205 protein-coding genes and 4 tRNA genes (1 of these 209 cut by a window edge) are annotated in these 230,686 nt (G+C 59.4%); 51 read left to right on the top strand and 158 right to left on the bottom strand.

Annotation, left to right across the window (positions count from 1 at the left end; genetic code table 11):
- From carB to aspS, 20 genes are all read right to left on the bottom strand, one after another.
- Positions 1–387, bottom strand: partial view of a carbamoyl-phosphate synthase large subunit gene (gene carB, locus ACWXWJ_RS01045; RefSeq protein ID WP_473963273.1) — the 5' portion only. Its footprint begins 2,979 nt before the window's first position; only the first 387 of its 3,366 coding nucleotides appear in the window; it begins with the start codon at positions 385–387; its stop codon lies beyond the left edge, outside the window.
- A gap of 58 nt (positions 388–445) precedes the next feature.
- Positions 446–1,585, bottom strand: a complete 1,140-nt coding sequence (gene carA / locus ACWXWJ_RS01040; protein WP_473963272.1) for a glutamine-hydrolyzing carbamoyl-phosphate synthase small subunit — start codon at positions 1,583–1,585, stop codon at positions 446–448.
- Positions 1,586–1,656: 71 nt separating this feature from the next.
- Positions 1,657–3,012 (bottom strand): dihydroorotase, encoded by a 1,356-nt coding sequence (locus ACWXWJ_RS01035; protein WP_473963367.1) that lies wholly within the window; start codon positions 3,010–3,012, stop codon positions 1,657–1,659.
- Positions 3,013–3,090: 78 nt separating this feature from the next.
- Entirely contained in the window at positions 3,091–4,026 is a 936-nt protein-coding gene (locus ACWXWJ_RS01030) for an aspartate carbamoyltransferase catalytic subunit (protein ID WP_473963271.1), read from the bottom strand.
- A gap of 3 nt (positions 4,027–4,029) precedes the next feature.
- Positions 4,030–4,617, bottom strand: coding sequence for a bifunctional pyr operon transcriptional regulator/uracil phosphoribosyltransferase PyrR (pyrR, locus tag ACWXWJ_RS01025; protein ID WP_293791512.1), 588 nt, complete (start codon positions 4,615–4,617; stop codon positions 4,030–4,032).
- 69 nt (positions 4,618–4,686) lie between these two features.
- On the bottom strand, positions 4,687–5,310 hold the full coding sequence (gene nusB, locus ACWXWJ_RS01020) for a transcription antitermination factor NusB (protein ID WP_293791513.1): 624 nt from the start codon (positions 5,308–5,310) through the stop codon (positions 4,687–4,689).
- A 21-nt stretch (positions 5,311–5,331) separates the two neighbouring features.
- Complete coding sequence (efp, locus tag ACWXWJ_RS01015; RefSeq protein ID WP_293791514.1) at positions 5,332–5,895, bottom strand: elongation factor P; 564 nt, start codon at positions 5,893–5,895, stop codon at positions 5,332–5,334.
- 63 nt (positions 5,896–5,958) lie between these two features.
- Positions 5,959–7,047 carry a M24 family metallopeptidase gene (locus ACWXWJ_RS01010; protein WP_293791516.1) on the bottom strand — a complete coding sequence of 363 codons (1,089 nt, stop codon included), beginning with the start codon at positions 7,045–7,047 and terminating at the stop codon, positions 5,959–5,961.
- Between the two features lie 46 nt (positions 7,048–7,093).
- Entirely contained in the window at positions 7,094–7,546 is a 453-nt protein-coding gene (aroQ, locus tag ACWXWJ_RS01005) for a type II 3-dehydroquinate dehydratase (RefSeq protein ID WP_473963270.1), read from the bottom strand.
- Positions 7,547–7,594: 48 nt separating this feature from the next.
- Complete coding sequence (gene aroB, locus ACWXWJ_RS01000; RefSeq protein ID WP_473963269.1) at positions 7,595–8,701, bottom strand: 3-dehydroquinate synthase; 1,107 nt, start codon at positions 8,699–8,701, stop codon at positions 7,595–7,597.
- A gap of 74 nt (positions 8,702–8,775) precedes the next feature.
- Complete coding sequence (locus ACWXWJ_RS00995) at positions 8,776–9,336, bottom strand: shikimate kinase (RefSeq protein ID WP_473963268.1); 561 nt, start codon at positions 9,334–9,336, stop codon at positions 8,776–8,778.
- Positions 9,333–10,592, bottom strand: a complete 1,260-nt coding sequence (gene aroC / locus ACWXWJ_RS00990; protein WP_473963267.1) for a chorismate synthase — start codon at positions 10,590–10,592, stop codon at positions 9,333–9,335. The genes ACWXWJ_RS00995 and aroC overlap by 4 nt, the downstream gene beginning before the upstream one ends.
- 54 nt (positions 10,593–10,646) lie before the next feature.
- Entirely contained in the window at positions 10,647–11,132 is a 486-nt protein-coding gene (locus tag ACWXWJ_RS00985) for a prepilin peptidase (RefSeq protein WP_448307630.1), read from the bottom strand.
- A gap of 100 nt (positions 11,133–11,232) precedes the next feature.
- Complete coding sequence (locus tag ACWXWJ_RS00980) at positions 11,233–12,117, bottom strand: shikimate dehydrogenase (protein ID WP_448307629.1); 885 nt, start codon at positions 12,115–12,117, stop codon at positions 11,233–11,235.
- A 61-nt stretch (positions 12,118–12,178) separates the two neighbouring features.
- On the bottom strand, positions 12,179–13,315 hold the full coding sequence (mltG, locus tag ACWXWJ_RS00975) for an endolytic transglycosylase MltG (protein WP_293791531.1): 1,137 nt from the start codon (positions 13,313–13,315) through the stop codon (positions 12,179–12,181).
- A gap of 97 nt (positions 13,316–13,412) precedes the next feature.
- Positions 13,413–13,880, bottom strand: a complete 468-nt coding sequence (gene ruvX, locus ACWXWJ_RS00970; RefSeq protein ID WP_293791532.1) for a Holliday junction resolvase RuvX — start codon at positions 13,878–13,880, stop codon at positions 13,413–13,415.
- Positions 13,881–13,902: 22 nt separating this feature from the next.
- Positions 13,903–16,566 (bottom strand): alanine--tRNA ligase, encoded by a 2,664-nt coding sequence (alaS, locus tag ACWXWJ_RS00965; protein WP_473963266.1) that lies wholly within the window; start codon positions 16,564–16,566, stop codon positions 13,903–13,905.
- Positions 16,567–16,644: 78 nt separating this feature from the next.
- Entirely contained in the window at positions 16,645–18,039 is a 1,395-nt protein-coding gene (locus tag ACWXWJ_RS00960; RefSeq protein ID WP_473963265.1) for a replication-associated recombination protein A, read from the bottom strand.
- A 21-nt stretch (positions 18,040–18,060) separates the two neighbouring features.
- Positions 18,061–19,323: a phosphotransferase gene (locus ACWXWJ_RS00955; protein WP_293791534.1), complete on the bottom strand. Its 1,263-nt coding sequence runs from the start codon at positions 19,321–19,323 to the stop codon at positions 18,061–18,063.
- 10 nt (positions 19,324–19,333) lie between these two features.
- Entirely contained in the window at positions 19,334–21,136 is a 1,803-nt protein-coding gene (aspS, locus tag ACWXWJ_RS00950; protein ID WP_473963264.1) for an aspartate--tRNA ligase, read from the bottom strand.
- A gap of 134 nt (positions 21,137–21,270) precedes the next feature.
- Here aspS and ypfJ point away from each other — a divergent pair, with 134 nt between their 5' ends.
- Positions 21,271–22,230: a KPN_02809 family neutral zinc metallopeptidase gene (gene ypfJ, locus ACWXWJ_RS00945; protein WP_473963263.1), complete on the top strand. Its 960-nt coding sequence runs from the start codon at positions 21,271–21,273 to the stop codon at positions 22,228–22,230.
- 29 nt (positions 22,231–22,259) lie between these two features.
- Here ypfJ and ACWXWJ_RS00940 read toward each other — a convergent pair whose 3' ends face one another.
- The 4 genes from ACWXWJ_RS00940 to ACWXWJ_RS00925 form a co-directional block, all read right to left on the bottom strand.
- Entirely contained in the window at positions 22,260–25,043 is a 2,784-nt protein-coding gene (locus ACWXWJ_RS00940) for an ExeM/NucH family extracellular endonuclease (protein ID WP_473963262.1), read from the bottom strand.
- A gap of 84 nt (positions 25,044–25,127) precedes the next feature.
- On the bottom strand, positions 25,128–27,266 hold the full coding sequence (locus ACWXWJ_RS00935) for a bifunctional metallophosphatase/5'-nucleotidase (protein WP_473963261.1): 2,139 nt from the start codon (positions 27,264–27,266) through the stop codon (positions 25,128–25,130).
- A 243-nt stretch (positions 27,267–27,509) separates the two neighbouring features.
- Positions 27,510–28,829 (bottom strand): histidine--tRNA ligase, encoded by a 1,320-nt coding sequence (gene hisS / locus ACWXWJ_RS00930; RefSeq protein WP_473963260.1) that lies wholly within the window; start codon positions 28,827–28,829, stop codon positions 27,510–27,512.
- 22 nt (positions 28,830–28,851) lie between these two features.
- A complete protein-coding gene (locus tag ACWXWJ_RS00925) occupies positions 28,852–29,538 on the bottom strand; it encodes an MBL fold metallo-hydrolase (protein WP_473963259.1) in 687 nt (228 codons plus the stop codon).
- Between the two features lie 112 nt (positions 29,539–29,650).
- Here ACWXWJ_RS00925 and ACWXWJ_RS00920 point away from each other — a divergent pair, with 112 nt between their 5' ends.
- A complete protein-coding gene (locus ACWXWJ_RS00920) occupies positions 29,651–30,514 on the top strand; it encodes a peptidylprolyl isomerase (RefSeq protein WP_293791541.1) in 864 nt (287 codons plus the stop codon).
- Between the two features lie 75 nt (positions 30,515–30,589).
- Here ACWXWJ_RS00920 and ACWXWJ_RS00915 read toward each other — a convergent pair whose 3' ends face one another.
- The 24 genes from ACWXWJ_RS00915 to ACWXWJ_RS00800 all read right to left on the bottom strand — a co-directional run bounded on the left by ACWXWJ_RS00915 (position 30,590) and on the right by ACWXWJ_RS00800 (position 54,236).
- Positions 30,590–32,857 carry a RelA/SpoT family protein gene (locus ACWXWJ_RS00915; protein ID WP_473963258.1) on the bottom strand — a complete coding sequence of 756 codons (2,268 nt, stop codon included), beginning with the start codon at positions 32,855–32,857 and terminating at the stop codon, positions 30,590–30,592.
- A gap of 94 nt (positions 32,858–32,951) precedes the next feature.
- Positions 32,952–33,533 (bottom strand): adenine phosphoribosyltransferase, encoded by a 582-nt coding sequence (locus tag ACWXWJ_RS00910; RefSeq protein ID WP_473963257.1) that lies wholly within the window; start codon positions 33,531–33,533, stop codon positions 32,952–32,954.
- A 28-nt stretch (positions 33,534–33,561) separates the two neighbouring features.
- Positions 33,562–35,262 (bottom strand): ABC transporter substrate-binding protein, encoded by a 1,701-nt coding sequence (locus ACWXWJ_RS00905; protein WP_473963256.1) that lies wholly within the window; start codon positions 35,260–35,262, stop codon positions 33,562–33,564.
- Positions 35,263–35,310: 48 nt separating this feature from the next.
- Complete coding sequence (secF, locus tag ACWXWJ_RS00900) at positions 35,311–36,672, bottom strand: protein translocase subunit SecF (RefSeq protein ID WP_293791545.1); 1,362 nt, start codon at positions 36,670–36,672, stop codon at positions 35,311–35,313.
- The gene (gene secD, locus ACWXWJ_RS00895; protein WP_293791546.1) at positions 36,673–38,631 is read right to left on the bottom strand and encodes a protein translocase subunit SecD; all 1,959 of its coding nucleotides are present in this window, start codon (positions 38,629–38,631) and stop codon (positions 36,673–36,675) included.
- A gap of 153 nt (positions 38,632–38,784) precedes the next feature.
- Positions 38,785–39,123: a preprotein translocase subunit YajC gene (yajC, locus tag ACWXWJ_RS00890; protein WP_293791547.1), complete on the bottom strand. Its 339-nt coding sequence runs from the start codon at positions 39,121–39,123 to the stop codon at positions 38,785–38,787.
- 35 nt (positions 39,124–39,158) lie between these two features.
- Complete coding sequence (gene ruvB, locus ACWXWJ_RS00885; protein ID WP_293791548.1) at positions 39,159–40,277, bottom strand: Holliday junction branch migration DNA helicase RuvB; 1,119 nt, start codon at positions 40,275–40,277, stop codon at positions 39,159–39,161.
- A gap of 51 nt (positions 40,278–40,328) precedes the next feature.
- Positions 40,329–40,964, bottom strand: coding sequence for a Holliday junction branch migration protein RuvA (gene ruvA / locus ACWXWJ_RS00880; protein WP_293791549.1), 636 nt, complete (start codon positions 40,962–40,964; stop codon positions 40,329–40,331).
- The gene (gene ruvC, locus ACWXWJ_RS00875; protein WP_473963255.1) at positions 40,961–41,524 is read right to left on the bottom strand and encodes a crossover junction endodeoxyribonuclease RuvC; all 564 of its coding nucleotides are present in this window, start codon (positions 41,522–41,524) and stop codon (positions 40,961–40,963) included. Before ruvC ends, ruvA begins: the two co-directional genes overlap by 4 nt.
- A 33-nt stretch (positions 41,525–41,557) precedes the next feature.
- A complete protein-coding gene (locus ACWXWJ_RS00870; protein WP_293791551.1) occupies positions 41,558–42,310 on the bottom strand; it encodes a YebC/PmpR family DNA-binding transcriptional regulator in 753 nt (250 codons plus the stop codon).
- Between the two features lie 116 nt (positions 42,311–42,426).
- Complete coding sequence (pdxT, locus tag ACWXWJ_RS00865; protein WP_293791552.1) at positions 42,427–43,017, bottom strand: pyridoxal 5'-phosphate synthase glutaminase subunit PdxT; 591 nt, start codon at positions 43,015–43,017, stop codon at positions 42,427–42,429.
- Positions 43,018–43,021: 4 nt separating this feature from the next.
- On the bottom strand, positions 43,022–43,885 hold the full coding sequence (locus ACWXWJ_RS00860) for an acyl-CoA thioesterase (protein ID WP_448307612.1): 864 nt from the start codon (positions 43,883–43,885) through the stop codon (positions 43,022–43,024).
- Positions 43,885–44,787 (bottom strand): pyridoxal 5'-phosphate synthase lyase subunit PdxS, encoded by a 903-nt coding sequence (pdxS, locus tag ACWXWJ_RS00855; protein ID WP_293791554.1) that lies wholly within the window; start codon positions 44,785–44,787, stop codon positions 43,885–43,887. Before pdxS ends, ACWXWJ_RS00860 begins: the two co-directional genes overlap by 1 nt.
- Before the next feature lie 85 nt (positions 44,788–44,872).
- Positions 44,873–45,445, bottom strand: a complete 573-nt coding sequence (locus ACWXWJ_RS00850) for a hypothetical protein (protein WP_448307611.1) — start codon at positions 45,443–45,445, stop codon at positions 44,873–44,875.
- A complete protein-coding gene (locus ACWXWJ_RS00845; RefSeq protein WP_473963254.1) occupies positions 45,442–46,605 on the bottom strand; it encodes a glycosyltransferase family 4 protein in 1,164 nt (387 codons plus the stop codon). The genes ACWXWJ_RS00850 and ACWXWJ_RS00845 overlap by 4 nt, the downstream gene beginning before the upstream one ends.
- A complete protein-coding gene (locus ACWXWJ_RS00840; protein ID WP_473963253.1) occupies positions 46,602–47,561 on the bottom strand; it encodes a phosphatidylinositol mannoside acyltransferase in 960 nt (319 codons plus the stop codon). The genes ACWXWJ_RS00845 and ACWXWJ_RS00840 overlap by 4 nt, the downstream gene beginning before the upstream one ends.
- Positions 47,558–48,226 carry a phosphatidylinositol phosphate synthase gene (gene pgsA, locus ACWXWJ_RS00835; RefSeq protein ID WP_293791559.1) on the bottom strand — a complete coding sequence of 223 codons (669 nt, stop codon included), beginning with the start codon at positions 48,224–48,226 and terminating at the stop codon, positions 47,558–47,560. Before pgsA (ACWXWJ_RS00835) ends, ACWXWJ_RS00840 begins: the two co-directional genes overlap by 4 nt.
- Positions 48,227–48,261: 35 nt before the next feature.
- Entirely contained in the window at positions 48,262–48,813 is a 552-nt protein-coding gene (locus ACWXWJ_RS00830; RefSeq protein WP_293791560.1) for an HIT family protein, read from the bottom strand.
- A 14-nt stretch (positions 48,814–48,827) separates the two neighbouring features.
- A complete protein-coding gene (gene thrS, locus ACWXWJ_RS00825; protein WP_293791568.1) occupies positions 48,828–50,831 on the bottom strand; it encodes a threonine--tRNA ligase in 2,004 nt (667 codons plus the stop codon).
- Positions 50,832–50,995: 164 nt separating this feature from the next.
- Positions 50,996–52,264: a Dyp-type peroxidase gene (locus ACWXWJ_RS00820; RefSeq protein WP_473963252.1), complete on the bottom strand. Its 1,269-nt coding sequence runs from the start codon at positions 52,262–52,264 to the stop codon at positions 50,996–50,998.
- Positions 52,265–52,269: 5 nt separating this feature from the next.
- Positions 52,270–52,923: a copper chaperone PCu(A)C gene (locus tag ACWXWJ_RS00815; protein WP_473963251.1), complete on the bottom strand. Its 654-nt coding sequence runs from the start codon at positions 52,921–52,923 to the stop codon at positions 52,270–52,272.
- Positions 52,924–53,014: 91 nt separating this feature from the next.
- On the bottom strand, positions 53,015–53,338 hold the full coding sequence (locus ACWXWJ_RS00810; RefSeq protein ID WP_473963250.1) for a hypothetical protein: 324 nt from the start codon (positions 53,336–53,338) through the stop codon (positions 53,015–53,017).
- 51 nt (positions 53,339–53,389) lie between these two features.
- Positions 53,390–53,983 carry a copper resistance CopC family protein gene (locus ACWXWJ_RS00805; protein WP_473963249.1) on the bottom strand — a complete coding sequence of 198 codons (594 nt, stop codon included), beginning with the start codon at positions 53,981–53,983 and terminating at the stop codon, positions 53,390–53,392.
- Between the two features lie 178 nt (positions 53,984–54,161).
- A tRNA-Val gene (locus ACWXWJ_RS00800) sits at positions 54,162–54,236 on the bottom strand.
- A 253-nt stretch (positions 54,237–54,489) separates the two neighbouring features.
- On the opposite strand from ACWXWJ_RS00800, the gene ACWXWJ_RS00795 reads away from it, so the two are divergent.
- The 5 genes from ACWXWJ_RS00795 (at position 54,490) to msrB (ending at position 56,608) form a co-directional block, all read left to right on the top strand.
- Positions 54,490–54,565, top strand: a tRNA-Gly gene (locus ACWXWJ_RS00795).
- A gap of 38 nt (positions 54,566–54,603) precedes the next feature.
- Positions 54,604–54,675, top strand: a tRNA-Val gene (locus ACWXWJ_RS00790).
- Between the two features lie 36 nt (positions 54,676–54,711).
- Positions 54,712–54,787: transfer RNA gene (locus tag ACWXWJ_RS00785), tRNA-Gly, on the top strand.
- 95 nt (positions 54,788–54,882) lie between these two features.
- Positions 54,883–56,190 (top strand): glycosyltransferase family 87 protein, encoded by a 1,308-nt coding sequence (locus ACWXWJ_RS00780; RefSeq protein WP_473963248.1) that lies wholly within the window; start codon positions 54,883–54,885, stop codon positions 56,188–56,190.
- On the top strand, positions 56,183–56,608 hold the full coding sequence (gene msrB, locus ACWXWJ_RS00775; RefSeq protein ID WP_293790312.1) for a peptide-methionine (R)-S-oxide reductase MsrB: 426 nt from the start codon (positions 56,183–56,185) through the stop codon (positions 56,606–56,608). The genes ACWXWJ_RS00780 and msrB overlap by 8 nt, the downstream gene beginning before the upstream one ends.
- A 96-nt stretch (positions 56,609–56,704) precedes the next feature.
- Here the strand turns inward: msrB and hemQ are convergent, their stop codons facing one another.
- The 3 genes from hemQ to hemE all read right to left on the bottom strand — a co-directional run bounded on the left by hemQ (position 56,705) and on the right by hemE (position 60,154).
- Positions 56,705–57,421, bottom strand: coding sequence for a hydrogen peroxide-dependent heme synthase (gene hemQ / locus ACWXWJ_RS00770; protein ID WP_473963247.1), 717 nt, complete (start codon positions 57,419–57,421; stop codon positions 56,705–56,707).
- Positions 57,422–57,545: 124 nt separating this feature from the next.
- Positions 57,546–59,000: a protoporphyrinogen oxidase gene (gene hemG / locus ACWXWJ_RS00765; RefSeq protein WP_473963246.1), complete on the bottom strand. Its 1,455-nt coding sequence runs from the start codon at positions 58,998–59,000 to the stop codon at positions 57,546–57,548.
- Positions 58,997–60,154, bottom strand: a complete 1,158-nt coding sequence (hemE, locus tag ACWXWJ_RS00760; protein WP_473963245.1) for a uroporphyrinogen decarboxylase — start codon at positions 60,152–60,154, stop codon at positions 58,997–58,999. The genes hemG and hemE overlap by 4 nt, the downstream gene beginning before the upstream one ends.
- Before the next feature lie 129 nt (positions 60,155–60,283).
- Between hemE and ACWXWJ_RS00755 the strand changes: the two genes are divergently transcribed.
- Together ACWXWJ_RS00755 and ACWXWJ_RS00750 are read left to right on the top strand one after the other, a co-directional pair.
- Entirely contained in the window at positions 60,284–60,910 is a 627-nt protein-coding gene (locus tag ACWXWJ_RS00755) for a DUF3000 domain-containing protein (RefSeq protein WP_473963244.1), read from the top strand.
- Between the two features lie 57 nt (positions 60,911–60,967).
- The gene (locus ACWXWJ_RS00750) at positions 60,968–62,257 is read left to right on the top strand and encodes a ribonuclease D (protein WP_473963243.1); all 1,290 of its coding nucleotides are present in this window, start codon (positions 60,968–60,970) and stop codon (positions 62,255–62,257) included.
- Here the strand turns inward: ACWXWJ_RS00750 and dxs are convergent.
- From dxs to dut, 5 genes are all read right to left on the bottom strand, one after another.
- Complete coding sequence (dxs, locus tag ACWXWJ_RS00745) at positions 62,239–64,149, bottom strand: 1-deoxy-D-xylulose-5-phosphate synthase (protein ID WP_473963242.1); 1,911 nt, start codon at positions 64,147–64,149, stop codon at positions 62,239–62,241. The genes ACWXWJ_RS00750 and dxs overlap by 19 nt on opposite strands.
- A gap of 137 nt (positions 64,150–64,286) precedes the next feature.
- Positions 64,287–65,630: a class I SAM-dependent RNA methyltransferase gene (locus ACWXWJ_RS00740; RefSeq protein WP_473963241.1), complete on the bottom strand. Its 1,344-nt coding sequence runs from the start codon at positions 65,628–65,630 to the stop codon at positions 64,287–64,289.
- Positions 65,617–66,312 (bottom strand): DUF3159 domain-containing protein, encoded by a 696-nt coding sequence (locus tag ACWXWJ_RS00735; RefSeq protein WP_473963240.1) that lies wholly within the window; start codon positions 66,310–66,312, stop codon positions 65,617–65,619. The genes ACWXWJ_RS00740 and ACWXWJ_RS00735 overlap by 14 nt, the downstream gene beginning before the upstream one ends.
- Positions 66,313–66,315: 3 nt before the next feature.
- Entirely contained in the window at positions 66,316–67,050 is a 735-nt protein-coding gene (locus ACWXWJ_RS00730) for a DUF3710 domain-containing protein (protein ID WP_473963239.1), read from the bottom strand.
- Positions 67,051–67,126: 76 nt separating this feature from the next.
- Positions 67,127–67,618, bottom strand: a complete 492-nt coding sequence (gene dut / locus ACWXWJ_RS00725; RefSeq protein WP_473963238.1) for a dUTP diphosphatase — start codon at positions 67,616–67,618, stop codon at positions 67,127–67,129.
- A gap of 106 nt (positions 67,619–67,724) precedes the next feature.
- Here dut and ACWXWJ_RS00720 point away from each other — a divergent pair, with 106 nt between their 5' ends.
- Complete coding sequence (locus ACWXWJ_RS00720) at positions 67,725–68,210, top strand: DUF3093 domain-containing protein (protein ID WP_473963237.1); 486 nt, start codon at positions 67,725–67,727, stop codon at positions 68,208–68,210.
- Positions 68,211–68,270: 60 nt separating this feature from the next.
- Here ACWXWJ_RS00720 and ACWXWJ_RS00715 read toward each other — a convergent pair whose 3' ends face one another.
- The gene (locus ACWXWJ_RS00715; protein WP_293790281.1) at positions 68,271–68,570 is read right to left on the bottom strand and encodes a DUF4193 domain-containing protein; all 300 of its coding nucleotides are present in this window, start codon (positions 68,568–68,570) and stop codon (positions 68,271–68,273) included.
- Between the two features lie 177 nt (positions 68,571–68,747).
- Complete coding sequence (locus ACWXWJ_RS00710) at positions 68,748–69,767, bottom strand: inositol monophosphatase family protein (RefSeq protein WP_473963236.1); 1,020 nt, start codon at positions 69,765–69,767, stop codon at positions 68,748–68,750.
- A gap of 62 nt (positions 69,768–69,829) precedes the next feature.
- On the opposite strand from ACWXWJ_RS00710, the gene ppgK reads away from it, so the two are divergent.
- Positions 69,830–70,603, top strand: a complete 774-nt coding sequence (gene ppgK, locus ACWXWJ_RS00705) for a polyphosphate--glucose phosphotransferase (protein WP_293790275.1) — start codon at positions 69,830–69,832, stop codon at positions 70,601–70,603.
- Between the two features lie 191 nt (positions 70,604–70,794).
- Positions 70,795–72,501: an RNA polymerase sigma factor gene (locus ACWXWJ_RS00700; RefSeq protein WP_448308273.1), complete on the top strand. Its 1,707-nt coding sequence runs from the start codon at positions 70,795–70,797 to the stop codon at positions 72,499–72,501.
- Between the two features lie 42 nt (positions 72,502–72,543).
- Here the strand turns inward: ACWXWJ_RS00700 and ACWXWJ_RS00695 are convergent, their stop codons facing one another.
- The 3 genes from ACWXWJ_RS00695 to ACWXWJ_RS00685 all read right to left on the bottom strand — a co-directional run bounded on the left by ACWXWJ_RS00695 (position 72,544) and on the right by ACWXWJ_RS00685 (position 74,968).
- The gene (locus tag ACWXWJ_RS00695) at positions 72,544–72,918 is read right to left on the bottom strand and encodes a DUF308 domain-containing protein (RefSeq protein WP_293790270.1); all 375 of its coding nucleotides are present in this window, start codon (positions 72,916–72,918) and stop codon (positions 72,544–72,546) included.
- Between the two features lie 92 nt (positions 72,919–73,010).
- The gene (locus ACWXWJ_RS00690; protein ID WP_473963235.1) at positions 73,011–74,729 is read right to left on the bottom strand and encodes a DEAD/DEAH box helicase; all 1,719 of its coding nucleotides are present in this window, start codon (positions 74,727–74,729) and stop codon (positions 73,011–73,013) included.
- A complete protein-coding gene (locus ACWXWJ_RS00685; RefSeq protein WP_005295046.1) occupies positions 74,726–74,968 on the bottom strand; it encodes a DUF3039 domain-containing protein in 243 nt (80 codons plus the stop codon). The genes ACWXWJ_RS00690 and ACWXWJ_RS00685 overlap by 4 nt, the downstream gene beginning before the upstream one ends.
- 59 nt (positions 74,969–75,027) lie before the next feature.
- Here ACWXWJ_RS00685 and ACWXWJ_RS00680 point away from each other — a divergent pair, with 59 nt between their 5' ends.
- The 6 genes from ACWXWJ_RS00680 to galE all read left to right on the top strand — a co-directional run bounded on the left by ACWXWJ_RS00680 (position 75,028) and on the right by galE (position 80,810).
- Positions 75,028–75,498 (top strand): DUF3099 domain-containing protein, encoded by a 471-nt coding sequence (locus ACWXWJ_RS00680; protein WP_473963234.1) that lies wholly within the window; start codon positions 75,028–75,030, stop codon positions 75,496–75,498.
- 12 nt (positions 75,499–75,510) lie between these two features.
- Positions 75,511–77,145 (top strand): DUF7782 domain-containing protein, encoded by a 1,635-nt coding sequence (locus ACWXWJ_RS00675; protein ID WP_473963233.1) that lies wholly within the window; start codon positions 75,511–75,513, stop codon positions 77,143–77,145.
- 65 nt (positions 77,146–77,210) lie between these two features.
- Positions 77,211–77,663, top strand: a complete 453-nt coding sequence (gene dtd, locus ACWXWJ_RS00670) for a D-aminoacyl-tRNA deacylase (RefSeq protein WP_473963232.1) — start codon at positions 77,211–77,213, stop codon at positions 77,661–77,663.
- Between the two features lie 231 nt (positions 77,664–77,894).
- A complete protein-coding gene (locus tag ACWXWJ_RS00665; protein ID WP_293790254.1) occupies positions 77,895–78,929 on the top strand; it encodes a sigma-70 family RNA polymerase sigma factor in 1,035 nt (344 codons plus the stop codon).
- A 109-nt stretch (positions 78,930–79,038) separates the two neighbouring features.
- Complete coding sequence (locus tag ACWXWJ_RS00660; RefSeq protein WP_473963231.1) at positions 79,039–79,761, top strand: metal-dependent transcriptional regulator; 723 nt, start codon at positions 79,039–79,041, stop codon at positions 79,759–79,761.
- 14 nt (positions 79,762–79,775) lie between these two features.
- On the top strand, positions 79,776–80,810 hold the full coding sequence (gene galE, locus ACWXWJ_RS00655; RefSeq protein ID WP_473963230.1) for a UDP-glucose 4-epimerase GalE: 1,035 nt from the start codon (positions 79,776–79,778) through the stop codon (positions 80,808–80,810).
- On the opposite strand, the gene ACWXWJ_RS00650 is transcribed toward galE, so the two are convergent.
- Positions 80,767–82,224, bottom strand: a complete 1,458-nt coding sequence (locus ACWXWJ_RS00650; RefSeq protein WP_473963229.1) for a DUF4192 domain-containing protein — start codon at positions 82,222–82,224, stop codon at positions 80,767–80,769. The two genes, galE and ACWXWJ_RS00650, sit on opposite strands and share 44 nt — an antisense overlap.
- 208 nt (positions 82,225–82,432) lie before the next feature.
- Here ACWXWJ_RS00650 and ACWXWJ_RS00645 point away from each other — a divergent pair, with 208 nt between their 5' ends.
- Both ACWXWJ_RS00645 and ACWXWJ_RS00640 read left to right on the top strand, forming a co-directional pair.
- Positions 82,433–83,506, top strand: coding sequence for a PAC2 family protein (locus tag ACWXWJ_RS00645; protein WP_473963228.1), 1,074 nt, complete (start codon positions 82,433–82,435; stop codon positions 83,504–83,506).
- A gap of 6 nt (positions 83,507–83,512) precedes the next feature.
- Positions 83,513–86,071, top strand: coding sequence for a DEAD/DEAH box helicase (locus tag ACWXWJ_RS00640; RefSeq protein WP_473963227.1), 2,559 nt, complete (start codon positions 83,513–83,515; stop codon positions 86,069–86,071).
- Between the two features lie 10 nt (positions 86,072–86,081).
- Here ACWXWJ_RS00640 and ACWXWJ_RS00635 read toward each other — a convergent pair whose 3' ends face one another.
- Positions 86,082–87,044, bottom strand: coding sequence for a hydrogen peroxide-inducible genes activator (locus tag ACWXWJ_RS00635; RefSeq protein WP_473963226.1), 963 nt, complete (start codon positions 87,042–87,044; stop codon positions 86,082–86,084).
- Positions 87,045–87,115: 71 nt separating this feature from the next.
- The gene (locus ACWXWJ_RS00630) at positions 87,116–89,107 is read right to left on the bottom strand and encodes a neutral/alkaline non-lysosomal ceramidase N-terminal domain-containing protein (RefSeq protein ID WP_473963366.1); all 1,992 of its coding nucleotides are present in this window, start codon (positions 89,105–89,107) and stop codon (positions 87,116–87,118) included.
- A 347-nt stretch (positions 89,108–89,454) separates the two neighbouring features.
- Here ACWXWJ_RS00630 and hrpA point away from each other — a divergent pair, with 347 nt between their 5' ends.
- On the top strand, positions 89,455–93,390 hold the full coding sequence (hrpA, locus tag ACWXWJ_RS00625; protein WP_473963225.1) for an ATP-dependent RNA helicase HrpA: 3,936 nt from the start codon (positions 89,455–89,457) through the stop codon (positions 93,388–93,390).
- On the opposite strand, the gene nrdR is transcribed toward hrpA, so the two are convergent.
- A complete protein-coding gene (nrdR, locus tag ACWXWJ_RS00620) occupies positions 93,387–93,878 on the bottom strand; it encodes a transcriptional regulator NrdR (RefSeq protein WP_473963224.1) in 492 nt (163 codons plus the stop codon). The two genes, hrpA and nrdR, sit on opposite strands and share 4 nt — an antisense overlap.
- Positions 93,879–93,920: 42 nt before the next feature.
- Complete coding sequence (locus tag ACWXWJ_RS00615; RefSeq protein WP_473963223.1) at positions 93,921–94,286, bottom strand: hypothetical protein; 366 nt, start codon at positions 94,284–94,286, stop codon at positions 93,921–93,923.
- 305 nt (positions 94,287–94,591) lie between these two features.
- Here ACWXWJ_RS00615 and lexA point away from each other — a divergent pair, with 305 nt between their 5' ends.
- On the top strand, positions 94,592–95,377 hold the full coding sequence (gene lexA, locus ACWXWJ_RS00610; RefSeq protein ID WP_448308260.1) for a transcriptional repressor LexA: 786 nt from the start codon (positions 94,592–94,594) through the stop codon (positions 95,375–95,377).
- Positions 95,378–95,438: 61 nt separating this feature from the next.
- Positions 95,439–96,239, top strand: a complete 801-nt coding sequence (locus ACWXWJ_RS00605; protein ID WP_473963222.1) for a DeoR/GlpR family DNA-binding transcription regulator — start codon at positions 95,439–95,441, stop codon at positions 96,237–96,239.
- Here ACWXWJ_RS00605 and hflX read toward each other — a convergent pair.
- A complete protein-coding gene (hflX, locus tag ACWXWJ_RS00600) occupies positions 96,236–97,681 on the bottom strand; it encodes a GTPase HflX (RefSeq protein WP_473963221.1) in 1,446 nt (481 codons plus the stop codon). The two genes, ACWXWJ_RS00605 and hflX, sit on opposite strands and share 4 nt — an antisense overlap.
- Positions 97,682–97,749: 68 nt before the next feature.
- Here hflX and ACWXWJ_RS00595 point away from each other — a divergent pair, with 68 nt between their 5' ends.
- A complete protein-coding gene (locus ACWXWJ_RS00595; protein ID WP_473963220.1) occupies positions 97,750–98,535 on the top strand; it encodes a hypothetical protein in 786 nt (261 codons plus the stop codon).
- Here the strand turns inward: ACWXWJ_RS00595 and dapF are convergent.
- Both dapF and miaA read right to left on the bottom strand, forming a co-directional pair.
- The gene (dapF, locus tag ACWXWJ_RS00590) at positions 98,532–99,398 is read right to left on the bottom strand and encodes a diaminopimelate epimerase (protein ID WP_473963219.1); all 867 of its coding nucleotides are present in this window, start codon (positions 99,396–99,398) and stop codon (positions 98,532–98,534) included. The genes ACWXWJ_RS00595 and dapF overlap by 4 nt on opposite strands.
- Positions 99,399–99,413: 15 nt before the next feature.
- Positions 99,414–100,340 carry a tRNA (adenosine(37)-N6)-dimethylallyltransferase MiaA gene (gene miaA / locus ACWXWJ_RS00585; RefSeq protein WP_473963218.1) on the bottom strand — a complete coding sequence of 309 codons (927 nt, stop codon included), beginning with the start codon at positions 100,338–100,340 and terminating at the stop codon, positions 99,414–99,416.
- 96 nt (positions 100,341–100,436) lie between these two features.
- On the opposite strand from miaA, the gene ACWXWJ_RS00580 reads away from it, so the two are divergent.
- Positions 100,437–101,756 (top strand): DUF349 domain-containing protein, encoded by a 1,320-nt coding sequence (locus ACWXWJ_RS00580; RefSeq protein WP_473963217.1) that lies wholly within the window; start codon positions 100,437–100,439, stop codon positions 101,754–101,756.
- Here the strand turns inward: ACWXWJ_RS00580 and ACWXWJ_RS00575 are convergent.
- The 5 genes from ACWXWJ_RS00575 to ACWXWJ_RS00555 form a co-directional block, all read right to left on the bottom strand.
- Positions 101,753–102,463 (bottom strand): Rv2732c family membrane protein, encoded by a 711-nt coding sequence (locus tag ACWXWJ_RS00575; RefSeq protein WP_473963216.1) that lies wholly within the window; start codon positions 102,461–102,463, stop codon positions 101,753–101,755. The genes ACWXWJ_RS00580 and ACWXWJ_RS00575 overlap by 4 nt on opposite strands.
- A complete protein-coding gene (gene miaB / locus ACWXWJ_RS00570) occupies positions 102,456–103,982 on the bottom strand; it encodes a tRNA (N6-isopentenyl adenosine(37)-C2)-methylthiotransferase MiaB (protein WP_448308252.1) in 1,527 nt (508 codons plus the stop codon). Before miaB ends, ACWXWJ_RS00575 begins: the two co-directional genes overlap by 8 nt.
- A gap of 67 nt (positions 103,983–104,049) precedes the next feature.
- Entirely contained in the window at positions 104,050–104,646 is a 597-nt protein-coding gene (gene recX / locus ACWXWJ_RS00565; RefSeq protein WP_448308251.1) for a recombination regulator RecX, read from the bottom strand.
- Positions 104,630–105,757: a recombinase RecA gene (gene recA / locus ACWXWJ_RS00560; protein WP_473963215.1), complete on the bottom strand. Its 1,128-nt coding sequence runs from the start codon at positions 105,755–105,757 to the stop codon at positions 104,630–104,632. Before recA ends, recX begins: the two co-directional genes overlap by 17 nt.
- Positions 105,758–106,023: 266 nt before the next feature.
- Positions 106,024–106,230 carry a DUF3046 domain-containing protein gene (locus tag ACWXWJ_RS00555; RefSeq protein ID WP_293790192.1) on the bottom strand — a complete coding sequence of 69 codons (207 nt, stop codon included), beginning with the start codon at positions 106,228–106,230 and terminating at the stop codon, positions 106,024–106,026.
- Between the two features lie 74 nt (positions 106,231–106,304).
- On the opposite strand from ACWXWJ_RS00555, the gene ACWXWJ_RS00550 reads away from it, so the two are divergent.
- From ACWXWJ_RS00550 to ACWXWJ_RS00540, 3 genes are read left to right on the top strand one after another with little or no spacing between them, the layout of a single operon-like run.
- The gene (locus tag ACWXWJ_RS00550; RefSeq protein WP_293790189.1) at positions 106,305–106,895 is read left to right on the top strand and encodes a biotin transporter BioY; all 591 of its coding nucleotides are present in this window, start codon (positions 106,305–106,307) and stop codon (positions 106,893–106,895) included.
- 1 nt (position 106,896) lies between these two features.
- Positions 106,897–107,592: an energy-coupling factor ABC transporter ATP-binding protein gene (locus tag ACWXWJ_RS00545; RefSeq protein ID WP_473963214.1), complete on the top strand. Its 696-nt coding sequence runs from the start codon at positions 106,897–106,899 to the stop codon at positions 107,590–107,592.
- Positions 107,593–107,603: 11 nt separating this feature from the next.
- Positions 107,604–108,230: a CbiQ family ECF transporter T component gene (locus ACWXWJ_RS00540; protein WP_293790183.1), complete on the top strand. Its 627-nt coding sequence runs from the start codon at positions 107,604–107,606 to the stop codon at positions 108,228–108,230.
- On the opposite strand, the gene ACWXWJ_RS00535 is transcribed toward ACWXWJ_RS00540, so the two are convergent.
- The 14 genes from ACWXWJ_RS00535 to ACWXWJ_RS00470 all read right to left on the bottom strand — a co-directional run bounded on the left by ACWXWJ_RS00535 (position 108,227) and on the right by ACWXWJ_RS00470 (position 124,251).
- Positions 108,227–109,048, bottom strand: a complete 822-nt coding sequence (locus tag ACWXWJ_RS00535; RefSeq protein ID WP_293790180.1) for a PspA/IM30 family protein — start codon at positions 109,046–109,048, stop codon at positions 108,227–108,229. The genes ACWXWJ_RS00540 and ACWXWJ_RS00535 overlap by 4 nt on opposite strands.
- A gap of 90 nt (positions 109,049–109,138) precedes the next feature.
- Positions 109,139–109,486 (bottom strand): helix-turn-helix domain-containing protein, encoded by a 348-nt coding sequence (locus tag ACWXWJ_RS00530; protein ID WP_448308288.1) that lies wholly within the window; start codon positions 109,484–109,486, stop codon positions 109,139–109,141.
- Between the two features lie 58 nt (positions 109,487–109,544).
- Complete coding sequence (locus ACWXWJ_RS00525; RefSeq protein ID WP_473963213.1) at positions 109,545–110,060, bottom strand: CinA family protein; 516 nt, start codon at positions 110,058–110,060, stop codon at positions 109,545–109,547.
- On the bottom strand, positions 110,061–110,663 hold the full coding sequence (gene pgsA / locus ACWXWJ_RS00520; RefSeq protein WP_293790174.1) for a CDP-diacylglycerol--glycerol-3-phosphate 3-phosphatidyltransferase: 603 nt from the start codon (positions 110,661–110,663) through the stop codon (positions 110,061–110,063). It lies immediately after the preceding gene.
- Between the two features lie 6 nt (positions 110,664–110,669).
- Positions 110,670–111,689, bottom strand: a complete 1,020-nt coding sequence (locus ACWXWJ_RS00515) for a TerC family protein (protein ID WP_473963212.1) — start codon at positions 111,687–111,689, stop codon at positions 110,670–110,672.
- Positions 111,690–111,866: 177 nt separating this feature from the next.
- A complete protein-coding gene (locus ACWXWJ_RS00510; RefSeq protein ID WP_473963211.1) occupies positions 111,867–114,923 on the bottom strand; it encodes an FtsK/SpoIIIE family DNA translocase in 3,057 nt (1,018 codons plus the stop codon).
- Positions 114,924–114,993: 70 nt separating this feature from the next.
- A complete protein-coding gene (locus tag ACWXWJ_RS00505) occupies positions 114,994–115,641 on the bottom strand; it encodes a TIGR03085 family metal-binding protein (protein WP_473963210.1) in 648 nt (215 codons plus the stop codon).
- A gap of 22 nt (positions 115,642–115,663) precedes the next feature.
- Positions 115,664–117,760, bottom strand: coding sequence for a ribonuclease J (locus ACWXWJ_RS00500; RefSeq protein ID WP_448308245.1), 2,097 nt, complete (start codon positions 117,758–117,760; stop codon positions 115,664–115,666).
- Between the two features lie 7 nt (positions 117,761–117,767).
- Positions 117,768–118,670: a 4-hydroxy-tetrahydrodipicolinate synthase gene (gene dapA / locus ACWXWJ_RS00495; protein WP_473963209.1), complete on the bottom strand. Its 903-nt coding sequence runs from the start codon at positions 118,668–118,670 to the stop codon at positions 117,768–117,770.
- A 107-nt stretch (positions 118,671–118,777) separates the two neighbouring features.
- Positions 118,778–119,530, bottom strand: coding sequence for an FAD-dependent thymidylate synthase (gene thyX, locus ACWXWJ_RS00490; protein WP_293790158.1), 753 nt, complete (start codon positions 119,528–119,530; stop codon positions 118,778–118,780).
- A 3-nt stretch (positions 119,531–119,533) separates the two neighbouring features.
- A complete protein-coding gene (gene dapB / locus ACWXWJ_RS00485) occupies positions 119,534–120,295 on the bottom strand; it encodes a 4-hydroxy-tetrahydrodipicolinate reductase (RefSeq protein ID WP_473963208.1) in 762 nt (253 codons plus the stop codon).
- Positions 120,296–120,326: 31 nt separating this feature from the next.
- On the bottom strand, positions 120,327–122,621 hold the full coding sequence (locus tag ACWXWJ_RS00480; protein ID WP_293790152.1) for a polyribonucleotide nucleotidyltransferase: 2,295 nt from the start codon (positions 122,619–122,621) through the stop codon (positions 120,327–120,329).
- Positions 122,622–122,853: 232 nt separating this feature from the next.
- Positions 122,854–123,123: a 30S ribosomal protein S15 gene (gene rpsO / locus ACWXWJ_RS00475; protein WP_005295163.1), complete on the bottom strand. Its 270-nt coding sequence runs from the start codon at positions 123,121–123,123 to the stop codon at positions 122,854–122,856.
- A gap of 147 nt (positions 123,124–123,270) precedes the next feature.
- Entirely contained in the window at positions 123,271–124,251 is a 981-nt protein-coding gene (locus ACWXWJ_RS00470; protein ID WP_473963207.1) for a bifunctional riboflavin kinase/FAD synthetase, read from the bottom strand.
- A gap of 30 nt (positions 124,252–124,281) precedes the next feature.
- Here ACWXWJ_RS00470 and truB point away from each other — a divergent pair, with 30 nt between their 5' ends.
- On the top strand, positions 124,282–125,208 hold the full coding sequence (gene truB / locus ACWXWJ_RS00465) for a tRNA pseudouridine(55) synthase TruB (protein ID WP_473963206.1): 927 nt from the start codon (positions 124,282–124,284) through the stop codon (positions 125,206–125,208).
- On the opposite strand, the gene ACWXWJ_RS00460 is transcribed toward truB, so the two are convergent.
- The 8 genes from ACWXWJ_RS00460 to rimP form a co-directional block, all read right to left on the bottom strand.
- The gene (locus tag ACWXWJ_RS00460; RefSeq protein ID WP_448308239.1) at positions 125,205–125,936 is read right to left on the bottom strand and encodes a 4'-phosphopantetheinyl transferase family protein; all 732 of its coding nucleotides are present in this window, start codon (positions 125,934–125,936) and stop codon (positions 125,205–125,207) included. The genes truB and ACWXWJ_RS00460 overlap by 4 nt on opposite strands.
- Positions 125,937–125,956: 20 nt before the next feature.
- Positions 125,957–126,778, bottom strand: coding sequence for a metallophosphoesterase family protein (locus tag ACWXWJ_RS00455; protein WP_473963205.1), 822 nt, complete (start codon positions 126,776–126,778; stop codon positions 125,957–125,959).
- Between the two features lie 49 nt (positions 126,779–126,827).
- Positions 126,828–128,144 (bottom strand): MATE family efflux transporter, encoded by a 1,317-nt coding sequence (locus ACWXWJ_RS00450; protein WP_473963204.1) that lies wholly within the window; start codon positions 128,142–128,144, stop codon positions 126,828–126,830.
- On the bottom strand, positions 128,141–128,566 hold the full coding sequence (gene rbfA / locus ACWXWJ_RS00445) for a 30S ribosome-binding factor RbfA (RefSeq protein WP_293790135.1): 426 nt from the start codon (positions 128,564–128,566) through the stop codon (positions 128,141–128,143). Before rbfA ends, ACWXWJ_RS00450 begins: the two co-directional genes overlap by 4 nt.
- A 27-nt stretch (positions 128,567–128,593) precedes the next feature.
- Positions 128,594–131,341: a translation initiation factor IF-2 gene (gene infB, locus ACWXWJ_RS00440; RefSeq protein WP_473963203.1), complete on the bottom strand. Its 2,748-nt coding sequence runs from the start codon at positions 131,339–131,341 to the stop codon at positions 128,594–128,596.
- A 193-nt stretch (positions 131,342–131,534) separates the two neighbouring features.
- Positions 131,535–131,846 (bottom strand): YlxR family protein, encoded by a 312-nt coding sequence (locus ACWXWJ_RS00435; RefSeq protein WP_448308235.1) that lies wholly within the window; start codon positions 131,844–131,846, stop codon positions 131,535–131,537.
- A gap of 33 nt (positions 131,847–131,879) precedes the next feature.
- Positions 131,880–132,893 (bottom strand): transcription termination factor NusA, encoded by a 1,014-nt coding sequence (gene nusA / locus ACWXWJ_RS00430; RefSeq protein ID WP_473963202.1) that lies wholly within the window; start codon positions 132,891–132,893, stop codon positions 131,880–131,882.
- A 9-nt stretch (positions 132,894–132,902) separates the two neighbouring features.
- Positions 132,903–133,478: a ribosome maturation factor RimP gene (gene rimP, locus ACWXWJ_RS00425; protein WP_448308234.1), complete on the bottom strand. Its 576-nt coding sequence runs from the start codon at positions 133,476–133,478 to the stop codon at positions 132,903–132,905.
- Positions 133,479–133,520: 42 nt separating this feature from the next.
- On the opposite strand from rimP, the gene ACWXWJ_RS00420 reads away from it, so the two are divergent.
- Positions 133,521–134,444, top strand: a complete 924-nt coding sequence (locus ACWXWJ_RS00420; RefSeq protein ID WP_473963201.1) for a twin-arginine translocation signal domain-containing protein — start codon at positions 133,521–133,523, stop codon at positions 134,442–134,444.
- Here ACWXWJ_RS00420 and ACWXWJ_RS00415 read toward each other — a convergent pair.
- On the bottom strand, positions 134,419–136,200 hold the full coding sequence (locus tag ACWXWJ_RS00415) for a proline--tRNA ligase (RefSeq protein WP_473963200.1): 1,782 nt from the start codon (positions 136,198–136,200) through the stop codon (positions 134,419–134,421). The two genes, ACWXWJ_RS00420 and ACWXWJ_RS00415, sit on opposite strands and share 26 nt — an antisense overlap.
- Positions 136,201–136,268: 68 nt before the next feature.
- On the opposite strand from ACWXWJ_RS00415, the gene yaaA reads away from it, so the two are divergent.
- A complete protein-coding gene (yaaA, locus tag ACWXWJ_RS00410; RefSeq protein ID WP_448308231.1) occupies positions 136,269–136,994 on the top strand; it encodes a peroxide stress protein YaaA in 726 nt (241 codons plus the stop codon).
- Here the strand turns inward: yaaA and cobA are convergent.
- Positions 136,991–137,722: a uroporphyrinogen-III C-methyltransferase gene (cobA, locus tag ACWXWJ_RS00405; protein WP_473963199.1), complete on the bottom strand. Its 732-nt coding sequence runs from the start codon at positions 137,720–137,722 to the stop codon at positions 136,991–136,993. The genes yaaA and cobA overlap by 4 nt on opposite strands.
- Between cobA and ACWXWJ_RS00400 the strand changes: the two genes are divergently transcribed.
- Positions 137,706–139,073, top strand: coding sequence for a protein adenylyltransferase SelO family protein (locus ACWXWJ_RS00400; RefSeq protein ID WP_473963198.1), 1,368 nt, complete (start codon positions 137,706–137,708; stop codon positions 139,071–139,073). The genes cobA and ACWXWJ_RS00400 overlap by 17 nt on opposite strands.
- Here ACWXWJ_RS00400 and mqo read toward each other — a convergent pair.
- Positions 139,070–140,542, bottom strand: coding sequence for a malate dehydrogenase (quinone) (gene mqo / locus ACWXWJ_RS00395; RefSeq protein ID WP_473963197.1), 1,473 nt, complete (start codon positions 140,540–140,542; stop codon positions 139,070–139,072). The two genes, ACWXWJ_RS00400 and mqo, sit on opposite strands and share 4 nt — an antisense overlap.
- A gap of 117 nt (positions 140,543–140,659) precedes the next feature.
- On the opposite strand from mqo, the gene ACWXWJ_RS00390 reads away from it, so the two are divergent.
- Genes ACWXWJ_RS00390 through ACWXWJ_RS00380 form a run of 3 tightly spaced genes read left to right on the top strand, consistent with a single transcriptional unit; the run spans position 140,660 to position 143,916 of the window.
- Entirely contained in the window at positions 140,660–141,703 is a 1,044-nt protein-coding gene (locus ACWXWJ_RS00390) for an alpha/beta hydrolase (protein WP_473963196.1), read from the top strand.
- Positions 141,696–143,060 (top strand): mycothione reductase, encoded by a 1,365-nt coding sequence (gene mtr, locus ACWXWJ_RS00385; protein WP_473963195.1) that lies wholly within the window; start codon positions 141,696–141,698, stop codon positions 143,058–143,060. The genes ACWXWJ_RS00390 and mtr overlap by 8 nt, the downstream gene beginning before the upstream one ends.
- Before the next feature lie 16 nt (positions 143,061–143,076).
- Positions 143,077–143,916: an SDR family oxidoreductase gene (locus ACWXWJ_RS00380; RefSeq protein WP_473963194.1), complete on the top strand. Its 840-nt coding sequence runs from the start codon at positions 143,077–143,079 to the stop codon at positions 143,914–143,916.
- Here the strand turns inward: ACWXWJ_RS00380 and ACWXWJ_RS00375 are convergent.
- The gene (locus ACWXWJ_RS00375; protein ID WP_473963193.1) at positions 143,908–144,987 is read right to left on the bottom strand and encodes a DUF5808 domain-containing protein; all 1,080 of its coding nucleotides are present in this window, start codon (positions 144,985–144,987) and stop codon (positions 143,908–143,910) included. The genes ACWXWJ_RS00380 and ACWXWJ_RS00375 overlap by 9 nt on opposite strands.
- A gap of 10 nt (positions 144,988–144,997) precedes the next feature.
- Positions 144,998–145,414 (bottom strand): GntR family transcriptional regulator, encoded by a 417-nt coding sequence (locus ACWXWJ_RS00370; RefSeq protein ID WP_473963192.1) that lies wholly within the window; start codon positions 145,412–145,414, stop codon positions 144,998–145,000.
- Positions 145,415–145,586: 172 nt separating this feature from the next.
- Here ACWXWJ_RS00370 and ACWXWJ_RS00365 point away from each other — a divergent pair, with 172 nt between their 5' ends.
- On the top strand, positions 145,587–146,738 hold the full coding sequence (locus tag ACWXWJ_RS00365) for an HNH endonuclease signature motif containing protein (RefSeq protein ID WP_473963191.1): 1,152 nt from the start codon (positions 145,587–145,589) through the stop codon (positions 146,736–146,738).
- Here ACWXWJ_RS00365 and ACWXWJ_RS00360 read toward each other — a convergent pair.
- The 5 genes from ACWXWJ_RS00360 to ACWXWJ_RS00340 are packed head-to-tail and all read right to left on the bottom strand — an operon-like array spanning position 146,735 to position 151,827.
- Positions 146,735–147,286 (bottom strand): carboxymuconolactone decarboxylase family protein, encoded by a 552-nt coding sequence (locus tag ACWXWJ_RS00360; RefSeq protein ID WP_473963190.1) that lies wholly within the window; start codon positions 147,284–147,286, stop codon positions 146,735–146,737. The genes ACWXWJ_RS00365 and ACWXWJ_RS00360 overlap by 4 nt on opposite strands.
- A 25-nt stretch (positions 147,287–147,311) precedes the next feature.
- A complete protein-coding gene (gene map, locus ACWXWJ_RS00355; RefSeq protein WP_448308223.1) occupies positions 147,312–148,181 on the bottom strand; it encodes a type I methionyl aminopeptidase in 870 nt (289 codons plus the stop codon).
- 11 nt (positions 148,182–148,192) lie between these two features.
- Complete coding sequence (locus ACWXWJ_RS00350) at positions 148,193–150,064, bottom strand: penicillin-binding transpeptidase domain-containing protein (protein ID WP_473963189.1); 1,872 nt, start codon at positions 150,062–150,064, stop codon at positions 148,193–148,195.
- Between the two features lie 20 nt (positions 150,065–150,084).
- Entirely contained in the window at positions 150,085–150,735 is a 651-nt protein-coding gene (locus tag ACWXWJ_RS00345; protein ID WP_473963188.1) for a response regulator, read from the bottom strand.
- Between the two features lie 9 nt (positions 150,736–150,744).
- The gene (locus ACWXWJ_RS00340) at positions 150,745–151,827 is read right to left on the bottom strand and encodes a sensor histidine kinase (protein ID WP_473963187.1); all 1,083 of its coding nucleotides are present in this window, start codon (positions 151,825–151,827) and stop codon (positions 150,745–150,747) included.
- Positions 151,828–151,981: 154 nt separating this feature from the next.
- On the opposite strand from ACWXWJ_RS00340, the gene ACWXWJ_RS00335 reads away from it, so the two are divergent.
- Both ACWXWJ_RS00335 and ACWXWJ_RS00330 read left to right on the top strand, forming a co-directional pair.
- Positions 151,982–152,863 carry an FtsX-like permease family protein gene (locus ACWXWJ_RS00335; RefSeq protein ID WP_473963186.1) on the top strand — a complete coding sequence of 294 codons (882 nt, stop codon included), beginning with the start codon at positions 151,982–151,984 and terminating at the stop codon, positions 152,861–152,863.
- Complete coding sequence (locus tag ACWXWJ_RS00330) at positions 152,860–153,582, top strand: ABC transporter ATP-binding protein (RefSeq protein ID WP_473963185.1); 723 nt, start codon at positions 152,860–152,862, stop codon at positions 153,580–153,582. The genes ACWXWJ_RS00335 and ACWXWJ_RS00330 overlap by 4 nt, the downstream gene beginning before the upstream one ends.
- Here ACWXWJ_RS00330 and ispG read toward each other — a convergent pair.
- From ispG to dxr, 3 genes are all read right to left on the bottom strand, one after another.
- Complete coding sequence (ispG, locus tag ACWXWJ_RS00325; RefSeq protein WP_473963184.1) at positions 153,575–154,735, bottom strand: flavodoxin-dependent (E)-4-hydroxy-3-methylbut-2-enyl-diphosphate synthase; 1,161 nt, start codon at positions 154,733–154,735, stop codon at positions 153,575–153,577. The two genes, ACWXWJ_RS00330 and ispG, sit on opposite strands and share 8 nt — an antisense overlap.
- Before the next feature lie 63 nt (positions 154,736–154,798).
- Positions 154,799–156,043: a M50 family metallopeptidase gene (locus ACWXWJ_RS00320; protein WP_473963183.1), complete on the bottom strand. Its 1,245-nt coding sequence runs from the start codon at positions 156,041–156,043 to the stop codon at positions 154,799–154,801.
- Complete coding sequence (gene dxr / locus ACWXWJ_RS00315) at positions 156,028–157,254, bottom strand: 1-deoxy-D-xylulose-5-phosphate reductoisomerase (protein WP_473963182.1); 1,227 nt, start codon at positions 157,252–157,254, stop codon at positions 156,028–156,030. The genes ACWXWJ_RS00320 and dxr overlap by 16 nt, the downstream gene beginning before the upstream one ends.
- 107 nt (positions 157,255–157,361) lie before the next feature.
- On the opposite strand from dxr, the gene ACWXWJ_RS00310 reads away from it, so the two are divergent.
- Positions 157,362–157,766 carry a DUF2631 domain-containing protein gene (locus ACWXWJ_RS00310; RefSeq protein ID WP_473963181.1) on the top strand — a complete coding sequence of 135 codons (405 nt, stop codon included), beginning with the start codon at positions 157,362–157,364 and terminating at the stop codon, positions 157,764–157,766.
- Between the two features lie 52 nt (positions 157,767–157,818).
- On the opposite strand, the gene rlmN is transcribed toward ACWXWJ_RS00310, so the two are convergent.
- Positions 157,819–158,916, bottom strand: a complete 1,098-nt coding sequence (gene rlmN / locus ACWXWJ_RS00305) for a dual-specificity RNA methyltransferase RlmN (protein ID WP_293790060.1) — start codon at positions 158,914–158,916, stop codon at positions 157,819–157,821.
- Positions 158,917–158,994: 78 nt separating this feature from the next.
- On the opposite strand from rlmN, the gene ACWXWJ_RS00300 reads away from it, so the two are divergent.
- Complete coding sequence (locus ACWXWJ_RS00300) at positions 158,995–159,399, top strand: LapA family protein (RefSeq protein ID WP_473963180.1); 405 nt, start codon at positions 158,995–158,997, stop codon at positions 159,397–159,399.
- A 15-nt stretch (positions 159,400–159,414) separates the two neighbouring features.
- Here the strand turns inward: ACWXWJ_RS00300 and ACWXWJ_RS00295 are convergent, their stop codons facing one another.
- The 5 genes from ACWXWJ_RS00295 to rpsB all read right to left on the bottom strand — a co-directional run bounded on the left by ACWXWJ_RS00295 (position 159,415) and on the right by rpsB (position 163,597).
- Entirely contained in the window at positions 159,415–160,269 is an 855-nt protein-coding gene (locus ACWXWJ_RS00295; RefSeq protein ID WP_293790354.1) for a phosphatidate cytidylyltransferase, read from the bottom strand.
- 45 nt (positions 160,270–160,314) lie between these two features.
- Positions 160,315–160,872 carry a ribosome recycling factor gene (gene frr / locus ACWXWJ_RS00290; protein ID WP_293790054.1) on the bottom strand — a complete coding sequence of 186 codons (558 nt, stop codon included), beginning with the start codon at positions 160,870–160,872 and terminating at the stop codon, positions 160,315–160,317.
- A 60-nt stretch (positions 160,873–160,932) separates the two neighbouring features.
- On the bottom strand, positions 160,933–161,634 hold the full coding sequence (gene pyrH, locus ACWXWJ_RS00285; protein ID WP_473963365.1) for a UMP kinase: 702 nt from the start codon (positions 161,632–161,634) through the stop codon (positions 160,933–160,935).
- Positions 161,635–161,813: 179 nt separating this feature from the next.
- Entirely contained in the window at positions 161,814–162,632 is an 819-nt protein-coding gene (gene tsf, locus ACWXWJ_RS00280) for a translation elongation factor Ts (RefSeq protein WP_293790051.1), read from the bottom strand.
- Positions 162,633–162,802: 170 nt separating this feature from the next.
- Positions 162,803–163,597 carry a 30S ribosomal protein S2 gene (gene rpsB, locus ACWXWJ_RS00275; RefSeq protein ID WP_293790048.1) on the bottom strand — a complete coding sequence of 265 codons (795 nt, stop codon included), beginning with the start codon at positions 163,595–163,597 and terminating at the stop codon, positions 162,803–162,805.
- A 469-nt stretch (positions 163,598–164,066) separates the two neighbouring features.
- Between rpsB and ACWXWJ_RS00270 the strand changes: the two genes are divergently transcribed.
- Entirely contained in the window at positions 164,067–164,621 is a 555-nt protein-coding gene (locus ACWXWJ_RS00270; RefSeq protein ID WP_473963179.1) for a peptidoglycan DD-metalloendopeptidase family protein, read from the top strand.
- Here ACWXWJ_RS00270 and ACWXWJ_RS00265 read toward each other — a convergent pair.
- The 11 genes from ACWXWJ_RS00265 to betT form a co-directional block, all read right to left on the bottom strand.
- On the bottom strand, positions 164,596–165,504 hold the full coding sequence (locus ACWXWJ_RS00265) for a tyrosine recombinase XerC (protein WP_473963178.1): 909 nt from the start codon (positions 165,502–165,504) through the stop codon (positions 164,596–164,598). The two genes, ACWXWJ_RS00270 and ACWXWJ_RS00265, sit on opposite strands and share 26 nt — an antisense overlap.
- A gap of 17 nt (positions 165,505–165,521) precedes the next feature.
- Positions 165,522–166,712: a DNA-processing protein DprA gene (gene dprA, locus ACWXWJ_RS00260; RefSeq protein ID WP_448307597.1), complete on the bottom strand. Its 1,191-nt coding sequence runs from the start codon at positions 166,710–166,712 to the stop codon at positions 165,522–165,524.
- A 3-nt stretch (positions 166,713–166,715) separates the two neighbouring features.
- Positions 166,716–168,242 carry a YifB family Mg chelatase-like AAA ATPase gene (locus tag ACWXWJ_RS00255; protein ID WP_473963177.1) on the bottom strand — a complete coding sequence of 509 codons (1,527 nt, stop codon included), beginning with the start codon at positions 168,240–168,242 and terminating at the stop codon, positions 166,716–166,718.
- 3 nt (positions 168,243–168,245) lie between these two features.
- A complete protein-coding gene (locus ACWXWJ_RS00250; protein ID WP_473963176.1) occupies positions 168,246–168,608 on the bottom strand; it encodes a YraN family protein in 363 nt (120 codons plus the stop codon).
- Between the two features lie 191 nt (positions 168,609–168,799).
- Positions 168,800–169,105, bottom strand: a complete 306-nt coding sequence (locus ACWXWJ_RS00245) for a DUF2469 domain-containing protein (RefSeq protein ID WP_005295294.1) — start codon at positions 169,103–169,105, stop codon at positions 168,800–168,802.
- 4 nt (positions 169,106–169,109) lie between these two features.
- Complete coding sequence (locus ACWXWJ_RS00240; protein WP_473963175.1) at positions 169,110–169,736, bottom strand: ribonuclease HII; 627 nt, start codon at positions 169,734–169,736, stop codon at positions 169,110–169,112.
- Between the two features lie 6 nt (positions 169,737–169,742).
- On the bottom strand, positions 169,743–170,609 hold the full coding sequence (gene lepB, locus ACWXWJ_RS00235; RefSeq protein ID WP_448307594.1) for a signal peptidase I: 867 nt from the start codon (positions 170,607–170,609) through the stop codon (positions 169,743–169,745).
- An 85-nt stretch (positions 170,610–170,694) separates the two neighbouring features.
- Positions 170,695–171,036 carry a 50S ribosomal protein L19 gene (gene rplS, locus ACWXWJ_RS00230; RefSeq protein ID WP_293790022.1) on the bottom strand — a complete coding sequence of 114 codons (342 nt, stop codon included), beginning with the start codon at positions 171,034–171,036 and terminating at the stop codon, positions 170,695–170,697.
- 113 nt (positions 171,037–171,149) lie between these two features.
- A complete protein-coding gene (locus ACWXWJ_RS00225) occupies positions 171,150–173,381 on the bottom strand; it encodes a Tex family protein (protein WP_473963174.1) in 2,232 nt (743 codons plus the stop codon).
- 91 nt (positions 173,382–173,472) lie between these two features.
- The gene (locus tag ACWXWJ_RS00220) at positions 173,473–175,044 is read right to left on the bottom strand and encodes an aldehyde dehydrogenase family protein (RefSeq protein WP_473963173.1); all 1,572 of its coding nucleotides are present in this window, start codon (positions 175,042–175,044) and stop codon (positions 173,473–173,475) included.
- Between the two features lie 48 nt (positions 175,045–175,092).
- Positions 175,093–177,330 (bottom strand): choline BCCT transporter BetT, encoded by a 2,238-nt coding sequence (gene betT / locus ACWXWJ_RS00215; RefSeq protein ID WP_293790013.1) that lies wholly within the window; start codon positions 177,328–177,330, stop codon positions 175,093–175,095.
- Positions 177,331–177,561: 231 nt separating this feature from the next.
- Between betT and betA the strand changes: the two genes are divergently transcribed.
- Positions 177,562–179,346: a choline dehydrogenase gene (betA, locus tag ACWXWJ_RS00210; protein WP_473963172.1), complete on the top strand. Its 1,785-nt coding sequence runs from the start codon at positions 177,562–177,564 to the stop codon at positions 179,344–179,346.
- Between the two features lie 6 nt (positions 179,347–179,352).
- On the opposite strand, the gene trmD is transcribed toward betA, so the two are convergent.
- The 9 genes from trmD to ftsY all read right to left on the bottom strand — a co-directional run bounded on the left by trmD (position 179,353) and on the right by ftsY (position 192,245).
- Positions 179,353–180,201, bottom strand: a complete 849-nt coding sequence (trmD, locus tag ACWXWJ_RS00205; protein WP_473963171.1) for a tRNA (guanosine(37)-N1)-methyltransferase TrmD — start codon at positions 180,199–180,201, stop codon at positions 179,353–179,355.
- 2 nt (positions 180,202–180,203) lie between these two features.
- On the bottom strand, positions 180,204–180,767 hold the full coding sequence (gene rimM, locus ACWXWJ_RS00200) for a ribosome maturation factor RimM (RefSeq protein WP_473963170.1): 564 nt from the start codon (positions 180,765–180,767) through the stop codon (positions 180,204–180,206).
- Between the two features lie 3 nt (positions 180,768–180,770).
- On the bottom strand, positions 180,771–182,114 hold the full coding sequence (gdhA, locus tag ACWXWJ_RS00195; RefSeq protein ID WP_448307589.1) for an NADP-specific glutamate dehydrogenase: 1,344 nt from the start codon (positions 182,112–182,114) through the stop codon (positions 180,771–180,773).
- 232 nt (positions 182,115–182,346) lie between these two features.
- Complete coding sequence (gene rpsP / locus ACWXWJ_RS00190; RefSeq protein ID WP_293789998.1) at positions 182,347–182,868, bottom strand: 30S ribosomal protein S16; 522 nt, start codon at positions 182,866–182,868, stop codon at positions 182,347–182,349.
- A 184-nt stretch (positions 182,869–183,052) separates the two neighbouring features.
- Positions 183,053–187,165 (bottom strand): hypothetical protein, encoded by a 4,113-nt coding sequence (locus tag ACWXWJ_RS00185; RefSeq protein WP_473963169.1) that lies wholly within the window; start codon positions 187,163–187,165, stop codon positions 183,053–183,055.
- A 49-nt stretch (positions 187,166–187,214) separates the two neighbouring features.
- Complete coding sequence (gene ffh, locus ACWXWJ_RS00180; protein WP_473963168.1) at positions 187,215–188,795, bottom strand: signal recognition particle protein; 1,581 nt, start codon at positions 188,793–188,795, stop codon at positions 187,215–187,217.
- Between the two features lie 93 nt (positions 188,796–188,888).
- On the bottom strand, positions 188,889–189,227 hold the full coding sequence (locus ACWXWJ_RS00175) for a P-II family nitrogen regulator (RefSeq protein WP_448307585.1): 339 nt from the start codon (positions 189,225–189,227) through the stop codon (positions 188,889–188,891).
- Positions 189,224–190,585: an ammonium transporter gene (locus ACWXWJ_RS00170; RefSeq protein ID WP_473963364.1), complete on the bottom strand. Its 1,362-nt coding sequence runs from the start codon at positions 190,583–190,585 to the stop codon at positions 189,224–189,226. Before ACWXWJ_RS00170 ends, ACWXWJ_RS00175 begins: the two co-directional genes overlap by 4 nt.
- A gap of 235 nt (positions 190,586–190,820) precedes the next feature.
- A complete protein-coding gene (gene ftsY, locus ACWXWJ_RS00165; protein ID WP_473963167.1) occupies positions 190,821–192,245 on the bottom strand; it encodes a signal recognition particle-docking protein FtsY in 1,425 nt (474 codons plus the stop codon).
- Between the two features lie 79 nt (positions 192,246–192,324).
- Between ftsY and ACWXWJ_RS00160 the strand changes: the two genes are divergently transcribed.
- Entirely contained in the window at positions 192,325–193,620 is a 1,296-nt protein-coding gene (locus ACWXWJ_RS00160) for an alpha/beta hydrolase (RefSeq protein ID WP_473963166.1), read from the top strand.
- On the opposite strand, the gene lysX is transcribed toward ACWXWJ_RS00160, so the two are convergent.
- The 15 genes from lysX to ACWXWJ_RS00085 all read right to left on the bottom strand — a co-directional run bounded on the left by lysX (position 193,589) and on the right by ACWXWJ_RS00085 (position 214,630).
- Entirely contained in the window at positions 193,589–196,840 is a 3,252-nt protein-coding gene (gene lysX, locus ACWXWJ_RS00155) for a bifunctional lysylphosphatidylglycerol synthetase/lysine--tRNA ligase LysX (RefSeq protein ID WP_473963165.1), read from the bottom strand. The two genes, ACWXWJ_RS00160 and lysX, sit on opposite strands and share 32 nt — an antisense overlap.
- Before the next feature lie 22 nt (positions 196,841–196,862).
- Positions 196,863–200,450 carry a hypothetical protein gene (locus ACWXWJ_RS00150; RefSeq protein WP_473963164.1) on the bottom strand — a complete coding sequence of 1,196 codons (3,588 nt, stop codon included), beginning with the start codon at positions 200,448–200,450 and terminating at the stop codon, positions 196,863–196,865.
- Positions 200,451–200,471: 21 nt separating this feature from the next.
- Positions 200,472–203,966, bottom strand: coding sequence for a chromosome segregation protein SMC (gene smc, locus ACWXWJ_RS00145; protein ID WP_473963163.1), 3,495 nt, complete (start codon positions 203,964–203,966; stop codon positions 200,472–200,474).
- 28 nt (positions 203,967–203,994) lie between these two features.
- Positions 203,995–204,396: a GtrA family protein gene (locus ACWXWJ_RS00140; protein WP_448307579.1), complete on the bottom strand. Its 402-nt coding sequence runs from the start codon at positions 204,394–204,396 to the stop codon at positions 203,995–203,997.
- Between the two features lie 6 nt (positions 204,397–204,402).
- Positions 204,403–205,881: an alanine/glycine:cation symporter family protein gene (locus ACWXWJ_RS00135; protein ID WP_473963162.1), complete on the bottom strand. Its 1,479-nt coding sequence runs from the start codon at positions 205,879–205,881 to the stop codon at positions 204,403–204,405.
- A gap of 99 nt (positions 205,882–205,980) precedes the next feature.
- A complete protein-coding gene (gene mutM, locus ACWXWJ_RS00130; protein WP_473963161.1) occupies positions 205,981–206,844 on the bottom strand; it encodes a bifunctional DNA-formamidopyrimidine glycosylase/DNA-(apurinic or apyrimidinic site) lyase in 864 nt (287 codons plus the stop codon).
- Positions 206,837–207,571: a ribonuclease III gene (gene rnc / locus ACWXWJ_RS00125; RefSeq protein WP_473963160.1), complete on the bottom strand. Its 735-nt coding sequence runs from the start codon at positions 207,569–207,571 to the stop codon at positions 206,837–206,839. The genes mutM and rnc overlap by 8 nt, the downstream gene beginning before the upstream one ends.
- A gap of 28 nt (positions 207,572–207,599) precedes the next feature.
- Positions 207,600–208,139, bottom strand: coding sequence for a YceD family protein (locus ACWXWJ_RS00120; RefSeq protein WP_473963159.1), 540 nt, complete (start codon positions 208,137–208,139; stop codon positions 207,600–207,602).
- 18 nt (positions 208,140–208,157) lie between these two features.
- Entirely contained in the window at positions 208,158–208,892 is a 735-nt protein-coding gene (locus ACWXWJ_RS00115; protein WP_293789973.1) for a DivIVA domain-containing protein, read from the bottom strand.
- 59 nt (positions 208,893–208,951) lie between these two features.
- Entirely contained in the window at positions 208,952–209,437 is a 486-nt protein-coding gene (coaD, locus tag ACWXWJ_RS00110; RefSeq protein WP_473963158.1) for a pantetheine-phosphate adenylyltransferase, read from the bottom strand.
- 10 nt (positions 209,438–209,447) lie between these two features.
- Complete coding sequence (locus ACWXWJ_RS00105; RefSeq protein WP_293789969.1) at positions 209,448–210,017, bottom strand: RsmD family RNA methyltransferase; 570 nt, start codon at positions 210,015–210,017, stop codon at positions 209,448–209,450.
- A gap of 19 nt (positions 210,018–210,036) precedes the next feature.
- The gene (locus tag ACWXWJ_RS00100; RefSeq protein ID WP_293789967.1) at positions 210,037–210,270 is read right to left on the bottom strand and encodes an acyl-CoA carboxylase biotin carboxyl carrier protein subunit; all 234 of its coding nucleotides are present in this window, start codon (positions 210,268–210,270) and stop codon (positions 210,037–210,039) included.
- 26 nt (positions 210,271–210,296) lie between these two features.
- Positions 210,297–212,462 carry an ATP-dependent DNA helicase RecG gene (locus ACWXWJ_RS00095; RefSeq protein ID WP_473963157.1) on the bottom strand — a complete coding sequence of 722 codons (2,166 nt, stop codon included), beginning with the start codon at positions 212,460–212,462 and terminating at the stop codon, positions 210,297–210,299.
- A gap of 3 nt (positions 212,463–212,465) precedes the next feature.
- Positions 212,466–214,001, bottom strand: coding sequence for a DAK2 domain-containing protein (locus tag ACWXWJ_RS00090; protein WP_473963156.1), 1,536 nt, complete (start codon positions 213,999–214,001; stop codon positions 212,466–212,468).
- 128 nt (positions 214,002–214,129) lie between these two features.
- On the bottom strand, positions 214,130–214,630 hold the full coding sequence (locus ACWXWJ_RS00085) for a VOC family protein (protein WP_473963155.1): 501 nt from the start codon (positions 214,628–214,630) through the stop codon (positions 214,130–214,132).
- Positions 214,631–214,643: 13 nt separating this feature from the next.
- Here ACWXWJ_RS00085 and ACWXWJ_RS00080 point away from each other — a divergent pair, with 13 nt between their 5' ends.
- Positions 214,644–215,111, top strand: coding sequence for a MarR family winged helix-turn-helix transcriptional regulator (locus ACWXWJ_RS00080; RefSeq protein ID WP_473963154.1), 468 nt, complete (start codon positions 214,644–214,646; stop codon positions 215,109–215,111).
- Here the strand turns inward: ACWXWJ_RS00080 and ACWXWJ_RS00075 are convergent.
- Positions 215,108–215,827, bottom strand: a complete 720-nt coding sequence (locus ACWXWJ_RS00075) for a uracil-DNA glycosylase (protein WP_473963153.1) — start codon at positions 215,825–215,827, stop codon at positions 215,108–215,110. The genes ACWXWJ_RS00080 and ACWXWJ_RS00075 overlap by 4 nt on opposite strands.
- 9 nt (positions 215,828–215,836) lie before the next feature.
- Positions 215,837–216,835: a thiamine-phosphate kinase gene (locus ACWXWJ_RS00070; RefSeq protein WP_473963152.1), complete on the bottom strand. Its 999-nt coding sequence runs from the start codon at positions 216,833–216,835 to the stop codon at positions 215,837–215,839.
- A gap of 93 nt (positions 216,836–216,928) precedes the next feature.
- Here ACWXWJ_RS00070 and ACWXWJ_RS00065 point away from each other — a divergent pair, with 93 nt between their 5' ends.
- Positions 216,929–218,041, top strand: coding sequence for a DUF3515 domain-containing protein (locus tag ACWXWJ_RS00065; RefSeq protein ID WP_473963151.1), 1,113 nt, complete (start codon positions 216,929–216,931; stop codon positions 218,039–218,041).
- A gap of 229 nt (positions 218,042–218,270) precedes the next feature.
- On the opposite strand, the gene ACWXWJ_RS00060 is transcribed toward ACWXWJ_RS00065, so the two are convergent.
- Together ACWXWJ_RS00060 and ACWXWJ_RS00055 are read right to left on the bottom strand one after the other, a co-directional pair.
- Positions 218,271–219,374: a D-alanine--D-alanine ligase family protein gene (locus tag ACWXWJ_RS00060; protein WP_473963150.1), complete on the bottom strand. Its 1,104-nt coding sequence runs from the start codon at positions 219,372–219,374 to the stop codon at positions 218,271–218,273.
- 81 nt (positions 219,375–219,455) lie between these two features.
- On the bottom strand, positions 219,456–220,460 hold the full coding sequence (locus tag ACWXWJ_RS00055) for an NAD(P)H-dependent glycerol-3-phosphate dehydrogenase (protein ID WP_473963149.1): 1,005 nt from the start codon (positions 220,458–220,460) through the stop codon (positions 219,456–219,458).
- 104 nt (positions 220,461–220,564) lie between these two features.
- Here ACWXWJ_RS00055 and ACWXWJ_RS00050 point away from each other — a divergent pair, with 104 nt between their 5' ends.
- Positions 220,565–221,593: an NUDIX hydrolase gene (locus ACWXWJ_RS00050; RefSeq protein ID WP_473963148.1), complete on the top strand. Its 1,029-nt coding sequence runs from the start codon at positions 220,565–220,567 to the stop codon at positions 221,591–221,593.
- Between the two features lie 3 nt (positions 221,594–221,596).
- Here ACWXWJ_RS00050 and leuD read toward each other — a convergent pair whose 3' ends face one another.
- Complete coding sequence (gene leuD / locus ACWXWJ_RS00045; RefSeq protein ID WP_473963147.1) at positions 221,597–222,193, bottom strand: 3-isopropylmalate dehydratase small subunit; 597 nt, start codon at positions 222,191–222,193, stop codon at positions 221,597–221,599.
- 105 nt (positions 222,194–222,298) lie between these two features.
- Entirely contained in the window at positions 222,299–223,720 is a 1,422-nt protein-coding gene (gene leuC / locus ACWXWJ_RS00040) for a 3-isopropylmalate dehydratase large subunit (protein WP_473963146.1), read from the bottom strand.
- A 58-nt stretch (positions 223,721–223,778) separates the two neighbouring features.
- Between leuC and ACWXWJ_RS00035 the strand changes: the two genes are divergently transcribed.
- A complete protein-coding gene (locus ACWXWJ_RS00035) occupies positions 223,779–224,513 on the top strand; it encodes an IclR family transcriptional regulator (RefSeq protein WP_473963145.1) in 735 nt (244 codons plus the stop codon).
- A 69-nt stretch (positions 224,514–224,582) separates the two neighbouring features.
- A complete protein-coding gene (locus ACWXWJ_RS00030; protein WP_473963144.1) occupies positions 224,583–225,020 on the top strand; it encodes a carboxymuconolactone decarboxylase family protein in 438 nt (145 codons plus the stop codon).
- 7 nt (positions 225,021–225,027) lie between these two features.
- On the opposite strand, the gene ACWXWJ_RS00025 is transcribed toward ACWXWJ_RS00030, so the two are convergent.
- On the bottom strand, positions 225,028–225,294 hold the full coding sequence (locus tag ACWXWJ_RS00025; protein ID WP_473963143.1) for a hypothetical protein: 267 nt from the start codon (positions 225,292–225,294) through the stop codon (positions 225,028–225,030).
- A gap of 123 nt (positions 225,295–225,417) precedes the next feature.
- Here ACWXWJ_RS00025 and ACWXWJ_RS00020 point away from each other — a divergent pair, with 123 nt between their 5' ends.
- From ACWXWJ_RS00020 to ACWXWJ_RS00010, 3 genes are read left to right on the top strand one after another with little or no spacing between them, the layout of a single operon-like run.
- Positions 225,418–226,098, top strand: coding sequence for a DUF1707 SHOCT-like domain-containing protein (locus ACWXWJ_RS00020; protein ID WP_473963142.1), 681 nt, complete (start codon positions 225,418–225,420; stop codon positions 226,096–226,098).
- Between the two features lie 10 nt (positions 226,099–226,108).
- Entirely contained in the window at positions 226,109–227,941 is a 1,833-nt protein-coding gene (locus ACWXWJ_RS00015; protein ID WP_473963141.1) for a DUF2075 domain-containing protein, read from the top strand.
- Entirely contained in the window at positions 227,934–229,025 is a 1,092-nt protein-coding gene (locus tag ACWXWJ_RS00010) for a M24 family metallopeptidase (protein WP_473963140.1), read from the top strand. Before ACWXWJ_RS00015 ends, ACWXWJ_RS00010 begins: the two co-directional genes overlap by 8 nt.
- A 23-nt stretch (positions 229,026–229,048) precedes the next feature.
- On the opposite strand, the gene ACWXWJ_RS00005 is transcribed toward ACWXWJ_RS00010, so the two are convergent.
- A complete protein-coding gene (locus ACWXWJ_RS00005) occupies positions 229,049–230,578 on the bottom strand; it encodes a peptide MFS transporter (protein WP_473963139.1) in 1,530 nt (509 codons plus the stop codon).
- Between the last annotated feature and the right edge of the window lie 108 nt (positions 230,579–230,686).

Here is a 230,686-nt window from a genome sequence, read left to right as displayed (position 1 = left end):
TTCAATAGCGTCGATATCCGCGCCAATCAGCTCCACCCCGTACTTGTCGAGGATGCCCAAGCGATCCAACTGGATGGCGGCATTCAATGCGGTCTGGCCACCGAGAGTCGCAAGGACGGCGTCGACCTTGTGTCCGGCCTCCTGCTCTACCTGGAAGATCTTCTCGATGTACTTCGGGGAGATCGGCTCGATATAGGTGTGGTCGGCGAACTCCGGGTCGGTCATGATTGTCGCCGGGTTCGAGTTAATCAGCGTAACGCGCAAGCCCTCTTCTTTGAGCACGCGGCAGGCCTGGGTTCCGGAGTAGTCGAACTCACAAGCCTGGCCGATGACGATCGGGCCGGAGCCGATGACGAGTACGTGATTGATATCTTCGCGACGTGGCATTGGTGTCTTCCCTACTATTCCTGTTGCTTAAGGTTGCTGCAGTTTCTTCAGTTGCGGTTTAGTTGCTGTACTTTTCGAGGTTCTCGAAGAACTTGTCGAACAGCGGGTTTGCATCGTGCGGTCCAGCCGCGGATTCCGGGTGGTATTGGACGGAGAATGCGCTGCCATCTACCAGCGCCACTCCCTCAACCACGTCATCGTTCAGGCAGGTGTGCGTCACCTGCGCCTCGCCGAACGGGGTGTCGAAAGTCTCCAAAGCCTTGCCCTTCAGAGCGAAGCCGTGGTTCTGTGCGGTGATGTCAATCTTGCCAGTTCGGTGGTCGATCACCGGCACGTTCGTACCCCGGTGGCCGAACTTCAGCTTGTAGGTATCCATGCCGAGTGCGCGACCAAGCAGCTGGTTACCAAAGCAGATGCCGAAGAACGGGATCTTCGCTTCCAGTACCTTCTTTAGCTCCTCCACGGTTGCATCGGCGGTCGCCGGATCGCCTGGGCCGTTGGAGATGAACACGCCCGAGGCGTTGTATTCCTCCATCAGCTTATTTACCTCTTCGAAGGTAGTCGTCGAGGGAACGACCACGCTGCGCACGCCGCGCTTGGAGAACTCGCGCGGGGTGTTGGTCTTAATACCCATGTCGTAGGCGATGATGGTGTGCTTGATTCCCCCTTCAGCCTCCACCACGTACAGCTCGTCGGTACTTACATCGCTGGAAAGGTCTGCACCCGCCATTGCCGGTTGAGCCTGAACCTGGCTGATCATATCGTCGTCGGAGCTAAGGGCGTCACCGCTAAAGATGCCCGCGGCTACCGAACCCTTGTCGCGCAAGTGGCGAACGATCGCGCGCGTGTCTACGCCCTGGATGCCGATGATTTCCTGCGCTTCCATCTCCTCCGGCAGGCTCCGGGTGGCACGCCAGTTGCTTACGGTGCGGGAAAGATCGCGGATTACCAGCCCAGCGACCCAGATGTTCCCGCCACGGGACTCGGAATCCTCGTCGTTCCAGCCGGTGTTTCCAATGTGCGGAGCGGTCGCCACCACAATCTGACGGTGGTAAGACGGGTCGGTCATTGTCTCTTGATAACCGGTCATGGCGGTGGTGAAAACTGCCTCGCCCAGGGTGCGCCCCGTTGCGCCGAATGCGCGGCCGCGGAAGATCTTTCCATCGGCGAGAACCAGTGCTGCTGGCGTGTAGCTCATTGTGCTTGTTTCCTTAACTCTTGGCTGTTGTGTTTGGTTCTATTTCTTGATTGACGCCCACTCGTGGATGCTTAGTGCACCGCTGAGCCATTCTTGCAGGTCACCTTGCCCCGCAACAGCGTGGTGCTCACCTTCACGGGCATGTCCATGCCCTCGTAGGGAGTGTTATTGGCCTTGGAAGCCATGTCGTGGCCGTGCGCGACCCAGGACTTATTGACATCCACAGCGCACAAGTTTGCCGGTTCCCCGACCGCGATCGGGCGACCATGTCCGGGGAGCTTGGTGATTTCGGCGGGACGCTCGGACATCACCTTGGCTACGAAGCGCCAGTCCTGGTCGCCATCGATAACGAAGATCTTGGCGATGAGTGCCAGAGAGGTCTCGATTCCCAGCATGCCGGGGCGGGCCTTATCGAACTCGCAGCACTTGTCTTCCGAACCATGTGGCGCGTGATCGGTGGCCACGCAGTCGACGGTGCCGTCGATGAGTGCTGCACGGAGCGCCTCCACATCGCGTTGTTCGCGCAGCGGCGGGTTGACTCGGTTCACGCCGTCGTAGGTTTCCAGTCGCTCGTCGGTGAGCAGCAGGTGGTGTGGGGTTACCTCTGCGGTAAGCGGAATGTCCTGGTCTTTCGCCCAGCGCAGCAGATCCACGGTACCTTCCGTGGAGGCGTGGCAGATGTGCAGCCTTCCGCCGTAGTCGCGAGCCATGATGGCATCCCGAGCGACGATGGATTCTTCGGCGACACGCGGCCATCCGCCCAGGCCGAGACGCGCGGCGGTCTCTCCCTCGTGGGCGACAGCGCCGATGGTCAAGCGGGGCTCCTCGCAGTGCTGGGCCAGCAGCACGTCCATTCCCTTGGAGTACTCGATGGCGCGACGCATTAGGCGTGGATCGTCGACGCACTTTCCGTCGTCGGAGAACATCCGCACCTTGGCATCAGAATCGGCCATCATGCCAAACTCCGTAAGCTCCTTGCCCTCTAGTCCCTTCGAGATAGAGCCGACGGGGTGAACGTCGCAGAGATTCGTGTTTTGCCCCTTGTACCACGCCATTTCTGCGATCGCGGGGTTGTCAGTCACGGGAGCAGTGTTGGCCATAGTGAATACAGCCGTAAAGCCCCCCTGAGCCGCTGCTGCGGAGCCGGTGGCAATGGTCTCAGTATCTTCCCGTCCCGGTTCGCGTAGGTGGACATGCATGTCCACCAGCCCCGGCAACAACACTTGTCCGTCTAGATCCAGTACCTCCGCACCCGCTGGAGCAGAGTCACCCAGGTCGCTGCCGATCTCGGAGATTACGCCATCTTGGATAAGCACATCCTGCTTGTCGCCCTCGCCGTAGATCAATACGCCGCGCAACAGGACTGCCTTGTCAGCGCCGGTCGGGTGGCTGGCCAACTCGCCGGTGGCAGGATACTCGGAGGTCATAGTGAATGCTCCTTTGTCGAAAGTCTTATTGTCTGTCTGTGCTGTGTTTGCCATGCTGAACCTCTGTACCCTTTTTCGCTATCCCTCGTCCCCGACCAAAAGGGTAAATAGGACGGCCATACGCACATGCACGCCAGCGGTCACCTGGTTAAGCACCACGGTGTTCGGCAGATCAGCCACGTCGTAGTTAATTTCCATACCCCGCAACATCGGCCCCGGGTGCATGATGATGGCGTCGTCCTTCATACGTTCCGCACGTGCCTGCGAGAGCCCGTAACGGGTAGCGTACTCCCGGTGCGAGGGGAAGAACCCACCATTCATGCGCTCAGCTTGGACTCGCAGCATCATAACGACGTCGGCGTCGGCGATCTCACTGTCGAAGCAGTAGCTGACACGCACACTGTCCGGGTATGCACCCCAGTGCTCAATACCCAGTGGAATTAGTGTCGGTGGAGCTACGAACACCACCTCCGCGCCGAGGGTCGTCAGCAGTTGGGCATTCGAGCGAGCCACGCGGGAGTGCAGGATATCGCCGACAATAATGACCTTCTTGCCACTAATGTCCCCAATGCGGTTGCGCATTGTGGTGGCGTCCAAGAGGGCTTGGGTTGGGTGCTGGTTGGAACCGTCACCTGCGTTGATAATGGCCGTATCATCCAGCCACCCCGCGACCTGCCGGGCCGCACCGGAGGATGGGTGGCGCATAATGATCGCATCGGCGCCGACGGCTTTCAACGTGAGTGCGGTATCGCGGAGGGATTCGCCCTTCTTCACTGAGGAGCTGCTGGCGGAGATGTTAATGACGTCCGCACTCATCCATTTGCCAGCGGTTTCAAAGGAGGAACGGGTGCGGGTGGAATTTTCGTAGAACATCGTGAAGATGGTGCGCCCCCGCAGGGTGGGCAGCTTCTTCATTTCGCGACCATCGAGTGCCTCAGCAAAGCGATCGGCCTCATCCATTAGACCCAGAATCTCGGACTTGTTCAGGTCAGCGATGCTAATCAGGTGCTTCATGGGCTACTTACTCTCTTCCTGTGCGCTCGACCGGCGGAACAGAATCACGTTGTCGACGTCGTCCAACTCGGCGAGGTTTACCGTCACATCCTCATCCGCAGCTGTGGGAATGTTCTTGCCTACGTAGTCCGCTCGGATAGGCAACTTTCGGTGGCCACGGTCGATGAGGACAGCCACCTGTACGGATTCTGGTCGGCCAATGTCCGTCAGGGCGTCGAGAGCGGCGCGAATAGACCGACCGCTGTACAAAACATCGTCGACTAGCACTACGGTGGTGCCGTCAATTCCTTGCGGTGGAACCTTCGTGGGCTTCAGCGCCCGATGACTTGTGGTGCGAAGGTCGTCTCGATACAGGGTGATGTCCAAAGAACCCTGGAAGACTTCTACCCCCGTGAAATGCTCAATTTTCTCGGCTAGTCGTGCCGCGAGTGGCACTCCCCCCGATGGAATGCCTAGAAGAACCACGCGTTGGGCGTCTTCCCCGTCAAGCGCGGTCTTTTCAATAATTTGGTGCGCGATGCGCGCGACAGTACGGGAAACTTGATCTGCGTCGAGTAAGGTGACGCCAGTTTCCCCAGCCGTCGGGTTCATCGTGACCTCCTTTCCCGCCTCTCTGTGCGGTCTGTTAAAGGATGTCTACATTGTCCGACTCGCAGTCTATCACGCGTCTGCGGAATCACCGGCTTCCTTAACGGAAGCCTCCCCCTCTTCGTTTACGACGTCACCAAGCAGTGAATCCAGGTTGTCGTCGGCCTCGCTATTGGCACGCTGCGCTGCAGCTGCATCGGCGATCTGCAGGTCAGCCTGTACCTGCATGTCCTTGTTGATGCCATCCAGTACTGCGTGAATGTAGCTCGGAGCCTTGTCGTGGGAGTATTCGCTCGCTAGCTCTACCCCCTCAACTACTGCCACCTGAGAGGGGACATCATCGTTGAACTTCAGCTCCCACGCCGCGACGCGCAACACGGCGCGGTCGACGGCTGGCAGGCGATCCAAGCGCCACTCGCTGGAAAGGTGCAAAGCGATGGCTTCGTCCAGCGCATCCAGGTTCGTTGCCACTCCGGGCACAATCTGCTGGGTGTACTCCGGCACCGGCTTGACCTGATTAGCCGCATCCTTGGCCAGGGAAATGCGCTCTTCGACGATCTCCACCGGGTCGATGTCGCGGAACTCCGCCTCAAACAGAATGTCCACTGCTCGGCGGCGCGCCTTGTAGCGGGAGCCATGGCGCTTAAACGAGGTGCCTTTGCCCGCGTTCGTCTCAGCTGTACGTTCTTCAGTCATGGGTGAAAAGCAGTCGCTGCCTTAGTTGTTGACGCGAGATAGGTACTCGCCCGTGCGGGTATCCACCTTCAGTACGTTACCGGTCTCAATGAACAGCGGTACCTGAATCTCCGCCCCGGTCTCCAGGGTGGCGGGCTTGGTACCACCGGTGGATCGATCACCCTGCAGACCCGGATCGGTCTGCTCAACCTTCAGCTCAACGGATACCGGCAGCTCGGCGAACAGTGGCTCGCCCTCGTGGAAGGAAACCTGCACGGTGGTGTTCTCCAGCAGGAACTTAGCGCCATCACCCATGAGGTGCGGAGCCAGCTCAATCTGATCGTAGGTCTTCTCGTCCATCAGAACGAAGTTGGTGCCATCGTTGTACAGGTAGGTCATGTCGCGACGGTCAACGGTAGCGGTCTCGACCTTCACGCCGGCATTGAAGGTCTTATCGACGATCTTGCCCGAGACAACGTCCTTCAGCTTCGTGCGAACGAAAGCAGGGCCCTTGCCCGGCTTGACGTGCTGGAACTCCAGGATCTGCTGAAGCTTGTTGTCCATCTTCAGCACAAGGCCGTTCTTGAAGTCTGCGGTAGTTGCCACGAATGGTCTCCTTCTAGCGAGTAAAAAATTTTTGGCTATTGCAGTCTAGCAGCTCGCCAAACCCTAAACGACGATGAGTTCCGTCGGCGAGGCATTAAAGCTACGCGCACCATCGGCGGTAATCACATACGTGTTCTCGATGCGCAAGCCCGTTTTTTCCGGGATATAAATGCCCGGCTCTACTGTTACGGTCATGCCTTCTACAAGCTTTTCTGCGGGATCGACGCCCGCTGCCGCCCGCGGAGCCTCGTGCACATCGAGCCCCACGCCGTGCCCGGTCGAGTGCACAAAGAACTTGCCGTAACCAGCCTCGGAAATAACTTCTCGACAGGCCGCGTCGACATTACGCAGCTCCACGCCTGGGGCCAGGATCGCTTCCCCGGCCTTCTGCGCACGGTACACCACGTCGTAGAGCTCGCGGGATAGTTCATCTGGCTCCCCCACACAAACTGTGCGGGTTTGGTCGGAGGCATAGCCATTGAGGTATACGCCGAAGTCCACCGTCACTAGCCCGGGAACAATCTTCTCTCGAGATACACCCGCGTGCGGCTTAGTGGCATTCACGCCACTGGCCAAGATTGTGTCGAAGCTCAAACCATCAGCCCCGGCAGTACGAAGCTGGAACTCCAACTCTGCGGCAGCCTGAATTTCGGTGATGCCCTCGCGGATACCACCATCTTCAATAAAGGATCGCCATACGCTATCGGCCAGTTCACCAGCCTCGGCAAGAGCTTCGATCTCCAGCTCATCTTTTACAAGGCGCAGCTTTTCCACCACATCCGCCAGTACCGGCGGGTTGCCCAAGCCCTGAGCCTGGCCATAAGCCAGGCTGGATTCAACGGCGAACCTCTCCCCCGCAGTCATCTTGGCGAACTCAGCCGCACGGTCAAAAAGCTTGCTACCAATCTCAATGGCCACGTCATCAGGCTCGCCGGTTTCAATTCGGATCTGCGTGTCGTAGCGTCCGTCCGTCAGGAGCAGATGTTCGCCGTCCTCACGGATAACCAGCAATGCGTTAGAACCGGAAAAACCGGTGAGATAGCGAACATTCTTCAGGTCGCTGATAAGAAGCGCCGCATGCTCGGACTCCTGGATCAGTGCTGTGGCCTTATTGCGGCGGGTGCGGTAGGCGTCAAAAAGTTTCTTAGACATCAACACTCCTTAAAGTTCTGGCGTTACGCAGAGATTTAGCTGGGCGCTATTGGGCAAAGTAGCGCAGGGCAGCGACGTAGCCGTAAATTCCCAGACCCGCGATGACGCCGCTGGCCAGTGGGCTGAGATAGCTGTGGTGGCGGAACTCCTCACGCGCGTGAACATTGGAGATGTGTACCTCCACGAAACCCGCGCCGTCCGCGATCTCAGCAAGCGCATCGCGCAGAGCAACAGAGGTGTGGGTAAACCCTCCAGGGTTGATGATTACCGCAGCCCCATCGTCGGCGGCCTGGTGAATGCGATCCAGCAATTCTCCCTCATGATTCGATTGGAAGAAGTCTATCTCGATCCCCAGGGATTGTGCCTCGCGGGCTAGCAGATCCTCCACATCGGCCAGCGTGGTGGTGCCGTAGACCTCGGGCTGGCGCTTGCCCAGGCGATTAAGATTCGGCCCGTTAACAACGCACACCTTCGGCGCATGAGGTTGTGCTGGATTCATCGCTGCCTCCTAAGGCTTGGGTATACGTTTTGGGTTTTATGTTCTGGTTCACGCTTCCACGCTAGCGGCATACGCCTCGCGCAACAGCTCCTCACTCGGGCCTTCCAGGCGGGTGGGCGTGCCGATCTTTTCAAGAACAACGAAACGGATCTTGCCGCCCTTATTCTTCTTGTCTCGCCCCATCGCCGCGAGTAGCTCGTCGAGCTCAGCGCCGTTGTAGCTGGTCGCCAGCCCCACAGAGTTGAGGATATCGCAGTGACGCCGAACGTCCTCGGCACTCAACAATCCAGCGGCCTTCGCCAACTCCGCTTCGAAAATCATGCCCACGGCGACCGCCTGGCCGTGGCGCCAGCGATAATCCTCATGGTGCTCCACCGCGTGGCCGTAGGTGTGACCGTAGTTAAGAATCTCGCGCAGGCTGGACTCCTTGAGATCTACCGCCACCACGTTGGCCTTCACTTGGATAGCGCGGGCAATCAACTCCGGCAGGCTACCGTGCGGATCCAGTGCAGCCTGTGCGTCTGCTTCGTAGATGTCGAGGATTTCGGTGTCGGCGATGAAGCCCGCCTTGATGATCTCTGCTGATCCGGCGATCATCTCCTCGCGTGGGAGAGTATCGAGCACCTCCAGATCGATGATGACCGCACTTGGTTCGTGGAAGGCACCAACAAGGTTCTTCCCGGCTGGGGTGTTGATACCGGTCTTGCCGCCCACGGCCGCATCCACCATGGCCAGCAATGTGGTGGGATAGTGAACCACCTTGATGCCTCGCATCCACGTGGCGGCAATGAACCCAGCGAGGTCAGTCGCCGCGCCCCCTCCCAGGCCGATGATGGTGTCGGCACGGGTGAGGCCGACGCGCGCGCATTGATCCCAACAGGCAGCAGCGGATTCAGCTGTCTTGGCGGACTCTGCGTCTTCGATCTGATAGGTATGCGCGCTAAAGCCGGCAGAGGAAAGACGCGCAGCCAGTTCTTTCGCGCGAGCGCCCAGGGCCGGTTGGTGAATGATGAGGTAGTTGGCGGTATTCCCAGCTACGTTGAGGATCTCCTCGGAAGCGAACTCGATCCCTCGGTCAATCACCACATCGTAGGGCGACTGAGATGCCACCCGAATGCGCTGCTGTGTAGAGGTTTGGCGCGGTGCGTCAGACATTTGATGGGGATTCCTCGTCAATCAGTTGTCAATGGGTTGTCAATCGGTTGTTGGGTCGTGGGTTGGGATACGTGCTATCGGAAAACCGGGTCGTGGGGCTCGGAACTGTGCTCGGTGAGTCGCTCCAGGCGAATCTCTTCAATGAACCGAAGGATGTCTGTGACCACGCGGCGGGGCTCCTTTCCATCACAGCGAACCATGAAGTTGGACACTTCCTCGTAGTATGCCGAACGTTGAGCGAAAAGCTCCTCGTATTTGCTGCGGGGGTCAGCCACATTCAGAAGCGGTCGCGTCTTGGAACCGGAGGTGCGGCGAACGCCTTCAGCAATAGAAACATTGAGGTAGACCACCGTGTGATCTGCCAACAGGTCGCGGGTGCTTTCTGTGACTACGGCGCCCCCACCGAGGGAAACGATCCCATCGGTGGTCAGAGCCTCTGCGACTACGATCGCCTCCTGCTCGCGGAAGCCCGGCTCGCCCAGTTCGGCCATGATCTGGTTGCAGGTCTTCCCTAGCTTGGCTTCGAGCAAATGGTCGGTGTCGACAAGCTGTAGGTTCAAAGCATTTGCCAAACGCTTACCGATCGTGGTTTTGCCGGAACCGGGAAGCCCAACCAGCACCGCGCGGGGACTCATCGGATGTCTCCGTCCGCCACTTCCCCATCGGCAGCGCTGTTCGCCTCGGCAGCCCAGTCAAGTCGGCTGTCCACGTACTCAAGGTAGGACTGCACGTTGCGCTTCGTTTCTGCCACGGAGTCGCCACCGAACTTCTTCAGCACAGCACGCGCCAGCACGAGGGCTACCATCGTCTCGGCGACGACGCCGGCGGCCGGAACCGCACACACATCAGAACGCTGGTGAATACCCGTTGCGGCCTCACCCGTTGCCATATCCACAGTCTTCAGGGCACGCGGAACAGTGCTAATAGGCTTCATGGCGGCGCGGACGCGCAGATCTTCCCCGTTTGTCATACCGCCTTCCAGACCACCAGCCCGGTTGCTCAGGCGGCGTACTCCGCCTTCCGCACCGGCCTCCATCTCGTCATGTGCTTCGGAGCCGCGGCGACGAGCTTCCTCAAAACCATCACCGATCTCCACGCCCTTGATTGCTTGGATCCCCATGAGGGAAGCTGCCAGCTGTGCGTCGAGACGCTCATCACCAGAGACATGTGAGCCCAAGCCGATCGGCAAGCCCTTCACTACAACTTCGACGATGCCACCGAGCGTGTCGCCGGACTTCTTTGCCGCTTTGATCTCTTCAACCATGGACTCTTCAGCCGCAGAATCGAAGGCGCGTACGGGGGAAGCATCAATAGCCTCAAGGTCAGAAAAATCCGGGCTGGGTCCTGCGTAGGGCTCGGAGCGGCCAATACTAATGACGTGCGACAGCACCTCCACTCCCAAGACCTCTCGCAGGAGCGCCCGGGCGAAAGTGCCAGCTGCGACGCGAGCAGCCGTCTCGCGGGCAGAAGAACGCTCCAAAATCGGGCGTGCTTCATCGTGGTCGTACTTCACCATGCCCGAGAAATCCGCGTGACCAGGGCGTGGGCGAGTCAGCTTTGCGCCACGTCCGCTGGACATTTCCTTAGCGACCTCCGGGTCGGATTCATCCACCGGGTCGGCCGACATGATCGTGGTCCACTTGGGCCACTCGGTGTTACCGATCATTACCGCAACCGGGCTTCCAAGAGTCTTGCCGTGGCGCACTCCACCGACAAAGGTGACCTCATCCGCCTCAAACTTCATACGCGCACCCCGGCCGTAGCCCAGGCGGCGACGTGCCAACTGATAGGAAACGTCTTCCCGGGTGACCGAGAGTCCGGACGGGAGGTTCTCAATCAAAGAAATCAGAGCCTGGCCGTGCGATTCACCTGCAGTAGTCCAACGAAGCATAAGAAGCATAATACAGGTCACGTGCAGGTCTAGCCCCAATGACGTGACGTTTTATTAACGCAGCATTAACGACGCCACCACCACTACTCCCGTTGCCATCAACATCGCAGGGCCATGTGGACTCGCCCGAGCTGAGTTTGCTGTGCATCCCCTACAACCCCACTGCGTCAAACCAGAAAATGAATGGCTGCAGAATGCAAAATAAATGCTGTGCATGAGACCGCTAAGTCCCACGGCAATAATCACGCCCGGCGGGAAGATCACAGCCGCAAGAGTTCCCGTCGTCAAAGCAAGCTTTGCATCGCCAGCTCCCGCAAACAACCGATGATGTATGAGCGGTAATCCGAATGCCAATGCCGACCAGGCCAGCCCTCCGAGAAACGCCCAAGCGTTAGCCCACGGAATCGTCCACGACAACGCTACTGCCACGGGAATGCCCGGGAGGGTGAGCCAGTTGGGCAAGCGGGAGGTGCGGGCGTCAAAAATTAGGAGAGCAACCGCCCAGGGCAAAAAGAGAAGAAGAAACGAGGAGTTCGGCACGTCTCGCAGGCTAGCGAGCGGCGCGGACAGCGCCAGCCCAGAGCACCGCCGAAAGTGAGTGCCTTGTGGACAAAAGAGATTTATCCACAACGGCTATGAACTACAGTTGCCCTTTGGCCTGCAGGACGGTATCGAGCATGAGCCCCTCTGGGGCAGACTTGCCGGTGAACAAACGGAATTGCTCCTCTGCCTGGCCTGCAAGCATCCGCAGACCATCCGCATGCGGCACTGCCTTAGCCTGGGCAGCTGACAGCAATGGCGTGGGATAGGGGTCATAAATGACGTCCACGATACCCGCGGCAGCACACAACCCTGCGGAAAGTTCCGCGGCGGCATGAGCCGGGATAGTCGACACGACAACCGCTGCGTCTGCGCAGGTCTGGGCGATATCCGCTTCTTCAAAACGGGACCAAGAAAACTCCATACCCAGCGTTTCTACGACGCTTTGCAGGTTCAGAGCCCGCTCGGAGCGAGCCAGGACAGTCACATGCTCGACCCCAGCGGCGGCCAAAGCGGCGACTGCCGGACGCGCCGTCCCCCCATTTCCAACAATGACGGCGCGTGCTCCCCGCAGGCCAGCAGTATCGCCACCACCGATGTACTCCAAGCAACGAGCAACCCCGTCAACATCGGTGTTATCGGCAAGCCATTGGCCGTCGCCTTGCGGAACCAGGGTATTGGCCGATCCGATCTCTTGAGCGCGGGTGGTAGCCAAATCCGAGAGCTCCAGAGCAGCTTGCTTGCCCGGCATGGTCACGGAGAAACCACGAACCAGACCATCGGACTCTTCCATTAGCCGACGAATATCGCGAGACTCTCCTGCCTCGACCCGCACATAGTCCATGTCCAGGCCAAGGGCGCGATAACCAGCAGTGTGCAGCTGCGGGGATAGCGAATGTTCAATCGGACTGCCCAGCACTGCACAGCGCAGACTGGTCATCCCTAGAAACTCATCGACCGAGATCACGTGGCCTGCGGCGGACATAGCAATTCACCCTATTCGTGCTTCTTCGAGAAAACGTTTTCTTAAGAGTTAAAAGCTGGTGCTACCTGTTAGAGTCCAAAACACCGTTGCGGCGGGATTCCTCGATAGCACGCTCGTGCGCAGCGAAGTCGCGGTTGAAAACGGTGCGACCGTTGCGATCCACCGTAACGAAGTACAGCCAATCGCCATCAGCCGGGTTCTCAATGGCGTGCAGTGCCTGCAGGCCCGGGGAGGAAATCGGGGTCTCCGGCAGGCCCTCCTTGGCGTAGGTATTCCACGGGGTCGGACGATTACGGTCGGCGTCAGTCGTTGCGACCTCGACTTCGCTGAGGTCATAGTTCACCGTGGAGTCGAACTCCAGCTTCTGCTTCTCCGCCAAACGGTTCAGGATCACGCGGGCTACCTTGTCGAAGTCGCCCTCCGGTGCCTCGCGCTCCACCAGGGAGGCCGCAACCAGCATGTCGTAGGGGTTCAGGCCTACCTTCTGGGACGAAGAAACAAGCCCAGTGTCCTGGTACTCCTCCTTGGAGGTATTGAGCAAGGACTTCAGGATCTCCTCGGGGCTGCTCGTGGGATCAAAAAGGTGAACGCCTGGGGAAATCAAGCCCTCGATACGTTTCGGGTCATCACCGCGCGCTTTGACTTTCTCCATCGCCCAATCCGCGATTTCCAGCTGCTCCGGCGGGGTCTGCGCCGCAGCCTTTTGCAAATCTTCGACGGACACGCAGGTGTGCTCATCCTGGCAGGTTTGCTGCGAAATCAGGCTGAAGATGCCCTTACGGCTTTCGCCCCCAACCACCTTCACATCGTTGAGGGTCAAACCATTGGGAATGTCGACCACGCCGCGACGGCGATCGTCACTGGACAGCCAATCGAGCGCCTTGTCTGCGGACATTTGCTCTTGCAACGGGTAGTACCCCGCCTGTAGCTCTGGTTCCTTGCGTTCGGCAGCCGACATCAGGGCACGGCGGGATCCGACCACGCCTTTGTCCACCAGCTGCTCCGCCAGGCTATCGACTGAGTCGCCTGGGCTGACCCTAACCATGACCACATTGCCATTACCTTCGCCGGCGAAGTCACGCACGGCAACGACGTCACGCTGGTACCAAACGTATACGCACGTACCGACCAACAGAACAACCAGGGCGAGAGCCAATGCGGCGGCAAGCTGGCGGCGCCGTCGAAACTTTGGCTGCATGTTGCGGGTCGATCCCATAGGTCGTGGGCCCTTTCGTCCAGAGTTCTACAACAATGATTTACAATTCAGCGGTCATTTTCTCACGAATTGATAAATTTTAGGAAAGCACGCGCCGCCGCGTGTCTAACCACCCCTGCAGGATATGCACCGCCGCTGCCTGATCGATCTTTTTTCTGCCCTTTTTACTATTGACGCCAGAGGCGTGAAAAGCCTGGGTAGCAGCCATTGTGGACATTCGCTCATCCACCATGCGCAACGGGATATCCGGCAATTCCTCTTTAACTAGCCGGGCAAACTCCTCCGCATTAATTGTGCTCTGGGTATGGTTTCCACGCAGTGCCACCGGAAGGCCGACGACTATTTCCACGACGAAGTTCTCCCGGCAGATCTCTACGACACGCTGCACATCACCATCGTCTGCGGTGGCCTGCACGGTCTCTACGGGGGTGGCCAGGATGCAGTCTGGATCTGAAATCGCCACCCCGATGCGCACGGTGCCGACGTCGAGGCCTAGCCTCCTACCACGGCCGGGATCGGTAGCTGGGTCTGGCGTTTCAGTATGCATTAAGAAATGCCTTCGATCCTACTTAACTGCGCAGTGCGCTCTTGACGGCCTCAATACCAGCTGGGATGCCAGCAGCGTCAGAACCAGAGCCCTGAGCCATGGCGGGCTTACCGCCACCGCGTCCAGCGACCTTCTCACCGAACGTCTTGACCAGCTCGCCAGACTTGATGCCTTGGGCCACGGCAGCGTCGTTGGCAGCGGCGACGAAAGGCACCTTGTCTCCATCAACGGAAGCAAACACCACAACAGCGGCTTCAGAGCCGAGGCGGTTCTTCGCATCCATGGCCAGGGTACGCAGATCGCCAGCTGCCACTCCCTCGGGGAGCTGTTGGGCCAGGACCTTGACCTCACCCAGCGTTTCGGCCTTGTTTACCAGCTCGCCGACCTGGCTCTGCAGTTGCTGGCCACGCAGCTGCTGGATCTGCTTCTCAGCGGCCTTCAGCTTGGCGGTGAGGCTATCGATACGTTCAGGGAGTTCCTCGCTGGGAGTCTTCAAACTGGTAGCCAGACCCGCAACAAGGGACTTTTCGGTGCTCAGGAAGCGGAAGGAATCCATACCCGTATATGCCTCGATGCGGCGGATACCGGATCCGACGGAGGACTCGCCCAGCACGGCGATCGGGCCGATCTGGGAGGAGTGATCGACGTGGATACCACCGCAAAGCTCCATGGAGAATGGTCCGCCAATCTCCACAACGCGAACTTCGGAGCCGTAGTTTTCGCCGAAGAGCGCCATGGCGCCCATTGCCTTTGCCTCTTCAAGGGAGGTTTCGATGGTGTTGACCTGGTAGTCGCTGTCAACGGCACCGTTGGCGATCTCCTCGATCTGACCCAGCTGGTGCTCGGTGAGCTGCTCACCATAGTTAAAGTCAAAGCGCAGGTAGCCCGGCTTGTTCATAGAACCGGCCTGTACGGCTGTGGGGCCTAGCACCTCACGCAGTGCGGCGTGGATCAGGTGGGTACCGGAGTGCGCCTGACGGGCCTGGTGGCGCCAAGCCTTATCGACAGTGGCCTGGATCTTCTGTCCCACAGCCAGCTCACCACCGCTAACGGTCACATGGTGCACCCACACCTTCTTACCGACCTTCTGCACATCCTCGACGCGGGCGGCACCCGAGGTGGACTTCATCTCACCACGGTCGGCCATCTGACCACCGGCTTCGGCGTAGAACGGGGTGCGGTCCAGAATCACCTGGGCGGCAGCGCCCTCCGGAGCGGTCTCCACGAGCGCGCCGTCACGGATAATGCCCAGCACGGAAGCCTCGTCGGCCAGGTTCTCGTAGCCGGTGAACACAGTCGGGTGATTGTCCACGAACGGGCGGTAGATCGTCTGATCCACGTGGCCTAACTTCTTGGCATTGTTGTCGGCCTTGGCGCGGGCCTTCTGCTCCGCCATAAGGTCGTGGAAGCCATCGATATCCACATTCAGGCCGGCCTCGGCGGCCATCTCCTGGGTCAAATCGATCGGGAAGCCATGGGTGTCGTGCAGGGAGAAAGCGACATCGCCCGGGACGGTATCCTCGCCGCGCTCCTTGGCGCCGTGAGCCCAGTTGTCGAACATCTGGGATCCGGATTCCAGGGTCTTCAGGAAGGACTTCTCCTCGGCCAAAGCCACTGCGCGGATGCGTTCGTAGTTGTCGGCGATCTCTGGGTAGGACGGGGTCATGGTCTCCCGCACGGTATCCATGAACTTCTCCAGCGTCTCGCCCGTTGCACCCAGCAGACGGGCAGAACGGATAATGCGACGCAGCAGACGACGCAGGATGTAACCGCGCCCCTCATTACCGGGGGTCACGCCGTCGAGCATCAGCATAAGGCCAGTGCGGGAGTGGTCGGCGATGACGCGGAAGCGCACATCGTTGGTCTTATCAGCACCGTACTTCGCGCCTGTTACCTCCTGGGCGACGTCGATGACAGGGCGCAGCAGGTCGGTTTCGTAGACGTTGTCCACGTCCTGCAGGATGCAGGCCACACGCTCGATGCCGAGGCCGGTATCGATGTTCTTCTTCGGCAGCTTGCCGACGATTTCGAAGTTGCCCTTTCCAAGCCCCTCGCCACGTTCGTTCTCCATGAACACGAGGTTCCAAATCTCGATGTAACGGGTGTCGTCGACAATCGGGCCACCCTCCTTGCCATGCTCCGGGCCGCGGTCGTAGTAGATCTCGGAACACGGGCCACACGGGCCGGGGATGCCCATGGACCAGTAGTTGTCCTCCATGCCAAGGCGCTGGATCTTGTGCTCAGGCACACCGATCTTCTTGTTCCAGATCTCTGCAGCCTCGTCGTCATCGGTGTAGACGGTGACCCACAGACGCTCCGGGTCGAGCCCCAGGCCGCCCTCGTCCACTGGATTGGTCAGCAGTGTCCAGGCGTGCGTGATGGCGCCTTCCTTAAAGTAAGCACCAAAGGAGAAGTTGCCTGCCATCTGGAAGAACGTGTTGTGACGGGTGGTGATGCCAACCTCGTCGATATCGAGCGTGCGCACGCACTTCTGGATAGACGTTGCAGTGCCATTCTCGAACGGTGGGTTTTGCTGGCCTAGGAAGTAAGGCTTAAACGGCACCATGCCGGCGTTGACGAACAGCAGATTCGGGTCGTCCAGGATCAGCGATGCGCTCGGGACCTCGGTGTGCCCGGCCTTGGTGAAGTGCTCGATGAAGCGCTGGCGGATCTCATGCGTTTGCACGTTGGCTTTACCTCGTAGATTTTTAGTCGAAAGTTTTAATCGTCGGTCAGTGTAAACCGTAGATGGAACGCATACATTCTACCCCCGGGTCAAAAAGGAGCGAACGATAGCCCTCAGGCTACTCAACCGAGCTGCAATGGTCTTTTCGTGCCCATGGGTGGTTGGCCGGTAGTACACGGCATCCTTCAAATCCTCCGGCAGATATTGCTGCGGGACAACTCCCTTGGGGTCATCGTGCGGGTAGACGTACCCCACCGCATTACCTAATGCCTTAGCGCCTTGGTAATGACCATCGCGCAAATGCGCTGGCACTGCCCCGCCTCTACCTGCCTGAACATCCCCGATAGCGGAGTTAATCGCGGCGATTACTCCATTGGATTTCGGGGCGGTAGCCAGGTGGATTGTGGCCTGCGCCAGGTTCAGGCGTGCCTCCGGCATGCCAATAAAGCCCACTGCGTGGTACGCAGCGACGGCAACCTGCAGTGCTTGTGGATCCGCCATGCCGATGTCCTCGCTGGCATGAATCACTAGTCTGCGCGCGATAAACCGCGGGTCTTCCCCACCCTCTAGCATTCTCGCCAGGTAGTGCAAAGCCGCGTCAGGGTCCGACCCACGGATGGATTTGATGAAGGCACTGGTGATGTCGTAGTGCTGGTCGCCGTCGCGGTCGTAGCGCGCCACGGCCTTATTCAGGGACTTCTTTACTTGGGACGCCACCAGCTCCCCAACTTCATTTTCCCCATCGAACTGGACTCCCTCGGCTGCGGCTTCCAAGTAAGTCAAGCTGCGCCTGGCGTCTCCTGCGGACATGGCAACGAGTTGGTTTAAGGCTTCCTCCGTAACCTGCAAGCGCCCACCGTATCCTCGCTCATCGTCGAGGGCGCGTTGGAGTACGGTGCGAATGTCGGCGTCGCTAAGGGAAGACAGTTGTACGAGCAGCGACCGGGACAACAGCGGCGATACAACAGAGAAGGAGGGGTTCTCGGTCGTGGCGGCAACGAGCAGGACCGTACGGTTCTCGACTGCGGCAAGGAGGGCATCCTGCTGGGTCTTCGAAAAGCGGTGAACCTCATCGATAAACAAGACGGTGTGCTCGCCGAGGAGGAGGCGCTTGCGGGCCTGCTCGATAATGGCGCGGACTTCCTTGACACCGGAGTTCAGGGCGCTTAATGCCTCAAAGCGGCGCCCCGAGGCCTGCGAGATCAGGCTGGCGATTGTCGTCTTTCCTGTGCCGGGCGGTCCGTAAAGAATCACGGAGGTATCACCCTGGCCCTCGATCAGGCGGCGCAATGGCGAACCGGGGCCGAGAACCTTCTCCTGCCCCACTACCTCATCCAGTGTGCGCGGGCGCATACGAACGGCCAGCGGCGCATGGGTGCCTGGGTGAAAGTAGGCCTCTGCGGACGCCTGATCGGCACCGCTTTCCTGCCTTTTCTTGTCGCCCTGGCCAGTGTGGGAGAAAAGATCGTCCATAGGTTTTACACCTCGTCGACGCTAGTCCTCGCGCTCGTGAGGGAAAGCCCCCAGTTGCGCCAGAACCTTCAGAAGCATACGTGCAAAAGCGCCGATAGCCTCGAAATCCTTGGAGTCGCGACGGCGAGAGAAACGCTCGATGGCCTCCACTGTCGTGGCGAGGTCTTCCAACTGCTCCTCCGACATATGACGGATGGAGCGGGAAACGTCCTGGTTTTCGGACTCTTCGCCGAAGACGAAAGAGGAATGCTTGGCCACCGAAAGGCGCCCGTAATACATCATGATCAACGACAGGAAAGCCCAGCCAATAAGGGCTGACATCACCCATTCGTGAAACACTTCGTCGTCAGAGATCGTAGGCCAAATCTGCTGAGCTTCGGCACGCCAAGCAGCCAGGAACTCAGTAGTCTCGGGTTCGTCCAGAGCGGGGGTCGTGTTGTCCTGTGGGAAGCCCGCGACTACACACGCCACATCAAATGCAGCATCCCGGAATCCCGCCCACTCGTAGTCGAGCAGCACAATGTTGTTGGTGAGCATCACATTGTCCGGGGCCAGGTCAAAGGGCGTAAAGACCTGATACTCGGACTTTGTCTGGCGCTCCGCAGCTTGGGAGGCGTAGCGGTGTACCACCGGGTCGATGGTCAAACCATTGGAGGTCATGAGCTCCACGCCAGATTGGATGAGCTCACCGACGTTGATATCCGATTCATCGATGGCCTCAGGGCTAATCTGATGACGCTGACACTGGCGTCGCATCAGCGTCGAGTAAGCCGAAGCCCCGCCGAACGTCGCGGCATGCATCTTGCCCAGCGAACGGCCGAGCTTACGCAGCGCGACACCCCTCGCTTTGGAATCGTGGAGAGTCAGCACATCAGTGAAACTCGTGCCGTCTCCAGCGTCGGACAGCACCAGTAGGCGCTGGTCAATGTCATATGCAAGCAGAACCGGACCAGGGCGAACTGTCTCGGCCAGCGTGTTCGTGTACTGATAAGCCACTACCTCGCGCAGCATGCCTAACGCATCGGGACCGAAACTGGCACTACCACCACTGTCAGTTGGGGCGCCCTCCGTGTTGGACTCTGCACCCTGTCCGGCCTCTGGCGGCAGCTGCTTAATGACCACCGATCGCTCCTGCAGGAAAGGATCGGCAGACACCCTGCAGCGCAAAACCATCGAGGATCCACTGCCGCCCAGGTCCTGCGGGTCGCTGAGCTCTGGTGAGCCTCCGAAGCGGGTAGCCAAAAGTTGCTTGGCTGCCTCGACGGTGGACTCGATAGATTGCACTTTAAATCGCCTACTTTTCCTTCTGGCCCTGCTGGCCCTTCTTAGGCTTGAAATCGATGCCAGATTCCTTACGCTGCGCTGCGGAAATTTCGCCCGGAGCGTCGGTCAGAGGATCTACGCCACCGCCGGACTTGGGGAAGGCGATAACGTCGCGGATGGAATCAAAGCCGCCCAAAAGGGAAACAATGCGATCCCAGCCGAAAGCGATGCCGCCGTGTGGCGGGGCGCCGAAGGCGAACGCATCGAGCAGGAAGCCGAACTTCTCGCGAGCCTCCTCCTCGCTGATTCCCATGACCTTGAACACGCGCTCCTGGACGTCAGGCTGGTGGATACGGATAGAACCGCCACCAATCTCGTTGCCGTTACACACGATGTCGTAGGCGTAGGCCAGAGCCTCGCCCGGGTTCTGGTCGAAGTTATCCAGGTACTCGGGCTTCGGGGAGGTGAATGCGTGGTGCACAGCCGTCCAAGCGGAGTTGCCCAGAGCCACGTCGCCAGAGGCAGTAGCGTCGGCAGCTGGTTCGAACAGCGGTGCATCCACTACCCAAGTGAAGGCCCAATCGCCTTCCTTGATGAGTCCCAGCTTGTTGGCGATCTCACCGCGTGCTGCACCCAGCAGGGCACGGGAAGGCTTCGTTTCGCCCGCAGCGAAGAAGATGCAGTCGCCCGGCTTAGCGCCGACATGCTCGGCGATGCCCGCGCGCTCAGCGTCGGTAATGTTCTTGGCCACCGGACCAGACAGCTCGCCGTCCTCGCCCACCAGGATGTACGCCAGGCCCTTGGCACCGCGCTGCTTAGCCCATTCCTGCCACGCATCCAGCTGACGACGGGGCTGGTCTGCACCACCGTCCATGACGACGGCGCCAACATACTCGTTCTGGAACACGCGGAACGTTGTGTCCTTGAAGAACTCGGTGCACTCAGTGATCTGGATGTCGAAGCGCAGGTCCGGCTTGTCGGAGCCGTAGTACTTCATTGCATCGGCGTAAGTCATGCGCGGGATTGGGGTGGAGATCTCGTAGCCGATCTCCTTCCAGATAGCCACCAGGATTTCCTCGGCTAGGGAGATCACGTCTTCCTGGTCGACGAACGACATCTCGACGTCCAGCTGGGTGAACTCCGGCTGACGGTCGGCGCGGAAGTCTTCGTCGCGGTAGCAGCGGGCGATCTGGTAGTAGCGCTCCATGCCAGCCACCATCAGCAGCTGCTTGAACAGCTGCGGGGACTGCGGCAGGGCGTAGAAGGTACCCGGGCGCAGACGCGCCGGCACCAGGAAGTCACGAGCGCCCTCCGGGGTGGAGCGCGTCAGCGTCGGGGTCTCGATTTCCGTGAAGTCGTGGTTGGCCAGCACACCGCGGGCGGCCTGGTTCACGCGAGAACGTAGACGCAGAGCATCACCTTGGGACTTGCGACGCAGGTCAAGGTAGCGGTACTTCAGGCGAGTCTCCTCGCCCACCTCGCCGGAGGTGGAAGGATCGTCAATCTGGAACGGTAGTGCAGCCGAGGCATTCAGAACTTCCAGCTCGGAAACGTTGACTTCGATGCCGCCGGAAGCCAGGTTTGGGTTCTCCGATCCTTCAGGTCGGGCTTCGACCACGCCGGTGACCTTTAGGCAGTATTCGCTGCGCAGGTCGTGCGCGCGCTCGGCTACCTCGGACTCGCGGAAAACGACCTGTGCCACGCCGGTACGGTCGCGCAGGTCGATGAAGATGACGCCACCGTGGTCGCGTCGACGACCGACCCAGCCAGTTAAGGTCACTTCATCGCCGATGTTTTCTGGGCGCAGCTCGCCCGCAAGGTGTGTGCGCAGCACGTTCCTCAGAGTCCTTCCTCGTTATTGTTCGCGTAAGTGTTAGCTAGTGTTAGCTTTTGAGCCTTTTTCGACCTTACAGCTTACCTTGTCCATATAAGGCTGTATATGTCACCTAGGTATGGCACGATTCACTTGTGACTTTTAACAACAATCTGAACAACTATTCCGATCGTGGCCAGCGCGGAGGTACCGGCTCCGGCGGTGGCGGTTTCGGCCTCGGGGGCGGGGGTGGCAACCAAGGTGGGGGCGGCGGCCTGTTTACCGGCCTACTTTTTGGCGCCCTCGCTCGCCGCTTCGGCATTCCGGGAATCATCGTTGCCGCCATTCTGGTGTTCCTCTTTAACGGCGGACTCGGAATGTTGGGTGGGAACAATGCCTCCGACCAGCGTGCGGGCGTCAGTAATAGTAGGCAGGGTGAAGGCTTCGAGCACTGCAAGACCGCCGATGACGCGAATAAGGACGACGACTGCCGAATCCTGGCGACCGCGACTTCCGTCGACGATTTCTGGGGCCGAGCACTTCCCGAGGAAGCCGGGATCGATTACACCAAGCCTGGGCTTGTGATTGCCGAAGGCCAAACCAGTACCAGGTGCGGATCGGCAAACCTCGCCAACACAGGGCCTTTCTACTGCCCAGGCGACGAGACGGTGTACATGTCCACGCCCTTCTTTAAGGAGCTAAAAAAGATGGGCGGTTCCGATGGACCGTTCGCACAGATGTACGTCACTGCGCACGAGTTCGGCCACCACATTCAGCAGCTGGAAGGGAACCTGGGGCTAAGCGACTACGACAATCCAGGCGAGGACTCCAATGCGGTGAAAATGGAAGTCCAAGCCGACTGCTACGCCGGTGTGTGGGCCCAGAACGCAGATAAGGGCGAGGGAGCTCTCTTGGAGCCCCTCACCCAGGAGCAGGTCGAGCAGGCAATTAAGACCGCCCGTGCCATTGGTGATGACGCCATCCAGTCCAGCGCCGGGCAGGAAGTTAACCCTGACAAATGGACCCACGGATCCTCAAAGATGCGCGTGGACTGGTTTATGCGCGGCTACCAGGGTGGCACTATGAAGTCCTGCCACCAGGACTTCCAGCGCTAAACGCCCTGGATAGTGGCCTAGATACTGCCCTAGCGCTGCGGAGGAAGGAAAGGCCGCAGCCAGCTTGGCACAGCGTGGGCTGGAATCAGGTGGTTGATCCAACCCCATACGCCGGCGCTGCCAGCGCCCAGGGCGATAATGCCCAGGATGATCGTGGTGATGATGCCATCCTTGGCAGAGCCACTGATTTCGCCCTTCTGGTTATCGCTAGAACCCGAAGATCCTGTGGAACCAGGGGTATCCGAGGAGCCAGAAGATCCACCCGGCTTGTCGGGAGTACCGGGCTTACCGGGGTCGCCCGGCTTCGGGTCAGCCCCCGGAGCATTGAAGCCCACCTTGATCGGATCGTGGTCCGACGCGCGGAACACATTCGGCTCATAGAAGTCCACCACGTTGTAGTTCCGGCGCGAATACTCAAACGCCACCGACTCGTCGGCGTTGATGTCCCAGACATCCGCACCGGTGGCCAGTTGCGTTGCTTTTTCATTGGCTAGGACGTGATCCAGGGATCCCAAGCGTCCGCCGAACTGGTAGGAGTGACCCGCCTCGTACTTATCTTCGAGGTTGGTGTAGCCCGCCTCTTCGATGATGCTGATTGCTTCCTCCTTCGCATAAGCATTGAAGTCTCCTAGCACGAACTGCGGCTTGTCCTTGAGATCAGGATCCTCGCGCAACCACTTCACCAGCTCACGGGACATGTCGGCGCGCAGACGGGCGTTGTTGCCCTGGCCATCGCCGGTGTCAGCGTCTCCCCTGGCTACGCTCCCCTTGGACTTGTAGTGGTTGACAACCGCTACGAATGCCTGGTCATCAGCCGCGCCCTTGTTCTTGAACTGCTGCGCCAGTGGCTGACGGGCGATCTCGTCGAAGGCGTTAACGTCGAGAATCTTGGACTCCCCGACCGGTTCTACCTTGTCCGGTTGGTAGATAAACGCCGTGCGAATCACGTCCTCGTTCTTCGCTACCTTGCTCGGGCTTGGCACGTACTTCCAATTTCCGCCAGCTTTGTTGAGCTCATCAACGAGGTGCTTCAGTGCTGCATCGCGGTCCTGGCCGAAGCCAGCGGAGTTCTCAATCTCTTCCAGCCCCAAAACGGAGACGTCGAGGGTGTTGATTGCCTTGACGATCTTGGACTGCTGGTCCTTGAATGCCTGCTCCGAGTAGGCTCCACGGACATTGCAGGAGTCAGTAGCTACGGGGTTGCCTTCGCGATCGTTGTAAGCCTTGCAGCCGGCGTCGCCTTGGCCCAAGTCGGTGAAGTAGTTCAACACATTGAAGCTGGCAATGGAATGGCTACCGCCGACGGCCTCCGGACCCTTTTCCTCTGCCGGACGTGAATCCTCCCAGCTGATCGGCAGGTCAGCCTGGGCAGTGTCACCCGTGATCTGACGTGTCGGCTGCAATCCCCACGTTTTGAAATTGTAGGAAAGCACCACCGGGTTGGCGAAGCTTACCTGATCCCCGGAGCGCAGCGACTTGATACCCTCCGCCGTCTTCAGGTACGGCTGTGGTGTATTTTGCGCATCCTTGTTGCGGAAGTAATTCAGCGTCGCGCCATCGTCCAGGGTAACGACGCGCTTGGCATTACCGGCCTCATAAGCTTGAGCTTCCGCACCGGGCGCCACCATGGCAGTCGCCTGGTACAGGGGCTTGTCACCTTCCACCAGGTCTACAGTGCCGTACTGGTTCAGGTTGTAGTTGTTGGTGACGGTGTACGTCGCAGATGGCTTGAACAGCATGTGCTCATTTGCCTCGCGAGTCTCCTCGTCTAGAGGGATCGAATCAGAGATTGGTTCTGGCTTTTCGCCACAGTCTTCGGCAGGGTTGGTGGATTCGGTGTACTTTGCATAACCGATCTGCGTAGATTCGGCGTGCTCTCCTACCTTGCCCGTAACAACGACGCACTTACCCAGGTCGGCTGGGGTGCCATTCTTGCCGGTGTAGACGAACACAGCTTGGGAGGCCTCTCCCGGCTTGTGCAGCTTGGCTTTGCCTCCCTCCTGAATCGTGAAGCCATCGAATCCCCCGGAAGGGTAGCTAGCGGTTACCCAGCCTGCGGTCTTTACTTCTTTGTCCACTAGCGGGGACACTGCACCCGTGCCCTGGATCTCGGAGATCTTCTTCTGCTCTGCTTCGCCCGGTTGTTCCGGTTTAGTGGGATTTTCCGGCTGTTCCGGTGCCGTCGCATTGGGATCAAGAGCATTACCACCGCTGAAACGTGGAGCTGGAGCGCCGACGGTGAAGTCGACGCTATTGTCGTCGGTATCCTTGCCATCGGCAGCACGAGCTGCTGCCTTGGTGGAGCTCAGAGTCCCAGTACCGGCAGCTTCATTCACCTGCGCATTGCCGTAGCCCACAATGTCGATCGCGGGGTTACCTGCAGCCCATTTGTCGGCGGTGTTGCTCAACACGACGGTTCCTTCCGAACCCTTCATTGCCAGGTCGCCGCTGTTGGCGTCGGCAACAAAATCCTGGGTGCCGCCATTACCCGCAGCGCCCTTGATCAGGTAGAACGACTTCGGCTGAATCGTGCCGGATAGGGCAACAGGGTAGCCATTGTTATTTCCCTTTGCGGAAAGATATTGGACGGTCCAGCCGTCCAGGCTGATGGGCTTATCGGTTGGGTTGAAAAGCTCCACATAGTCATTCTTCAAGGTGGCGCCGGCGTTTCCGCCGCCACCGTAAACAGCGCTGATGACGACGTTATCTCCAGCGGGGGTTGCTCCTACGGTTGGAACAGAAAGGACATTGGCGCCGAGTGCCAAAGCACTGAACGTTGCGACGGAAGTGATGGTTTTGAAACGAGCCTTCATATTTCTTCAAGCTTTCTGGTGAAAACAGCCCCCGCATTAAAGGTGCGAGAGCTGAAATGGTGAATCAGTGTTGATGTCAGGTGATTAGATGTGGAGCAGGTCGCGAGCCCACTTCGGCAGGATATGGGTCGGGATGCCACCGTGGTTCTGCACCCAAGCGATGGCAGTTGCGCCACCGATGATCACGGCGAGGATGCCCAGGATGGTGCCGATGATGCCGCCGGTGGAGGAACCGGACAGGGAGCCTTCTGCACCCGGCTTCTCGTCCGACGTTGCACCGCAGCCACGATCGACATCGAGCTTGCCTTCGACGGAGATCGGGTAGTTCAGCTTAGAGCCAGCATCGGTGGTGATCTGCAGGAACGCAGCCTCTTCTGGAACGGTAAGGTTGACGGTGGCCTTGCCGGTTTCGTCGCGGGAGTCGGTGATGGTGTTGTCCATATCTTCGGAAGCCTCACCGACAGTGATGGCCTTTTCACCCTCGCAGCGCAGGAACTTGGCGGTCGCCGTCTTCGGCTTTGCCTCAGGACCCGTGTAGCTCAGGGAGCTGAGGTTGACAGTGACGTCCTTGTTCGGAGCCAGGATGGTCCCACGCAGCGCCTCGTCGGTCACCTGAGCCTCGTCCACGCCAGCGCCGGACAGCTGCACGCCGACGGAGGTCTGGTTCGGGCGAATGGAGATATCCGAGTTGTCCTTCAGGTAGCGGTTGAATACATCGACATCGATCTGCCCTGCGTCCTGGAACTTGCCCTTCGCGAAGGAATCGAAACCATCGCCACCGGTGAGCAAGAAGCTGGAGCCCGCCACGCGGTAGGTCTTCGTCGGATCCAGGGGCTTACCGTCGATGGTGACGTAGGAGATGCGCTTACCCTGCTCAGCGTCCGGGTTGTAGGCATATTGCACGTTCTTGGACAGACCCAGCGACAGCATCGGGCGCTTGCCACCCGGCTGCCACTGCTGCTCGAGAGCATTCTTCAGGTCCTCACCAGTGATCTCCACAACGCCCAGGGAGTTGCCGAACGGCTGGACGGCGAATGCCTCAGCGAAGGTCACCTCGCCGGATGCCAGGTCCTCACGCACACCACCTGCGTTCATAACACCGATGTCGGCGTTCAGGTCGGTCAGCTTGTTTACACCGTACAGGGTGGCGTCCGCGATCATGGAGTTCAGGGAGGACTCGGTGCCGCGGTTGGTGCCAGTCTCAGCACCGGCGTCTGCACCACGGTAGAAATCGTTCTTCAGGTTCGTGACAACCTTCTCCCCCTCGATCTCCGAGTTTTTCTTCGCTGCGGTGACGATCTTCGCCACTTCTTCATCCGGCGTGGAGCCACAGCGGTCCATCATGTCTTTAGTGGTGCGATTGGTGGCGGTAACAGACACGACCTTCTTGGCGGCCTTGTCATAGACGATGTCAATGTCAGCCAGATCCATTCCGTAATTGGCCGGCTGCACCAGAACCGGCTTGCCGTCCAGCTTGCGCAGAACATGAGTGTGGCCAGCGATTACTGCATCCACCTTGTCAGAGAATCCGGTGTTGTCCATGCCCTCGTGAACCAGACCCACGATAACGTCAGCCTCTCCACTCTCCTTCAGGCGCTGTGCCTCTGCGTTAGTGGCGGCCACTGGGTCGGTAAAGCTAATGCCCTTGATGCCGTCTGGAGAAACGAGCTCAGAGGTCGTGTCGGTCACGGTACCGACATACCCGATCTTCACGCCGCCCTTTTCGATGACCTTAGAGGGAGCGAGCTGTGCGCCCTTAACGTTCGCGCCCAAGTAGGGGAACTTTGCCAGCTTGTCGCCGTTCACACCAACCCGGCCTTCGAGGTCCTCCCACCCCTTGTCGAACTCGTGGTTACCTACTGCGGAGGTCTCCAGCCCCATCTTGTTCAGTGCCTCAATGGTGGGCTTGTCCTTCAGAATGGAGGACTCGAAGGGAGAGCCACCGATGTTGTCACCCGCAGAAACAAAGCTGGTGTTCGGGTTCTCCTCGCGCTCCTTGTTGATGTAGCAGGCCATCACTGCCGCGCCGGGTTCCGAGATTTTCCCCTCGCGGTCCTTTGCCTGGGACAGGTGACCGTGGAAGTCGGTAACACCGAGGATGTTGAGACTGACTTGGTCGGACTCAGCTGCATACGCGGGGACATTCAGGCCCGCGAGGGCAAGGGTGGGCGCCATGGCGAAAGTCACGACGGCGCGGGAACTGCGGCGGGACAACTTAAACACTTGGGGGTTTTCTCCTCGTTGGAAATCGTCAATCGCAAACAATTGCGTAAAAAGAAGGTGTTACAACGAATGAGAGCTAACCATCGTTACGCGCTTTTGTCCGTGCACTATCCCGAGTCGATCCGCACCTGACCTGTACCTTCACGTTAGGTAACAATTCTATTAATCTTTAATTCACCAAAAATACCCCCGCGTGGTGTTACGCGGGGGCAATGGTGTGAACTGTGTGAACTCGACGCCAGTTTAACCCTCGGCTGTCTTTTCCGCCAACAGCTCCACAACTGCTGCCAGGTCTACCTCGTGTTGCTCGTGGGCTGCGAGATCCTTCACCGTCACGGTCCCCTCGGCCAACTCCTTATCACCCAGCACCAGGGCATACAGAGCGCCAGCGCGATCCGCTCCCTTCATCGCGCCCTTGAGCCCGCGATCGCCGTAGGACATATCGGCCGAAATGCCACGGCCACGGAGGTCATTGACGATGCTCACCATGCGGCGCTTAGCCTCTGCGCCCAGTGCCACGCCGTAGACGTCGACCCTCCTGCCGGTGGACGCCTGCTTCTCCTCCGCTTCCAGCGCCAGCAAAGCTCGATCAACGCCCAGCCCAAAGCCGATTCCCGAAAGATCCTGCCCGCCCAGCTGTGCCATCAGGCCGTCGTAGCGTCCGCCGCCACCGATGCCGGACTGTGCACCCAGTCCATCGTGCACGAACTCGAAACAGGTCTTTGTGTAGTAGTCGAGTCCACGCACCATGCGCGGGTTGATGATGTAATCAACTCCCAAATCATCAAGCAGCCCGGTCACGGTCTCGAAATGCTCGCGGGAGGTATCACTCAAATGGTCGAGCATCAACGGTGCATCCGCCAGCATCTCCTGCATCTCTGGACGCTTATCATCGAGCACCCGCAGCGGGTTCAGCTGCGCACGGCGTTGAGTTTCCTCATCCAGGGGCAAGGTTGACAGGAAGTCCTGCAGCTTTTGTCGGTATGCAGGACGGTCATCCCAGTCGCCCAAACTGGTTAGCTCCAGGCGAAAACCGGTGAGGCCAATGGAGGTAAAACAGCGGTTAGCCAGCGCGATGACCTCGGCATCCAGCGCGGGATCGTCCACGCCAATGGCCTCCACGCCGACCTGCTGGAGCTGACGGTAGCGACCGGCCTGCGGGCGCTCGTAACGGAAGAACGGGCCATTGTAGACCAGTTTGACGGGTAGCTGTCCACGATCCAGATTGTGCTCAATGACGGAGCGCATGACGCCCGCAGTGCCCTCCGGCCGCAAGGTCACCGACCGACCACCCCGGTCGGCAAAGGTATACATTTCCTTCGATACGACATCGGTGGATTCACCTACACCGCGAGCGAACAGTGAGGTCTCCTCAAAGATCGGCAACTCCACGTGCTCATAACCTGCCGTGTGCGCCGCGGAGGTAAAGGCGTCCTTAACCGCCTTGAACTCCGCTGACGTCGGCGGAAAATAATCTGGCACGCCCTTTGGCGCGCTCAGGGCCTTAAACTTCTGGGTCTTAGGCTTCTGAGCCTTCTGTTGCTTCTTGTCGCTCTCAGTCACAAAGAAACAGTCTACTAAACCGCTACTTTACGGCTGCCAGGAAGCTATTCGTCCGCTTCTCCTCGCCGATGGTGGTGTGCGGTCCGTGCCCCGGCAAGACGATGTCTTCGTCCGCAAAATCCGTAGTCAGCTTCTTCAAGCTCAGCATCATGTCCTCCGGCGAGCAACCAGGCAGATCGGTACGCCCCACTCCCCCGCGGAAAAGGACATCGCCGCCGATAATCAGCCCATCCACGCGGAACATCACATGGCCTGGGGAATGACCGGGCATGTGGTGGATATCAAACTCCGTACCGCCAATGCTTATCGAGTCTTCAAGGGGATGAATATCCTCAATAGCTGGCATATTGGCCACGTCGAAAGGTACCGCGAGCGGGCTGGCTGCCTGATCCATCTCCAACATGAAACGATCCAGCTCGTGAACGAACACCGGCACGCCAAAGGCACCCGCGTCTCGGATGTGGTCAATGTGGCCGTGAGTCAGCACCACTTTCTCTACCTTGAAGTTGTGTTCGGCGGCGAGACATTGAATACGCTCGTACGCACCTAACCCAGGATCGATAACGACCGCCGGGAAGTTTTCCCCCGAAGTGGCGTCAGAACCATCAATCAAAACATAGCAATTGGTCTCGAAGGGTCCAGCGGCGAAGCTCAAGATCTGCGTGGTCTCCGGCAGGGCTACGGGACGGTCGGAGTAATTGGTGCTCATGCCACTACACCCTAGCGAAAGCTCATCGAGGGGCGTGCCCTTGTGCCCGATTCGTGCTCTCCATAAGGCATAATGGATCACCGTATCTAGCAGAAGAAAGGCTCTAGAAAACGTGTCTGAAAAGAACTACCCGAACGAGGCCAAGCGTGACGAGGCGCTAAAGGAGCTGGAGAAGGCTCTGAAGTCTCGTGAACGCAAGGCCAAGATCGCTCCTCTGGGCGTGGTTTTCGCCACCCTCGCCGTGCTGGTCCTTATCGTAGGTGGCATCTGGTTCGCTTCCACCTATAGTTCCGATAAAGATGAGGATCAGGTCGCCGAAAGCAACGAGCAGACCTCCGAGCCGGAAGTGGAAACCGCAGCACTCCCCGAGGGGCCTCTGAAGCCCTACGGCAATAGCGTCAAGTGCGAGTACAAGAAGGACCCGAAGGGCAAGCTCAGCGAGGCTGGTCTGCCGGACGGCAATGACGTTTCTGCACATGGCACCCAGAAGGTGACTCTCACCGTGAACGGCGAGAAGGTTGGTCTGGAGCTGGCCAACGATAAATCTCCGTGCTCGACGAATTCCTTCGCGCATCTGGTGCAGAAGAAATTCTACGATTCCACCAAGTGCCACCGTTCCGTCAAGTCTGACTCCATGACCATCCTGCAGTGCGGTGACCCGGAGGGCACCGGTGCAGGCGGCCCAGGCTACTCGTTCCCGGATGAGTACCCGACGAACGGAGTTAAGAAGGACAAGGCTGAAACTCCCGTCAACTACAAGCGCGGAACCCTGGCCATGGCCAACAGCGGTCCGAACACGAACGGAAGTCAGTTCTTCCTGGTAACGGGAGATACCACCTTGCCGCCGAAGTACAACATCTTCGGCACTATCGACGAAGAGGGTCTAAAGGCACTCGACAAGCTGATGGAGAAGGCACCGGAGGGTGATGCAGCCCCGACCGAGGACATCAAGATCGAGTCCGCGGTACTGGGTTAACTCCCACCGCGCTAAATCCGACCGCGTTAAGTCCCACTGCGCAAGATGCAACGTGACCGGAGGGGCTAGATCCTTCTAGCCGCCGGTCGTCACACGGTAGACGTCATAGACACCCTCGACATTGCGCAACTGGTTCATCATGTAGCCCAGCTGCTTCGTGTCCGACACCTCGAAAGTAAAGCGGATCGTTGCCACCCGGTCGCCCGCTGTGTGCGAATTCGTGGCAATAATCGGCACCTTCTGCTCCGATACAACGCGTGTGACCTCGGAGAGCAATCCATTGCGATCCAGTCCTTCGATCTGGATCGTCACCATAAACACCGCGTTGTGGAAGCTGCTTGCCCACGAAACCTCGATGATGCGCTGTGGCTCTTGATGTAGTTTCTCGGCGTTAGTGCAGTCGGTGCGGTGGACACTAACTCCCCCGCCCTTCGTGATGAAGCCGAAGATCTTATCGCCTGGCACTGGAGTACAGCACTTTGCCAGCTTGGCAGAGAAATCCGACTCACCTTGAACTAGGATGCCGGAGCCATCTCCCCGCCCTTCCTGTGGCGTGTTGGCAATCTTCGATGTGGCGGGGCGAGAATGTAAAACGTCATCCGCCTCGGATTCCGGCTCCACCCCGTCAACCAGGCGGTGGCATACGTTCCCCGCTGTGATCTCTCCCCGCCCAATGGCCGTATATAGTGCCTCGACGTCAGAGTAGTTAAGTTCGCTGGCCAGCAATCGCAGCGATTCGTGCGTAAACAAACGGTGCACCGCAAGGCCACCGCGTTGTGCCTCCGCGGCCAGCATATCGCGGCCTTTTTCTGCAGCTTCTTCACGGCGTTCCTTGGCGAACCATTGACGGATCTTCGCCTTCGCCCGTGGGGAGACGACAATGTTCATCCAGTCCTTCGACGGGCCGGAGTTTTGATCCTTGGAGGTGAATACCTCTACTTTGTCGCCCGTCTTAAGCTTGGATTCCAGCGCCACTAACTTGCCGTTGACTTTCGCGCCAATGCAGCGATGCCCAATCTCCGTGTGCACCGCATAAGCGAAGTCGATCGGTGTGGAGCCGTTCGGCAGCGTAATCGCATCTCCCTTTGGAGTGAATACGAAGATCTGGTTGGTGGATAGGTCATAACGAAGCGAATCCAGGAACTCGTTCGGATCCGCTGCTTCCTTCTGCCAATCCAGCAACTGGCGCATCCACGCCATCTGGTCTACTTCCTGCGACTCGCTATTGTTATTGCCGCGAGTTTCCTTGTAGCGCCAATGCGCCGCGATGCCGTATTCGGCATTATGGTGCATTTCATGGGTGCGGATCTGCACCTCCAGTGGCTTGGTATCGGGCCCAATCACTGTGGTGTGCAGCGATTGGTACACACCAAAGCGGGGCGAGGAGATGTAGTCCTTAAAACGTCCCGGCATTGGCTGATATAGCGTATGGATCCCACCAACCGCGGCATAACAGTCCTTCACGCTATCCACGAGGATGCGTACCCCGACCAGGTCAAAGATCTCGTCGAAGTCGCGGCCGCGGACAATCATTTTCTGGTAGATCGACCAGTAGTGCTTCGGTCGGCCTTCCACGGTGGCATGCAGAGAGCTGCGAGACATTGCCAACTCGATCTCCTGCTTGACCTTGGCCAGGTACTGGTCACGCTTCGGAGCCCGGTCGGCAACGAGACGCACGATCTCGTCGTACTTCTTCGGGTACAAAATGGCGAAGGCGAGATCCTCTAGCTCCCACTTCACCGTCGCCATGCCCAGGCGGTGCGCTAGCGGAGCGATCACCTCAAGGGTTTCGCGGGCCTTTTTAGCCTGCTTTTCTGGTGGCAGGAAGCGCATCGTGCGCATGTTGTGGAGCCGATCCGACACCTTGATCACCAGTACGCGCGGATCCTCGGACATGGCGACGATCATCTTGCGGATCGTTTCTGCCTCCGCCGCGGACCCCAGCACTACCTTGTCGAGCTTAGTGACGCCATCTACAAGACGTGCGACCTCTGTGCCGAAATCGCGGGAAAGATCCTCCAGCGAGTAATCCGTATCCTCCACCGTGTCATGCAGCAGTGCTGCGACCACCGTGGTGGTATCCATACCTATCTCGGCGGCGATAGTTGCCACGGCGAGCGGATGGGTAATGTACGGCTCACCCGACTTGCGCTTAACGCCCTCGTGCAGCCTTTCGGCCGTCGTATATGCGCGGTTGAGCAGAGCCAGATCGGCACGCGGATGAAAGCGTCGGTGCACAGAAATGAGTGGCCCCAGAACCGGATTAATCTTCGGTTTCCCGGTGCCGGTGAGGCTGCGCGCGATGCGGGCCGCCATCCATAGCGAACCCTTTTCGTTGCTCATTACCGCTTACATCCTGCCTATGTTTCTCTAGCTTGTTCTATGTAGTTGTGGGTCTTTTGTGGACGCCACCTACGTCTCAAAGCAGCCGAGCGGGTCAGCCAGCGTGATCGACCACATAAAGTGGCAGATCCTTGAGGCGATCGCGGCCGTCCAACGCAGCCACTTCTAGCACCACGCCCAGTCCGCAGACATTCGCCCCTGCTTTTTCCAGCAGTTCCCGAGACGCGCTCAGCGTTCCGCCCGTGGCCAAAACGTCGTCGATGAGGAACACATTCTTGCCTTGCAGCGGAATGGCATTACCGGCGGGGATCTCCAGGGCGGCCGTGCCGTACTCCAAAGCGTAGTCGACGTGGTGGACAGGAGGTGGCAGTTTACCGCCTTTTCGAACTGCTAGAATGCCCACCCCCAGTTCGTAAGCGACGGCGCTGCCGAGGAGGAAACCGCGCGCATCCAAACCACCAATGAGGTCAATGTCGTAGTTGCGGCAGTGATTTGCCAGATCCTTCACCAGGGCTTTGAACGCTGCGGGATCAGCCAGTACTGGAGTGAGATCCTCAAAGACGATTCCGCGCGAGGGGAAGTCCGGAACGATCCTGATGAGACGGCGGAGTGCCTTGGCGGCAGACTCCGGTTGTTCGGTGCTTGTTGCGGTGGCTGTTTCTTTGGCAGAAGTCAAGCTCTCGGGTCCTCTTCTCTTGTGGCGCTTAGCCGTGCTGCTCGGTTTCGTAGTGCTCACTAGGGTTGGCAGGTTCCGTGGCTTCGGTTCCTACGGCTCCATCATCGTGCTGGTCAGAAGCCCGGCCAGTAGCCACCGGCTCGTCGGATTCGATCCAGCGGTCCATATTCCAGCTCACTCCCGAATCAGAGGTGCTGTCCAACACGTTCGCGGCATGAATCTCAGCCAGGATGGTGCGTGGTTCGGTCACTAGTGGCAGGGTGATGGCTTGCTCGGCAAGAACTGCTTCCGCGGCGCGGATCCCCTTCAACGGAGAAGCCTGGGTGGAGTTCACCTCGGAATTGCGGCCTATTGCCGAGCGGGTATCCAATGCCACGTCGTAATCTACGCCAAGTAGCCCATAGTTTTCAGACTTGCGGGGCACGGCCTCGATCTTTACGCCCGCCTTGGCACACTGAGAAGACAGGGCGTCGACAATCTTTTTATACCGCGGAACGCTATCGAGGAAACCAATCCGAATGGTCTGTCCGTTCAGCAACGTCCGCGCTTGTTCAACGTCGACGGCGGTGTTTGCATCGTTAATGTCGTTGAGGTATCCCCGCAGAGGGTGACCGGGTCCGATGACGCGCAGTCCGGTGGGTTGCACCGCCGCGCCGGTCTCCTTTTCCACTTCCCCGGCCAAAACCTTGCGGTCGATGCAGGCATTGAATGCGCGACGAGCCGCGGGATCCTGCAATACGCCCAAACCGGAAAGGCGGAGTGTATCTGTGCGTTCCGCGTTGGTTTCAACGACGCGGAAATCGTCACTATTCAGCCCTAGGTCGCTTGCTACCTTGCCTGGCTTATCGCCAGCCCCTTGCTCGGTATCTACGACAGAAAGTTGTTTATTGTCCGCAAGCTTCTTAACGTCCGCATCACGCGGCCACAAGTACAACGGAGTCTGGGCGGGCTCCACGCCCTTCCACTCGGGGTTCTTCTCCAGCTTCAGCGACCCATTTTCCTCCTTGCCGCTGATCTTGTACGGCCCCGAAGTCGGCACGTCGGCCGGGTTAGTCTTGTCGAAAGAGAAGACGTCTTGCCACGCCCGACCCAGATCAGTGAGGGTCTGCTCATCGGAAGAATTAAGTGCAGTGACGATATCGTCTACCCCTGCCTTCTTCGCCACGGTATGGGACGGCAAAACCGTGCCGGGGCCAAAGAGTTCGCGGTAGCGCTCTCCGCGCTTATCCGCAAAATGCACGCTAAACTTCTTTGCCCCTGCGGCACATTCCACTTGCTCTACCTGACCGAACAATGGCATATCGGAGCCGAAGAGATCGGGGCGAGTACTGGCCTTGTACGCCAGCAAGAAATCATCGCAAACTACCGGCTTAGCATCGGAGTAGGTCGCTTTCTCATTGATGGTGTAGTCCACGCGCCGCGGGTTGCCCGGCGCAGGCTTTGCAGTGACTAAGTCGCCATTGGGCAGAATCTGACCACGTGGCCCGGAAATGAATGCTCCCGGGTATAGACGGGCGGATACTTTCGCTGCGTCCGTTGCCACGCCAACACCTGTGCCCGCATTGGAGGTGACCAGGTCGCTCGACAGGACATAGCCGAACTGCTCGGGAGTGTTAGCAACACCAGCGTCTTTGCCGCAGCCGGCAAGACCCGCAGCTGCCAGAGCGGCGGATAGAGCCAGCACCATGGTCGCTTTCGTCGACCCGCCTGTGTGCCGTTTGCGGTTCACTGGTCGCCTCCCCGTAGACAAGTTGTGGATGATTGAGGTCAGTGCTAACTACATGCCCGGACGCCAAGATCGCCCGGCGTCCTCGTTCCCGGCTTCGCGCTTGTAGTCCTCCATGGAGTCCTCAGCGCTGTGCGAGCTGCGACGTGCGGACTCCATTCGAGCGTTCGGGCTGGAAACCCCACGCTTGGCAGAACCACTGATCCTTTCGCTGGAGCTAACTGCAGTTGCCGCTGCGGCGTCATCATCTACCGTATCGTGAGCGCTCTCCTTGTCCATGGCGCTTTCAGCTTCCCCAGCTTCTTCGGCAACCACAGCGTCGTCTTCCTCCGCTGCAAGGGAACGAGCGCGCTCCACGCGAGCCTCGTGCTGCTTGTACTTCTTCTGACGCATCTTGAAGGTAACCAACAAAGGTGCGGCGAAGAAGATCGAGCTAAGCGTACCCGCGATCACGCCGATGAATTGCACCAATGCCAGATCCTTTAGCGTACCCACGCCCATGATTCCCACAGCTACGACCAGCAGAGAGGCGATCGGAACCAGCGAGAAGATGGAGGTATTGATGGAGCGCATAATGGTCTGGTTGATCGCCAGGTTTGTTTCCTCGGCATAAGTCGCACGGGTCGAGCCGAATAGTCCGGAAGTATTTTCCTGCACCTTGTCGAACACGACGACCGTGTCATATAGCGAGTAAGCCAGAATCGTCAGCAGGCCGATCACCGTAGCCGGCGATACTTCGAAGCCGATCAGTGCGTAAATGCCGGACACGACCGTAAGGTCAATCAGCAGACAGAGGATCGCGGAGATCGCCATGTCGCGCTCCATGCGCACGGCAATGTACAGGAAGACCACCAGCAAGAACACGCCCAGTGCAATGAGCATCTTCTTGGTAATGCTGTCGCCCCACGACTCGGAGACGGTGGAATCGCTAATTGCGTCCTGGGTTACCTCTCCGGCGTTGTTCTTCGGGTGATACTCGTTGAACAGTGCAGAACGAGCCTCGCGGATCTGCTCTTCGGACAGGCGCTCCGAGGTGATTTCGATGGATTCAGCGTCGCCGCTACCCACGGTTTGAGTAGCCTGCGGGGCAATTCCCGTGGCCTGTTCAAAAACTTCGGACACGCTGGATTCGGTGGCGCCACCAGCCGGTGGCATGGTCATGCGCGTGCCGCCTTCGAAGTCGATGCCCAGGCTGAAGCCGCGCACCACAATCGAAACCAGACAGGCTACGAGAACCGCAACGAGTACGCCATAGAGGCGCCCGCGGTTTTGTACGATACGGAATCCGCCGTTGCCGTTGTATAGCTTTTCGAAGAAACCACCGGCGTTTGCATCGGGAGCGTCTACTGGTTTGGTCTCTGTGGCGGAAAGCTCCGGGGCATTTTTAGCGCTCAAGGTGTCAGCCTTACTCATTTACTTCCCCTCCTTCTTCTTGGAGGTCGGGGTAACCTTCTCGTCGCTGTCTTTATCTGGTGACGCCTTTACGTCTGTCTCGTCGGCCTTTTCAGCCTCTGTTCGAGTGTCTTCCTGACTGTCCTGCTCGGCGTCCTCATCAGCGGAAGTCTCAGAGGATTTGCTCGAGGTCTTTGCGGCTTTGGAACGGAGAGCGTGTTCGTGCGGCTTGCGGCCGTATTTTCGCTCCGCCGCGCGGTAGGCGGCACCGAGGCCATTGAGCTTCGGCGAGGCGAAGAAACGTCGACGGGACATCAGGATCAGCAGCGGCGCAGTCAACAGGAATGCGACCAAGAGGTCGAACAAGGTCGTCAGTCCCAGGGTGAATGCGAAGCCCTTAACATCGCCGATCGCCAGGAAGTACAGGATCACAGCGGCAATCAGGGAGACGATATTACCGGTAACAATGGTGCTCCGGGCCCGCTGCCAGGCGCGTGGCACAGCCGAACGGAAGGTCGATCCATTGCGGATCTCGTCCTTGATCCTTTCGAAGTAGATGACGAAGGAGTCCGCGGTGGTACCGAGGCCGATGATCAGACCAGCGATGCCCGAAAGATCCAGGCTATAGCCGATCCAGCGGCCGAGCAGGACGATAAATCCGTACACCAGAGAGAAAGCGGCAATCAGCGAGAGAATTGCGACAAAGCCCAGGCCGCGGTAGTAAGCCAGGGCGTACAACCCCACGAGCACTAGTCCGACCAGGCCAGCGATCACGCCAGCCTTCAGCGATGCCGCACCCAGTGAAGGCGAGATCGTAGTGGTGGTACCACCTGGCTCGCCGTTTTCACCGACGAAGCTCAACGGAAGCGCACCGTAGCGCAGGTTGTTGGCGAGGTCTTGAGCTTCCTTTTCAGAGAAGCTACCGGTGATCTGGGAGACCTCCCCCGGAGGTGTTGGCGACTGGATCTGTGGTGCGGAGATGACCTTGGAGTCCAGGGTAATAGCCACGCGCTTGCCCATCATCTGCTGACCAAGTGCGTACCAGGTCTCGCCACCCGGGGTCTGGTCACCGGTCTTGAATTTGAAGGTGATGGCCATCTGTGCCGAGTTCGGCTGCAGGCCGCCAGTAATCTGCGAGTTCGTATCAATCATTTCGCCGGTCAGGCGCTCACCGTTCTTCTCGTCGGTTTCGCCCTTCAGTAGCGGCGCCGGCCCCAGAACCATCGGTCCCTGGTCACTACACGTAACCAACGGCTTGGCCGGGTCATCGGAGCCTGCCATCGGATCGTTTTTCTCGCAGTCCATCAGGGATCCGGCGGCCTGCTGCTTGTTGCCATCCGTGCTCTGGCGGTCTGCCTTGAGAATTTCTACCTGCTTATCGCGGCGTTCCTGCTCTTCCACGGAATCTTTTGGTTCCGGCAGGGGCTTGGACGTTACCTTCATCTTCTTAGGTGCATCCTTCAGCCCCAGCTGCGGGAAAGCCTTCACCATGCGATCCAGGCGCTCGTTGGCAAGATCCTCACTAATGATGCCTTGCTGCACCCAAGAGTTAGCCATCTTCTGCAGAACCTTCGGGAAGTCCTTGGTTGGTGCACCTGGCTGGGACTCCGGGCGGAACAGCAGCTGTGACGTCTTACCCAAAGTGCGGGCTTCACCCGCATCCTCGCCCGGCACGGTAATGACTAGGTTATTGCCGTCGGTCACCACCGAAGCGCCGGAAACGCCCATGCCGTTCACACGGTTTTCCAAAATGGTTCGCGCTTGATTCAGTTGCTCCGGGGTGGGCGTACCTCCCTGCGGAACCAGTGTCACGCGGGTGCCGCCCTGCAGGTCAATGCCCAGCTTGGGGCCGAAAGACTTATTGCCCGTGAACATGATTAAGCCCAGCACGATGAGGACGATCACCACAAACGCGGCAATCGCCCGCTTCGGCCACGCGAATCCGCTCCGCGCTGCTGTTCTCTTTTTCTTCTTTGCCACCGCTAAATTACTCCTGCAATCCGGCCGCGCATGGGGTGCCGCCGGTGTAGTAAAACATCTAACCCCGTGATACTAGCGCCTTGCCAGGGGTGTTTTAAACACCAGACACTGCTTAAAGCGCCAACTCTTGGGGGATTTTTGCCACGAATTTCCTTAGTCGTCGGTGTGGTTATCCGACTTTTCTACGTGGCGGTCAGTCAATTGAGTTTCCTGCTGGGAACCGGGTTCCACAGCATCCACGGTTTCCAGGATCGAGATCTTTTCCCAGGTGGTCACAACTCCCTTGGCGATCTCCAGATCAACCGTGGTCTCCCCCACGTGCGCTACGCGACCGTGCAAACCCGAAGTCGTCTTTACAACCATGCCCGGGCCCAGCTGCTCTTGGAAGTCACGAACCTGCTGTAGCCGCTTGTTCTGCTTGCGGATCTGAATCAGCGGCAAGCCGACAAAGACCAGAAGGACGAGGACAATAAGAATAATGTCATTTGGCATAGTGACAATCTTGCCATATCGCCCTACTCGTTCGACTACAGCCCGATGGTGCCCTCCGGCGGTTCTAATCCAATGTGTCGCCATGCCGCCGCAGTAGCCACTCGCCCTCGTGGGGTACGGCTCACCATGCCTGCCCTCACAAGGTAGGGTTCGCACACTTCTTCGACCGTGGACGGTTCTTCCCCTACCGCTAGGGCTAGGGTGTTGACGCCCACCGGCCCGCCACCATGGCCCTTCACCAGGGCTTCGATGACGGCTCGGTCGAGTCTATCCAGTCCGGACTCGTCAACGTCGAACACCAGCAAGGCAGCTCGCGCCACCTCCAGGGTGATCTTTCCGTCCGCATTTACGTCCGCGAAGTCGCGCACTCGGCGTAGCAAGCGGTTGGCAATTCGCGGCGTTCCGCGGGAACGCGAGGCAATCTCTGCTGCGGCGTCACCGTTAATATCAACGCCGAGGATCCCCGCGGCACGTGTGACAACACGGGTGAGATCCGCGACGTCGTAAAACTCCATCTGGGCAGTGAAGCCGAACCGATCTCGTAGCGGCCCGGTCAGCATACCCGCGCGGGTTGTTGCGCCGACCAGGGTAAACGGGGCGATCTCAATGGGAATAGAAGTTGCTCCTGGCCCCTTGCCCACGATCACGTCGATGCGGAAGTCTTCCATCGCCATGTACAGCATCTCTTCGGCGGGACGAGCCATGCGGTGAATCTCATCGATAAAGAGAACATCGCCCTCCATGAGGTTAGAAAGCATGGCGGCCAGATCGCCCGCGCGTTCCAATGCCGGACCAGAGGTCATGCGCAGGGAGGTGCCAAGTTCCTGGGCAATAATCATCGCCATCGTGGTTTTGCCAAGACCGGGCGGCCCGGCCAGCAGCACATGATCCGGTGTGACTCCGCGAGAGCGGGCGCCGCCGAGCACCAGATCCAGCTGAGTGCGCACCTTCGGCTGACCGATGAACTCGTCCAAAGACTTAGGTCGTAGCGAGGTATCGATATCGGTGTCCCCAGAGGTTTCCTGGGGGTTCAGATCGGCGTTTTGAACGAAGCCACCTTGTGCTGCGGCTGAATTTCCCGATGCATTTCCGGGGGCTGAGCTCATGCCAATACCTGGCGGTAGTTTGAATTCTGTCCGCTCGATGTCGCTCATGATTCTTTGATGCCTTCCCTATTGTCGGGCTTGTCCAGCTTGTCCGGCTGCCTATTTGATAGCTGCCAGTGAGGCTCGTAGAAGTGCGGAGGCATCCGGAGCCGACTGTTCTGGCCACTGCGCCAATACGTTCTCGACGGTACTCTGCGCCTTCGATTCGGTGAAGCCTAAGCCCGTGAGCGCCTCGATGACCTGCTCACGTACGCCGAAGGAAACCGCTTGCACATCAGCGGCAGCCCCGGTAGCCCCGGCAATACCCGCAGCAATGCCGTCGGCAATCTCACCGAGATCTGCAACCTTGCCCTTGAGATCCACCGCCATGCGCTCTGCCAAGCGCTTGCCCACGCCAGGAGCTTTTTGCAACGTCTTGTGGTCACCATTGGAAACAGCCAAAGCTAGTTCCTGTGGCGAAATCACCGACAAAATGGCCAATGCGAGCCGTGCTCCCACGCCGGAGACGGACTGCAACGTAGCAAAGGCACGTTTTTCGTCGCGATCTTTAAACACGTAGAGGGTTTGGGAATCCTCGCGCACCACCATAGCGGTGGTCACAAACACCTCCTCACCGCGTGGCAAGTCGCCAATGGTTGTGGCCGTGCCCATGCACTCATAGCCCACACCGCCACACTCGATGACTACAAAATCGAGACCTTTGTCAATGACGGTTCCGCGCAGCGATGCGATCATGGTTTCCCCTTTACTAGATGGTTCAACGGTGCCCTCCAGCAGTGGCATACGGCCAGTGCCAATGCATCCGCCGCGTCCGGTGGCTTTGGCGGTTCACTGAGCCCCAGGATGCGGGTAATCATGCGCGTCATCTGCCCCTTATCCGCCCGCCCATTGCCGCTGATGGACTTCTTCACCTCACTAGGTGTGTACATGTGCACTTCTACCCCACGCTTGGCCGCCGCCAGCATCAACACTCCGGAGGCGTGGGCAGTATTCATCACCGTAGACACATTCGACCGTTCAAACACGCGCTCTAGTGCTACAACGTGTGGTTGGTAGTCGTCGAACCATTGTTCTACCGCCTCAAAAAGCTTGTGCAGGCGCCGCTCCAGCGGCATGTCCGCTGGAGTGCGCACCACCCCCACAGCTACGGGATACACAGCCCGCCCCTTCCCCGCTTGCACTACGGAAAGTCCGCAGCGAGTCAGCCCAGGGTCAATCCCCATAACCCGCAGCCCCGCCAGCGAAGTCGGACCGCCGGCGGGACTACCCCAGGCTGAATTGTGTGGAATACTCATCGTGCCACCAAGAATAGCACAGGTGTTCCAAAACTAGTCGTTAAGCTCCGCGAGGACCTCTTCGCTCAAATCCATATTGGTGAACACATTTTGTACATCGTCGGAATCTTCCAGAGCATCAATCAGGTTAAATACCTTCTTTGCGGTGGACGCATCCGCCGGAACCTCCATGGAGGCACGGAAGTCGAGCTCAACCGAGTCGTAATCGATTTCTGCTGCCTTTAGCGCGTCGCGCACCGCATTCATATCGCTGGATTCACACACGACTTCGAACTTGTCGCCAATGTCGTTAACCTCTTCCGCCCCGGCATCCAGCACGGCCATCAGAATATCGTCCTCGCTGTACTCGCCCTTTTCGAGCACGGCCACGCCCTTGCGCGTAAACAAGTAGGACACCGAGCCCGCATCGGCCATGTTGCCGCCGTTTTTATTCATAGCGGTACGTACATCGGTTGCAGCGCGGTTGCGGTTATCAGTCAGACACTCGATCAGCATCGCTACACCATTGGGCCCATAACCTTCGTACATGACGGTTTCCCAGTTCGCGCCACCGGACTCTTCACCGGAACCACGCTTACGGGCACGCTCAATGTTGTCGTTGGGTACCGAGGACTTCTTGGCCTTCGTGATTGCGTCCTGCAGCGTTGGGTTCGCGCTGGGATCGCCACCACCGGTGCGAGCCGCCACTTCGATGTTCTTAATCAGCTTGGCAAATTCCTTACCACGCTTCGCGTCGTTGGCAGCCTTCTTGTGCTTAGTTGTTGCCCATTTGGAGTGGCCGGACATGTTCCTCTTTCGGTAGTCGGGTTTGTCTTTATCGAGTCCATACTAGACCCCTTCCGCACCGGCCCTGTCACACGCATCGTATTTTTTGGTGACGTCCCCTCACCGCACCACCACAGTTAGTCTGCTGCGCGGTGTTCCTCGACCATCCGCACAAAGTAGCTGTGCACCCGGTCATCCTCGGAAAGTTCCGGGTGAAAGCTACATCCCAGTACGTGCCCCTGGCGTACCCCGACAATAGTTCCATCTGGCAAGGAGGACACAACCTCGACACTATCGCCCACTTCCTCCACCTTGGGAGCGCGAATAAACACGGCCTCCACGGGCGTGTCGATATCTCCGAACGGCAGCTGCGTCTCAAAGGAATCCACCTGCCGACCGAACGCGTTGCGTCTGACTGAGATGTCCATTGCGTGCAGACTATGGGCGTCAGCACGAGTATCAAGAACCCGGTCGGCCAAAAGAATCAATCCAGCACAAGTACCGAACACCGGCAGGCCGTCGGCAATCGCGGCGCGCAGCGGCTCCAGCATTCCACCGAGCTCTAGCAGTTTGGACATGGTGGTGGATTCGCCGCCGGGAAGGATTAGACCATCCAGCCCCTCTAAGTGTTCGGTGCGACGCACAGCGCGAGCCTCATGACCCAAACGTTCAATACTGCGCATATGCTCAACGAAGCCGCCCTGAACGCTTAGCACGCCAATAATCAATGTTCTATTGCTCCTTTAACGGAACCGACTGGGCACCTTCGCGCAGACTGCGGGTCAGACCCTCCTGGGTCACCACAGCCACAAGGTCACCCTGCTGGTTAAAGATTCTTCCGTGGGTTAGTGCTCGTCCGCCGTGTGCGGACGGGGAAATCTGGTCGTACAACAGCCATTCATCAGCGCGGAAAGGCCGCAGGAACCACATGGCGTGATCCAGCGAGGCCTCTTGGAACTCCGCCGGACGGTGCGGTACCAGCGCCGAGGACAACAACGTCATATCCGACATGTAGGCCAGGGTGCACACGTGCAAGGTGTCCACATCCGGCAACCGGGTTTTAGTACGGAACCACACCACCTGCTGGGAAGCCGTGTACTTGTTGTGCTCGTAGTCTTCCGGAGGAACGATGCGAACATCCCAATCAGCCCACTCGTCGCGGAAGAGGCGCTGCACTCGACTCAGAGAATCGGTATCCACCACAATGGACTCCGGATCTGGCACTGCCCGCATCTCGTCGGAGTGCTGCGGACCATGATCGTTCCGGATGTGGAAGCTGGCCTGCATAATGAAGATTGCCTTACCGTCCTGCAACACCTTGACAGAACGGGAGACAAAAGAGCGACCGTCGCGTACGCGGTCAACCAACATCACCGTCGGCACGTCGGGATTACCAGGACCTACAAAGTAGCCATGCAGTGAATGCACGCTGAACTCGTCACTCACTGTGCGAGTAGCCGCAACCAGAGCCTGCGCGGCAACCTGTCCACCATAGGTACGTGCCAACTTCGACGGCAGTGGACTGCCGCGGAAGATGTCACGGTCGATGCGCTCCAGATCCAGGACATCCAGGATCTTCGGACGGTGCGGGCTCATTACCAGCCGCGCTCTGCCAGTCGGTGCGGCTGCGGGATCTCGTCGACATTAATGCCCACCATAGCCTCACCCAAGCCACGAGATACCTTGGCAATCGTCGCCGGGTCGTCGTAGTTCTGGGTGGCCTGCACAATAGCGCGAGCACGCTGCTCCGGGTTGCCGGACTTAAAGATGCCAGAGCCCACGAATACGCCCTCTGCGCCGAGCTGCATCATCATCGCTGCGTCGGCTGGGGTGGCGATGCCGCCAGCGGTGAACAGTACTACCGGAAGCTTGCCATTTGCGGCGACCTCGCGAACCAGCTCATAAGGAGCCTGCAGTTCCTTGGCTGCAACGTACAGTTCATCTTCAGCCATGGAGGTAAGGCGGTTAATCTCCGCGCGGATGGTGCGCATGTGGGTCACAGCGTTGGACACGTCTCCGGTGCCAGCTTCGCCCTTGGAACGAATCATCGCTGCGCCCTCGTTAATGCGACGCAGAGCCTCGCCCAGGTTCGTAGCACCGCAGACAAAAGGAACCTCGAAGTCGAACTTGTCGATGTGGTTCTTGTAGTCGGCGGGGGTCAGTACCTCGGACTCATCGATGAAATCGACGCCCAGGGACTGCAGAACCTGTGCCTCGACGAAGTGACCGATGCGTGCTTTAGCCATTACCGGGATCGAAACGGCGTTAATGATTCCTTCGATCATGTCCGGGTCGGACATACGAGAAACGCCACCCTCAGCGCGGATATCGGCGGGCACGCGCTCCAACGCCATGACGGCGGTTGCGCCGGCATCCTCGGCGATCTTTGCCTGCTCTGGGGTAACGACGTCCATAATGACGCCGCCCTTGAGCATGTCAGCCAGGCCACGCTTCACGCGAGCGGTGCCGGTGTTCGCAACAGGAGAATTAGTAGTCACGATGCTTAATGTCCCATCTTTGAAGAGTGTTAGATCCGTTCTAGTCTAACCTGTCTAGTTCCCGATCCCGCTATTGGGGATTGGCTTATTGGCCTTCCCTACCGCCAGTCTCTTTCGAAGCATCCTGAGAAGCGTCTTGTGAAGAGCCCCGTGAAGAGCCTTGCGAAGACGAACCTTGGGAGGGCGCAGGACTAGAGAGTAATGCCTCGTAGTACTCCGGAAGCGGCGCACGACCTGCCAACCGAAGTCCACGCACCAAAGGACGCGTACGCACGCTTAGGGTGTCAGATACTGCGTCATTGTAGAAACGCGCGGCCAGGTCTACCTTTGCGGAGGCCTCCAGAAAACTGGGGTTGGACCATACCTCCTGCTTGAGCACGCCAAGTAGTTCGTTTTCCACCTCACTGCGTGCCCCCATATCGGTAGCTCGCAGAGCCACCCGGTTCACCTTTGCTACTTCTTGCCCCAGTTCCGGCTGCAACGCAGCGATAACGCTAGAACGAGAGTGCAGCGCGCCCTCCAGGCTTACGCGCGCGGAATCTGTGCGAATGTGTAGTCGATTCAGCCTGCTAGCCATTCCGGATGCCCAAATAGCGATGCAGACAACCAAGATCAGCACCAGCGCGGCGATAAATGCCCACACGGGGAGAGTGATCATGCCAAAGTCACCTTTCTGCCTTTGACGGTCACAGTGTCATAGACCTGTTCCACCTGATCGGTCACCGTCTGCCAGTCGAAATCCACCGCTCGCGTCGAACCCGCTGCCACCAACGAATTCCGGGCGGCGTCATCGCGCAGCAACCCCACGGCCTTGTCTGCCAGATCAGCTGCCGAACCATTACTAAATAAGCGCGCGGAAACACCGTGCTGCCCCACGGCTTCAAAAGCGGGGATATCACTGGCAAGCACCGCGGCTCCGGCTGCCATACCTTCAACAAGGACGATTCCAAAGCTCTCACCGCCGGTGTTCGGCGCCACATAAACATCGCTGGCGCTGAGCGCACTGGCTTTGTCTGCGTCACTCACACGCCCGAGCACCCGCACGTGGGCGTCACTAGGCCCAAGCCCTACGGTGGCCGACAGCCCCAAATCCCTCACACGCTCCACCAGGGCATCCATATCTCCACCACCTGCGATTATCAGCTCTACCTGTGGAACTTCCGCAACGATGCGTGGCATCGCTTCAAGCAAAATCTGCAGTCCCTTACGGGGCTCTTCAAAACGGCCGAGGAACATCAGACGCGGGCGGTGCTCCCCCGGCGAATCCAAACCGGCCAGCGGTTGTGCGCCGCGGTAAACACTGGTTTCCACCCCATTGGGAATAAGCACCGGGTCGCCAGCCAGGTTTTCGACCTGCCAGCGCCGTGCCTCCTCAGACACCGCAATGCCACCGTGGATGCGTTCCAGATACGGGCGCAAAAACGGCAGAGCCATTTTAAGAACCTTCGACTCACTGGCCGACGCATGATACGTCGCTACGATAGGCCCTTCGGCCACCGCCATAGCCATCATCGAATAAGACGGCGAATTCGGCTCGTGGATGTGCAGCAAATCAAACTGATTGTCACGGATCCACTGCTTTAGATGCTTCTTTGTACGCGGACCGAAACTCAAACGCGCAACGGAACCGTTATAGCGGATAGGAATACTGGAACCGCCCAGTTCCACGAAATCCGGCAATCCATCAGCTGACTTACCCGGCCCGATCAGACTTACCTCGTGGCCGCGCTTCCGCAGCTCAGTGCAAAGGTCAATGGCGTGAATCTGCACGCCGCCCGGCTCGTCAAAGGAGTACGGGCACACCATCCCGATTCTCATGCGTCCTCCCCTGGTGACTCTTCCAACCCGAGACGCTGTCGCCGAGACTGTGAGAGATCCGCAAACCACAGTGGCTGTAGCAGGTGCCAATCCTGCGGATCCTGGGCGATTCCGCGAGCAAAATTATCGGCCATTTCCTGCACTATCTGCTGCAGAGTCTGCTCTTCTACTGCCACCGGTGTAACCTCGTGCTCCCAGGTTTCGGGGTCACCGCGCCGTACCGGAGAGGGATCCGTCGAGCCCCCGCGAAAGGCAACTCGAGCAGTGAACAGATTCGCCCCGGTTCGCTGTGCCAACAATGCAGCACCAGCTGGCATGGAGGTCTTTTCCCCAAAGAACTCCACTTCCACCCCGCGCCCAGTCAGATCCCGTTCCCCCATGAGGCACACCGTCCCACCGCCGCGCAAGACTTCCTCCATCTGCTCCAGCGGCGGCACCGCCGATCCGGTCAGCGCAATGATCTTAAACCCAAGAGTTTCCCGGTACTCCACAAATGCCTCGAAGAGGCTCTCCGGCTTCAGCCGTTCTGCCACGGTTGTGAAGGTGCCATAGTGGTGGACCAGCCATACTCCGGCCATATCCCAGTTACCGGCGTGTGGCAGTGCGATCACCGTCCCGCGTCCCGATTGCGCGCTGGCATGCAATAGTTCAAGGGACCCCGGAACGAAGTTGCGGTTGAGTTCCTCGGCCAGCTCGCGCCCCGCCATCGCAGGCAATTGGAAGGCTTCGCGCCAATAGCGCATATAACTGCGCATGGAGCGGCGAACGAGGTCGCGCGTCACGTTTTCTGGTCCGACGACGCGGGCGAGGTTGCGGCGGAGTTGTTCTGGCCCCTTGCCTTTTTGGGACGCCACGTCTGCGCCCCATTCAAACAAAACTTTCGCCAATGGCTTCGGCAACCTGGAGGTCACCTTCCAACCCGCGATATATGCCGCGGCAGTGAGCTTCTCCTTCACTTGTTTCCACCCCCATCCGACGGAAACTCTCGGGCTCCCTCGGGTGCGGCGATGGTCTGAGATGCGGCGTCGGAACGAGCGACGATAACCAAACGCTCGATGACCGTATACAGCGAGCCGGCAGCTAGGATCCACAGTCCCCACGCCAATACATGGGGTATCCCTAGCCCGCCGAGGCCCACGGCCACCAACGAGATGATGAGGCGTTCCGGCCTCTCAACGAGGCCGCCAACAACCTTGATCCCGGAGGCTTCGGCGCGCGCCTTTACATAGCTGGTGACTTGGCTGGCAACGAGGATCACCAGACAGACAGCCATCATGACCTCGTTGGTGGGATCCTGCAGGCCAAACCACAGCACCAGTGCACCGAAGATGGCGCCGTCGCTAAGACGGTCACAAGTGGCATCGAGGGTAGCGCCGAAGCGGGTACCTCCCCCGCGCATGCGCGCCATAGTGCCGTCCACCATATCCGTGGCGACGGTGAGCCCGATCAGAACCGCGGCCGCGAAGTGGTGATCCGTTGGGATGAGCCAGAGTGCGAAACCAATCGCCAAGAGGGTTCCGAAGATTGTCACTGCATTTGGGGAGATCCCCAGCTTGTGCAGCGTCCGGGCGATCGGTTCAATGATGACCGCGGCGGGACCGCGGCCGTGCACACTAAGCATCGCTGAAGTTTTTCTCCCTTAAAAATCGTGACACGCTAGTCGGCGGAACGAGTGATTCTTTCCCAAGCCTCGGCCAACAGTGCGCGCGTCTCCCGCAGCGTCTGCGGCAGCACTTTGGCACCCGTCATGACTGTCATGAAATTAGCATCACCGACCCACCTGGGCACTATATGTTGGTGCAGGTGTGTCGGAATTGAGCCGCCGGAAGCTTTGCCCAGATTGAGTCCGACATTCACTGCATCGGGCTTCGATACAGCTCGCAGAGCCTTAAGCGCAGTTTTCGTAAACTCCGCTAGCTCCGCGGTTTCTTCATCCGTTAGCTCGGTGTAGTCGGCAACCTGGCGATAAGGAACCACCAGCATGTGCCCGGGGTTATAGGGGTACAGATTCAAAACGCAGTACACCGACTGACCACGGGCGACGATCAGGGCGTCCTCATCCGACTGCTCGGGCAGCGTCGAAAAAGGATCCGCAGAGCGTGTCGTCTTCGCAATGTACTGGGAGCGGTACGGCGCCCACAGCCGCTCCAAGCCGCCTTGCAGGTCCGGTTGAGAGCCAGCGCCCTCGTCGATGTACGCGTCTGCCACTGCGGCCTTCCTCCTTATGCCTCCGCCAACGGCTGAACCAGTTCCGCGCTGGGCTGATCGTTGCGACGTTCGCTGATCCAGGTGGAGATGATGCGCAACGCAACATCGCGCGGAACGCCGTTGACCTGAGTGCCGTCCAGGAAGCGGAAGCTCACTGCTCCCGCCTCTACGTCCCGGCCACCGACCAGCAACATGAAAGGAACCTTGCCGGTGGTGTGGTTACGGATCTTCTTCTGCATGCGATCATCGGAGGTATCAACCTCGGCGCGAATGCCCTTCGCACGCAGCTCGGCGGAGAAGTCCTCGAGATACTCGTTGAACTCGTCCGCGACGGGAATGCCCACAACCTGGTGTGGGGCGAGCCAGGCCGGGAAAGCACCTGCGTAGTGCTCCAGCAGCACGCCAAAGAAACGCTCAATGGAGCCGAAGAGGGCACGGTGAATCATGATCGGGCGTTGCTTAGAACCATCCGGGGCGGTGTACTCGAGGTTGAAACGCTCCGGTAGGTTGAAGTCCAACTGTACGGTGGACATCTGCCAGGTACGTCCGATGGCGTCGCGAGCCTGTACAGAAATCTTCGGGCCGTAGAAGGCTGCACCTGCCGGGTCCGGAACCAGCTCCAGACCCGACTTGGTGGCCACACGCTCCAGGATCTCGGTGGAGCGCTCCCAGATCTCATCACTGCCAACGAATTTGTTCGGGTCCTTAGTGGATAGCTCTAGGTAAAAGTCGTCCAGGCCGTAGTCGCGAAGCAGGGAAATGATGAACTCCAGCACCGTGGTCAGCTCTTGCTCTAGCTGATCTTCAGTGCAGTAGATGTGGGCGTCATCCTGAGTAAAACCACGAGCGCGAGTCAGGCCATGGATCACGCCGGACTTTTCGTAGCGATACACAGTGCCGAACTCGAACAAACGCAATGGCAGCTCTCGGTAGGAGCGACCGCGTGAGGCAAAGATCAGGTTGTGCATCGGGCAGTTCATCGGCTTGGCGTAATAATCCTGCGCCGGCTTGGTGACATTGCCCTCCTCGTCGGTTTCCCCGTCCAGCTGCATGGGTGGGAACATACCGTCGGCGTAGAAGTCCAAGTGGCCGGACTTCTTAAACAAGTCGCCCTTGGTGATGTGCGGGGTATTAACGAAGCTATAGCCGGAGGCAATGTGGCGCTTTCGGGAGTGCTCCTCCATCTCCAGACGCACAATTCCGCCAGCTGGGTGGAATACCGGGAAGCCCGATCCGATCTCATCCGGGAAGCTGAATAGATCCAATTCCTGGCCCAGGCGACGGTGATCGCGCTTTTCTGCCTCGGCCATCATCGTCTGGTAGTCGGCCAGCGCTTCCTTCGATTCCCACGCGGTGCCGTAGATACGTTGCAGACCGGCCTTGGACTGGTCACCTCGCCAGTAGGCAGCGGAGGAACGCGTCAATGCAAAGGCCGGGATGTAACGAGTGGTGGGCACGTGCGGGCCACGGCAGAGGTCGTACCACTCAACCTCGCCGGTGCGCGGGTTGACGTTGCTGTACGCGGTCAGCTCACCAGACCCGACCTCGACGGCTTCGTCGGAATCCGGATCCACATTGCCCTTATCGGCAATCAGCTCGGTCTTAAAAGGCTCTTCCGTGTATTCGGCACGGGCCTGCTCGACATCTCCATATGCCTTACGTTCGAACTTCTGGCCAGACTTGATGATCTTCTTCATCGTCTTTTCCAGCTTGTTCAAATCCTCCGGAGTGAAGGGCTCTGGAACCTGGAAGTCGTAGTAGAAGCCGTTGTCGATGGCAGGGCCGATACCTAGCTTGGCACCAGGGAACTCCTTTTGCACAGCCTGCGCCAAAACGTGGGCGCAAGAGTGGCGAATGACCCCTCGCCCCTCGTCGGTGTTGGCTGGAACGGCAGTAACCTCAATGTCCTGCTCCGGGGCCCACGAAAGGTCGCGCAACTGGCCCGCGTTGTCCCCCTCAGCTTCCTTGACACAGACAATGGCCTCTGGCCCCTTGTTCGGCAACCCCAGCTCGCGCATTGCGGCGCCGGCCGGTGTGCCGGCTGGCACCCGGAAGGTAACGGGTGCTTGATTCGCTTCAGCGGCTGGGTTGTTTGCGGGGGTACTCACTTGTAGATCGCGCTCCTTCTCGGGCTTTCAGTGACGGTCACATACCTGGTGACAGTCCTCAACGACCGTAGATTCTACCCCTCTAGGAACTGCTGGCCCCAGTACGCCCCGTTTTGGGTGCCAGGTAGTACCCAGAACACCGCCGATCCCACGTGAGTAATCCACTTATTCAGGCGATCCTTCTCCGCCAACCGCTTCTGAAGCGGCGTAAAAGCTTCGTCGGGATCGGCCTGGAAGCAGATGAAAATCAAACCGGTGTTGCCCAGAGGGGTGATCTCGTTGTCCCAGTTGTAGGCGCGACGTCGAATACGCGTCCCCTCACCGGCACTGATTCCGACGTGGCTGCGCTCGTCAATCAACGGCAGGCCGTCTTCACCAGTCTTGTTGAGGTCCACTGGGTCGAATTCATCTTTGCCACCCAGAGGTGCGCCCGTATCCACGTGGCGCCCAAAGACGATCTCGCGCGACTGGCGATCCAGCATCTCCCATGCGGGCATATCGAAGACAATGCGACGTACCACCATGGCGCTGCCGCCCTGGTCGTCCCAGATGGATTCGTCGTATTCCTTGTCTGTTCGGGGGATGGCAGTGCCGTCCTTGAATCCCAACAGATTGCGGGGGGTTTCGCCGGTAGGCGAATCGACAAATCCGCGCTGGGTCCACTTCGGCGTCGCATAATCGCGTCCGCCGCGGGTAAGTACGCGCGCTGCATGGCTGACCGCCGTTAAGTCGTCACCGCAGATCTGCAGTACGACGTCGGCGGCACCAAAATCCTCATTGAGCTTGTCGCCCTTGAATTTGGGAAGCCCGTTGAGGTTCTTCTTCACCCAGGAAGGCGCCTCACCCATCAAGCCTGCATCCTTGATCAGCTTCGGCCCCCACCCCATTGTCACCGTTAGGTTCTGCGGGGCGACGGTTAGCTCATGCTCAAGATCTGCCAGAGCGGTCTCGCCCTGCGTCATTGAGCGCGCATCACCAGTCCAAATCCGCATCAAGCGATTCAGGTTTTTCTTGAGTCCGCCGTTCGGCAAGCCCTCCCTCTTGAGATCGAAGGCCACAACCAGTGCGTGGGTCTGCGAATCTTCCTGGATGCCTGCTTGGTGCGGGCCGTCGAAGGTGATCTTTCTTATTGACGCCTTGTCTCCAGCGGAATCACTTCTAGTCGAAGCATTGGAGTTATCCGTAGTGTTGCAGGCTGCCAGCACCGATGCGGCGCCGGTGACTCCTAGCCCTGCAAAGAAGCCCCGTCGGGAGAGCTTATGGCTCGTGTCGGGCTTAGTGGCTGTGGGCTCGGGATTCGAAGCGTCAAAGGAATTAGAGCGCGAATGTACGGGGTCAGGCATGGCGATTAGTGATTGTGCTCGTGCGTGTGCTCGTGATCATGCATGCCGTCCATTTCGCCGCTCTTCTCGGCACCCTTCTCGCCACCACTGTGGTCGTAGTGTTCGTGGGTGGACTGCTGTACGCGGACCGGAATGTTATCGAGCTTGTATTCCGTGCCGTCTTTGTCCACGAGGGTCAGATTTAGAGAGTCACCGGCGGAGAGTTCTTCCTTGACCTCCATGATCATGATGTGGTCGCCACCTGGTTCGAGCACCTTGTCCTCGCCAGCTGGAACAACGAACTCGGAGACCTGCTTCATCTTGCCGTCCTTATCGACGGTGTGCAGTTGATAGTCGGCTCCTTCGATGTCACCCTTTACCTCGGAAATCGAGATGTCCTTGTCGCTGCCATTGTGCAGGGTGCCGAAAGCTGCGGTCATCGACTTCTCGGAGCCCTTAGCGGTGACGTAAGCATCGCTAATCTTTAACTCTTGATTGTCGCTCGCTTCACTCGCGCCGTCCTTAGCTGCGGAGGACTCAGCCGCTGAAGTCGCTGTAGAGGAATCCTTCTTGTCTTCCCCGCTATCGGAGCATGCGGACAGAACCAAAGCACCACTTAGTGCGATGGCAACCATGGATGCAGCGCGCTTCTTGGAAGCGTTGAGGGAGGTCAGAGACATAACGAACCTTTCGTTCAAAAAGGCGTTGGGAGCCTGCCACCATCACTCCCCGACCCGGGGTACGCCCCGGGACGGACAAGTTGTGCGAACCCTAGTGGTTCGCGTGCTGGTTGGCAGCACCCGACGCGGATGCTGCGCCGGAGGCGGTTGCCTCGGCGGAATCGGTGGCCATACCGTTCATCTCAGACTCCTCAGTCTGGAGATCAGACTCAGAAGCAGACTCCGTAGCGGACTCAGATTCATTGGAGTCCGTCGCTGCTTCCTGTGTGGACTGAATGCTCGGGGTGGCCGGACCGGTGGTTGCGGTGTCCTCGCGCGTGCCGCCATCGTTCTCATGCGGAGGGGTGCAGGCGGAAAGTGCAAGGGCAGTAGTCAGAGCCAGTGCGGCGGCGGTTACAGAGCGGAACTTCTTCACGGGAATTCTCCTGATCAGGTAATCGTCAACTATTCATGAGGCAAAGAATTTCTAGTCTTTCTTCACATCACGAAAGCGTGCGATGGCGATTGCCAAAGCACCTACAATTACGACGATACCGCCCAGGGGCAATAACCAGGAAGGAACACTCGGAGACTGCTCCCCCTGTGCCCCCTCCTTTGGTTCACTCCCCGTATCGGAATTGTTGTCGCCACCTTCAGCCTGGAGAGTGAACTCCACGCTGCCGCGGGTCGAGTGACCATCGGAGCTAGTGATCTGGTAGCCCACGATGTACTTCCCGTTTTCCTTCTCAGCCTGCACGTCCGGCGGGACGTCCAGGCTCAGCTCGCGACCATCCGCTTTCGGCTCTCCACGGAACAGCACTTCACCATCGCGGGACAACGCGAGGGTGTTGAAACCGTCCTGCGGTTCGCCAGAAAACTCCAAAACGAGTTTTTCCGGCAGATGGTCAACCGTGGAGTTGGCCTCCGGGTTCGACTTCAGCACCACATCATGGGCCAAAGCTGGAGAGCTGACCCCAACGGAAGCGACTGCGACCGCACCTGAAACTGCGAGGGCGCGGGCGAGCGGGCGTCCAAAAGAAGAAACACGGCGAGGCATGTAAACGGTGAACCTTTCTGTCACGACACTGCTTACACCTTAGCGCCGAAGCCTGAAACCCTTTTGCCGGGCACACGCTTCGATCGCTGGAGAGGTAGTCGTGTGTGTAGCCGCAACGGTTCCCAAGCATGCACGCATGGGGGCGAATGCTGGGGGTAGGAATGCAAAAACCGCCCAGCGATATTGCGCTAGGCGGTGTGCATGGTGGTCCCAACTGGGTTCGAACCAGCGACCTTTCCGGTGTGAACGGAATGCTCTTCCACTGAGCTATGGAACCTTTAGGCTATGTAACCTTAAGCGACCTTGCTGACCGCTGGGAATGAAAGTTACCACCAGCGAACCGCCAAGACCAAAAGCAGTTCGGCCGTAAATTTCAACTATGTAGTTCTAGGGCGCCTAGTATGCCTCCTAAACCTCCACCAGAGGGCTTATCTACCTGGTGATTTGTGAACTGCAAGACTAACAGGCTAGTGTTTGTTGTCGCAGCAACGATGCATTGCTCTTGAATGTAAAGCAGAGTGACTGTGAATGCGGATGTAGCGCAGTTGGTAGCGCATCACCTTGCCAAGGTGAGGGTCGCGAGTTCGAGTCTCGTCATCCGCTCCACGCTCAAGCCCTTTCAGGCGGCTTGGGTTGTCGTTTTAGCGCGTTTAGCTCAGCGGGAGAGCGCTTCCCTGACACGGAAGAGGTCACTGGTTCGATCCCAGTATCGCGCACGAGCAGTCGCCGTACTGTTACGGTGGTTGATCAATGCGGATGTAGCGCAGTTGGTAGCGCATCACCTTGCCAAGGTGAGGGTCGCGAGTTCGAGTCTCGTCATCCGCTCCACTTTTTTAAAAGGGGCCCCTAGCCCCTTTTTTCGTTTACTACCTGCGGCGTGGCAGGGAGCTTGGTGTAGTATCCGAGGCTAAAATCTACCGGCGATGAACGCCGAAAAAACAAGCTCCACCCGCGTAGACACTTCCCGGCTGTTGTGCTGGGTCTTCTGGCCTTTGGCCGTGATGACTTTTATCCACCGGGTGTTTGTGCTCCCATGGAATGCGCGGGCAACTGATGACTTTGGGACGGTCATCTCGGCTCTGTACAAGTTCCGTGCCCACGAGGCCATCTATGATCAGGACTATTCGTCAACGGATCCGCACTACCTCTACTCCCCCGGGGCTACGTTGCTACTGAGTCCGCTGTCGATAGTGTCCAACGTCGATGCTGCGCGTGCACTGTATGTCTTCGCCAATGGTGTGGCGGCGGTGCTGGCGGTAATGGTGCTCACGAAGTTGTTTAATTTCCGCTGGAGTTCCTGGGTGCTGCCGGTAGGCATCTTCTTTCTCTTTAGCACCGAGTCAATCTCCAACACCCTGAGCTTCGGCAATATCAACGGCGTACTACTTCTGGCACAATCCCTTTTTCTGTGGCTGCTACTTAACAACCGCGGTCTGCTGGCTGGGCTAGTTATCGGATTGGCCATCACCGTGAAACCGCAGTTCTTGCCCCTACTGTTCATCCCGCTTATGCGGCGTCAGTTCTCTGCAATTGCAGGTGGCGTGGTAATTCCGATCATTCTCAATGTCATTGCTTTCCCTCTGACCAATAACGGTGGCGATTACTTCGACAAGCTACTGCCCTATCTCGGTGGCGTACGCGATTTCGCGAACTCCTCCATTCCCGGCGTCGGCGTGTATTTCGGGTTCCCCGACTGGACAATCTGGTTGTGGCGAATTCTCGCCGCTATCTGCGTGGTCGTCGCCGTCGCCATGCTGCTGCGCTTCCGCGATCGCGAGCCGGTAATGTGGGCGACCACTACGGCTGGGGTGTTGCTTACCGGTGTATTCCTTATCAGCGGCCTGGGACAGATGTACTACTCCATGCTGCTCCTTCCGATGATTTTCACCGTGCTGTGTTCCCGCTCCATCATGCACAGCCCCATGGCCTGGCTAGGCGTTTATTTCTTCTTCAGCCTCGATACCTGGTCCTCCGACCGTTGGGTGAACTACGGACGCGTGGCGGAATACACGCGAGGCACAATTGGTTGGTCTCTATTGATCTTCACTGCCGCGGTGGTTTCGGTGCTCTGGTTTATTGGGGATCGACGCCACAACGTCCACCCCTGGGGAGATCTACACACCAATGGCCTTTTCTACCGGGATAAATCCCCCCGCACCTCGGTAAAAAAGCACAACAGAATAGCCACAGGTTCAGTCAAGAAGGAAGCAGAAGAAAAGACTCATGGTTGAACTCAACCCCACCACTGATTTCCGCGCTCTTACCGACGAGGAGTGGCGCGATCGTCTCTCCCCTGAGGAATTTGCAGTACTGCGCCAAGCCGGCACAGAGGCGCCTTTCAAGGGCGAATACACGGATACCGAAACCGAAGGTATCTATGCCTGTAAGGGCTGTGGCGCGGAGCTTTTCCGCTCGACCGAGAAATTTCACTCGCACTGCGGTTGGCCAAGCTTCTTCGATCCAAAAGACTCGGACGCGGTCATCACCCGCGTCGACGACTCCTTGGGTATGCGTCGCATTGAGGTGTTGTGTGCCCGGTGCGAAAGCCACCTAGGTCACGTGTTTGAAGGTGAGGGTTACCCCACCCCCACCGATTTGCGCTACTGCATTAACAGCATCGCACTGACTCTGAAGCCAGCTGCGCACTAGTCCCAGCTAGTCTGGTCCAGGCTGGGCTAATCTAGGTTGGGCTAATCTAGGCCGATCCGATCTAGCCACAGGCTACCGGGTTCTTCTCAGTGGACTTTAGGCCAGCGATTCCACGAAGGTTGACAGCTCTTCCTTGGAGCCATTGATGCGACGTCCCGTAAAGAACGGGATTTCCTCGCGCACGTGGTGGCGCGCCTCCGTGTAGCGCATCTTGTGCATTAGTTCTACGATGCGCTCCAATGTCGGAGACTCAAAGGCCAGAATCCACTCGTAGTCGCCCAGTGCAAAGGCCGGGACGGTGTTCGCACGGACCTCGTCGAAGCCGAGAGCGGCCTTGCCGTGCTCGCGCAGTAGGCGGGAACGCTCGGCGCGCTCCATGGTGTACCAGTCGTAGCTGCGGACGAATGGGTAGACGCAGATCCAATCGCCCGGCTCCTCGCCCATGATGAAGGACGGCAGGTGGGCCTTGTTGAATTCGCTCGGGCGGTGCAGACAAGTGTTGGACCACACCGGCTCGCAAGCCTGTCCTAGCTTGGTTTCCTTGAGGAAGCGACGGTAGGCAACCTGCAGATCCTCCATCTTTTCTGCGTGCCACCAAATCATGACGTCAGCCTCGGCGCGCAGTGCGGACAGGTCGTAGACGCCGCGGATCGCCAGGTCCTCATCCTCAAAGGAATCAATGAATGCCTGAAAATCAGCAGCTACCTCCGAGCGATCCCCCAGCACGCCAGGCTCGATCTTGAAGACCGAGTAGGTGGCGAAGCGAACGACGGCGTTGAGACGCTTGATTTCCTGCGCGTTCAGTTCAGTCATGGTGTTTAGCCTCTTTAGCCTTTCTTGATATGTGCTCGCGCGCTGCCCGCATGACGCGGGACAGACGCATGTGAAATCCAATTTACGCCACTTCTGTGGCTCTAGGGCTTGGCCGTGGCCGGGGTCATGCCATCTCGCGGATAATCTCCCGCGCGGCCTCCACACCGGACGCTGCGGTCGCTGGAACGCCCACACCGTTGAGCATGGAGCCAGCCAGCGCCAGTCCGCGAATGCCCAATACCTCGTCGTAGGCCTGGGAGATAGCCTCCATATATCCCACTCCGTAGCGTGGCAGGCCACCCCACCATCGCTGGACGAAATACTCTTCTGGGTTCTTCCGCTCACCGGTAATCCGCTCTAAATCCTCCACGGCGAAGCTGAGCAGTGCACGGTTATCGACGTCTAAGTGCCAGGGATTATCGAAGCTGCCGAAACTTGCGCGAACGAAGGCTCCCCCGCGTTCGGCAAGGTGCGGCCACTTACGAGACGAGAACGTGAAAGCCTTTGCCTCAGTGGGAGCATCATTGCCCAGCAGCACACCGGAGCGTTCTGGAATGCCGTGGGAAGATGCCATGCGCATACCAACGACAACGCTGCTGGCAAGATCGATTTCTCCCAACACTTCCGCGGCCGTAGGCGCCATGTACTGCAGGATCGCCGATGCCGTAGGTGCGGGAGTGGCAACGATCACCGCGTCGAACTCTCCGATCGGGTCGATGTAATAGCCGTTGCGGGTTCGGCCAATGGATTCGACGCCGGTGTTGCGCAGCACCTCCGGGTCGGCGTGACGCACGAGCGCGTCTACCAGGCTGGCATAGCCACCCTTGAGGCTGCGGAAAACGGGCTTGGGCTTTGTCCCATTCGCCTCCTTCTGCGGGGCTGGGCGCTGCGACAGGATGGAGTCGACGGCGTCGACTAGGAAGAAGGGCTCCCCTGCGCTACCGCGCCTATCGAGTTCCTCCGCCAGCTGTGGCAACGTGGCGCGCACACCCAGGTCAAAAGCATTGCAGGAGTACACCCCGCCTAGAAGAGGGGACACCAAACGATCAACCACGATGCGGCCTAGACGGGCCTCCACAAGCTGCCCCACAGAGGTGTCCTGTCCCGGCGTCCACGTCATCGGTTGGCCATTGCGCTCCGCGTCGACGCGCGCAGCGCCGGCGGCACCGACTACCTCCACCACATCTTTGCCTCGCGAGGGAATTCCCATTAGCGTCCGGCGTGGAATGTCCACCAGCGCGCCATCTACAAAGAAGCCGCTGGGCAGGCCGGAGGGAACGCACAACTGATCTCCCAAGCCCACGGATTCAATCAGCTCCGTAAAGTCGCTACGGAAACCCAGATACGCCTCAGCTCCCATATCCACCGGGCCGTTGGCATAATTCACGGTCTTCAGCTTGCCGCCCAGACGGTCGTAGGCTTCAGTAAGCAAGATTCGCGCGTTCGGCCCCAACTGGCGTCGCAACTCCCAGGCAGCGGAAAGCCCGGCGATGCCGCCGCCGATGACAGCTACTCGAAGTCCCTCCAACCCGGACGTATCTAGCTTTTCAAAGTCGCAGGAAAACTCATTGGCTTTCATCGCTTGTGAACCTCCTCAAAGGCACGGGTGATGGCATCGGGGTCGGTATTCGGCAGAACTCCATGGCCGAGGTTAAAGATGTGACCCCGCGCCTGACCTCGTTCGATGGCTCGGTCAGCCTCGGCACAAATACGGGCGATCTCGCGGGCAACCGCCTCTGGTCCGGCGAACAACATCGCCGGATCCAAATTGCCCTGGAGTACCTTGGCGCGACTGCCGGGTTCCGCGGTCGGATCCGCTTCCTGCAATGCAGCGCTGATACGGGTAGCGGCGGAATCCATTGGCACCCGCCAATCCACGCCCACGACATCCGGCCCCGCCAGCGCCATATCCCCCAGCAGCTCCCCCGTCCCCACTCCGAAATGAATCATCGGAATGCCATAGGGGCGCATCGCATCGAAAATCTGGGTGGAGTAAGGACGCACAAACTCTCGATAGTCACGTGCAGAGAGGTAACCAGCCCAGGAGTCGAAGAGCTGCAAAGCATCCACGCCGGCCTCCGCCTGAGCCTGGAGGAAATGGATAATAGTGGGCGTCAATCGGCGCATTAAGGCATGCCACACATCGGGGTTCGAGTGCATCAGAGACTTCGTGACCTCGTGGTTCTTGGACGGTCCACCCTCAACTAGGTAGGAGGCCAAAGTAAAAGGCGCACCCGCGAAACCAATGAGAACCTGGTCGTCTCGCAAGCCGTTCAGAACGCCTCCAATGCCCTCAACAATTTGTTCTAATTGGTCGGGTTCAACAATCGGCAAAGCGTCAACTTCCGCCGCGGTACGCACCGGGTGTTCCACGACTGGCCCGCGTCCGGCGACGATGTCTAGATCCACGCCTGCGGCCTTCAGCGGCACCACAATGTCGGAGAACAAAATCGCTGCATCGGCATCGTGCCTTCGCACTGGCTGCAGAGTAATTTCTGCCAGCAGCTCAGGGATAAAGCAGGATTCCAACATTCCATGGTTCTTGCGGATCTCACGGTATTCGGGCAGCGAGCGTCCGGCTTGACGCATCATCCAGATCGGACGACGGCTCGGGGTCTCTCCCCGCGCGGCGGCGAGAAACGGTGCGTCCTTGTGGGCTCGACGCCGCGCCTCCGCGGCAGCAATATCAGGCTGGATGGTGCAATCGCTTAGCTCACTCGTCATAAGTGCCATTATGCCAGCGCCTCACTAAAGCTCGGGAATCTCGGGGACACCCCTGCGACCAATAGCCGGCAGACATTCACAACCGTTGTCGGCGCGCCTCACAAATGGGACAAACCTTAAAGGCTAGGTTTAGGCCTTGTGAGCCAAGAGACTGAGATTCCAAAGTACTTCCACGAAGCCGTGCGCTCCATGTCGGAAGCACAAGTGCGTCGCGGCATTAGCGTCGGAGACATCCGCCCGCCCCGCAACCTCGCACCCCTCAGCCACGCCATCGGCCTCGAGGTGCTACCCGCCGAAGAAAACCCCGAAGACGGTACCAGCACCCCCGCCGGTGACGCTTTCGGCCGCCTGATTCTGCTGCATGACCCGCAAGGCGATGAGCAGTGGAAAGGCAAGAAGATGCGCATGGTCGCCTACATCCAAGCCGACATGGATGCAGCCGTCGCCTCTGACCCATTGCTACCCGACGTGGCCTGGGATTGGCTCAAGGAGCAGCTCGATTCCCCTGAGTGTGAATACACCGATCTCGGTGGCACGGTAACTTCCACGGCGTCCGTCCGCTACGGCGATATCGGCGGCCCTCCACGAGCCTTCCAACTAGAGCTTCGCGCCTCATGGACCGCTAATGGATCTGACCTCACCGGACATGTCAAGGCCTTTGCAGAGGTGCTGGCTAATGTAGCTGGCCTGCCTCCAGAAGGCGTCACCGCATTACCCTTCGGCACCCGGACCGCTGGTACCGCCGCCGCAGCAAACGACTCTTAAAGCCTCGCGCAGCCTTTTAAGGCAACGACTTATTGCTATTGACGTATCGTTGTTGCTGTGAGTTTTGTGTCCGTTCCCGCCGCCGGTACCCCAGTGCTCTTGGACTCCCCAGAGCACATAGCTGCGGCGGGTCGCGCACTGGCTGCGGGCACCGGCTCCATCGCCATCGACACTGAACGCGCATCAGCATTTCGCTATGATGACCGCGCATTTGTGATTCAGCTGCGGCGCCGAGGTACAGAAACCTTCCTCATCGACCCCGAGGCTGAGCCCTCTGCCACGCGCCGTTTGTCGCAAGTAGTTAACCAGTCTGAGTGGGTGCTCCACGCCGCGCACACCGATCTGCCTTGTCTCCTGGCTCTCGGCTGGACCCCACCGGCTATCCACGACACGCAAGTCGCAGCCCAGATCCTAGGCAAAAAACGTATCGGCCTCTCTGCAATGTTGGAGGATTACTTCGACATTGTGGTTCCAAAGGACAAAGGAAACGCCGACTGGTCGCGTCGTCCACTGTCCCCCGCCATGTTGAACTATGCGGCCCTGGACGTCGAATGGCTTGTGGAACTATTGGAAACCGCATTGAACGACGTTGCCGATGCAGGCCGCATCGACTGGTACACCCAGGAATGCGCCCACATTCTGGCAACCGCCACACCCCTTGCACACAATGATTGGACCGGTCTCAAAGGCCTGAATTCAGTGCGTCGGACGAGCGCCCGCAAACTCGCCCACGACCTGTGGGAGAAGCGTGACCAGATCGCTCGTCAGCGCGATATTTCCCCCGAATCGATTCTGCGCAGTCGCGATCTCATATCTATCGCCGGAGGCGCCGAGGACGATCGCGCCGCTGCCCTGCGGGAGCTGAAGATGTCCCTGCGTCGCTCTCGCGCGCACCTGCCGTCTCGAACCCATAAGCACTTCATCGAAGCTTTTTCTGACGCCCTCAGCTCCGCCCCCTCCGACCTCGAAATGGAGCAATACCGTGCTCCGCAGTACTGTGGCCCCCGGATTCCGGATCATAAGGTATGGCCAGAGGAATTTCCACGCGCTGCGGCCTACGCCGATGCGATCCTCAACTCAGCCCTCGATCTCGCCGACACACTTGAGATCCGTCTAGACACGATCGCGACGCGGAAAAATCTACGCAAGGCAGCCTGGGCTTGCTGGTTATTCGAGGACTCTGGCGAATACACCAATGCAGCCGACCCGATCGCCTGTTGGGAAGAACTCCTAGGCGACTCGTGGGCAGGCCTCGGCCTGCGTCCTTGGCAAGTGGAGCTTCTCCTCGACGCAGCTGTGCCAGCTGTTGCCGACGTCTTTGCCCGCTCCTATAGCTTCTCGGCGTAGCCAACGACGGTCTTTACGACCGTGTCTACATCCAAGCCGAGCTCTTCTAGAACTTCACCACGCGAAGCGTGCGCCAGGAACTCTTGCGGTACGCCGAGGTTTCGGACCGGCACATCGATTCCTGCCTGAGAGAGGTCGTAGTGTAGCTGGCTGCCAGCACCACCGTGCACGCCGTTGTCCTCGATCGTCACTACCAAGTCATAGCCGCGAGCCAATTCCAGCAGGCTATCTGCGGTGGGAAATACCCAGTGCGGGTCGACTACGGTAGCGGAGAAGTCGGCGTCGCACAGAGCCTGTGCAGCACCCAGCGCCTGCAGCGTCAACGCTCCGAAAGAGACGATGAGTACCTTACGGCGAGCAGCCTCACCGCTTCCGGAGCCATCCCCCTCCTGTTCAAAGAGGACATCGTAGTCAGCTTCCTCGCGGATGGCTGGGACATCTGCCGGGGCATTGCCCTTGGGAAAGCGCACCACCGTCGGCGCATCGTCGATGGCGACTGCGCGATCGAGTGCACGTTCGAGGGTGTGCGCATCGCGCGGGGCGGCAACATGGATACCAGGGACGATGCCGGTGATGGAAAGATCCCACATGCCGTTGTGACTGGCGCCATCAGAACCCGTAATGCCAGCACGGTCGAGAACCAAAGTCACACCCAGCTTCAACAGTGCAACGTCCATCAAGAGCTGGTCGAATGCTCGGTTAAGAAATGTCGAGTAGACCGCGACCACCGGGTGCATACCACCGAGAGCCAAACCGGCAGCGGAAGTCACTGCGTGTTGCTCGGCAATTCCGACGTCATAGGTACGACTGGGGTGAACCTTCGCGAAATCGGCCAAGCCAGTGGGGCCAGCCATCGCGGCGGTAATGGCGACAATGTCCTCGCGCTCGTTGGCGATGTCTATCAAGTGGTTGGAGAACACCTTGGTCCAGCTGATCGCCCCCTCGGTCTTCTTAGCCATGGACTCACCGGTGATCGGGTCGATCACTCCGGTGGAGTGCATCTGGTCGGCTTCGTCCTGCTCGGCTGGGTCGAAGCCCTTGCCCTTTTGAGTGACCGTGTGGACAATGACTGGCCCACCATAGTCCTTGGCATAGCGCAGTGCGTTTTCCACCTGGTTTAGATCGTGGCCATCCACCGGACCGATGTACTTCAAGCCGAGTTCGGGGAACATCTCGTGCGGAATGACGGTGTGCTTCACGCCTTCCTTGAAGCCATGAATCACCTGGAACGCACGATCACCGACCCAGCCCATGCGCCCCAGCGCGTTCTTTCCGGTATCCATAACCCGGTCATACATTGGCTGCAGGCGCAACGCCGCCAAGTTTTCGGCAAGGCCACCAATGGTTGGCGAATAAGAACGGCCGTTGTCATTGACTACGATCACGAGGCTGCGCTTCTTGGCCGCTGCGATGTTATTCAGCGCCTCCCACGTCATACCACCGGTCAGAGCGCCGTCGCCAACGAGAGCGACGACATGCCGGTGAACCTGTCCAGTGAGTTCGAAGGCCTTAGCCAAGCCATCGGCGTAGGACAACGAGGCCGAAGCGTGAGAGGATTCGGTCCAGTCGTGGGGCGACTCTGCCCGATCTGGGTAGCCAGACAGTCCATCCTTTTGGCGCAGCGTATCGAAGAGATCGCGACGGCCAGTGAGGATCTTATGCACGTAGGACTGGTGGCCAGTGTCAAAGATCAGTGGATCCGACGGTGAGTCAAAAACCCGGTGCATCGCGATAGTCAGCTCCACCACACCCAGGTTCGGACCTAGATGGCCACCCGTGGCGGAGACCTTTTGGACAAGAAACTCGCGGATCTCCGAAGCCAACTGTTCTAGCTGGTTCGCGTCCAAGCCCTTAAGGTCTGCGGGCGAGGACACCTTGTCGAGAATTCCCATGTGAAGCTACTCTTCTCCGTCCTATGCTCGCGCCGAATGGTATTTTCAGTCCATTCTAACGGCGCGTGGGCGAATTAAAACAATCCCCTTCGAGGTTACGTTCCTGCGTGTTGTCCGCTACGTCGCTCGTTGCGTTCTCAGCTACGTCGCTCACGGCGTGACCCACGCACGGGAACGAGGTGTGCAAGAAGTTCAACGTGATGGTTCAGCCCAAAGGCATCCACTACGCACAACTCCTTGATCTCATAGCCGTTGCGGATCCACGCCCCAAGATCGCGGGCGGCGGTGGCAGGATCGCACCCTACGTGCACAACGTGCCGCGGTCGAGCCTTCGCGATATCTGCAACCGTCTGCGTTCCCGCACCAGTGCGCGGAGGGTCAAGTACTACAGCGTGTACGTCATCACCCCGCGGCAGGCTCAGCACTTGCCGTGATACATCGCCACTAATGAATTCGACATTGCCGATACCGGCCGTGGCAAGTGCTTTCTTACCCGACTCGCTGGCGCTACCCGCGACATCCACGCACACCACATGATCGACCTTGCGGGAAAGCGCAGCACTGAATACGCCCGCGCCGCCGTAGAGATCCCAAGCGACAGTTCGCTTGCCCCTCTCCCCCTGCAGCTTCTCTCCTTGCGCTACCGGTGGAATATGCCGCGCAATCCACGAGGAATAGAACTGCGGAGCCGCGCTGTGGGCTTGCCAGAAGTCTTGTACCTGGCTTTCCCATTGCACATCGAACTCCCGGTCAAGCCCCGCCCCGTAATGCACGGTGCGGGTAACCCTAGGTGCCTCGTCTCCAAAGGCCGCCACTCGCTGATTAGCTGGCGAGCCTTGCAACTGCACCATGTGCCGCGCGCCATCGTCGCCGACAGCAACGGCAATCTCCGAGTGCGGAGTGAGCAAACCCGCTTCCCTGAGCTGCTCAATATCTGCTGCCAGACCGTTCTTCAGCTCCGCACTCCATTGGGCACATTCGTTGTTCACTGGCACGACATTGTGGGACCCCCGGGAACGCTGTCCAACTTTCCCTTCGCCATCAACCGCCAGCCGGACTCGCGTACGAGAGCCTGCGAAAGGATGAAGGCTGTCGGCGGTCACAGTGATCTTCTCCAGAGCCTCCGCGCTGATTTTTCCTACGCGCGACAGCTGATCCATCACCACTTGCTTTTTATAATCCAACGAACCAGCAGCGTCGACAAAGTCCAGGTTGCAGCATCCTGCACCAACCTTGGCTGCCGGGCACAACGGCGCTACTCGGTGAGGGCTAGGCTGGCCTATGTTCGTTGCCACCCCGCTGCGGAAGCCCTTCTTCGCTTTAGTGTTCCGCGCCGGATCCAGCTCTACTGTTACCTCTTTTTCGCCGGGCAGCGCGCCTCGTACAAACACAACCTGCCCGTCCAACCGACCGATCACGGTGCCGCCATTGGCTGGACCGGCCAGGTCCATCACTACTTCTTCTTTCTTAGTGACGCTCATCGGCTCCAACTTCTTCGCCAGTTTCAGATATCTCTTGCTTTTCCAAGTGACGCCCCTCGGCCTCATTCGCGGCCTTTACAGCCCAGATGGTCACGGCAACGACGACCAGTGTTAAAGGCCAACCCATAGCAATTCGGGTATAACCCAAAGCGTCAGTCTTATCTGCGGCATAGAGCCATTGCTGCACGCCAAAGCGGGCGAAGAATACCAGCGCCCACGCAAATGTGGCCACGTTGAATGCGCGCACGGCCCGTCGGTTGGTTCGCCAGCGGTGGTCATCCCCGTTAATTCCGCGCCAAATCGTACCCACAAGTGGCCACCGGACGAAGATTGAGATCACGAAAGCGATGCCTGCCACCAGGGAGTACCAGATTCCATAGGCGAAATACCCCTTTGCGTCTCCCATGAACCACGCGATGGCAGCGCAGAGCGCTACACCTAAAAATCCGGAAATTGCAGGCTGCAGATTCTCCTTGCGGATCAACCGCCATACAAAAATGAGCACCGCGACTCCGAGAGCCGAGATGAGGGCGGGGGTCAACCCCCATTGGCTATTGACTGGCACGAGAACCAGTACGGGAAGGGTCGAGGAGACAAGGCCAGAAAGGCCTCCCATTTGCTCCAGCAAGGTACCTTGCTCATCTGGCTTGCCTTGAGGAGCTTGTTTGCTAACTTCTGCCATTTTCTACTGGTTCTCGCCGGGCCCCTGCGGATTGTTTTCCGGTGTGCCATTCTGTTCGGCGGCCATGCGCTGCAGTTGCTCCTGCAGTTCCTCATACATTTCCGGCGGCATCTGCACAGGCAGTGGCTGGCCAGCTGGGATCGGATCGTTCCCGCGGTAAATAAAGCTGCGAGCGATGATCTCCCGGCCGATCCTGGCAATCTCATCCGCGCGGGATTTCTCTCCCGCAAGAGTGACGCGGAACATCCAGCGGGGACCGTTCACACCGATTACACGCATTTGGCCCTCACCAGCGACCGCGCAGATCTCCGGCCCCCACGGTCCGTCTTCCAGGTGGACTTCGAGCCCATCCTTCGTCATGCCCGCTACGGTTTCGTCGACGGACTCTTCCCACAGGTTGCCGCTACGTGGGGCGGCAAAGGCCACTGGGGTGAAGCGACCGCCTTCGACCTCTAGGTGGATCATCTGGGGCCCCTCCGGCCCCATTTCCACACTCACATGGCCGCCGTGGGGTACTGGAACCCGCATGGAGCCCAGTTTTAGGAAGCCTCTGGCGAAATCGGAGAAGTCGAAGTCTTGGGAATTCACCGTATCCCCATCAAAGGGACCAAAGTCATTGTCGGCTGAATTCGCCTGGCTCGCCACGGTCGGCTGCTCTTGTACTTCCGCTGCAGCCTTCGCGGCATCACGGGCATCCTTATTTGTATTGCTTGTGTTCTTCTTCTTGCGCCCAAACATCCTCAAACTCCGTCTTTTTTATCTTCTACCCTATGTCTTCTGAGCTATGTCTTCTGAACTGCTCTGTCCAGCTGGATTACACGCCAGTCGAGCCGTAACCGGATTCTCCCCGGACGGTTGCTCCCAATTCTTCTACGCTGGCAACCTCTTCGACCTCACACAAGCTCACTTCCTGCACCAGCAGCTGCGCAATCCTTTCTCCTCGGGTCAGTTCGATCGGCTGCTCGGGATCCAGGTTAATCAAGCACACCTTGATTTCTCCGCGATAGTCAGCATCAATTGTGCCTGGCGCATTCACAATGGAAAGCCCCTTCTTCAGCGCCAATCCGCTGCGTGGGTGTACTAACCCCACGGTTCCCACGGGAAGTGCGATGGCGATGCCAGTGCCAACCAATTCTCGATTGCCCGGAGCGATGGTCACGTCCGTGGTGGTATAGAGATCAATGCCTGCATCCGTTGGGTGAGCACGGCGTGGCAAGGGCAGATCCTTGTCAAGGCGAACGATACGCAGCGGGGCGTCATTGCCAAAAGAATCAGTGTTATTTGTTGCTGTCTGATTAGGGGTCACGGTCACCAAGACTACAAGTCCCCGGGCGAAGTTACGATGTGCGAACCGCCAAGGGCTAGAATTGCTAGGCAGCACTCAAAGCAGACACGCAAACAGGAGTTTTGAATTGGCATCGGGCACTCAGCAGGAAAAGCTGCTGTACACGGAGCATCAGCGAGTCCCCCTCGTCTGGTGGCTATTTGCCGCCGGAGTGGTAGCCATTATTTCGTGGCAGGCGCAGATGGGCCGACCGATGTGGGCATCGTTTGTAGCCCTCGCTATCGCCGGCTCATTGGCAGTGTGGGCATTGATCTACTTCTCCCGAACCAAGGTAGAAGTTACGGAGGATAGTTCTGGTGAACGGTGGCTCCACGTGGGGCCGGCAAAGCTTCCCGCTCATGTCGTAAGCCGCAGCCTAGTAATCCCCCCGACCGCCAAGCGCGCCGCTATGGGTCGTCAGCTCGACCCTGCTGCCTATGTTGTTCATAAGGGTTGGATCCCCACAATGGCGATGCTCGTCCTCGATGATCCGGACGACCCCACCCCCTACTGGCTCATTTCCACCAAGGACCCGCAAGAGGTTCTGGAAAAGCTCGGTCGCCCTATCTACTAAGACAATGAAGCCTTGTAAGACGTTACAGTCTTTTTAACCTCTGGGCTCGATTAAGCCCACTTATGCGCAATCCTTGCAGATGTACTCGCCGTCACCGACGGTCTCACCGATGCAGCTGCGGTGCTGCACCAGGAAACAGACGCTGCACGTGAACTCATCGCTCTGGCGTGGGATTACCGAACCGGAGAGCTCTTCGCCCGACAGATCCGCCATAGGTACATCAAAAGGCTCGACGATCTCTCCATCGTCCGTATCGGAAACAGCCGGCTCGGCCTTCTCCGCTGCCTTCAGCCCCTCCAGGGAGTCGGTTTCGATGTCGTCCTCGGAGCGTCGGCGTGGTGCGTCGTAGTCAGTCGCCATGTTGGGTCCTTCGTGTCGATCTTGTGCAGTCGCTTCGAGCCAGCAGCCCTGCCGAACCACTAGCTAAAATTCACTTAAATACGTCTCGCTGTCGCGGATCGTAGAGCACATGCGTGCCACTTGTCACTTTCACGCGCGCAATGGCTACCTTTTGGGGTATTTGACCTCCCCCCGCACCTATTCTCCAAGCAGTCGAGCAAGCTCTACTGCAATCCCAGGCTTCACAGCCATAACCAGGGCTTTTTCTTCCTTCATTACGTCATAGTCAGGAGCTACGGAAATTGCCCCCGCGCGGGCGGCAATCAAACACCCCGCAGCATGGTCCCAGGGCCCCAAACCATGCTCAAAATATGCATCCACTTCTCCACTTGCCACCCGGCAGAGATCCAATGCTGCCGACCCGATCCGCCGGATGTCCCGTACCTTCGGCAAGAGCCTTACTAGGCGCTCGGCTTGGCTGCGACGATCCTCCGCCACGTACGAAAATCCAGTGGCTACCAGAGCCTTGTGCAATGCCCCATCGCTGTCTTCCGGCACAACCCTCAAAGTTTCGACCTGCGCCAATTTCCCGTGGTCGTCGTAGCTTAGGCGCCGTGCATCACCGCCTGCATGTGCCGCATAAGCAACGTGTGCCGCTACGTCCACGACCACAGCCGCCACCGGCTCACCGTTTATTACAGCGGCAATACTGACTGCATAGGCCGGTACTCCATAGAGGAAGTTCACGGTGCCATCGATGGGATCAACAATCCACAGCACTTCATCGCTGGAGCTTAGCTCATCGGACACCCCACTGAACCCACCTTCTTCGCCAAGAATCCGCGACCCCGGCACGTGCTCTAAAAGTCGTTGGGAAATCAGCCTCTCGCTAGCCTCATCCACCTCCGTTACCGGATCTACTTCGGAGGTCTTCGTCGCCAGCACGCCAATGTGCCCGTGATCATCGGCTAGTTCGCCACGGCGGCGTCGAACTAAACCCGCAGCCTCACGCCCCACCACAAGTGCGATGGCCTCCAGGTCTTTAGGAGTTAACCTTTCTTTACTTTGTGACGCCCCGTCCTCCCCCGCTGTCGAGGCCTCATCGAACACTCGCAGTAGCACCGGCTTGGAAGGCGCAGAGCTTCCCGAGTGGGAGTTAAAAACCTCCGAGACGGCCTGGGCCGTCTTACCTGCATGTGGATTAACCGTAGTTTGCATGCCCTCCACTGTGCCACTTTTCGGCAAGCTAAACCGCACAGCGTCAAGGTAGGGTTGTGTTCATGACTGAGGACAAAGCAGCACAGAACCTAAGTTTTGGCGTGGATATCGGCGGCTCCGGAGTTAAGGGAGCAGTCGTTAACCTTGACACTGGCGAGCTGGTGACAGAACGCTTCAAGATCCTCACTCCAAAGCCATCGACCCCGGATGCGGTCGCCGAGGTCGTACGCAAACTGATGGAAATGGCCGAGTGGGATGGTCCTGTCGGAGTGACCGTCCCCGCGGTTGTTAAGAACCAGAAGGCGCGGACTGCAGCTAATATCGACAAGTCCTGGATCGACACTGATATGCAGGAACTGTTCAAGCGCCATCTCGGCGAGCGCGAAATTGCCGTATTGAATGACGCCGACGCGGCAGGCCTGGCCGAGGTTGAGTATGGCGATCCGAGTGCGAAACAGGGTTCCGTTCTGATGCTAACTTTTGGCACCGGGATTGGCTCGGCACTGCTATGCGATGGTCATCTATTCCCCAACTCGGAGCTGGGGCACCTGCCTCACGACGAAAACGGTGACGTGGAGCGGTATGCCAGCTCCGCTGCAAAGGATCGCGAAGAGCTGTCCTATAAGAAGTGGGCGGCACGCGTGGACGAGGTACTGCATGCCTACAGCGCCCTATTTAGCCCGCAGCGATACATCGTGGGTGGCGGCATCTCCCGCAAGGCCGACAAGTGGGTACCGCTTTTGACCGTGGAACAGGAAGTCATTCCGGCGAAGCTTCGCAATCAAGCGGGCATCATTGGAGCCGCTATGGCTGTGCGCGACGGCATCAAACCCTAGGGATCCAAACCACACCGCATTTCGTTTTGAGTTATAATGGGCGGTCGATTCCCACGTAAAGGGTTTGACTAACCCCAAAGACCAACGGTTGCGGGCTTAACGCAACCCGGTGCGATCCAATTCCTTTTCGGAATGTGGCCACGTCATGTGGCTATTTTGTTGCACCATGCGATACGAGCGAAAGGGCTTCAGTGGCAGCGAACGACTCGACCACCACCAGCGACGACAACGCCCAGGGTGTTGTCCGAAAGGTTGCTAAAAAGACGGCAGCGAAGAAGACTGCCCGAAAGGTGGCAAAGAAGTCGGCGACTGCCAAGAAGGCAACCGCTCGCAAGACCACGGCGAAGAAGACCGCGGCAAAGAAAACCGCCGCTAAAAAGACTGCTGCAAAGAAGACCGCTCCGAAGCAGGTTGTTGCCGTCAACGTCTCTGACACTGCTGCTGAGCCGGAGGAGCAGGCGTCCACCCCGGTGAAGAAGGCAGCGAAGAAGACCGCCAAGAAGGCTGCCAATAAGACGGCGCGCAAGACAGCTAAGAAGACTGCCAAAAAGGCAGCTCGCAAAACCACGAAGAAGACCAGCGCTAAGAAGACCACTGCAAAGCGGGGCACCAAGGCAGCAAAGGCAGCCGAGGAACTGCTTGAGGTTGATGAGGCTGCTGTCGATGCAACCTCAGCGGACCAGAATGCTCAGGAGACTCCCGACGAGCCAGACGAGTTCGACAGCGAACCGGACAATCTCGACGATCTGGATGATCTTGACGAGGACGATGACCTGGATGATCTAGACGATCTGGATGACCTCGACGATGACGATGACGATGATCTAGACGACGACCTCGAAGATGATCTCGAGGACGATGACGACGATGACTCGGACGACGACGAAGACGGTACCGATAAGAACGACGGTAGCTTCGTGTGGGACGAAGACGAGTCCGCAGCGTTGCGTCAGGCGCGCAAAGACGCAGAGCTGACGGCATCTGCCGACTCCGTTCGCGCGTATCTCAAGCAAATCGGTAAGGTCGCACTGCTCAACGCTGAGCAGGAGGTATCGCTGGCTAAGCGCATTGAGGCGGGCTTGTACGCGGCGTATCGTCTGCAGGAGATCAAGGAATCGGGCGAGAAACTTTCCCCGATGAACCGTCGCGACCTGCGCGAAATCGAGCGCGATGGGCGCCGCGCAAAGAACCACCTGCTGGAAGCAAACCTGCGACTAGTGGTGTCGCTGGCGAAACGCTATACCGGACGCGGCATGGCCTTCCTCGACCTTATTCAGGAAGGCAACTTGGGTCTCATCCGTGCGGTGGAGAAGTTCGACTATGTAAAGGGCTACAAGTTCTCCACCTACGCTACGTGGTGGATCCGCCAGGCCATCACCCGCGCAATGGCCGACCAGGCTCGTACCATCCGCATTCCGGTACACATGGTGGAGGTCATCAACAAGCTGGGACGTATCCAGCGCGAGCTTCTGCAGGATCTAGGACGCGAACCCACCCCGGAGGAGCTCGCACGCGAGATGGACATCACCGTCGACAAGGTACTGGAAATCCAGCAGTACGCCCGTGAGCCGATTTCGCTGGATCAGACGATCGGCGATGAGGGAGATTCCCAGCTGGGCGACTTTATCGAGGATTCCGAGGCCGTCGTTGCCGTCGATGCGGTCTCGTTCACTCTGCTGCAGGATCAGCTGCAAGATGTTCTGCACACACTGTCGGAGCGCGAGGCTGGCGTGGTGAAGCTTCGCTTCGGCCTTACCGACGGAATGCCCCGCACCTTAGACGAGATTGGCCAGGTTTATGGTGTGACCCGTGAACGCATCCGCCAGATCGAGTCGAAGACGATGTCCAAGCTACGCCACCCGTCGCGCTCTCAGGTGCTGCGCGACTACCTGGATTAGCCCCCAAGAAAACGAATAGCCCGAGGCCAAGAAGGCTTCGGGCTATTTTTGGTTTTTCTGCACGCACTCCTGGAACTCCGTGCCGCGCAGATCCTCGCACCCCTTTACGCTCTGCATTGCCGCTTGGGTGAAGAAAATTGCCACCGCCATCGCGACGACCCCCAGAACCAATCCAATAATCGCATAGCTACGCTGTGTCCCCTTCCGATTCGCATTCAGGACGGAAAAAATTCCTACGATGATGGAAATCGCAGCGACGACCAGACCAATCAAGGGGAACATTGCCGCTGGAATGGCCAGGATTCCGACGATTAGGGCAGCCATGCTCAAACCGCTGACCTTGCGGGGCGCAACCTTTTGAAGCTCAGTTTCCTCTGCGTTCGACTTATCCAGATCGGTGTAGTCTTCTCGAGCCACGGTGTGCCCGCCTTCCCTCATCCTGTGTGCACTGTAGCTACGTGCACTCCCAATGCTCATGTCGCGGTGTATATTACCCCACCGCTCCATGCTTACCAGTCTCTCAAATAGGCAATGCGATCCCGCAGCTGTTGCGCTGTACACAGCGCGGTAGCCGGCCCGCCGCAGTTCCGCCGCGCATCATTGTGAATCTGCCCATGGGGCTTGCCCGTCCGCGCTGATTTCATGGACACCAGCGCATTCAGTTCTTTACGCAACGCTGGAATCTCTTCGCTGGCTACGCGCTTATTGCGCAAATCCGCGCCGCTGCCCTCCGGGGCAGTGGCCTGCTGTTCCTTCTTACGGCGTTGCTCTTCCTGCTTCGCCCGCGCATCCAATTGCTCGGCTTGCCTTTGACGCAGGAGCGTACGCATCTGGTCGGCGTCAAGTAGCCCCGGTAAGCCAAGGTATGCTTGCTCTTCTTCGGACCCGCTTAATGTGGACGTACCGTAGGTCGAGCCGTCGAAAATCAGACTGTCGAGTTCTGCCTCTGCACCGACAGACTCATACCCCTTGTCGTCCTCCACTTCATTCTGTTCCTTGTTGGCCTGACGCAACAGCTCGTCATCCCAGCCCTCATTTGGGCGGTCGGGTTTACCGAGGACGTGGTTGCGTTGTTGCTCCATCTTCGAGGCCAACTCGAGGAGGACAGACACACTGGGGAGGAAGATTGACGCCGACTCCCCCGGGCGCCGCGAGCGCACGAAACGGCCGATGGCCTGTGCAAAGAACAGTGGTGTGGAGGATGATGTGGCGTACACGCCCACAGCCAAGCGGGGTACGTCCACGCCCTCAGACACCATGCGCACGGCCACCATCCACTCGTCGCTACTGGCGGAGAATTCTTTAATGCGCTCCGAGGCTCCGGCCTCATCGGACAGTACGACGGTAACGGGAGTGTTACTGATTCTTTCCAGGATGCGCGCGTAGGCACGTGCCGTCGTTTTATCGGTTGCGATCACCAGACCACCTGCATCCGGTGTCGTTTCACGCAACTGATGCAATCGCGTCTGTGCGGCATTGAGCACCGCTGGGATCCAATCGCCCTTCGGGTCGAGCGCGGTACGCCAGGCCCTGGCGGTTTGTTCTGCGTTAAGAGGTTCGCCCAAGCGAGCCTCAAATTCCTCGCCGGCGGAGTTGCGCCACCGGGCTTGGCCCGAATACGCCAAGAAAACCACCGGGCGAACCACACCATCCTTCAGCGCATCCGCGTATCCATAGGTGTAGTCGGCGGACGAGACGAGTGCGCCCTCAGCACCGTCTACAGCCTCGTAGCGCACGAAGGGGATCTGCGAATCATCAGAACGGAATGGCGTACCCGTAAGCGCCAGGCGGCGTTCGACGTGCTCATAGGCCATGCGCACACCATCGCCCCAGCTCTTTGCGTCGCCTGCGTGGTGAATCTCATCCAGAATCACCAGCGTCTTCTTCGCCGTGGCCACCTGGTAGTGCTTAGTCGGCTTCATACCGACCTGTGCGTAGGTTACGCACACGCCGTCGTAGGAATTATTAAATGGCGAGGAGTTTGTGAACTCTGCGTCGAGCGCAATCCCCTGTCCGGCGGCGGACTGAGCCCACTGCACCTTTAGGTGCTCGGTGGGCACAACGATGATAAGGCGATCCACCGCGCGGGTATCCAAGAGCAGCCGTGCGATCGTCAGGGCGAAGGTTGTCTTTCCTGCGCCTGGCGTCGCCACAGCCAGGAAGTCCTTCGGACTGGCCTCGACGTACTTGTTCAGTGCCTCCTGCTGCCATAGGCGGAGGTGCTTCACTTCTTGCGCAGCCCCTTGTAGATCTGCTCACAATCCGGGCAGACGGGCGACCCCGGCTTGGCCTGCTTGCGTACGGGGAAAGTCTCCCCACAGAGAGCCACGACAAGCTTGCCCATCACAGCGGATTCGACGATCTGATCCTTCTTCACATAGTGGAAGAACTTCGGAACATCATCGTCCGTCGTCGTGTCCGTATTGACTTCTGGGCGCTCAATCGTTGTCGTACTTGGGTTACTCACAGTTCACCATCATGCCCCTGAATCTGCCTGTTTTCCAGCTGCGTACTAGCGTTGGCTCTATGGCTGATGCACGAAAAAGGAAAACGGGAGGTGAATCCCGTGCCAAGCGCGCCTCGCAAGTGGAGATCATCACTGATGCAAAAAGCTCCCCTCTGCAAGGCTGGCACCATCGCCGCAAGGTGTACACCGTGCTGCAGCTGCTGCGCATCCCGCTCCTCGCCCTTGCCGCTATAGTGATGCTCATTACCCACAACGCAGCATTGTCAGTGTGCATCGCTTTGATTAGCCTCCCGCTACCGTGGGTGGCCGTGTTGCTAGCCAACGAGACCGGGCAGGTCGATGAGACCACAAATAAGGTGTACAAACCTGCTCTCGTCCGCGAACAACGCCGTGCCGAACGGGCCGCGCTTGCGGGCGAGACATCTCGCCCGATGCTCGAGTCAGATTCTCCCGGGACATCCACTCCGCAGGTTATCGACATCACCCCCACTCAGCCTGACAGCACCGACAACGATCAGCCCTCCGATTAACAAGGAACCGACATGCCCACCTCTACCCCGCCCGGCCGTCCGTTCTGCACCCCTGGCGTTGCCACCGAGCACCTCGTCCGTACCCTCGTCGCGCAAGGCTATGGTTCATCGCTGATTATGGAGACTCTCGGCGTCGAAGGTATCGCCGCCGCCCAATCCGGCTCTCCCGCAGCCGCTCAATGGCACCTGACGAGCCGGGACTCTATGGCATCACAGCTCGTCGCCGCTGTTTATTTACGACGCCCCCAGCCCGCCACCTTCTTTCAATCTCTCGTCGGGACTGAGTCCACCTCCGAGCTCGTAGCAGAACAGGCTCTTATCCCGTCAGAAGGTTCACATGAAACGCTGCAGCTCAACCTCGACATCCGCCCGATCCACCACCCCGCGCATGGGAACGCGGAGGTGCTGGTTCTCTCCGACCCGGATGCTTCCCTGGAGCCGCGCATCCCCGGACCGGAACACGTTCCCGGTATAGGAAACGCACCCCTATCCCTACTGAATTCCATTCCCCGCCTGTCGGCGAACGCCCGAGTTCTTGACCTGGGTACTGGGTCGGGAGTCTTGGCGTTGCTATTGGCAGCCAACAGCGAGGCAACACTTTTCGGCAGTGACATTCACAGTCGTGCGCTGGCCTATGCACAAGTTGCCGCCGCTGCGCAAGGATTGGAATCACCTAGGGTCAAGTGGGTTCAGGGCTCCTGGTTTGATCCCTTCGCCAGCGAGCTTTTCGACGTGATCGTCTCCAATCCGCCGTTCGTCATCGGCCCCTCCATCGACCTCGATGCCCGCGAGGGGCACGTATATCGCGATTCCGGTCTGCCCTTGGACGCAGCCAGCAAGCTGGTGGTTCAACAAGCCGTTGAACACTTAGCACCGGGAGGGCATGCGCACCTGTTAATCGGCTGGGCACTCGGCGAAGGTACGGCGGATTCCGCCGCCGAGCGAATCTTGAGCTGGTTGCCGGACGAAGGAGCTCGTGCATGGGTTCTTCAGCGTGATGTGGTGGATGTGGCCACCTATGTCACCACCTGGTTGCGCGACGAAAGCATCGACCCACGCAGCGACAGCGGTCAGCAGCAGGCGACAGAATGGCTCGAGTTCTTCGATCACCACGACGTCACGCAGATCGGGCTCGGGTGGATTCATATCGAGAAGATCGATGGTGCCACCGAGCTCACAGTCGAAACTTTCGAACACGCCCTGCCCGATGGAGCCTTCTTGGGACAAGAGGTCGGCGAATGGTTCGCACGCTGCCGCTGGCTCGAGGAGCTGGAGGTTCCCGGCCGCCCGGCCGCCGAAGCCATTGCGGATGCGCACTACCGACTGCGACGCGGCGTCATCCTAGAAAAAGCCGCCACTTCCACCAACCAGGGGTTCGGCGAAGAAACAATACAGTTGACACGGACCGATGGGCCGGGTTGGACCCACGAAATCGATGCGACATTAGCGGCAATTCTGGCTGGTCTTAGCTGGGACGGACTTTGCTTGCGTGACGTAGCGGAGCTCTACCACGCAATTAATGGAGAAGATCTGGGAATGGATGCCGCAGAGCTTGTAGATCAGCTTGTTCCTCTAGCTGTGGCTCTGGTGAGGCACGGGATGATTGTGCCGCGAGACCTGCGCGAGGTGTACGAGGGCGAAATGTAGGCCAGCGCGATTAGAGAAAACCAATGAAGACAACCCAGTAAGGGAAAACGAGTGAGGGAAAACCAGTGAAGGCAGTGATTAGCACCGTCAGCAGTGCCACAGTGTCGGTTGCAGACGAAGTGGTGGGAGAAGTAACCGGACCCGCACTCTTAGCGCTCGTGGGAGTCGGTGTAAACGATGAACCCGAAGCCGCAGAGAAAATGGCGCGGAAAATTGCGGAACTGCGTTTGCTCCCCGCGTCGGGGCAACCATGGGATAGTCCACGCAATCACTCCGTAGAAGAAGTAAACGGGCAAGTTCTGTTGGTAAGTCAGTTCACACTCATGGGCGAGACGAAAAAGGGACGACGTCCCTCGTGGGGTAACGCGGCTCCGGGAGAAACTGCCGAACCGGTGTACGAACGTATTGCAGAATTGCTCCGAGAGCGCGGCATAGTTGTAGAAACAGGACGATTCGGCGCCATGATGGAAGTCGCCAGCGTCAATGAGGGACCATTCACAGTGCTTGTGGAGACCTAAGAACAAGCGCTTGTTCAACAAAAACTGCAGGTAAAGCTCTTCCCCTCTGCGGAGCCGCGACAGAGGGAAAAATAGCTAACCCCTGTGCGGGGGTGAACCAAGTTCCTTCTTCAGGTTCGGTGGGGAACAATTCTTCCAAGAGATTCGTTGACCCCGTAGAGCTTCGGCACACAACGAGAAAATTCTTGAAGCGCTTGAACGCTATCGAGCCATGGGAGGCACACCAGCACTATGAGTAACTCCATGATTGATGACGAATACAACGGCATCAGCCACGGTCAAGAGGGTACCGGCAATTCGGCCGACGATAGCGATAAGAAAGAAGACAAGGGGCGGCGCCGCGGAAACAACGAGAACCCATCGGCAGATCTGGTTCGCGTCTACCTCAACGGCATCGGTAAGACCGCCCTACTTACTGCAGAGGACGAGGTAGAACTCTCCAAGCGAATCGAAGTCGGGCTATACTCGGAGCACCTTCTAGCTACCGCAGAGAAGCTGACCCGTGCGAAGAAGCGCGATCTTAAGGTACTGGCACGTGAAGGCAAGGCAGCCCGGAGCCACCTGCTGGAGGCCAACCTGCGCCTCGTTGTATCGCTGGCGAAGCGCTACACCGGCCGTGGCATGCCTCTGCTGGACCTGATCCAAGAAGGCAACCTGGGCTTGATCCGCGCAATGGAAAAGTTCGATTACACCAAGGGCTTTAAATTCTCCACCTATGCAACTTGGTGGATTCGCCAAGCCATTACCCGTGGCATGGCCGACCAATCCCGCACCATTCGCCTTCCCGTCCACCTGGTAGAGCAGGTGAACAAGCTTTCCCGTATCAAGCGCGAGATGTACCAGCAGCTTGGGCGCGAAGCGACGAACGAGGAGCTGGCTGAGGAATCCGGAATCGAGGAATCGAAGATCGAAATGCTGCTCAAGCAGTCCCGCGATCCGGTGAGCCTGGATATGCCCGTCGGTAGCGACGAAGAAGCCCCGCTGGGCGACTTTATCGAGGACTCCGAGGCAACGGATGCGGAAACCGCTGTGGTTGCATCCCTGCGCCACTCCGATGTCCGCGCTGTGTTGGGCACCCTGGAGGAGCGCGAGCAGGACGTCATCAAGCTGCGCTATGGCCTGGATGATGGCATGCCGCGCACGCTGGATCAGATTGGTCGCCGCTTCGGGCTTTCCCGCGAACGCGTCCGCCAAATCGAGCGTGAGGTTATGGCCAAGCTCCGCGAGGGTGACCGAGCCAACAAGCTGCGTGAATACGCTGTTTAGAGACTCATCATCGCTAAATAGCATCAGTACTTAAGCTTCTGCCCCGCTCCCTTTGCGGACGGGGCTATAATCGTTTCAAGTCAATGAACAAAGAAAGGGCGTAGCGCACGTGAGGGATCTCGTCGATACCACTGAGATGTATCTCCGAACGATTTATGAGTTGGAAGAAGAAGGCATTCTGCCGCTCCGCGCCCGCATCGCAGAAAGACTTGATCAGTCCGGCCCGACGGTGAGTCAGACCGTTGCGCGTATGGAGCGCGACGAACTACTCACGGTTGAGAAGGATCGTTCTCTTAAACTCAGTCCTCAAGGCCGAGCTTTAGCCACCGCGGTCATGCGCAAGCACCGCCTGGCCGAGCGCTTGCTCACCGACGTCATCGGTCTTCCCTGGGAAAAGGTTCACGACGAAGCCTGTCGCTGGGAACACGTCATGGGCGACGAGGTTGAGATTCAGCTGGTAAAGGTACTCAGCGAATATGCCACCTCCCCATTTGGCAATCCGATTCCGGGACTGGAGGAGTTGGTAGAAAGCGTGCCGGAGGCTGAGCGCACGGAGCTGAAGGAAAAGATTTATTCTCTGCAGACAGGTTCCTCACAGCGCGCCTCTGATATCGAACCGCCGGAGCCGATCGAGGTGAAGATCCTCAGTATCAACGAAATCGTGCAGGTGGAACACAAGCTGATGGCGAAGTTCCACGCGTTGGACATGCGCCCAGGCAGCGTCGTAACGCTGGTGGCCACCGAGGACGGCTTGGAGTTCGGCAACGACAACGGCACCATGGTTGTTCCGGAGGAGCTTGGCCACGCCGTACGCGTAGAAAAGCTCAACTAAGGACGTGGGGTAGCGTGGGGGTTGTGACAAGCATCGATCTATCTTCCTCTGCCCTATCCCCTTCCGCCCACATCGTCGTGACTGGCGGCGCCGGCTATGTCGGTAGCGTCTGTGCCAGCGTACTTCTCGAACACGGTTTCCGCGTGACGGTGGTGGACGATCTATCAACCGGCAATGGTTATGCAGTACCAGAAGGCGCGACCTTTATTGAGGGGGACATCCGCGATGTCATCTCCGATGTCTTTGCCGCTGGCGACGTAGCAGCCGTCATGCACTTTGCCGCCCGTTCGCTTGTCGGGGAGTCCGTAGAGAAACCCGATATCTACTGGCACCACAATGTAGGTACCAGTCTGTACCTCCTGGATCAGATGCGCGAGCACGGGGTAGATAACCTCGTGTTCTCCTCCACTGCTGCGACCTACGGCGAACCAGAGCAGGTTCCAATCACTGAAGACATGCCGACGGCACCGACGAACCCCTATGGTGCCTCCAAGCTGGCGATTGATCACATGATCACCTCGTACGCCAATGCCTATGGACTGGCCGCTACCTCCCTGCGATACTTCAACGTCGCTGGCGCACACGGAAATATTGGTGAAAACCACAAGGTCGAAACTCACCTCATTCCCTTGGTGCTACAAGTTGCCCTTGGTCATCGAGAGCACATCTCGATTTTCGGCACTGACTACCCCACTGCCGATGGCACTGCCGTCCGCGACTACATCCATATTCGAGATCTGGCGGATGCCCACCTGCTGGCCGCTGCGTCGAACACTGCGGGCAAGCATCGCATCTTTAATCTCGGCTCCGGCGATGGTTTTAGCGTGCGTCAAGTCATCGACACCTGCCGCGAAGTCACCGGCCACCCAATTCCCGCGATCGAATCGCCACGTCGCGCGGGCGACCCTGCAACTCTGATCGCTTCGTCGGCGAAGGCTAAGTCTGAGCTCGGATGGAACCCCACCCGCTCCGATTTGCACACCATTATCTCCGACGCATGGGCCTTTAGCGGACAACTGGGTGATAGGTTGCATTCCGCACAGCGTTAACTGCGTCCCAGTCCACAATCTGCATGAGTCGCTCGTACTCCCATGCGATATCGAGTCCCGCATATTCCCGGACTGTGACATAGGTTCGCTCTGGAAGCCTGTCCTCCTCCGTGGGGTCTTCTGCGGCATCCAGATCCATCTGCACATTTGCCATAACGGTGCAGGCGGATTGCACTGCTTTAGCCAAAAGCAATTTGATCTTTCCTTTTTGATGGGCGTCCAACGCCGTAACCGCAATGTCAGCTGTGAACTCATCGAATGTACTCAGCTGCGGCTCGACCGCAGAATCATCCATTTTCTCCATATCGGAAAGCATTTCCTCCAGCGTTGCCTCCGCAACCTGATCTTCTGTGCCTTCCATATCCTCCGTGCCTATCCCCTGAGCACGCTCGATACTATCGAGCCGCGCACATGCATCCTCGGTGTATAGATCGGCTTCAAGTTCCTCCAATAGTCGCGTAAGTGTGTGATACGCCAGGACTCCTTCGTCGTTAGCCGACGCCACCAGTGCCAGGATCAACATCACCCGTCGACGTACCGACCCCGTCGTTCGACGCGCAGCACTGGCAAGCATCTCGCGTAGAATCGCGCTGTTCGTGCCCAAAGACCAGGCAATAACGACCGTATGAAGGAACTCGTCACTGCAAATCGCGGCAAGGCTGTCGATGAGGTATTCGTTTTCACATTCCTCTTCCAACACCCTTGTTCCCTCCGCTACGGCGGCTATACCAATCAGGACTTGGATCAGATCGACTGTGGTGGCCTCCGCACGTTCCTGGAGCATCCATTCCGGCTCGCTCAGGTTGGCAGGATCCAGCCAGCGCTCCATTTCCTCCCGGTTACCCATACGGCGAGCCCCACTCAGCGCACTGATATCGGCCAGCTCATTGGACTCCACGCTGTCTACCGTGCCCGTCTCGCCGTCCAATACGTCGATCCAAGGCATTCCCGTCGTGATGCTTTCGACTTCTAGAGCCGATTGAACATCGACACATGCATCCTCCAGTTGGCTGACGGCAGAAGCCACACAGGCACGCAGATCTTCATCCATGTCGCCGATAGTGAGAATGATTGCCTCCGCCGCTGGGGCGTCGCAAAGAATCTTGGTAATCCCCCGCACTGCCTCGTCAATAGCCGCTGGGTGCAAGTCGCATCGTAGGACCGGACCGATTCGAAAGCGCCGGTGATGCGCGGGCAGCGGTGCGGAACTGGTGTGCTCGGTGGAAGCGACTAGGCCGATGATGACCAGCGAGTCCACGGGTGGGAATCCAAGAAGGGAGGGAATGGCAGCGATCAGCTTGCCTTTGTCTGCTCCCAAATGAACGGATGGCGGGCGCGTAGTAGGTGCACTAAGTGCGGAATCTGCGGGAATAGACTGGGGTTTCTTTTCGTTGTGTTCTGGTGAGTTCCTCATGCCACAGATCGTTGCCGAACCAAAGTTTTTTTGCGGCGACGAATCCCATACGGTGCGGCGAAGCCCCAGGGGTCTGTGGATAACTTGAAACTGTGAATATGGGTCCCAGAAATGGCGCCGTCTCGACCTGGCTTGTCCGAAGTGCCTGATAGGCTAGGCAGACGGTGCTTGGTTGGACACAGGTTCCGCCGGAAGGGAGAGCGAAACTATGCATGAGCACTTCGACAACAACGACCATCGTGGCAATGGCGAGCGGCGTGAGCGGCAGCTAGGCGGCCGGATGTACGAGCTGGAGTACCCGGCTCCGATCCAGTTCGATCGCCCCTCGATTGCCGACGAGCCCATGGGGTTGAGCGATGCCGAGGGTGCTGAGAGTGCTGAGGAGCTGCCAATGTTGGTGGCATTGCAGGGCTACGCGGATGCCGGACAAGCTGTCTCAAACGCCAGCTCTCATATCCTGGCTGCCTTGGAGCACAGCCCGGTTGCGTCGTTCAAGGTCGATGAGTTGATCGATTATCGTTCGCGACGCCCCGGTGTGACCATCGAGAACTCCAAGGTTGTGGATACGGATGATATTCGCCTGGATCTACACCTGGTAAAGGACACCCAGGGACGCCCCTTCCTGCTGCTCAGTGGCTTGGAGCCAGACCTTAAGTGGGGAGCCTTTAGCGACGCTGTGGTGGATCTCGCCCGGCGTGGTCAGGTCGGCATGGTCGCCTCTCTGTACTCGGCGCCGATGACGGTGCCGCACACTCGCCGTTTGGTGATTTCTGCGCATGCCTCGGAGTCTTCGCTGATCAAGGACTACCACACGTGGGATTCGCGGATGATCGTTCCCGGCGCTGCGGCTTTGGAAACTGAAAAGAAGCTAAACCGCCACGGGTTCGAAACGGTTGGCTTTACCGCCCATGTGCCGCACTACATCGCGGCCTCCGACTACCCGGAGGCGACTTTGCGCCTATTGGAGGCATTCAGCGAAGTCGCAGACCGCGAGCTGCCCCTTAAAGCTCTGGAAAAGGAGTTGCAACGCGTACAGCGCCAGCTGCAAGACCAGGTTGAGGAGTCCCAGGAGATCGCTACCGTCGTCAGTGCATTGGAGCACCAGTACGATGCCGAGATGGAACGGATGCGTCGTAAGCGAGAGAACAACCTGCTGCAACCGGGACAGGACATCCCAACCGGCGAAGAGCTGGGCGCAGAGTTCGAGGCATTCTTGCAGAACATGTCAGATGGCTCCGATAATGCCGACGATCCAACCGATACCGAGCAAGAGGACAAATAAAACACAGTGGGTATTGCTGCCGAACTCGCGGAACTGTTGCCAGATCTGGACGAGGTACCGGAATCTCTGATTGATGACGCGATCCTAGAGTCTTTTCTCGGTTGGACGCGTGACCGCGGCATTACCCTCTACCCTGCCCAGGAAGAGGCAGCCACAGCCCTCGTGGCTGAAGACAACGTGATTCTTGCTACGCCCACGGGCTCCGGTAAGTCCATGGTGGCCATCGCTGCCCACTTCATTGCCATGGCTCGCAAGCAGCGCAGTTTCTACACCGCGCCCATCAAAGCTCTGGTCAGTGAGAAATTCTTCGATCTGTGCCAAACCTTCGGCCCGGAAAATGTGGGCATGATGACTGGTGACGCCACAGTGAATGGCGGCGCACCGATCATCTGCGCCACTGCTGAAATCGTTGCCAATATTGCCCTGCGCGACGGAGCGAACGCGAAAATTGATCAGGTAGTGATGGACGAATTCCACTACTATTCCGAACCCGACCGTGGCTGGGCCTGGCAGGTTCCGCTCTTGGAACTCCCTAAGGCACAATTTCTTCTGATGAGCGCCACCCTGGGCAACACCAAGTGGTTGGAGGATGATCTAAGCGAACGCACTGGTCGCCAAACCACATTGGTGACGGGCAGCACACGGCCAGTGCCGCTCGACTTTCACTATGTCTACACTCCCGTCCACGAAACGGTGGAGGAGCTAATAAGCGACGGCAAATCGCCCATTTACATTGTTCACTTCACCCAGCGCGAAGCTATCGAGCGCGCCCAGGCTCTGACCAGCATGAAGCTAGTTAATGACGAAGCCAAGGCTGCTATCGCCGAGGAGATCGGTGATTTCCGCTTTACCTCTGCCTTCGGCAAAACTCTCTCCCGCCTACTGCGCAAGGGAATCGGCGTGCACCATGCCGGCTTGCTGCCGAAGTACCGTCGCCTCGTCGAGCGATTGTCGCAGAAAGGGCTTCTAAAAATTATTTGTGGCACCGATACGCTCGGAGTAGGTATCAATGTGCCGATTCGTACCGTACTGATGACGGGACTGACCAAGTACGACGGTGTGAAGCACCGCGTGCTGAAATCCCGCGAGTTCCATCAAATCGCGGGTCGTGCGGGTCGCGCAGGCTATGACACGGAGGGGACTGTCGTGGTACAGGCTCCCGAGCATGAGATTGAGAACTTTCGCCTCCGCCAACGAGCCGGTAGTGATCCGAAGAAGATCAAGAAGCTACGCAAACGCTCTGCCCCCGAGGGACAGGCAACGTGGAGTGAATCCACCTATGAGCGGCTCACCCATGCTGAGCCGGAGGAGCTTTCCAGCCAGTTCCGCATGAGCAACTCCATGCTGCTCAATGTCATCGCTCGTGACCAGTGGACCTTTGAAGCGCTACGGCATCTTTTGCGCACCAATCACGACACGCGCACTAAACAGAACAAAGCCATCTTGCGCACCATCGAGCTGTACCGGGGGCTTATCAACGCTGAAGTCGTTGAAGAATTCCAGGCACAAACTCCTAGCGGCAAGGATGCCCGCCTGACCGCCGACCTCAATCGCGATTTTGCCCTCAATCAGCCACTGTCTCCCTTCGCCCTGGCAGCCCTGGAACTGCTGGATCCGGAGTCTGACACGTTCGCGCTTGACATGATCTCTACCTTTGAGGCGGTGTTGGAAGACCCCCGACAGGTGCTTATCGCCCAGCAGAAGGCTGAACGGGGCGAGGAGATTGCGGCGCTGAAGGCTGAGGGCGTCGATTACACCGAGCGAATGGCCATCGTCGAAGACATCACCTGGCCCATGCCGCTGGCAGACGAGCTAGAGCAGGCCTATGACACGTTCTGTGAGGGCAACCCGTGGGCTCGCGATTTTCAGATTAGCCCGAAGTCCATTGTGCGGGACATGGTGGAAAAGGCAATGACCTTCTCCGACTTCGTGGCCACGTATGGGCTGGGACGCTCCGAGGGTGTGGTGCTGCGCTATCTCACCGATGCATATCGCACATTGGAGCACTCCGTACCCGATTCTTACCGCTCGGAGGAGTTCGACGACATCCTCGTGTGGTTGGGCGAGCTGATTCGCCAAGTTGATTCCTCACTCATTGATGAGTGGGTACAGATGGCGGATCCGGATGCCCCGCTGACCGAGGATCAGGTGGCCGAGCATGCCTACGGCGTGGAAAACACAAACCTGCTCTCTGCCAACCCGCAGGCGCTGACCCGTATGGTGCGTAACTACTTCTTCCGCCACGTGGAACTCTTCGCGTTCGAAAAAGAGCGCGAGCTCGCGGAAATGGACGAATACCTGGATTCGCCACCAGACTGGCCTGCCGCGATGGACGATTACTTTGAGGAATATGCCGATATAGGTGTTGACGCCGCCGCGCGTTCAAATAAATACATTCTCATCAAGCGCGGCACAGGCCCCGAGTCGGGTAGTTGGTTCGTGCGCCAGATCATCGACGATCCCGAAGGCGACCATGGCTGGGCGCTAGAGGGCGTGGTAGACCTTGCTGCAACGGATGAAGCCGGCGAGATCCGGCTCTCGGAGCTCACCGTCGTTCAGGGCTAGCTGGCAGGTTCTAGAAGTACGACTCCAGAACGCGACGGCTTTCCTGTGCCACATGATTGAAGGACTGTGCGACGATCTCCCCCAACGACGCATAGTCGTCGATCCGCGTGGAACTGGAGCGGTACGCCATGCCAATCGTGCGTCCCGCTCGCACGGCCCCTCCGGCGAACGTCGCCAGGGCGATGCCCGGCCGTTGACACTCGACTGATACTGCGGACAGCGGTACCAAGGTTGCGCCCAATCCCGCCGACACCAGCTGAATTACGGTGGAAAGGCTGGCCGCCCTGGTGACAGAATGGCGCGGATCATTGGCCATATCCACCGTCCGGCACAGTTCCAGAATCTGGTCGCGCAGGCAGTGCCCATCGTCTAGCAGCAGCAGATCAACATCCTTGAGTTCGTCGACTGCCAAATCCTTGCGACCGGCCAATGGGTGCCCCTCAGGCACCACCAGCACGAACTCTTCGGTGTAGAGATCTACCGTGTTGAGTCCGCCGCCTTCGCCCGGCATACCAAGGACGGCGACGTCGATCTTGCCTTGTCGCAACGCATCAATAAGAAGTGGCGACTTCTCTTCGACAATGCGCGGTTCGAGCTCCGGGGCAACGTCGTGTACAGAGTGTAAAACCTCCGGCAGGATATACGGGGCGACGGTCGGGATCATTCCTATTGCCATCGAACCCACGAGGCCGCCGTGAGCACCCCGTGCGTGAGAGACGAAAGTTTCGAGGCTTTCCAGGGTGGCTTGTGCAAATGGCAGCAGTCCTCGCCCCACTGGGGTGACAATAACCTTGCGAGTGGATCGTTCGATAAGCTGCACTCCCAAACCTGCCTCGAGCGCAGCGAGCGCTTGGGAAAGGGAAGGTTGGGAGATACCTAAATGGGAGGCTGCGGTACCAAAATGACCATGTTCGGCAATGGTCACAAAGGTGCGCAATTGGGCAACGGTCGGGCGATACTCTCTTTGAACCACATCTGCGATTCTACAGACATTCTTAGAAAAGCATAATTACACCTGGAAAAATAAATATAGGCGACTATAAATCAGCTTACGCGCAGTTCAGCGGTACCTTCGAAGGGCGATAGGTTCCCCAAGAACGCCTTGGAATCTCCCCGTAGGCGGACGGTGTAAGTCCCCGGCGGAACGTCCTGTGTACCCCACTCGATCGTTGTGCGGGTCTGCCCAAAGTTATTCTCGAAAGTGATGAGCGTGTTTTCGCTGGAATCGTCTGCCACTACCTTGCCACTTCCATCCTCGATCGTGACATAGCCCTCTCCATGACGCATGTTGTTATTGGGATTGGCCCCGACGAAGATAACCCGCGCATTCGTACCACTCTTTACCTCTGCGGGAGCCTCCAGCACATCACCGAACTTCTTCCCCATAGGCGGGGTATCCATCCACCCATCACTTCCGGGCACATTCGGGATCAAGCCTGTGAGATCTCCCGCAGGCTCTCCTACCTCAACTTCCTTGCCCTCCTTCAAGGCTCGCGCCATTTCATCAAAGACATCCTGGAAAGCTGAGAGTTGATAGTACCCGAAGATCGTCGCCCCACCCTCGTAGTTCTGGGCCTCGTACTCCTCCGGAGTGGTGAGGTAGTGGCCATAAGCGTTGGTGTAGCCCTGCACGACAATCGAGTTCTCAGACACGCCTAGTGCCGCGGCCACCGTCCGCTTGATTCGCAGGCCACTAGTCACCGTTGGCTCAAATCCCAGCGAAACGAGAATGAAGCCACCGAGGCGGTGAATCGCAAATGGGTGCACCTGCTGAATCATCCCGTCGATGTATCCCATCGGCAATAGGCACTCTTTAGCACCGTGGATGTCCTTAACTTCCTGTGTCGCCAACACTTTGTTGAGGTCTCGCACCCACGGGTTACCGCCCCGTTCTCCCTCGTTGAACCCCAATAGCGGCACTCCACCTCCATCTTCTTGAGAAGACGCCGCGAAGGCAGCACCCAAGATTGCCGGACCGAGCTTGTGTTCCTTTCCATCCGGGGTGAAGCGTGAGCTTGCGACCAGTTTGGGACAGTCCACCCACCTCATGCGTCCATCGATACCGCCAGCCGACCAATCCTTGCCATCAGTCTTCGTGGCCTCCATCATCCGCTCACCCAGGATCTGTGCGGATTCACGCTCACTTGCGCCCGGCCCAGAGTTAGGCGTCAAACCCATATTCGGGGTGATATCTCCCGGAGTCATGTTTGCAAACGCCGCGACAAACGGGGCTTCTTCCGGGTGACGGTGCACCACGCCGTGAGCCTCCTCTGTGGCCCATGCGGCGTATCCCTTGTTATCGCCAGCGATGTGCTTGTACTTATGCCCAAAGCTCGTCGGGTGCAGCGAGTACCAGTTAATCAATCCCACCTGCTGTCCACCGCGCGAGACGTGCAAGGTGACGCTGCGGGTATCCACGCCATTCGGAAGTTCATTCTTATCCTCTTCGGGGTTGCGGTCCCACGAGGTTTTGGATCTATTGACGCCCGCATCAGCGACCGTAGATTCCGCCACCGTCACCTCTGATGGCTGGATGTCATCATGCGCTCGGATGATGGCGGTCACGATGCCCTCGACCGTTGCCTCGAAGGTCTTCGGACGGAATCCACCGTGCGTGATATCAACCATGAGGTGCTGCGATGTACCACCCGGCGCCACGTGTGTGTGAGTGGCGGCGAGTAGCACATTGGATTGGTTGTAGAGATCGCCGTATTTTTCCTTCAGACGGCGCAGCACTTCCAAGTGGATCGACTGGAACATCAGCCCAACATCGCAGGTGACGTGCACGAGGCGGGAATTCTCGCGGGCGGCGTCGACAAAAATAAACGCCCGGGCGTATTGGCGGCGCTGAATGCCTACGGTCTTCTGCTCATCGACGGCATATCCAAACATGCCCGCTCCCCAGGGCTCGCCGGTCATGTCCGCCAAGCCTCGGCCTACATGGAAGCCCCCTCCGATAGAGGTTGTTCCCTCTTGGGCACCTGCGCCCGACGTGGCGGCGGACGCCCACACGACGGTGCCGGTGACCGCAGCCATGCCGCGGAAAAAGCTGCGACGGCTCACTTGTGATTGCAAAGGGTTGAGCGAGCTATCAGTGATGCTGTGATGGGCGTGTTCACACATTGGTATCTCGTTTCTGAAAACTACGTATATCCATAAATGGTTTTGACGAACGAAACTTTAGACTCGCCCCGTGGAAAAATGTGATGGTTTTCATACCTTAAGCAAACATTTACCCCAATCTAAGTTCTTTTGGGGGTGCAAGCGTCCCAAGAGATCGAGTTCTTCCCCTACCCCACTCGCTGCTAAAATCAACCTTTTCGAGCCATATAAACATGGGCATTCCAGGTTTCTCCGGCAAGCAAGACGGGTGATTTTTAACAATGACGGACGCGAAAGGGCCGACTTCCTCATCTCATAAGGGGCGCCCCCATCGACGTCCACGCAAGCGACGTCCGAAGTTTGTCCGCACGATCCCGCCGATCACCTACCCCGACCTTCCTGTCTCGGAACGCCGCGCGGACATCAAAAAGGCCATTGAGGAAAACCAGGTGGTCATCATCGCCGGTGAAACCGGTTCGGGTAAGACCACGCAGATTCCGAAGATGTGTCTAGAGATCGGCCGCGGCCGCACCAAGGTCATCGGCCACACCCAGCCGCGTCGCATTGCGGCTCGTAGCGTAGCCGAACGCATCGCCGAGGAACTCGACCAGACAATCGGCGAGGATTCTTCCCTGGTCGGTTACAAAATCCGCTTCGACGACACAATTTCCAAGCACACCGCGGTCAAACTCATGACAGACGGCGTGTTGCTCAACGAGATCCAGCGCGACCGGCTACTCCGCGAATACGACACAATCATCGTGGACGAGGCACACGAGCGCAGCCTCAATATCGACTTCCTTCTCGGCTACCTCAAGCAGCTTCTGCCGAAGCGACCAGATCTAAAGGTGATCATCACCTCGGCCACGATCGACCCGGAAAGCTTCGCCAAGCACTTTGCTGACGCCGACGGCTCCCCCGCGCCCATCATCGAAGTCTCTGGCCGCACCTACCCCGTAGAGATTCGCTATCGCCCTCTGATCACTGAGCGCGAAAACCCGAAGACGGGCGAAATCACGGAAGTCGAGACCGACCCTTTGGACGGAATCGTGGCGGCGTGCAAGGAGCTAATGCGCGCCGGCGACGGCGACATTCTTTGCTTCTTCTCCGGCGAGCGCGAAATTCGGGATGCTGCTGAAGCCTTAGAAGGTGAATTCGCCGGAGCCTCAGGAGCACGCAAGGTGGATGTGCTGCCGTTGTTCGGCCGTTTGTCGAATGCAGAACAGCACCGAGTCTTCCGTACCGGCCCGCGCCGCCGCATCGTCCTGGCGACCAATATCGCGGAAACCTCCCTGACTGTGCCGGGTATTCATTACGTGGTGGATACCGGTTTTGCACGTATCTCCCGCTACTCCCACCGCACAAAAGTACAGCGCTTGCCGGTGGAGCCCATCAGCCAGGCCAGCGCCAAGCAACGCTCGGGCCGATCGGGTCGAATCGCCGACGGCATCGCGATTCGCTTGTACTCCGAGGAGGATTTCGAGGCACGTCCAGCGTTCACGGATCCGGAAATCCTGCGCACTCACCTTTCCAGCGTCATCCTGTCGATGGCCGCCCTTGGGTTGGGTGATATTCAACGCTTCCCATTCCTTCAAGCACCCGATAATAAGTCGATCCGGGACGGTGTAGCACTACTCCAGGAGCTTGGAGCGTTGGCGTCAACAAAGGAAGCAACGCTAACAGACATCGGCCGGGACATGGCGCGTATCCCCACCGATCCGCGACTAGCCCGCATGTTGGTTGCGGGGCATGCGCAGAACATCATTGAGACGATCGCGGTTATTATCTCCGCACTGTCGATTCAGGACGTGCGCGAAAGACCTTTGGAAAAGCAGCAACAGGCCGATGAAATGCACGCGCGTTTCAAGGCGAACTCCGACTTTATTAGCCTGCTGAAGCTGTGGAATTATCTGCAAGAACAGCGTCAGGATCTCTCGGCCAATAAGTTTAGAAAGCTGTGCCAGCGCGAGTTCATTCACTATGTTCGCGTGCGCGAATGGATGGATCTGGTGCGCCAAATGCTCTCCGTCGTGCAAGATCTCGGCTGGAAGATTCCGAATATTCGCCACGTGCGCGAGCTCGTCTTTGAGCCAGAAGCTATCGACGAGAACCTGGTACACCAGTCAATTCTTACCGGCCTGATCACCCACGTTGGAATGAGGGAGGGAAATTCCAAACAGTTCACCGGAACTCGCGGCTCACATTTCGTCGTGCACCCCTCCTCGCATGTGTCAAAGAAGCCCCCACAGTGGCTTATGGCCGCGGAGCTGGTGGAAACGTCGCAGGTCTTTGCCCGCACAGTGGGGCCGATTGACCCCAGCTGGATCGAATCAATTGCTCCACACATGGTGAAGTACAACTACTCCGAGCCGGTGTGGTCCTCCTCGCGGGGTGCGGCAATGGTGCATGAAAAGGTTCTGCTTTTGGGCCTACCCATTGTCGCGGACAGGATGGTTAATGCCTCCAAGGTGGCTCGGCCTTTGGCCCGCGAGCTTTTTATCCGCCATGCCCTCGTGGAGGGAGATTGGAAGACTCGCCACCACTTTTTCTCCCACAACCAAAATCTGCTGGCCGAAGCTACTGATCTGGAGGATAAGGCTCGTCGTCGCGATATCGTTGTCGACGATCAAGCTCTTTTTGATTTTTATGACGCCCGCTTGCCCGAGAAGATCGTCTCCTCTCGACATTTCGATTCTTGGTGGAAGAAAGCTCGCCACAAGGATCCACACCAGTTGGACTTCACCCTTGAGGCACTAATCGACTCGCAAGAGGCTGCCAAGGCCGCCGACGAGTTCCCTGATGCGTGGCGCCAGGGCAGCTTGGAGTTCGAGCTATCCTATGTGTTCTTGCCGGGAGACCCCGACGATGGAATAACCATGCGCGTACCCCTGCCGCTGCTGGCGAATGTCTCCGAACCCGAAACACGCTGGCTGGTCGCCGGTATGCGTGAGGAACTCTCGGTCGCACTGATCCGCTCCTTGCCGAAGCCACTGCGCACCAGCGTCGTGCCAGCCAGCAATTTTGCTGCCGCTGCCCTTAAGAAGATGGTTCCCTTCGACGGCGAGTTTGGTTTTGCACTTGCAGAGGCTTTACGCGAATTAGGAGGCCGGGGCATCACGGCTCAGGACTTCGATTGGAACCGCGTCCCGGAGCACTTGCGTATGCAATTTGCCGCCATTGACCGGCGGGGAAAGGTGATCGAGAAGTCTCGTGACCTGCAATATCTCCAGAACAAACTTTCTGGCCAGGTCACTTCTGCGATTGCTCAGGCGGCAGCTCGGACGAAGCCTGCAGCTCCCAGCGATGCTGCACAGCATTCACCTCAGCGACAAAAGAAGCGTGGCGGCACGTCGAGCGGTGTGCTGGCTACCGCCGAGGCATGGACAGTAGACGGCATCGGAGTGCTTCCCGAGACAGTGGAAACGGTGGTCGACGGGCAAACTCTGCACACCTATCCCGCTATCGTCGCTTCACACAGTGGCGTGACGTTGAAAGCCTTCCCCACCAAGCAAGCTGCGGATGGGCAGCAGTTTACGACCGTGCTGAACATGATGGTCAACGCTTGTACGGTATCCCCAAAACAAATGATCAAGGGCTTGCCGCTACGTCAACGTGTGGCTATGGAGCAGATCGACGGGGGCGTCGATGGGCTAGTCAGCGATGTGGTGGCTCTGGCCTGCCGAGACATGCTTATGAAGCTGGGGCCTGTGGTGCGCGACCCAGAAAAGTGCGAAGAGGTGGTGGGTGTAGCTCGCTCTCAGGGACCCGGACGCGTGCGGCAATACGTAGTAGCCCTAGCACCCGCTGTGCTGGCCGTTGCGGACATGTCAGCGGAACTGAAGGGTTGGTCGGGAGATGCCATCGAAGATATGCGTAGGCATCTCGATTTCTTCCTGGGCAAGCATGCCATCGCCCGCAATGGCATTGAGCACATGCGCCATGTTCCGCGCTATGTGGAGGCCATGCGCGCTCGATTGGAAATGATGAAGACGGATCCAGACAAGGAAGAGGATCTGGACGAAGAGGTTCAAGAGGCTTTTGATCTCTTGGAAAAGACGAAGAAGCGGCTCCCAACGGCGAGGGCTGCCTCCCCACAGATCAAGGAGGTGCGCTGGATGATCGAGGAGTTTCGAGTCAGCCTCTTTGCACAGAACCTAGGCACAGCGCATTCGGTATCCCTGCAGCGTATCCGTAAGAAATTGGAGAAGATCCGTTAGCTGTCGTTGCCTTCAGACTCTTCAGGATGCTGGGCTAGAGACTGGCGGTGGGCACGCAGCGATTCGATTTCCTGCTCGAAGTCTTCGGCACAATTAAAAGACTTATACACGGAGGCGAAACGCAGATAAGCCACCTCGTCCAAGGTTCGGAGTGGATCCAAGATCGCCAGGCCGATCTGGTTTGCGGGTACTTGGGAGCCATGTGTCACTCGAACGGCTTGTTCCACTTCGTGTGCCAGACGCTTTAATGCGTCGTCGGAGACGTCGCGCCCCTGACATGCCCGACGCACGCCCTTGATAACTTTTTCTCTACTGAATTCCTCGGTCACTCCATTGCGCTTCACTACCAACAGAACAGACCTTTCAATAGTGGTGAAGCGGGTCTGGCATTGACTGCATTCGCGACGACGTCGGATAGAAACACCCATCTCAATGGATCGCGAATCAACAACGCGGGATGAATCTGAGCTACAGGAGGGGCACAACACCCTTCTCAGCTTAGTCGCCCCTCCCCCGACACAGAAGCTGAACTATGGGATGAGAAGAGGCGCAAACCCAAGCAGCGTGGACATCACTCCAAGGGAGACCGCGGTTCCACCAGGCGAGTGAATGATTCGCTCCGTTCGTGCGCGAACTCTATCTACCCATCCCATTTGATTGTCGAACAGGCATTCGTTTGCGCCGGAGATGCGATCCATCTTGCGGCGCGGAATCGAACGCGCAACAGGTGCAGAAGAATACCCAAAGGTGTTCGAATTACCCCTAGAATCCAGTGCTTCCCAATTAGGCTTAAGAACTTGAGGCCTACGAAGTGGCGCAACCCGATCATCAGGAAGCACACGGACATGCGATGCAGACTGGACAGTAGTTGCGGGACGAATGATCGAGGTGGTCATGTGGCTACTCCTTTACAATGCGACGTAAGGCCAATCAGCAAAGCGCCTTAGCGCCTACGTCTTATTCCCTTGGCTGTTGCCCTAGTGAACCATTCACGCCCGACAGGGAACTTCAAAAATTCTGGTTTCTAGATCATCTGTTCGAATCTCGAACACAGCACAAAATTTAGCACGCATGTTCGAACATGTCTAGACAAATCTAAACTTTTTCGAACACATATACTAGAAATGCGTTCTATTTCGGGTAGTGTGGATGCAGATCGCGAAATACCGATAAAGAGACCCCGCCGGAATGAGGTATAACCGTGTCCACCGACCAACCCACCGAAAGCCCTTCCCCTCGCCCTAAGCTTGGGCGTCCTCCGAAGTCCGAGGCTGACAAGCGTGCGGAGAAGCAAGCTCAGAAGGACGGCAAGAAGCCAGCCCTAAGCACTCGCCAGCGCCGCATTCTCGAAGTCATTCGCGATTCGACGGTCATCCGCGGTTACCCGCCAAGTATTCGCGAAATTGCCGATGCTGTAGGACTGCACTCGACGTCATCGGTTTCTTATCATCTCACCCAGCTGGAGAAGCGCGGACATCTACGCCGCGATGGCAAGCGACCTCGCGCGGTTGATGTGCGCTCCTTCGACGGCGTGCAACTCCCGGCCCAGACTAAACCCACGCCGCAAGCAGCTACTCCGCCCCCGACTTCCGACGAGGGAGAGCTCATGCCAGAGGCCACCTACGTCCCGGTTGTGGGGCAGATCGCCGCTGGCGCCCCGATCCTTGCAGAGCAAAATGTTGAGGCTCACTTCCCACTACCACAGGAGTTGGTAGGTAACGGAGAGCTCTTCTTGTTGCAGGTCGTGGGCGAGTCTATGCATGATGCCGGCATCTTCAACGGAGACTGGGTCGTGGTTCGCTCCCAGGCCGTCGCCGAGTTCGGCGATTTTGTCGCCGCCATGATCGACGGTGAGGCCACCGTAAAGGAGTTCCAAAAGGATGCCGACGGACTGTGGCTTATCCCCCACAACCCCCTGTTCGAACCTATCCCTGCCGAGGAAGCAACCATCCTAGGTAAGGTCGCAGCGGTTCTGCGCAAGATTTAACTCCCCCCCTATTGGTTCTGACGCCGCCGTCTCCGACCCACTTGGCACTAAAGTAGCGCCTATGGAATCAGCAGAACGGCGCCGTCAAATAGCCTCCCTCACCGCCATTCACGGCAGGGTTACTGTGAATGAACTGGCGGAGAAGTTCGGCGTCACCGCGGAAACAATTCGCCGCGACCTCGCGATTCTCTCTGACGGCGGTGAGCTCTTCCGCATCCACGGCGGAGCGGTTCCGGCACAGAATTTCCGTACAGACTTCACCACTCTTGCCACACGTTCAAAGGCATCTCTCGGAGCCAAGCGGTCAATCGCCCAAGCTGCAGTAAAGCTCCTTCCGGAAACAGGCAGCACCATCTTCATCGATGCAGGCACCACCACGGGCGTCTTTGCCGAGGCCATCGCCGAAGCCAATGCCACCAACGATCCCAAGCTGATGGCACCGAAGCTCAATATCGTCACGAACTCTTTCTTTATTGCCACCACATTGGCGGAATCCCCCCGTTGCGATGTCCAACTAATCGGTGGACACGTCCGCGCCCTGTCTCAGGCTGTCGTTGGCGACCTTGCCACCCGCGCGCTCGGCGTCCTCCATGCCGATGTTGCATTCATTGGAACCAATGCCCTTACTATCGTTCACGGGCTATCCACTCCCGATGCCCAAGAAGGAGCAATCAAGCGCTCTATGGTGGCAAACTCCGACCGCGTGGTCGCACTGTGCGATTCCACGAAGTTTGGCCTGGACTACCTGGTGAGCTTCGCAACTATCCAGGACATCAGTGCCGTCGTGACCGACGAAGATGCCCCGCAGCCCTACGTTTCCGAGCTGCGCAATCTCGGTATCGACGTCAGCTTTGGCAGCTAGTCTGCGGCTCTGAACTCCTGCAACTCCCCTGCCACTACATTCGGCAAACGAACCTCTAGTTTCGTTCCCTCTGCGTCATAGTCCTCTGCAATTACCGTTCCCAGTTCGTGGACTTTGGCCACGATATCGCCGCGGTCAAAAGGCACGTGCAACGTGACATGGGAATCCAGGGAATTCAGGAACAACTCCAGCTGAGCCTCCAGCTCGGCAATCCCTTCACCTGTTTTCGCCGACACAAAGACGGCATCCGGCACTCGGTGACGTAGTTCGGCGAGCACCAGTGGGTCCGCGGTATCGATCTTGTTCACCACCAGAATTTCCGGTGGCGCCTCCTGTCCGGATTCCTCGACGATCCCGCCGATCACTGTGTTCACAGCCTTGATCTGCTCCAGTGGGAAAGGATCGGAACCATCCACAACGTGCAAAACCACGTCGGCTGCCAGAACCTCCTCCAAGGTCGAGCGGAAAGCTTCAACCAACTGCGTGGGGAGGTGACGCACGAATCCAACCGTGTCGCTAAAAACCACGGACCGACCATCAGCCAGGTTTGCCCGCCTGGTGGTCGGATCCAGGGTGGCAAATAGTGCGTCTTCTACCAGTACTCCCGCACCCGTCAATGCGTTGATGAGCGAAGACTTACCAGCATTGGTGTACCCGGCGATCGCGATCTGCGGAATCGCAGAAGCATCGCGTCGCTCGCGCTTTACCTCTCGAGAGGTTTTCATTGCAGCAATTTCTTTGCGCAGCTTCGCCATCTCGGAGCGCAGGCGGCGACGGTCGGCTTCGATCTTCGTCTCACCGGGACCGCGCAGACCTACACCGCCATTGGAGCCAGCGCGTCCACCGGCCTGGCGGGACAGCGCACCGCCCCAACCACGAACGCGCGTAATGAGGTACTCCATTTGCGCAAGCGCTACCTGTGCCTTGCCCTCTTTGGACTTCGCGTGCTGGGCGAAGATATCGAGGATCAACATGGTACGGTCAATAACCTTGACGTCGAGCGCCTTTTCCAGCGCGATCATTTGGCCGGGGCTCAACTCACCATCGCAGACGACGGTATCAGCGCCGGTCTCCAATACGACAGCCTTCAGTTCCTCGACCTTGCCGCGCCCGATATAGGTGCCAGAATCCGGCTTGTCGCGCCGCTGGTACAGCATCTCCGTCACCTCGGAGCCCGCTGTTTCCGCCAGTGCGCGCAACTCCTCTAGGTTCGCTTCCACCTGCGCAATGGTGCCAGAGGTCCACACACCGACCAGCACGACTTTCTCCAGTCTGAGCTTTCGGTACTCAACGTCGTAGCCGTCCGATTGCTCATCGGTGTAGGTGCTTACGCCGCGGGAAAGCCGCCGCAGGCTAGAGCGTGCTTCGAGATCGAGCTCGCCGACTGTGGGGTCAGGTGTAGGGGCGAAGGAGTGTGTAGTGTGTTCGGTCTGTTCCGTCATTAAGGACTATTTTTACCTGTCAGGGGCACTAAATAGGAAATTTGGTGCAGCGGACTAGAGTGGTTTGCATGATTCCTGAACTTCGCAGCATTGGCATGGATTTCCCGAAGTGGCAAGAAGCGCTGGAGGCCACCTACGGCTCCGGCAGCCTCGGTGTATCAGGCGAGGTTCGCGGCGGCCAGGTTCTGCAGTTCGATGACCCCTCAGGCGCCCGCATGGTCGTCCTGGCCGTCGAGCCCTTCGGCTCCTTCGCCAGCTACTCCGGCGGGGCTGCCACCACTGCTCACCTCTCGATGCTGAATGACATCATCGGAGTACTCGATGTGGTTGACGACAGTCCGATGTTGCAGATCGCTGGGCAGCAAGCTCCCACTATCTCTTCCCTTACAGCAACGATCGCTCAGGGCCCGTTACTTGTGGACGCCCCTTCGTTGGAGTACCACCAGTTCCAGATTGGGGCTTTGGCCAGCTCCGTCCGGGTCTACGCGGATTCCACGGAGTTCGCCAAGGACGGCGGCCTCAAGGTCGGCGTGGTCGATTCAAGCGGCCTCAAAGACATCAATTCTCCGGCTACGCCTCCTCACGCAACGGCGGAGATTGCTGTTGAAGCTTCCCAATGGGGCAAGAAGGTCAATGCGTTGACCAGGCAAGAGTTCTGGACTGCCACTGTAAGCTCGCCTTTTGAGTTCACCGTCGTGCTACCAGCAGATGCCGTAGGTAAGGACATAAACCCCGCCAGCGCCACGTCACCGCTGATCGTCTCAGGTACCGTGCAGTTCACCGCCAGCACAGTCGATGCCGCCGGGTGTGGCGGAGCCTGTGGCTCCGGCAGCTGTGGCTGCGGAGGCCACTAAAGGATCGTCTGGCCCCACGCCACGATCGCCGCAGGGCCGCGGAGCACGGATCCTTCCGCGGAGATCTCTACCTGCACTTCACCGCCTGGAACGTGCACGGTCACGGTACCGGTGGCCCGTTCGGCGTCGGCAAGGGCAGCCACAGCGGCAGCGACAGTTCCGGTTCCACACGAGCGAGTCTCTCCTACCCCGCGTTCGTGAACGCGCATGTGCACTGCTCCCGCATCGTCCAGCGGAGTGAGCACCTCTAGGTTCACGCCGTTCGGGAAGAACTCTGGGTCGAACTGCACTCGCTGTTCGATCGGCAGCTCTCTAAGCTTCTGCGCGGTCAGGTTCGGCACCACAGCGGCTAGGTGTGGATTGCCCATATCCACTCCGAGTCCCGCGACCTTCATGTCGCCTACCTGCGCGGTGGACACACCCAATACCCCCGGGGAGCCCATCTCCACGCTCACAATGGCGTGTTCCTGTTTTTCACCGCTAACTTCATGCACCTCTACGAGCTTGCGGCCGGCGCGAGTGCCAATACCGAACTGCTCACCGGCCTGTACCTTTCCCTGAGAGCACAGCACATGGGCAAAGACTCGCACTCCATTACCACACATCTCGGCCAGGGAACCGTCGGCGTTGCGATAATCCATAAACCATTCCTCGCCCTTTACACCCTCCGGAAGTGCATCCAGCACACCCGCACCAATGAGCGCGTCTCCGGTGGCTATGCGGATCACCCCATCGCCGCCAATTCCGGCTCGCCGATCGGCAAGCTGTCGAACACGATTCTCCGTGAGATCCAACTCAACGGACTCATCCATGAGGACAACGAAGTCGTTTTCCGTGCCGTGGGCTTTAAAAAAGTCGATCATGCAGAACACTCCTTATTAGCTGCTCATTCCCAATGCCTCGGTGGCTTCGCGGACGGGGTCGGGAGAAAAGGCGTCAATCCAAAAAATTCTTTGATCCCTACGGAACCAGGAACGCTGCCGTCGAGCATAGCGCCGGGTGCCAGTGATGGTTCGCTCGATGGCCTCCTCTAAGGTGAGCTCGCCGGAGAAGTAGTCCAACACCTGGGCATAGCCGATAGCCTGTCCGGCTGTGGACTCGCGAATCAGCCCCTCGCCGACCAGCGATCGAACCTCTTCCACCAGCCCGTGGTCAAACATCTGGCGCACGCGCATTTCGATGCGGGGATTAAGCCATTCAGCGGGGGCATTCAACCCCAGCAGGCGCATGTTCCACCGGGGCACCGAGTCCTTCGGAGGCTGGGAAGCAGCAAAAGGTTTGCCCGTAAGTTCGATGACCTCCAAGGCGCGGACCGTGCGTCGCGGATCGTTGTCTTCGATAACGCGGGCCGCCTCGGGATCTATCGTCGCGAGGTGTTGATGCATAGCGGCGACGCCACGTTCATCCAAACGGCGCTGCCATTTTTCACGCACAGCCGGATCCGTCGGCGGGAAGTCCCACTCGTCTACCAATGCCTGTACATACATCATGGATCCACCGACGATGACGGGTGTTTTTCCCCGGGACAGAATATCTTCCACCGTCTCAATTGCCCCCGCCCGGTACTCGGCCACACTCGCAGGTTTAGTGACCGGCCAGATATCCAGTTGATGGTGCGGAATCCCCTGGCGCTCTTCCACTGGAACCTTTGCGGTACCAATGTCCATCCCCCGGTACAGCTGCATAGAGTCGATGTTCACCACCTCCCCATCCAGCTGCTGCGCAAGTTCCAAGGAGATTGCCGTTTTGCCGGAAGCAGTGGGGCCAACGACGGCGACAGGGCGAATCTGAGCGGAAGAACTCATAGAAACATAGTGTAGCGGTGCAGCTGATGTAATAATTACTTCATTGCCTTGCATAAGGCGATTGGCATGTTTTGGTTTGAGGTAGGAGTTTCCGCAATGACTGAGCCCACGAATTCTCGCCCGGCACCCAAGCCCGGCCCGAAGCCCGGATCGAAGGGAGCTCCGGCTGGGGGCGTCACAATCCCCAAGAACGATCCGGCGAAGTTCGGCCGCGTGGATCAGGATGGTGTGGCGTGGGTAAAGACCGCCGATGGTGAACGCCAGATTGGTGAGTTTAAGGCGGGCACTCCGCAGGAGGGGCTGGCGCACTTCGGCGCCCGATACGACGACCTCAACACCGAGGTCAAAATGCTTGAGGCCCGTCTGGAAAGCCACCCGGAACAGGCTCAGACCATTCGCCATGACGCGAAGATCCTGCAGCAGTCGCTCAGCACTGCCGCAGTCATCGGGGATATTCCGGCGCTCGATGCACGCCTGGAAAAAATTTCACAGCGCACCGAGACCGCGGAACAGCAGGTTGCAGAAGCTAAGCAGCAGCGCCGCGATTCCGCCCTGGCGCAAAAAGAAGAGCTGCTCAGTGAGGTCGAGGGCATTGCCGCGGCGGATCCGACCACTGTGAATTGGAAGCGCAGCGGTGAGCGCATCCGCGCCATCGTTGAGCAATGGCGCGGCATCAAGGGCGTCGAGCGCTCCACCGATGACGAACTATGGAAGCGATTCTCCAAGGCTCGCTCCGAATTCAATCGCAATCGCCAGGCGCATTTCGATCAGCTGGACCGCAACCGCGAGCGAGCACGGCTGAAGAAGGAAGAACTCATTGAGCAGGCTGAGGCGCTACAAGATTCCACGGAGTGGGGTGCGACCAGCGCCAAATTCCGGGACCTCATGAGCCAGTGGAAAGCCGCTGGCCGTGCACCCCGCAACGTCGACGATCAGTTATGGGAGCGTTTCCGCAAGGCTCAGGACGTATTCTTCGCCGCCCGTAAGGCTGACAACGCCGAGCGTGACAAAGAATTCGAGGCAAACGCGGAAGCCAAGCAGTCGCTCATCGACGAGTACTCCCCCAAGATCGATCCGCAGGCTCACGGTATAGACAAGGCTCGTAAGGTTCTCCACGAACTACAGGAGAAGTGGGAGCAGATCGGCTACGTTCCCCGCGGTCGCGTCCGCGAGTTTGAGGACAAGATCAAGTCCCTCGAATCGCGCGTAGAGGAGGCTGCGGACGCCGAATGGCGCCGCACCGACCCGGAGGCACAGGCGCGCGTAGCACAGTTCCAGGCGAAGGCCGACCAGTTCAACCGCGAAGCCGAGGAAGCCGACAAGGCCGGCAAGTCCGCTAAGGCAGAAAAGCTCCGCGGCCAAGCTGTCCAGTGGCAGGAGTGGGCAGACACCGCTGCCGCTGCCTTAGAGGATTAGTCTTCCTGCCCAGATTCCCGCGCGGATTCTTGTTCGGCCTTGCGCTGGCGGCGGGCCTTCGCGCGGGCGCGTCGATCATCCACGATGACTGCATCCTCGCGTTCTTCAATTCCCATGCGCAGCCGCTGCTGTGCAAGACGAGATTCCTCGTCCTTGTGAGCTTCCTCGCGGCGAGCTGCTGCCAAAGCTCGCTGTAGCGGATTCTTCTGAAACACCACCGCGGATAGTGCAATAAACAGTACCGTCAGGCCAAACAGACTAAACAGCAATGGCACAGCCGGCCCCTCGCCAGATGCAGTTGGCGGCTGGGTTTGGCGTACCCACACCGCAAACACGTTGTACCACCAGGCAACGCCAGCAAAAGCCCAGTTAGCCCATGCCACCAGCCACGACTTCGAAACGATCGTGCCGATGGTCAGCAGTATGGCGGTGAGGCGCAGCCAGGAGAAGATAATCTCCGGCATTGCCGTCTGCTCATTCTGCGCCACCGGGGTGTTAAAAAGCACGTCGAAGCCGCGCGCCTCGCCTGCGTGAGGCAGGAAGATCATTACGAGCGGCACAACGAAACCAAAGATGATCATGGGAAGGTAGCTTCCCAACACCACTCGCCCTGCGATCCGACGTTCCGCACCGCGCAAGTCGTCGCGGTACTGCGCCAGCTCATCCACCTGCTCTGGTGTGTTCGAGCTTTCGTTTTGGCTACTCACAGCCGCATCCTCCTGTGTTGCATCCGCCCGCTGTTGTCGGCTCGGGCTTCTTCAGACTCGGCATTCCTAGTCCGACGCCCACCGGCGCCGTCGTCGGAGTTTCGCCGAGCTCCGTCATATCCCCTGCCCGGGTGCGCCTATGGTTCGCTACTCCGCCGTCGGCGATGAGGAAGTGCGGCGCGGCGTCACTAATAACGACTTCCACAACGTCACCGGCACGAATATCACCCTCAGGGGTGAAGTGCACGAGTCGACCATCGCGGGCACGGCCCGAGCGACGGTGAGTGCGGTCATTCTTGCGTCCATCGGCTTGCACAAGCAGCTCTTGTGTAGTGCCAATTAGCTTGTGGTTTTCCTCTTCGCTGATGCGCTCCTGCAGCGCGAGCAGGCGCTCGTAGCGGTCTTGTACAACTGCCTTGGGCACCTGGTTCTCCATCTCTGCAGCTGGAGTTCCAGGGCGCGGGGAGTATTGGAAGGTAAATGCACTGGAGAACCGCGCCTTTTCAACCACGTCCATGGTGGCCTGGAAGTCCTCCTCAGTTTCCCCTGGGAAGCCAACGATGATGTCGGTGGTGATCGCGGCATGTGGGATTCGTTCGCGCACTTTATCCAGGATTGCCAGGAACTTCTTGGATCGGTACGAGCGCTTCATGTCCTTCAACACCTTGTCCGAGCCGGATTGCAGCGGCATGTGCAGCTGCGGGCATACTACCGGGGTCTCGGCCATGGCATCGATGACATCATCGGTGAACTCGGCTGGGTGAGGGCTAGTAAAGCGTAGGCGTTCGAGCCCTTCGATCTCTCCGCAGGCGCGCAGCAGCTTGGAGAATGCGGTGCGGTCGCGCTCGAGGGTCTCGTCGGCAAAGTTAACGCCATAGGCATTGACGTTTTGACCGAGCAGTGTAACTTCACTTACGCCCTGGTCCACGAGAGCCTTAACCTCTGCGAGGATCTCCCCCGGACGGCGATCCTGCTCCTTGCCACGCAGTGAGGGAACGATGCAGAAAGTACAGGTGTTGTTGCAGCCCACGGAGACTGATACCCACCCGGCATAAGCGGACTCGCGCTTAGCGGGCAGCACAGAGGGGAATTCTTCCAGCGAGTCGAAAATCTCGACCTCTGCCTTGTGATTGTGCGCGGAACGCTCCAGCAGGGTCGGCAGCGATCCCAGGTTATGGGTGCCGAATACTACGTCTACCCACGGGGCTTTCTCCACGACGGTTTGCTTGTCCTTTTGCGCCATGCAGCCGCCAACCGCAATCTGCATCCCCGGATGCTCGTCCTTAATGGCTTTCATCTGGCCGAGCGTGCCGTAGAGCCGTTTGTCTGCGTTTTCGCGGACGGCGCAGGTATTAAACACCACCACGTCCGGCGTTGCGCCCTCGTCTGCGGGGACGTATCCGGAGTCCTCCAGCAGTCCGGATAGCCGCTCGGAATCGTGGACGTTCATCTGGCAGCCAAAAGTGCGCACTTCGTAGGTGCGAGGCTGGCTCGTTTGCGTCTGAATCGTCTGAGTCACGTGGATTACCCTACCCCTTTGATCACTGCGATTACGAAAGGGCAGATGCTCGCTTGGCGACGCCGCGCTACAGGTCCGCCACTCGGGCATCCAGCGCGTGGCGCGCAAACTGCAGAGCTAGGCCTTCCGGAAACCCTCGCCTGGCCGCCACCCCGACCACACGGCGAAGTGCCTTGTCGTATTCCTTGCGATCTGCGGGCGGGTGTTTGATGGTGGCCGCCTTCTTCGTCACTAGTTCCTGCAAGATCTGTTCCTGGGAGTCATCGTCTACCTGATCCAGCGCTTCCTCGATAACAGCGGGGGCAATACCCTTGCGCTGCAGCTCTCGGCGCAGCACAGCGACGGACTTTTTCTGATTTCTCTCCCGCTGGCGCACCCATTCGCAAGCGAAGGCAGCATCGTCGAGCATGCGGCTTTCGGTACAGCGGCGGATGACCTCCTCTACGCCCTCAGGCTCGAAGTCAGCATCCAGCAGTCGACGTCGTAGCTCCTCAGTAGATCTGGCTCGGTGGTTTATTAGGCGAACAGCCTTGGCTTTGATCGGCGCAAGTCTTTCCTCTTCCGCGGCATCTACCAATCCCCCGCCTTCGCTGGGCGAATAGTTGGCAATTGCCTGCCGTAGGGCATCGATCTTCTGTTCGCGCTCGCTACTCTTCGCCGTCATCGTCGAAATTCGGGCTCAGTTCGATCGGCTTATCTTCATCCAACTGCTCGTCGGTAGCACCTTCGCCCGACTCGTCCTTCATTTTCGCGTACGGGCCGATCTTCAACTCGCGGGCGATGCGATCTTCCAACTCGGCCGAAAGATCCGGGTTGTTCTTCAAGAACTCACGGGCCTTCTCCTTGCCCTGGCCCAGTTGGTCTCCGTCATAGGTAAACCAAGACCCGGACTTCTTGATCAATCCGGTCTCCACGCCTAGGTCAATGATCGAGCCCTCGCGCGAAATACCCTCACCGTAGAGGATGTCGAACTCTGCAATCTTAAATGGCGGCGAAACCTTGTTCTTCACGATCTTCAAACGGGTGCGGTTACCCACTACGTCCTGGCCGTCCTTTAGCGCCTGGATCCGGCGAATGTCACAGCGTACGGAAGCGTAGAACTTCAGGGCCTTACCGCCGGTGGTGGTCTCCGGGGAGCCGAACATAACGCCGATCTTCTCGCGTAGCTGGTTGATAAAGATCGCCGTCGTGCCTGTCTGGTATAGCGCACCGGTCATCTTGCGCAGCGCCTGGCTCATAAGGCGAGCCTGCAATCCGACGTGAGAATCGCCCATCTCGCCATCGATCTCCGCCTTGGGCGTCAATGCCGCTACCGAGTCCACAACAATAATGTCGATCGCGCCGGAGCGGATCAGCATATCCGCAATCTCCAGCGCTTGTTCGCCAGTATCCGGCTGCGATACCAGCAGCGCGTCAGTATCTACACCTAGAGCGCGAGCATATTCCGGATCGAGCGCATGCTCAGCATCGACGAAAGCCGCAATGCCGCCTGCACGCTGTGCCTCCGCAATCGCATGCAGCGCCACGGTCGTCTTACCGGAGGACTCTGGGCCATAGATCTCAACCACGCGACCACGCGGAAATCCACCGATACCCAGAGCCGCATTAATAGCGATATTGCCGGAGGAGATCGCCTGAATTGGCGGGCGGGTATCGTCGCCCAGACGCATGATGGCGCCTTTACCGAAATCCTTTTCGATCTGCGCCATTGCAAGCTCCAGAGCCTTAGACCGATCCTTCCCCGCCGCGGCAGTCTGCTTCTTCTTCGGTGGCATAGAGTTGCTACTCCTTACATCTGCTATGTCTAGATTGCCTTGTTTTATTTGCGCATCCTGCGCTTCTTGCGTGATAGCTACCATCTTCTTTGCACCCCCGATCCCCTTAGACCGAGGGTGCTTCGAAAAGGTTCATAGATAGTTGTACTCGACCATGCGGACAACCATCGTTCCGACACACACCCTACACGAACCTTTGTTCGATTGTTTAATCAATTGCCCTAGCGACTCACAACGTAGGCGTCAATAAGAAACAACCAGCAACACTAGATATCCTCACCTAAACGGCGCTCTTCCGGAACATCGAAGTCCTCACATAAAGCGATCCATACATCGCGCGGATCATACCCCTGTTCGATTAGCGCTGCGGGCGTATCCCCCAGGGAACTCAGCACATGGGTATCTGCGATAAAAGCGCGGAAGCTATCGCCGAATTCCCCCTCGGTTAGTCGGTCAAACTCTGTTCTGCGCATAGCTCCCCAATCTACACCCCCGTCCCCCCACACTTCTTGAACAGTGTTCAAGTCTGAACGCAATCCCGATTAATATGGCATTTATGTCAACCTCCGAAACTACAAAATTCAAAGCGGTAGACCTCGCATACATTGCTGTTTTCGCCGCACTTATCATCGTCCTCGGTGGCGTACAGTTTCCCGTCGGTATCTCCGGCGTGCCTATCGTTCTCCAGAACATGGGCATCGTCCTCGCCTCTCTCATTCTCGGCTTCTGGCGCGGCGGCCTGGCCACCACCCTGTTCATCGCCGTCGGCTTCGTTGGTGTTCCCAACATGGCCGGATGGAAACCCGCCGCAGCTGCCGTCGCCGGCCCCACTGTCGGATACATCGTCGGCTACGTCATCGCCGCCTTCGTAATCGGCCTTATTGCCCAATACGCGCCGCGCAACTCTAAGGGCCGCGCCACAGTGTTCTTCCTTGCTGGCATCGTAGGCGTGATCATCCAATACATCTGCGGTACCGTCGGCCTCATGGTTCGCCTCGATTACGGCCTCGGCACCGCGCTCGCTACCAATGGCCCGTTCATCCCCGGAGACCTAATCAAGGTAACGCTAGCCGTCGCCATAGCCCTGGCTGTGACCAAGGCAGTCCCCGACCTGCTGCCGACCAAGCGCAAGGCCTAAAATGCCCGTCATTGAGTTTGACCAGGTGGGCGTCACTTTCGACGGCACCGCAGGTCAACGTACCGTTCTGCACGACATCACCCTGACATTAAGCGAACGACGCATCGGCATTATCGGCTCCAATGGTTCCGGAAAATCCACGCTAGTCCGGCTCATTAATGGCCTGGCCGATCCAACAACCGGACAGGTTCTCGTCGATGGCCTCAATGTCACCAAACGCGGACGCCAGGTGCGCAAGAAGGTCGGTTTTGTATTTAGCGACGCCGACAACCAGATCATCATGCCGACGGTTGCCGAAGATATCGCGTTTTCGCTGCGTACGATCTCCAAGAACGGCCGCGAGCGAAGCGATAAAGTCGAGGCAATGCTGCATGACATGGGACTGGAGCACCTGGCTGATGCCTCGCCACACTTTCTCTCCGGCGGTGAAAAGCAATTGCTAGCTCTCGCTTCCGTACTAATCGTCGAGCCTGAGCTGGTGATTGCTGACGAACCCACGACTCTGCTCGACCTCGGCAATAGGCGCATGATCGCCGCCACCCTGGCTAATCTCCCACAGCAGCTGATTGTGGTTTCCCACGATCTGGAACTTTTGGAGGACATGGAACGAGTGCTATGGATCGATGAGGGTACGGTACGCGGGGATGGACCTGCGGACAAAGTTATCGCCGACTACGTGGCCAGCTTCGGCGGATAGAGGCACAACCGATGGCAAAATCACTGCACATCCATGTGCCACTATCCGTCTATCACCCTGGGAACTCCCCGGTTCACCGCACACCTCCGGGCTTAAAAATTTTCTTGCTGCTCATTTTCCTGGTCGGCAGTGCCATCTGGGCTACCGAGCTATGGCAAGCCACAGTGGTCGCGGGCATCACGGCACTGTGCTTTCTCGTGGCGCAGATTCCCTTCAAACTCGTGCTGCGACAGCTTGTTGCACCGTCACTGCTGCTGGTCGCCTTCGCGCTATTGCTGTGGTGGCAACGTGACTTCTCCACAGCGCTGACCTATTTTGTCGTGATCCTCTCCGCAGTATCGATGGCCACGCTTCTAACATTGACCACGACCATCGTGGCACTCATGGACGCGGTGGAAGCAGGACTTCGCCCATTGGGCCGGATTGGCCTGCCGGTGGAAACTATCAGCCTTCTCATGGCGCTGACTATCCGCCTCATTCCCTTGACCGCTCTAACGGTCAACGAAGTGTTAGACGCAAGAAAAGCACGGGGCGCATCGCGCTCCGTGCTGGCCTTCGGCGTGCCAGTGATAGTCCGCAGCCTCTTGCGCGCCCGCCGTCTAGGCGAGGCACTGAAATCCCGTGGGGTGGGTAACTAGCTCTCGCCGCGTAGCTGACGCATACGTTCGGCGACAGCGTCCTGGCTGACGGCCCCTGCCTGTGGCTGGGCCTGTTCAATGGCTTGCGGCTGCTTCTGGCCGCTATTCATCTCCGCGCGAATCTGCTCCAGACGGGAATGACCCGCCATCTGGATACCCGCACGCTCTACCTCAGCCATACGTCCCTGAACGGAGTTCTGTGCGAGTTCGGACTGTCCGAGGGCATTGGCATAACGGCGCTCAATCTTCTCGCGCACCTGATCCAGGTTCGGGGTGCCATTGGCAGCAACGGCATCCATCGACTTCAGGGAGTCAGCGACCTTTTCCTGCATCTTGGCCTGCTCCAGCTGGCTTAGCAGCTTCGTACGCTCCGCCGCCTTTTGCTGCAGCTGCATGGAGTTACGCTCAACCGCCTGCTTGGCCTGTGCCGCCTGCTGCAAGGACTGATCGTGCAAGCTCTTCAGATCCTCTACCGACTGCTCGGCGGTCACCAGCTGGGCCGCAAAAGCCTCGGCAGCATTCTCGTACTCCGTTGCCTTCTGCTCATCGCCCTGCGAGCGAGCCTTATCGGCCAGGTTCAGCGCTTGCTTGGTGTTAGCCTGCAGCTTCTCAACTTCCTCGAGCTGGCGGTTCAGCTTCATCTCCAGCTGACGCTGGTTTCCAATCACCGCAGCGGCCTGTTGGGAAAGAGCCTGGTGCTGCTTTTGTGCTTCGGCGATGGCCTGTTCGATCTGAATCTTCGGATCAGCGTTCTCTTCGATCTTATTGTCGAAGAGTGCCATTAGGTACTTCCACGCCTTCACAAACGGATTAGCCATGGGGGTTCTGGCTCCTTTTAAGGGGTTTAAGGGTTAAAAAAATTTTCGTTTTACGCGAATGATTCTAACAAGTTTAGGGGTCGTCTCGCCCTATGTACGTGCCCGTTCCCCCGCACTCGTCGCCATGTTCGCGGCCAGTTCTGCCGCTGCGGCATCCAGAGCCATCATCGACGCTGCTTCCAAAATCACCGAAGCCACCGATACCGCCATCGCGTGGCACACGCTGGCCAGCAGCTCAGAGGAAACCTCCTTGCGTCCGCGTTCCAATTCGGAAAGATATCCCGGACTGACGTTCGCCAACGCAGCCAATTGCCGCAGCGTGAAACCGTTGTTTGTGCGGTATTCCTTCAGCGTCGCCCCCAACGCTTCACGCAGGAGTGGCTCATCCGCCGGCATCCGCTCGCTCGGACGCTCAACCGCTACCGTATCCATGACCATCGTATTGTGACTCATCAATCATCCCAACGTCTCTGGCGGCGAATTTGTTCCCGCCAGTCTACTCGCTCGCTAACTCCAACGCGCGGGTTACGCTGAACAGGCGAATCTTCGCCCTTAACTCCACAGAATCCAATCCGGCGAACTCGCCAGTCTCAAGCCTTTGGATGAATTCCGCATACAGGTTCTCCACCCGCACGCCCCGCGAGCTATCAAAAATGCCAATGAACACCTCGCCCACCGGGTGACCGTCCTGGGGATCCGGCCCGGCCACTCCTGTGAGTGCTACTCCCACATCGGCACTGCATCGCCCAGCTACACCCTCTGCGAGCTCAGCCGCCGTCTCCGCAGCCACCGGCCCGTGCTCTTTGAGAGTCTGTTCACTTACTCCCGCTAGGTCGTGTTTGGTGTCGGTCGCATAGACAATGACGCCACCTCGCAGAACCGCTGATGCTCCCGGTACCTCTGCAATAGTGGCCGCGCATAGACCTGCAGTGAGGGATTCAGCCGTGGCAATGGTTCGCCCACTGCGGGTGAACTCGGTGACCAAATGCTGTGCGGCCAGGTTCACGGGCATTTAGGCGTTTTCCTTGCGTGAGTCGAGGATGTACTGCACACCAGTGACGACTGTTTGGACAACGGCCACACCCATAACGATCATCGCAATGGTCTGTACCACCCCGCCGAATGGGAGGATATAGAGGAACACAGCCAGAGTCTGCAGCACGGTCTTTAGCTTACCGCCCTTCGAGGCAGGAACGACGTTGCCCTGACGAGCCAACACCATTCGCCAGACGGTAATTCCCAACTCGCGTACAACAACAATTGCCGTTACCCACCACGGCAGCTCGCCGAGAATATTCAGGCTGACAAAAGCCGAAATCATCAATGCCTTATCGGCAATTGGATCCGCGAGCTTTCCGAAGTCGGTGATGACCTCGTAACGCCGCGCTAGAAAGCCATCCAGCTGGTCGGTAAACATCAACAGGCAAAAAGCCAGCAGTGCCCACCAGCGGTGCGCCCGATCGCTTTCTGCCCCGGCGATCTCCCAATCCCCCGAAGTCAGAATCAACCATAGGAACACCGGGATCAGAGCAATGCGAACGCACGTGAGGACATTCGGCAAACTCACGCTATGGACAAACGTTCCAAACGAAGATCGCGGTGCTGAAGTATTCACAGATACCTATCCTACCGCGGAGGTCTCTTCGTTTTCCTGTGCGTTCTTCTTGCCCACCGTAAGGCTCAGCACTGTTGTCACAATCAGCACGCCCACAATCGTCAGCAGCGATACTTCCACGGATACCTCAGGAACCGACAGCCCCTGGCCGCCGTTAATAAACGGCAAGTTGTTTTCGTGAAGAGCGTGCAAAATCAGCTTCGTTCCAATGAAGGCCAGAATGATGAATAGACCGTAGGACAGGTACACCAGACGATCCAGCAAGCCATCCAGCAGGAAGTACAGCTGCCGCAATCCCAGTAGTGCCAGGGCGTTAGTCGTGAACACAATGTACGGTTCGCTCGTAATGCCGTAGATGGCAGGGATGGAGTCGAGTGCAAACAGCACGTCTACGAATCCGACGGCCACCAGGGCAATGAAAAGTGGCGTCAGTACCTTCTTGCCATTTTCCTTGAACCACAGGCGATCCGACTCGTAGTGATCCGAGACATGAATAAACTTGCGCACTGCCTTGATAATCATCATGTCTTGCGGATCCTGCTCCTCCTCACCGGAGATCTCATCCCACAGCAACTTGGCGGCCGTCCACAGCAGGAAAAAGCCGAAGAGGTAGAACACATCGGACCAAGCCTCAATAATCGCTGCACCGAGGGCGATGAAAACACCGCGCAGGATCAGCGCCAGGGCGATGCCGATGAGCAGTACCTTTTGCTGGTACTTGCGGGGGATCTTAAACGAGCTCAGGATCAGCGCAAAGATGAAGAGGTTATCGACGCTCAAGGCCTTCTCGGTGATATAGCCTGCGAAGAACTCCATGCCATGCTGGTGTGGATTGCCCGGTTCACCCCATGTCAGCCACAGGAACCCACCGAACAAGCAGGCCAGCGCGATATAGAAAAGGCTCCATAGCGCCGACTCTTTCATCGATGGCTCGTGGGGCGTCTTGACGTGACTATAAAAGTCGAAGACAAAGAATCCGGCTACCACCACAATGGTGATGATCCAAGTAAGAGCATTTACTTCCATTAAAAATCCTCCGGTCGTTAAATGGCGTCACTAAAAAGACCGGAGGTCTCCCCTGCCCGTTCCACCGAAGTGACGAGCCGACATGACCGGGAGGATTAAACCTGCCGTGTTGACGATCAATGTCGAGGGCGCCGAAGAATTTGGCGTAAGGGTACTCCCCTCCAACAGTCGATAACCTTACACGAGTCCGCTCGGCGGGTTCGCGGAGACCACGCGAGTGTCGGAATCTGAGTCGTCGACGCCGTCGGATTCAACGGCGGCAGACGCCTCGGCGTCCATGACCTCCTTAGGCGCATCCTCGGGGTTAGCCCCCTTGATCATCCACAGCATCGTCTCAAGCTCTTCCGGCTTCACCAGCACCTCGCGTGCCTTGGAGCCTTCAGAGGGTCCGACCACTCCGCGGGTCTCCATGAGGTCCATTAGGCGGCCGGCCTTGGCAAAACCAATGCGCAGCTTACGCTGCAACATGGACGTCGAACCGAACTGGCTGGTAACAACCAGCTCCACGGCTTGCAACAGATCTTCCAGATCGTTGCCGATATCCGGGTCAATATCCTTCTTCGCCTCTGCGGCCTTGTCCTCAGTCACGCCCTCCCTATAGTCAGGCTCGGCCTGGGTCTTTGCGGCCTCGACAACAGCGCTGATTTCCTCATCGGTGACAAAAGCACCCTGAATGCGCTGTGGTTTGCCGGCTCCTTGCGGGATGAACAATCCATCGCCCATGCCGATCAGCTTCTCGGCACCACCCTGGTCCAGGATCACGCGGGAGTCCGTCGAGGAACTAGTGGCGAAGGCCAAGCGGGAAGGCACGTTCGTCTTGATCAAACCGGTGACCACGTCGACGGAAGGACGCTGCGTTGCGAGCACCAGGTGGATACCTGCAGCGCGGGCCTTCTGGGTAATGCGCACGATCGAATCTTCGATCTCACGCGGGGCAGTCATCATCAGGTCGGCGAGCTCGTCCACCACGCACACGATGTAGGGGTACGGACGGTACTCACGCTCGGATCCCAAAGGAGTCGTGATCTCACCGGACTTGACCTTGCGGTTGAAGTCCTTGATGTGGCGCACGCGGCTGGCCTTCATGTCCATGTACCGCTGCTCCATCTCCTCCACCAGCCAGTTAAGGGCCGCGGCGGCCTTCTTCGGCTGGGTGATGATGGGCGTGATCAGGTGCGGAATGCCCTCGTAAGGGGTCAGCTCCACCATCTTCGGGTCCACCAGGATCAAGCGAACCTCGTCCGGAGTCGCACGGGTCAGCAGTGACACCAACATCGAGTTCACAAACGCCGACTTACCGGAGCCCGTAGAACCGGCCACGAGCAGGTGCGGCATCTTCTGAATAGAGTGCGCCACAAAGTCGCCCTCGATATCCTTACCCAGGCCAATGACCATCGGGTCGTGGTCGGAAATCACCTTAGGTGCTTCCAGCACGTCGCCCAGACGCACCATCTCGCGGTCGGAGTTGGGCACCTCGATACCCACGGCAGACTTGCCGGGGATAGGGGTGAGCAGGCGCACGTTGTCGGTGGCTACTGCGTAGGCCAGGTTGGATTGCAGGTTGGTGATCTTGGAAACCTTCACACCCGGGCCCAGTTCGACCTCGTAGCGCGTTACTGTCGGTCCACGGCTAAAGCCAGTCACCTGCGCGTCGACATTAAATTCCTCGAATACATCGGAGATCGCCTCGATCATCCGATCATTCGTTTCGCTGCGGGTCTTCGGCGCGTCGCCGTTGAGCAGCAGGTCCGTTGAAGGCAAGGCGTAGTCGCTGTCCTTCTTTACGACGCCCTCAGGCACATCCTCTTCCAATTCCGACTTGGGCGTCGAGGCTGGAATGGCCGATGCATCTATGCCGGAACGAGCGACAATAGCCTGTCGCACAGAATCGCGAGAATTGGCGACAGGATCCTTCTTCGCCCGTGGCTTGGGTTGTGGCTCCTTCTTGGGCTCAGACTTAGGCGTGGGTGCTGGTGCTGGAGCCTCCGTCTCGTCGTCATCCAGTAGCTCCGCAACATCCTGCACCTGGGGTGCGGGCTTCTTCGGCTGGGGCTTACGCTTGCGCTTCTTCGGCGTATCCAGGACGAGAGTCTCATTCGAGTCGTCTTCATCCTGTCTAGTCTGAACCGGGTAATTGTCCATCGGGGTTCGACGTGCCGCGCGTGTGATCTCGTGATCTACGTGACCGTATTGGTCATCCTCGTCAAAGGAGTCATAGTCCTCGGAGCCGTCGACATTGCCAGAACTCCGCCAATTTCCGACCCCCAGGAAATCAGCAGCCAGGTTGTAGATCTGCTTTACGGTCAGTCCTGTGAGCTGCAGCGCACCATAAACAATGGCCAGAAGCAGCAACGGAATAGCGAGGTAGGTGCTGAAGCCGACTGCCATCGGCGTACCAATGGCCTGACCGACCAGACCGCCCGCAGCGGATTTGCCCGAAGCGTCCGTGGGCTGTCCGGCAAAGAGGTGAATCAACCCCAGCATCGGTAGCACAATGAGAGCCGTCCCCAGCCACAGACGAGCCGTCGAGCGTTGGGTTCTTTCGACGCCCACCATCAGTACCCAGGCGGCAAAAGCCATGGCGATGGGGACGACGTATCCACCCGCGCCAATGATCCAAGTCAGTAGTCCAGCAATTCCATTACCCACTGCACCACCAACGCCGAACCACAAGGTTCCGGCAAGGATCAGAGCTACCGCGAACACTCCAATCGCGGCGCCGTCGTAGGAACCTCCAATGCGCGCTGGCTCGTTGCTCATGTTGGGATCTTCGGCACTGAAGTCGGCGTCGAAACCATCGTCCTCAGTATCCGGCGTCCAGTCGTCGCTGGCGCGAGCACCACGACGCTTGTCAAGCCTTTTCGCTTGACTCGATCGAGATCCTCGCTGGCCACCCCGCTTGGAGATCACCTGCGTTTCCGCCTCCTCTAGAAAATCTGCATCATCAAAAGTGTCAAAGTCGCTTGCATTACCGCGGGAAGCGAGGCGACGAGTCAAGCCGCCAATCCCGCGCGCTGCACCACTAAAGGCCGAGCCAAGGGAATGACCCACCACACCAAAGGCGCTGCCGGTGCGTTCAAAGTCCCCCGTGTCACCGAAGCCAGAGTAGCCTGAGCTGACCGGCGAAACGGCACGCGTGTCCTCGAACCCACCGCGCCGGCTGGAGCTCGGTCGATTGGCGTGCGAACCCCTACTGCGGGGCGCTGAGCTACGAGAGCGACTAGTGACAGACATGGCCACCACTTTAGTCGCAGCAATCACAGTAGTCACATGAGCAACACGCGCTTTGTTCTAAAAAAGATCGCTAGAAGATGTGTCGCTTAATGCGAGCTACAGTAGCCTCGTCCCCCGGTGTGAGCGTGACGTTGGCCACAGAATCGCGCCCATAGAGCCATAGCAACAGCTCCCCGGCGTCACCGCTCACCCGTACCTCGTCGGGGGTATCGGCTCCAGCCCGCACCACTGCTGCCTCCGCGCCATCCGTTCGCTCTATAACGACGTGAATGCGTGAGGAGCGCAGACAGAACTTCGCCATCTTGCTTACGGCTTTCCACAGGCTCTCTCGGGCAGAATTTGCCAAATCACGCGGAGAGTTATCTCCTCCCCCACGTCGCAGATCCTCATGGTGAATAAAGTTCTCGGCCAGGTTGGCGTATTTGTCTGCCAAACGCATTGGATTCCACGTGGGCGGGCCATTGCGGTACATCTCCACCAGCTCGGCAAATGGCTTGGACTCGTAGTCGTGACTTACGGTATCCAGTCGATTCGCCAGCCCTTTAAAGAACATGCCGGCAGCGGCATCCGGACGATACTCGCGGATCACCAAATGAACCGCTAAATCACGTGCAGTCCAGCCCTCGCACAACGTAGGTGCATCAGGACCGGACTGCTGTAGAAGATCTGCCAGCGCTTCGCGCTCTGCCTGGGAGGTACTTACGTTATAAGGTTCCATGCCACCCAAGCGTAGCGAAAAGCTAGATGGACTCGCGGGCTTCTTCCTCCTCGAGCTCTTCAACAATCTCGGAGCTCATCGGGACGACGGTCGGCACGATCATCGGCTTGCGGTTCCACTTATCAGAGATGAGCTTGCCCACCTTACGGCGGATAGCCTGGGCCATGCGATATGGATCGTTCTCTCCCTCGCCAGCCAGGTCGATCATCACATTATCGACCTTCTCCTGGATTTCCTTCAGCATGTCGCGCGCGTCGTCGGAGAATCCCTTGGCCTGGACGCTCGGCGCCTCCAGCGGACGACCGGTGCGGTTGTCGATGACAGTGGTGATCGAAATCAGGCCACCCTCAGACATCGTCGTGCGGTCTTCCAGCACGCTGCTGTCAATGTCACCCATGCGGGTGCCGTCGACGTAGAGATTACCGACGGTAATTTGGCCAACAACCTTGGCGTGACCATTATGGAGATCCACGACCACACCGTTTTGCGCCAGCGGAATGTTATTCGGGTTCACACCAGTGCTGATTGCCAGTTCCTTGTTGGCACGCAGGTGCCGCCACTCGCCGTGTACGGGCATAGCGTTGCGCGGGCGGGCAGCGTTGTACAGGAATAGAAGCTCACCGGAGTAACCGTGGCCAGAGGTGTGCACCTTAGCGTCACGACCAGTAATGACGGTTGCGCCGATCTGAGACAGCATGTTGATTACGCCAAAGACCGCTTCCTCGTTACCCGGAACCAGGGAGGAGGACAAGATGATCAGGTCGCCATCGCGAACGGTGATCTGACGGTGCTCACGGCGTGCCATGCGTGACAGAGCCGCCATCGGCTCACCCTGTGTACCAGTCGTAATCAGCACGACCTTGTGGGGAGCCATCCTTGCGGCGTCGTCCATAGAAACGATAGTGCCGCGTGGCACGTTCAAGTAGCCCATGCGCTCGGCAATTTCCATGTTGCGGATCATCGAGCGACCGTTGAAAGCAACCTTGCGGTTGGCTGCCACGGCAGCGTCCACAGCGGACTGCACACGGGAAACGTTAGAGGCAAAGGAGGCGATAATTACGCGCTGCTTGGCGTCACGCACCAGGCGCTTCAATGTCGGCGCAATATCTGCCTCGGACCCGGATACGCCCGGGGTAGTCGCGTTCGTCGAGTCACACAGGAACAGATCCACGCCTTCGTCGCCAAAGCGAGACAGCGCCGGCAGGTCGGTCGGGCGACCGTCCAGCGGGGTCTGATCCAGCTTGATGTCACCAGTGTGAACCAGCAGACCAGCACCGGTCTTCAGGGCAATGCCCAGGCAGTCCGGGATCGAGTGGTTCACAGCGAAGAAGCGCAGATCGAATGGTCCGCGACTCTCGTGCGAGTTCTCATCAACCTCGATGAGCTTCGGACGCTGACGGTGTTCCTGCGTCTTCGCCGCGATCAGAGCACACGTGAAACGGGAGGCAATGATCGGGATATCGGCACGCTGCTTCAGCAGCCATGGAATAGCGCCGATGTGATCCTCGTGGCCGTGGGTGATGACCAGCGCTTCCACGCGATCCCACTTGTCCTCCAAGTAGCTAAAGTCCGGCAGGATCAGATCCACGCCAGGCTCGCCGGAGCTCGGGAAGAGCACACCACAGTCGATAATCAGCAGGCGACCTTCGTACTCGAAGACGGTCATGTTGCGACCGATTTCGGAGATACCGCCCAGCGCAACGATGCGCAGGCTGCCCTTTGGCTGCTTCGGCGGCTTCGGCAGACGCTGTGTCAAGTCAGCACCCTGCATAGCCTTCAGAGCGCCCTTGCGACGGTCGCCCCCACGGCCACCGCGGCCACGGCCTTTATTGTTGCCGCCATTACCGCCGTTACCACCATTGCCACCACGGCCACGGCCGCGGGAGCGACGGTTCCGGTTGCGGTTGTTGTTCTTGTTGCCGCCACCGTTGTTACCGCCATTATTTTCGCCATTGCTTTCGCTGTTGTCGCCGTTGTTCTTAGCGACGCCACCGTCGTTGAAAACGGTCGCAGCCTCAGCGTTGGAGACAGCGGTGTTATCCGATTGTGCTTCCGCTTCCGCGCTCGGCGGAGCGGCCTTCCGAGTCACCTTGCGGCCTCGGGAACGTTGTTCAGTCATATTTTCCCTATACCCCTGCTGTCTGCAGGTCTTGAGCCAGCTGATCCATCTCAGCGGCGGTTGGTTCGATGATGGGAAGACGCGGTGCACCCACGTCCTTTCCCTTTAGCTTCAGTGCTGCCTTCGCGAATGTCACGCCCCCGAGGCGAGCCTGTGCCTTCTGCAGCGGCTGCAGTTGCACTGCAATGCTACGGGCAGTGGCGATATCGCCAGCGTCGAACGCATCCCTTAGTTCCTTAAGCTGTCGCGTTGCCACATGGCCAATCACGGAGATAAAGCCGGTGGCACCTGCGGCCAGCCACGGCAGGTTCAGCGGGTCATCGCCCGAGTACCACGCCAGGTCAGTGTTCTCGATGAGCTCCATGGCTGCGGCCAGGTCGCCCTTGGCGTCCTTCACAGCGGCGATCTGCGGGTGATCGGCCAGTCGGCGCAGGGTTTCTGGCTCCACCGGAACGACGGAACGGGAGGGAATGTCATAGACACACACTGGAATATCCACTGCGTCCGCAACAGTCGTGAAGTGCTGGTAAATACCCTCTTGGCTGGGACGGGAGTAATAAGGGGTCACAACCAGAAGAGAATCAGCACCGGCCTCTTGCGAGGCGCGAGACATTTCTACGGTGACAGCTGTGTCATAAGACCCGCTTCCGGCAATCAGCTTAACGCGGTCGCCGAGCTCGGATCGTACTGCTCTGAGCAGGTCAAGCTTCTCGGTCGCACCCGTGGTGGGTGATTCACCGGTGGTACCGGCCAAGACCAAAGAATCGCAGCCCTCATCCACGAAGTGGCCTGCTAGTGCCACGCCCGCGTCCAAGTCGACGGAGCCGTCCTTCTTAAAAGGGGTCACCATCGCAAGAGAGATAGTTCCGAAGTGCGCGGATCCCCTTGTTGCTGCGTTACCTGTACTCATGACTTCCCAGACTACCTTCCTTCGCGAGAATCTCACGTATTTGGGTGCTTTTCCTTGCGTTTAGATATTGTCTTGCACTCGCTGTGCGCCAAATGAGGCGAATTACCCTAAGACTCCCCTACATAAGGGCTCGTTGCCATTTCCCCGCCATCGTGCAGCTGGGTGATCGAAAAATCCTCGAACACATTCGGCGCCACTGCCTGCAGCTGCCGGAGACATGCCACCGCAATCCGGCGAATCTCCGGATCGGCGTGCTCGGCGGCGCGCATGGCGATGAAGTGTCGCCAGCTGCGGAAGTTACCACTCATAACGAAACGAGTCTCAACGCAATTCGGCAGCACCGCTCGGGCCGCCTGTCGCGCTTGCTTGGTGCGCAGTACGGCGTTTGGTTCCTCCGCGAAGTCCTCGCCGAGGCCGTCCAAAATCTCCCTGTAGGCGTCATATGCCACATCAGCGGCCTGCAAAAACAGCTTTTTGAGATCCGCATTGTTGGCTACAGCCTCAGGCACCACCACACGTGCCTCATCCGCGGGCACATATCGCTGCGAGAGCTGGCTAAAACTGAAGTGCCGGTGGCGCATAATCTCATGGCTGCAGGAACGCGAAACTCCCCGCAGGTACATCGATGCACTGGCATGCTCCAGCAAGGTGGTGTGCCCGACGTCCATGATGTGTCGCACATAGGCCGCATTCGTGGCTGTGTGGGGATTGGGCTTATCCCACGTCTCGTAGCAGGCTCTTCCTGCAAACTCGACTAAGGCCGCGCTGTCTTCAGCGTCGGTGTGCCAATCCAGATCTGCCACAGGGTGAAAAGCCGTGTGGCCAACCAGATCTATCTGTAGGGGTGCAACGGTAGCCATGAACTAGGCCTCTGCACCGCCGTCGAGGCCTAGGAACTTTTCCAGCCCAATTGTCAGGCCAGGGTTTGCACCAATCTTTTCCACGCCGATCATGATGCCGGGTACGAAAGACTCACGGTCGTAGGAATCCTGCTTGAGGGTCAGGGTCTGCCCCTTCGTGCCGAAGATGACCTGCTCATGAGCAACCATGCCGGTCATACGTACAGCGTGGACAGGCACGCCCTGGACGTCTGCGCCACGTGCGCCGTCGAGGGACTGTGTTGTGGCGTCGGGCTGCTCAGCAAGACCTGCGGCCTTGCGGGCGCGGGCAATACCTTCTGCGGTGTGCACAGCAGTGCCGGACGGAGCATCCACCTTGTTCGGGTGGTGCAGTTCTACAACCTCGGCAGACTCGAAGAAGGGCGCGGCAATCTCCGCAAACTTCATAGTCAGCACAGCGGAGATAGCAAAGTTCGGGGCAACCAGCACACCAGTCTGCGGAGCATCCTGGAGCCAGCCGCGAACGGTGTCGAAGCGCTCCTCGGTCCAGCCGGTGGTGCCTACTACCGCGTGGATGCCGTTCTTGATGCAGAACTCGAGGTTGCCCATCACTGCATCGGGAACAGTGAAGTCCACCACGACCTCAGCCTTGTTGTCCACCAACGCCTGGAGGTCATCACCATGGTCGATGGCAGCTACCAGCTCGTGGTTCTCGTCAGCCTCCACGGCAGCCACAACGGCACTGCCCACACGGCCTCGAGCGCCCAATACACCAATGCGAGTCATAAAATAATCACTCTTTCCAGCTAGTTTGCGACTAGTTCTCTTCGACCAAAACCAGGGAGATCTTGCCGCGGTTGTCGATATCCGCGATCTCCACTTCGAGCTTGTCGCCCACGGAGACTTCGTCTTCGACGCGCTCGATGCGACGGTCCCCACCCAAGTTGGAGATGTGGATCAAACCGTCCTTGCCCGGCAACAAGGAAACGAAAGCACCAAATGCAGTGGTCTTCACGACGGTACCCAAGAAGCGATCGCCGACCTTCGGCTGCTGTGGGTTAGCGATCGCATTGATCTTTTCTTCTGCCTGACGTGCAGACTCGCCGCCGACAGCGGAGATGAATACCGTACCATCGTCCTCGATGGTGATATTCGCACCAGTTTCCTCGGTGATTTGGTTGATCGTCTTACCCTTCGGGCCGATAACCTCACCGATCTTGTTCTGGGGGATGGAGATGCTGGAGATGTGCGGAGCTAGGTCGCTCATGTCATCAGGCGCGTCGATAGCCTCATTCATCAGCTGCAGGATCTCCAGGCGCGCGGTGCGGGCCTGTTGCAGAGCCTCCGCCAACACGTCGGAGGGGATGCCGTCCAGCTTCGTATCTAGCTGCAGAGCCGTCACGAACTCACTCGTACCGGCGACCTTGAAGTCCATATCGCCGAAGGCATCCTCGGCGCCCAGGATATCGGTCAGGGTGACGTACTTGTCCTTGCCGTTCTTGCCGACCTTGCCCGTCACTAGGCCCATAGCGATGCCTGCCACCGGAGCCTTCAGCGGCACACCCGCGTTGTACAGGCTCAGCGTAGAGGCACACACGGATCCCATGGAGGTCGAACCGTTGGAACCAAGAGCCTCAGACACCTGGCGGATCGTGTACGGGAAGTCATCACGGCTGGGGATAACGGGCGTCAATGCGCGCTCCGCCAGAGCACCGTGGCCGATCTCGCGACGCTTCGGGGAGCCCACCCGGCCAGTCTCACCAGTGGAGTACGGCGGGAAGTTGTAGTGGTGGATGTAACGCTTCGTAGTCTCCGGACCCAGCGAGTCGATCTGCTGCTCCATCTTCAGCATGTCCAGCGTGGTCACGCCCAGGATCTGGGTTTCGCCACGCTCAAACAGAGCGGAACCGTGAGCACGTGGAATGAGCTGCACGACGATACCCAGGTCGCGGATCGTGGTGCTATCGCGGCCATCGATGCGGAAGCCCTCCTCCAGGATGCGGCGGCGAACCACTGCCTTGGTTACCTCGTTGTGAGCGGCTCGAATCTCCGCCTCTCGCTCCGGGAACTCCGCCAGCAACTCGTCGACATTTTCCTGCATGTTCGCGGCCAGAGCCTCATCGCGCTCCTGCTTATCCGCGATGGCCATGATGTCTTCGAGTGCGTCCTTTGCCTCCGCCTCAACCGAGGCATAGACATCCTCGCCATAGGGCGGGAATAGTTCAAACTCACGCGTCTCGGCGTCCACTGCCTTCGCCAACGCAGTCTGTGCCTCGCACAGCGTGGCGATGAACGGCTTCGCGGCCTCGATACCCTGCGCCACGACTTCTTCGGTCGGAGCCGGTGCACCTTCGGCGATGCGCTCGACAACCGTGTCGGTCGCGCCAGCTTCTACCATCATGACGGCCACGTTCGGCTCACCAGCATTGGCGTTCCTGCCACGACCGCGACCACGCCCGCGGGAAGGCTTCACCGGCTCAGTGACGCGACCGGCAACAACCAGCTCGAAGATAGCCTTCTCTTCCTGCTCACGCGTCGGGAAAGCGATCCACTGACCTTCTGCATGATCCTCATCCACAACCAGTGCCATGCGCACGCCGCCAACCGGGCCGGAAACCGGCAAACCGGACAGCTGAGTGGAGGCCGACGCGCCATTGATAGCCAGCACGTCATAACGATCCTGCGGATCCATCGACAGTACCGTGACGATGACCTGCACCTCATTGCGCAGGCCACGTACGAAGGTCGGACGCAGAGGTCGGTCGATCAGTCGAGCAGCCAGGATCGCATCCGTACCGGGTCGCCCCTCACGGCGGAAGAAGCTTCCGGGAATGCGGCCGACGGAGTACATCCGCTCCTCCACGTCGACAGTCAGCGGGAAGAAGTCGATTCCCTCGCGTGGTTGGCGGGACGCTGCGGTGGTGGACAGCAGCATCGTGTCCTCATCCAGGTACGTCGTCACTGCGCCGTCTGCCTGGCGGGCCAGCAGCCCGGTCTCGAAGCGGACGGTGCGGGTACCGAAATCGCCGTTGTCGATGGTGGCTTCTGCCTCCCACACCCCGGCGTCCGGGTCGACGAGCTCTGCTTGAATGTTCTGCTTCTTCGTACTCATGATGGAGTTTCGCAATCGCCTTTCTGCGTTACCTTGCGTTGCACACCACGGCGGCTCACTTTTCGTCTGGTCTTCGGTGCCGACGCCACCACCGTGGAGATTTATTTCACTATTCGATTGGCTTTTAGTATTTAACCGGCACCAAGACTAGCACGAAGTAGCACAAACGCCCGCCACCTCGTCGCGGTAGAAGCGACTTTGAGGTGGCGGGCGTGTGATCTAGGAGTGAGCCTTAGCGGCGCAGACCCAGGCGCTCGATCAGGGAGCGGTAACGATCGACGTTGTTCTCGGCCAGGTACTTCAGCAGGCCCTTACGACGACCAACCAGCAGCAGCAGGCCGCGGCGGGAGTGGTGGTCGTGCTTGTGGTACTTCAGGTGCTCGGTCAGCTGACGGATACGAACGGTCAGCAGTGCGATCTGAGCCTCCGGGGAGCCGGTATCGGTCTCGTGCAGGCCGAACTCCTTGAGAGTCTCGGTCTTCTGTTCCTTGGACAGTGCCATGGATGAATCTCCTTGATAGTTATTTCAGTCCGCGCGAAAAGTTACAGTGGCGACTACCGCAGACCACAGTCGCTCAACCTGGGGGATATTAGCACGTGGTTCAGTGTTAACCCAAAACGCTAGCCTTAAATGCCTAGCCTTACATGCCTATCCCAGCGCCTTGCGCGTCTGGGTGACATCGCGCCCAATGGCCTCGATTAGCTCGTCCAACGAGTTGTAGGTTTCCATCCCCCGCAGGCGGTGGACAAACTCCACGGCGATGTCGAGACCATATAGGTCAGCTTCGTGGTCGAGGATAAAGCTCTCGACGCTGCGCGGTTCGTGGCCGAACGTGGGGTTAGTGCCCACAGAAATCGCGGAGGGCATGCGCTCACCCACCGGCATGGTGCCCACGGTGGCTCCAGCGGCAATGCCATGACCAGGCAGCACCGTCACATAGCCGGCGTAGACACCATCGGCGGGCAAGGCGAATTTATCGGCAAAGTACAAGTTCGCCGTAGGGAATCCCAAAGCCCGTCCACCGCGGCCTGCCCCGTGAGTTACTTCCCCAGACACCCGGAAGTTGCGACCTAGCGCCTCATTCGCCCCCTCCACGTTGCCTTCGGCAAGTGCCTGGCGGATCCAGGTAGAGCAGACCACATGGTCGCCATCCTCCAAGAGCCCCAGAACGTCCACACGCATTCCGCGCGCCTCGCCCAGCTCCTGCAGCATTGCTGAAGTGCCCGCGGCCTTGTGCCCGAAAGTGAAGTTATCCCCCACCACCACGGCCTTCGCGTTCAGAAGCTCCACCAGTACTTTGTTTACGTATTCCTCGGGGGACCAGCTGGCGATCTCCTTTGTGAACGAGACGACGACTACATGATCGATACCGTACTCATGGGCCAATTCGGCGCGTCGCCGCACGCTAGACAGCAACGGCGGAACGGCAGACGGCCTGAACACGACCGTCGGGTGTGGATCGAAAGTGAACATCACGCTCGGCACTCCTCGCTCATGTGCCAGCGCAACGGCGCGCTTTACTAGTTCTTGGTGCCCACGGTGCACACCGTCAAACACGCCGATGGTCACGACGGTGCCACCAGCGGCTAGATGCTCGGGAATTCTGTCCAGTCCGTACCAGATACTCACGTCAAGCATGCTAGTCGATACTCTGTGAGTATGAATCAACGCAGTACCCCTTCCATCCTGAGCCGCTCCGGCGTGGTTTTGGTCGATAAGCCCTCCGGACCCACCTCACACGACATGGTGGCCAAGCTCCGCCGGATCATGGGTACGCGCCGGGTTGGCCATTCGGGCACCCTCGATCCCCTGGCCACGGGGCTGCTAGTTGTGGGCGTCGAAAGAGGAACAAAGTTTTTGGCTCATGTCGTCGCGCACGATAAGCGCTACGAGGCGACCGTGCATCTCGGTATGGCAACGCACACCGACGATGCACAGGGCGACATAACCTTTACCGCCTCGCCGGAGAAGTTGGCGACTCTTACCGAGGAGCAGATCCGCGCGGCCTTCGCTACTCAGATCGGCGACATCATGCAACGCCCAACGTCAGTCTCCTCCATCAAGATCGACGGCAAGCGCGCCCATGAATTAGTTCGCGAGGGACACGAGGTCGTTTTGCCGGAGCGCCCCGTTACCATCTTCTCGCTGGAGGTACACGACGTAGTTGTTAATGACGCCCCCTCTTGCATCGACGTCAGCATTTCCGTGCACTGTTCGAGTGGTACCTATATTCGGGCGATTGCACGGGACGTGGGTGCTGCCTTGGGCGTGGGCGGTCACCTGACAATGTTGCGTCGCACATCGGTGGGGCCTTTCGACATTTCAGAGGCTCGCACATTGGAGCAACTCGACGCGAACCCCTCGCTCACGCTAAACCTGGACGAAGCTATGGTTCGCTGCTTCGCCACACGAGAGATCAGCGAGTCCGAAGGCGTCGACCTTTCCCTGGGCAAATGGCTCGAGCCGGTGGGTAACAAGGGCGTTACCGCAGCGGTCACCCCATCCGGGCACGCAATCGCGCTGATTGAGGAGAAAGGAAAGCGTGCCGCCAGTGTCTTCGTCGCCCGCCCTGCGGGCCTTGCCTAGTTTGCCGGCACAGCTGCCGCAGTAATGACCAAGCCGTTGCGGATGATCCAACGCCCCTGAATAAACGGCACCGGAACCGGACGAGCCAGCAGATACGAGGTGAAGGTTCCGTCGGCGCGCAGATCAATATCGGCCTGGTCGAAATCCAAGAAGCGATGTGTCAGAGGGAACCACGCCTTGTAGGTGGCTTCCTTCGCACTAAAGAGCACCGTGTCCAAAAGCTGAAGATCGTTGGCACGCATTGTGCGGCGAATGCGCCGTTGTTCCCCCGGCCGGGCGATGGTGTTGAACACGCCCTCGGGTAGAGGAATCGCCTTTTCCGCGTCAATTCCCACTGAGGCCCAGCGGCGGGCAGGTGCCAGCAACGCAGCGCGGAAGCCCGCTGTGTGCGTAAGCGAACCAACCACGCCCTCGGGGAACAACGGCATGCCCCGGGGGCCACGCAGAATCGGCGGGTGGGCATCCATAAAGTTCTTCAAGGCTTGGTGGGCGCACCACCGGGAATCGCCAAAGTCAGCCTTGCGACGATCCACAGCTCCACACACCAGCTCTTGCTCCTCAGCTGAGAGTGCATGGAACTGGCTTAGATCCCCGGCCTCGTTATGCAGTTCGGCGCACGCAGCACCGCGAGGCAGCAATCCGCGCGGAATGGTCGGCTGCTGTGCGCCGAAACTCTCCACGACGGCTACATCGTCGAGATCCGTAATTAGGGTTCCGTTCTGTCTCATGCTGTCACCTCCTCGAACTGCTATCGCCAACTGCTATCTACGGCTACCGGATAGGGCCATAGTTTCTTTTCCAAGCGGGGCGGAAGTGTGATCTTCCGCTCTCTCGGGTAACCGAGTGAGACCTCGGTGTGCGTTACATTGCCGAGCGAAAACTCTACCGGAATATGCAAATGCCCATAAACCACAACATCCGCTTCATAGCGTTGCGGCCATTCCTGTGTGTGCCGTGTACCGGACCAAAGGCCGATCTCCTTGTGCTTTACGTTGACCATCGTCTCGCGCACCAAAGGCCAGTGATTGACCAGGATTGTTGGCCCTTCCACTGCCGCCAGGCGCCGCACTGAGTAACGCAGTCGCTCGCGGCACCAGAGCACGATGTCCTCGTAAGGGGCAATCGCAAAATCATCCATGAGCACTATGCCTTTGTCGCGAGCTGCGGCCAACGCTGCAGTGGGCGTCATAGAAGAATCACGCCATGAATGGTCATAAAGGGTGAACAGGGGTGCGACAGTGCGACCGGCGAATGTCGGGAAAGGATCTTCCGGTGTAAGGACTCCCAGGCGCTGCGCCGTGGCGATGACGGCATCGTACTTGGCGCGGCCATGTACGCGGTCACTCGTGCGACTGAACAGCTCATGGTTGCCAGGGGTGTAAATCACCTGTGCAAACCGACTTTGAAGCAGACTGAGAGTGCGTTCGATGGACGGCAGATCCTCGGCGATGTCGCCGGCGACGATCAGCCAGTCTGCTGGATCCGTGGGGCGAACGAGATCACGTACCAGGTCCTTGTTGCCGGGAGCACGGACGTGTAGGTCGCTCACCGCCCACAGCGTGCGGGGCATCGGGTACTCCCCTCTCCAGCTCAAGTCACAAGTGTTAACAAGCGTAACACTAGTTATCCCATTTATCGCCACTAAAGCGCCAGCTGACGAACATCAAACGGATCACGATGAAGGCAAAAAGGCCCCACCACACGCCGACCAAACCCCAGCCAAACGCCCAGGACAGCCACACTAAAGGGAGGAAACCCGCTAGTACCGAGATGATCGTTGCGGTACGCAGGAATGCCGCATCCGCAGCGCCCAACAACACGCCGTCCAGCGCAAAAACCACGCCCCCAGCCAAGACCAAAAGCACCAGCAGCCACCACGGACCGCCAATGGTAGCGAGCACATCGGCATCCGTCGTAAAGATGCGCGGGATGACGTGCGCCCCCGCCGCCAAACCAGCGGCCAGAATCAGCGATGCCGCCACGGAAAACCGCAGCACGGACACGCCTACTTTGCGGGCCGCCGCAAACGACCCAGCTCCCAGGGCCGCACCCACCAGTGCCTGCGCCGCGATTGCGACGGAGTCCAAAACCAAGGTGAGAAAATTCCACAGCTGAAGCAACACCTGGTGGGCGCCCAAAGGCGCAGGCCCCATACGCCCTGCCACCATAGCCGCAGAGATAAACGCCGCCTGGAAGCTCAGGCTGCGCAAAATAAGATCACGCCCCATCGCCAGTTGAGAACGAATCACCAGCCAATTGGGAGCTAGAGACTTCCCATCCCCCTCCGCTCGCCAATGCACGACCAGAGCACCGAGGAAGCACGCCGCGGTAATACTCTCCCCCAGAACATTCGCATACGCAGATCCCACCAACCCAAAGCGCTGCACCGACAGTGGGACGATCACAGCCATCGGTATCACGCCGGCAAGCGTGAACCACAGCGGCAGCTTAGTATTCGACATCCCGCGCAACCAGCCATTGCCTGCCATGGTGAACAACACCGGGATGATGGACCCACAGGTCACTCGCATCCACTTCGTGGCCTCGGAGACCACGGCGGCGTCACTAGTAAACAACCCCATAATCTGCGGAGTAAAGGCGAAAACCAACACCGCCAGCACGGCTCCTACCGCCAGCGCGACCCACGTGGCCTGCAACCCCTCGTAGATAGCGGCAGCGCGGCGACCTGCACCGTAATGACGCGCAGCGCGAGCCGTCGTACCATACGAAAGGAACGTTAGCTGAGTAGTAACAGTGCTAAGAACAGTGGCGCCCGCAGCCAATGCGGCAAGGTCGGTAGCGCCCAGCCGACCAACGACCGCCGTATCTAACAGCAAGTACAGCGGTGTGGCCGCCAAAACAACGAGGGCCGGCCAGGCCAATCCCAAAATTTTTCGGGCATCGGCCTGGTCGGCAGTAGCGTCTTGTTTAATCAAGACTTGTACGGATCCTCGTCACCCGCCGGACGGGCGCCGGCGGACTGCGCACGCAGAGCCTCGTCCTGAGCCTTCGCTTTGGCCAGCAGCTCCTCAAAGTGCGCTGACGCCTCCGGCACAGTGTCCAGGCTAAAGCTCAAGGTCGGGGTGAAGCGCACGCTCAGCTGATCGCCAACGATTTTGCGCAGCTGTCCCTTCGCCTTGGTCAAGGCCTCCTCCGCCGCAGCGGTATCCGGCTCCGCGTCCACGGTCTTACCACGCACGGTGTAGAACACCGTCGCGTCGTGGAGGTCGCCGGTGAGGCGCGCGTCCGTAATGGTCACGAACTCCAGGCGCGGATCCTTAATCTGCCGCTCAATAGCCGTGGCAACAATCTGCTGGATGCGCTTGGCCATGCGTGCAGCACGTGCGTGATCAACCATGAACTTCTCCTTGTAACTCAAGCACCCTTAAGTGCGCGGGATCTCGACCAACTCGAAGACCTCAATGATGTCGTCGACCTGGATATCCGGGTACGACAGCACCATACCGCACTCGTAACCTGCGGAGACCTCGGTGACATCGTCCTTTTCGCGGCGCAGTGACTCGATCGTCGCCTTCTCCGCCACGACACTGCCGTCGCGGATGAGGCGGATCTGTGCATTGCGGCGAACCTTGCCGGTTTCCACCATGCAACCTGCGATGAGGCCCACGGAAGAAGCCTTGAAGATCTGGCGGATTTCCGCCTTGCCGATCTCGCGCTCCTCGTAGATGGGCTTCAGCATGCCCTTCAGCGCTGCCTCAACCTCTTCGATTGCCTTGTAGATAATCGAGTAGTAGCGAATATCTACGCCCTCGGCGTTCGCTACCTCGGTAGCCTTACCCTCAGCGCGTACGTTGAAGCCGATGATGACTGCGTCCGACGCCGCGGCCAGGTTGACGTTGGTTTCCGTCACCGCACCGACACCGCGGTCGATGATGTTCAGATCCACTTCGTCGTCGACCTCGATCTTCAGCAGCGCGTCTTCCAGAGCCTCGACCGTACCTGCGTTGTCGCCCTTCAGGATCAGGTTCAGGGTGTTGGTTTCCTTCAACACCGCATCCAGATCTTCCAGGGATACACGCTTGCGGTTCTTGGCCTGCATGGCGTTACGGCGACGTGCATTGCGGCGATCGGCAATCTGGCGAGCGGTGCGGTCCTCGTCAACAACCAACAGGTTGTCGCCAGCACCGGACACGCTGGTCAGACCCAGAACCTGTACCGGGCAAGACGGACCTGCCTCGGTAACGTCACGGCCGTGTTCGTCGATCATGCGGCGCACGCGACCGTGGGCGTCACCAACGACAATCGAATCACCCACGCGCAGCGTACCGCGCTGCACGATGATGGTAGCGATCGGTCCGCGACCACGGTCGAGGTGAGACTCGATAGCCACACCCTGAGCGTCCATATCCGGGTTGGCGCGCAGATCCAGTGAAGCGTCGGCCGTCAGCAGGACGGATTCCAGCAGCTGATCGATGTTGGTGCCCTGCTTTGCAGAGATATCCACGAACATCGTGTCGCCGCCGTACTCCTCCGGAATCAGGTCGTACTCGGTCAGCTGACCACGGATCTTGTCCGGCTGGGCGCCTTCCTTATCGATCTTGTTCACCGCAACCACGACAGGGATGTCAGCGGCCTTGGCGTGGTTAATCGCCTCTACGGTCTGCGGCATTACACCGTCATCCGCAGCGACCACCAGGATCGCGATATCGGTAGAGTTCGCGCCGCGAGCACGCATGGCGGTAAAGGCCTCGTGACCCGGGGTATCCAGGAAGGTGACCAGGCGATCCTCGCCCTCCATGTTCACGGAGACCTGGTAGGCGCCAATGTGCTGGGTAATACCGCCGGCCTCGCCGCCACCGACGTTCGCCTCGCGAATCGTATCCAACAGTCGAGTCTTACCGTGGTCGACGTGACCCATGACGGTAACCACCGGAGGACGCTGAGCCAGGTCTTCATCCTGGCCTTCGTCCTCACCGAACTGCAGATCGAAGGATTCCAGCAGCTCGCGGTCCTCGTCCTCTGGGGAGACGACCTCGACCTTGTAATCCATTTCCTCGCCGAGCAGCATCAACGTCTCGTCGGAGACCGACTGGGTAGCGGTCACCATTTCGCCCAGGTTGAACAGAGCCTGGACCAGTGCTGCTGCATCTGCGTCGATCTTCTCTGCGAAGTCCATCAAGGATGCACCGCGTGCAAGGCGAATCTTTGCGCCCTTGCCGTTAGGCAGCTTCACGCCGCCAACGACACTCGGCGCCTGCATTGCCTCGTACTCGTTGCGCTTCTGACGCTTCGACTTGCGTCCCTTACGCGGGGCACCGCCTGGACGGCCGAATGCACCTGCGGTGCCGCCGCGACGCCCACCGCGTCCACCGCGCGGGCCTCCCGGACCACCAGGGCCACCGGGGCCGCCCGGTCCACCATGGCGTCCACCACGACCACGTCCGCCGCCGAAGCTATTGTCCGACTTCGACGGCATTTGTGCGGGATTCGGGTGGCTCGGCATCATGGCCGGCGACGGACGACGACCGCCGCCCTGCTTTACACCGCCCTGCTTTGCACCGGTCTTACCTGCACCTGGCTTCGGGCCGGGCTTCTTGTTGCCCGGTCGGCTACCCGGACGCGGCATATCCCCAGGCGCTGCCTGTCCACCGCGCGGACGCGGAGCAGGTTCACCGGAAGAGAACGGGTTGTTGGCCACGCGTGGTGCGCGACCACCCGGCTTCGGGGCTGGCTTAGCCCCCGGCTTTGGTCCTGGCTTGGCACCGGGCTTCGGCCCCGGCTTTGGGCTCGGCTTTGGAGCGGGCTTGGGTGCCGGCTTCTCGCCCGGCTTCACGGTGGAGGTGGGCTTGGTGCCAGCGTTAGCAACCGGGTTGGTGCTCTTAACCGGCTTTGGTCCCGGCTTGGGGCCAGGCTTCGCACCAGGCTTCGATGCTGCCTTCGGCCCCGGCTTCGGGCCTGGCTTGGCGGCGGGCTTTGCTGCGGGCTTAGCAGGCTCCTTAGCGGACTCCTGTCCTACCCCGTAGTGCTTCTTCATCTTCTTCACAACGGGCGGCTGCACCGTTGAGGAAGCGGTCTTAACGAACTCGCCCTGTTCCTTCAGGGTGGCGAGCAATTCCTTGCTCGTCACTCCGAGTTCCTTGGCCAACTCGTGTACGCGTAGCTTTCCGGCCACTACTCTCCTTCATGTTTGCGGAGCCGTAGTGCGCTCAAGCGTGCAGGCTCACCTGCAGCCGGGCTACGTACGACTCCCGTACTTGTAGATACTCATCGCTGATGCTGCTTCATCGCGTTCTCATCAGTGTTCGTTGTTCTTCATGTCGACGTAAGTTCCTCGTCCTTTTCGTTGACGCCCACTTTCGCGGTCGTCACGTATTCTCCACTGTTACTGGCAGTGTGACGATGTAGTCACGTACAGGGTCTGCATCCACGTTGGCGGATACCCTCAGCGCACGGCTGAAAGCCCTACGCTTGACGGCGATTTCCCATGCCTCCACAGTCGGCGTGATCCATGCGCCTCGCCCGGGCAATTTCTTTTCCGGGTCAGGCACGACCTGAATCCCTTCCGCGCTTTGATGTACAACGCAACGGAGCAGGTGATCTATTCCCATCACCTGCTTTGTTGCGATGCACGTCCTTAGCGGAAGGTGCTTGTTTGTGGGGCACTCATGGGATACCACCTGTCCAGTGTATCGCGCCGCCCGCTGAAACGGTTAACTGGGTGTGTCCTCCGCGGCGGCGTCGGTCTCCGAACGAATGTCGATCTTCCAACCGGTCAGACGCGCTGCGAGGCGAGCGTTCTGCCCTTCCCGACCAATGGCTAGGCTGAGCTGATAATCCGGAACAACGGCGCGGGCGATCTGCATCTCCGGGTCGGTAACCTTCACGCTGACAATCTTGGATGGGGACAGAGCATTGCCGACAAATGTTGCCGGATCATCAGAGAAGTCGATGATGTCGATCTTCTCCCCTCCCAGCTCGTGCATAATATTGGAGACGCGCTGTCCGCGAGGCCCAATGCAGGCTCCCTTCGCGTTGAGCCCCTTTACAGTGGATCGCACGGCGATTTTTGTGCGGTGGCCAGCCTCGCGTGCCACGGAGACAATTTCCACGGAACCATCGGCCACTTCCGGCACCTCGAGAGCGAAGAGTCCCTTCACCAGCTCCGGGTGGGTGCGGGAAAGGTTGATCTGCACCATGCGGTTGGCATTGTTAATAACGTCCGTGACGAAGGCCTTGACGCGCATGCCGTGCTCCAGCTTCTCGCCGGGGATGTGCTCGGCAGGCAGGATCTGCCCGTCCTGGCCTCGCGCCTCGGTGCCTAGGTGCACGACGGTCACGCCGCGCTCATTCGCACGAGCATCAGCAGAGACCACTCCGGAGACCACACGGTAACGCAGCTCGGCGTATTCGTCGTAGCGGCTCTGTACGCGAGCGGAGTTGATGCGGTAGCGAATTGCCTCCCGGACAGCCAGCGCGCCGTCGCGACCGAAGTTCTTCGGGGTGTCATCGATACGACCGGTGACATTGCCTTCTTCGTCTTTTTCCACCTGGTAGATGGTGACCTCGCCGCTAATGGGATCAATGTCCACGTCGACTGGCCCCGTGAAGTGGCTGTTTGCGCGATACGCCTCGCGTAGACCCCGTTTAACCCCCTCTAGCAGGTCATCGAAATCAACCGACTCCTGCTTTTCGACTGCGCGCAGCGCTGCCATATCAATATTCACTTGTTTCTCCTAGTTTTCGGCCGGACTATCCTGCTGGTCTTCCGCACCCGACAATCCATAGGCCTCGATCGTCAGTCCAACGAGGTCGGCTTCTGCTGCCGGAGCTGGTGAGAATTCCACTTCTACCACCGCACCGGCGACATCTGCGAATCGCACGCGGCTTACGCTGGGCTGTTTCTTATCAGGTGTGATCAATATGACATCTTCGCCATCGACCTGCGCGATGCGGCGCAGTCCCTGCTGTGTACGCACAAGGCGCCCAATGTTGCGCACCCAGTGGCGCTGTTCTGTCAATGGAAAGTCGACGCCAGGTGTCGATAGCTCCAGGGTATACCCCGGCCCGAAGCTCATCTCGCCTTTCGCTTCCGACTCATCCAGGTGGGTCGACACCTCCCGGCTGAGTTCCTCCAGCTGATCCAGATCCGGGCGTTCTGCACGTGGGTCGGCAGTATCCACCGCAATGCGGATCGCCGATTTTGCCCCGGCTTTGGTGATCTTGATGTCCTCGACCACCAATCCGAATTCTTTAACCAGCCCGCCCAGCGAGCTTTCCAGCTGCTCTTTGTGTGGAAATGCCATGACCACGGAGTCTAGCAGGCAACACCTTCTAGTAGACTTCTAGTCCTGATGAATAAGACCAGCTCTCGCTTTCCCCGCCAGCCCCTTTCTCGCCGTCGTTTCCTCGGCACCAGCGCACTTCTTGGGGCGGGGTTGACACTGTCCGCCTGTGAAACCGGGTTGGCGTCATTTTCCAAAGAGCCAGAGCCCAACGAACAGCTTGTGCGATTGGCCGCCGCGATCAAGAACTCACAGCGAGACCCGAAGTGGTCAAAGTTCCTCGGCAAGCAGTATGACCTTGTACAGCAAGAAGCGCTTCGACAGTGCGGTGTAGACAAGGACGGTAATACACCTCAACAGTGCAAGGAGAAATTTTTAGACACCGATAGCTCACAGGCGGACCAGGGTATCTCCTTAAAGGAGGCCTACGAGCGCGCGCTGGATGGTGATCAGAAGGGGCTCGTCGCAGGTCTTTACGCAGCCTATGTTGCCGCAAATCAGAAGATGTCTCAGACCAACGCCCATCCCCCGCGCGTTTCCAAAGAAATCGCAGATGGGTTTTCTGACGCCGCTGCCGAGTTCGGCACTGTCTTGACGCTCACTTATGGCGCCATTTTTGCTACTGGAGTAGCTCTCGCGAAGGACGCCACCCCCGATGGCAGGGCGAGCATCCAGAAGATCGCTAATGAACTCCGCACGCTACGGGATCAATGCATCGACGTTCTCGAGGAGCTGGGGGCGGAAGTCCCCGCACCGGACCCCGGATACACCCAGGGCAAGGCAGATAACATGACAGCCGCGGCGGAGTATCTCTACCCCACTATCTTGCCCATTTCCGTGCAGCTTCGGCGCATCTCGGCTCGGGCAACCAACCCCCAGGCCGTGGAGTTCGCCACGGGCTGGCTCAAGGCGACTGCCTGCGACGAGGCTGCACTGGAACGACTCCAGGGTAAAGATCCGCGAAAGATTACTCTCCGCGGAGAGCCCGCTTAACCTCAGCCAACGCATCCGGATAGTCGACCTCGAAGGTCTCCCCCGTCATCCGGTTGCGGAGTTCCACCTTGCCATTGGCAAAGCCACGGCCTACGACGACTACCAAAGGCATACCCAGCAGTTCGGAGTCCTTGAACTTCACGCCCGGGGAAACCTTCGGTCGGTCGTCGAACAGCACCTCGAGACCATCGTTCGACAAGGTCTCCACCAGTTCCACCGCAGCCTCACCTGCGGCGGCATCCTTGTTGGCGATGACCACGTGCACATCAAAGGGCGCAACCGCTGCGGGCCAACGCAGGCCGGAATCGTCCAGCATCTGCTCGGCAATCACGGCGACCAGGCGGGACACGCCCACGCCATAGGAGCCCATGGTCGGTACTGACTGGCGGCCTGCCTCGTCTAGAATCTTCACATCAAAGGCCTCGGTGTACTTACGCCCCAGCTGGAAGATGTGGCCAATCTCGATGCCACGGGCCAGTGTCAAGGTACCCTTTCCATCCGGCGATGGGTCGCCTTCCAGCACCTCGGCTGCCTCCACAAACCCGTCCGGGGTGAAATCGCGCCCCGCAACCATTCCGACGATGTGGCGATCCTTTGCATCCGCACCGGTAATCCAGGAGGTGCCCTCCACCACGCGCGGATCAGCCAACATTCGTACGCCGTTGTCCGCCAGGCTCTTCGGCCCAACGTATCCCTTAACCAGGAAGGGGTTCTTCTTGAACTCTTCCTCACCGGCCAGCTCAACCTGTGCCGGCTCCATGGCTGCTTCGAGGCGCTTCATATCTACCTCGCGGTTGCCGGGCACCAGCACACCGGCCAGGGATTCACCACGCTGGTTGCCTTCCTCGTCCAGCGTCGGATCGTTAACCTTGACGACGATGCACTTCAGAGTATCGCCAGCCTCCACGGCACGACCGTCGATGGTGATGCCTTCGCTATTGGCCCACTCCACCAGAGCTTCAATGGTTTCGGCATTGGGAGTGTCGTATTCCTTGGCTTCCGGCTGCCCCTCAATCGGGCGAGTCGGCGGCACCTGCGTCACCACAGCCTCTACGTTCGCGGCATAGTCGCTGTCAGTAGAGCGCACGAACGTGTCCTCACCGTTGGCAGCCACGGCCAGAAATTCCTCGGAAGCGGATCCGCCCATGGCGCCGGAGGTCGCCGAGCAGATCGCATATTCGATACCCAGACGATCGAAAATATTTTGGTAGGCCTTGCGGTGCAGCTGATAGGACTGTTCCAACCCCTCGTCGTCCATATTAAAGGAGTAAGAATCCTTCATAATGAACTCGCGGCCGCGCAGGATGCCAGCGCGCGGACGTTCTTCGTCACGGTACTTCGTCTGGATCTGGTACAGGATGACCGGGAAGTCCTTGTAGGAGTTGTACTCAGACTTCACGACGGAGGCGAACATCTCCTCGTGCGTCGGTCCCAGCAGGTAGTCGGCGCCCTTCCGGTCCTTCAGCCTAAACAGTGCGTCGCCGTACTCCACCCAGCGTCCGGTAGTGTCGTAGGGCTCGCGAGGCAGCAGCGCTGGGAAGGATAGTTCCTGTGCGCCGATGGCGTTCATTTCCTCGCGGACGATCTTTTCAATGTTGCGCAGAACCCGCAGGCCTAGCGGCAACCACGAGTACACGCCGGGGGCCACGCGGCGGATGTATCCCGCGCGTACCAGCAGCTTGTGGCTGGGCACCTCTGCATCCGCGGGGTCGTCGCGAAGGGTGCGCAAGAAGAGTTGTGACATCCGAGTAATCATGAATCTTGACTTTACCTTTTCGCCTTGTGACTTGTGTCGATCGGTGGGGGTTTAGCTAGTCTTTGGGAATGCTGGTTGTGCTTCCCCCATCCGAAACCAAGGCTCCTGGTGGTACTCTGCCCGCCGGCGCACCGCTGCACTTCCCGGAGCTCAACCCGATCCGCGAAGAGCTAACCGAGGATCTGGTAGACCTGTGCACCGCTGAACCGGACGTTGCCCTGCAGGTTCTCGGGCTGTCCGAAAAGCTGCGCGGTGAAGTCGATGCCAATCAGATTCTCCGCACCGCCCCGACGATGCCCGCAGTACACCGGTACACGGGTGTGCTCTACGATGCGCTCGATGCGTCTTCTCTAAGCGACGCCACCACACCTCATTTAGCTATCGGTTCCGCACTGTTTGGCCTAGTGATGGCTGAGGATCCGATCCCCCACTACCGACTCTCCGGAGGCACCAAGCTGCCGCCGGGAACCACGTTGAAGAAGCGCTGGGGTTCCGCCATTACCGAGGCGCTCGAACGCGCGGAGGAGGAACACGGCCTGGTGGTCGATTTGCGCTCCGGGGCGTACCAGCAACTGGGGAAGCTAAAGTCGGCTGTCACTGTGCGCGTCGAGTCTGTGCGTCCGGACGGCAGCCGCAAGGTCGTCAGCCACTTCAACAAGCATTACAAGGGGCTGCTGGCTCGCGCCCTGGTTCAGAACCCCGTAGCTTCCTCGCCTAGTGAAGTCGCCGACATAGCCCGTACCGCCGGGTTTAACGTCGAGGAAACGTCCACGGAACTCACCCTGGTGGTCTAGAGCCCTGCCACCTCGCCGATCACATACACCACCGGGGAGGTCACATGGTTAACCTCGAAGGTTTCCGCCAGAGTGCCGAGTGTGCAGCGGAACCCGCGTTGCTGTTCCGTGGTGCCCTCCTGAATCACAGCTGCCGGGGTGTCTGCGCTTAAGCCCCCGGCATGGAGTTCTGCAGCAATGGCTGCGACATTGCGCACGCCCATGATTACGCACAGTGTGGCTTTAGAGGCCGCGAGCGCTCGCCAGTCCACTAGGCTACGAGGGCTATCCGGCGCCACATGGCCGGAGACCACGGTAAACGCATGGACCACTCCGCGCTGTGTAACCGGCACGCCGATAGCAGCGGGAACGCTCACTGCACTGGTCACGCCGGGGATCACCTCGCACGCCATCCCCGCGGCCGCGCATGCCTGAACCTCCTCGAACCCCCGCCCGAACACAAACGGATCTCCGCCCTTGAGGCGAACAACGTTCTTACCTGCCCGCGCATGTTCCACCAGCAGTTCGTTGGTTTTCTCCTGGCTCACTTGCTTGGCATAGGGCAGCTTGGCGACGTCGATGACCTCCTTAGCCTCCACGTCGCAGAGTTTGTCGAGCTCGTTGGTTGGCCCCAGGTGGTCGGTCAAGATCACGTCGGCTTGTTGCAGCGCGTGCATGCCGCGCACCGTAATAAGGTCCCACGCCCCTGGTCCGCCGCCAATTAGCACCACTTTGCCTGTCTCACTCATGAGTTCTCAGCCTACCCCTACAATGGTCAGCACCATGAATACCTTCGCTGAAGAATTCCCGGAACTCGCACTGCCCTGCGTCGGTGAGTCCTTCCCCGATCCGCAGGTACTGGTGCTTAACGAACCGTTGGCTAAGGACCTCGGCTTAGATCCAGAGTGGCTCCGCAGCCCCGCGGGCATCGATTTCCTTACTGGCCAGGGGAAGTGCTTTGCACTCGGCTATGCAGGCCATCAATTTGGTCAATTCAATCCCCGTATGGGAGATGGTCGTGCACTTCTCTTGCGCGAAGACGGCCGGGATATCCATGCCAAAGGAACTGGTCGCACCCCCTTCTCACGCGGTGGTGACGGCCATTACCCCCTCGATGCGGCGCTCAAGGAGTATGCCTTCGCCGAGTCTCTCCACGCTCTCGGTGTGCCTACTGCCCGCTCGCTGGCAGTCCTCACCACTGGCGGCACCATCATGCGCAATGGACTTCACCCCGGTGCCATTGGCGTGCGCGTCGCCAGCTCTCATATCCGTATCGGTACCTTCCAATACGCCGCACTTATGGGGCCGACAGTCACCGAGCGCCTCGTCGACTACACACTTGCCCGCCACTTTCCGGATGGTTCTTCTCCCCTCGACCTTTTTGACGCCGCCATCACCCGCCAAGCCGAACTCGTCGCCCAGTGGATGCGCTTCGGCTTTATCCACGGTGTGATGAATACCGACAACGTCGCGATTTCCGGCGAAACGATAGACTTCGGTCCCTGCGCTTTCATGGACTACTTCGCCACCGACACGGTGTATAGCTCGATCGATACCCGTGGCCGCTACGCATACGGCCAGCAGCCCGCCGTCATGATGTGGAACCTCGCACGCCTAGCTGAGGCGCTGGTGCCACTGGTGGATGAGGGCGTCAAAAAATTTACAGAGCGCCTTTACCGCTTCCAGCCGCAGTATGCCGAAGCGTGGGACGCGCAGATGGCAGCTGCACTAGGAGCGCCGGATTGTGCAGAGCAATTGCTGGACCTGTTGCAGGTCGCCGCGCCCGATTACAACGCAATGCTGGCGAACTTGACCCCCGGTGTTATTCCTCAGGGTCTGGAGTCCACTCCCGGCGCCGCTGAGTGGACGGAACGCTGGTCGGAGTACGATCCGCATCCTCGTAACCCGATCTACCTCCCACGCAATCACGGCATGCAGGCAGCGCTGGAACAGGCCGAAAAGGGTGACATGACCCGCTATCTGCTGGCGCTGGAGGCGCTGCAAAATCCCTTTGAATGGGACGATAAATACGAAAAACTCGGCCTCCATGCGGCAGTGCCGCGCGAGGAAGCCGAGTTCACGACCTACTGCGGTACTTAGACCAGCTTCAGAGCCTTCTGGGAACGATCCCACTGCTCGTTGAACAGGTTGGAGTCCTTGGCCAGGCGGGTGCCGTAGGAAGGAATCATCTCCTTCAACTTCGGTGCCCAGTCGGCGATGCGGTTGCCGAAGCAGCGCTCCAGAACCTCCAGCATCGCGGACGGCGCAATGGAAGCACCCGGGGATGCGCCCATCAGGCCGGCGATGGTGCCGTCGTTGGAGTTAATCAGTGCAGTACCGAACTCCAGGGAGCCGAACTTCGGCGCACCGATCGGCTTAATCACCTGCACACGCTGGCCAGCGGTAACCAGCTCCCAATCCTCTGCACGAGCCTGCGGCATGTACTCGCGCAGGGATTCCACGCGAGCCGCCTGATCCTTCAGAACCTCTTCGATGAGGTACTTCGTCAGACCCATCTCCTGCACGCCCACACCCAGGTAGGACGGGATGTTGCCCACACGCAGGGACTTGAACAGATCCAGGTAGCTGCCCTTCTTCAGGAACTTTGGAGTCCACCCTGCGTAGGGGCCGAACAGCAGTCCCTTCTTACCCTCGATCACGCGGGTATCCAGGTGCGGGACGGACATCGGCGGGGCGCCCACGGAAGCCTTGCCGTAGACCTTCGCCTGATGCTGTTCCACAAGCTCGGGGTTGGTGCAGCGCAGCCACTGGCCGGATACCGGGAAGCCACCGTAACCCTTGATCTCCGGGATACCGGCCTTCTGCAGCAGCGGCAGAGCCATGCCGCCCGCGCCGACGAAGACGAAGTTCGCGGTGATCACAGACGTGTCGCCGGTGTGCAGGTTCTTGGAAGTGATCTTCCACTTCTCGCCGTCGCGAGAGATGTTCTTGACCTCGTTGCCGTAGCGCACCTCCACGCCCTGGGCGGTGACAGCATCCAGGTACTGGCGAGTCAGCGCACCGTAGTTAATGTCGGTACCCTCATCGAACCAGGAGATCGCGACTGGGTTGTTGAAGTCGCGGCCCTTAGCCATCAGCGGCAGGAACTCGGCAAACTTTTCATCGGAATCGCTGAACTGCATGTTCGGGAACAGCGGGTGATCCTTCAGCGCCTCGTAGCGAGCCTTCAGGTAGTCGACCTGATCCATACCCTGAGCGAAGGAGACGTGCGGCACCTTGTTGATGAACTCAGACGGGTCGCCCAGCACATTCTGCTCCACCAGGTAGCTCCAGAACTGGCGAGAAACCTGGAACTTCTCGTTCACACCAACGGCCTTGGAAATGTCGATCTTCCCATTAACCTCTGGGGTGTAGTTCAGCTCGCACAGTGCAGAGTGCCCGGTGCCTGCGTTGTTCCACGGGTCGGAGGATTCCGCGCCCGGGGTGTCCAGCCGTTCGATGATCACCTGGCTCCAGTCCGGCTGCAGCTGCTTCAGCATGACGGACAGCGTGGTGGAGATAACACCTGCACCAATTAGTGCTACATCCACAGAATCTTTATTTGCCACTATGTATTCATTCCTTCGGAGGCGTCAAAGTTAGACTGTTATTGCGTCATATTTACTCTACGCCTATAGGCCGAGGTTTCAACGATATCCGCCTACCTGTGGCGCTAGCATGAGGGCATGGTTACTAGTCCCGCGATTCCACCATCCGCCGCAGATCTCACATTTTTACCCGATGAACTGGGCGAAGGCTTTGGACAATGCTTCCTTGAACTAGGCGCAGACCCGGATGGCGAATCCCCCATTCGCTGCACCCTGGTGCGTTACTGCCCGGGCGCCGCCGACGATTCCTTTTTCGCTCGCCCCGCCATGCTTTTTGTCCATGGAATGACGGATTATTTCTTCCAAGATCACGTCGCCCGTCATTTCCATGAACGTGGCTTCGCCGTCTACGGTATCGATCTTCGCAAGTGTGGCCGCTCCTGGCGCGAAGGCCAGACATGGCACCATGTCAGCGATCAGTCGCTCTACGACGAGGATCTCTCTACCGCCGCCGCGCTCTTGGCCGCCGCCCACGGCACGGTGGTTCCTGTCGGACACTCGACCGGCGGGTTGGATGTGACGATGTGGGCTCATCGCCTTTATGACGCCAATTCCCCTCTCCACAACTCCATCGCCGCCGTCGTCTTGAACTCGCCGTGGTTTGGTCTTCAGTTCAATCCGGTGGTCCGCTTCGCCATTAACCGCGTGCTGCCTGTCATCAACAAGCTAAGGCCCAACCTCCTGCTTCCTGGTGGCATCAACCCGGTCTACGGCAAATCTCTGCACGTCACCGAGGCCGGTGAGTGGAACTACAACCTGCGTCTCAAGCCTCTAGAACCTCGCCCCAAGTACATCCAATGGCTACTCGGCGTCGCCCGAGAAATCCGCCGCCTGCACTCTGGCAAGGGTGACACCGGCGTTCCTACGCTGATCTTCACTAGCCACACTCACCACTTTTCCAAGAAGCTCTCCCGGCAGTCCTATAACGCCGATCTCATCCTTATGCCCAGCCAGATGTGGCAGCAGGCTTCCAATGTCGCATCCCTTTCCACCACCATTGTCATCGAGGGTGCCTTGCACGATGTTTTCCTCTCCCGCCCCTCGGTTCGCGCGCGAGCCTTCGCCGCTGCCGACGAGTGGCTCACGGATGTCTTCAACGAAAGGAAGATCCATCATGGATAATTTTGACCTCATCATCGTTGGCACGGGCTCTGGTAACTCTTTGCCCAGCCCAGCCAACGAGCACCAAAGAATCGCCATCGTTGAAAAGGGCATTTTCGGCGGCACTTGCATCAACGTCGGTTGCATCCCTACCAAGATGTTCGTCCACACCGCCGACGTCGCCCGCGGTTTCTCCGAGGCATCCCGCCTAAGCCTCACCGGCTCGCTCGAGCACGTCGATTGGAAGGGTATCCAGCAGCGCGTCTTCGGCGACCGCATTGATCCCATTAGTCATGCCGGTGCGGAGTACCGCGCAGGGAACGAAACCCCAAATATCACCCTCTTCGAAGGCACTGCCCGTTTCATCGGCCCACGCACTCTGCAGATCGACGATGGCCCCACCATCACTGGCACCAATATCGTTCTCGCCACCGGTGGCCGCCCACGCATTCACCCAGCCCTCGCCGATGTGCGCTATCGCACCAACGAGGACATCATGCGGCTGGATGAACTACCGAAGTCCCTCATCATCGTCGGCGGTGGCATCGTCGCCGTCGAGTTCGCCGCGATGTTCTCTGGCCTCGGCACGCAGGTGACGCTCATCAATCGCTCGGACAAGCTGTTGCGGAAGCTGGACGCCGACATCTCCGAGGCTTTTACAGCACAACAGCAGTGGACGAACCACCTGGGGCGCACCATTACCGCCGCCAAGGAAACAGCCGACGGGCAGATCACCCTCACCCTGGACGATGGAACCATCGTCACTGGCGAGGAGGTTCTTGTCGCGATGGGGCGGGTCAATAATTCGGACACGTTGGACTGTGAAACGGGTGGCGTCCAGACCAAAGAGAACGGCCGAATAGAGGTCGACGAGTACGGCCGCACCAGCGCCGAGGGTGTGTGGGCGCTGGGCGATGCCTGCAATGATTTCGAGCTCAAGCATGTGGCCAACGCCGAGGCTCGCGTGGTGGCGCACAATCTCGCACACTCCGACGACCTGCGGAAGTTCAATCACGAGGTGGTTCCGAGCGGTGTGTTCACACATCCGCAGATCGGCGTAGTGGGCATGACCGAGGCCGAAGCCCGCGCGACTGACCGCCCCATCGCCGTAAAGATCCAAAAGTACGGCGACGTGGCCTACGGCTGGGCAATGGAAGACACCACTGGTTTCTGCAAGGTAATTGCCGACCGCACCACCGGCGAGATCCTCGGAGCACACATAATGGGGCCAGAGGCCAGCTCGTTGATCCAAAGCTTTGTCACCGCCATGACCTTCGGCATCACTGCACGCGATTTCGCCGAAAAGCAGTATTGGCCCCACCCTGCTCTGACAGAATTGGTCGAGAACGCCCTGCTGGGGTTAGATCTCGAAAACTAATGAAGGAGCCTTCGCCATGTTCGCAGTCGTCACTGGAGCCGCCTCGGGAATCGGTCGGGAGGTAGCACTACAACTGGCAGAACGGGGCTATGCAGTCGCCATCAGCGACCGCGACGAGAAAGGACTCGCCTCCACCGCCAGTGACATCTCCACTCGTGGCGGCACCGTCGCCGATCAGCGCACTGTCGACGTCACTGACGTGGACGCTGTAAAGGCCTGGGCGGAGGACATCATTGCCGCCCACGGCATTCCCGACCAGGTGCACCACGTGGCCGGCATCGCCATCTGGGGTGATGTGCGCCAGATGCCTCACGAAAAGTGGCAGCGAGTGATCGACGTGAACCTGATGGGGTCCGTGCACATGGTCGAGGCCTTCGCGCCGAAGCTCATGGAGAGCCAGCCGGTTCGCCGTCGCCGCCGCGACCGCCGGAAGTTCGTATTCGTCTCCTCCGCCGCGGGCGTTATCGGCTTGCCGTGGCACGCGGCCTATTCTGCTTCTAAGGGTGGCGTGCTCGGCATGTGCGAGGTGCTGCGCTTCGACCTAGCCCCCTATGGCGTGGACGTGCACGCCGTCGCCCCGGGCGCGGTGGACACTCCCCTGGTTCGCACCATCGACATCCACGGCGTGGACCGCTCCAAGAAGCGCATCCAGAAGGCAACGGCCCTGTTCCAGGGCCACGCCGTAACCCCTGCCAAGGCCGCTCAAAAAATTTTGAAGGGCGTGGATAAGGGCAAGTACCTCATCAACACCAGCCCCGACATCCCTATTGCCCGCTGGACGCAGGTCAACGCCCCCTGGGCTTACAAAGGCGCGATGAAGGCGCTTAACGCTGGGTTCCGATGGGCGTCAAAGTAAGAACGGCAACGAGATCGAGGCGAGCAACACGAGCGCAATAAAAGCGAGGAACGCCTTGCCCTGCCAGTGGGCGTAGTTGAAGTCCATGCCAACCCCGAAGCGCTTGTCGACCATCACGGCCGGATCCTCCGGGTTGTAGTAGAACATGCCCCACTTGTAGTGCTCGTCGTTGTCCCGCCCCTCGCCGCTCGTGTTCGCTAGCGCGGACTGCTTCCTCGCCAGAGCCACGACCATGGCCAGACAAACCGCAAACACGAGCACGAGCGAACCGATTATGGCCGGAGCCACCCAGTCCGTGTGCAGCACGGTCACAACCTGCAGGCTAGCGCACATGATGGCCACCGCAACGTTCATCACCGCCAGCCACATCGCCGTATGACGCCGAATGATCTTCTGCGAGACCTTCCCCCGCAGCGACGTATCAGCTCGGGCCGGCACGCTAACGCGCAACAATACGACCGTAATCAGCGCAAAAAGCAGCACCATTCCCACACCAAAGAACGTCGGGAAGAACACCGAACCCACAGACTTGTTATCCCAACTATCTGGTTCGAAGCCACTGCCGAAATGAGTGGCGAAGCGCTCCGGAATATCACCCCACCGCGCGGCCACGTACCCGGCCGCGACAGCAAGCACAGCCAGTGCTGCCCAGGTGAAGGCCCATGCACGCTGCGGAGATGTGTCCTCTACCGGCGTGATCTCCCCGGCCACGACCGTGCGCACGCCGTCGAACCAGCCTTCCCGCTGCTTGGCCTCGCGTATTGGCTGCCCAGCCTGGTTGAGGTTCCACATAAAGAAACCCACCGGCACGAGGGTCAGCACTGCGCCAACCACTGGCACCACAGCGGCTGGTATCGCCAGCAGTGCAGAAACCACAATCGCTGCAACCTGGCGTTTAAGGAACGTACCCTCTTGTCGCCGCACAACATCGTCGCCCCAATGTGTCTCCGGCACGCGCACGCCCAACCGTACACTCGGCGACGACAGCTTCGGCGTGTACACCAGGATCAGCCCCACAAGCAGCGTTGTCACGCAGAACACTCCTGCAAGGAATGGATCGAATGCAATCATGATGGTTCTCCTAATCCCACTTCACCGCGAGGTCATCAATCGTCGCGCAAATGTCGCCTACGTTGAACCCTTGCGCGAGTGCTCGCCGTACAGTAGCTCGCAAATCCTCGCGCAACCGTTCGCGTTGTTGCACACTCGGCTGCTCAGGGCGCGTAATCACAGTGCCTGATCGCGCGGCCGTGCGTACTAATCCGTCTTCTTGTAGCTGGTCATATGCTTTCTTCACGGTTGCGGGATTGACGCCATATTCCACCGCCAGCCGTCTCACCGAAAGCAAAGGTTGCCCGTCCTGCAGTTCGCCGGAGACGAGCCCCGCCACGATACCGTCGTGGATCTGCTGGGCGATCGGTACAGGCGAGTCAGGATCCACTGTGAGATACACGGTGCGGAAAGCCTCCTTCAGAATCTGTATTACATATACTAACACACACTGTGTTACTACGGGTAATACAAAAAAATTTCTAGTTCGCTGTTCGATTAATTACTCCTCTACGCAAAGGGGTTGTCCGGAGCGGTTTATATACTGCCCACACAAGCCAAGAAAAATTTTTTGGCAACACCACCACACCACCTGCGAACAGGCAAAAAGGGGCAATACCGTGTTCGAGCATTCCACCACCACACCCTGCTGGCGCGTCACCGATCCGTGCGATCCATTGAGTGCCGCAACATGCGAAATCAACCGCGGCCACGTCAAACTCGCCGTGGCCTGCACTCCCGAGATAGACGAGTGTGTTATCGACGTTTCCACACGCCTCGCAGTGCGCTTGGGTTTAACGGAATACAGGGCACTCACTCTGGTTGAGATCGGCCACATGTTCCGCCGATTCCCCACTATCCGTGAGGCAGCAAATACGGGCGCTTACTCTCTTGACCTGCTTCGATGCATGGCCGAATGCCTCAGCCCGGTCAGCCAGAACATCCCTGAAATCTTCGAGGAAAAAATTTTTCAAGCGATCTCCCCCACCGTGCCCAACCAGGCAATGCTAGCCAGGGCCACGATCCGCAGCCGGCTAGAAAGAATCATTCGCAAGTACGACCCCCTTGCACTCCCGGAAGACTCGGCCGACACCGAAGACGGCTCCAACAAGCGCCTAGAAATCGACGATCGCCCGGATACCACCACTGTTTTCTTCTTGACGCTACCCAAGCTCGAAGGGCTAGAACTTCAACGGACACTCAACAACGTGGTGAACAACAACTCCTGTTCCCGCGCCGAAGCGCTAATGCGCTTAGTACGCAGGCAGACCACGGCAGACATCACGCTAAACCTGTATCAAAGTACGGATCAGCCGGATGCCCAGATCTGGGCCGCAGGTGGCTGGGTCGGCTCGCAGGCAACACAGAAGTGGATGAACCGCGTCACGCACGTCCAGTTCCCCGGTGCCGCGAGCAACGAGGGCTATTCCCCCACACCATTGGTGCGAGCAAGCGTGGAGGGGCGTGACGGAACCTGCCGGTTCCCAGGATGTTCGGTTCCCGCACACAAGTGCCAGCTGGACCATGTGAAGCGTTATGACCATGAAAACCCGCAGGCTGGTGGCCCTACAGCCACCGCAAATCTTCACTGCCTGTGCAGCAAGCATCACAATGCGAAGACGACGGGCTCCTGGGATGTGACTATCCATCCGGACGGCAACGAAACCTGGACAAGCCACGGCGACGGGCACACGGTGATGACGGCACCGAACGGTCCGCTAGGACGAGAAACCTTCGCCCAGCGGGCAGAGAATCGTCGACGGGCGGCCTAGCGTGGCTCGTCGACCGGGACTCCCATGACGTCCAGCGCCGTGGCCAGGCCGTCGTAGTTTGTGACTAGCATGACGAACGCAACCTGCTCCCGCTCACTCAGCCGATCCCGCACGCGCTGAGCCATATCGGCGGAAAGCCCACGATCGCGGACGAGCTGCTCGGCGGCGTCCAGCAACGTGCCTGGACGGCCAGTAAAGCCGTGTTCGGGCTGGAACAGGGCGTCAATATCCTTAACCCCAACCCTCGCCGCGAGGGCACGGTGCTGGTCGGCTTCGTAGGCGCTGCCGCGCAGATAGGCGACGCGCAGGATGATCATTTCGGTTTCGACGCGCGAAAGGTAACCGAAGGGCATCATCGAGCCGCCGTAGAGCAGCCAAAAGAAGAACAACCGCGGGGCGCGGCCGATGGTGGCGAACACTCCGAGGTTCTTCTTCTTGGTTACGCGGGCCCCGATGCGCGTGGCGAAGGCGCCGAACGGGCCGAGGCGGCGCAGGTGCTGCTTACGCGATACAGGGCCGGGCCCCAGCGGTATAGTTTTGTCTCCCATACTTCTGGGAGGTTAGTCGGTCGACTTAGGACTCGCTGGGGATCGTGAGAACTTCGTAGCCATCTTCGGTGACCAGCAGGGTGTGCTCGAACTGCGCGGTCCACTGGCGGTCCTTGGTCTGGACGGTCCAGTCGTCGTCCCAGACTTCGTAGTCAAGGCCGCCGAGGTTGATCATCGGCTCGATTGTCAGGGTCATGCCCGGTTCCAGCAGGTCGGTGTACATGGTTGGGCGGTCGTAGTGCAGCACAACAAGGCCGTTGTGGAAGGTCGGACCAACGCCGTGGCCGGTGAAGTCCTCCACGACGTTGTAGCCGAAGCGCTTGGCGTAGCTCTCGATCACGCGGCCGATGATGTTGATCTGGCGGCCCGGCTTGACGGCCTTAATGCCGCGCCACATGGCCTTTTCGGTGCGTTCGACCAGCAGGCGGTGCTCTTCGGAGACGTCACCGGCTAGGAAGGTCGCGTTGGTATCGCCGTGCACGCCGTTCTTGTAGGCGGTGACGTCGATGTTGACGATGTCGCCGTCCTGGATAACGGTGCTGTCGGGGATGCCGTGGCAGATGATCTCGTTGAGGCTCACGCAGCAGGACTTCGGGAAGTGCCGGTAGCCGAGGGTGGAGGGGTACGCGCCGTGGTCGCACATGTATTCGTGCGCCACGCGATCGATCTCGTCGGTGGTCACACCGGGGGCGACGGCAGCCCCGGCGGCGTGCAGTGCGTCGGCGGCGATGCGGCTAGCTTCACGCATCTTTTCGATCGTCTCGGGCGTCTGCACCCACGGCTCACCAATGTTTTCTTGAACGCTGTCCTTCCATGCGTACTCCGGGCGCTCAATATTGGCCGGCACGGTGCGGATGGGGGTGGGCTTTCCAGGGGTCAATGGTGCTCGAGTCATGTCGCACCATTCTACTCCGGGCGCTTGGCTCCTGACCCGTCGAGGTTCTTGAAGAAGTTGGACGTTACCGCCGTGGCATGTTCGGACCCGCCGCCCAGCACAACCAGAGTGGCGAAAGCCAGGTCACCGCGATAACCGGCAAGCCAACTGTGCGAACCCCCATTGATTTCCGCCTCACCGGTCTTGGCGTACACCTCGCCGGCATCGGCTACGCCAGATCCAGAGCCGTTCGTGACCACGGCGCGCATCATCCGCCGCAGCTGTTCAATGACCTTGGGATCCAGCTTCTTTTTAGCATCCGTCTTGGCCTCTTCGTTCTGAGCCTTCGTGTGATGGTTCTCACCGCTGATCAGATAAGGAGTCGGTGCCCGTCCCGCAGCCACGCTGGAGGCCACCATGGCCATACCAAACGGGCTTGCCAGGTCGAGACCCTGGCCATACCCCGCCTCAGTACGGTCGAGCATCTTTTCGCCCTCGGGCACGGAACCGGTGATGGTATCTAGCCCCTCGATGTCGTAATCGGCTCCCAGGCCAAACTGCGAGGCAACGTCCTTCAGTTCGCCAGGCTTCAGCTTGGTAGAGATATCCGCGAAGGTAGTGTTGCACGATTTAGCGAAAGCATTTTCCAGTTGCGTGCTTCCCAGAGAGAAACTGTTGTAATTCGTCACGATACGCCCGCCAATATCCTGAGTGCCGGGGCAGCCGACAATGGAATCCGGAGTCAGGCCCTGCTTCTGCAGACCCGCATAGGCCGTGAGCATCTTGAACGTCGAACCCGGAGGATACTGTCCCATGAGGGCGACGTTTCCATCTTCGTCGGCCTTCTCCGACTGCGCGACGGCCAACACCTCGCCAGTGGAAGGACGCATGACAACCATCATCGTCTTCGAATCGGCGCGAGTATCCACTGCCTTCTGCGCTGCCTCCTGCACCTTGCGCGACAGAGACACGTGCACGCTTGGAGAAGCCTTCGGGTCCTCTCCCCCGACCTTCGCAACTTCATTCCCCTCGCTGGTAGCAGCGACTACCTTCCAGCCATTTTCTCCCTGCAGGTCTTCTTCAACAACGCTGCGCACGCGGGCCATGATGTCCGGCGCAAAGGACGGATCCGGGCGCACCAGGGAAGGCTCTTCGTTCATCCGCACGCCCTCAACGCCACCAAGGGCACCTTCCAAACGCTTACCTTGGGCCTGATTGACCGTCAGTACCGAGTACTCACCATCTACGTCTTTGGCCTCGTCGGCCTTCTTCACCGGGTCGATACTCGGAACCGACTTATCGGCACCACGCAAAGCGTCGAGCTCGCCGGCAATGCGCCGCATAGTTCCGAGAACATCGGCGACCTTGTCCTTGTCGACAAGAATGCGGTACTGCCTACCAGGTTCCAACAGCACCGCGCCATCGGACCCTACGACATTTGCCACTTTCGCCGGCACGCTACGCAGCTCCAGGTGTTGGTTCGCACCCAGCTCCGGGTGAAGAACCGCCGGCTGCCAGCGCACGGACCAATCGTTCCCCGTGCGAGTAAGAGTCATGGAGGACTCATAGGCGAACTTACGTCCGCCGGGCAGGTCCCAGCGCAGTTCGTACTGTGCGGTTGCCTGATTGTCCTGGGTATTGACGCCCTTCAGCTCGGTCTGCAGGCCTTCGGCCTGCAGAGACGCCCACGCCTGTGAGATAGCTTGCGTGGCCTTGTCAGGGTTATCGGTCTCCCCTCCCGCGGTGGAGGCCTCGCCGGGAATGGAAAGAGCCGCTAGGAAGGCCTGTGCGGCGTCATCAGCAACATCGGGTTTCGGGGTGCAGGCAGCAACGCCCAGAGCGAGCCCAGCCGTCGTGACGGCGGCGGTGATGGCGCGGCGAGGTGTCCAAGAGGTGGTGCGCATAGCCTCAGAGATTAACAGGGCTAATCGATAATTCCGCGCTCCCTCGCCACAGCAACCGCAGCTGTCCTATTTTTTACGTTGAGTTTGGAGAAAACATGCGCCATGTGGGACTTCACCGTTGCCTCGGTGAGGATCAAGTTCTTCGCAATTGCGCGGTTGGACAGGCCTTGGCTAGCAAGCGTAAGGACCTCCTGCTCGCGGTTCGTCAGGGACTCAAAGGGATTGGCCAGGCGACCCCGAAGCTTGCCGATGATGTTATTGTTCATCACTGTTTGTCCGCCAGCGGCCTGGCGGATGCCCTCGGCCAGTTCTTCTGGGGCACAGTCCTTAAGGAGGTAACCAACTGCGCCAGCGGAAACAGCGCCGAGCACGTCACTGTCCGTGGAGTAGTTGGTCAAAATCAACACCTGCGGGGCAGGTCTATTCTTGCGGATTGCACGGGTTGCCCACACTCCCCCGGACTCGGCGCCCTCACTGCCGGGGCCTTCGCCAAAACGCAGATCCATCAGCACAACATCGGGCTGCTCTGCGGCAGCAATTGCGACGGCTTGCTCGGGTTCACCGACAGAGCCGATGATCTCCACATCGCTCGCTCCCCGCAGCATAGCTTCGATCCCAGCGCGAACAACCGGGTGATCATCGCAGATCAGAACGCGAAGATTTCCTGGCATCCTCTACTCCTAACGGATCGGCATTTGGATAGACACGCCGCAGCCAGCATCGGGCGCGCTTTCTACATGCATGGTCGCACCGATGAGGTTAGCGCGGCGGCGTACACCAGCTAGACCTACCGGCGAGAGGCTCAGCTTTTCAGCGGCGATCTTGCGAACCTGCTCCTCATCCATGCCACGACCATTGTCGACAACATCCAGGCTCAGCAGATCCTCCTGGTAGGTCAAGGTCACTCGCGCCTGCGTGGCCTCGGAGTGCTTCACCACATTGGAAACCAGCGATTGCGTAATACGCGTCAGCTCCTGTTCAGCCTTTTCATCCAGATCGTAGGGCGCCCCCTCGACCTCAAAGCTTAGGGATTCCCCCATCGGCGTGCCGGAGCACACTCGAGCCAATGCGATAGGCAGGTCACCGCCGACCAGCGGGCCGGGCTGCAGGGCTGCGATAATGCGCCGAGTTTCCGCCAGGTTGTCCTCGGCAGTTGTGCGGGCGAGGCGAAGATCTTCCAGGATCTCCGGATCTTCCACCCGCTTTTCTACGGCCTGCAGAATCATGTGAATGGAGCTTAGGCCTTGTGCGACCGTATCGTGGATCTCCCCTGCCAGGCGCGTGCGCTCACCCATCTCCCCGGCATGTCGGCTCGCAGCCTCCCGGGCACTGGCCTCGTCGCGCAATTCCTTAAAGCCCAGGCCAACGACAGTGGCCACCACTGCGGCAACGATAGGCCCCAGGGCCTCGCCACTCTGGTAGATGGACAGGAACGTCACCACTACATTGCAGACGATTGCTGGCCACATTGGTAGTACACCAACGCATAGGAAGAACAGCGCAAAAGCCATAAATGCCGCGCTCGGAGCAACTAGTAGTAGGCACGCCCAGGTGGCGATAACCAAAGTCAGCCACAGCCAAGTGGGGCGCAGCCACAGACCCATCACATAGATGAAGCACAGGGCGGCGGCATTCCACGACCAGCCGTCCCTAATGACCGTCACGGCCATCAGCAGCACCATCAGCAGGTGTATGCCCACCCCCAGGTAGGACCACGCACGATTCAGCGCTACGACCTTGTTCGATTTAGCTTGGTGAATCATAATCGCTTCTAAGTTTAGCGAGCGCAGGGTGTAGCCCGCCTCCACCTAAAGTATGAGTCGAGGACTACTACTTTGCCCGATGTGCTTTTCTTATTGCCCGCGCAGAATTAGAAGCGTGTTAAACAATAAGTCGTTAACCCCAACCCGGGGATTCATGTTCCAAGGGATCCGCGAACTGCGCGGTTCCCGCGGCAAGACGGCGCTCATCATCACCACCGTTTTGCTGATCACCGCTATGGTCACTCTGCTGAGCTCCCTGTCCGCAGGTCTGAGCTTCCAATCCGCCTCTGCACTGGAGTACAAGGTCGGTAGCAACCAACAGCTCGTGCTCAACGATGCTGGCGGCACTGTTTCCCTCAGCACTGGTTCACTTAGTGACGCCCAAGCCCGCGAGGTTGAAAGCCGCGACGGCGAGGTTGTCACTATGGCTCGCTCGAAAGATGCAGATGGTCAGTCATTCATCGCCATGTCCGATAACGGCAACAAGCCCAGCGAAGAGCTTTACCTAGAGCACCAGCCCATCCACTGGATGAGCACCGAAGAGGTAGAAAAGCTGCCCGGCAGCTCCACCTTTGGCGTGGTCTCCAGCGACGCGGAGCCAATCACCGGCACGGTCATGTTGAAGGGCAAGGAGGCGCTGAATGCCAGCGCTTCATACAAGGGCGAGCAGTCCTCCCTGAATCTGATGATCGTACTGCTCTATGTCATCTCCGCACTGGTGCTTGGCGCATTCTTCACGGTGTGGACAATGCAGCGCCTACGCGGCGTAGCGATCACCATCGCCCTGGGTGGTACCCGCTCCAGCATCCTGACCGACGCCGTCGGCCAAGCATTGGTCGTCCTTATCGTCGGCATTTCCGCGGGCACCCTGCTCACCGTCGGTGTCGGTGGGTTCTTGGAGGGAATCCCCATGGATGTCTCCACCAACACCACTCTTATTCCGGCTGCCATCCTGCTGCTTGCGGGTCTGCTCGGCGCCGGCCTATCCATCATCCCCGTCATGAAGGTCGATCCGCGAAAGGCAATGAACTCATGATCTTCCCAGCACTTGAAGTAAAGAACATCTCCCTCGAGATCACCGACGGCACCACAAAGCGCAACCTACTCACGGACGTTTCTTTCAACGTTGACCCCGGTGAGGTCGTAGGCATCACCGGCCCCTCCGGCTCCGGTAAATCTACCCTGCTGTCCATCATCGGCTGCCTGGAAACCGCTACCTCCGGCTCCGCCGTTCTGCATGGTGAAACCACTTTGGAACTTGGCACCGTCGCGGGGCGCCAGGCTGCGGAAATCCGTCGTCGCCACCTCGGCATCGTGTTCCAGCAGCCAAACCTGCTGCCGTCGCTGACGGCTAAGGAACAGCTCATGGTGATGAACCGTCTGGATAAGCCATTCGGTATCAGCGGGAAAAGGTGGCGTCAACAGGAAGAAAAGGCCGAGCGTTTGCTGAAGGAAGTGGGCCTGGAAGGGCGCGAGGATGCGAAAGTCTCCGAACTTTCCGGCGGCCAGCAAGCTCGTGTAAACCTGGCTCGCGCGCTAATGAATGACCCCTCCCTGCTGCTGGTTGATGAGCCGACCGCGGCCCTGGATACCACCAATGCACAGCGAGTCACCGAATTGATCGTGGATCTGGCGCGCGAGCGAAACACGCCTGTGCTCTATGTCTCCCACGATCGGGAGCAGCTGGCCACGCTGAACCGCCGCATCGAGCTAGTCGACGGCAAGGTCCGCGAGGTAGAAATAGCGACTATTTAGTCACTCGTACATCGGCCTTCTGGCCTTCGACAGCCTCAAGGCCCTCCTCATCGGCGATGCGCATAGCTTCCTCGATGAGGGTTTCCACAATCTGATCCTCGGGCACGGTCTTAATGACCTCGCCCTTGACGAAAATTTGTCCCTTACCGTTGCCGGAGGCCACGCCCAGGTCGGCGTCACGGGCCTCGCCCGGGCCATTCACGACGCAGCCCATAACGGCCACACGCAGCGGGAACTCCATGCCCTCGAGGCCCGCAGTGACCTCGTCGGCCAACTTGTACACATCCACCTGGGCGCGGCCACAGGACGGGCAGGACACGATCTCCAGTTTGCGGGGGCGCAGGTTGAGCGACTGCAGGATCTGGTCGCCCACCTTGATCTCCTCCACAGGGTCGGCGGAGAGAGACACGCGGATCGTATCGCCGATACCCTCGGCCAGCAGCGCACCGAAAGCCACGGAGGACTTGATAGTTCCTTGGAAAGCCGGGCCTGCTTCCGTGACTCCCAAGTGCAGCGGGTAATCCGACTTAGCGGCAAGCTGGCGGTAGGCCTCCACCATCACGACCGGGTCGTTGTGCTTGACGGAAATCGCGATATCGCCGAAACCGTGCTCCTCAAACAGGCTGGCCTCCCACAGTGCAGACTCCACAAGAGCCTCGGGCGTGGCCTTTCCGTACTTTTCCATGATGCGCTTGTCCAGCGAGCCGGCGTTAACGCCAATGCGAATCGGAATGCCAGCGTCCCCAGCGGCCTTGGCAACTTCCTTGACCCGACCGTCAAATTCCTTGATATTGCCCGGGTTCACGCGCACTGCAGCACAACCAGCGTCGATAGCACTGAAGATGTACTTCGGCTGGAAGTGAATATCCGCAATCACCGGGATCGGGGACTTCTTGGCAATGGCGGGCAGAGCCTCGGCGTCGACGGTTTTAGGGCATGCCACGCGAACAATATCGCAACCGGAAGCGGTCAGCTGGGCGATCTGCTGCAGTGTTGCGTTGACGTCGTGCGTCTTCGTCGTGGTCATCGACTGCACCGAGATGGGGTGATCGCTGCCGACCCCTACCCCGCCGACCATCAGTTGGCGCGTCTTGCGGCGCGGCGCCAAAACCGGAGGCGGACCGTCGGGGATACCCAGGGAAATACCAGACATGAACGAAGACAACCTTTCAGTCGTGAATGCCGTTAAACTGCCTTCCGATTCTACCGCGAGAATCTAGAAGATCCGGATTGGGTTCACTACATCGGCGATGATGACGATGATGCCGAATACCAACAAAACCGCTGTGGCCGCATAGGTCAGGGGCATGAGCTTGGTGTAGTCAGCAGGACCACCCGGTTGCTTACCGCGCATACGGCGGAAGAAATCCCGAATCTTTTCGTAGATCACTACGGCAATGTGACCTCCGTCCAGCGGGGGCAGCGGCACCAGGTTAAAAGCGGCGAGGAAGAGATTCAGGCTCGCCAAGGTCAAAAGGAAGCTCATCCACTGCTGGTACTGCACCAACTCGCCACCAACGCGAGAAGCACCCACAACACTCATGGGAGAATCATCGGCACGGTGGCCACCGAAGATGGATTCGACCACGCCGGGCACGCGCTGTGGCAGCTCAATGAGTCCGTGGAAAGTGTCATTGACCATTCCCCCGGTAAAGGCCAGGGTTCCGCCGACTGCGCTGGCGGGATTGTAGTGATTCATCACGAGCTGTGGACGCTTCGCCCGAATGCCGACAGCACCTGAGGTCATGGTGTTGCCCGCGGAGTTTACTCGCTCAACAAGTTGAATCTGGAGATCCAAATTCTTGTGCTGACCACCGCGATCGACGACTGCGGGGACGGTAATGCGATCCCCGACCTTCTTGCCGTCGTCGCTTGCGCGCTCGGCCTCGGCAGCAATGGCCTTGGTGAAGGCTTGGAAATCTTCTGTCTCTTCGCCGTTGACAGAAAGGAATGTATCGCCGGTCTTGACGCCCGACTCCGCCGCCGGACCGTCACCCGTACACTTCTGCAATGTGCCGTCCGCATTTTGCTTTGCCGGGGCGCACTGGGTGGATTCCACGGTGGGAGTAAAGACCACACTGCGATCCGGCAGTCCCCAGGCCAGAGCCACTCCATAGAGAATTCCCAGTGCCAGAAGGATGTTCATGATGATGCCGCCGAGCATCACGAAGATGCGACGGTGCGCCGGTTTGTCGTACATGGCGTACGGGCGCTCCTCGTCGGTCATTTCATCCAGCTTCGTCATGCCGGCGATGTCACAAAAGCCGCCGAGGGGTATGGCTTTCAGCCCGTACTCAGTGTGCCCCTTGCGGAAGCTAAAGAGCGTCGGGCCAAAGCCGATGAAGTAGCGCCTCACCCGCATGCCGGACATACGGGCGGCGATAAGGTGCCCAGCCTCGTGCAGGGCGATGGAAAGGGCAATGCCTAGGGCGAAGAGAAGTACCCCTAGTCCGAAAGCCACGTGGCCATCCTTTCGTGTGCCTTCGCGCGAGCTTCGCGCTCCGCGGCTAGCACATCCTCCAAGTCATTGGGTTCGGCGGACAGGTGCTGGCAGGCCTCCATGGTTGCTGCGACCGTATCCACGATGCGGGGGAAGCTAAGCCTACCGTTTAGGAACTCGACAGCAGCTTCCTCATTCGCTGCATTATAAACCGCCGGCATGGTGCCGCCGGAAGTGACTGCCTGGCGCGCCAACATCACGGCCGGGAAGACATCATCGTCCAAGGGCTCGAAGTGCCAGTCGGTGGCACCGGAAAAGTCCAGCTTGGGTTGGGCGTCGGCAATTCGATCCGGCCAGCCGAGAGCTAGCGAGATCGGCAGCTTCATCGATGGTGGGGAGGCCTGAGCGATGGTCGCACCATCGATGAAAGTAACCATGGAGTGCACGATCGACTGCGGGTGAACGGTCACTTCGATTTTTTCCGCGGGAATACCGAACAGGAGGCTTGCTTCAATGAGCTCCAGGCCCTTGTTCACCATGGTGGCCGAGTTCAAAGTATTCATTTGCCCCATAGACCAGGTGGGATGGTTGGCGGCTTGCAGCGGAGTGACATCCTCCAACTGCGCACGGGTATAGCCACGGAACGGGCCGCCGGAAGCAGTCAGAACCAGAGAGTCCACTTCGTCCACCTGCCCTGAACGGAGGCACTGAGCCATTGCAGAGTGTTCGGAATCCACGGGAATCAACTGGTCCGAGTCCGCGGCCTTCAACACCAGCTGGCCGCCAGCGACGAGCGATTCCTTGTTAGCAAGGGCGAGTTGGGCCTGCGTGCCGAGTGTCGCCAACGTGGCGTCAAGCCCCAAAGAACCGACGAGGGCATTAAGGATGACGTCGCTCTCCCCCAGCGTCGGGCCGATTTCCTCGACCAGCATGCGGGCGGAGTCCTTCCCGCGGATGCAACGGCTGCCGAATTCCCCGTCCAACCAATCCGCCGTGCGCGCCGAGGCCACAGCAACACATTGCAGGTCCAGGCCAAACTCGCGCACCTGCTGCGCCAAGACGTCGGGTTTGGAGCCGTGTGCGGAGATGCCTACAAGCTCGAATCGATCCGGGTTATCCGCTATGACCTCTAGTGCCTGTGTGCCGATGGAACCGGTGCTGCCAAGGACTATTACTCGCTTTTTCACGCGGCCTATTCTATTTCTTTTCTTCTGGACGCCCCGCCTCCACACCTAAATTGGGTACTTTCCTGGGCACGCACACGTCCGGATAGGGAAAAACCGGGCACGATGTGTCAAAATACGAGAGATAGAATTTTTTTGACCTTCAGGAGGAAACGGTGGCGCACCACTCTAAGGAAGCTGAAGTTTACAACGGCGTATCCACCGCGGACGTTCCGTCTGCGGCTTGGGGCTGGAGCGAGCTTCCGCGTCGCGGAATCATCACCGCCGGTGTTATCGGCGGCCTGTTCTTGCTGGGCATGCTGTTCGGCAACCACAAGGGCAATGTGGAAAACATCTGGCTGATTGCCCTGGCAGTTGTGGTCTTTCTCGGTGTGGGTCTGTGGGCTACTCGTCCGTCTTTGGGCAAGCCCCGCAAGACTGTGACCTCTCACAACAAGCCCGAGGGGCACGTAGAGCCAGTATGGTCCGCTGACCAGCTAAACCTGACGGGCGCATACTCCAACCTGTCCGACGATGAGCTGCGTGCACAGAACATCGATCCGGCATCGGTAACCCGCTAGTTTCTAGCTCCCTCTTTACACTGCGCAGGCTTCCAACAGCCTGCGCAGTTTTTTAGCGTTCCTCTGCCGCTAGCTGGCCACAGGCAGCGGCGATTTCCTGCCCCTTAGTGTCACGCACCGTACAGGGCACGCCTTGAGCCTCCACACGGCGGACGAACTCATCCTGCCTTTCCTTTGGCGAGGCATCCCACTTCGAGCCTGGAGTTGGGTTCAGTGGAATGACGTTCACATGCACCTTGGTGCCCAGCGCCCCACGCAACTTCTTGCCCAGTAGGTCGGCGCGCCAAGGCTGATCATTCATATCGCGGATCAAGGCGTACTCGATGGAAACGCGGCGTCCGGAGGTGTCGGCGTAATAACGGGCAGCATCCAGCACCTCCTCCACAGACCAACGGTTGTTGACGGGAACGAGTTCATCGCGCAGCTCGTCGTCCGGGGTGTGGAGGGAAACCGCCAGTCGAACCTTCATCTGCTCGTCCGCCAATTTGCGAATTGCCGGGGCCAGCCCCACCGTCGAGACAGTGATGTTGCGCTGGGAAATGCCAAAGCCATCCGGAGCTGGAGCGGAGATCTTGTGGATCGTCTCCACCACGCGCTTATAGTTCGCCAGCGGCTCACCCATACCCATAAAAACAATATTGGAGAGGCGCCCGCCCTCGTCCTGCATTACCTCAGCGGCTGCGCGAGCCTGTTCCACCATTTCACCGATGGATAGATTACGGTCCAGTCCGCCCTGCCCCGTCGCACAGAAGGGACAGGCCATACCGCAGCCGGCCTGAGAGGAAATGCACAACGTCGCCCGATCCGGGTAGCGCATGAGAACGCTTTCCAACATCGTGCCATCGTGCAAGCGCCACAAGGTCTTCCGCGTCTCCCCGTCGTCGGCCTCCATGTTGCGGATGGGCTGCATGAGCTCAGGGAACAGCGCCTCCTTCACCGCTGCGCGCTTCGCCTCGGGCAGATCCGTCATCTTCATCGGGTCGCCCTGCAGGCGGCCGAAGTATTGACGCCGAATCTGATCTGCCCGGAACTTCGGCAAACCGAGCTCCTGGACCTTCTGCTGCAAGGTCTCCGAATCGAAATCCGCCATATGCGCCGGCGGCATTCCCCTTTTGGGTGCTGCAAACTGAAGTTTCACTGGTGTAGCCATTATGCGCCCCATTATTGCACGGGCCGGGGGTAACCCTCACATCGCTGAAATCTGAACCCAGGGTGCTTTTGCCGTTGAATGGTGGGTATGAACGAGAACTTAAATCAGCAGCCCAAGCCGACACCGCAGTCGGCGTCACCAGAAAACACGCCAGAACCGGTACAACGACCAACGTCGGCACCGACCCCAACACCAACTCCAACACCAACTCCAGCACCGGTACAAAAGCCAGAGCATCGCGAGGTTAAGAAGTCCCTGGCGGGCACCACGTGGGTCGGATTGATCGTCGGTGTGCTGCTGCTGATTGTGTTGCTCGTTTTCATCCTCCAGAATCAAGAATCCGCCGAGCTGCAGCTCTTTGCATGGACGATGACCTTCCCAATTGGCGTGGGCATGCTGATCGCAGCGATCATCGGAGCACTGATTATGGCGCTGGTTGGAGGCGTGCGCATCGTACAGCTACGAAAGCAGGTTCGGGAGTAACTACACTTCCGCCTTCTACACACCGCTGAGCATATTCAGCACGACCCAGGTGATCATCGCCGATGGCAGCATGCCATCCAGGCGATCCATGAGGCCACCGTGTCCCGGCAGCATTCCTGACATGTCCTTGATGCCGAGATCGCGCTTGAACTGAGACTCCACGAGGTCACCGAGCGTGGCGCAGCAGGCAAGGCCGGGCCCGAGTAACAAGCCGATCCAGAACGGGCCGGAAAGAAGCAAGGTCACACACGCCACGCCAATGGCGGTGGATAGAATAAGCGAACCGACGAAGCCCTCCCAGGACTTCTTCGGACTGACGGCAGGCGCCATTGGGTGGGATCCGAAGAGCACACCAGCGATATATCCACCCACGTCGGAGCCGACAACGCACAGCATGAATGTGACAATGAAAGCCCAACCGTCAATGTGATCGCGCTGCATTCGCGAAAGCATCGCGGCGAAGCTGCCGAACAGCGGGATCCAGGTCAGAACGAAAATGCCGACCGCGGTATCCCGCAGGTAGTTATGCGGTGGTGAGGAGCGCCCATAGTGGAAAAGACGCGTGACCATTACCATCAGCACACTGATAACAAAGCCCGCCAGGGCTCCCGTTGGTCCGAAAGGCCAGGATAGCCACACGATCACCTGCGCGCCTAGGAAGAGCACAGGAAGGTTCAGTACATACCCGCCCTCGTACAGACGTCGCCATACTTCGTAGACGGCCAGCGACATGGCAAGGGCGACCAGGGGGTACCACGCAAAGGGCGTGAACAGCCCCGCGATGGCAATGGCCCCTAGAAAAACTCCAACGGCTATAGCCTGCTTGAGGTCACGGCCGGGACCATTCTTTGGTTTCGGGCGAGCAGAGATGGGTACAGAGCCTTTCTTGCGCGGGCACAAAAGAGTGCAGGAGAGCTAAACCTCCAGCAGTTCCTTTTCCTTAGCCTCAACCAGCTCATCGACGCGTTCGACGTAGCTGTGAGTGATCTTCTCCAGATCCTTCTCGGCTGCGCGAACCTCGTCTTCGCCGGCCTCGCCGTCCTTCTGGATCTTCCCCAGCTGTTCCATGCCCTTGCGGCGGATATTACGGATGGCGATCTTTGCATCCTCGCCCTTGGACTTAGCCATCTTGACCATGTCCTTACGACGCTCCTCGGTAAGCTGCGGAATGGTCACACGCAGCACCTGGCCATCGTTGGTGGGGTTGACGCCCAAGTCGGAGTTGCGGATAGCGTTCTCGATCTCTCCCATGGTGGACTGCTCGTAGGGCTTGATCAGCAGCATGCGCGGCTCCGGCACACTAATGGTAGCCATCTGGGTGATCGGGGTGGGAACCCCGTAGTACTCAGCTACCACGCCGTTGAACATAGACGGGTTCGCGCGACCGGTACGAATGGTCGTCAGGTCTTCGCGGGCGTGCTCCACAGAGCTGGTCATGCGCTCTTCGGACTCAAGCAGAATATCGTCAATCATGTTTAAGAATTTACCAGCCTATGGTGGGGAAAGTGTTGAGGTGTAGGGGTCGTGTTGGCACTAGTTTGCGCTGACATTGCTGTCGACGAGGGTGCCGATGCGCTCGCCGACGACGGCACGGGCAATATTGCCCTCGGTCAGTAGATTGAACACCAGAATCGGCATCTTGTTGTCCATGCAAAGGGAGAACGCGGTGGCGTCGGCAACCTTTAGGCTCTTTTCGATAACCTCCCACGGAGTGATCTCGTGGAACAACTCCGCATCCGGGTTCGTGCGCGGATCGTCGCTGTATACGCCGTCGACAGCCTTGGCCATAAGCAGCACCTCACAACCGATCTCCAAGGCACGCTGAGCAGCGGTGGTGTCAGTGGAGAAGTACGGCATACCCATACCTGCACCGAAGATAACAACACGCCCCTTCTCCAGGTGACGAGATGCGCGCAACGGGAGGTACGGCTCCGCCACCTGCGTCATCTGGATAGCGGTCTGTACGCGGCAGTCCACGCCTTCTTGCTCCAGGAAATCCTGCAGAGCCAGGCAGTTCATGACCGTGCCGAGCATGCCCATGTAATCGGAGCGGGAACGATCCAGGCCCCGCTGCTGCAATTCAGCGCCACGGAAGAAGTTGCCACCGCCGATTACCACCGCTACTTCCACGCCGGACTTGGAGACCTCGGCGATCTGACGCGCGACATTCTGCACAACATCGGGATCGATGCCGACCTTGCCACCGCCGAACATCTCACCTCCCAGCTTCAGCATGACGCGCTTGTAGCCTTCACGGTTTTCGGCTGTAGTCACCGTAGTTGCTCCTTAGTTTCGACAGTTTCGATTTTTCGACGTGGTTCAAACTGGTGGCCAGTTTACCCCACCTCTACAACAGAAAAAGTCCCCGGCACCCTATCGGTGCGGGGACTTTTGTAGCTAAGCCTGGTGGCTATTTAAGCCTGGCCAACCTCGAAGCGCTTGAAGCCCTTCAGGGTCACGCCAGCCTCGTCCATAACCTGCTTAACAGACTTCTTGGACTCGGTGACAGACGGCTGATCCAGCAGGCAAACGTCCTTGAAGTAGCCCTTCAGGCGACCCTCGATGATGTTCGGCAGAGCCTTCTCCGGCTTGCCTTCCTCGCGGGCGGTAGCCTCGGCGATCTCGCGCTCCTTGGCGACAGTCTCGGCCGGAACTTCGTCGTTGCTCAGGAACTTAGCCTTCAGAGCGGCAACCTGCATAGCGGCAGCCTTAGCTGCGCCCTCGTCATCGCCCTCGTAGGAGACCAGTACGCCGACTGCCGGCGGCAGGTCTGCGGAACGGTGGTGCATGTAGACGGCAACCTTGTCACCCTCGATGGTGGTGGCGCGCTTCAGCTCCAGCTTCTCGCCGATCTTTGCGGACAGCTGCTGCAGGGCGTCGATTGCCTTCTGGCCATCAACCTCGACTGCCTCGAGCTCTTCGCGGGAGTTAGCCTTAGCCTCTGCAGCGGCAGCCGCGACCTTGTCGGCGAACTCGATGAACTCGGAGTTCTTAGCGACGAAGTCGGTCTCAGCGTTAACCTCGATCATGGTGTTGCCGGAAACGGCAATCAGACCCTCGGAAGCGGAGCGCTCTGCGCGCTTGCCGACGTCCTTAGCACCCTTGATGCGCAGGATCTCGATGGCCTTGTCGAAGTCGCCTGCGGCTTCTTCCAGGGCCTTCTTGCAGTCCATCATGCCGGCGCCGGTGATCTCGCGGAGCTTCTTTACGTCTGCAGCGGTGTAGTTCGCCATGTGGGGCGATCCTCCTTCTGGTGGAAGTGTTTCATAGTGGCTGAAATAACAGTTTTTAAAATCAGTCCTGTTTTCCAGCCTAGGTTACAAGTAACGCCCACGCCCGTCGGACACGGGTCTAAAACTGTGTCCCATACGGGGGTGGGCGCTATTCGCTGGCCAAAAGCAGCCTATGCCTCGGAAGACTCGGTCTTCTCAGCCTCTGCCTCGGTAGCCTCGGCCGGTGCCTTCTCGGCGTCGCCAGCGGCTTCCTTAGCAGCAGCCTCCTGGCGTTCAGCGCGAGCCTGGCGGCCAGCCTCAACAGCGGAGGAGATGATGCTGGTCAGCAAAGTTGCGGAACGGATTGCATCGTCGTTGCCCGGGATCGGGTAGTCGACAACGTCCGGGTCGCAGTTGGTGTCCAGGATGGCAACAACCGGGATGTTCAGCTTCTGTGCCTCGGAGACAGCGATGTGCTCCTTGTTGGTGTCGACGATCCACAGTGCGGACGGGGTCTTGGTCATGTCCGCGATACCGCCCAGAACGCGCTCCAGCTTGTTGCGCTCGCGGGTCAGCATCAGAACTTCCTTCTTGGTGCGGCCCTTGTAGCCGTCCTCAGCTGCGTCCATTGCCTGCAGCTCCTTGAGGCGGTGCAGACGCTTAGCAACAGTCTGGAAGTTGGTGAGCATACCGCCGAGCCAGCGGTGGTTGACATAAGGCATGCCCACGCGCTCTGCCTCGTTAGCAACGGCTTCCTGAGCCTGCTTCTTGGTGCCGACGTACAGGATGTTGCCGCCGTGGGCAACGGTCTCCTTGACGAACTCGTATGCCTCGTCGATGTAGGTCAGGGTCTGCTGCAGGTCGATGATGTAGATGCCGTTGCGGTCGGTGAAGATGAAGCGCTTCATCTTCGGGTTCCAACGACGGGTCTGGTGACCGAAGTGGACACCAGCGTCCAGCAGCTCGCGCATAGTAACAACAGCCATGGTGTTACAGGGGCGTATCTTCTTCTAGCCGACCATGTGGCCGGCGCCGCCCCTTCCTCGCTTTCAAAGTTTAGGGTTTGACGGTTTTCTTCACGATGCACTCGACACTCACTGTACGTGGGTGGCTTATGCACCATCCTGGCAGATATTCCCCGATGTAGCTGTGGCTCGCCATGTTCGCCCGCTTACGGGACCGTGCTGGTGAGCCATTGTGTGGGGTGCGAATTATCTACGCGTAGTCAGTAGCCTTGCTTCACCCCGCGGTCTTCGCGAAACCACTTGCACTTCCTTGAGCGGTGCAGAGACGAATCCGGACATACTGCGCTTGCAACACTACCCCCTTTCACGCAGCTAAAACAAGTCCACTACACCGCGCGTCGCACGCAATCTGTGGACAACTTTGACTTATCCACAAACTCGTTCGCTTACTCTTTCTTTTTGGTGACGCCCCCACGCATCATTTCTAACCATGACCCATTGGTTCTCACGTCTTCTGTACAGCGCTTTTGCAACGGTTTTCCTGTTGTATGCCGCTCCCGTGTCTCCTGCCGTCCCCAGTGCTTCATTTCCGGAGCATTCCACCCAGATTGTGCGTTCTCATCGTCTACCCACTTCCAAGGATGCGACAGTTCTCCGTGCTGCGGACATACCCGATCAGGCGTGGAAGCCCGGGCACCGGGGTGTGGATCTCCAGGCAACTCCCGGGCAGGTCATCGTGGCGAGCCGGGGCGGCATTGTAACCTTTGCCGGCGTGGTGGCAGGCACTCCTGTGGTTTCCATTAGTCACTCGGACGGTATCCGCACGACGTATGAACCGGTGCTGGCTCGGGTAAAAGCAGGACAACAGGTACACCGGGGTGAGCCCATCGGCGTGCTTGCGGATGCCACAGCCCTGCCGGACTATGCCCGTACATCACCAGGACTGTCGTGGGGCGCGCGTATTGAGGGCAAGGAGCGAAAGTATATAGACCCGATGACGCTGCTCGGCAGTGTGCGCGTCAGGCTCTGGGATGTGCCTGGTTAAAAACAGCCTTCAAACGTTCGGTACCTACGTGGGTGTAAATCTGCGTGGTGGACATATTTGCATGTCCCAACAGTTCTTGGACGACGCGCAGATCAGCTCCGCCTTCAAGGATTGCAGTGGCTGCAGAATGTCGCAGACCGTGGGGGGAAAGTTTCGGACCGGGTCCTGCCTGGGTGACTCTGTTCACCACGTTGCGAACCTGACGGGGGTCGATGCGCTTGCCGCGCACTCCGACGAAGAGCGCCGAAGTTTCTTTTGCCATTTCTTTGCGCACGGATAGCCACTGCTCCAGCGCTGACACCACTGTGGCTCCGAAAGGAACGACCCGCGTCTTATTTCCCTTACCCGTGACACGCAGGAGGTTGTTGGAAAAGTCAACGTCGTCGACATCACACCCTGTCAGCTCAGAAACGCGGATACCCGTGGCGTAGAGGAGCTCGACCATGGCCCAGTCGCGAATGCCGGTAGGTGTTGCATCTTCCGGCTCGGTGCGCAGCCCGTCGAGCAGCTCGGAGGCCTGGTCGGCGCGCAAAACTCGCGGGAGTGTGCGCTGCGGTTTCGGGGCTTTAAGTGCGGCAACGGGATTGGCGCTAACGAACCCACGGTGTGCCAGGAAGGCTCCAAAGCCCCGCATGCTGGAGGCGAGACGGGAAAGGCTTGCTCGACTTGCCCCGCTGTCTACCGCCCAGCCGAGAACATCACGAGCTCGGTCGAGATCAAACTCCTCGATCCGCTCCAGCCCCTCCAGGGCGTTATCAAGGTCTCGGCGATACGCGCGAATGGTGTTTTCGCTGCGCCCCACCACATGGCGGAGGTGCTGTTCATAATCGTCCAGTGCGGCACTCAACGATGCCTTGTTGCCGACGGGACGGGAGTTGCTCATGTGACTAATGTAGCCGGTCACTCAACCCTAATCCAGCAATCCGCCTCTCTGCGAAGCCTGCCCATCGCTTCCAAGTCGCGTAGGCAGCGGATCACCGTACGAGCTGGCAAACCGGTGGCCTCCACCAATTGAGACAGCCGACCTTCGCTCCCCCGGCCGGAGGGCAAACCTGCGGCGTCAAAAATGGCTGTCTGCTCCCAGCTCAGAAGAGACGAGCGATCTTCTTCGGCAAACCCCAGACTCATCTGCTCCCCCAGGGGGCTTAGATCTTCAATCAAGTCTCGGGCGCTGACTGCCAGCGTGGCCCGCGAGGTGCGAATACGGTCGAGGCACCCCAACGACGCATGCGAGGTCACCGGCCCAGGCACCGCGAAAGTTGGTTTAACGAAAGCCTCCGCCCAGTTCAAAGTGTTGAGCGCCCCGCTCCTAAGGGGCGCCTCCACCACCAAAGTCGCCTGGCCAAGTGCTGCGGCGATGCGGTTACGAGTAAGGAAACGGTGGCGCGCAGGCGGAGTGCCAGGAGGATACTCACTGATCACCAGTCCCCCTGCGGCAATGATGTGCTCGAATAGCTCTGTGTGAGCCTTGGGATAAGGAATATCCAAACCGCAGGCCATCACCGCCACCGTAGGCGCTTTAGACTGCAGAGCCGCCCGGTGGACAAGTGCATCGATTCCCACCGCACCCCCGGAGATCAGGCTAAAACCCGCATCGGCCAGATCTCTAGTGAAAGACTGCGTGACCTGCTCGCCGTAGCGCGTCGCCGCGCGTGTGCCTACGACGGTGACGGAGCGTCGCACGGCAACATCCAGGCGAATATCTCCACGCACCCACAACGCAAACGGCGCGGCGGCCTGTCCGCGCACGGAAGAATCATGGTCGGCACCTGAATTGGCCATTCGCATGAAGCTGGCGCTAAGTTCCTCCGGCCATTCATCGTCCTCGGGTGTGACAAGTCGCCAGCCGCGCGCAGCAGCCAGCTCAATGTCCTTTGATGGATCCTGTTCATATCGCTGTGAAGTCGCGTCGGCCAGTTCATCGGGCAGCCTGCCACCCCGGCGCGCCAATGCCTCGGCGACCACTTTAACCTGCGACGCCCCAGCCTTTTCCCATCCTTCCGGCCAGAGCAAGTCCAGCACATCAGTCCGGGAAGCTTCCACGACGCGTCGCAGATAGGCCCACTCATAGAGATTGTCAGTGGTTGTCATGGCTTATGCCACCTCCGTTAGTTCCTGGTCTGCTCCGAAGAGCTCCACCGCGTCGCTGATATGCCCCAGATGTGGCGCGGGTGCAGACTCCAAATCCGCGAGTGTCCACGCCACACGGATGGTGCGGTCAACGCCCCGCTGGGTGATAGTGCCTGTTCGAAGCATGTCCTCGAGCAGCAACTCACCGGCTTCATCTACTCCCACCTCCCGCAAATCCTTTCCGGGTACCAGGGCGTTGCTGGCTGTGCCCCACCGCTGACGCGCACGATCCCGCGCTGCAGCTACCCGCTCTGCCACCACCGCGGTGGACTCAGACGAGTTTTTAAGCCCCGCTATCTGCGGTCGCCCCGTAGTGCGGGCAAACACGTCCACCCGATCGCGAAGCGGGCCAGAAAGCTTCGCCTGATATCTGAGCCGGGTTCCGGAAGGACATGTGCAGTCAATGGCCAGCTCTGCCCCGCACGGACAGGGATTCGCGGCTAATACCAGCTGGAAATCCGCGGGAAAAGTCGAAATCCGTTGTGCACGCACAAGCTCTACCCGGCGCAGCTCCATGGGCACGCGCAGAGTGTCGAGGCAGTCCCGGCGCGCCTCACTGACCTCATCGAGAAATAGAACACCGTGGTGTGCGAGACTCACCGCTCCGGGAACTGGCACACGTCCTCCACCAATCAATGCCGCTGGAGTCACAGAATGGTGCGGGGCGATGAAAGGCCTTCGGCCAGCAAGCACCTCCGGAAGATTCCCCTTGACCCCCGCTAAAGAATGCACGATGGCAGCCTCCACGCGCTCGCTATCGCTCATTGGCGGCAAGATTCCTGGCAACCGCTCGGCCAGCATGGACTTGCCGCTTCCCGGAGGTCCAATAAGCAACAGGTTATGTCCGCCTGCCGCAGCAACCTCCACTGCCCGGCGTGCCGCCGGTTGTCCCAACACCTCCGCCAGATCCCCCACCTCACGGGGAGGCACCTGTTGCCCTGGTTGTGCTTCCGGTAAGTCTCCGCCTCTTAACCACTCGATAACGCTAGCGAGATTGCGGGCTATCAGCACCGTTACCGCAGACTCCGCTGCCTCCGCCGCAGCGGCAGCCTCTGCCTCATTGCCCGCCGGAACCACAACCGTGGAAAATCTCTCCATCGCCGCGGCCAATACGAGAGCAAACACCCCTTGTACTGGGCGAATCTGCCCATCGAGTCCCAGCTCCCCCACTAGGACAGTTGCAGACAGTCTGCCAGCCACCACTGCGTCCTCCGCAACCGCGGAGAGCATCGCACACACCATCGCCAGGTCGTATCCCGCCCCCTGCTTCGGCAACCCAGCTGGTGACAGACTCATCACCGTCCTCGACCCCGGCCACGCCACGCCCGAGTTCTTTAACGCCGAGCGGATGCGATCCTTCGCCTGCACCACCGCGGTATCCCCCATACCCACAATCGAGATGCCGGGAAGCCCCCTGCTCACATCACATTCGACGGTAATAACCGTCCGCCGCGTCCCCTCCAACGCCAGCGCCGCATGCCCTACGGCCATCGGTCACCACACCCCCTGGACATGCTCCCGCACGCCCTGCGGACCAACGTCGATCACATCCACGCGCATTCCCCCGGAAAAGCGCACCCCCTCGCGATTCTGTTCCAGCCACAGGCCAGCCACGGTGCGTATCCGCCGCAGCTTCCGCGGACCGACTGCTGCCACTCCGCCCCCATCGGAGTCCGAGGTGCGATACTTCACCTCGATAAAGGCGAGATCGCCCTCAGGCGTGCGTGCAACTATATCCAACTCCCCGTAACGAGTATGGAAATTGCGTTGCAGTACCTCATATCCCGCCCGCTGCAGATACTCCGCGGCTAGGTTTTCCCCTGCGTTACCCACCCGCCGCTTGTTCACCGTTGGCACTGTCGCTTCCCCTCACTTCCTCGCGTCCCCTACCTTTTCAATCGGCACCGGCTCTTTCACGGCCAGCACCTGGTTCACAAGTGTGGAGCATTATCCACGCGAGGGGGCGTCGCCAAACAAGAAGGGAAAAGCAAAAGCCCAGGGGTCTGTGGATAACCTCTGGGCTGTGAATAAGAAGGGAAAGTTACTGGTTAGTCTGGCAGTTGCAGCTCGGGCTTGTCGAGTTCCTCGATGTTGACGTCCTTGTAGGTAATGACGCGAACATAACGGACAAAGCGGGCAGGCCGGTACATATCCCACACCCAGGCATCGGACATGCGGACTTCGTAGTACACCTCGCCGCCGGAGTTACGGGGAATCAGCTCGACGGCGTTGGCCAGGTAGAAGCGGCGCTCGGTCTCCACCACATAGGAAAACTGGCTGACCACGTCGCGGTACTCGCGGTACATCGACAATTCGACGTTAGCTTCGTAGTCGTCTAGTTCCTCAGCGCTCACGGACTTACCCTCGATCCTTTCCCTCTAGCCACTGCCGATGCGCAGCGGCCACGTTCTTGTAACTGTAGCGGTGATAAGGGGTGCCACCATGCAGACTCACCGCGTTCATGTGTGCCTTGGTGCCATAGCCCTTGTGACTAGCCAAACCATACCCCGGGAACTCTTCGTCGAGGGTTCGCAACACTCGATCCCTGGAAACCTTTGCCAGCACGCTTGCCGCACTAATGCATTTCGCCATCTGGTCGCCTTTGATCACTGGCAGGTGCGGCATAGGAAGTCCCGGCACCTTGACCGCGTCGGTCAACACATACCCCGGCTGAACGTCCAATGCCGCGACTGCGCGACGCATGCCGGAAACATTGGCGTGCTGAATACCAAAACTGTCGATATCCGCGGCGCTGATGTGGATAATCGAATACGCCACGGCGACATCCTTGATGACCTCAAAGAGGAGCTCGCGGGTCTTCTCAGTCAGCTTCTTCGAATCGGTGAGCCGCTCCAGCCCCGCACCGTCTAAATCAGCGGGGAGGATGCACGCCGCAATGGAGATCGGCCCGCAGCAGGCGCCACGACCGGCCTCGTCCACCCCCGCTACGGGCCCCAGCCCCGCGGCTTCTAACTCGCGTTCCAAGGAGCTTTAGCCCTGGATCGGCAGGGAGTCCACGCCACCGATACGGTTAACTGGCAACAGAATGGACTCGACCTCGCCGACGATGTTTTCCACCGGGATGGTGCCCTGGTGCTCATCCCCCATGTGCGCGCGAGAATCCAGGGAGTTGGTGCGGTTATCGCCCATAACCCAGACGGCATCATCCGGCACGGTAACCGGGCCGAAGTAGTTACCCTGGCATTCCTTAGATCCCATGGTGGGGTCGATCGGGTTGACGGGCGGATCCATCGTGTAAGAATCATCGACCTTCTTACCGTTGACCATGATTCCCGGGTCGCCCTCCTGGCACTGCACCGTCTGCCCACCGGTGGCAATCACGCGCTTGACCAGGGTATTTTCATCGGGAGCGACAATGCCGATGGTGGCGCCGAGGTTCTGCAGGCCACGCACGACACCATTGGAACTGCGACGGGAAGTGTATTCTTCATTCCACGATTCGGTGCCCACGAAGACAATTACGTCGCCCGGATCAGGCATCTTGTTGCCACGATAAGCCAGTTTGTTGACGAAGATGCGGTCGGGCGTACATCCCTGACAGCCGTGGAGAGTGGGTTCCATCGACTCGGAAGGAATCAAGTACATGCGGCCAACGAAGTTGTTGAACGCTCCTAGCACTAGCATCGTCACCAGGATGATGATCGGCATTTCGACCCACCATGGGTAGGTCTTCTTCTGCTTCTCTTTCTTCTTTTTGTTAGGTGACGCCCCATCCTCCGGCTGCGCAGCGGCCTTCGGTTCACCATTGGCGTCTTCCGGGGCTGGGCGCTGGGTGGGGTACTCGCCCGGCTGGCCAGGGAGCTGCTGGGGATCGTTCGGTTCCTGTCGATGAGTCACAAATAGCCAGGATACCAGTGGCAGGAAAAGCAAAAAACCCAGCCACGAAACTGTGGCTGGGTAGTTAGCACTTAGAGGGTAAGTACTAGCGGCGCTCCTTGATGCGGGCTGCCTTGCCGCGACGCTCGCGCAGGTAGTACAGCTTCGCACGGCGAACCTTACCGCGGGACAGAACGTCGATGTGGTCGATGTTCGGGGAGTGAACCGGGAAGGTACGCTCCACACCAATGCCGAAGGAGATCTTACGGATGGTGAAGGTCTCGCGGATGCCGGAGTTCTGACGACGGATTACAACGCCGCGGAAAACCTGCAGACGGGACTTGCTGCCCTCGATAACCTTGACGTGAACGTCCAGGGTGTCGCCAGGGCGGAAATCAGGAATGTCATCGCGCAGCTGAGCTGCGTCAACCTTGTCAAGAATGTGCATGGATAAAATCCTTTTGCTCGTCTGGATAGAGGATCCTCGCGGCTTTTCGCTTGTTCCACGCGCCTACGGGTTCGTACCCACAACAGAAATTAACTCGAGTAGTATGCCATCGTTCAGCGGCGTTTACCAAATCCGGCGTTTTTTAGTGCAGCGGCCATGCTGCCCTGTGGCTGGCGCTTCTTTCTGCCCTGCTTGCCGCTGGCCTTTGGCTCATCCTGCAAGCGTAGGGAAAGCCCGATGCGGTTGCGGGGCACATCCACGTCGACCACGCGCACCTTTACAACCTCGCCAGAGCTCACCACGTCGTGTGGATCCTTGACGAATTGATTGCTCATTGCGGAGACGTGGACAAGGCCATCCTGGTGGACGCCGACATCCACGAATGCACCGAAGGCGGCAACATTCGTCACGGTGCCTTCCAGCACCATGCCGGGGCGTAGATCCTTGATGGTCTCAATCCCTTCGGCCAGCGTGGCGGTCTTAAACGTCGGGCGTGGATCGCGCCCGGGCTTGTCCAATTCCGCTAAAACGTCCGTGATTGTGGGAATTCCGAATGTGTCATCGGCGAAGTCTTTGGCGCGCAGTTTGCCTAGCACGGCGGTGTTGCCCACAAGCTGTGGCACCTGCACGCCCGTGGATTCAACAATGCGCCGAACCAATGGATAAGCCTCTGGGTGGACTGCCGACCCATCCAGCGGATCAGCCGCACCATTGATGCGGAGGAAGCCCGCGGCCTGTTCGAAAGCCTTCGGCCCCAGACGGGGAACCTTCAGCAACTCCTTGCGGGACTTAAACGCCCCGTTTTCGTCCCTGTAGGCCACAATATTTTCGGCCAACGTGGGCGTAACACCTGCGACTCGGCTGAGCAACGGGGCGCTGGCAAGGTTGACATCCACACCCACGGAGTTCACTGCATCCTCCACCACGCTATCCAACCCGGCGGCCAGCAGAGCCTGGTTCACATCGTGCTGGTACTGGCCGACACCGATCGACTTCGGGTCGATCTTCACCAATTCTGCCAAGGGATCCTGTAGACGTCGAGCGATGGAGACAGCCCCACGGAGGGAGACATCCATATCGGGGAACTCCTGTGCGGCCACCTCTGAGGCGGAGTACACCGATGCGCCGGCTTCGGAAATGACGACCGTCTGGGGCTTCGTCCCCTCGGCCAGCCCGGCAATTTCCTTTGCCAATTTCTCGGTTTCGCGGCTGGCGGTGCCGTTGCCCACGGCTAGCAGTTCCACGCCGTGCTTGTTCACGAGGGCGCTCAAAATGGTGCGAGCTTTATCCCACTGTCCGGAGTGTGGATAGACCACAACCGTATCCAAAACCTTGCCGGTGCTGTCCACGACGGCGCATTTCACTCCATTGCGATAGCCCGGATCCAGCCCTAAGGTCGCGCGGTGGCCAGCCGGTGCCGCCAAGAGCAGATCCTTCAGGTTCTTGGAAAAGACATTGACTGCAGCTTCGTCTGCTTTTTCCTTAAGGCGCATCCGCGCATCCACCGCAGAGCTCACGGCCAGCTTGGTGCGCCAGCCGAAGCGAACACACTCGGCACGGAACTTATCCGCCGCGTCCCCCTGCGACCCCAACCCGGTGCGGTCAGCGATGATTCCCTGGTAGAACTCGTCACTCTCCCCCGGGGCGAAGTTAACACGCAGCACGCCCTCGTTTTCGCCGCGCAGCAGTGCTAGCACGCGGTGGCTTGGCAAATCCCCGAAAGGCTCATTGAACTCAAAGTAATCGCGGTACTTCTGGCCTTCCTCCTCCTTGCCCTCGATGACCGCGGATTCGGCGCGGCCCCGGCGGAAGTACTCCTCGCGAATCTCCCCCACCACATCGGCGTCGGTGGAAATGTCCTCAACCACGATGGCTCTGGCGCCCGCCATCACTGCGGCGGCGTCAACAAAACCTTCTTGAACATAGCTTTCCGCCAGTTCGGGACTACCGCCGGCGAGGAGCTTTTCGACCAGTTCCCCGAGCCCCGCCTCTCGCGCGATGGCAGCCTTGGTGCGACGGGACTTCTTGAACGGCAGGTAGAGGTCCTCGAGCCTTGCCTTCGTGTCCACTTCCAAAATTTTTTGCCGCAGCTCATCGGTCAGCTTGCCCTGCTCGTCAATGCTCTTCAGGATTGTTTCCTTGCGCGCGGCCAGCTCGCGCAGGTAATCGAGGCGCTGCTCTAGCTGGCGCAACTGGCCATCATCCATGCCACCGGTGATCTCCTTACGGTAGCGGGCGATGAAAGGCACGGTCGCCCCACCGTCGAGCAAATCGATGGTCGCTTGGACGCGAGAAACTTCCACCCCAAGTTCGTGGGCAATGCTGCTAGCGATGCTATCGGTCATTCCCCACATTCTAGAGGGGCTACTGCTTGCCGAAGTCCTCGCCCCACTCCGGGGCGTCGTTGGTGAACTCAGTCAGCTCCGGCTGCAGACCCTATCCTTTAAACCACCCCGTTACCGCCGGGGCGATGTTCGTGTAAACATGCTTGTGCTCTTGGTACTCGGCCAGTCCGGTGGGGCCAAGTTCTCGGCCATTGCCGGACTGCTTCATTCCGCCCCACTCTGCCTGGGGCAGGTAGGGGTGGAAATCATTAATCCAAATGGTACCGTGACGCAGCTTGCGCGCGACCCGTTCAGCCCTTCCGCCATCCGTGGTCCACACGGCGCCAGCCAGGCCGTACTCCGTGTCATTGGCAATGGCGACGGCCTCGTCCTCAGTGGTGAAGGTCTCGATGGTCACGGTGGGGCCGAAGGCTTCATCGTGAACGCAGTCCATCTCCTGAGTGCAGCCATCAATGATGGTCGGCAGGTAGAACACGCCCTTAGTCAGGTCGGTGTTGCCCGTCGCGTGGCTACCCTCGTTGTCCTCAGCAGTCGGGATTCGACCACCGCAGAGAATGTTGGCGCCCTGCTCACGTGCATGATCGACGTAAGCGGCGACCTTGTCCCGGTGGTCGGCAGAAATCAAGGCGCCGGTCTCGGCAGCCTCATCCAGCGGGCCACCGATCTTGATCTGCTCAGCCTTGGCCACGAGTGCCTTGACGAATTCATCGTGGATGGACTCCTCCACCACGATGCGGGAGCCCGCGGAGCACACCTGGCCCGAGTGCACGAATGCGCCGTTGAGCGCGTTATCTACTGCCGCGTCGAAGTCTGAGTCGGCAAAAATGACATTCGGGTTCTTGCCGCCCAGCTCCAAAGCCACGCGCTTGACGGTCTCCGCCGCATTCCGGGCGATTAGCTTGCCGGTAACAAGGCCACCGGTGAAGCTGACCATGTCCACGTCCGGGCTTTGCGAGAGGGGGTTGCCGCAATTGGCGCCCGCGCCGGTGATCAGGTTCGCCACGCCTGCGGGCAGTCCCACCTGATTCAGAACTGTCATCAGCATCATCGCGGTGTGTGGCGTCAGTTCCGCCTGCTTCAGCACAAAGGAGTTACCCGCCGCCAATGCCGGTGCAACCTTCCAGGCCACCTGCAGCAGTGGATAGTTCCACGGAGTGATCAGGCCGCACACGCCGACGGGTTCGGCGTCGATACGAGAGCGAACATTCGCATCACCCGGATCGACCACACGACCCGCCTGGTGCTGGACGAGAGTGCCAAAGAACTCAAAAGAGTTGGCAATGTCATCCATGTCGATCTCTGCTTCGGCCAGGCGCTTGCCGGTGTCGGCTGCTTCTGCACGGGCGAAGTCATCTTTGTTCTCGCGGATCTTCTCAGCGACCTTCAGCAGCAACTTGCCACGCTCGACAGCGGGAACATCCGCCCATACACCGGAATCGAAGGCAGCGCGGGCGGCAGCGATGGCCTTGTTCGTATCTTCGTCGGAGGCCTCGGAGACCACTCCTACCGTGGTGTTATCAGCGGGGTTGATGATGGTGCGGGTCTCACCGTTGTTGGCTGGCACCCACTTGCCGTTGATAAACAGCGAAGCGGGGGCGCCTTCATTGTGGTGTACCCCGGCCAGCAGATCGCAGGTAGTCGGGTCGAAGAGTGCAGCGTTCATATTTGAGGTTCTCGCTTTCCGATTGTTCTTACAGTCGAGTGAAAGGTTTTAGTCTTCGGTCCAGGCACGCACGGGGTCGGCACCGTCGGACATGTCCGAGGTACCTGGCAAGTCGCGCTGCATGTGCAGGAACTCTAGGTGACGCTCGTAGAGATCCAGGACGTTATCGATCAATTGCTCGGTCGTGTAGCCGTAAATGTCGTAGCCGAGGGAGCCCGTGTTATCGAAGACCTCCAAGCGGTAGTAGTTCTCCCCATTGCTAGTGCTGCGAGTAAAGCTCGGCACCGGATGTTCCATTGGGTAGATCTGGTAGCGGAAATCTTGTTCTTCGCCCAGGTGCAGGGTGAGATCCAGCTGGTTTACCGGCAGGTTGGGCACTTCGGCAGCCACCAGCGTAGTCTCGATTCCCTTGTCATTCAGTTCGCGGGCGACGGATGCCAAAGCGGGCTGGGCGACGTTGACCAGATATTCATTGGCCTTGGAAGCGCTGGGCCACGTGGAGGCTCGCGAGAGGCGCTTGCGCCAAGACTGATTGTCCCCAGATCCACTCGAGCGGCCGGACATGGCGCTGTGCAGGGAAACGCTGCGGGCTTCTGTCGCGTAGCTCTCCAGGCGCAGCGAGCGCCATAGTCCAAGCATGATGAGGTAGATCACGATGGTGAACGGAAGCCCCATCACGATGGTTGCGTACTGCACTGTTTCGACGCCATTAACTTGCAACATGACAAGCGTCAGTACACCGACCAATACAGCCCAGAAAATGCGGGACCACTTCGCCCCGTCCTGGCGGGAATCTTCGATCTTGGAGGTGAAGTTGGCGGTCACTAGAGCGCCGGAGTCGGCAGAGGTGATGTACAGCAGCAGGCCGATCAGTGTGGAGAGAACGATCAGTACCGTGCCGCCACCCATGTCCTGCAGCAAGGCATAGAAACCTTGTTCCGGATACTCCATCGTGTTGTTGGCGAAGTCCATATCTCCGCTGATAACGCGACGCAAAGCGGTATTACCAAACAGGCTCATCCACAGCAGGATGAATAGGAAGGGAATGGTCAGCACGCCGACGACGAACTGTCGCAGGGTGCGGCCACGGGAGATGCGGGCCAGGAATAGACCGACAAAGGGAGCCCATGCCACCCACCAGGCCCAGAAGAACAGGGTCCAGGCGCCCATCCAGGCCTTGGTGGATTCCGGATCCTCGGAGAAAGCAAACGTGTCCATGGTCATGCCTGGGAATGACGAGACATAGTCACCGATATTCATGACGAGGGCGTCAAGAAGGAAGGCAGTCTGGCCGGTCACCGTGACGTAAACGACCAAGCCAATGGCGAGCAACACATTGATTTCGCTCAGTCGCTTGATGCCCTTGTCCACGCCAGAGACCGCAGAGAGAGTGGCCACGCCGACGGCGAAAATGATCAGGCCGGATTGTACGGCGACACCTTCGTCCCAGCCGAAGATGAGGTGCAGGCCATAGGTCAGCTGCACCACGCCGATACCGAGAGAGGCGGCGATGCCGAAGACGGTGCCCAGAACTGCGGCAATGTCCACCGCACCTCCGATGGGACCGTGGATGCGCTTGCCGATCAACGGGTACAGGGCGCTACGGATAGCTAGAGGCATGTTCAGGCGGTAGGCGTAGTAGCCGAAGGCCATGCCCATCAGGGCGTAGAGAGCCCAACCGGTGATGCCGTAGTGGAAGAGAGCCCACACGACGGCTTGCTCGGCAGCTTCCCGGGTTTGTCCATCGCCGACGGGCGGAGCCATGTACTGAGTGACAGGCTCGGCTACGGCGAAAAACATCAGGTCTACACCGATACCAGCGGCGAAGAGCATCGCCGACCAGGAGAATAGGCGGAATTGCGGGCGAGAGTGGTCTGGCCCAAGGCGGATCGAACCGGACTTGGAAAAGGCGACCACGAGGACGAAGATCACAGCGACTGTTGCGGTGACGATGTAAAACCAGCCGAGGTTGGTGGAGATCCAGCCAGTCACCGACGCCAAAGTGTCCTTGGCTTGCTCCCGCCCCACGAAGGCATAGAGCGCAACTGCGAGGATGCCCAAGGCGGAGATGATGAACACAGGCCAATTGGTCTTAGGGGGCGTTACTTCACCGGGCGAATAGCTATCGCGGTCATTAACATCAAAAGAGCCGACAATGACACGCGGACCGGAGGCCTTCTTCCTTCCCACGATGCGCCGGGCTTTGAGGTCGTTTTGTGCAGGCGGCCCGGTGCTTGTGGCACCGTCAGTCGATTCGGGCCGGGAGTCGTTGTCGGAATTGGTCATGTAATTCTCCTCGATTACTTCCCGCCAAAGGGAGTTCATTTTCTAAGAAATACAATTTTCTAGACTACACAGCTATTTCTAATATGCCAGCCGAACCCCTCATATAGGTGCCATTCTCACCTCACTAGCGAGGTGTGCCAAAATTAGGCTTTACCTGCTGCCTAGAAATCCTATTAAGAAACTGGCATACTAGATTTTGTTCAGTCATTTAACTAGGAGGTAAGTGAATAGATGGGCTTCATCGACAAGCTGATTCCAGGTAAGAAGAACGACACCGAAGGCCAGGTCGTCGAAGATCGTCGTCGCGATATTGTCATCGTCGGCGGCGGATCCGCAGGTTCGGTTTTGGCCAACCGACTTTCCGAAGACTCCACCAAGGACGTCATGGTTCTAGAGGCCGGACGCCCCGACTCCCTGTGGGATCTGTTCATCCATATGCCCGCCGCATTCTCCTTCCCTATCGGCGACAAGCACTACGACTGGGAGTACGAGTCCGAGCCGGAGCCAGAGATGAACGGTCGCCGTATCTACCACGCCCGCGGCAAGGTGCTGGGTGGCTCCTCCTCCATCAACGGCATGATCTTCCAGCGCGGCAACCCGATGGATTACGAAAAGTGGGGCAACCTGCCAGGCATGTCCAACTGGGGCTGGAGCCACGTCCTGCCCTACTTCAACAAGATGGAAACCGCGCTGGCCGCTGACCCTGATGACCCACGTCGTGGCCACAACGGTCCGCTGAAGCTGACCCGTGGCCCGGCAACCAGCCCACTATTCCAGGCCTTCTTTAAGTCCGTCCAGGAAGCCGGCTACAACCTGACCAACGATGTAAATGGCTACCGACAGGAGGGCTTCGCACCCTTCGACCGCAACATCTTCGAGGGCAAGCGCCTCTCCGCGGCTCGTGCGTACCTGCACCCGGTAATGAACCGCAAGAACCTCGACGTGCGCACCCGCGCATTCACCACCCAAGTAATCATTGAAAACGGCAAGGCCGTGGGCGTGGAATACCAGTGGAAGGGTCAGACCCACCGTGTCTTCGCCGACAAGGTCATCCTTTGCGGCGGCGCCTTCAACACCCCGCAGCTACTTGAGCTATCCGGCATCGGCGACCGCGCAGTGCTGGAGAAGGCAGGCGTCGAGGTCAAGAAGCACCTGCCCGGTGTGGGTAACAACCTGCAGGACCACCTCGAGGTCTACGTGCAGTACAACTGCACCCAGCCGGTCAGCTCCCAGCCCTACTACAAGATGATCAACCGCCCGTTCATCGGTCTGCAGTGGCTGCTGACCCGCCGTGGCCCGGTTGCTTCCTCCCACTTCGAGGCCGGTGGCTTCGCCCGCTCCAACGACGACGAGGCCTACCCGAATCTGATGTTCCACTTCCTGCCGATGGCGATCCGCTACGACGGCTCCCAGCCGGAAGGCGAGCACGGCTTCCAGTTCCACGTCGGCCCGATGTACTCCGATACCCTGGGGCACGTACACATCAAGTCCAATGACCCGAAGGAAAAGCCGGAGATCCTGTTTAACTACCTGGCCACCGAGCAAGATCGCCGCGAGTGGGTCGAGGCAGTGCGTACCTCCCGCAAGCTGCTTGATACCCCGGCAATGAAGGAGTTCACCGACGGCGAGATCTCCCCCGGCGCTGCTGTGCAGACCGATGAGGAGATCCTGGAGTGGGTTCGCAATGACGCAGAGACTGCCCTGCACCCCTCCTGTACCGCCAAGATGGGCCCGGCAGACGACGAGATGGCCGTTGTCGACCCGGAGACCATGCAGGTGCACGGCGTTGACGGCCTGTACATTGCCGATGCATCGGTCATGCCGATCATTACCAACGGCAACATCTACGCTCCTGTCGTCATGTTGGCGGAAAAGGCTGCCGACCTGATCAAGGGTGAAAAGCCACTGGATCCGATCGACGCTCCCTTCTACCGCGCCAAGCAGGACATGCCGCTGTACGCGGAAGGCGAGAAGGTTCGCGACCACGTCAACGCCATCCCCGGCGCTGACCACTAGGAGCGTTTAGCCTTCTAGGCCGTCAAGGTACGCCCGGTCTGCTTCGGATAGCTCCACGCTACCCAGCAAGTCAGGGCGTATTTTTTTGGTCCTGGCGAGGGATTGCTCCCGGCGCCATTGGGCGATCTTGGCATGGTTGCCGCTAAACAATACGTCGGGCACGTCCAGACCACGCCACTGCCTGGGACGCGTGTAGCTAGGCCCTTCTAAGAGACCATCTTGGAAGGAATCCTCCTGGTGGCTAGCTTGGTTACCCAACACGCCAGGGATCAGCCTCACCATGGCTTCCGCCATGACGAGCACCGCTACCTCGCCGCCAATCAGTACATAGTCACCGATGCTGACTTCCTCCACGCGATAGCGGTTCTGTGCATCCTCCACTACGCGCTGGTCAATGCCCTCATAGCGGCCGCAGGCAAACACGACATGCTCTTCCCTACTCCACCGTTCAGCCATGTCTTGGGTAAACGGTCGCCCTGCCGGTGTGGGCACGATAAGCAGCGGTTTTGTGACGCCACCTTTTCCCCCGCTTGCCACCTCAGCATCGATCTCGGGGGTTGCGGACAGCAGGTTGCGTTTGTGTTCCGCGGAGGTTTCCAGGTCGGCTGTGGCAGCTGCCGGACCGGTTCCCGCCGCCACATCATCAAGTGCTGGCCCCCACACCTCGGGCTTCATCACCATGCCCGGGCCACCGCCGCAGGGGGTGGAGTCCACCGACTGGTGTACGTCGTTGGTCCAGGCCCGCAGGTTGTGCACGCCGACGCTTAAGATTCCCTGCTCGATGGCCTTGCCCAGCAGAGCATGGCGCAGAGGTTCGAGGTACTCAGGGAAGATCGTTACAACATCCAGGCGCAAAGCTAACTCAGCTCCAAAAGCCCCTCTGGCGGGGTCAGTACGATTACTTCTTCTTCCAGATCCACCACCGGGACGATCTCATGACGGAAGGGCACTAGTACTTGCTTTCCAGCTGTGGGCAGCTGGGATTCGGCGTCAATAAGAATAGCGAGCAACTGCCCGGCTGGGGTGTGCTCGACGCCGACGACCTCGCCGACCAGATCCCCGAGCTCGATCGCGTCTCCTTCGGCATCCGTGCCGGGCGCGAGAAGATAGGCGTTCAAACCCTCGAGTTCGTGGTCGTAGAAACCGTCATCATCCTCGTCGTGGATCGGAGCGGCAAAGAAGCGTACGCCGCGTAGCGATTCGGCGGTGGTGCGGTCAGTGATTTCCTCGAACGTGACCAGGAGGCGCCCCTGGTGAGGGCGATAGGCGCGCACGGTGAGCTTCAGCTCCTTACCCGCCTGCTTACCTGTGAGAACCTCGCCGGTGGCGAAACGCTGCTCCGGGGTGTCCGTCGTGGGATCGACAACAACCTCTCCACGCACGCCATGGGGTTTAATTACCCGACCGATCTGCAGCTCCATTGGCTAGATGACGCCCTGGGCGAGCATAGCGTCTGCCACCTTACGGAAGCCGGCAATGTTAGCGCCGATGATGTAGTCGTCTTCCTTGTCGTATTCCTTGGCTGTGATGTCGCAGGACTTGAAGATGCCGCGCATGATGTCGCGCAGTCGCTTATCCGTGTAGTCGAAACTCCAGGAATCGCGGGAGGCGTTCTGCTGCATCTCCAGTGCGGAGGTTGCGACACCACCAGCGTTGGCTGCCTTGCCCGGGGCAAAAAAGATCTTGCGCTTGCGGAATACCTCAATGGCTTCCGGAGTGCAGGGCATGTTTGCGCCCTCGGCAACATAGCGGCAGCCGTTGTCCGCCAGTATCTTTGCGGCTTCACCGTCCAGCTCATTCTGGGTGGCACATGGTAGGGCTACGTCTGCCTCGACCTCCCAGATATTGCCGCCAGCGTGGTAGGTCACGCCATCGGTCTCCTTGGCGTAATCGGACAAGCGGGCGCGACGAACCTCCTTCACGTCCTTCAGCAGCTCGATGTCCACGCCCTCCGGGGTGAATACATATCCAGAGGAATCGGACATAGCCACGACGGTCGCACCAAGCTCCTGAGCCTTCTGAGCTGCGTAGATCGCAACATTACCGGAACCGGAAACAATCACCTTCGCACCGTCGAAGCGATCGCCGTGAGCCCCCATCATCTCCTGAGTGAAGTACACGGTGCCGAAGCCGGTAGCTTCAGTACGCACGAGGGATCCACCCCAAGTCAGCCCCTTGCCGGTGAGTACGCCGGACTCGTGACGGTTCGTCATGCGACGGTATTGGCCAAACAGGTAGCCGATTTCCCGGCCGCCCACGCCGATATCGCCGGCAGGAACGTCCACTTCTTCGCCGATATGATTGTGCAACTCCGTCATAAAGGACTGGCAGAACGACATGATCTCACGGTTCGACTTTCCCTTCGGGTCGAAGTCGGAACCGCCCTTGCCGCCACCGATGGGCAGTCCGGTGAGGGAGTTCTTAAAGATTTGCTCGAATCCCAGGAACTTGATGATGCCCAGGTTTACAGACGGGTGAAACCGCAGGCCACCCTTGTAGGGCCCCAGCACGGAGTTGAACTGCACGCGGAAGCCGCGGTTGACGCGAACTTCACCCTCGTCGGTGATCCACGGCACGCGGAAGATGACCTGGCGCTCTGGCTCGCACATGCGCTCAATCAGCGCGTAGTCAGCGTAGTGCTCGTCCTTCTTCAGCACATACGTCAGGCTGTCTAGCACCTCGGCGACAGCCTGGTGAAATTCGGGTTCACCAGCGTTGCGCTGGATGATCTGCTGGTAGTAACCACTGACGGTTTCTTCGACGTTCATTGAGGGATGCCTTCTTTGCCTCTAGCGAAAACTCCACATCCGGGCTTGCAGCCGTTTCTGTGATGACAGTCATTGAGTCTACTCCCCATGACCGACAACACATTCAAGCGGTAGTTATGGGGGCACTACCTTCGGCCAAGATCAAAGAAAAGCCCAAGAGAAAACCCCAGGCGAGCAATGAATGCTCATACCTGGGGTGAAAAAGCGATTGGCGGCAGAATCGCCTGCGCTTTTACTCTGCGGACTCAGCCTCAGCTTCGCCCTCGGAGTCAGCAGCCTCAGCCTTCTCGGCCTCCTCAGCTTCCTTAGCAGCAGCCTCTTCAGCAGCGGCAGCCTCGGCAGCAGCCTTGGCCTCTGCTTCTTCCTTAGCCTTGCGCTTCTTCTCGGTGATAGCCTCTGCGGTCGGGCCATCGGCAGCCTCAGCCAGAGCCTCGTTGAATAGATCCAGCTTGGACTTCTTCTCCTCGGCCACCTTCAGGGTGCCCTCTGCACCCTCGATGCCCTTGAACTTCTGCCAATCACCGGTGACCTTCAGCAGAGCCAGAACAGGCTCGGTCGGCTGAGCACCAACGCCCAGCCAGTACTGTGCACGCTCGGAGTCGATGCGGATCAGGGAAGGCTCCTGGGTCGGCTGGTAAATGCCCAGGTTCTCAATAACCTTGCCGGAACGCTTGGTGCGGGAATCCTGAACAACGACGCGGTACTCCGGGGTACGGATCTTACCCAGGCGCTGCAGCTTAATCTTGACGGCCATGTGATGGCTCCTTTTCTTCTAGTTGGTCACTGGGCAGTTCAGACACTCCGTCAATGTCAACGGAGCCGGTTCAACCCTTGGTATTTTTGCTGCGCGTGACCACCGGCCGACCGTGGTCGGGGACGGTGTTACACAGACAACCCGGATAAGTGTAGTAGCGGTTACCGACTGGAACCAAATCCGTCTAGTGCCCCTTTACTGTCTGCTTCTTCCAGCCGAGTGCGATAAACTCCCGGCGATCTCCAGCGACATAGTGCTCGACCAGTCTCAGTGCTTCGTCGAGGCTCTTGGTCTTCCGCTGAAAGTTTTCGATCTGTCCGAAATCGTGGCCCCATCCGACAATAAAGCTGGTACGAAACCTTCCACCGTCGTTGTAAACTCGAATGTAATCGCCCTCTACCTGCGAATCGAGCACCTGGATAAAATCGCCGTTCTTTCGCAGCTTCACAGCCCGCAGAACGTGAAGGTTCTCTGGGCCAAGGGGAACAGGCTCGAAGAGGTTCGACTGCATTTCGAAACGCGTGTTCCCCTGCCACGGTACCGGGGATTGGCCAAAGCCATGCCATTTCACAGAGCCTAGAAGTGCCGACGGCGCTTGGATAAAGATCTCAAAGGCCGCACAAGTCTCTCCATCCGTCAGACCATTCACCGCGTAGTTCATTCCACCCGGCACCTCATAAGTCAGCCGGTACCCTTTTCTACTTTTCTTCACGGTAAGTGCAAATTCTTGAAGCGCGGCGTTGGCCTTTACAGCTGGCGTTCCTGCCGCCATTTGGATGTGCTTGCTCACCTCCACCAATTCGTCGAGTGCCAGGTTCCTTACTGATTCCGCGAACGCCGCGCCCGATGGTTGTACCCAAATCTGGGTAACGGAGCTATGGTTCGATTTCATCATCATGCTGTATTCCAAGGAATCTGTCCCGGTTCGAGCATGATTCAAGAAGACATGCCTGCCGTTAAGAACGACGGATATCCCGTACTTCATTGCAAGGTGCAGAATCGTGGCAAAGGTTCCGACAAACACCGCCCGCTCCACCCACACGCGCGTCACGGCAAACGACTCTAAAGCGGCGCCCTGCGGCCCTGAGAATCGCACGCTGTCAGACCGCTCTGCCTGCAGGGCATAGACAAATGCCTCCATGTCGCCGGACGTTAAATGATTGTTCTGCGCTAGCCACCTCTGAAAGTGCAGAACGGTCGAATCTGCCCAGGGTGCTTCGCGTTCCGGTAGCACCAAGAGGCTCACCTCAGCCACGCCTTGCGGAGCAAAACGCTCCTCCATGGACGGCACGAATGCCTGGAAGGCACTATTCACTGCGGCTGCATCGGCAGCCACGTACCAACGGGCAAACTCGACTGTTTCCTGTCCACTAGTGAATGTTCGAGTCGCAGCAAAACCGTTGTCCCGGCTCAATGTGGCGAGCCATTGACCCTGATGGGTTTGGCCGAATGTCAAGCGCTCCCCAGGCTTATCCTGCAGTGGCATCATGGTTCCCCGCGGAAGTTCGATCACGGCGTCGAAGCGGCGAAGCGGCAAAGCCTGTCGCTTTTCTAGAGTTACTTTCTCCATCGCGCCTACTGCTTCGTCCTCACGCCACGGGAGCTGACCGAGGTATGGGCTGCGATCCGCGAATGCGAGCAACAGCTCTTGTGCTTCGTCAAAGTTCCGGGCACGAAGCTCGAGGTTCTTTTTAGGGTCGCCAAGGACGGGCTTCGCAAACTGCCACTTTAGCAACCAACTGCCGTCGTGCTGGAGCTGGGCGGACAACGCTTGACTAGGACGGAAGAAACTCCGCCCGATTTCAACTCTCAGCCATGCGTCATTCAGATGGGGGCTCCGCAGGGCATCTTCAAAAGCTATGTCCAAGGTTCTTGGCGAGACCTCACGCCAGTAACTGCCGAGCGAGTTCGTTAATCTTGCTCCACTTCCGACCTGAATGTCGGAGCCGACACCATTAGCAAGTAGTCCTCCATCGGCATCGAATACAAGCGCATGGTGCTTCAATGCGATTTTGCAGATGCCTCGGATACGTTCCGTATCAAGCGGATCTACCGGAACCTCTACTCGTAGCTGTGACACAAACTTCTGTTTAAAGAGCTCTTCGAGATCTCGGCAAATGTCCTCCATCTCTGATGGCGGAACACGCAGATCCATTTGATCGTTGGCATTGAACTCTTGGACAAGCTCGTGGTGATTTTTGTGTGTCTGGGGCTTGGGGAGATAGACAAAAAGCGGGGTTTGTGCCCTCCTAGGCTCTACCCGAATTTTCCTCTTTTCCAGCATTGTCCAGTGATCGCCGACGAACTCCTTGTAGATCTTGGTGGTCTCGTCGACATCGCTGGCGTAGACAGCGCCGCGTTCGGTTTCGCCGTTGTTGTAACCCCATGTCGTCATGACCCAGCCGGGGTTATCGGCATGCTCGATCCTTAGGAAGTCTCCGGGAGTGCGCACATCCGTTATCTCGATCCAGCCGCCTGGGTCATTAGACGCAAACTCTTTAAGCGACTGAGAGAACTTTCGGTCATCCAAGCGGATGGGGTGGTTCAGGGTCGGGGTGCTGATCTCGAATGGAAGGTTACTAGCACTCCTTATATCCCCGGAATGTATGTCCCAGTCAATGAACTCGTCAAGCTCTAGCGGTTGCTTCGTTACCTGCTCGAAAAGGTCGAGGACTTGTCCTTGCGACAGCTTTTTAGCTTCCTTCAAAGACCAGCCATGAAAACGCCCTTCCTCTACAATCTCGGATGTATAGGCCTTAATGCTGAAGTTGTCGAGAATCTGGCTGTCCGGCTCAACAATGAGAATTTGCCGACACCCAGGGTGTTCTTCGGATGTGTAGGTTAGCCGCAGTTGCCAATCCGAGTAGCTCAGTGTCATTGCTTCTTCCATCGCCTGCAGTGTGGCGATTTCCCACCGGTTTCGGCACTGGCTCGACCCGAAAAGTTCTGCTGTACTTCGCCACTCCCCTTCACCGCGCCGTCCGGACGGATTGAGCAATACCCAATTCCCATCAACAACCAGAGAAACACCGTGCCGCATGGCGACGGCCGTCAGAAGGTCGAAGGTACGAGCCGATTCCTCTTGTGGAACCTTCATCATGATCTGCCCACGCTCTGCAGTTTCTGGGTCGATGACTTCAAACCACGAAGCAAAGTCCCGCATTATCTCCTGCAGAAAACTCTCCACGGAGCCGACAGCTTGAAAGCTACGGCTCATCGCAAACTCATGGATTCTGCAGACTGAGGAGTTGGTCCACGGCTCATCACGTTCTGGAAGAACCACCGCACTCACAGTGTGCATCGGCGGTTCAGGTATCTCGGCGGTCTCTGGAAAGTAGTCAAGGAACATGCCTCGCTCATTGCGGGTATAGGCCTCCGCGATCTCCAACAAAGTTTCGGAGTTATCAAAGGTCTTTTCCAAGCCACCTGACGTAGACCGTTTCAGAGCCGCACGCCATTTTCCTTCAGGGGCTCTTCCCAGCTCCAGCGAAAACTCGGGCTGGTCATGAAGACACAGCATGGATTTTTCGGGAAGATCGCGGAATGCCCCGAGCCGTCGCAGTCTGTATTGCATGCGCTGCTTAAGGTCGCATGTCGCAATACATAGTTCAGGTCTCAGCACACTCCTCAATCGCTGCGAAGGAACCGACCAGTAATGCTGGAGAATTGTCGGGCAGCGATCCGCGAAGGCGAGGAGCATCGCGCGCGCATCCACATACCCGCCAGCCCGACGCCATTGCACATCAACAAGCTCACTGCTGGTTTTTGCCCATACCACTTCGATCTCGCCGTTTTCCAGCAGGTGAAAACGCATCGAATGCCCGAATTCATCGGGGCGGGGCTCATAACTGGTGACTCTCACCCATACCCCCTCGGTGGTGCTGGCACGCAACGCATCTGCGAAAGCACGATCCACGGTGTGCTCGTTGATCTGAGTCCACACCGTGCCCAGGGAGTTCGTCAGATAAAACTCTGGAGCAATTGCACCGTTGATACCGCTGGCGTCGACGAGAAGATCTCTGGTACCCACATAGGCATTTACGCGGTGCTTAACCGCTGCGAGTCGAATGTCGTGTACCGCGAATGGATGTTCGGTATCTACGGTGGCGCTGATCATCCGGCGGGCTGGGAAGTCTGCTTCCAGGATGTCCCCCAAATCCTGGGCAAAGTGCTTCATTGCTGGATCCGGCGTGCGTCGCAGCTCCTCGAGATCCGCGTCCTGCAACAACGCCGCCTGAACTTCGTGGTTGTTGGCGATGCGCGAAGTGGGCCGGATGAAATGAAGCTCAAATTCCATGTAGCCCAAGTTACCGACTTAGGCGTTATCCCACCGGGCGAATGAACCGCTACTTCTTGGGGAATTTCATCTTCGACAGATCGATCCCCTCGAAGCCTGGGGGCAGCTGCTCCTGCATCTTTTCCAGATCCTTCATGCTGGGCATGCCGCCACCCATACCCGGCATTCCACCCATTCCCGGCATTCCACCGCCCATGCCCTTGCGCATGTTCTGCTTCTTCTTTTTGGCGTTCTTGCCCTTTTTGCCCTTGCGGTGAACCTTCTGTTTCTTGGTAGCCGAGCGTCCACCCAGGCCGAACTGGCCGGCCATCTTGCCCATCATCTTCTTGGCCTCAAAGAAGCGCTCCACCAGCTTGTTTACGTCGGAGACGCTGACGCCGGAACCATTGGCGATGCGCTTGCGGCGGGACGCGTTCAGAATCTTCGGGTCTTGGCGCTCTGCCGGCGTCATGCCGCGGATGATGGCCTGGATGCGATCCAGCTCTTTTTCGTCCACCATGTCGGCCATCTTCGACATCTGGGAGCCACCCGGCATCATCTTCAGAATGTTGCCCAAGGGACCCATCTTGCGGATCATCAACATTTGCTCGAGGAAGTCCTCGAGCGTCAGGTCGCCGGAGGCCATGCGCATGGCAGAGTCTTCGGCCTTTTCGGCGTCCAATACCTGCTCGGCCTGCTCAATCAGGGTGAGCACGTCACCCATGCCGAGGATGCGGTTGGCCATGCGGTCCGGGTGGAAGACGTCGAAGTCTTCCTGCTTCTCGCCGGTGGAGGCGAACAGGATCGGCTTGCCGGTGACCTCGCGGATAGACAGGGCGGCACCACCGCGGGCGTCACCGTCCAGCTTCGTCAGGACGACACCCGTGAAATCCACGCCATCGCGGAATGCCTCGGCAGTCGTAACGGCATCCTGGCCGATCATGGCGTCAATAACAAAGAGCACCTCGTCGGGCTCCACCGCATCGCGAATATTGCGCGCCTGGCGCATGAGCTCCTCGTCGATACCCAGGCGACCCGCGGTATCGATAATGACGATGTCGTGCTGGCTGCGATAAGCCTCTTCGATACCGCGCTGGGCGACGTCGACGGGATCGCCGTGGCTGGTGCCCATCTCGTGCTCATGGGAATCCAAGCTGGTTCCCGGATCTGGGGCGAAAGTCTTTACCCCGGCGCGCTCACCGACGATCTGCAGCTGCTGCACCGCACCTGGACGCTGCAGGTCACAAGCCACAAGCATCGGAGTGTGGCCCTGCTTGGCTAGGTGCAGAGCTAGCTTACCGGCCAGGGTCGTCTTACCAGCGCCCTGCAGACCGGCCAGCATAATGACTGTCGGCGGGTGCTTGGCCAGGTTCAAGCGGCGGGTTTCGCCACCTAAGATCTCCTTGAGCTCCTCGTTGACGATCTTGATGACCTGTTGGGCGGGGTTGAGAGCCTCGGATACCTCTGCCCCCGCGGCGCGTTCCTTAATGCGCTTAATGAAGGCACGCACCACCGGTAGGGATACGTCTGCCTCCAACAGCGCAAGGCGGATCTCGCGAGCAGTGGCATTGATATCAGCCTCGGACAACTTGCCCTTGCCACGAAGGCCCTTCATGGCAGATTGCAAGCGGTCTGACAAAGACTCAAACACTAGTGAGTGCTCCCTTGTAGGTATCGAAAGGTGGCTTTTAACTCTCCCAGCTTAGCCAGAGGCCAACGGAACAGTCACATTCAGCCGGCCATGTTACAGTGCGGCCTCCCCGCGCTCGCCGGTGCGTACGCGGATCACCTCGTCTACCGGTGTGACCCAGATCTTGCCATCGCCAATTTTTCCGGTGCAGGCCGCGCCGACGATCGCGTCGACGATGCGGTCCACTGACGCGTCTGCCGCGACGATCTCTAGCTTGACTTTCGGCACGAAGTCCGACGCAAACTCGGCGCCGCGATATACCTCGCTGTGTCCGCGCTGACGGCCAAAGCCTTGAGTTTCGCTGACGGTCAACCCGTGGATTTCAATGGACTCGAGTGCCTGCCGGATATCAGGCAGTGTGAAAGGCTTAATCACTGCGGTGATGAGCTTCATTCTTCTTCTCCCTTGTGCGGGGCGTTGTACAGACTACGGATGTGCGAACTGGATGTGACTTTGAGGTCGTAGGCGGACTCGCGGTGCTCCACCAAGTCGATGCCCGTATCTTCATCTCCGTCGTCGACCCTCCAGCCGATGGTGGCCTTAATAAGCAGCGCCAGCAGATACGTAATCACACCGGAAACTACCATCGCCACGACAGCGATCACGATCTGCACAGCCAGTAGCTTGAGGCCATCCTTTCCACCGCCGGTGAGCAGCCCATTGTCCTTGGACAATAGTGCCAACCCAACGGTTCCCCACAGTCCAGCGGCTAGGTGTACGCCGACAACGTCGAGGGAATCGTCGTACCCGAAGCGGTATTTAAGCCCGATAGCCATACATGCGATGACGCCACCTACGAATCCGAGAATGATGGAGGTCAGCGGCGTCAACGTTCCCGCTGCCGGGGTGATCGAGACTAACCCTGCGACGGCGCCAGAGGCAATGCCTAGCGACGTTGCGGCGCGGTCGCGGATCGTCTCACAGCACATCCATCCGAGCATCGCAGCTGAGGCTGCGACAGTAGTGTTCACCCAGGAAATCCCCGCAATACCATCCGCGGCGAACGCCGAGCCTCCGTTGAAGCCGTACCATCCGAACCACAGCAGCGCCGTGCCGAGCATCACCATCGGCAGATTGTGAGGGCGCCCCACCTTCGTTGGGAAACCGGCTCGTTTACCGACGATCAGCGCCAAAACGAACGCTGCCGTACCCGCGGAAATGTGCACTACAGTGCCACCGGCGAAGTCGATCGGGGCGATTGTGGCCTCCCCTTCGGTCGTGCCGAACATCCATGCGGCGATGGAACGCTCACCATCGCCAAGCAGGCCACCGCCCCACACCATGTGGGCCAGAGGGAAGTACACCAACGTGACCCAGGCGCCTGCGAAGGCCAACCAAGCGGCGAACTTCACGCGCCCCGCTAGCGCACCGGAGATGATTGCAGTGGAAATGATGGCGAAGGTTACTTGGAAGCCAATGTCGATGGCATTCGGGTAGCCGTTCGCACCTTCGATGGGCTGGCCCGCGGCGTCAAAAAATTGGCCAGAAAGTCCGAATGCGGTGAAGGGGTTACCGAACAACCCCGCGATGTCCTCGCCCGCGTAGGACATTGACCAGCCCCACAGTACGTACAGGACGGGGACGAGGGCCATCACACCGAAGGACATCATCATCATGTTCAGGACTTGACGGCGTCCCGTCATTCCGCCGTAGAACAATGCGAGTCCGGGGGTCATGAGCAGCACCAGCGACGCGCTGATGAGCATCCACGCTGAATTTCCGGAGGAAAGTACAAGTTGGTCTGGGGTCATGGTTTCATCCATATCTGTGAGTCTCAGCACTTGTGAGGCAAAGACTAAGCAGTCCCGATTACGCATTCGGTAGCTTAAAAAATTTTTGAGACGCAGATCACTGGATTTCTGACCCAAAAACGCAATCAACCCCGCACGCGTCACACATGCGGGGTTGACTTAAAAAATTTTTTGTATGGAAGCTGCCCGGCGGGGTGGTTTTTCTACCCCAGCGGGGTTCTAGCCCACAAAGGTTCTAGCCCAAGAGTGCGTCCACGAAGCTTTCCACTTCGAAGGGGGCAAGGTCGTCCGCGCCCTCGCCAAGGCCCACCATCTTCACGGGCACGCCGAGCTCTTCTTGCACCTGGAAGACAATGCCGCCCTTGGCAGTGCCGTCGAGCTTGGTGAGAACCACGCCGGAGATGTCCACAACCTCGCGGAACGTGCGCGCCTGCATGAGGCCGTTCTGGCCGACAGTTGCATCCAGCACCAGCAGTACTTCGTCGACCTTGGCCTTCTTTTCCACCACGCGCTTGACCTTGCCCAGCTGATCCATCAGGCCGACGCTGGTGTGCAGGCGACCGGCGGTATCGACAAGTACGACGTCTACGCCCGCGTCGATGCCCTTCGCCACTGCGTCGAAGGCCACGGATGCGGGGTCTGCGCCCTCGGCGCCACGGACTGTTTCTGCCCCTACTCGACGCCCCCAGGTCTCTAGCTGATCAGCTGCAGCCGCACGGAACGTATCGGCCGCACCCAGAAGCACCTTGTGTCCCATACCGATGAGCACACGCGACAGCTTGCCTGTGGTGGTGGTCTTGCCAGTTCCGTTGACGCCCACCACCATGATCACCGCTGGTTTGCCGTCGTAGGGCATGGCCTTAATGGAGCGATCCATGTCCGGCTTGCAGGCATCAATGAGCGCTTCACGGAGCATGGCGCGAGCTTCCTGCTCGCTGGATACGCCATTGATTGCGATGCGCTCGCGAAGGTCATCAACAACCTTCATGGTCGTCGGGGTACCTAAGTCGGCCATAAGGAGGGTGTCTTCAATTTCCTCCCATGCGTCTTCGTCTAGGTCACCGGCGCTCAAGATACCCAGCACGCCACGACCGATGACGTTCTGGGACTTGGACATGCGGCCACGCAGCTTGCCCAGGCGCCCCTGCACTGGGGCGATCTCCTCGCGCTGCTCCGCTGGTGCGGGCTCTTCTGGTGCGGGCTCTTCTGGTGTGGTTTCTTCCACCGGTTCCGGTTCTGGCACCGGTTCCGGCTCGGGCGTTTCTACTGGTTCCTCAGTGGGTTCTGGTTCCTCAGTGGGCTCCGGCTCTTCAGTTGGCTCGGGTTCTGCCACAGGTGCCGGGGTGGGCACCGACTTCGGAGCTTCCGGTTCTGGGGTTGGTGCCGGTTCGGGGGTTGGTTCCGGAGTTGGTGCCGACTGCTTCAGCTCCTGGTCAGGCCGCAACTCCGGCTGCTTGGCTTCCCCACCACCAGCGGTGAAGTTGAAGCCACCCTGCGCCTTGTAATCGCCGCTGCTTGGCTTCTTCTGCTCGATCTCCTCCTTCTTTTCAAAGGAGACCTGCTTCGCCTTCTTCCGGCGTAGCCCCAGAACAACGAGAATCGCCACGATAATGGCAAGAACCAAAAGTCCAATAAGGACCCACATCACAACAGTATTCATAGCCTCCAGTGAATCAGAACTTCAGCATCGATGCCGACTCATATCTTGTTTTTCCACTTTCGGTCTAAGATGTGACTTCGTGCCTGAGTATGTTCGCAGCATCCCCCTCACCGGAACCTGGCCGGAAGTAATCACTTGGTTCCTGATTCTCAGTACCCTCATTGCGCTTCACTTTTCACTTCCCAACGATCCCCCGGGACGTCGCAAGAGGGCAATTATCTGGTCCATTATCGTGACCGTAGTTCTGACCTGTGGCGGCCTCGCGGCGTTGCTGTGGGGCACCACCACTCCGTGGTCAGAAATCGGAATACGCCTCGTGCTAGGCGCAGCCGCCATCATCCTTGCTGGAAACATGGCCGCATGGTGCGTAAAGGCGTCAATAAAAAAGATCTGGACGCTACTGCTCGTCGCGGTACTCGCCGTCGGCGGCGCGGCAGTGGCAAATCAGTCCTATGAACTCTATCCGGACGTCGGAGAGGTAGACCCAGTCGAGCTGCGAACCTTTAATAGCGTGGACGAACTCCCGAAAGCGCAGTCAATCCCGCTGAAGGAATGGCGCAAGGCACGGCATGACAACCTCCCTACGGAGGGCAGCATGCTCAACGTCTCGGCACCGAAGGAAAAATCTCAGTTTCACGCACGCGACATGCGCGTGTACCTGCCACCGGCCTGGTTCAGCTCCCCGCGGCCGCAACTGCCTGTGCTCGTGCTGCTGGCGGGCATTCCAGGAGATCCCGACCAATGGTTCGACACCGGTGACGCCAACACCGTCGCCCGCAAATACCAACAGCAGCACGATGGTGCGGCACCGATCATCATTTCTGCCGATGCGACGGGTGGAACATGGGAAAATCCAGTGTGCACCGACTCGAACAAGGGCAAAGTGCAAACCTACCTGACGGTGGATCTGCCCCACTGGATCCAACAGAACCTCTCCCCCAACCCCGACCAGCACACCTGGACCCTCGGTGGGCTTTCCTACGGGGGAACCTGCTCATTGCAGGTCATAACAAACCACCCGGATGTCTACGGCAGTTTCGTCGACATCTCCGGCGAGCGGACTCCCGACGACGGGATCGGACACGACTCCACTGTGCAGGACTTCTTCGGTGGATCGGAAGTGAGGTTCAAGGCGCACAACCCCGAGGACCTCATGAAGAAACACAAGTACCCGCGCACCGCGGGCATGTTTATTGCCGGGCGCGCCGACTCGGAGGCCACCAGCGACCTCAAGCACCTTCACAAAGTGGCAGTGAACGCGGGAATGAAAGCGAGCTACAGCGAGGTCGATGGCGGGCATAACTTCAAGACCTGGCGATCCGGCCTCAAACTAGCCTTTCCGTTTATTGTCCGCCGGGGTGGGCTGGAAAGCTAAGCACTCCGCGGATCGAGCGGCCGGTCAGCAGCATGATAAGCCGGTCCACGCCCAGGCCCAGGCCACCAGTTGGTGGCATGCCGTTTTCTAGAGCATCCAGGAAGGCCTCATCGACTTCCATCGCCTCCGGGTCGCCACCTGCTGCCTTCAATGACTGAGCTTCCAGGCGATCGCGTTGTTCCAGCGGGTCGGTGAGCTCCGAATACGCTGTGCCAAGTTCCACTCCCCAGGCCACCAAATCCCAGCGCTCGGCCACGCCAGGCTGGCTGCGGTGCTGGCGAGTCAATGGGGATACGCTCGTCGGAAAATCCGTGTAAAACGTCGGCGTAGTGGTTGTGCACTCCACCAACTGTTCATAGATTTCCTGCACAATCTCGCCTGCATCCCACCCCGGTTGGGTGGCAATGCCATGGGCCGCACAAAGCTCCAACAGCGTCTCGAACTCAGTATCCGGGGTGACAGCCTGGTCGACTTTTTCGCTAATGGCCCCGTAGACGGTCTTCACTGGGAAGTCCCCAGCGATACTCACCTCATTGCCCTGCGGATCCATCACCACTGGCTCGCCCCGGTAGGCAGTCGCGGCAGCTTGGATGATTCGCTGAGCCACCACCCGCATCGTCTCATAGTCACCGTGCGCCTCATACGCCTCCACCGTGGTGAACTCCGGGTTGTGCGTTGCATCCACCCCTTCGTTACGGAACACGCGTCCCAGCTCGTATACCCGCTCCGCCCCCTGGGTCAGCAACCGCTTCAAATACAACTCCGGTGCAATGCGCAGATAAAGATCCTGGTTGGCCGCATTACTACGAGTCTTAAAAGGTCGCGCATTGGCGCCACCGTGGACACGCTGCAGGATCGGTGTTTCCACCTCCACAAAACCCAGCCCATCCAAGGTACTGCGGATCGCGGCATTCACCACGCTGCGAGCACGCAGACGCTCATTGACCTCCACAATGCCAGCGCCCCGGCGCTGCAAGGGGTGCAGCCCCTTTGCCTCAATGTCGATACTGCGCACCAGCAGCGAAGGCTCACCGGAACGCGACTGCCCGCGAGTACCCGTCGCCGCAATCAGGTCACCTAGATCCAGTGCCCGGACACGTGCGCTGAGTTTCTCCTCCGGCGCCTCCACAATGATCTGGCACTTCCCCGACGCATCACGGAGGTCAATAAATGTCAGCGCACCGAAGTCGCGCTTCGCCACGATCCTTCCTGCTACCCGCAATTCCCCGGCACCGGTGGCGTCACTACCCTCTGCAACCTCGACACACTGAGTAAGGGCAAGGGCAGAACCATCATCGGCCCGCTCCGCGACAGGCCACGGCTCCGCGCCTGCCACCCGCAACGCCATGGCCTTCCTGATACGCACCGCAGTTTGCTCACTGGCGGACTTTTTATTGGCATCCGTGAGCTGCTCCACGTAGTTCAACGCCTGGGCAGCCTCCGGTTGGCCGGTGGCCGCCTGCTCACGGTGTGTCTCTTCAGAGCGGCTGAAAAGCGCACCCACCGTCGGCACGAAGCCCTCGGCAATGCCGGAGGCGAAACCGACGCGCGCCATCGACAGCGAATCCGGATAACACACATAACGTGGAATCCAGACGGGCTTGTACTTCTGGTTAGAGCGGTACAGCGTTTCCATCTGCCACCACTTCGACAAATACGACAGCACCCGACGCGCTTGCCTGCGAATCGGCCCCACGGCCACGGCATCTTCGCTGGCGAACAGCTCACGGAAAACAGCAAAGTTAAGAGAGAGCTTCTGCAGGTTCGCCTCTGTACACAACGCGACGATCATTGCCTCGACCGTGCCATTCGGTGCCTTAGGACTGCGGCGCATAAGGTCCAGCGAGGCACCGCTTAGACCCCACGGGATAAACGAAAGCACCGCCACTGTTTCTTCGCCCACCAGCGCCTCGGCCAACAGGCAGTCTTTATCCTGCGGATCGCCTAACCTTCCCAGCGCCATAGAGAAACCACGTTCGTCGGTGGTGTCGCGCCATTTGTCGGCAAGTTCTTCGACGTGCTGCATCTCTTCGGCGCTGAGCTCGCCGTGGCGGCGAATCCGCACGCGCACCCCAGCCTTGTGCGCGTGCGCCCGCGCTTGCCGAACCTCACGCAGTTCGGATAGGTGGAAGTGCTGTGTATCGATGACGGCCTCGTCCCCCAGGTGGATCGAGCTCAGCCCGTGTCTTTCGTAGGCTCTCGTTCCTGGTTCGGACGCCCCCATCACAGCGGGCACCCATCCAAATGACCGTGCGCGTTCCAACCAGGCGACGATTGCCTCATCCCAGTACCTGGGATCGCCAATCGGGTCAGCTGACGCCAGGCAGACGCCAGCCTCGATGCGGTACGTCACCGCTGCCCGGCCTTTAGGCTCATACACAACTGACTTATCGCGCCGGGTAGCGAAGTATGCCAGGGAGTCGTTGGCGTTGAAGCGTCGAATGAGGGCGCGTATGGCTTTTTCATCCTCGGCGCTGATACCGAACTCGTCACGGTGCGAGCGCAGCAACAGCAGCCCAGCCACCAGCAACACCAGTGCCGCGAGGGCGGAAACGAGGAAGCTCACGAACTTCGGCGGATGCCCGACTACGTAGGTGTGGTTAAACAGGGAGAAACCGGCGGAGTGGTTCAAAGCCCACAGTGTGCTCCATTCCGGTGCTAGGTCGCCGTGGAAGAAGTGCACCAGCACCAGGGCAATAAGGAAAACCGCAACGGTGCCTCCAAGCCACACCAGAAACGCAGTGAGGATTGCTCCCTTCACGGTGTGAGTGTAGAAGTCCCTGCGCTGCCGCAGCATCAAAATTAACAGCAGGAGCTGCACGCCCATGCCAGTAATAAACAGCGAGTGCGCCCACTGCGGGCCTTCGTCGAAGTACTGCGGCAGGCACAGGAGGATGACGTTACTAACGTTGAGAACCAGCAGCGCGGCAACCGCCACCACCCAGGCAGCGCGCTTTGCTTTGTATAGCCCGACTCCCAGCACCAATAGTGCGGCGGACCATGCGACGGAGGGCACCGGTACGGGGAGAAAGACGTTGTCCATCACCACCAGCAGGTGGCGGACGTGCACGCGCGCTGCCGTGGATATGCTGAGCACCAGTGCTATCAGGGCATAGGCGCACAGGATGGTGCCGATAAAACGCGGGAAGAACTCCGGGGTCGCTGCGTCAACCTGTGTTCTATCGCTTCTCCATTGAGCGTTTCTGCGATAAACATTCACTCAACGAATTATGCACTTCCACCTATACGGTTGGGCCAAACACGCCGCGCACCATCGCATCTGCCATCACAATATCTCCGGTTACCAGGTCCGGAACCAAGCGCGCCATGGCAGCCCATCCGGGGTAGGCACTGAGCAGCTTGCCGAGGCTGGACATCTTCTTGTGTGCGTACATGCGCGTAGCCAGAGCGAACACCATGGAAATCACGGGAGCCAATGCCCAACGGTTTTCCGGGTTGTCGGTATCTACTCCGTCGAGCTTGTCGAAGCGCACGCGTGCAGACAAGTACAGCTGACGGTTGGCTGCCTTGACCTTACGCAGAAGGGTTACGGCGGTCTTCATGAGCTCCGGATCACCCAGCAGCTCGGAGAGCTCCTGCCGCTTATTGAAAGTCTCAAACACAGCGATCAGGCGACTATTTTCTTCGCTCAAAGCTCCAGGCACCACACCGGCCTTACCGAAGAACATATCCAGCACGGCCTTTTGCTGCGCGGGGTCCATGTGCGCGATCTGCACGGTCGTGTTGTCGATGCAGGCTGTATCCAGGGACACATCGCGGCCGGTATCCACCGTTTGCACTACAGGTTGCCCGGCGATCTTCTTAAGCTCTTCTTTTAGGCGCTTGTCTTGTTCTTTCTCTTCTGACGCCCCCTCGGTATCCACCAGCGATAGGTCGCCCAAAACCTCAAGGGCTGCGATCCACGGGGTGTTCGAGCGTTCGACGTCGGCTCCCACCAAGGTGGAGTGAACCAGCCCGGACAGGATGAACTGGGCGGGACGATCCGCCGCGGACACGAGAGATTGGGACATGGCGTGGACGGACTCGCGGGGATTGTTCGTCAGCGCCGTACGCAGCTTATCCAGCACGTCGAAGCGTCCGCGCAGCCAGCCGGCCTGCACGTCCCACAGCGTGGACAAGGTGGCTGCGTCGCAGGGAAGCTGGTCGGACTCCCCCGCCAGGAAGGCAGAGAGCTGCACCCACGGATCAGTTTCGCCATCTAGTCCACTGCCTTCGGCGCCAGCACCGTAGTAGCCCTCGGCCTCGGCAACTGCACTGTGCGGGCCGGCGGCGACGGGTGCGCGAAGGTAGTTAAAGCGATCCCGGCCGAATAGCTGCACGCTCAAAGGACCTGCGCCCACTAGATCTGCGGGAAGCTCGCCGTGTGCGATGGCCGCGCTCCCCTTGGGGGCGGCAGTCAGTTCCACGAAGGATGCCGCTTGCCAGGGGGCGGTGTTTGGCCACACCCAAGCTCCAGCACCTGGGGCGCCGAATTGCACAGGCACGTCCTCGGAATCACTCAGAATACGCAGCGTGGAGCCATCGACGTCGGCCGTGTAGTTAAAGGCAGGCACGATGCGCGCCAAACGCACACTCACGCGACGGTCTTCGACAAACTCCAGTTCGATGGATCCAGAGGCCATCGTGGCTAGGGAGGCTTCTGCACTGGCGAGGTCTACGAACCAGGTCACCTCGTCGATGGTTTGTAGTTTCAGGGTGCGCACCGGCGCGCCGTGGTGGTTGCGGATCACTACGCGTGCGTCCCCCATGAGAGCCAGGTTTTCCGCCTTCGAACCCATACCTGGGCGCAACCCGGGGCGCACGCGGAACCGGGTTTGGGTGTCGATCGCACGGGCGGAGATTTCAATGGGATCGGTGCGCCACATCGGGGCTTCGCCCCGCATCGTCAGTTGGTAGCGCAGTCGGGAAGGCTTCACGATGACGGGCAACGCGTCGCCGGCCTCGGTCTCCACGACGGTCGTGCTAAAGCGATCCGTGGGGCCGAGTTTCTGCGGCGAAATTTTCTCGAAGGGCTTTTCCCCTGGCATCAAGCGCACTGTCACGGGGCTTAAGCCTCCAGCCATGGGCAGGCGGGTTTGGGTGCTGGGGCCGCCGAACTCCATCTCCAGAGAAAGCCCCTCCACCAGGGCGTATTCGTGACGGAAGGATTCGTTGCGGGGGCCACGCAGACGCACCAGGTACTCGCCCACCCAAGGGCTATCCCACGCCTCGGGGTCAAAGACGTCGAATACGCCGCCTTCCGCTGGCACTTCCAGCGGTTCTTCCTCAGATACCGCCTCGCCGGTTTCGCCTGGTCCCGCATAAGACGATACCGACAGGTACCAGATCTCCTCCGCACCGGAGATTGTCGGTGGGAACTCTACTTGCAGGCTTTCGGAGTGGATGACCTTACCGCTAGTGGTCTCCACGCCACCGACCACGTCATCGGGCTCCACGAACTGGGCGCGCTGGCGCGGATCCACCGCGCGCACTCCAGCCATGGAGGGGCTATGTTCACCGGGCTTGGCGATGTGCAGACTCAGGCATTCGCTGAGGTCCAGCAGGCGAATAACCCAGCCGCTCCAACTCTTCATGGGTTGTTCTTCCATCACCGGGATGTCCGCCCCGGTCACCGGATCCACCGCCGTGGTCTCGGCGGGCACGACTACATAGACCTGTTGGTGGTGCAGGGACACGCGCCCTGTCAGGTCCGCGCCGCGAATGGTGAATACCAGTACTGGATCTTCGGTATCGACCAGCGGCAGCTGCCAGTGCTGGCCGTCGTTGGCGTTGCGAACGCTCACCTTGCGCAGCGGCTGGCGGACGGGAATATCCAGGATCTCGGAAACCGCCCTCCCGGCGTTGTCGGCGTGCATCGTGCGAAACGCCGCGGGCGCACCATCGAAGTCGACTCGCCAACGCACCTCAGTGTGTACCTGTCCCCCGGTTTCCAGGGACTGTGCGGGAAGTCGCAGCACAACGCGCTGTCGGAGTGTGTCTAGCTGTAGGCGCGGCTGATCTTCGCGGTGCGCCACTCCCACGCTATGACGCCGATCCTGCGTGCCTACCGGCCTTTCCCGCAGCTCCTCAATCACATCCTCCTGGATGAGTGCCGGTAGCTCCACTGGCGGGAGGGTGTATTCCCAAGTATCGGGGTGGACAGCGGCATGGGAGACGACCTCCACGATCGGAGCGATCAGTTTCTCTGCGGTCTGAGGCAGCGTGGCGCACAGTGGACCAACTTGGCGGGGTTCGTCAGCCAACTCGGCGACGATCCCCTCGGCGATGCTGGAAGGGGTTGCATCGGTGTCTTCCGCCCGTCGATTTTCCACCAGCTCGATCAACTCGGGCACCCAGTCCGAGGCAATGCCAACGTGAGCGAACAAACGTCCGAGTTCGCCATCTGGCCCTCCGGATACGGCATCCATCGGATCCAGCCCGGCGGCGGAAAGCAGCTCTGCGAAGCGTCCCTCGATCAGTTGGGTACGTGTGGGCGTCGGCTCCAAACCAAGGCCGTACCAGTACTCCGCGGGCAGCTCCGAGACCTCATTGAACCGCGCGGCGCGGGACAGCAACGTGGCAATCGTCAGCGCGGGACATGCCTGCAGCAAAGCCTCTTCGGTGGAACCAGCAGCGACCTGGCGGGCGATAAACGTGCCAAAGAAGCGACTCAGTCGCTCCAGCTCGTCGCCGTCGATATCCAGTTCTACGAAGAGTTCCACCTCCGCCAGCTTCCCGGCGAGAGCCGCCTCGGTAGACGAGGCCCATGGCAAGAGGGAATCTTGTAGGTCGGAGATTGGACTGGCTGGAATCTTCTCACTGGAACTCACGCGACCATCCTACGCGAGGGCTCAGCCGGTCTTCTCGGGAGCCATCCTCTGCGAAATCACCCTGGTCACACCGTCGCCGCGCATGGTCACGCCATAGAGAACATTCGCCACATCCATGGTGGGTTTCTGGTGGGTAATCACGATCAGCTGCGAATCCTTCCGCAGCTCCTCGAACAGGGCGATCAGGCGCCGCAGGTTCACGTCGTCCAGCGCGGCCTCGACCTCGTCCATCACGTAGAACGGACTCGGGCGTGCCTTGAAGATGGCCACCAACATCGCCAGTGCCGTCAGGGACTTCTCGCCACCCGACAGCAGCGACAGGCGCTTGACCTTCTTGCCCGGCGGGCGGGCTTCGACCTCAATGCCGGTAGTCAGCATGTCATCCGGGTCGGTCAGCACCAACCGGCCTGCGCCACCCGGAAACAGGGTGCTGAATACCTGCGGGAAGGCCACCTCAACGTCCTCCCACGCCTCGGTGAACAGCTGCAGGATCGTGGCATCCACGTCGGCGATGACCTCGTGCAAGTCATTGCGAGCCCGCTCCACATCGTCCAGCTGCTGGGCCAGGAAGCTGTAGCGTTCCTCCAGCGCCTTGAACTCCTCCAGCGCCAGGGGGTTCACCTTGCCCAGCGAGTTCAGCGCCTTCTCCGCCTTCTTTAGCTCGGCCTTGGTGGCGGTCGCGTCGAAATCTTCTGGCAGTTCTTCGGCCAGTAGCTGCTCGGCGGTAAGCCCCAGCTGCTCCATTGCACCCGCCACGGCTTGCTCGATCTTCACCTGCGCCTGAGTACGCGCCAGCTCGGCGGTGTGCGCGTTGTCGTTCATTCGCCCCAGCTGCGCGGTCAGGGCAGAGACCTTGTCGCGCTGCTGTGCCATCGTGGTCTGCCACTGCTTGTGCGCTTGCTCGGTGTGCGAGCGGTTGGTCTCGGCGGTGGCCAGCGCGTCGCTGATTCGGTCGGCGATTCGCTGCGCCTGCTCGCGCACGCAGGTGGCCATTTCGCGCGCGGCGGCACGGCGTACTTGTTGCTGTTGGTGGTGCTTGCGCGCGGCCTCTTCCGCCCGGGCTTGCCGCCGTAGGTTCTCAGCCTTGCCGCGAGTGGATTGGGCGCGCTCCTCCGCCGTGCGCTGCGCTAAGCGCGCCTCCATTTCCATTGCCTTGACCTGTGATAGATGCAATGCGGCGGCATCGCGCTCAGCCGACGAGGGTTCGGTGGTGTGTTCCTCGTCATCGACTCGCGCCACGCGATCGGCCAGCTCGTCGAGCTGTTCGGTGGCCTGTGCCAGGCGCTGCTCGGCGGACTGTTGCTCGGCGGTGCTGCGCTCAAGTTGGCGTTGTGCGGCCTCGCCCTGTTTTTGCAGCGCACTGAGGCGCTTGGCCGCCGCATCGCGCAACGCCCTGTGTTCTTGTTCTGCCGCACGCGCCGCAGCCGCGGCAGTACGTAAATCACTTGCCGCATCGAGTGCGCCAGACAGCGCTGCCTGCAGGTCGTCTAGTTCCTTCTTTTTCTTGGTGACGCCCTCTGTTTCCGCCGCGATTCTATCCGCCAACTCGACAGGGGTCGTGCCGCCAGAGCCGCTGGCGACCCAGCCGGCGCCGTAGACGGAACCGTCCTTCGTCACGGCTCGCAGGCGCGGGTCGGCGGCTACAACCTTGCGTGCATCACTGGCGCTGTCCACTGCCACAACATCCACCAGCAGAGCGGTCAGGGGCCGCAGCAGATCGTGGGGAACGTCCATCAGGTCAAGTAGCCATGTCCCCGCAGACACCTCGGTTTCCAGGCGGAAGGTTGCCCCCGTCCCCTCTGCACCTTCTGGAGTCGTAGGATCCAACAGCACCGCGCGGCCTTCGCGGGCATCAGTGAGGGCGGAGATGAGGGCGTCGGAAAGAGGGGCGACAATTCCCGAGCTCGCCGCATCGCCCAACACTGCGGCCGCGGCGGCACCCCATCCGTCGCGAATATGCAGGTGCTCGGCTAGGCGGCGAGTAGCGATGCCCTGCTTGTCGGCAGCGCGGACGACAACCGCAGCGCCATCGGTGGGGGTCAGTCGGTCTTGCCAGGCGGCGATGGTGGCTTCGGCGGTTGCAATATCGCGCTCTAGTTGGAGCTGCTCGGCGCGGAGTTGTTCGGCACGCTCTTCTGCTCCGGCGGCCTCGCGGTCGGCCTGGGCGCGGGTTTCCTCCAGGTCGCCCCCGGAGGCCTCGGTTTCGCGCAGAGCTTCCTCGGCTTCCGTGATGTCTTCTAGCAACCCGTCGAGAGTTTCCTGTTGCTCGGCGGCGCTATCCTGCAGTCGCTCGACCTCCGCGACGGCGTTGTCGCGCTGAGTAGCGGCGGCCTCGTGCTGAGCCAGCAGGCGAACCACGCCCTCGCGTCGATCGGCGATGGCGCGGACTTGTGCAAAGTGTTCTTGCTCGGCAGCGCGAGCTGCTTCCTCGGCTTCGGCGACCTGTTCGGCGATGGTTTCCAGTTTTTCGGCCGCGATCTCGACGTTCTCTTCAAGCTCCGCCTGTTCTTCGGCGGCGCGCTCGGCACGTTCCAGCAGCTCCTGCGGGTCCGGACCGGACCATTCAGCAACCTGAGCCTGTTCTGCACGGTCGCTGGCAATACGCAGAGTGGCGGAGTTCTTTTCCTGCACCGCGGATAGCCGGTACCAGAGGTTCTTCGCCGCCTCGGCTTCCTCCAGGGCGGTGCGCAGTTCCTCTTCCGTCACGGCGAGTGTTTCGCTGTGTTCCTCCAGCTCCGCCTGTACTTCGGCGCGCTGTTCGGCCAGTAGCTCACTGCGGCGCGTGGAATCGTTGAGTTCCTCTGATAGCTGCTTGACGTTGTGCGCGGCCAGCTGCACGCGTGTACTGCGGATGGTGGCCTGTACCGCAGACGCCTTCTGCGCAGCTTCTGCCTGCCGCGCGAGTGGCCCGAGCTGTTTGCGCAGCTCATCGGTCAGGTCGTGCAGGCGGTCGAGGTTGGCCTGCATGTTAACGAGCTTGCGCTGCGCCTTTTCTTTTCGACGCCGATGCTTCAGCACACCCGCGGCCTCCTCGATGAAGGCACGGCGTTCTTCGGGGCGGGATTCCAGGATCTGCGATAGTCGGCCTTGTCCGACGATCACGTGCATTTCGCGGCCGATGCCGGAATCGCTGAGTAGCTCCTGGATGTCCATCAAACGGGCTTTAGCTCCGTTGATCTCGTACTCCGAGGCCCCGTCGCGGAACATGCGACGGGTGATGGAAACCTCGGAGTACTCGATGGGTAGTTTGCCATCAGAGTTGTCGATGGTCAGTGTGACTTCCGCGCGCCCCAGTGGCTTGCGGTCCCCCGTTCCGGCGAAGATGACGTCTTCCATTTTCCCGCCGCGCAGGGTCTTCGCCCCCTGCTCCCCCATGACCCATGCCAAGGCATCCACGACATTGGATTTTCCGGAGCCATTTGGCCCCACCACGGCGCAAATGCCTGGCTCTAGTTTCAGGGTCGTCGCGGACGCGAAGGACTTGAATCCTTTGAGCGTCAACGACTTTAAGTGCATTGCTTGATGCTATCAAAGCGATCCGGCGCTAAGCAGCTTCCTGCGCCCTAAACACCCAAGTGTTTTGCAACACGAAGTTGAGAACCGTAGCGACGGCCTGGGAAACGAACCACGACCAGAACAGTGCGTGTGGTAGATCTGCTCCCCAATGTCGCATCAGAGCATCTACGACAACTGCTGTTATGAAGCAAATGGTGTAAACCACCGCGGCACGAGCCTTCTCAGCTCCTGAACGATCCCCCTGGAACGTGAAAAAGCTGTTGAGGTAGTAGGCAACCGTGCTTCCCACAATGTAACTGCAAGCGCGCGCGACGAAGCCAATGACTCCGAGATTGAGCAGCAGTGTCCTCGTCCCGAAGTCGAAGCACGCCCCGACCACGCCGACAAGCGTGAACGTAGCGAGTTTCCTGGTAAGTGCAGGCGATTTCATCCGCAACTAGTTGGTTATTGCTCCGTTATGAGCCTCGCGGCGCTGGCACTCCGGGTCCGTGCCATCCCAGCACTCGACGTTCTTAAGCTCCGGCAGGCTGTCGCGGTGGAAGATCGGATCCAGGCCCGCGGCCTTCTGCTGGGAGAAGTCGCGCAGCAGCTTGATGGCCACACCACCCAGCGGAACGATTGCGCAGAGGTTAATCAGGACCATCGTGGCCGCAAAAGTGTCAGCCAAGGACCACACCAGCGGCACCGTGCCGATGGCACCGCCGAAGACACAGAGGACAACAAGTACACGGAAGGTATTCAGCTTCGCCTTGGACTTGGTGAAGTACTCCACGTTGGCTTGGGCAAGGTAGTAGTTGCCCAGCACAGAGGAAAACGCCAGGAAGAACAGAATGATCGTGATGAAGTGAGTACCCCACTCGCCTACCTCGGCGGACAGTGCACTCTGAGTCAGGTTGGCCGTCTGCACGCCTTCGCCGTAGGCCGGGTCAGAAAGCAGAATGATGAAGGCGGTGATGGTACAAACAATCAGGGTGTCAAAATATACGCCCAGAGTCTGCACCAGGCCCTGCTTTACAGGGTGAGACACAGCAGCGGTAGCTGCTGCGTTCGGGGCGGAGCCCTGGCCGGCCTCGTTGGAGAACAGACCACGGCGCATGCCGTTCATGAACGCTGCGCCCAAGGTGGCACCGGCGATCTCCTTGATGCCCAGGGCGTGCTCGACGATCGTTCCGAACATGCCCGGAACCTCAGTGATATTCATGGACAGCACCACCACACCCAGCAGAATGTAAGCGGTAGCCATCAGCGGCACGATCACCTGGGTGGCGTTGGCGATACGCTTCACGCCACCGAAGATCACCAACGCGGTCAGCGCGGCCACCAGCAGGCCCGTAGCGATCTTCAGCCAGGTGGCATCGGGCGCAATATTGGGGTTCAGGGAGTGCAGGGAGGAACCCGCGGCCTCCGCGATGGAGTTGGTCTGCACGGCATTGTACACAAAGCCATAGGTGATGGTGATGGCGATGCCGAAGATTAGCGCCAGCGGCTTCGCTCCCAGCCCCTTCGTCATGTAGTACGCCGGGCCACCGACATACCCCTCCTTGTCGCGGGACTTCCACAGCTGAGCCAAAGTGGCCTCAACAAAAGCGGTTGCGCCGCCGACCAGGGCGACTATCCACATCCAGAACACTGCACCCGGTCCGCCGAGGGTAATCGCGATGGCCACACCCACCACATTGCCTGTACCCACGCGAGACGCCGCAGAGATACTGAATGCCTGGAAAGCAGAGATGTTCTCTCCACTCTTGCCCACCGCAGGTTCCTTGACTGAGCGGAACATGTCCGGAATCATGCGGATTTGCACTACCAGAGTGCGGATGCCGAAGTACGCGCCGGCTGCGAGGAGGAAGACGGGGATGATCTTCCACACATTTTCGTTGAGCGTATTCGCCACGAAATTTTCAATTGTTTCCATGGCGAGAAATTTACCTGAAACGAGTGCCAAAAATAAATGCACGCGCCTATTTTTTCACCCATCACCGCAGTTCAGGAAGTTCTAAGTTATGTCAGTCCCCTAGGTCTGACATGCCGCACAATAGTGTGTGGAACGCCCACCGACAACAACCCGCTTGATCGGCTCCCCGCACCTCTTGCAGGCTTCGCCTCCGCGCCCGTACACGTTCAGCGAGCGCGAGAAGTAGCCGGACGCACCGTTGACGTTCACATACAACGAGTCGAAGCTGGTTCCGCCCTGTTCAAGGGCACGTTCCATCACTTCTGCTGCTGCATTGAGAACGCGGTACAGTGTCGGTCGGCTAAGCAGCGCGGCACTGCGTCGGGGCCGCACTCCAGCCAGAAACAGCGCCTCGTCCGCGTAGATATTGCCGATTCCCGAGACGACCTCTTGGTTAAGCAACACCGTCTTAATAGCCGCGCGTTTGGCCTTCATCCGTTCCACCGCCAGCGCGGCATTGAACGCAGGTTCCAAAGGATCTGCGGCAATGTGCTGGACATTGCGGGGTAAAAATTTTTTTGACGCCCCCTCGGTCTCCTTTGCCCACGGGTCTGCCACGGCCTTTTCCAGTCGCCACTCGCCGAAGGTTCGCTGATCCACGAAACATAGCTCGCGGCCGTCCGAAAGTCCGGCCCGAATGCGCACATGTCGGGACTGCACCTGGCCGGGCTCGGCCACGAGCATCTGGCCACTCATGCCCAGGTGCACTTGTACGAGGAGATCTTGGCCAAAATCCATCCACAAAAATTTTCCGCGGCGTTGAACGGCGGAACAGGTGGCGTCACGAAGAAAAGAAACAAGCTCCGATGGATCGCCGGAGCGAACGGCGCGCGGGTGACAGACCTCAACGTCGGTGAAGCGACGGCCGACCAGGTGTTCTTCGAGGCCGCGGCGGACGACCTCTACTTCGGGTAGCTCAGGCACGCTCGTTGAGCTTCTGCACGGCCTGCTTGGCGGCAGCGTGCTCGGCGACCTTCTTGGTGTGGCCTTCGCCGTGGGTGACCAGGTCGCCAATGGTGACGGTGGCGTAGAACGTCTTATCGTGCTCCGGCCCCTCGCCGCGTACCTCGTAGGCGGGCAGCGGCAGCTTCAGTTCAGAGAGCTTCTCCAGCAGCACGGTCTTCCAGTCCATGTTTAGGCCAGTGGTGGGAGCCTCGGTAATCATGTCGGAGAACAGGCGCAGCACTGTGGCGCGAGCAATCTCAAAACCGTGGTGCAGGTAGATCGCGCCGAGCATGGACTCTACGGAGTCCGCCAAAATGGAGTGCTTGTCCTTTCCTCCGGTCAGCATTTCGCCGCGTCCGAGCAGGATGTACTCCCCCATTCCCAGGCGGCGGGCCACACCGGCCAAGGCGTACATGTTGACCACTCCGGAGCGCATCTTGGAGATGTCGGATTCCGAGCGATCGGGGAACTGACGGTACAGCTGCTCCGCAACGGCCAGGCCAAGCACGGCATCGCCCAAGAACTCCAGACGCTCATTGTTGGGCAGGTTACCGTTTTCATTGGCGAAGGAACGGTGCGTCAGCGCCAGACACAAAAGGTCATCCGGAAGGTCCACGCCCCAGGCTGCAAGCAGCGGGGTGTGATCGGACTTGCCGTAGGCGGCGTTGAGGGCGGCCTCGCCGGTTAGTCGGCGTTTACGAGCCATGTGGTTTTATATTGCCTTTCTCGATGCTTTAGAGGTTCTTGAATTTTTCCAGCCCGGCCCAGCGCGGGTCCGGACGATCCTCTTCCTCAGCTTCCTCGCTGATGCCATCCGGTGCCGGGGTATCCTCGCGGCATTCGGCGCCAAAGTCCGTGCACACGGGGCTAAAGGGTGCATTTAAGCCAGCTTCGTCGATCACCAGCTGAGAGATATCGATGGCATTGTCGTGCACTAGCAGCGGCTCGTCGACGTCGTCCTCATCATCGGAGCTGTCGTCGGTGGTGATGAAGTCCGGGGTCAGGCCGAACACATCGCTGATGGAATATTCCAGGGTGGTGGAAAGCTTCTGCAGGCAACGGGAGCACGTGCCCGTAGCTTCACCGCTTACCTGCAAGGTGGCCATAATCGCCTCGCCCAAGTTCGCCAGGGTTCCATGAACTTCGACGGGCGCGCCCTCGGCTACGCCCAGCATGTTGCCGCCCCACGGTACTGGTGACGCCCCCTGGGCGTCGACCGGCTCGCTGAGTCCAGTTGGGATGTCGCCGACTGCAAGAACGAAGGGGTTACTCATACCCCTATTTCTACCCGTCTAAAGCTGTTGACGGTAACCGTGGGGGTCGCCGTCGTTCTGATAACCGGAGGCGCCGGCGCCCTTGCGCAAAGCGGAGCGGTCACGATTGACGGTGCGCAGTGTGGTGGTGAGGGTCTCCTCGAAGTCTGCCAGGGTGGAATCGACGTAGCGGTCGCATTCGGTGCGCAGGCGGTCGGAGTCCGCGTGGGCGGATTCAATGATGCGCTTGGCTTCGGCCTGTGCATTGCGCACGACTTCCGACTCGGAAACCAAGCGACGCTGCTCGGCCAGACCTTCGTCGACGGAGCGTTGGTAGCTGGCGTTACCTTCGCTGACCAGGCGCTCGGCCTCGTCGGCGGCACGGCTGGTTACCTGGTCATACTCGCGACGGGCATCGCTAACAAGGCGATCTGCCTGATCCTCAGCCTGCGCGACGGTGTTGGTAGCGCGCGTCTGGGCGTCGTTGAGAATCTGATCAGCCTGATCCTGGGAGTCCTGGACGATGGCATTAGCTTCGGAGTTGGCGTCGGCGATAGTCGCATCGGCTTGGTCGCGGGCGTCGGCGATGATGTCATCGCGGTGGTCGAGGACGTCCTGCGCATCATCCATTTCGATGGGGATTGCGTTGCGCATTTCGTCGAGAATGTCCAGCACCTCGCGGCGCGGAACCATGCAGTTAGAGGTCATGGGCACGCCATAGGCCTGCTCCACCATTTGCTGTAGGTCATCCATACCCTGGAATGTCTTGTACATGGCCTCCACTGTGCCATCACTTGACCTCAAGTACAGGTTTAGACACGGCTTTGCGTGCGTTAGCCGCGGAACTTCTCCTCCACCGCAGAAACCACCGGCTCGGGCAGCAGACCGGAAACATCACCGCCGTACTTCGCCACTTCCTTGCACAAGGTGGACGAAACATACCCATACTCCGGGGAGGTCAGCAGGAAGTACGTCTCCGCCCCAGAAAGGCGCTGATTCATCTGCGCCATCGGCAGCTCGTACTCGTAATCCAGGGAGCTGCGCAGCCCCTTGACCATCGCCTGAATATTGTTTTCCTTTAGGTAATCCACCAGCAGTTTGTCCCAGGTATCCACAGTGATGTTCTGCGGGCCGTCCGGGATAGCGGCGATCGATTTTTCGATCAACTCGATACGCTCTTCAGCGGTGAACAGGCCGTTCTTGTTCGGGTTATATGTCACCAGAACAACGACCTCTTCCCAGTTGGCCGCAGCACGGGTGAAGATATCCAGGTGACCCAGCGTGATGGGGTCGAAAGATCCAGGGCAAACTACTCGCATGGCACCTAACCTAACCCTCGCCCCGCCAAATCGCCATGTCGAAGCGGGCAATGCCATAGGTACGTTTCTTCAACTTTTGCCCAGTCGGTTCAAAGCCCTCCGGCCACGCGGTCTCTGGTGAGGCACTATTGCGTTCGACCACCACCACGGCGTCCTTCGTAAGAACCGGAATGAGAGCTTCCACCATCTCGGCAACAGCCTCATCGGCGAGCTCGTAGGGCGGGTCGGCCAGCACCATGGTGTAGTGATTGCGCGGTGCTGCGGCTAGGAAGGATGACGCCTTCGCCTCCACTACCTGCAGCTTCGCCTCAGGCACGACGTGGGCATTGTCCTTGATCACCTTGATCGCCGCGGCGCTACTATCCACCAGCGTGACCTCCTTGGCTCCACGGCTGGCAGCCTCCAAACCGAGGGCACCGGAACCGGCGAAAAGATCCAGCACTACTTCATCAACAAAGCCGAAGCGAACCTGCAGGGAGGAAAACAGGCCTTCGCGGGCGCGGTCGGAGGTGGGGCGCGTGCCCGCCGGAGGAACCTTGATGCTGCGTCCGCGAGCCGTTCCAGAGATGATGCGTGTCATTGCTTTGCGTTCAACCTGCCTATTTGCTTACTGCTGTGTCTTCTGGCGCTTCAACCCTTAACAGGACGTCCCCGCCGTGCACATCCACATAGTCCTGCGAGTTGCTTCTGCGCACCACGCCAGGCCCCGGCGCGAGGACGGGCGCTTCCAGCTTTAGCGATTCCACCGTGCACAAAACATCACCCGTGGCGACGGCATCACCGTCGGCGACGAGGAAGTGCACGACTCCCGCAAATGGGGCACAGATTTCCATGCCCCAGAGTCTAGCAACTGGGGTGACTAGTTCCTTTCGATGAAGTCCTGATCGTCGATCTCGATGTCCACCACCAAGGAGCGCGCTAATTGTTCGTCGTAAGCCACCAGCGCTTCGGCGTAGTCGCGGGCCGACTCAATCACCTCGCCGTCGGTGCTGAGGTCTAGCAGACGCGCCCTCCGCGCCGACCGCCCCGACTGGTCCTGGCCCAGGATGTCTCCTTCGGTGCGCATCTTCAGGTCTTCCTCCGCCAGGCGGAATCCGTCGTTGCTTTGCGCCACCACCTGCAGGCGGTGGAAGGAGGGGCTATCCGGCGCGGCGGTGGTGTGCAGCAGGCACAGCGAGTCCCGGCGCCCGCGGCCGATGCGCCCGCGCAGTTGGTGGAGCTGGGAGAAGCCGAAGTTCTCTGCCTCCAGGATCATCATCATGGAGGCGTTGGGTACGTCCACGCCGACCTCGATGACGGTGGTGGCGACCAGCACGTCGATCCTCCCAGCGGCGAAGTCCTGCATCACCTGGTCCTTGTCGGCGGGGTCCATCTTGCCGTGCAGCATCGCCACTCGGCAGCCGGGCAGTTCCTCGGTGGCGATCCGCTCACACCATTCCTCCACACCGGAGCGACCCTCGATGCGGGGCGCTACCACGTAGGCCTGGCCACCGGCCTTGATCTCCTCGCCCATGCGCTCCCAGGCGCGCCGCACCCAGCGGTATTTGTCGGCGGGTACCACCACTGTTTCGATCGCCCCGCGTCCGCCGGGCTTGCCGACCAGCGTGATGGGCGTCAGGTCTCCGAACATCGTCATGCCCACAGATCGCGGGATCGGGGTGGCGGTCATGACCATCATGTGCGGGGTCGCATCCACCGGCGCGGATTCCCGCAGCTTGTTGCGCTGCTGCACGCCGAAGCGGTGCTGCTCGTCGACGATCACCATGCCCAGACGGTAGAACTCCACCGAGTCCTGGATCACCGCGTGCGTGCCGACCACAATGTCGGTTTGGCCGGAGACCAGGTCCAGGAGCGTGCGCTGCTTCTCGGCCTGCTTCTGACTGCCGACCAGTACGGATACTCGCACGTCGGTGTTCTCCAGCATCTTCACCAGACTGCGGGCGTGCTGCACCGCCAGGATTTCCGTCGGCGCGATGAAAGCGCACTGATAGCCGGAGTCCACGGCCCAGAGCATGCTGATCAAGGCCACCATCGTCTTGCCGGAGCCGACCTCACCGTGCAGCAGCAGGTTCGCCGGGGTGGTTCCGCCCAGACGGGAGCCGATGTCCTCCAGCGCCATCTTCTGCCCCGCGCTGAGGTCAAAGGGCAGCCCCGCGATCAGCTTTTCCACGTTCTCACCCGGCGCGAGCGCCATGCCGGTGCGCTTGGTGGCGTCATTGCGCCGTAGAGCCATGACCAGCTGCAGCTCGAGCGCCTCGTTGAACTTCAGCCTGCGCCGAGCGGGTTCGGGGCCGGCCTCGCTCGGCTGGTGGATGTGCCGTAGTGCGTCGGCGAAGCTAATCAGCGGGCGGCCCTTTCCATCCGTGGGCCAGGCGGGCGCGCCGGGGTTGCGGCGCGGGAGTGGCAGGAACTCACCGGGCTCGTCCATGACCCGCAGTACGTGGTCCATTACTCCCAGCATCTCCGCGGTGGAGGTGCCGGGGCGGCGTTTGTAGCCGGCCATCCACGGCTTGGCCAGTAGCTCCTGGGCGGCGGTCTCGGAGCCCATGACGTCCACGATTGTCTTTAGCGGTCCGAACATGCCGAACTCCGCATCCAGGGCGGGCAAGATGGATACGTAGCTGGGGTTCTTCAGCTCCCATTGGCCGTTGAACTCGGAAAGCTTGCCGTGCAGCAGCATCATCGAGCCCCGCTTGATTCGCTTCCGGTGGTAGGCCACGTTCCCGAACAGCGCGGAGCGGAAGCTCCGCACGCCGTCGGTGAAGGTGAACGTCAAAAATTTTCTGGGTCCACGCCCGGAGTGGTTGTCTTTCTCCCCTACGCTGAGGATCTCTCCGGCACAGGTGTACTTCTCTCCCACACGCAGCTCGTCCAGCCCCTGCGGAGAGCCGAGCCGCGCGTAGGTGACGGGGAAGTTCAGCACTGCATCGGCGATGGTTTTGATGCCGGGCTTGTCGGCCAGCCGCTTCGCGCGGTCGTTGGAGATCGCAACCGACAGCGGGCGCGAGTCCTGCCACCCCAGCATGGGCTACTCCACCCCGATCTGCACCAGGCACGGGTCGTAATCGTTGCCTTGTAGTTCGATGTGGTGGTCGTCGATCTGCACGTCTGGGTACAGCTCGGCAAAGGTTGCCTTCAGCCCATCGATGGCGGTCTGGTCAGTCGCCGGGTCGCTCCACAATAGGGTCACCAGCTCGCCACCGTCGGCCAGCATTGTGCTGAGGGTATCGACCATCGTGTCGGGCGGGCACGTGGCGAAGCGTTGCGCCTCTACCGCGTCGATCATTTCCTCGACATTGTCGTCCCAGTCCACGGTGGGGTCGTTCACCGCCAGCGCCGCCAGCCCGCCGACCAGCGATTTCGTATCGATGATGTCGACCTCTCGCGTCCCGTCTAACCCCTGCAGCGCGGCGACGTCCTGCCCGTTGGTCAGCACGGCAACCGGCCCGTCGCCCAGCCCCTGCACTGCTTCACCCAGGGTTTTGTTGTTTGGTGACGCCACCGCCACCGCCCCCGCAGCCTCGAAAAGTCGCGCGACTCCGCCGGTGGGCGTGAGCGCGACGATGAACGGTCCTTGGCTTTCCGCCCGCGCCTGGTTGCTCGCGGGGGCTGGTGTGCTTAGGTTTCCGCTGTCGGTGGCTTCCCCGTCGGCGGGCAGAACCTCGATACGCAGGTCGGTGACGGTTCCCAGGGCGAAGGCCTTCTCGATGACCTCGCCCGCGCGGTTGGTGTGCACGTGCGCGGTACCGGATTCCGGGCCCAGGGGTCCGACGATCACGGAGTTGCCATGAGCTTCCAGCAGCTCCCGCAGAGCATCCAGGTTCCCCTCGAAGAAGAACATCACCTCGACCTCTTGCTGGGTTCGCTCATGGTCGGGCGTGGGGGCGTCCTCAATAAGACCCGCACCGTCCAGAACATCAACCAAGGCCTGCAGGATCACCACCAGGCCCTGGCCGCCTGCGTCCACAACCCCCGCTTCGGCGAGGACGGGCAGCTGGTTGGGGGTGTTGGCCAGGGCTTCCTCGGCGGCGTGGAGCGCGCGGGTGGCGACGTCCGCGAGGTTCGGCTCGGCTTCGTGGGCGGCGGTGGCGGCGGCATCGAGCACGCTAATGACAGTGCCCTCGACGGGCGTGGAGATTGCGGTGCGGACAAAGCCCACCGACTGCGAGAGTGTGTCCGCCACAGCGGGGCCGTCGATGTGGCCTTGCGAGGCCGCCTCGGCGAGGGCGCGCATCACCTGGCTGAGCACGAGACCGGAGTTTCCGCGGGCGCCACGGACAGCACCGGTGGCCAGGGCGATGGTGACCTCGGGGAGGCTGGCGCCTTCCTCCAGCGCGTCGACCGCCGAGACTGCGGTGGTCATGGTGTGCGCCATGTTGGAGCCGGTATCGGAATCCGGGATTGGGAAGACGTTTAGGGCGTTAATCGCCTGGCTCTGCTCGCGCAGCCGGCTGGCCGAGAGGCGAGCCCACTGGGCGACAATGCGCGCGTCGAGCTGAGCGGGTGCCTGACTTACCGGTTGTGCTTCAGCCACCGGCTGCGCCTCTGCCTTCCTGGATTTCACTCCCACTACCCTAGCGAACCAGCCGGACAGCAGGGCGGTTTGCGGGATCGTGGCGCATTATTCCTTCCGTGCCAGTGATGTAGATCTCCCGCATCCAACGCGAATCCAGGTGGGGGGGGGTGACTTGTTTATCGTTCACCCAGAGAGCACATAGTCTCCATGAGAGTGCTGTAGACGGCACTCGGCTCGCTATCGTGCCACTCGGTGTCACTGTCGCGCTCGTCCTGGTTTTGCGGTTGAGCCGTCGGCTCGTAGAGCCACCAGAGGTTTTGCCACGGATCAAGAAGTCTTGCGAGACGATAGCCACCGTAGAAATCGCTAATTGGAGTAACGACGCGGCCTCCTTCCTTTACAGCCCTATCAAGGCACGCCTGGGCGTCAGGAACGTAGACCTGCAGGAGGGCTGGCGTGAACGGCCAATCTTGCTTTCGATCACAAAGCATGATGGTGGCATCTCCAACCATTACTTCCGCATGGATGATCGAACCATCTCGATCCGGCGTGCGAACATGCGCTGCTTCTCGACCATCGAAAACTGTTTCCACGAAGTGGATGAAGCTCACGGAGTCGGGGACGATAGCGAAGGGATTTATTGTGTTGTGTCCAGTCGGGATTTTCAACGAAGTCATGTATACATAAAATATGAATAATTCAAGCAAAGTCAAGTACCGCCAAGGCGCTAGTTTCCTGTTGGCCACACTTGGACGCCGTGCCGAGAGAGCATGGGCAGCTCTCCTCACAGAGCAGGGAATTACCACCGCGCAGTTCACAGCCATGGCGGCGATCGCGGAAGGCGAACGAACACAAAACGACGTAGCAATGGTTACAGCCGTTGACCCGCGAAACATCGGCGCCACAATCAAAAAGCTCACGGCGGTGGGGTGGGTTCAAGCTCGATCAAACCCCGCCGATGCGAGATCACGACTCCTCTGTTTGACACCCGCTGGCCAGCAGTGGTGGGACGATGTTCAGCCTGCCCTGCGTCAAGGACGTGACTCATTTTTCCAGGGACTCACCCATCGAGAGTTGAACACTCTGGAAGACCTCCTCGGAAAACTGGAGGCTGCACAATCCGACAAAGCAACGAATGGACCCGGCCATCGTTGCTAGAGCCGCCAGTTGACGGGCGCGCCGCCGGAAGCCTGGAGGATCGCATTTGCCCTGCTAAACGGTCGCGAACCGAAGAAGCCTCGATAGGCGGACAGCGGCGAGGGATGCGGGGACATCACGCAGCGCTCCGGGCCGATGAGCGGTGCCAGCTGCTGGGCTTGCTTACCCCACAGGATCGCGGCGAAGTGCGGGTTGGCGGCAACCTGGCGGACGGCGGCCTCGGTGATGGCCTCCCAGCCACGGCCGCGGTGGCTGCCCGCGTTGCCCGCCTGCACAGTGAGGACGCGGTTGAGCAGCAGCACCCCACGGTCGGTCCAGGGGGAAAGGTCCCCGCCGGTGGGGGCTGGCAGGCCAAGGTCTTCCGAGTACTCGGTGAAGATATTCTTCAGCGACTTCGGCAGCGGCTCGCCCGCGGGCAGCTCCGCAGAGAACGCCAGCCCCACGGAGTGCCCCGGCGTGGGGTACGGATCCTGCCCGACGATCAGCACTTTCACCTGGGTGGGGTCGGACTCGAAGGCTCGCAAAATTTTTTCTGGCGCCGGCAGGGTCTGCGCCTGCTGTGCCTGGCCTGCCGCAGCGTGTCCCTCAGCCAGCGCACCCTCCAGCACCGACTGCAACCCCGGCAGATACCACGCCGGGTGGATGCGCTCGATCAGCTGGTGCGCCTGTGCTTGTGCTTGCGCCTGCGCGCTCTCTCGGTTCTTCGCAGAGTCCATATCCACTGCCTACACCGACTGCCAACCATGTGTAAATGGCGGACGGCCACCGTCGACCAGCACGTAATCCAACCCGCCAGCCGGGTCCTCCCCAACCTCCTCCGAGAGGCTGCGCACAGTCCCGATGCGGCGGTAGCCGCTGGGCATGCGGGCGTCCGTAGTTCCCAAAAGAGTATGGTCCTCGCCGCCGGTGTAAATCCACTCCAGAGGGTTCTTGCCCGTCATCTGCGCCGCGTGCCGCAGCTTTTCATCCGGCACCAGCGCGGCGCTGTCGAGGTCCAAGCACACCCCGGACCGCTCCGCGATGGCGCACAGGTCCACGATCAACCCGTCGGAGTTATCGGTCATGGCGCTCGCACCCGTCGCCCGCGCAACGGAGCCACGGCCGGGCTGCAGGCGCGGGGCACAGTGCCAATCGGCTAATTCGTTGAGGATCGGATCATCAACGGGGATCGCCTTGCGCGAGCCATAGTGGCGCAGGATCGCCAGCCCCGCCGCGCTATAGCCAATCGGCCCACTAGCGATGATGCGCTGTCCCACGCCCGCGCCGTCCAGCGTCAACGCATCGGCAGGGCCAGAAATCTCCCCCAGCGCGGTAATAGAAATCACCAGATCCTTGCTAGTCACCACGTCACCACCGACGAGTTCGGCAGCCCACGGCGACGCCGCCTCGTCGATGCCGCGGGCAATATCTGCAACGGTCTGCAGCGGCAGATCCCCCGGGGTGGCAATAGCCATGAGGATCGCAGTGGGGCGTGCCCCCATCGCCTGAATATCTGCGAAGTTCTGCGTCACCGCTTTCACTCCGACCTCCCACGGAGTTGAGTAGTCGAAAGTGAAGTGTCGGCCCTGCACGAGGATGTCCGTCGAGCACACGTGACGTGAATTTGTGCCTGTTGGCTCCAACACTGCGGCGTCATCGCCATTAAGAGAACTCGGCGCGGCGTTGCGGATCGCCGCGATGGTAGCGGCCTCGCCTGCCTCGGCGACAGTGAGTTGAGTACGCATGCGAACCTTTCCGTGGTTGCGGTGATGCTTGGGTTCCAATGTTTGGTTCCAATGCTTGGGTTCCCGCGCTTAGTCTAATTAAGATAGTGCGCTATGAGTGACGAAGCCTCCTCCCCCGTCTCCACCCCGCGGTACCTGATCATTCTGTCGACGGTGCTTGCCGTGGTGCTGATTATTGCGGTGATCACCGCAGCGAAGATCACGGTGGATCGGAAGGTGTACGCGCCGGTGGCGCTGGGCCCGGTGGATGCGCCGGAGGCGTCGTCGCAGGTCTGCTCCGATTTCGTGGCTGGGTTGCCGGAGAAGATGGATCGCTTCCGTGCCGTTGAGGTGCGGGATCCTAGGCCGGACGGCACGGCGGCGTACCGCGATTCTTCGGGTTCGGAGCTTTCTGTGCGCTGTGGAGTGAACGTGCCCGACCAGTACTCGGAGTTGTCGCCCGTGGTGTCGGAAGGCGATACGCGCTGGACCGCCGTCTCGGATGCTACTCCTGGGTCTGACCTGCGGACGTGGTACGCGGTCGGCGGTTCGCCTGCGGTTGCGGTGACTGCGTCGGCGGATGTCGGCGATGCCCTCGGTGCGGTGGGGTCTGCTCTTTCCTCTGTTTATGACGCCAACTCTCCAGCAAAGCCCGCCCCCTACCCACTGTCCGATGCTGCGGTGGCTGGCGGTTCCGGATCCCGCGAGGCCGGCGGTCCCACTTCCGGCGGCGCGACCGAGTCCCCTGCATGCCATAAGTTCCTGGGATCTCTGCCGGAGGCACTGGGCGACTGGCGACTGGTCCACAGATCCGCTGGAGGATCGAAAAAGGGCACTGACCAGGGCAAGCAGGGTAGTGACCTGGTGAAGCCTGATCTCCTTCCCGATGGACTGGACCGGTCTGTGTTGGATAAGGCTCCCAGCGGATCGGCTACCTATCTCGCCGAAGAGCAAGAACCTGTGGTGATTCGCTGTGGTCTGGCTATGCCTAAGTCCTATGCCCCTGGTGCACAGTTGACCCAGGTAAACAAGGTTCCCTGGTTCTCTGATCCATCTCTTTCCCGCGGGTCGACTATGGGGCGTTGGTTTGCCCTGGGCCACGAGCAGGTCATCGGCCTAGCCATGCCGCAATCTGCTGGCAACGAGGTGATCTCTTCCGTCTCAAGTGCGATCTCTACATCCCTGAAGAATACGGAGAAGGCTGGAAGCTCTACTCAGTCGCGCTAACCCCCTTTCCCTTTCAGCGACACCGGCTCCCCCAGGAGTGAGTGCCCCAGGCGGAAATGTCGTTAAAACGGGAAAGTGCCTACGCGCCGATAGGTAGCCCACCAAACTGCAAGCCCCTGACCTGGGCTTTTATTTTATGGACAACCATTACCAGTAAAAGATTCCCGATCTAGCGACATTCGGGACTCGTGAGCAGGTTAAAAGGAGCCCGCCACAAGGTTCCCCAGGCCTAAGCCAGCGCCCGGGCAATCAGTGCGCTGACCAGGTCGCCGAAGCTGATCCCCTCAGCCGCGAACATCTTCGGATACATCGAGATCGGCGTAAATCCAGGCATTGTGTTGATTTCGTTCAGCACAGGCCCGTTCTCCGTGGCAAAGAAGTCCACGCGCGCGATGCCATCACACCCCAGCGCATTGAACGTGCGAATCGCCAGTTTGCGCACCTCCGTCACAACGTCCGCAGGTAGCGGCGCCGGGATGGTGGCGGAGACGGTCGAATCGACATACTTGGCGTCAAAACCATAGAACCCTTCGGCGCCATCCTCGGTGCCGTTCAGCATGGCAGGAACCGACGAGACGATCGAGCCATCCGCATACTGCAGCACACCGCATTCGACCTCGGCTCCGTGAATCATCGCCTCCACAATCACCTTGTTGTCATGGGAAAAGGCCAGGTCAATAGCCGCATCTAGTTCTTCCCAGCTATCCACCTTGGAAATGCCGATGCTCGACCCGCCGCGCGCCGGCTTCACAAACACCGGCAGCCCGAGCCGCTGCTTTTCTTCAGCGGCCAGATCGCGCGGCTGGGACAGAATCAGCTCCTCGCCCACCGGAATCCCAGCTTCGCGTGCCAGCCGCTTGGTGAAGTCCTTATCCATGCCCGCAGCGGAAGCTAGCACGCCATTGCCGACGTACCGCACGCCCGCCAGATCCAGCACGCCCTGCACGGTTCCGTCTTCGCCATTCTGGCCGTGCAGTACCGGGAACACCACATCTACGTTCGCAAATACCTCGCCAGCCTGCGGGCCGGTCACGTAGCGCATCTCCCCCGCCGCAGCCGAGCCAGCCCCACCGAATGTCAGCTGCACGTGTACGCCGGAATCCTCTACACGTGGCATCTCGCGCCCATTGGCTCGCAGCCGGGAAGTATCGGTCGTCCCCGGCACCCACGCGCCCGCCTCAGTGATCCCCACCGGCACGACCTCGTAAATCTCCGGATCCAGGTGGTCGATCACCGCGCCTGCGCTAATGCAGGAGACGGAGTGCTCAGTCGATTGCCCTCCGTACAGTACGGCGACAGTGGTACGTGCGTGCTTCTTGGCTTGGTTACTCACGGTGTTTTACCTTAGCCGTTTTTCTGACGCCACATTCCCACCGCCCCGCCCCTTCGACCCAACTGCCAGTCTGCCTGTGGCTTACTCGGCCTTCCGGCTTCGGCCGAGCAACCCCATCATCACCTGTTGCACGTCTGCGCCTTCGTGGCACACTCCCACCACGGCTTCGGTGATCGGCATTTCCACGCCGACTTTCCCCGCCAGCTCGAACACGGACTGGCTGCTGACCACGCCTTCAGCAACTTGTCCCTTGGTGGCTTTGGCGGCCTCTTCGAGGCTTTCGCCCTTGCCAAGTCGCTCGCCGAAGCTGCGGTTGCGCGAGAGCTTAGACGTACACGTGGCCACCAGGTCGCCCATGCCCGCCAGGCCGCTGAGTGTGCGCGCGTCGGCGCCGACTTCCAGCGCTAAACGGGTGGTCTCCGCCAGGCCGCGAGTGATCACGGTGGCGGCGGTGTTATCGCCGAATCCCATACCAGCGGCAATGCCCGCCGCCAGAGCGATGACGTTCTTGCACGTGCCGGCGATTTCACAGCCGATGACGTCCGTGTTGGTGTACGGGCGGAAGTACGGCGCCGCCACGGCGGCCTGGATCAACTTCGCGCGGTCCATATCCGAACATGCCACTACGGTCGCAGCGGGTTGTTGTTCGGCAACTTCGCGCGCCAGGTTCGGGCCGGTCAGCACAGCCACGCGTTCGCCGGGCACGTCCGCTACCTCGGAGATCAGCTGGCTCATGCGCAGCCCGCTGGAGTGCTCGATGCCTTTGGCCAGGCTCACCAGGGAGGCATCCGCGCCGATGAGATCCTGCTCTTTCCATTTCTGCAGGTTCCCGCGCAGTGACTGTGAGGGCACGCCCAGCACCACGATCTCCGCGCCGTCTAGAGCTTCGGCGGGGTCACTGGTGCCGGTCAGCGCGTCGGGCAGCACAATGTCTCCCAGGTATGCACTGTTGCGGTGGTTGTTGCGCACGTCGTCTGCGACTTCGTCGCGCCGTGCCCAGAGACGGACTTCGTTGCCGGCGTCTGCAAAAACTTTGGCAACCGTCGTGCCCCAGGATCCCGCGCCCATCACCGCTACTTGCACCATGTCGCTTTGTTGCCTTCCCGTCTGCTGTGGCTTCAGTTCGAAATAATTTTTGGGTTCGTTATACGATTGTCGGCAATAGTCTATCGAAAGGGATCCCTTTAAAAGTGATCACTCACACAGGAACTGGCGATCTTTCTACGTCCCTGGCCATGTCGCGGCACGATCAGGGGCATGTGACCCGCATCGGATCCCGTCCCAGCGAAGAGTTCGCTCGCCCTACCTTCGCCGCCGGCGCGGTTATTTGGCGCTTTTCTGGTGACGCCGCGGACTCCACTCCTTCCGCCCCCGAGTCCACGGACGTCGAGATCGCGCTGATTCACCGTCCTCGCTACGACGACTGGTCTTTGCCGAAGGGCAAGGTTGATCCGGGTGAGAATCTGCCGGGTACCGCCATGCGCGAGATTTTGGAGGAGACTGGCTTTGAGGTGCGTTTGGGCTGGCTGTTGGGCTATGTCCACTACCCTGTGGGTTCCCGCACGAAGGTGGTTTATTACTGGACTGCCCAGCATCTTTCGGGTGAGTTCGAGGCCAATGATGAGTCCGATGAGCTGCGTTGGGTTTCTCCCGCCGAGGCGAAGGAGCTGCTGAGCTATGAGGCGGATCTGAAGGTCGTGGATGCGGCTTTGGGTCTGCTGCAGCTGGGCTGCGATCGTCGAGTGCTGTATGTCCGCCATGCGAAGGCGCATGCGCGTGAAGGGTGGGCTGGTGACGATGATCTGCGTCCTTTGAGCAAGAAGGGCCGTCGCCAGGCGGAGCTGCTTGTTTCCGGGTTGTCGGGTTACCGCCCGGAGGCGATTTCCTCTGCCGTGCCGGTGCGTTGTGAGCACACGGCTGCACCGATTGCGGAGGACTTGGGTCTGGATGTTACTTCTGACGCCAACCTGGGCGATGCCGGTTGGGCTGCCGATTCGGATGCAGCGGTGGATGCGTTCCACGCCGCCACGACCGCGCCTGTGTCGATGGTTGTTGGCCAGGGGACGGTGATCCCGGGTGTGCTGGCCCGCGTGGCGGGCGAGCACGGCGTGGAGATCGAGGATATGCGGGTGAAGAAGTCCAGCACGTGGGTGCTGCACTTCGCCGGCGATAAGCTGCTGGGGCTGGACTACTTGGCCAGCCCGTTGGCTGTGAAGTAAGCGCTAGCTGGCGGGCAGGGTGCGTGGCTTGAAGCTGGCGCGCTGGGATTCGAAAGCCTCAATGGCCTCTTCGTTGCGCAGGGTCAGGCCGATGTCGTCCAGGCCTTCCATCAGGCGCCAGCGGGTGTAATCGTCCACGTCGAAGCCGAAGGTGTGGGTGCCGAGGGTGACGGTGCGGTCTTCCAAGTTCACGGTGATTTCCGCCCCTGGCTGCTGTTCCAGCAGCTTCCAAATCAGTTCAATGTCGGACTGCTCCATCTGCGCGGCCAACAGGCCGGCCTTCCCGGAGTTACCGCGGAAGATATCGGCGAAGCGGGAGGAAAGAACCACGCGGAAGCCGTAGTCCATCAGTGCCCAGACGGCGTGCTCGCGGGAGGAGCCAGTACCGAAGTCGGGGCCTGCCACCAGGATGGAGGCGTTCTTGTAGGGCTCCTGGTTCAGAATGAACTCTGGATCCTTGCGCCAGCCGGCGAACAGGCCGTCTTCAAATCCGGTGCGGGTCACGCGCTTCAGGTAGACGGCGGGGATGATCTGGTCAGTGTCGACGTTCGAGCGGTTCAGGGGTGCCGCCACGCCAGTGTGAATGTTGAACTTTTCCATGGTGCTCTTCTCTGCTTTCTGCTCCCCCACCTGCTGTCTAGGTCGCTGGCGGGGAGGCTCGAAAAAATTTTTGGGCAGGTCTTGTGCGGGTATCTAGCGGTCGTTTTACAGATCCGCTGGGCCTGCGAGGTGGCCCGTCACGGCGGTGGCGGCGGCGACTGGTGGGGAGACCAGGTGTGTGCGCCCGCCCTTACCCTGGCGGCCTTCGAAGTTTCGGTTGGACGTGGAGGCCGAGCGCTCGCCGGGAGCGAGTTGGTCGGGGTTCATTCCAAGGCACATGGAACAACCTGCGGTGCGCCATTCCGCCCCGGCGTCGATAAAGATCTGGTCGAGGCCTTCATCTTCTGCTTGCATCTTCACTCGCGTGGAGGAAGGCACAACGATCATGCGCGTGCCGTCGGCAACTGTGCGGCCTTTGATGACTTCCGCGGCGGCGCGCAGGTCTTCGATGCGGGAGTTGGTGCAGGAGCCCAGGAAGACCGTGTCGATCTTGATGTCGCGCAGCGGTGTGCCGGGCTTGAGATCCATGTACTCCATGGCACGCTCGGCGGCTAGGCGGTCGTTGTCGTTGGTGAAGTCCTCCAGCTGTGGGATGGATTCCGCCAGCGGCAAGCCCTGACCGGGGTTGGTGCCCCAGGTGACAAAGGGAGTCAGCGCGGAGCCGTCGATGTGGACGACGGTATCGAACTGCGCGTCGTCGTCGGTACGCAGGGACTTCCAATACTCCACGGCGGCATCCCAATCCGCGCCCTGTGGTGCGTGCGGGCGGCCTTCGAGGTAGTCGAAGGTGGTCTGATCGGGGGCGATCATGCCGGCGCGGGCGCCGGCCTCGATGGACATGTTGCACATGGTCATGCGGGCTTCCATGGAGAGCTTTTCGATAGCCTCGCCGCGATATTCGATGATGTGGCCCTGGCCGCCGCCGGTGCCGATCTTGGCGATGATGGCCAGGATCAGGTCCTTGGAGGTCACGCCTGGCTGCAGTTCGCCGGAGACCTCGATGGCCATGGTCTTGAAAGGCTTCAACGGCAGGGTCTGGGTGGCCAGCACGTGCTCGACCTCGCTGGTGCCGATGCCCATGGCGATGGAGCCGAAGGCGCCGTGGGTGGAGGTGTGCGAGTCGCCGCAGACCACTGTCATGCCGGGCTGGGTCAGGCCCAGCTGTGGACCGACGGTGTGGACGATGCCCTGTTCAATGTCGCCCATGGAGTGCAGACGGATGCCGAACTCTTCGGCATTGTCGCGCAGGGTGGAGACCTGCAGGCGGCTGGTGGGTTCCTGGATCTCGGTCAGTTGGCCGGTCTTCACGCCAACGGTGGGAACGTTGTGATCCTCCGTGGCGATGGTCAGATCTGGTCGGCGGACTTTGCGGCCGGCCTGTCGCAGGCCGTCGAAGGCCTGAGGGGAGGTAACCTCGTGTACCAGGTGCAGGTCGATGTACAGCAGGTCGGGGCCGCCATTTTCTCCGGCTGCAACGACGTGGTCGCGCCAGACTTTTTCCGCGAGGGTTAAGGGTTGGTTCGTCACGGTCTCTCCTCTGTGTCCGCTATACAGTTCCACTGGATGGAATGTATAGTATCAAATCATGGGACACAATACGGAAATTCCCGCAACTAGCGGTATTCAAGTTTTGGACCGGGCGATCTTCATCCTATCGGTCATCGCAGCAGAACCTCGCAACCTTTCCGACCTGTGCGCCATCACCGGCCTGCCGCGCGCCACAGCGCATCGCATTGCCGTCGCGTTAGAGAAGCACAGATTGATCGAGCGCGGGGTGGACGGTGCGTGGGTCACTGGCCCAGCCCTGGCCGAGATGGCGCCGTCTACCTCTTCTCGTTTGGAGGACGCCGCAGAGTTCATCCTCCCCGACCTCATGGCAAAGACTGGCGAGTCCGTGCAGCTATATCGCCTTTCCGGAATGGAACGCGTGTGCATCGCCAACGCCGAACCCGCCACCGGTCTGCGCGATACGGTGCCGATTGGTCACCGCATGACGTTGAACGCGGGCTCCGCAGCCAAGCTGCTGGTTGCCTATGCGCCGGAGGCATTCCAGAATCAGGTGCTCCCCCATGCCGCCTACTCCCGCAAGGATCTAGAGCAGATCGCTGCCGATGGCATTGCGGAATCCTCCGCCGAGCGCGATCCCTCCCTCGCTTCCGCCTCCGTACCCATCTTTGGAGCGGATGCACACAATCGCACTGTCATTGCCTCCCTTTCCATTTCTGGCCCCGTCGCCCGCATGGGCGAACACCCGGCTGAGAAATTCGGCGCGGATCTCAAGGAAGCCGCCCGACTGCTGGAAGACCTACTGCGAAAGTAGCCATCGACTGCCACCAAAAAAATTTTTGGACAACACAGTCGCCCGTACATTGAAGGAGAAAATTACGCCATGACCAGCGATAATTCTGCAAGCACAAACCCTGCCACAGATGACAAGCGTTACGACGCAGGCATTCAAGTCCGCCGGGAGGTCATGGGTGACGCCTTCGTCGACGCCGCCCTGGAACGCAACGCGGGCTCTGATGGCGAGGCACTGCAGAAGCATGTCACCGAAACCGTCTGGGGTTCTGTGTGGACGCGCGACGGCCTGGCCCGCCGCGACCGCAGCTTGCTGAACATCGGGATGCTGGTGGCATTGCGTGCCACTGAGGAGTTGCGCGGGCACGTCCGCGGTGCGTTGGAGAACGGCCTGACTCGCACGGAGATCACGGAGGCGATCATCCACGCCTCCGGCTACTGTGGCGCACCCGCGGCACTGTCGGCAATGAAGGTTGCCCAGGAGGTGCTGGTAGCGGAGCTCGGCCCGCTGGAGGGAAACGACAACTAGCCGTGCGCTAGGTACGCGGCAGCTCCCGCCACTCCACCGTCAGCTCGGAATCCAGCTCGTCGGCACGGGAGGCCAGGAAGTTGTAGAGGTTCTCCGTGCCGTCCTCGATACCATCGGCGACATCCTCGCCCGCGGAGGTGATGTCCACCATCGCCGATTCATCCGCTGCGCCAGCGTTGGCGAGCTCGGCACCCCAGCCACCCTCGCCCCGCCGGCCGTCCTCATCCGCCGACAGGGTACGGAGCCAGGCTTCGGCTGAAGTGTGGGCGTCCACACCAAAAAGAACGGCGCGGACAGTGGCGGGCGTGCCGTCGTTGCCGGGCGGGGTGCCCCAGAGCCAGTCCAGGTTTACGCGATATGGGGAGAGAATGGGAGCCTCCTGACGTAGGGTGAATCTATGAGCGATTATAAGGACAAGCGCTGCACTGACCAGGAGCGTTCTGCCACTGTGGAGGCGCTGTCCGAAGCGATGGCCAATGGGCAGCTGAGCATCTCGGAGTTCGACGAGCGTTCCGGCCAGGCGCATGCTGCGACCCAGCGTAGCGAGTTGGTGGACTTGCTGGATGATCTGGTGGACGAGCCTGCAGCGTTGCTCTTTGGGGCGGGTGCGGTTGAGCGCCGCGTAACCGGTGACGTCGCCGTGGCTGGCGCGGGTTCGGACGCCCAACGCCACCGTGAGCTTGTGCTTGCGCGGGCGCAGAACATGGTGACTGGCGAGGGGGCCGAGACGGGCTTCAGCCTGGCTATTTTCGGTGGAACAGAAAAGTCTGCAGGGGTGTTGCCGAAGAACCACTGGAACTTCACTGTGTTCGGCGGGACTGATTTCGACCTCCGTCACTGCAGATTTAGCGATCCCGTGACCACGCTGTGGCTGAACTCCACCTTTGGTGGTGTGGACGTGGTGGTGCCAGAGGGCGTGCGCGTGGATATGGGCAACCTGGGCATTTACGGCGGTTCAGAGCTGATCGTGGAAAGCGGCGCGATCCACCCCGGCAGTCTGCCTGCGAACGCTCCCCTGCTACGGATCCGCGGGCTGTCGATTTTCGGCGGGGTGACCGTGAAGATTGTGCGGGGTTAGGCGCAGAAGTATGCGAAAGCAGCCAAGAACAAGAGCAACCCACCAAGAAATCCGTTTCAGCGAGGCAGGTGTTCAGCAGCTAAAGGCCTATCGTGAAGCAAATGACCATTTAGCAGCTTATCGAGATCAAAAGATCAAAACCGACGATGACCTTCTTTACAATTTTCCGGTCGTATATGTCATCAAGAATGAGGAAAAGACACACGCGAAACCTTATACCGCATATGTAGGTGAAACCACGGATATTATCCAACGCACCACATCGCACCTCAAAAATACACGCAAGGATGATGCTGACTGGACAAAGCTCAAGGATTCTAAAAATAGTAGCCTCATCATTCTCGGGCATGAACTTTTCAATAAATCATTGACACTCGACGTGGAGAATCGTCTAATGCTGATGCTCTCGAGCGTCGAATCTGTAAAAAAGCTCGAGAACCGGCGAAGTAATGACCAGCTGGACTACTACACTAAAGAGTGCTTTGACGAAGTATTCCAGGAGATCTGGAAACAGCTTCAGACTGTTGATCAAAACTTGTTTCCGGAACTGGAGAAGATTTACGACTCCGCTCTTTACAAAGCCTCTCCTTTCCACAGCTTGACCGAAGAACAGATCAAGGCCAAGCGTGAAATCATGGAGGTTCTCTACGACAAGATTCACACAGGCTCTCGTGGCAATCTTGTCATGGTCGAAGGTGAGGCAGGAGCCGGAAAAACCGTGCTGCTTAGTAGTCTTTTCTACGACATTATGCAAAACCCCGTCATCACCAAATCTGGTGAGGAACGCCAACTAAATTGCTATCTGATTGTTAACCACGACGAACAGGTGAATGTCTACGCTCAAATTGCTGAAAAGTTAGGACTCCACTCGAAAGCCAACGAAACCGTTTTAAAACCGACGAGGTTTATCGAGCAACACTCTCCTGACGAAAAGATTGACCTGGCACTGATCGACGAAGCACACCTGTTGTGGACTCAAGGTAAGCAAAGCTACCGAGGCGATCACCAACTACTAGATATCATCGAACGCGCAAAGGTAACCATCGCAGTCTATGATGCACGTCAGGTTCTGCAGGCTAATCAATGGTGGGAGAAAGAACCTCACGAACTTGTCCCGGAAGATAGGTACTCAAAGATTCTTCTGAAGAATCAAATGCGTATGTCTGCCTCCCAGGAAACTCTCAACTGGTTCAAATCCTTTTTCGAGAACCGTACGATTTCTAACCTCTCGCTAGACACCAATTATCGAGATCGTGAGGGTTACCATGTTCGCTTTTTCACAGATGTGAAGGATATGCGATATGCAATCGTCAGAAAAGCATCCAAGACCGATCGCGGCTTAAGCAGAATGGTCGCAACTTACGACTGGCCATACCATTCTAAAAAGAAGCCCGATGGTACTGGTTTATGGAGCGTAACCATAGGTGACTTCTCTATGCCTTGGAATAGAGAAATCACGGTTGATGCCAAGGTGAAGAAAAAGAATCTTTCTTGGGCAGAACAGCCTCAAACGATTAACGAAGTTGGCTCGGTATACACCATTCAGGGCTTCGACCTGAATTACGTAGGAGTGATCATTGGCCCCTCGGTGAAGCTACGAGATGGACAGATTGTAATTTCTCCAGATGAGAGTTACTTCCGAGCAGCAACGAATAGGCGAACGTTGAGCGATGGCTCCGGCAAAGGAATTTTCTCAGATACACTCCTATGGAATCAGTTATATGTGCTGATGACTCGAGGTGTTCATGGCCTCTTTGTCTACGCCTGCGATGACGAGCTTCGCGAAGCCCTGTTGAAGGCTCAGAGACTCACTCCAGGCGCGTACCCTGGGTGCCATGAGTGAATTCTTCCCAGTCGAAACGTTTAGCAAGCGCCTCGCCACCGTCCGCGATATCGCCGCGCAAGCCGGCCTGGACGGCGTCATCGCCACACCCGGACCCGACATGGAGTACCTGATCTCGTCGAAGATCAGCACCCACGAGCGGTTCACGGCTCTGGTTCTTACTAAGGACGCCACCCGCATCATCGTCCCCGGCGTGGATGTCGCAGACTTGAAGAAGTCCGTCGCCGGCAAGCTCGGCATCGAGATCATTGGCTGGAACGATGGCGAAGACCCCTACGGCCATATCTCCGAAGGTTCCTACGCAGTCAGTGCAGCCATGACCGCCGACCACCTGCTGGAGCTGCAGTCCCGCGGAATCTCCACCGTCAACGCCACCCAGGTACTCGCCCAGGCGTTCATCCGCAAGGACGATGAAGAGCTTTCCGAGCTGCGCCGCGCCAGTGCTGCCATCGACGAAGTCCACCGCCAGGTACCGAACCTGCTACGCGCAGGTGTGACTGAGAACGACGTTGCGAAGCAGCTGGAGGGCCTCATCCTCGAAGAGCACGAGGTAGTGGACTTCATCATCGTCGGCTCCGGCCCGCACGGCGCGGACCCGCACCACGACCATTCCGATCGCGTCATCGAAAATGGCGACGTGGTGGTTGTCGACATCGGCGGCACCCTGGCCAGCGGCTACCACTCCGACTGCACCCGCACCTATGTAGTCGGCGAGCCCACGGACGAGCAGCAGCAGATTTATGACGTCCTGCAGCGCGCCCAGGAAGCCGGGTTGGAGTTCGCCAAGCCTGGCGTCACCGCCGGCGAGGTGGACAAGGTCGTCCGCGACATTATCGACGAGGCCGGCTACGGCGAGTACTACATTCACCGCACTGGCCACGGCATCGGACTGTCCTGCCACGAGGAGCCCTTCATCATCGCTGGCAACGACTTTGTGATTGAAGAGGGCATGGCCTTCTCCATCGAACCCGGCATCTACATCCCCGGTAAGTGGGGCGCACGCATCGAAGACATTGTGATTGTGGCGTCCAAAAACGTAGAGCCCATCAACAAAACACCCCACGAGCTAGTGCGCGTGGGGTGAGAGGGGGAAAACCTAGTTGGAAGTTAGTGGACGTCCACGAACTTCTTAACGATCCACTTCCGTGCCAGGAAGATGAGCGCGCCGAGGGCAATCATGACCGCGAACATCGCCAGGAAGTAGGTGCGCTCCGCGGAGGCGTCGTCCGGGTTGTAGAAGCCCGCCAGGCTGCCCGAAAGAGCAGTACCCAGGCTGATAGATAGCAGCCACAGACCGAACATGCGAGTGGGGAACGCCTTCGGCGCCAAACGGGTGGCCATGGAGTTACCCACCGGGCTAAGCATCAGCTCGCCCATGGTGAACAGGAACAGAATCAGCACCATCACCCACATCGGCGTAGAGTTCGCGCCACCACCGGCAAACGGGATGAACAGCAGCAGCGCCACGCCGATCAGGCCAAGGGCCATGGAGAACTTCACTGCGTAGGAAGGCTGTTTGTCCCCCAGCTTCGTCCACAAAGCGCCAAACACGGCGGCGAACAAAATAATGAATAGTGGGTTGATGGACTGCACCATGCCCGGAGGAACCTCGATGCCGAACAAGTTGCGGTTCAGGCGCTCGTCGGAGTACAGCGCAATCACGGTGAACTGCTGCTGGAACAGCGACCAGAACGCGACGGATGCCACGAACATAGGGACAAAACCAACGAGGCGGGAACGTTCAATATCCGTGGTCAGAGGGGAACGGTACATCTGAATCCACAGGACAATGGCGATAACCGCGGCGAGCAGAGCCGCAATGTTGGACAGCTGCGCTACCTTCAGCACGCCCGTGACGAACAGCAGAACGAAAGCAGCCACCGCTACAACAGCACCGAGGAAGACCGGGAGGTACTTCTTGTGCGGCAGCGGGTTCACTACATCGTGGCCCGCATCGCGGATGGTCTGCTTTCGCAGAGCGGTGTACTGGATCAAGCCGATGGCCATCATCACGGCGGCGACACCGAAGCCCCAGTGGAAGCCCTTCCAGCCCCACAGCGCGTTGGTGATCAGCGGGCCGAGCAGGCCACCGATGTTCACGCCCATGTAGTAGATAGAGAAACCGCCGTCGCGACGGGGATCATCGTGCGAGTACAGAGAACCGAGGACCACCTGGGAGGTCGTCTTGAGAGCACCGGAGCCAACGGCGATGAACACCAGGCCGAGGGTGACGCCGACATAGCCCGGCAATAGCGCCAAGCTGATGTGGCCCAACATCACTAGCACTGCGGAGTAGAACAGCGTGCGTTCCGCGGAGAGGATACGGTCGGCCACCCAGGCGCCCGCCACGCCGGTCAGGTACACCAAGCCACCGTAGGCACCGACGATAGAGAGGGCGGTGGACTTTTCCATCCCCAGGCCACCGTCAGCAACGGTGTAGTACAGGTAGTACGCCAGCAGCGCCTGGAGGCCGTAGAAGCTGAAGCGCTCCCACATCTCCACGCCCGAGAGGTTTGCTAGACCGAAGGGGTGGCCGAAGAACGTCCGTTCGTTCTGGTGCGCGCTAGAAGAATGCGCGGTTGCTGTGGAGGCTCCGTCTGGTGCGGGAGAATCCTCCGGGTTTGCTTGAGAAGTCATTCGTTAATTCCATCACACCGATTGCGGATTAACGAAGCCATCGGCAAAAAATTTGGGGAAGATTGCTGCGCGAAAACGGTTTTACCGCCCGCCGTCCCACAAAAAGAA

This window comes from Corynebacterium sp. p3-SID1761 (assembly GCF_055862885.1).
This window is presented reverse-complemented; position numbering and strand designations above follow the sequence as displayed.

What these genes read in the sequence shown, in the direction of transcription:
- carA (WP_473963272.1), bottom strand. Translation starts at nt 1,585, where the DNA reads ATGAGCTACACGCCAGCAGCACTGGTTCTCGCCGATGGAAAGATCTTC.
- ACWXWJ_RS01035 (WP_473963367.1), bottom strand. Translation starts at nt 3,012, where the DNA reads ATGACCTCCGAGTATCCTGCCACCGGCGAGTTGGCCAGCCACCCGACC.
- ACWXWJ_RS01030 (WP_473963271.1), bottom strand. Translation starts at nt 4,026, where the DNA reads ATGAAGCACCTGATTAGCATCGCTGACCTGAACAAGTCCGAGATTCTG.
- pyrR (WP_293791512.1), bottom strand. Translation starts at nt 4,617, where the DNA reads ATGAACCCGACGGCTGGGGAAACTGGCGTCACCTTACTCGACGCAGAT.
- nusB (WP_293791513.1), bottom strand. Translation starts at nt 5,310, where the DNA reads ATGACTGAAGAACGTACAGCTGAGACGAACGCGGGCAAAGGCACCTCG.
- ACWXWJ_RS01010 (WP_293791516.1), bottom strand. Translation starts at nt 7,047, where the DNA reads ATGTCTAAGAAACTTTTTGACGCCTACCGCACCCGCCGCAATAAGGCC.
- aroQ (WP_473963270.1), bottom strand. Translation starts at nt 7,546, where the DNA reads ATGAATCCAGCACAACCTCATGCGCCGAAGGTGTGCGTTGTTAACGGG.
- aroB (WP_473963269.1), bottom strand. Translation starts at nt 8,701, where the DNA reads ATGTCTGACGCACCGCGCCAAACCTCTACACAGCAGCGCATTCGGGTG.
- ACWXWJ_RS00995 (WP_473963268.1), bottom strand. Translation starts at nt 9,336, where the DNA reads ATGAGTCCCCGCGCGGTGCTGGTTGGGCTTCCCGGTTCCGGCAAAACC.
- aroC (WP_473963267.1), bottom strand. Translation starts at nt 10,592, where the DNA reads ATGCTTCGTTGGACTACTGCAGGTGAATCGCACGGCCAGGCTCTGATT.
- ACWXWJ_RS00980 (WP_448307629.1), bottom strand. Translation starts at nt 12,117, where the DNA reads ATGTCCGCCGCAGGCCACGTGATCTCGGTCGATGAGTTTCTAGGGATG.
- mltG (WP_293791531.1), bottom strand. Translation starts at nt 13,315, where the DNA reads ATGCAGCCAAAGTTTCGACGGCGCCGCCAGCTTGCCGCCGCATTGGCT.
- ruvX (WP_293791532.1), bottom strand. Translation starts at nt 13,880, where the DNA reads ATGCATACTGAAACGCCAGACCCAGCTACCGATCCCGGCCGTGGTAGG.
- ACWXWJ_RS00960 (WP_473963265.1), bottom strand. Translation starts at nt 18,039, where the DNA reads ATGGACGATCTTTTCTCCCACACTGGCCAGGGCGACAAGAAAAGGCAG.
- ACWXWJ_RS00940 (WP_473963262.1), bottom strand. Translation starts at nt 25,043, where the DNA reads ATGAAGGCTCGTTTCAAAACCATCACTTCCGTCGCAACGTTCAGTGCT.
- ACWXWJ_RS00925 (WP_473963259.1), bottom strand. Translation starts at nt 29,538, where the DNA reads ATGAGCACCAATTACTCCGACCGTCCCGTAGCCCTGCCGGAGACCACG.
- ACWXWJ_RS00915 (WP_473963258.1), bottom strand. Translation starts at nt 32,857, where the DNA reads ATGAGCAACGAAAAGGGTTCGCTATGGATGGCGGCCCGCATCGCGCGC.
- secF (WP_293791545.1), bottom strand. Translation starts at nt 36,672, where the DNA reads ATGAGTAAGGCTGACACCTTGAGCGCTAAAAATGCCCCGGAGCTTTCC.
- yajC (WP_293791547.1), bottom strand. Translation starts at nt 39,123, where the DNA reads ATGCCAAATGACATTATTCTTATTGTCCTCGTCCTTCTGGTCTTTGTC.
- ruvB (WP_293791548.1), bottom strand. Translation starts at nt 40,277, where the DNA reads ATGAGCGACATCGAGCGGACAGAATTCAAACTACCGCCAGGTATTGGC.
- ruvA (WP_293791549.1), bottom strand. Translation starts at nt 40,964, where the DNA reads ATGATCGCATCGCTGCGCGGAACCGTCATTGACAAAGGTCTCGATTTT.
- ruvC (WP_473963255.1), bottom strand. Translation starts at nt 41,524, where the DNA reads ATGAGTATTCCACACAATTCAGCCTGGGGTAGTCCCGCCGGCGGTCCG.
- ACWXWJ_RS00870 (WP_293791551.1), bottom strand. Translation starts at nt 42,310, where the DNA reads ATGTCCGGCCACTCCAAATGGGCAACAACTAAGCACAAGAAGGCTGCC.
- ACWXWJ_RS00860 (WP_448307612.1), bottom strand. Translation starts at nt 43,885, where the DNA reads ATGAGCCCGCACCGTCCGAAGATCCTGGATGTCCTGGATCTGGAGCGC.
- ACWXWJ_RS00850 (WP_448307611.1), bottom strand. Translation starts at nt 45,445, where the DNA reads ATGATCACTCTCCCCGTGTGGGCATTTATCGCCGCGCTGGTGCTGATC.
- ACWXWJ_RS00845 (WP_473963254.1), bottom strand. Translation starts at nt 46,605, where the DNA reads ATGAGAATCGGGATGGTGTGCCCGTACTCCTTTGACGAGCCGGGCGGC.
- pgsA (WP_293791559.1), bottom strand. Translation starts at nt 48,226, where the DNA reads ATGCTTAGTGTGCACGGCCGCGGTCCCGCCGCGGTCATCATTGAACCG.
- thrS (WP_293791568.1), bottom strand. Translation starts at nt 50,831, where the DNA reads ATGCGCGAGCTGGGGTTGCCGAACAAGGGGCCAGAGGCCATTGTCTGT.
- ACWXWJ_RS00820 (WP_473963252.1), bottom strand. Translation starts at nt 52,264, where the DNA reads ATGCCTGACCCCGTACATTCGCGCTCTAATTCCTTTGACGCTTCGAAT.
- ACWXWJ_RS00815 (WP_473963251.1), bottom strand. Translation starts at nt 52,923, where the DNA reads ATGTCTCTGACCTCCCTCAACGCTTCCAAGAAGCGCGCTGCATCCATG.
- ACWXWJ_RS00780 (WP_473963248.1), top strand. Translation starts at nt 54,883, where the DNA reads ATGAACGCCGAAAAAACAAGCTCCACCCGCGTAGACACTTCCCGGCTG.
- msrB (WP_293790312.1), top strand. Translation starts at nt 56,183, where the DNA reads ATGGTTGAACTCAACCCCACCACTGATTTCCGCGCTCTTACCGACGAG.
- hemQ (WP_473963247.1), bottom strand. Translation starts at nt 57,421, where the DNA reads ATGACTGAACTGAACGCGCAGGAAATCAAGCGTCTCAACGCCGTCGTT.
- hemG (WP_473963246.1), bottom strand. Translation starts at nt 59,000, where the DNA reads ATGAAAGCCAATGAGTTTTCCTGCGACTTTGAAAAGCTAGATACGTCC.
- hemE (WP_473963245.1), bottom strand. Translation starts at nt 60,154, where the DNA reads ATGGCACTTATGACGAGTGAGCTAAGCGATTGCACCATCCAGCCTGAT.
- dxs (WP_473963242.1), bottom strand. Translation starts at nt 64,149, where the DNA reads ATGGGAATTCTCGACAAGGTGTCCTCGCCCGCAGACCTTAAGGGCTTG.
- ACWXWJ_RS00740 (WP_473963241.1), bottom strand. Translation starts at nt 65,630, where the DNA reads ATGAGCGTCACTAAGAAAGAAGAAGTAGTGATGGACCTGGCCGGTCCA.
- ACWXWJ_RS00735 (WP_473963240.1), bottom strand. Translation starts at nt 66,312, where the DNA reads ATGGCAGAAGTTAGCAAACAAGCTCCTCAAGGCAAGCCAGATGAGCAA.
- ACWXWJ_RS00730 (WP_473963239.1), bottom strand. Translation starts at nt 67,050, where the DNA reads ATGTTTGGGCGCAAGAAGAAGAACACAAGCAATACAAATAAGGATGCC.
- ACWXWJ_RS00715 (WP_293790281.1), bottom strand. Translation starts at nt 68,570, where the DNA reads ATGGCGACTGACTACGACGCACCACGCCGACGCTCCGAGGACGACATC.
- ACWXWJ_RS00710 (WP_473963236.1), bottom strand. Translation starts at nt 69,767, where the DNA reads ATGCAAACTACGGTTAATCCACATGCAGGTAAGACGGCCCAGGCCGTC.
- ppgK (WP_293790275.1), top strand. Translation starts at nt 69,830, where the DNA reads ATGACTGAGGACAAAGCAGCACAGAACCTAAGTTTTGGCGTGGATATC.
- ACWXWJ_RS00680 (WP_473963234.1), top strand. Translation starts at nt 75,028, where the DNA reads ATGGCTGATGCACGAAAAAGGAAAACGGGAGGTGAATCCCGTGCCAAG.
- ACWXWJ_RS00675 (WP_473963233.1), top strand. Translation starts at nt 75,511, where the DNA reads ATGCCCACCTCTACCCCGCCCGGCCGTCCGTTCTGCACCCCTGGCGTT.
- ACWXWJ_RS00665 (WP_293790254.1), top strand. Translation starts at nt 77,895, where the DNA reads ATGAGTAACTCCATGATTGATGACGAATACAACGGCATCAGCCACGGT.
- ACWXWJ_RS00650 (WP_473963229.1), bottom strand. Translation starts at nt 82,224, where the DNA reads ATGAGGAACTCACCAGAACACAACGAAAAGAAACCCCAGTCTATTCCC.
- ACWXWJ_RS00645 (WP_473963228.1), top strand. Translation starts at nt 82,433, where the DNA reads ATGCATGAGCACTTCGACAACAACGACCATCGTGGCAATGGCGAGCGG.
- ACWXWJ_RS00630 (WP_473963366.1), bottom strand. Translation starts at nt 89,107, where the DNA reads ATGGCTGCGGTCACCGGCACCGTCGTGTGGGCGTCCGCCGCCACGTCG.
- hrpA (WP_473963225.1), top strand. Translation starts at nt 89,455, where the DNA reads ATGACGGACGCGAAAGGGCCGACTTCCTCATCTCATAAGGGGCGCCCC.
- ACWXWJ_RS00615 (WP_473963223.1), bottom strand. Translation starts at nt 94,286, where the DNA reads ATGACCACCTCGATCATTCGTCCCGCAACTACTGTCCAGTCTGCATCG.
- ACWXWJ_RS00605 (WP_473963222.1), top strand. Translation starts at nt 95,439, where the DNA reads ATGGAATCAGCAGAACGGCGCCGTCAAATAGCCTCCCTCACCGCCATT.
- hflX (WP_473963221.1), bottom strand. Translation starts at nt 97,681, where the DNA reads ATGACGGAACAGACCGAACACACTACACACTCCTTCGCCCCTACACCT.
- ACWXWJ_RS00595 (WP_473963220.1), top strand. Translation starts at nt 97,750, where the DNA reads ATGATTCCTGAACTTCGCAGCATTGGCATGGATTTCCCGAAGTGGCAA.
- dapF (WP_473963219.1), bottom strand. Translation starts at nt 99,398, where the DNA reads ATGATCGACTTTTTTAAAGCCCACGGCACGGAAAACGACTTCGTTGTC.
- miaA (WP_473963218.1), bottom strand. Translation starts at nt 100,340, where the DNA reads ATGAGTTCTTCCGCTCAGATTCGCCCTGTCGCCGTCGTTGGCCCCACT.
- ACWXWJ_RS00580 (WP_473963217.1), top strand. Translation starts at nt 100,437, where the DNA reads ATGACTGAGCCCACGAATTCTCGCCCGGCACCCAAGCCCGGCCCGAAG.
- recX (WP_448308251.1), bottom strand. Translation starts at nt 104,646, where the DNA reads ATGACGGCGAAGAGTAGCGAGCGCGAACAGAAGATCGATGCCCTACGG.
- recA (WP_473963215.1), bottom strand. Translation starts at nt 105,757, where the DNA reads ATGCCACCGAAGAAGAAGCAGACTGCCGCGGCGGGGAAGGATCGGTCT.
- ACWXWJ_RS00555 (WP_293790192.1), bottom strand. Translation starts at nt 106,230, where the DNA reads ATGCGCAGAACAGAGTTTGACCGACTAACCGAGGGGGAATTCGGCGAT.
- ACWXWJ_RS00550 (WP_293790189.1), top strand. Translation starts at nt 106,305, where the DNA reads ATGGCATTTATGTCAACCTCCGAAACTACAAAATTCAAAGCGGTAGAC.
- ACWXWJ_RS00545 (WP_473963214.1), top strand. Translation starts at nt 106,897, where the DNA reads ATGCCCGTCATTGAGTTTGACCAGGTGGGCGTCACTTTCGACGGCACC.
- ACWXWJ_RS00540 (WP_293790183.1), top strand. Translation starts at nt 107,604, where the DNA reads ATGGCAAAATCACTGCACATCCATGTGCCACTATCCGTCTATCACCCT.
- ACWXWJ_RS00535 (WP_293790180.1), bottom strand. Translation starts at nt 109,048, where the DNA reads ATGGCTAATCCGTTTGTGAAGGCGTGGAAGTACCTAATGGCACTCTTC.
- ACWXWJ_RS00530 (WP_448308288.1), bottom strand. Translation starts at nt 109,486, where the DNA reads ATGGTCATGGATACGGTAGCGGTTGAGCGTCCGAGCGAGCGGATGCCG.
- ACWXWJ_RS00525 (WP_473963213.1), bottom strand. Translation starts at nt 110,060, where the DNA reads ATGCCCGTGAACCTGGCCGCACAGCATTTGGTCACCGAGTTCACCCGC.
- ACWXWJ_RS00515 (WP_473963212.1), bottom strand. Translation starts at nt 111,689, where the DNA reads ATGGAAGTAAATGCTCTTACTTGGATCATCACCATTGTGGTGGTAGCC.
- ACWXWJ_RS00510 (WP_473963211.1), bottom strand. Translation starts at nt 114,923, where the DNA reads ATGTCTGTCACTAGTCGCTCTCGTAGCTCAGCGCCCCGCAGTAGGGGT.
- ACWXWJ_RS00505 (WP_473963210.1), bottom strand. Translation starts at nt 115,641, where the DNA reads ATGGAACCTTATAACGTAAGTACCTCCCAGGCAGAGCGCGAAGCGCTG.
- ACWXWJ_RS00500 (WP_448308245.1), bottom strand. Translation starts at nt 117,760, where the DNA reads ATGACTGAACAACGTTCCCGAGGCCGCAAGGTGACTCGGAAGGCCGCT.
- dapA (WP_473963209.1), bottom strand. Translation starts at nt 118,670, where the DNA reads ATGAGTACAGGTAACGCAGCAACAAGGGGATCCGCGCACTTCGGAACT.
- thyX (WP_293790158.1), bottom strand. Translation starts at nt 119,530, where the DNA reads ATGGCTACCGTTGCACCCCTACAGATAGATCTGGTTGGCCACACGGCT.
- dapB (WP_473963208.1), bottom strand. Translation starts at nt 120,295, where the DNA reads ATGACTCGCATTGGTGTATTGGGCGCTCGAGGCCGTGTGGGCAGTGCC.
- ACWXWJ_RS00480 (WP_293790152.1), bottom strand. Translation starts at nt 122,621, where the DNA reads ATGAGTACGAAGAAGCAGAACATTCAAGCAGAGCTCGTCGACCCGGAC.
- rpsO (WP_005295163.1), bottom strand. Translation starts at nt 123,123, where the DNA reads ATGGCACTGTCCAAGGAACAGAAGACCGAGACTCTCAAGGAGTTCGGC.
- truB (WP_473963206.1), top strand. Translation starts at nt 124,282, where the DNA reads ATGAATCAACGCAGTACCCCTTCCATCCTGAGCCGCTCCGGCGTGGTT.
- ACWXWJ_RS00460 (WP_448308239.1), bottom strand. Translation starts at nt 125,936, where the DNA reads ATGAGACAGAACGGAACCCTAATTACGGATCTCGACGATGTAGCCGTC.
- ACWXWJ_RS00455 (WP_473963205.1), bottom strand. Translation starts at nt 126,778, where the DNA reads ATGCCCCGCACGCTGTGGGCGGTGAGCGACCTACACGTCCGTGCTCCC.
- rbfA (WP_293790135.1), bottom strand. Translation starts at nt 128,566, where the DNA reads ATGGTTGATCACGCACGTGCTGCACGCATGGCCAAGCGCATCCAGCAG.
- ACWXWJ_RS00420 (WP_473963201.1), top strand. Translation starts at nt 133,521, where the DNA reads ATGAATAAGACCAGCTCTCGCTTTCCCCGCCAGCCCCTTTCTCGCCGT.
- ACWXWJ_RS00415 (WP_473963200.1), bottom strand. Translation starts at nt 136,200, where the DNA reads ATGATTACTCGGATGTCACAACTCTTCTTGCGCACCCTTCGCGACGAC.
- yaaA (WP_448308231.1), top strand. Translation starts at nt 136,269, where the DNA reads ATGCTGGTTGTGCTTCCCCCATCCGAAACCAAGGCTCCTGGTGGTACT.
- cobA (WP_473963199.1), bottom strand. Translation starts at nt 137,722, where the DNA reads ATGAGTGAGACAGGCAAAGTGGTGCTAATTGGCGGCGGACCAGGGGCG.
- ACWXWJ_RS00390 (WP_473963196.1), top strand. Translation starts at nt 140,660, where the DNA reads ATGGTTACTAGTCCCGCGATTCCACCATCCGCCGCAGATCTCACATTT.
- mtr (WP_473963195.1), top strand. Translation starts at nt 141,696, where the DNA reads ATGGATAATTTTGACCTCATCATCGTTGGCACGGGCTCTGGTAACTCT.
- ACWXWJ_RS00380 (WP_473963194.1), top strand. Translation starts at nt 143,077, where the DNA reads ATGTTCGCAGTCGTCACTGGAGCCGCCTCGGGAATCGGTCGGGAGGTA.
- ACWXWJ_RS00375 (WP_473963193.1), bottom strand. Translation starts at nt 144,987, where the DNA reads ATGATTGCATTCGATCCATTCCTTGCAGGAGTGTTCTGCGTGACAACG.
- ACWXWJ_RS00360 (WP_473963190.1), bottom strand. Translation starts at nt 147,286, where the DNA reads ATGGGAGACAAAACTATACCGCTGGGGCCCGGCCCTGTATCGCGTAAG.
- map (WP_448308223.1), bottom strand. Translation starts at nt 148,181, where the DNA reads ATGACTCGAGCACCATTGACCCCTGGAAAGCCCACCCCCATCCGCACC.
- ACWXWJ_RS00350 (WP_473963189.1), bottom strand. Translation starts at nt 150,064, where the DNA reads ATGCGCACCACCTCTTGGACACCTCGCCGCGCCATCACCGCCGCCGTC.
- ACWXWJ_RS00345 (WP_473963188.1), bottom strand. Translation starts at nt 150,735, where the DNA reads ATGCCAGGAAATCTTCGCGTTCTGATCTGCGATGATCACCCGGTTGTT.
- ACWXWJ_RS00340 (WP_473963187.1), bottom strand. Translation starts at nt 151,827, where the DNA reads ATGATTCACCAAGCTAAATCGAACAAGGTCGTAGCGCTGAATCGTGCG.
- ACWXWJ_RS00335 (WP_473963186.1), top strand. Translation starts at nt 151,982, where the DNA reads ATGTTCCAAGGGATCCGCGAACTGCGCGGTTCCCGCGGCAAGACGGCG.
- ACWXWJ_RS00330 (WP_473963185.1), top strand. Translation starts at nt 152,860, where the DNA reads ATGATCTTCCCAGCACTTGAAGTAAAGAACATCTCCCTCGAGATCACC.
- ispG (WP_473963184.1), bottom strand. Translation starts at nt 154,735, where the DNA reads ATGTCTGGTATTTCCCTGGGTATCCCCGACGGTCCGCCTCCGGTTTTG.
- rlmN (WP_293790060.1), bottom strand. Translation starts at nt 158,916, where the DNA reads ATGGCTACACCAGTGAAACTTCAGTTTGCAGCACCCAAAAGGGGAATG.
- ACWXWJ_RS00300 (WP_473963180.1), top strand. Translation starts at nt 158,995, where the DNA reads ATGGTGGGTATGAACGAGAACTTAAATCAGCAGCCCAAGCCGACACCG.
- frr (WP_293790054.1), bottom strand. Translation starts at nt 160,872, where the DNA reads ATGATTGACGATATTCTGCTTGAGTCCGAAGAGCGCATGACCAGCTCT.
- pyrH (WP_473963365.1), bottom strand. Translation starts at nt 161,634, where the DNA reads ATGCTGAAGCTGGGAGGTGAGATGTTCGGCGGTGGCAAGGTCGGCATC.
- tsf (WP_293790051.1), bottom strand. Translation starts at nt 162,632, where the DNA reads ATGGCGAACTACACCGCTGCAGACGTAAAGAAGCTCCGCGAGATCACC.
- rpsB (WP_293790048.1), bottom strand. Translation starts at nt 163,597, where the DNA reads ATGGCTGTTGTTACTATGCGCGAGCTGCTGGACGCTGGTGTCCACTTC.
- ACWXWJ_RS00270 (WP_473963179.1), top strand. Translation starts at nt 164,067, where the DNA reads ATGACCCATTGGTTCTCACGTCTTCTGTACAGCGCTTTTGCAACGGTT.
- ACWXWJ_RS00265 (WP_473963178.1), bottom strand. Translation starts at nt 165,504, where the DNA reads ATGAGCAACTCCCGTCCCGTCGGCAACAAGGCATCGTTGAGTGCCGCA.
- dprA (WP_448307597.1), bottom strand. Translation starts at nt 166,712, where the DNA reads ATGACAACCACTGACAATCTCTATGAGTGGGCCTATCTGCGACGCGTC.
- ACWXWJ_RS00255 (WP_473963177.1), bottom strand. Translation starts at nt 168,242, where the DNA reads ATGGCCGTAGGGCATGCGGCGCTGGCGTTGGAGGGGACGCGGCGGACG.
- rplS (WP_293790022.1), bottom strand. Translation starts at nt 171,036, where the DNA reads ATGCACATTCTTGACAAGGTTGACGCAGCTCAGCTGCGCGATGACATT.
- ACWXWJ_RS00225 (WP_473963174.1), bottom strand. Translation starts at nt 173,381, where the DNA reads ATGACCGATAGCATCGCTAGCAGCATTGCCCACGAACTTGGGGTGGAA.
- ACWXWJ_RS00220 (WP_473963173.1), bottom strand. Translation starts at nt 175,044, where the DNA reads ATGAACGCTGCACTCTTCGACCCGACTACCTGCGATCTGCTGGCCGGG.
- betT (WP_293790013.1), bottom strand. Translation starts at nt 177,330, where the DNA reads ATGACCAATTCCGACAACGACTCCCGGCCCGAATCGACTGACGGTGCC.
- betA (WP_473963172.1), top strand. Translation starts at nt 177,562, where the DNA reads ATGGGCTTCATCGACAAGCTGATTCCAGGTAAGAAGAACGACACCGAA.
- rimM (WP_473963170.1), bottom strand. Translation starts at nt 180,767, where the DNA reads ATGGAGCTGCAGATCGGTCGGGTAATTAAACCCCATGGCGTGCGTGGA.
- gdhA (WP_448307589.1), bottom strand. Translation starts at nt 182,114, where the DNA reads ATGAACGTCGAAGAAACCGTCAGTGGTTACTACCAGCAGATCATCCAG.
- rpsP (WP_293789998.1), bottom strand. Translation starts at nt 182,868, where the DNA reads ATGGCCGTCAAGATTAAGCTGCAGCGCCTGGGTAAGATCCGTACCCCG.
- ACWXWJ_RS00185 (WP_473963169.1), bottom strand. Translation starts at nt 187,165, where the DNA reads ATGGAATTTGAGCTTCATTTCATCCGGCCCACTTCGCGCATCGCCAAC.
- ACWXWJ_RS00175 (WP_448307585.1), bottom strand. Translation starts at nt 189,227, where the DNA reads ATGAAGCTCATCACCGCAGTGATTAAGCCTTTCACACTGCCTGATATC.
- ACWXWJ_RS00170 (WP_473963364.1), bottom strand. Translation starts at nt 190,585, where the DNA reads ATGACCCCAGACCAACTTGTACTTTCCTCCGGAAATTCAGCGTGGATG.
- ftsY (WP_473963167.1), bottom strand. Translation starts at nt 192,245, where the DNA reads ATGAATACTGTTGTGATGTGGGTCCTTATTGGACTTTTGGTTCTTGCC.
- smc (WP_473963163.1), bottom strand. Translation starts at nt 203,966, where the DNA reads ATGCACTTAAAGTCGTTGACGCTCAAAGGATTCAAGTCCTTCGCGTCC.
- ACWXWJ_RS00140 (WP_448307579.1), bottom strand. Translation starts at nt 204,396, where the DNA reads ATGAAATCGCCTGCACTTACCAGGAAACTCGCTACGTTCACGCTTGTC.
- ACWXWJ_RS00135 (WP_473963162.1), bottom strand. Translation starts at nt 205,881, where the DNA reads ATGGAAACAATTGAAAATTTCGTGGCGAATACGCTCAACGAAAATGTG.
- rnc (WP_473963160.1), bottom strand. Translation starts at nt 207,571, where the DNA reads ATGGCTCGTAAACGCCGACTAACCGGCGAGGCCGCCCTCAACGCCGCC.
- ACWXWJ_RS00120 (WP_473963159.1), bottom strand. Translation starts at nt 208,139, where the DNA reads ATGAGTAACCCCTTCGTTCTTGCAGTCGGCGACATCCCAACTGGACTC.
- ACWXWJ_RS00115 (WP_293789973.1), bottom strand. Translation starts at nt 208,892, where the DNA reads ATGTACAAGACATTCCAGGGTATGGATGACCTACAGCAAATGGTGGAG.
- coaD (WP_473963158.1), bottom strand. Translation starts at nt 209,437, where the DNA reads ATGCGAGTAGTTTGCCCTGGATCTTTCGACCCCATCACGCTGGGTCAC.
- ACWXWJ_RS00105 (WP_293789969.1), bottom strand. Translation starts at nt 210,017, where the DNA reads ATGACACGCATCATCTCTGGAACGGCTCGCGGACGCAGCATCAAGGTT.
- ACWXWJ_RS00100 (WP_293789967.1), bottom strand. Translation starts at nt 210,270, where the DNA reads ATGGAAATCTGTGCCCCATTTGCGGGAGTCGTGCACTTCCTCGTCGCC.
- ACWXWJ_RS00095 (WP_473963157.1), bottom strand. Translation starts at nt 212,462, where the DNA reads ATGCTGGGGTGGCAGGACTCGCGCCCGCTGTCGGTTGCGATCTCCAAC.
- ACWXWJ_RS00085 (WP_473963155.1), bottom strand. Translation starts at nt 214,630, where the DNA reads ATGACTTCGTTGAAAATCCCGACTGGACACAACACAATAAATCCCTTC.
- ACWXWJ_RS00080 (WP_473963154.1), top strand. Translation starts at nt 214,644, where the DNA reads ATGAATAATTCAAGCAAAGTCAAGTACCGCCAAGGCGCTAGTTTCCTG.
- ACWXWJ_RS00075 (WP_473963153.1), bottom strand. Translation starts at nt 215,827, where the DNA reads ATGGACTCTGCGAAGAACCGAGAGAGCGCGCAGGCGCAAGCACAAGCA.
- ACWXWJ_RS00070 (WP_473963152.1), bottom strand. Translation starts at nt 216,835, where the DNA reads ATGCGTACTCAACTCACTGTCGCCGAGGCAGGCGAGGCCGCTACCATC.
- ACWXWJ_RS00065 (WP_473963151.1), top strand. Translation starts at nt 216,929, where the DNA reads ATGAGTGACGAAGCCTCCTCCCCCGTCTCCACCCCGCGGTACCTGATC.
- ACWXWJ_RS00055 (WP_473963149.1), bottom strand. Translation starts at nt 220,460, where the DNA reads ATGGTGCAAGTAGCGGTGATGGGCGCGGGATCCTGGGGCACGACGGTT.
- leuD (WP_473963147.1), bottom strand. Translation starts at nt 222,193, where the DNA reads ATGGAAAAGTTCAACATTCACACTGGCGTGGCGGCACCCCTGAACCGC.
- ACWXWJ_RS00035 (WP_473963145.1), top strand. Translation starts at nt 223,779, where the DNA reads ATGGGACACAATACGGAAATTCCCGCAACTAGCGGTATTCAAGTTTTG.
- ACWXWJ_RS00030 (WP_473963144.1), top strand. Translation starts at nt 224,583, where the DNA reads ATGACCAGCGATAATTCTGCAAGCACAAACCCTGCCACAGATGACAAG.
- ACWXWJ_RS00020 (WP_473963142.1), top strand. Translation starts at nt 225,418, where the DNA reads ATGAGCGATTATAAGGACAAGCGCTGCACTGACCAGGAGCGTTCTGCC.
- ACWXWJ_RS00015 (WP_473963141.1), top strand. Translation starts at nt 226,109, where the DNA reads ATGCGAAAGCAGCCAAGAACAAGAGCAACCCACCAAGAAATCCGTTTC.
- ACWXWJ_RS00010 (WP_473963140.1), top strand. Translation starts at nt 227,934, where the DNA reads ATGAGTGAATTCTTCCCAGTCGAAACGTTTAGCAAGCGCCTCGCCACC.
- ACWXWJ_RS00005 (WP_473963139.1), bottom strand. Translation starts at nt 230,578, where the DNA reads ATGACTTCTCAAGCAAACCCGGAGGATTCTCCCGCACCAGACGGAGCC.